Raw genomic sequence first — 230686 nt, 5'->3', positions numbered from 1 at the left:
CTTGCAGTCCCAATGGAAGTTGGAGAAGTTCAGGTCCCAGCTCTGCATGGGGATGAACTCGTAACCCTGAAGGCACTTGTTCGCCGCATAACGGCGGTTCGGCGCAACCGCCCAGACGTCAGGCTGAAGATCAACGATCTTCGTCTGCAGCTCCTTGTAGGTAGCGTTCTGCTCGTTCACATCAGTGGTGGCGCGAACCTTGTCGATCAGCCCGTCGATTTCCGCGTTCTGCAGCCATTCCATCGACATCCAGGTACCGGATGCCTTGGAATGATACTGGTTGTAGAACATCGAATCCGGCGACGGGTAGGTTGGCGAGATGTTCACCTGCGTCGATGCCGGCGTTGTTTCGGGTTTGGAAGAAAGCTCGACGATGCGATTCCACGGCTCGGGCTTGATATCGAGCGTGATGCCGATCTGCTCGAGGCTGGACTGCAACAGCAGCGCCACTTCCGCCTCGAAGGCGAGCGACGCGACATAGCTGTTGACGAGCGTGATCTTCTGGCCGGCATATTTCGACTTCGCCAGCTCTTCCTTGGCTTTTTCCAGATCGTAGACGCCGGGCTGGATATCGCCATTATGCGCGTCCTTGAACGCGTCAGAGAGCGGTCCCTTCATATCGAAGCCCGGATAGATCACTTCCTGGATCGTCTTGTAGTCGGTCGCATAGGCGATGGCGCGACGAACGTGGACGTCGTCGGTCGGATAGACCTTGGTGTTGAGCTTGATGACGAAGCCGCCGGCGGTGCGGGTCTGGATCAGCTTGTAACCCTTCATCCGGCCGATGGATTCATAGGTGTCGTTGCCGAGCCCGTGCGAGGAAAGGCCGAGCTCGCCCTTTTCCGCCAACGCCTTGACGGTGGCGTCGTCGCTGGTCTGCACGAAGCGCACTTCATCGATCGGCTTGCCCTTGGTCCAGCCGAGGAAATAATCGGCATTGCGGGCGATGACCATGTCGGCGGAGCGGTTGTAGCTGATCAACTTGTAGGGGCCGGAACCGGCGGAATGTTCGCCGACATAAGCCTCACCCCATTTGTCTTCGGGCTTGGCATTGGCTTCGATCAGCGTCTTGTTCATTGCCATCATCAGCGGCGTCGCCGCCATGAAGGGCGAGAACTGGCGTTCGATCTTCATGACCAGCGTGGCATCGTCAGGCGCGGTAACGTTTTCGGGCTTCAGCACGCCGACGATGAGGTTCGACGGGCCCTTGTTGATGCCGAGCAGGCGCTGGATCGACCAGGCAAGATCGGCCGCCTTCACTGCCGTACCGTCCTGGAACTTCGCATCGTCGCGCAGGTGGAAGGTGTAGGTCAGGCCGTCCGCGGAAATCTCCCAGGATTTCGCCAGATGCGGCACGATTTCGCCCTTGGCGTTCACCGTGGTAAGTCCGTCATACATGTTCACGATGGCCATGTAGCCGGTGTAGTCAGTCACTTTCGCCGGGTCGAGCGAGCTGAATATCTGCATGGTGTTGACCGCGACCGACACCTTGTCTTCCGCAAGGGCCGCAGAAGAAAGGACCGGCAACGCGAGCGCCGTGCCGAGCGCCAGTGCGGCGAGACGGGAAGAAACTACAGGCATTTTCATTATCGTTCTCCTCTTTATTGCGGGTCATCGGGCCCGCTTATGGTTAGGCAGCCTTGCTGACCGGAACGGGCAGCGGTGAGAAAGGAATGTCCGGGTAACCGAAGGCCGCCGGCCCGACGACCTCAAGCGCGCGGGCGCTGCGCAGCAGGTCGTGACAGGGAATGGCGATGACGGCCACGCGCTGGCCATAGCGCAGCACTTCGGTGGTGATCGGATAACCGGTGTCGACATCGAGCAGGACGATCAGATCGGGAACCGTCACTTCCACCTTGCCGTCACGGGAAAACAGCAGGAATTCGTTCTGGATGGCGACGCCCGCCGTCTGGCCGGCGCAATCATCAAAGCCGGAGAGCGTAAGATCGCCGACGGCGAAACCGCCGCGAAGATGGCGCTTCAGATCGGTGATCTTGCCGTTGAAGATGCGCCGCCCGCCTTCGAGCGCGCAGACTGCAGCAATAGGGTCTTCCTGCTGCTTGCGGGCGCGGATCACTGCCTCACCGATGGCAATGGCCTTGGTGTAGGTTTTCGGAATGCCATACTGGTGCACGTAGTGCGCCTGCATCGGCGCGGTCGCCAGCATGGCGCCACCGCCCTGCGAGACGACGCAGGCGCGTGCCATACGCTCGTGCCAGACCTCGGAAACGGCATGGCTGAAGATGACGGCATTACCGTGCAGATCGCACATCACCGAGGGCGTGGAACTATGGCCATAGATGGAGAAGGTGGTCATCTGCATTTCCGGGAAAGCCCGGCCCATGCCATCGCAATCGAGGATCGGCAGGCCGCCCAGCGCCGCCGTCACCAGCGGGTTCATGGAATTGGAACCGCCGATTTCCTCGCAGACGATGGCGTCAACCGGCGTGCGGATCAGCTCTTCCATCGCCCGCAGGCAACGCAGGCCTTCGCGACCTTCTCGAATGCGCTCGACGCCGACGACAGGCGCGCCGATACCGCCGATGGACATGCAGAGCGCGTCCGGCTCGATGGCGTCGGTTGCGAGAATCTTCATCTCGTAGCCGGCCTTCATGGCCTCCAGCGCCAGAAGCTTGCCGAGATAGGGATTGCCGCCGCCGCCCGTGCCGAGAATGCCGGCGCCGATTTCCAATGCGTCCAGGTCCTCACGGGTCAGCGTCCGCAATGCCGCCTCGTCATATTTCAGCTTGCGTGTCTCAGCCATGATTGGCTCCCATTTCTCCAACAACTTTCACATGAATGCGGGTGGCGTTGCCGGGCAGGTAAGCCAGCGGCATATCCTCGCGCTCGATCACTTCGAGCGTCGCGGCAATCGCGCCGGCGGCAACCGCCTTTTCGCGGGCCTCCGCTTCTGCCTCCGCCAGTGCGCTCTCGCGCGTGCGTCCATCGACGAGTGAGAAGACCCGGTCGGTCTCACCGCTGATCTGCGCAATGGCCGCGCCAACGGCATTGGCCACCGCGAAATTCTCAGGCCGGATAACCTCAAGATCACCGATGCGATCCGGCATCAGGATGGAACCGCCGCCAACGGCGATAACCGGCACTGGTGACGATGAGATGCGGCTGCGCTCCACGCAGGCTTCAAGCATGTCGTTGATCTTGTTGACGGCCGCATCCACGAGCTTTTTGTCAAGGCTGGAAACCAGCTTTTTCTCGCCAACATCGGCCTTGCCGGAGGCAACCGCGATATCGGTCGCCGTCAGGGTCGAGCCACCGAAGCAGAGCGCCTCGCGGCGGACGCGGTAACCAACGGATTTCGGCCCGACAGTCAGGCCATGGTCGCCATTGACCACGAGGGAACCGCCGCCGAGACCGATGGAGAAAACGTCAGGCATGCGGAAATTGGTGCGCACGCCGCCAATATCCACCGTGGTCGAGGCCTGACGCGGGAAGCCGTGTGAAAGCGAGCCGACGTCCGACGTGGTGCCGCCGACATCCACGACCACGGCATCCTTGAGACCGGTGAGGAAGGCCGCACCACGCATGGAGTTCGTCGGACCGGAGGCGAAGGTGAGCACGGGGAAACCGCGCACCACATCAGCCGCCATCAGCGTACCGTCGTTCTGTGTGATATAGAACGGGCAGGTGATGCCCGCAGCCTTCAGCGCTTCGCCGAAAGCCGCAACCGTGCGGTCGGCAAGCGACAGCAGGCTGGCATTCATGATTGCCGCACTTTCGCGTGCAAGCAGGCCATGGCGGCCGATATCCTTGGACATCACCACCGGTAGACCCGGGCAGCGTTCCTGCAGGATTTCTTTCGCCCGAAGTTCCATCGCATCGTTGATGCCGCTGAAAACGCAGGTCACGGCGGCGGCCTTCAGGCCCTTGGCGCGAATATCGGCGGCGATGCGGACGATTTCGTCCTCATCGAGCGGCGAAATTTCGCGACCGTCGAATTCGTAACCGCCGCGCACCTGATAACCGTGGTTGCCGACGATTTCTTTCAGATCATCCGGCCAGTCGACCATGGGCGGCAGGCCGGCACCGGACGGCAGGCCGAGCCGGATGGCTGCAACCTCGTCCATATGCCGGCGCTCGATCACCGCATTGGTGAAATGCGTGGTGCCGATCATCACGGCACCGATGCGAGCCCTGTCTATGCCCGATGCCTCGATGACCTTTTCAAGGGCTTCGATGACGCCTGACGTCACATCCTCTGTCGTGGAGGCCTTCACCCCCGCCAGAACGGTCTTATCCTGCAACACAACGGCATCGGTATTTGTGCCGCCGACGTCAATTCCAACGCGATACACGTCAGGCTCCTCTTTCATCAATCGGTCGTTTTGACGAGGAAGCGCATGCGCTCTTCCTCGGTCACCGTGGGTTTGAGACGTTCTTCCTCGTCAGTGACGACGGGGATGGCCGCGATCAGGGCGCGGGTATAGGGATGGGCCGGTTCGGCAAAGACCGCCGACGTCACGCCCTCTTCGACAATCTCGCCCCGCAGCATGATGGCGATGCGCGAACAGAAATTGCGCATCAGCGACAGGTCGTGCGAGATCATCAGATAGGTCAGGCCAAGCTCCTCACGCAGCTGCAGCAGAAGGTCGATAACCGTCTTCTGCACGGACACATCGAGTGCGGCCGTTGGCTCATCGAGGATGAGAATTTTCGGCTCGGCCGCCAACGCCCGGGCAATCGCCACACGCTGCTTCTGGCCGCCGGACAGCTCATGCGGATATTTGCCGAGATAGGATTGCGGCAGCCGCACCAGCCCCATCAGTTCCTGCATGCGGTTTTCCCGCGCCTGCCGATCCATGCCGATGGATTTAAGCGGCAAGGCAAGCGTCTGTTTCACCGTGCGCTTCGGATTAAGCGAGGTGCCCGGGTTTTGATAGACGATCTGCGTCAATCGCTTGCCGCGCGCAGGCGCGGGAGCGTCAATGACAAGATTGCCGGAGGTCGGGCGCGAAAGGCCCATGATCATACGGGCGACGGAAGTTTTGCCGGAGCCGGATTCACCGGCCAGGCCGAATACCTCACCTTCCTTCAGCGTCAGATTCACATCCCGCACGGCGTGATAACCGTTGCGCCGACCATAAATCTTGTTCAGCCCTTCGATGGTGACGATGGGCGAACGCGTGCTCTGCGCCAGATCGGTGACGCGCGGGCCATAAAGCGGAGGCACGGCATCGAGAAGCGAGCGCGTATAATCCTTGGCAGGGCTATGGAGGATTTGCGTGCAGGGTCCGGTCTCGACGATATCGCCGTGATGCATGACCACGACCCGATCCGCCACCTTGCGTACGACGCCGAGATTGTGGGTGATCATCAAGAGCGCCATGTTTTCTTCGGCGACCAGCTGGTTGATGAGATTGAGGATTTCATCCTGCGTCGTCACATCAAGCGCCGTGCCCGGCTCGTCCGCGATCAGGAGCTTCGGCTGATGCAGCAGGGCAAGCCCGATCAACACGCGCTGGCGCATGCCGCCCGAAAGTTCGGACGGATAGGCGTTCATCACCCGCTCGGTGTCGGCAAGCTGCACCCGGCGCAGAACGGCAGCAATGCGGTTGCGACGCTCGGCCTTGGACGAGTTGATTCCATCGCGCTTGTCGGCGAAGCGCATGACATCATCGAGATGTGTGCCGATCTTGAAGACCGGATTGAAGGAGGAGAGCGGGTCCTGCATGATCAGTGAAAACGCGGTCCCCTTCAGGGCCTCACGCTCCCTGCGTGGCATGGACAGCACATCCCGGCCATCGATGACGACGGCACCTGATGTGATTGCGGCGTTTTTTGGCAAAGTGCCGATGATAGCCTTGGCCGTGACGGATTTGCCCGACCCGGTTTCGCCGATCAACGCCACGCGTTCGCCGGCGGCAACCGTGAAGGCGACATCGCGCAGCACCTGCCGGGTGCGGCCGTAATTGGTGAAAGTGACGTTGAGATTTTCGACCTTGAGAAGCGGTTCAGTCATGGTTTTAGCTTTCCACGTCGAACATGTCGCGCAGGCCGTCGCCCAGCAGATTGAAACCCAGCGTCACGTAAAGCACGGCCGCGCCGGGGCAGAGCACTTCCCACCAGAAATCCGGCATGAACTGGCGCCCGTCGGCGACCATCGATCCAAGGTCAGGCGTGGGCGGCTTGACGCCGAAACCCAGGAAGCTCAGCGTCGCGCCGAACAGAATGACGAAGGCGGCATCGAGCGTCGTCTTGACCGAAATGACCGAAACGCAGTTGGGCAGTATTTCGCGGAAGAGGATGTGTAACGGGCCTGCACCGGCAAGACGTGCCGCTTCGATATAGTCTTCCGAGGCGATAGATTTCGACACCGAATAGATCAGCCGCGCATGCCAGGTCCACCACAGCAGCGTGATCGCGATCATGGCATTCGTCAGCGTCGGTTCCAGGAGGTTGGAAACCGCAAGCGCCATGACGAGCGGCGGCATGGCCAGCATCACATTCGTCAGGCCGCTGATGAGTTTTTCCGTCCAGCCGCCGAAATAACCGGCGATCAGGCCGAGCACAGTTCCGACCGGAACCGAAATACCGAGCACGCCGATGACGAGAAGCAGCGAGACACGCAGCCCGAAGATGGTGCGGGAAAAGATATCGCGCCCGGCCTTGTCGGTGCCGAACCAGTGTTCCAGATCCGGCGGCATATGGCGGGCGCGGAAATCGACAACCGCGCCGATATGTTTCGGATAGGGCGTTAGCCATGGTGCGAAGACCGCCAGTATAAGCACCGACAGAAGGATCAGCGAGCCGACGACCGCCGCCGGATTGCGGCTGAAGCGATACCACATCATGTAACCGGCGCTTAAGCCTCGATCAGTGGGTTCGAGCATTTTCATATCGGCCATCAGCGAGCCTCCTTGCGGCGCAGGCGCGGGTCGATGATCGAGATCAGAACATCCACGATCAGGTTCGCAACGATGAAGAACAGACCGGCCACCAGCACCACGGCGGTCACGGCGTTGAGGTCTTTCTGCAGGATGGCGTTGAGCCCGTAGGAAGCAAAACCACCCCAGGCGAAGACCATCTCGATCACGAAGGCATTGCCGATCAGCGACGCGAATTCGAGACCCATGATCGTCAGCGGCGCGATGGAAGAGAGCTTCAGCAGGTAACGAAAGATGATGACCCGCTCCGGCACGCCGAAGCTTTGCAGGGTCAGCACATGGTCCTTGCGCTGGTTCTCGATCATAGAGGAGCGCGTGATGCGGGTGATCTGGCCGATGCCGGCCATGGAAAGCGCAAAAGCCGGAAGCGCGAGATGCTTCAACGCATCGAGCACGACGTCGAAACGTCCGGCCAGCATGCCGTCGACAAGGATGAAACCGGTGGGGCCACCCTGCCAGCCAAGCGAATGATCGAGCCTGCCGATGATCGGCCAGCCGGAGAGAAAGCGCGCTGCCAGCAATTGCAGCGTGATGGCGAAGAGAAAGCTTGGGATCGTGACCCCGGTAAGCGACAGGATGCGACCGATATGATCCAGCGGCCGGTCGCGATAATGGGCCGTGATAACGCCGAGCGGGATCGCGACGAGGAACATGAAGATGACCGAGACCAGCACCAGCTCGACGGTCGCAGGAACAGTCTGCGCCAGATCGGTTGTAACGGGGCGCTGCGAAACCAGCGAGAAGCCCAGATCACCATGCAATGCATTGCCGATATAATCGAGATATTGAACGGCGAGCGGCTTGTCGAGGCCCATCTGCCCGCGCAACGCATCCACCTGCTCCTGCGTTGCAGCCGGCCCCAGCGCCATGCGGGCGGGATCTCCCGGCACCACGCGGGCCAGCACGAAAATCATGATGGACAGGGCGATCATGACCAGCACGAAGGTGCCGAGCCTGTTCAAAATCGCGACCAGCGGATGTTGCTGCATCGGTGGAACGTTCCTTGTGCATCGGTTGCCTGAGCACAAGTTTTCACCACATGGCCATTCGAACAATCGCTGAAAGGTATAGTTTTTTAAAGAATGAGTATAGGTTTTTTGAAACTGATATCCTATCCCTTTCCCATGATGCTTCTGCCCCGGACCCACCTCTGCAATCGCATTGCCAGCGAAACCGCGGGCGTGGTGTTTCTGCGCGCACCGGCGGGTGCGGGAAAAAGCGTATTGCTGGAGACGCTGGCAAAGGAGCTCGGAGCTCAGATATGCCGCACGCACCAGCCGCAAAGCGATGACGCGGTCAATGGCAACCTGCTGTGGGACATTCCAGTTTTTGCAAGGGCGGTACGCATGCCGGCCCCCATTCTGGAATCGGTGCGTTTCGTCGTCATCGCCTGCCGGCCAGACCAGAGGATCAGCGGCATGGCGCGTCACATCCTGCATCACGGCTCGCTCACCATTGGACCGGAAGAACTCGCCTTACGGCCAGATGAGGCGGACGACCTTCCGCCCGGGCAACGACGGCTGGCGCTCGAGGATTACGCGGGATGGCCAGCCTTTCTTTCGCTGGCGCGCCTGCCGGATGACACGTTATGCGCCGACTATCTGCGCGAAAGCTATCTGCCCCATCTCACGCCCGCCCAGACCGTCGAGCTTTCCTTCTGGCTCGAAAACCCTTCCGCCGCCCCAGATGCTGACTGGGCCATGCTTCTTCCGCCCTTTCTGACGGGAAAACCCGACAATCACCGCACACTGATACGGCTCCTAACGATCGCGGCAAGAGAACGCCTCGCCACCCTGCAGGCCGGCAGCGCCGTGGTGGAGGTCGCCTCGGCCTTCGAAAAGGCAGGGCATTCGCTCGCAGCCATGGCGATGCTGCTCGATCGCGGTTACGAGACCCATGCCGCGCAAATCCTCGAACGCGCCCATGGGCGGGAACTCATCTACCGAAGCAGCGTCGACAGGTTTCGCGAAATCATCATGCGGTTTTCGCAGGATATGATCACCTCCAATGAAACCGTCCTTTTCGCGGTTACCCGCGCCTTGCTGAAACAGGGCGAATTGCAGCGCGTGCGCCATCTGCTCGGAAAAAGCCTCGGCTCGGATTACCTTGACCCGCTGAAGGTGCTAGCCCGCGGCTCGCGGTTTTCCTTCGCCGCCCGCACCTTCCGGCTGAACCTGATGATCGCCGAGGACCTGACGCCCAATGACGCAGTGATAACGCGGCTTGGCGAGTTCATGGCGGATTACCCCATGGACGATCACGGGAAATGGGCGGCCTATTACAATGCGCTGCTTGAGTTCGAAATCCGCCGTCGCAATTTCCGCGAGGCAGAGGCGGCCGCCGCCCGCGCGCTTATCTATCTGCGCAAGATGGGCGGACAGCCTCTGCTCGAATTCTTCATCCATCTGCACCAGATCGTGCTGCGGCTGATGAGCGGCGATGTGCTTCTGGCGCGCCGGGCGGCGCAGGAAGCGCGCGTACGTCTGGAACAGGTGCCGCATGATGCCGTGCAGGAGTTCCGGATGCTGCGACTGGCGGAAGCCTGCCTTGCCTATGAGGCTGGAAAACCGCGCGACCTGCTGCATTTCGTCGAACATGACTTCGATCATTTCGCCGCCGCCGAAATCTGGCCGAGTCTGATGCAGTTTGCACTGCATTACGCCTCGCAGGTGCTGATCGACCATTTTCCGATGACCGTTCGCCCGGGTTTTCTGGACGGACTCTGGATTCATCTGTCGGAGGGGTTGCAGTTTCATGCGATGATGGAGATCAGAACGGCCATCGCCTATCAGAACGCCAACCGTTGGGCAGATGCCGCAGCGACGCTTTCAGCAGTTCGCATGCCCATGGGCCGTAACTGGGTGGAGAGCGCCCACGAAGACCTCTCCCGCCTGACACGTCGTGATGAAATCGCCTATGTCATGGCCTGGCTGCGCGATGCGGTGCATCTGTTCACACCCCGCGCCTATCTCTCCCGGCAAATCGATGCGATGATCGCCAATCCAAAGGTCACCAATCGCGAGAAGGTCGCATTGAGAATCTGGCAGAGCTATGCCGCGCACCAGCGCCGTGACAACGCCGCCGCCCGCGCGCATATACTCACCGCGCTTGAATCGGCGACCCGCCTTGGCTGCAACGGTGTGCTGTCGGAAGAGCGCGTCTTCCTTTCGCCGCTTCTCAACAATCGCCGCATCCGCAGTTTCATCGAAACCTCATCCGATGTCCGCACCGCGCTGTCTATTTTCGCCGCCTCGGTGAACTCACCGCAGGCTCGGGCGCTGCATGGCGGCCTTTCTCAACGGGAAGCACAGATGCTGCAACTATTGGCCAGCGGCATGTCGAACAAGAAGATTGCTCAGACGCTCAACATCTCGGAAGTGACGGTGAAGTTTCACCTTGGCAACCTGTTCCGCAAGCTGGATTGCAAACGCCGCGCGGAGGCGATCCGCGCGGCGAAAGCACTGGGCTGGTTATGAGGCTCAGCGGTTATTCTTCTTGCGCCATTCGGCAAAGGCCGTCTGGTGCTCTTCCTTGGTGCAGGGGTAAAGGCCGATGATCGTCTGGCCGGCCTTGACCTGCTCTACCACGAAATCCTCATAGGCTGTCATTTCAACCGCTTCCGTCGCCACTTCATCGGCAATGCCGGCGGGGATGACGATGACGCAATCGGCGTCACCCACGATGATGTCGCCGGGAAACACCGGTGCATCGCCGCAGCCGATGGGGCCGTTGATCTCGATGGCCTCGTGTTTGGTCAGATTGGTGGGGCTCGAAGGGCGGGTGTGGTAGGCCGGAATGTCCAGTTCGGCAATGGTGGCCGCATCCCGGAAACCGCCATCGGAAACGATGCCCGCACCACCGCGAACCATCAGACGCGTCACCAGAATATCGCCGGCCGAGGCGGCAGAGGCGTCCTTGCGGCTGTCCATGACAAGCACGTGGCCCGGCGGGCAGGTTTCGATGGCAACACGCTGCGGATGGGCGGGATTGCGGAATTCTACGAGCTGGTTGCGATCCTCTCGGGCCGGCATGTAGCGCAGGGTGAAGGCCGGGCCCACCATATTCTTGCCCTTGTAACCCAGCGGGCGCACGCCCTGAATGACCTGGTTTCGCAGGCCGCGCTTGTAAAGCGCTGTCGCCAGCGTGGCCACGGAAATCGTCAGCAGTTTTTCGCTTGTTTCATTATTCATATCATTCTCCTCGCAATGGCGGATGGATGTGTTTCAAGTCCTATGAATGGGCTCATCGATAAAAATGCCGCCCTGATATTTTGCGATCGCGGCCTCAGAATCGGGACGCGGGACATCGCGCTCGATTTCAGCCCGGTAGCGCGCGGCATTGTCGCGCCGCTGCCAGCCGAGAAAATCGACATGGGAATTATCCCACCAGCTGTCGTCATTGGCCGAAACGCCCCAGATAACCGGGCATCCGAGTTTCGGCACGCGGAAGGTCGCCTCTATTAGAGAGACGAAGTCACCGTAGCTGAGCCAGGTCGACAACATGCGCCAGTTCGTGGGTTTCTCGTCACAGGAGCCGATACGCACGATAGCCGTCTCCTGTCCGAATTTGGAATGGTAGAGGCTTGCCATGGCCTCGCCGAAAATCTTCGAAACCCCATAGAGGCCATCAGGCAGAAAAGGCGTCTCAGGGCTAAGTTGCTTGCCCTGCGGATAATAACCGATCGTGTGGTTGCTGGAGGCGAAAAGGATGCGGGGATTGCCGTGTGCTCTGGCCGCCTCGTAAAGATTGTAAACACCTCGCAGATTGGCAGCCTCGATCGGGTCAAAAGCCCTCTCGACGGAAATGCCGCCGAGATGGACGATACCGTCGCAATCCTTGACCAGATCGTAAACTGCCTGCTCGTCCTCCAGCGCGCAGCGGACGAACTCTTCATGAGGCGCTGGCGAACCGAGATCGACCACATCAGAAAGACGGAGGGTTTCGGCAACATGGCCAAGCCGCCCGCGCAACATGCTGCCCAGCTTGCCGCCGGCACCGGTGATGAGCAATCGCTTCAACATGATGGGGCCTCTTAGAAAATATCGGGCTCGCCGGCGGAACGGCCGAAATCCGTCTGCAGGAAGTCAAAGTCGCAACCCTGATCCGCCTGCGTCACGTGCTTGGAAAAGAGATAGCCGTACCCACGTTCATAACGCGGCGCAGGCGCTTGCCATGCCGCCCGGCGCTGAGCGATTTCCTCTTCGCTGACCAGCATGTCGAGACGACGCTGCGGCAGGTCGAGGCGGACGATATCGCCCGTTTTCAGGAGCGCCAAGGGACCGCCAACGAAGCTTTCCGGTGCGACATGCAGTACGCAGGCACCGTAGGACGTGCCGGACATGCGGGCGTCTGAGATGCGCAGCATATCGCGGTGGCCTTTTTTGATCAGCGCCTTTGGAATGGGCAACATGCCCCATTCCGGGAAGCCGGGGCCGCCGAGCGGACCGGCATTGCGCAGTACCAGCACATGATCGGGCGTCACATCGAGATTTTCATCGTCGATGGCGGCTTTCATTTCCGGGTAGCTGTCAAACACCAGCGCCGGACCCTGATGTATACGGAGTTTGGGGTCGCAGGCGGCGGGCTTTATGACGGCACCGTCAGGGCAGAGATTGCCGCGCAGCACCGCAAGCGAGCCTTCCGCATAGACGGGATTGTCCAGCGAGCGGATGACGTCGTCGTTGTAGACCTTTGCACCCTCGAGGTTTTCGCCCATGCTGCGGCCAGTCACTGTCAGCACGGAACAGTCGAGACGACTTTCTAGCTGCTTCATCAGCGCCCTCAGGCCACCGGCGTAAAAGAAGTCCTGCATCAGATAGTTCTTGCCGGAGGGGCGGACATTGGCGATGAGCGGTGTAACGCGGCCAAGTTCGTCCAGCTCATCCAGCGTCATCGGCACGCCGGCGCGGCGCGCCATGGCGATGAGGTGGACGACGGCATTGGTGGAACAACCTGTCGCCATGGCGACGATGGCAGCGTTGCGGAAAGCTGCCGCCGTAAGGATGCGGTTCGGTGTCAGGTCTTCCGACACCATCTCGACAATGCGGCGGCCACAGGCTGCAGACATCCGCTGATGTTCGGAATCGACTGCCGGAATGGAGGAGGCACCCGGCAGGGTGATGCCGAGCGCGTCGGCAATGGCCGTCATGGTCGAGGCCGTGCCCATCGTCATGCACACACCGGCAGAACGGGCAATGCCGCCCTGCACGCCACGCCATTCCTCGTCCGTGACATTGCCTGCGCGGCGCTCATCCCAATATTTCCAGGCGTCCGAACCCGAGCCCAGCACCTTACCGGCATAATTTCCGCTCAGCATCGGGCCGGCGGGCAGATAGATCATCGGCACACCGGCCGAGATCGCACCCATGACGAGGCCCGGCGTCGTCTTGTCGCAACCGCCCATCAGCACCACACCATCCAGCGGATGCGAGCGGATCATTTCTTCCGTCTCCATCGCCAGCATGTTCCGGTAAAGCATCGATGTCGGCTTGGTGAAGCTCTCATCCACGGAAAGCGACGGCATCTCGACGGGGAAGCCGCCAGCCTGCAACACGCCGCGTTTCACATCCTGCACGCGCTCTGGAAAGTGCGAATGACAGGTGTTGAGCTCCGACCAGGTGTTGAGGATGCCGATGACGGGTTTGCCGATAAAATCCTCCTCCGCATAGCCCAGCTGCATCATGCGCGAGCGGTGGCCGAAGCTGCGCAGGTCGTCGGGAGCGAACCAGCGGTCGGAGCGGAGTTTTTTATCGGTCATGTCATTGGTCCTACGTTGCGGGTGGTGCCTAAGGCTGTCAGTCCTGCCGGAGCGTCAGCCCGCTCGTCGTGTCGAAAAGGTGGACGTGTTGAAGTGGCGCCGACAGGCGGATGACTTCGCCCGCCGATGTCGAGGTCTGGCCGGAAAGATGCAGCGTTACAGGAGTGCCGTCACCGAGATTGCCGTATAGATAGGACTCGCCGCCCAGCTGTTCCGCCGTGCGCACCGACATGGTCAACGCGCCGCCCTCGCCCGGCTCCACATGGTTCGGGCGGATGCCGAGCGTCACCTTCTGGCCGGGCTTATAGGCAAAGCCGGTCTGTGGCAGCGGGATAGTCTCGCCCGTCGCGATTTTAAGCGCAGGTGTCGCGTCCAAAGACACTTCGCCTGCGAAAAAGTTCATTTTCGGGGAGCCGATAAAGCCTGCCACGAAGAGATTGGCCGGGCGGTTGTAAAGATCGAGCGGCACGCCAAATTGTTCGAGTTTACCAGCCCGCAAAACGGCGATCTTGTCGGCCATGGTCATGGCTTCCACCTGATCATGCGTGACGTAGATCATGGTGTTGCCGAGACGCCGGTGCAGACTGGAAATCTCACCGCGCATATCGACGCGCAGTTCCGCATCGAGGTTGGAAAGCGGTTCGTCGAAGAGGAACACGCGAGGTTCCCGCACCACGGCGCGGCCGATGGCGACGCGCTGGCGCTGCCCACCCGACAAATCCTTGGGACGACGCTCGAGAAGCTGATCGATCTGCAGCATCTTGGCGACCTGCGCGATCTTCTCGGCGATCTCCTTCTTCGGCGTGCCGATGTTCTCAAGACCGAAAGAGAGGTTTTCGCGGACCGTCATATGCGGATAAAGCGCGTAGGACTGGAACACCATCGCAAGGCCGCGGTCCGCAGCCGGCACCGTATTGACCACATCGCCGCCGATGACGATATCGCCGCCGCTCAACTCTTCTAGGCCGGAGATCATGCGCAGCAGGGTGGACTTGCCACAGCCGGAAGGGCCGACGAATACGCAGAATTCGCCGTGCTTGATATCGAGATCAACGCCTTTGATCACATCGAGGGCGCCATATGTTTTTTTGACCTGACGAAGCTCTATACTTGCCATTGTCGTATTTCCTCCCTGAGGATTATTTGCCGCCCGTGGACGCAATGCCGGTGGCGATATATTTTTGCAGGAACATGAAGACCAGCGCGATCGGGGCGAGTGTCAGCACCGTCATGGCCAGAAGATTGCTCCATTCCGTCGTCATCTCGCCCTGGAAGGAGTTGAGCGCCAGCTGCAGGGTGAAGTTGTCGTTGCGGGTCAGCACGATCAGCGGCCAGAGGAAGTCGTTCCAGCGCCACATGATCGCAAGGATCGCGAGAACCGCGAGCGCGGGTGCCGAGAGCGGCAGGATGATGCGCCAGTAGATTTTCCACTCGCTGGCCTTGTCCATGCGCGCCGCATCGAGGATCTCGTCCGGTATCGTCAGCATGTATTGCCGCAGCAGGAAGACGCCTGTCGGTGTTGCCGCACCGGGAATGATGACGCCCCAGAGACTGTTGATCAAACCGAGCTGGCTGGTGATGAGAAACAGCGGCACAAGCACGACGGTCTGCGGGATCATAAGCGTACCGACCACCAGCGCCAGCACGGCGCCCCTGCCCTTGAACTGATATTTCGAGAGCGCGAAGGCCGCCATGGAATTGACGATCAGCATGATGATGGTCGAGGTGACCGTGATGAAGGTCGAGTTCCAGAAATAGAGCGGGAAATTGAAGCGCTGGAAAAGCTCGGTGTAGTTTTCCGTCGCCAGCGCCACCTTTTCGGCCGGCTTCAGCTCGTTGAACTGCATCTTCAGCACTTCCGCCGGCTTGGCGGGATCAACCACCTGCGCCACGAGGCCGATACGCCTGATCATGCCGAGCTTGCGGCCATCCTTGTCGACATAGGCCGGCAGCGGATTTGGCTGCCCGTCCACCACGATGGTTTCCTGGCTATAGGGCAGCAGCCGTGGCGGAAAGCGCTGGAGATCGGCTTCCGTCTTGAACGACGAGAGCACCAGCCAAACGACAGGACCAAACATCATCAGCACGGCCACGCCGAGATAGGCGTAGGACAGCCAGTCGGTCCAATGCAGCTTGCCGTTACGGCCGCGGGTACGGGTCAGAAATGCGCCAATCCTAGCCATCGACCTTGCTCCTGTTTGCCCGGAATTGCAGGGCGGTCAGCACCACGAGCACCACGGCGAGCAGCAGCGAAGCGGCAGCCGCAAGTCCGAAATTCCGGGGCGTCCCGGCAAAGCCGGTCTGATAGATGAATTGAATGATGAAGGTCGTCGCCGAACCCGGGCCGCCGCCGGTAAAGGCAAAGACTTCATCGAAAGTCTGCACGCCCTTGATGACCGACAGGACGAGAACGACGAGCATGGTGGGCGCAAGCAGCGGCAGGGTGATGCGCCGGAAGATGCGCCATGGGCTTGCCTTGTCCAGCTGCGCCGCCTCGTAGACATCGCGCGGGATCGCCTGAAGGCCGGCGAGGAGAATGAGCGTGTAAAAACCCATATGCGCCCAGACCGACAGGAAGACCGACCAACCGAAGGCAAGATTGGCTTCGAGCAACCAGTCCACCGAACCGAGGCCCAGGCCTTCCATCGCCGCATTGAGAACGCCGAAACGCTGGAGTATCCACTTCCAGATCAAGGCCACGACGACAGGCGACAGCAAAACAGGGAAGAAGAACACCGCACGGAAAAAGCCGCGCGCCCTGATATCGCGGTTCAGCACGATGGCCGTGATCAGCGAAAAGCCGACCATGAAACCCACCTGCAGCACGACGAAGAACAGCGTGTTCCAGACGGAGCGCCAGAACAGGTCGCGCGCACAGGAATTGGGATCGAGATAATTCTGACAGGAGAGAAGGACCGAAAAGTTTTCGCCGCCCACCGAAGGGCGCTCGGAAAGCAATATGTGTTCGCTGCCGGTCACGGAATAGGCCATGTTCAGCAGGATCGGCAGGAAGGCGAAGACCGCAAAGAGGATCAGGTTGGGCGTCAGAAACACCCACGCAATCCGCCTGTGGCCAAGAACCTTCTGCAGGAAGGAAAAGGGCAGTTCGACAATACCCATGACGGGCGCAAGAAATTTATACATGAGGGTCCTCCTTCGATCCGGCGCGGCGCGGCATGCACCGCGCCGGAAGGCGATGGATCACTTCGCCTGTTTCAACGCTTCCTCAAGGTCCGTCTTCGCACGGGCCATGGCCTCATCAACGGTGCTTTCACCGACGATAGCCTGCGTGATGCGCTGGACTGAGATGTTGAACATGGCGCGGTTGTTCTTGTAGCCCTGGTAGGCGTAGGCAATCGGGCTGAGGCCGGGGATCTGGTCGAGCCAGGCATTCATGGCCTTCTGCGTCGCAGGCGTCGCACCGGTATAGGTCACGCCCTTGTCAGCCACCGACTTGTTGGCCGGAACGTTGCGGGTGCGCACCGTAAAGTCGAGATAGTTTTCGTCCTGAGCAAGGAAGTTCAGGATGTCGGCAACGATCTTCGGGTTTTTGGTCTGCTTGAAACCGACGATGCCGGTGCCGCCAGGCATGCCGGTGCAGGCTGCGCCACCGCAGGGCTGCGGCACGACTTCCCAGTCAAAGGCGTCGCCCACCTGGCTGTCGAAGCGCGCTGTCTGCCAGCTGCCGGAATAATAATAGACCAGCTGGCCGTTGATGAATTCCTGCGCGGCGTCGCGGTAGGTATTGCCGCCCTGACCAGCCCAGACGTCACGCGCCATGGTGCCGTCCTTGTTCCACTCCACGAACTTCTTCACGAACGTGGTGAAGCCTTCATCGACGAGGATCGGCTTGCCGTCAGCGTCGAAAATCTTCGCGCCGTAAGAAATGGCCGGGCCGGCGATGCGGTGGCCGGAACGGTCGATCGCCATCGGGTAAGGCGTGCCGGTTGCCTTGGCGACGGCATTGGCGGCCTTCGCCCAGTCGTCCAGCGTTGCATCCTTGCCGGGAACGGCGACGTTTGCCTGATCGAACAGGGTGCGATTGATGAAGGCGCCGGTGATGGTGAGCTGCGTGTGCATGCCGTAGATGCCCTTGTCGTCAGGGCCGCTGCGGTACCATTTCAGCACGTTGGAGAAGTTGTCTTCCCAATATTTCGAGTCCACATAGGGTGTCAGATCGAGATAATAGCGGTTGAGACCGCCAAGATCGGTCACGGTTGCGAAGTCAGGACCACTGCCGCCCGCGAGCTGAACGGGCAGACCTTCCAGCAGCGCCTTGTAGGGCACGACATCGGTGACGATCTTCACATCAGGATGCTGCTTTTCGTAACGTGCAAGAATATCCTTCAGGATTTCGCAGCCGTTACCGTCATAAGCGCAGGTGAAGCGCACTTCCTGGGCCGCCTGCGCGGCACTGGCAAAGGACGCCGCGCCAATGGCGAGCGCCAGTGCCATGCTGTATTTTCTGGTCATCTGGTTTCCTCCCGTTAGATGATTATGCTTTTGCGGATGCGCTCGGAGCCCAGCCCTTGATCCACTCACCTTCGGCGGCGTCGGACAGACGAACCGGCTTTCCTTCCCGGACCGATCGGTAGATGGCTGTCACGAGTTCGATTGACTGCAAGCCGTCATGAACCGTCACTTCCTTGCCGCCGCGTCCTTCCATCGCGTCGGCAATAGCTTCGACAAAACCGGCAAAGCCGTTTTCGCCATCAGCCACCGTTGCCAGAACAGCGTCGATCTGATCCTGCGTCGTCGGGGCGCGGGCAATGAAACGCCAGGTGTCTTCCGCCGGACGATACGGCAAGGTGCCGCTTTCCGCCGTGAAGCCCTCGAAGCAGAATCGCAGGCGCGACGTGTCTTCGGCCGCGCCAAGCGTGACCGAGCTGGTTGCGAGCGCACCGCTTTTCATGCGGAAGCTGAGTGCTGCGCAGTCTTCGGTTTCGATGGTGTTGACCCGCGTATCGGCCATGGCGAAAACTTCCTCGACCGGACCGAGGACGTGGCTCAGAAGATCATGGGCATGAATGGCATGACCGAGGATTGCACCGCCGCACTCACCCTTCCAGGTGCCGCGCCAGGGGATGTCGTAATAGCTCGCGCCACGGTTCCAGTGAACTTCCGAGCTCGCGACGAAGGCCTTGCCGGCAAGACCGGCATCGATGAGCGCGCGCATCTGCCGCATGGCGTGTCCGAAGCGGTACTGGAACACGGGAAACACGCCGCGACCGGTCTTCTTGACGGAGTCGATCAGCGCATTGGCTTCTTCCAGAGAGCGGACCAGCGGCTTTTCGCAGACCACATCCTTGCCCGCCGCATGCGCCTTCAGCGTCACCGGAAAATGCAGGTGCGGCGGCAGGCAGACGTCGATCAGCTGAATGCTCTCATCGGCCAGAACCTCATCGAGATCGGTGGTCAGACGAATGGAGGTATCATCGCCGGCGACGGAGCGCGCGCGCTCCAGATCGAGATCGCAGATTGCCTTGACGACGAAGCGATTGGGTAGCGCCCGATAGCCGCCCAGATGCTGGGCGCCGATGCCGGCGCCGATGATGGCAACACCAATCATTTCGAGGCTCCCTCAGCCTTGGCCTGTGCCTGCAGCGACAGGTCGCAGACCTTGAAGACGTGTTCCTGCGTCATCGCCGTTTCCGTGCGGTTGCGGATATCGTCGCAGATGCGAGCGAAATAGGGCAGGCCAGCACCGGAAGCATCAATATACTCGCAGCGGTCGCCATTCACGAGAACGAGGCGGTCCGTGCCTTCGGTGTTGCCGACGTCAACATATTTACGCAGCTCGATGTAACCCTCGGTGCCGAGAATGGTCAGGCGGCCGTCACCCCAGGTCGGCAACGCATCCGGTGTGTACCAGTCAACGCGGATATAGCCGTGGCCCTTGTCGCCGCGCAGCACAACTTCGCCGAAATCCTGCAGGCCCGGATCGCCTGGGTTGGCGTAATTGGCGACGGTGGCGGACACGATCTCAACCTCGGTCGAACCCGTGAAGAACATGAACTGGTCGATCTGGTGGCTGGCAATGTCGGTGATGATACCACCGTAGGCTTCGCGCTCGAAGAACCACTTCGGGCGGATCTGGCGGTTCAGACGGTGCGGGCCAAGGCCAACGGTCTGGATGACGCGGCCGATGGCGCCCTGTGCAACGAGTTCCGCCGCCTTGGTCACGCTCGGCACTTCGAAGCGCTCGGAGAAATCCACGGTCCAGATGCGCTTGGTCTTTGCGACTGTCTGGCGGAGGCGATCAAGCTGTTCGAAAGTGGTGCAGCCCGGCTTGTCGGACATGACATCCTTGCCGGCTTCCATGGCGGCGATTGCGAGATCGGCGCGCTTGGAGGGAATATCGGCGATCACGACGAGATCGACGGTGCCGTCAGCCAGCAGCGCCTCTTTCGATGCTGCGCGCGGCACATCCGGGAAGCGCTTGACGAAGCCTTCCACGACATCGGGCTCGCCTTCAGTCCACCAGCCGGCAAATTCGGCGCCGGCATCCAGCAGGTTCTGGGCCATGCCGAAAATATGCCGATGCTCAATACCGAGAGCGACGAACTTGATTGCTTTACTCATCCTGCAGTTCCACTTCCTTGCCGGTGTCGGCCGAGTTGATGATCGCGTCGATCAATCTGTGAGACAAAAGAGCCGCTTCGCCGGTGACAACAGGCGGGCGTCCTGAAGAGATGGCGTCTGCGAAATCATCGAAGACGCCCTGATGCCATTCATGCGTGAAAGCCATGGGGTCGGCGCCGCCGCCCGTGCCAGCGGCCGCGCCGCCAAAAGTCTCCTGCCGGCCATCGCGCCAGTCGAGATGCAACAGACCCGAAGCGAGCCGCAGGCTGGCATTGTCGAAATGCAGCAGGATCGATTCCGCAGCGCCGGGGAAACTTGCGGTACTTGCAACGAGCGAGCCAACGGCACCGTTCTTGAAGCGCAGCCCGGCAGAAACATAATCTTCGGTTTCCATGCGATGGAAACGCGTCGTCGCAGCCATGGCCTGAACACGGGCCACTGGCCCCGTCAGGCTCAATGCCAGATCGATCGTATGAATTGCCTGGGAGATCAGGACGCCGCCGCCATCGCGCGCCAGCGTGCCGCGACCCGGTTCGTCGTAATAGGATTGCGCGCGCCACCAGGGCACGGAGATTTCGCAGAGGCCCAGCGCGCCGAGCGTGCCGCCATCAACGAGCTCACGGGCTTTTTGCGATGCAGCCCGCATGCGGTGCTGGAAGATGATGCCGAGAGTAACACCTGCCTCGCGACAAAGGGCAACGAGACCGTCTGCTTCCTGCGTATTGCGAGCGACGGGCTTCTCCATCAGGATGTGCTTGCCCGCCTTCGCCAGTTTCCCGACGATATCAATACGGGCATTTGGCGGTGTTGCGATGATGGCGAAATCGACATCCGTATCGCGCGCCGCCTCCTCGACTGAGGAATAAACCGCAACTTCATATCCGGTGTGTCTGGAGGCTTCGGCGGCCAGCGCCTTAGCGCGGCCGGAGCCACCGTCGACTATGCCTTTCAGGCGAATTTTTTCAGGGCTTGCCGCGCAGGCAAGCACATGCGTCTTCGCTACCATTCCGGCACCAACGATGACGCAGGTCTTGATATTTTGCATTTCGGGAGCCTCCTTCCCAATGCGCAATCATTTGCATACCGGTATGCCGGTTGTCAACAGACTTGTGTTCCGGTATACCGGTTATGAGAACGCTGGAGGGTATATGCCGAAAATTCCCGTGACAGGCGGCACCGTGCCGACAATGGAGCGACTGGACCTTAACCGTCCGGTCGTGGACCAGATTTATTCCGCGCTGAAATCCGCCATCCTTTCGCGGGAGCTTTTTCCCGGTCAGGCAGTCTCGGAAAACGAAATCGGACAATCGTTCAATTCCAGCCGAACCCCGGTGCGGGAGGCGCTGAGCCGTCTGCGCGACGATGGTTTGATCGTGACGCTTCCAAGCCGCGGCACCTATGTTTCGAGATTATCGGAAAAGAACATCCGCAGCGCGCAATTCATCCGCGAGGCACTTGAGGTGGCGGCAGTGTGCAGGCTGTGCCAGATCGGCCTGACTGCGGAAGCGGAACAGGAGATCGAACACGCCCTGAACGGCCAGCGGACAGCAATGCGCAATGGAGACAGAAAGGCTTTCCGCGTTCATGACGACCAATTCCACAGCGCGCTTGCCGCCGCGACGGGGCTTGAACGACTGGAATCCCTGCTGATCCGCGAGAAGGCGGGGCTGGATCGCCTGCGCGCACTCGCCATAACCGACGAAGCGCATATGGCACGCCTGCTTTCCGAACATGAGGCGGTATATGACGCAATCAGGGCAGGAGACGAAGTCCGCGCGACCGATAATTTGCGCAAACATCTGAGACGTGTCCTCGGCATTCTTTCGCAAGTCTTCGAGAACCACCAGGACTATTTCGAGTAATTCTGCGGCATCTTTTTCAACGGTTCGAACATCATGAATACGGCAAATCCCGGACAAGCGCTTGCCATGTCGCAAACGAAACTTCTGTGCGACACGATGAGTACACTGGCGGAATCCCCTGTCTGGGACGAGCGGCGACAGGTGCTTTTCTGGTGCGATATTCTCGGAAAGACCGTGCGGTGCGCAGGTCTTGAGTCCGGCGTCTATCAAGAATGGCCGTTCCCTAGGACGGTTTCAAGTCTCGGCCTTTGCCAGAACGGCGAACTCATCGTCACTTGTGGCATGGACATCGTCATCCTCGATCCGGAAAGCGGCAAAACGCGTCTCCTCCATTCCATTCCGGCACCCGAAGGCATCCCCTGCCGGCTGAATGACGGACGGATCGGCCCCGACCGCGCTTTCTGGGTGGGAACAATGCACAATGTGCCGCTTTCGGACATGGAGCCCCATGGCGAGCTTTGGCGGATCACCGAAAAAAGCGCCGAGCGCATGCAGACCGGGCTGACATGCCCGAACGGCCTCGCTTTTTCTGCCGACGGATCAATCATGTGGCAAAGCGATTCCGTCCAGAAATGGATACGCCGGCGAAAATTCGACCGCCTGAACGGCACCTTCGATGAGGGCGTACAGGTGGCCCGGATGACCGAAGAAACAGGAAGACCCGATGGCGGCTGTCTCGATAGCAACGGCAACTATTACAGCGCGGGCGTTTCCGCTGGCGTGTTGAACATTTTCTCGCCCGACGGCAAGCTGACGAACGCGATTGCGGCTCCTGTCCCTCACCCCACGATGCCCTGCTTCGGAGGGCCTGATTTCAGCATCCTTTTCCTGACATCACACCGCCACAACATGTCCGAAGACCGGCTTGAGAAAGCGCCATTTTCGGGCGGCGTCTGGGCTATCCCGACGCAAACGAGAGGGTTTGCCGGCTTCCGTTTTGGCGACGGTGGATAACGCCCTCAGGTCGGGTTCGAATTCCTAGTCCTCCCGGAAAGCGCGGCTGATCTGGTCCGTCAGCGGTTTGGCGATGTAGGACAGCGCCGTTCTTTCGCTGGTCTGGATAAAGGCCTCGGCGGGCATGCCCGGCACCAGCGGCGCATTGTTCAGCTTCTTCCGCTCGGTAACCGGGACGGAAATCCGTGCCAGATAATAGGAGAGCCCGGTGCGCTGATCTGTCGTGATATCCGCCGCAATGCGGCTGACATGACCTTCCAGCTCCGGCGTGACACGCTGATTGAAGGCGGTCATGCGCAGCATGGCCTTTTGCCCCACCTGAAGCTGGTCGATATCTTTCGGCAGGATCTGCACCTCGAGCGCAAGGTCATCTCCGTCAGGTACGATCAGCATGATCGGATCTGCCGGCGTTACAACGCCCCCCACCGTATGCACAGCCATTTCATGCACCGTGCCGGATTGCGGCGCGACGATATCAATGCGTTTCAATTGATCTTCGGCGGCAACCTTGCGCTCGACGAATTCGCCCATCTGGGCCTGTATTTCGCGCAGTTCCCTCCCGACCTCGGTCCGCAATTCCTGATCGATCTGAAGGATTTGCAGCTTGGTTTCGGTGATGCGCCCCGCAGTCTGTGCCTGATAGGCGATTTTTTCGCCGCGCTCCCCGCCGAATGTCGCGGCCTGAGTCTGCAGGCTGTTCAGCCGCTGCACGGAGACGACGCCCTGTTCGCGCAGCGATTTCTGCGAGGCAATTTCAGCCTGCAACACCGCAAGCCCGTTATCATAGGCCACTTCCTGCGCCTTCAGACCTTCGATCTCATGTTCGAACTGGGTGATGCGCTCGGACAGCTGCGCTTTCCTGCCCTCTCGATAGGACTTGCGGAATTCGAACAGCTTCTTTTCACTGCGCATGGCAGAAGCGACATTCGGGTCATCCATGCGCGCGATCAGAGTCCGCGGAAAGGCGAGTTCAGGCAAATCGTCCCGCTCGGCTTCCAGTCGGACCATCCGTGCAGTCAGTTCGTCCAGGCGCTTGGTCACGATGGCGAGATTGGCACGGGTCTGCGTCGCATCGAGACGCATGACCACATCGCCGGCCTTCACCCTCTCGCCCTCATTCACAAGAATTTCACCGACGACACCGCCGCTCGGATGCTGGACCTTTTTCGTGTACGAATCCACAACCAGATGACCGGAGGCGACGACTGCACCGGCAAGACGGGTCGTCGCGGCCCAGCCGCCGACACCGGCCAGAAGCGCAATGCTTGCGGCGAGTCCCGCAAAGAGATGCTTGCGGATGGAGCGGGAAACGCTGCTGCGCTGATCAATCTTTGACATCCGTCTCTTCCTGCCGGCTATTCTCTTCACGGCCGTCTTCCAGCCCGGCGGGTCGGGCCTGGGTATTGGCCACGACGCGCAGCGGTGAGACCGTTTGCGCGGATGCGGTGAAACCTTTGCCGCCCTGCCCCTGCGGAACACGCAGCACCTTGGACAGCACCTCGTCGCGCGGGCCGAAGGCCTTCATCCTTCCCTCTTCCATCATCAGGATGAAATCCACCGCACCGATGGCACTTGGCCGATGGGCGACGACAACGGCAATACCACCGCGCGCCTTGACGGAGGCAATCGACCGGACCACTGCCGCCTCGCCTTCCGCGTCAAGATTGGCGTTGGGTTCATCCAGCACCACGATAAAGGGATTGCCATAAAGAGCGCGGGCCAGACCGATGCGCTGGCGCTGCCCGGCCGAGAGAGCTGAACCCGCCTCGCCTATATCGCTGTCATACCCCTTTTCGAAACGCAGGATCAGCTCGTGTGCGCCGGCAGCCCTAGCTGCAGCGATGACGGCTTCGGGATCTGGGTTGTCCGCGAAACGGGCGATATTCTCGCCGATGGTGCCTTCAAAAAGTTCCACACCCTGCGGCAGATAACCGATGTGGCGGCCAAGCGCTTCCCGGTCCCACTGATCGAAGCTTGCGCCATCAAGCCGCACCTTGCCGGCGGCAGGCATCCACGCGCCGGTGAGAATGCGCGATAGCGTCGATTTGCCCGAACCTGACGGACCGATGATGCCGAGCGCGTTTCCGGCTGTCACGACGAAACCGAGCCCAGCAACGATGGGCTTTTTTCCGCCCGGCGGAACGATGGTGACATTCTCGACCCGTAATTCCTTCTCTGGCTTCGGCAGGGCCATGGCAGCGGCATCGGCCGGCATTTGCGAAAAAAGCTCTCTCAGCCGTGCCCAGCTCTGCCGGGCGGCCACGAAGGACCTCCAGTTGGAAATGGCGAGATCGACAGGCGCCAGTGCCCGGCCCATCATGATCGAACTGGCGATCATCACGCCGCCGGAGGCTTCCTGCTCGATGACGAGCCAAGCGCCGACAGCAAGAATTGCCGATTGTAGAACGGCCCGAAGCGATTTTGCGATATTGCCGAGGCCGCCTGCCACATCGCCCGCCCTGCGATTGGCGGCAAGATAGGCCTCGTTGGAATTTTGCCAGCGTCTACCGAGCCGGCCACCAAGCCCCATGGCCTGCACCACCTCTGCGTTGCGGCGGGAGGCCTCCAGCTGCCGGTTGCGGACCATGTTTTCCACCATGGTGTCGCGGATTGGTTTTTGAGAAAAGATATTGGTGAAAATTGTGAGCGAGACCAGCAGCACAGCGCCGGCGAGCGCCGTTACACCGATCCAGAAATGGAACAGGAAACATATGCCGAGATAAAGCGGCATCCACGGCAGGTCGAAAAAGGCAGTCGGACCCGTGCCGGATAAAAAGCCGCGTACATTGTCGAGATCACGCAGCGGCTGAAGGCCGTCACCCGGCATGCGGTTGACGAGCGGCAGGCGCACCACGGCATCATGCACTCTGCGGGAGTAGCGCAAGTCGAAGTCTTCGCCGATACGGATCAGGACACGGGCACGGATGATATCGAGCAGGCACTGGAAACCATAAAGCCCGAGAGCAAGAAGTGCGAGCCCGACCAGGGTCGGCAGACTGCCGCTTGCCAGTACCCGGTCATAGATCTGCAACATGAAAAGCGGCGACGTCATCGCCAATATGTTGACGACACCGCTGACGAGCGTGAGGCCGAAAAACGTAGTCTTGAGGGGCGAAACGACCGCCGCAGTGAGGGACTGCGGCGGTGTCTGCTGCTGGTTTTGAAAGCCCACAGCCGGTTTTTCCTTTACGCGGCAAGCGCCGATGCGCTGGCGAAAATGAAGTCCGATGCGTCGAGTACATTGACATCGACCCCGTTCAGCGTGACGGAGACGGACGTGTCTGGCCGAGAGGATAACGGCATTTCCATTATCATCATACCACAACAAATCGTCCACCGATGTTGCGCCCCAGGCGGATACATCGAGCTTGTCCGTACCATCCTCATCATCGAGAATTAGTGCGCCGACGCGGGCCCATGGCCCGAGTTACAAGGAACCCGGCAATTCTTGCAGCCGGGTTCTTCCATCGTCAGATTGCCCCGTCGACGATGACCATCGGCCTGCCCTGCGAGCAGGGTTCGATACGTGCATCGATGCGATAGATTTCGCGCAGCATGTCGGATGTTATCACCGCTTCCGTGCTGCCGCTCACCACCATTTCGCCCTGTGCGATCACCATCGTCTTCTCGCAATAGCGCAGCGCGTGGTTGAGATCATGCAGCGCAATCAGCACGATCATGCCTGTCTTCTGCGCGAGTTCGGTGACGAAGCCCAGAACCTCGATCTGCCGGTGGAGATCGAGTGCGGAAGTCGGCTCATCCATCAGCAGCACCTCCGGCTTGCGGGCAAGCGCCTGTGCCAGCGAGACCAACTGGCGCTGGCCGCCTGACAATTCGCCAAGCCCGCGGAAGGCAAGGTCATGGATTTTCAGCGCCTTGAGAATGGCGTCGATCTCGAACAGCTCATGATCCTGAACGCGCCAGCCGCCGCCCTGCTTGGCGGAAAGCAGAACGGATTCATAGACCGTCAGCACCGCGTTTGCGCCGGTGTCCTGCGGCATGTAGCAGATGGCTCGGTCTCCACGGGCGGTATCGGAAAGTTCCACCAGCCCGGGACCGGAGATCAGGCTGGCGATGCGCTTGAAAAGCGTCGACTTGCCGGCGGCATTCGGGCCGATCACCGCTGTCACGCTACCGCTTTCGAGCGTATCGATGCCCACCTTGGAGAGAACCGTGGTGCGCCCATAGGCGGCGCCAACATCCTTCAATGCGAGGGCTACCATGCGCGTCTCCTGTTACCGAAAATAAGCGCGAAAAAAAAAGGTACGCCCACCAGCGCCGTGATGACGCCGATCGGCAGAACAGCGCCGGGAATGAGTATCTTGCTGATGACCGAGGTTGCAGACAACAGCAATGCTCCGCAGATCACCGAACCCGGCAGGAAGAAGCGCTGATCTTCACCCACCAGCATGCGGGCGATGTGCGGCCCCACCAGCCCGACAAAACCGATTGTGCCGACGAAAGAAACCGGAATGGCGGCCAGCAGGCTGACCGTCAGCATCGTCTGCAGCCGCAGACGGCGCACATTGATGCCCATGCTGGCCGCCTTGTCATCGCCAAGCCTGAGCGCCGTCAGCGCCCAGGCATTTCGCATGAACATCGGCACGGTAACGAGAAGAATGGCGGCGGTGACATAGACCTTGTCCCAGGTCGCCTTCGTCAGGCTGCCCATGGTCCAGAAGACGACGGCGGCAAGCGCCTGTTCGGAAGCGAGGTATTCGAGCAGCGACAGCGCCGCATTGAAGGTAAAGACCAGTGCGATGCCAAGCAGCACGATCGTTTCAACCGTCACACCGCGAAGCGTTGACGCGAAATGGATGAAAAGGGCCGCAACCATTGCCATGATGAAGGCATTGATCGGCACCATGTAGTGCACGGCGCCCGGAAAGATCGCCACCCCGCCGACGAGCGCCAGCGCCGCACCGAAGCTTGCGGCGGCCGAGATGCCGAGCGTGAACGGACTGGCGAGCGGGTTCGACAGGATGGTCTGCATCTGAGCGCCCGCCACCGAAAGCGACGCGCCGACTGTGACCGCCATCAGCGCGATCGGCATGCGGATGTCCCAGATGACCACACGCAGCTGGTTTCCCACTGCGGCTGGATCGGCGATGGTCGCAAGCACTTCGGAGAGGGTGTAGCGAGCGGGACCGAGCGCCATGTCTGCGGCCATGCTGAAACACAGGGCGATGAAAAGCCCGAAGAGGATGACGATCCTGCGCGCGGCAAGGGCGCGATATTGATCGCGCCCGCTGACGCCAACGGCGCTTTCATTCAGCGAACTCATTGGTTCAAACCTTTTTCGAGCGAGGCGAAATAGCCGGGCTTGTAGGTGACGGGAAGGAATTTCCGGTGAAACTCCTCGAAATTCTTTTCCGGATCGAGATCGGCGAAGAGGTCCGGGTGAAACCACTTGGCGAATTGCTGGATCGGGAAAAACTCGTAAGGCGCACCATAGAACTGGTGCCAGACGGCGTGCACGTTGCCTTGCTTGACGGCCGTCAGTTCCGGAAACGGCGTGCGCTTCATCAGGTTGGCCAGTCGCTCACGGGAAAGAGCCATATCCGCACCGCGTCCTACGGGAACGAACTGATTGATGTCGGATTCAGCCGCCCAGTTCGAACCTGTGACAATCACGTGCTCGGGATCGGCAACGACGAGTTGTTCGGGATTGAGGTCGCCAAAGGTCGTCTTTATGATGCCATCGGCAATATTGCGACCACCGGCGAGATCGACCATGGCACCGAAATTGGCCGGGCCAAAAGTGCGGCAGCAGTTGTTTTCACCAGAAATGCCGGGCGAACGCTCAATGAAGACGTTAGGGCGCTTCAAGTCCCTGACGCTGGCGAGCCGGTCGGTCACACGGGCGATTTCGGCACGGCGATAGGCGATGAAGTCCTTCGCGCGCTCTTCGGCACCGAAGAGCTTGCCGAGGATTTCGACCGAGGCTTCACTGTTCTTTTCGGGATCGATGCGAAAATCGAGATAGACGACCTTGATACCCGCAGCTTCGGCTTTTTCTTCGAAACCGCTTTCTTTGGCTGATTTCTCCGCTTCGAGATTGAGTGTGATGACATCAGGCGAAAGCGTGATGGCCGACTCGAGGCTGAAATCCCCCTGTGGCATGTAACCGAAGCGCGGCAGTTTCTCGATCTCGGGGAAACGCTCGACGTAGGCGGCGTAGCTGTCCGGGTCCTTCTTGAGCAGGTCGTCACGCCAGCCAACAATAGTATCGAAAGTCTGGTCGCCCTTCAGCGCCGCGATGACGTGAACCTGACGCGCCTCGCCAACGATGACACGCTTGGCCGGCAGGTCCAGCTCGATCTTGCGTCCGGTGACATCGATGATCTCCCCCGCATGAGCCGCGGCGGCGAGAAGGGAGAAGGCCAGCATCGCAAGATGCCTGAGGGCGTTGAGCCGCATGAGAAGGTCCTCATCAAGTTCAAAACAAAACGATGAAGCCGCGTGGCTGCGGCTTCATCCATCGAGTGGACCGGCGCTCCTCCTTCACCGTCCCTGTCTTATTTCCCATCCTTCAGCGAAACGAAGTAGCCGGGCTTGTAGTCAAGCGGCAGGAAGCGGGCGTGAAGTTCCTTGAACGTGGCTTCGGGATCGAGATCCTTGAAGAGATCAGGGTGCAGCCACTTGGCGATTTCCTGAATGGCCACGAACTGATAGGGATTGTTATAGAACTGGTGCCAGATGGCGTGGACATTGCCATCCTTCACGGCCTGGACGCCTGTGAAAGCCGGGCGTTTGGTCAGGTTTTCCAGCTTGCGACGGGCCTCCTTCACATCCGCGCCGTAACCGACGCCGACCCAGTTGCCGCCGGGAACATAACCGTTCCAGTTGCCGCCGGTGATGATGATCTGCTCCGGGTTGGAGGCAATGATCTGCTCAGGATTGACGGTGCCGAAGGTGCCCGGAATAATATCCTTGGCCATGTTGATGCCGCCCGCCAGCTCCACCATCTTGCCAAAATTCTCGTTGCCGAAAGACATGCAGCAATCGTCGGAGTAACCGCCGGCACGCTCCATGAACACTACAGGTTTCTTTGGATTTGCCTTTTCAAGCGTGTCCGTTACCTTCGCGATGGATTCCGCCCGGAACGTGATGAAATCTTCCGCGATTTTTTCCTTGCCGATCAGCTTGCCCATCAGACGCATGCTCGGCTCGGTGTTTTCCATCGGTTTTTCGCGGAAGTCGACATAGACCAGCGGAATGCCGACCTTTGCGAGCTTTTCGATGTAACCTGCCTCTTCGGTCGCCGTCTTCGCGTCGATGTTCATCAGAATGACGTCGGGCTTCAGGGCAACGGCCTGCTCGACATCGAAGGTGCCGTCCTTCATGCCGCCGAAAGTCGGCAGCTTGGCGATATCGGGGTATTTGGCGAGATAGGCGTCGTAGGTTTCCGGATCGGCCTTCGACAGATCGTCACGCCAGCCGACCACGTGCTGGAAAGGGTTTTCCTTGTCGAGCGCCGCCAGGAAGTAAATTTGCCGGCCTTCGCCGAGAATGACGTGCGAAACGGGAACGTTGACTTCGACATCCCGGCCGGTCACATCCTTGACGGTGACCTTTTCGGCCAATGCCGGCCATGCCGCAGATACGAGAAGGCCAAGGGCAAATGCCGCAGATTTGGCTGAGATGCGCATCGGATATTGCTCTCCAGTGTTGACTGGCGCGGCTGTATTATTTTCTGACTATACTAGTCAACATTTATGTTTTAGAGCCATTCTTAACTGACCGGTACATGAGCTGAAGACCAATGATCGACACCATAGAATATGGCAAAAACGACAGCCTGAGAGACGAAATCAAAGCCTACTGGTCCGGCCGCGCTGCGACTTTCGACCTGTCCCCCGGCCATGAAATTTTCTCCGAAGAGGAGCGCGAGGCGTGGCACGCGCTGATCTTGAGACATCTTGGTCCGGGTGAGGGGCGCAGCGCGCTCGATCTTGCCAGCGGCACCGGCGTCATCTCTCACCTCATGGACGATCTCGGATTTCAGGTTACCGGCATGGACTGGTCCGAAACAATGCTGGCGCTTTCCCGTGAAAAAGCAAAAAGCCGTGGGCGTAGCATCCGTTTCTTCGTCGGCGATGCCGAAAACACGATGGAGCCGGATGAGAGCGCCGATGTCATCATCACCCGCCATCTGGTCTGGACGCTGGTCGATCCACGGGCAAGTTTCGCGGAGTGGTTCCGAGTGCTGAAACCGGGTGGACGCCTGCTGATCGTGGATGGCGATTTCGTCAATACCAGCTGGCGCGAAAAACTGGTAAAGAAACTTGCGGCAGGTCTCGAAGGCTTGGGGTTGGTCAAACCGGATCAGCCGCACAAGCCAGCGGATCCGGAAAACACCTTCACCAGCATCCTGTCGCGTGTCTATTTTTCAAACGGTGCGAGAGCCGGCGAGGTTGCAGCGCTTCTGCGACAGACGGGTTTCGAACCTGTCGCAATCGATCAGGAACTCCAGGCCATTCACCGCGCCCAGGCGAAAAATTTCAGCCTGCTGAAAGGTATACTCCGGGGGCTGCAGCATCGTTATGCAGTCTGCGCGGTGAAGCCGGACATCACAGGCAAAACCTGAGGCTCCGTCTGTGTCCTCAGGCCTGACCGTGAGATCCAGAGCGTCAAGTCGCTGACCGTAGAAGACTGTCTTCTGATGACCAATGCGCAACGGTGACTGGGGGCGGATCATTCCCGGCCCTGTTGCACGGACTGACCGGCCCCTCATCTTTCCGCGCGCTCGAAAAGTTCCTCGAAACGCGGTTTTGCCCGCGCTGGCATGTCGACCGTCCGGTAGCTCTGCGGCAGGGTCGCATCGCCGACCTTGATCAGCATGACCATGCCCATGCCATAATGCGGTGAGCATTTGATACCGTAGAAACCCGGCTTGTCGAAACCGGTCTCGAATTCATCATTGATCCGGCTTTTGAAACCTTCCACACCTTCAGGAACCATCCCCTCAACGGTCGCGGCATTGTGACTCTTGTGGGTCGGCACGAAGCGGACGCGATCACCGGCGGTGATCTCCAGAAAATCGGGCTCGAACACCATTGGGCCCTTCTCGCCCCTGTTCAGCATTTTCACCTCGAACGTTTCTGCCGAGGCATGTACGGATAAACCCGACCCCATGAGGAGGGCAACGCCTGCAACTCTTGCAAGCCTCAGCAATTTCATCATGCCATGACCTTTCTTGCATGATCGGCCCGTCCGTGGGCCGGCAGAAAACGAATGTGCGAAAAGCCGCTTCCATCAACCGTCACAACGCATTCCACTCCGAAGACGGACGCTACCGTTGCCGGCGTCAGGACTTCGCGCGGCGCGCCGATGGCGATCATCTCACCGCGATGCATAATGGCGATGCGGTCGCAGAACATGGCGGCGTGATTGAGATCATGAAGGGCCGCCACAACGGTCAATCCCTGCCGGCGCACCAGATCGAGCAAGCCGATCTGGTGGCCGATGTCGAGGTGATTGGTCGGCTCGTCCAGCAGCAGAATATTGGGCTCCTGCGCCAATGCGCGGGCGATATGCAGTCGCTGGCGCTCACCACCGGAAAGGTGGTGCCAGCTGCGCTCCGCCTTGTCGGCCATGTCGACATTATCGAGCGCGGCCTCGACGATCGCGTCGTCATGCGCAGACCACGCCGAAAGTGGACCGAGATAGGGCGTGCGCCCCAATTCCACCGCCTGTCGTGCCGTGATGCGCTCGGTGGTTTCGGCCTGCTGCTCCACAAAAGCCAGCCGGCGAGCGAGTTCACGCCGTCCGAGGGAGGCGAGCGGATCGCCGCCGAGCATGACGTGACCCTGGCGCGGCTTGCGGATGCCGGCCAGCATGGAGAGCAGCGTGCTTTTACCGGACCCATTCGGGCCGATTATGCCGAGAAACTCTCCGGAACCGACATCGAGCGAGACACCGCGTACGATGTCGATATTGCCTGCGCGAAATTTCAGGTCATGAGCGGATAGCTTCACGAACGTCCCCTCTTCTGTCCGAGGATGAAGGCGAAGGCGGGCGCGCCGACAAGCGCGGTGATGACACCGATGGGCAGCACCTGCCCGGGAATGACAATGCGGGAGAGAATATCGGCGATGATCATGAATACCGCACCGGTCAATGCTGTCACCGGCAGCAGCAGCCCATGGCGGACGCCGACGAAGATGCGTGCCGCGTGGGGAATGACGAGGCCGACAAAGCCGATGGACCCGACCAGCGAGACCATCACCGCCGTCATGATCGCCGAAACCGAGATCAGTACTGCATAGGTCCGCCGCACCGGAATGCCGAGCGAGGCGGCCGCCTGCCCGCCGAAGGCGAAAGCATCAAGCGCCCGGGCGTGCCAGAGGCAAACCGCAAGACCGGCAACACTGACCGGCAGGGCCAGCCACACATCCGGCCAGCGCACGCCCGAGAGGTTCCCCAGCAGCCAGAACATGATACCGCGCGCCTGTTCGGCATTGGCGGATTTGGTGACGATGAAGGACGTCATGGCATTGAACAGTTGCGAACCGGCCACCCCGGCCAGGATGATGGCACTGTTGCCGTGCCCTGCACGCACCGCCAGAAGACTGACAAGCGAGAATGCGACGAAGGCACCGATCAGTGCCCCCGCCGGCATTGTCAGAAAGCCCGCCCCAAAGCCGAGAAGGGCCACGCCCACCGCTCCGGTGGAGGCGCCCGCGGAAATACCGAGGATATAGGGGTCGGCAAGCGGGTTGCGCAGCAGCGATTGCAGAACCGCGCCGGCAAGCGCCAGTGAAGCCCCGCAGCAGGCGGCCACGACGGCGCGGCTGAGACGATAGCTCCACACAATTCCCTCATCCAGCGGCTCCAGCGGATAACCGGCGTCAAACACCCGGTTGGCGATGGTTTTCGCCACCACATCGAATGGAATGGCGGTTTCGCCGATGGCCGCCCCGGCCATCAGCGCGCCGAGCAGCAGGGCGAGCGCGGCAAAAACCAGCCCTCCTCTGCCGAGATGGATTGAAAACCCGCTCACTTGGCGAGACCGGCAGCCGAAATTGCCTCAGCCAGCGTTTCAATGCCTTCGATCGTCCGGATGGTCGGGTTCATCGCTTGGGCATCCATCTCGAAGACGTGACCTTCCTTGACAGCTGGCATGATGCTGGCCACGGGATCGGTGGCGAGGAATTTCTGCTTGACGGCGATGTCGTCAGCCGGGAAACGGCGGCGGTCCATCTTTCCGGCCACAATCACCGAGGGATTGGCCTTGGCGATGGTTTCCCAACCGACCGTTGGCCATTCTTCGTCGCTCTCGATCACATTCTTCAGGCCGAGCGCCGACATGATGTAGCCGGGCGCGCCGTTGCGGCCCGCCACATAGGGATCGATATCCAGTTCCGCGCTGGAGAACCAGAAGACGGCGGAAAGCTTGCCGTTTGCGGAAGCAATCTTTGCGCGGGCAGCCTCTTCCCTTTTCTTGAGATCATTGACCACTTCTTCGCCGCGATCCTGGACGTTGAAAATCTGCGCAAGGTCGCGGATTTCCTGATAGATCAAATCCATTGTGAAGCCGGCCTTGCGCACGCCGTCGCCGCCCCCGGAATTGTCCTTGCCCACGCAATCTGCCGGCGAGGTGTAAACAGGAATGCCGAGTTCGGCGAATTGCGCCGGCGTACCGACAACGCCCTCGGGGCCGATCTGCCACTGGAACTGCGTTGTGACGAGGTCCGGCCTCTTTCCAACGACGGCCTCGAAGCTAGGATCATTGTCGGCCAGACGCTCCACCCTGGAATTGGCCTCCTCATAGCCCGAAAGGACCGGGCCGATCCACAGGGCCGTGCCAACGACCTTGTCGGCCAGTCCGAGCAGATAAAGAACCTCAGTCGTGCTCTGGCCGACGGAGACGGCGCGGGCGGGCGGCTGCTTGAAAGTGATGTCGTGACCGCAGCTTTTGATTGTCAAGGGATATACCGTTTCCGCGGCAGTGGCGGTGGCGGCGGGCAGAACTGCAAGCGCAGCAGCGAGAAAGCCGGCGCGGACCGGCAGGCGTCCAGAATGAAACATGTGTTCTCCAATCGAAATGAAATCGCTTGTTCCAGAGCAGCGGCGTCAGAATGCGCAGCAACCACGGAACGTCTTGTACGGAGAACGGTAACAGGACGCAAACCAAATGTTATGAAATAACATTACAATCTCCTCTTCCGGGCTTCCCCGCCCGTAACGATGGTTTATATTTTGACGGCAGGTCTCCTGACTCACGGATTTGCGCCTTTCATCTGCCTTCCCGCATTCCGGAGAATGCAGTGGCATGACGCCATCGGCGTCACGAGGATGAGCGGCAATCCGCTTACAGTTGCGGGGGCAGCCACGGCATTGGGCGATAATCATCACCCGCACCGTGTTCCCTATTAATCCCTTCGCCTTTCGGCTGCAGGAACCGTCGCTTTCTCACATAAGGGTCAAGGGGCAGTGCGTCAATCATCAAAGCATGTTTCTAGCGCAGCGGAACGCATCGCGTCGGGCGACGCCCGAAACAGGACCACCACATAATCAGTCGAATTGAGGCGGTTCAAAACTGCGCTTCAGCACAGCGATGGACCCGCAAGGGCGAAAATCCTCGCCGGACCCGAACCCGCAGGCTGCGGCGCCTGTTTCGACATGGTGGTAAGAGTTTCGATCACGACCAGGCCGGATTGCGTCAGAAAATCGGTCAATACGCCCTGGTCTTGCACGGCATCCAGACGGACGAGCTGATCGTCCAGATCGGCAAAATGCCGACTCACCAGCGCGACCGCATCTTTCTCCTCAACTGCGACGACCGGACCGACGATGTGACCTCGCCCGGCCGCCCGGCGCAGCGCGAAAGCCACCAGACGATCGACCTCGAAAAGGCCATAGCCAGTATTGTCGCGCAGAAGGCGTTGCAGCACGCCCCGCCTCGATACGCCCAAAGCCACCCGGTCAATCGTCACGACCGCCGACAAATGATCTTCCGAGAGGGGCTCGATCCGTTGCTTTCTGCCAAGCCCCGGTGTCTGCACGGGGGAGCGCGCCCTGCCCCGAAACAGCTGCACCTTTTCCGCATCTCCGGAAAAGCCTAGCCCTGCAAAAAGACGACGTGAAACGTCGGTGGCGTTCAGCCGCAAGACGGTTGCCGGGTATTTCGCCAGAAGCTGCCGCACCAGCCAGGGCGCCACGCCACGCCCCTGCAGACGTGGCGATACGATGACCATGCCGAGCGTCGCGAAACCCTGATCATAGGGAAAGAGCATCGCTGTCGCGACAACACGGTCGATCTCGTCCAGCGCAGCGAGACCGACACCGCATTGCCGCAGGAAACACCATTCATTGGCGTGATAGCGCCATCCGACCGCCATGGAGAGGGCGTGCAGACGATCTGCCTCCACATCGGCAATATCCACGGTCCGCAACTCGAAACTATCGACTTTGAGCAGCTCCATCGCAAACGGCTCTCACTCCCTCCAGCGCGGGGAACCAGCGTTCCCGGCGTCCAAGCCATGACGTCCGAGGATAACGAGCCATGCCAGCACGAATTTTCTGAAAGCACTGGAAGGACACAACAATCTACCGAAATACCTCGCTTTTCAGCAGATAAACGCCTTCGGCCGTTCTAAGCTTTTGCAATGAGCAATGCGGCCATCATAACGGGCCAACGGGGACGACCATGAACGCAATCGAAATCCTTGAGCGTCTCGTCGCCTTTCCGTCAGTGGTGGGAACGGCCAATGGCGACATTGCCGGATGGATTGCCGAATATTTGGAAAGCCATGGCGCAAGAGTATCCGTGATTCCGGGGCCGGAGGGAGACCGTGCCAATCTCTTCGCCACCTTCGGACCGGCCGATCGGGCCGGTTACATTCTGTCCGGCCACATGGATGTGGTACCCGCCGGAGAACCGGAATGGTCCTCCGATCCATTCCGGCTGAGAAAGGAAAACGACAGGCTTTACGGACGCGGGACGACCGACATGAAAGGTTTTCTGGCAACCGTCCTCGCCGCAGCGCCTGCCTATTCGCGCATGACGCTTCAGCGCCCCGTGCATATCGCCTTTTCCTACGACGAGGAGGCAGGTTGCCGCGGTGTTCCCCATCTCATCGCGCGCCTGCCGGAACTGTGCGCGCCACCGGCGGGCGCCATTATCGGCGAGCCCAGCAATTTGCGTTCCGTGCGTGCCCACAAGGGAAAAGCCGCGGCTCGGGTCAGCATCCGTGGCAGGTCAGGCCATTCTTCACGGCCCGATCAGGGAGTGAACGCCATTCATCTGATGGCAGGCATCATCGCGACTGCGGTGGAGGCGGCAGACGCGTTGACCCAGGGTCCTTTAGAGAAGACCTTCGAGCCGCCCTACTCGTCCCTGCAGATCGGTACCGTCAACGGCGGACAGGCGATCAACATCATTCCCGATCATTGCGCCATCGAACTGGAGGCAAGGGCTATTTCAGGTGTCTCGCCAATCGACCTGCTGGAGCCGGTACGACGTAGCGTGGAGGCGCTCACCGCGACAGGTGTCGATATCGAATGGCTGCCGATGAGCGCCTATCCGGCGCTGTCGCTTCTCGCCGAGGCCCCGCTTGCCTCGCTTTTGGAGGAGCTGACCGGCACTCCCGGTCTCGCGGCCGTCAGCTATGGCACGGAGGCCGGGCTCTTTCAGGCAGCGGGCATCGACGCCATCATCTGCGGCCCCGGCGATATCGGCCGCGCCCATAAACCGGACGAATTCATAACAGCGGGCGAACTTTCCGCCTGCCAGTCGATGCTGGAAATGCTCGGCCGGCGCTGCACGGCATGAACCCTCGAGACCACGGATCAGATGACATTTCTCTTTAACTCCGACGCCAGACGCGGCGAAATCTTCCGGCAGGCCCTGGCTGACGAATTGCCGGATCTCCCCTTCGCAATGGATGCCTCCAAGGTCGATCCCGATGCAGTCCGTTACCTCATCACCTGGACGGTGCCGGAGGATATAGCGCGTTATCGTAACCTCGAAATCCTCTTTTCGATCGGGGCCGGTGTGGACCAGTTTCACATCGATACGGTCCCGCAGACGGTGAAAGTCGTACGCATGGTGGATGAGGGGATCATCCGCATGATGCAGGAATATATCTGCCTCGGCGTGCTCGCCCTTCACCGCAATCTCCCCGCCTATCTGAAACAGCAGCGGCAGCAGTTGTGGAAGACGCTGCCGCAACGGCAGGCAGAAGACTGCCGGATTGGCGTTCTTGGCCTCGGCATGCTGGGCGTCGCAGCGCTGGAGCGGTTAAGAACTTTCGGCTTTCCGCTCGCCGGCTGGAGCCGGTCGCCGCGCGAGATCGATGGCGTCACCTGTCACCATGGCGATGATGGGCTGAAAGCCACACTCTCCACCAGCGACATCCTCATCTGCCTGCTGCCGCTGACGGACGAGACCACCGGACTTCTCAACGCCCAGCGCCTGAGCCTTTTACCCGATGGCGCGGGACTTGTTCACGCCGGACGTGGCAGACAGCTCGATCACGGCGCACTCCTCGATGCGCTCGATAAAGGCCGGCTCTCGGGTGCAGTGGTCGACGTTACGGATCCCGAACCGTTGCCCGAAGACCATCCTTTCTGGACCCACCCCAAAATTCTCCTGACGCCGCATATCGCCAGCGTCACTCAGCCCCATTCCGCGGCACGCACCGTTGTCGAAAACATCAAACGCCACGAGACCGGTCTTCAACCGCTCGGCCTTGTCGACCGCCGCCGCGGATATTGATCATCACGCCTGTTTCAGAAAGGAAAATTCATGCTGCTTCTCAAGCCCATCGATACCAACCCCGACTTCGAGCCCAAGGCCTCCAGGGCGCTGCCAGAACGCCTCATTGCAGGCGACCCGTCGTTCAAGACCTGGGCGCTTGACGAAGCTCGCGACGGAACCGTGAAGACAGGCATTTGGGAAGCGACACCGGGGGAAAGCCGTTCCATCAAAGGTGAGACCTTCGAGTTCTGCCATATTCTGGCCGGCGTCATCGAAATCACCCCTGATGGCGGCGAACCGCAGCGTTATACGGCGGGCGACAGTTTCGTAATGAAACCCGGTTTCGTCGGCGTCTGGAAGACCATCGAGACGGTGCGCAAAATCTACGTCACAGTGAACGGATGAGGCGTATCTCGCCGGTTTTCCAGGTTGCCGGCGATGACGGGAACCGGCGAGAGGCCGCAGACAGCACGCACCAAAGATTGCGCTGTCTGGCAACGGTAAAACGGGATTTTCGTTCACTGCCACGGCTGCAGTCGGTCGATTTCGCTTGCCGACAGGAATTAGCTTTGAGGGCATATTCAAAGGGGATTTCCCATGACGCTCAGCTTCGATCCAGACAGCCTGTCCCTGCCAATCGGCCACTTCATCGGCAGCAGGCTCGTCACCGCTGAAAACGGTATCGACATGCACCGCCCATCGGACGGGGCCCCATATGCCGGGTGCCCGAAGGCGGATGCAGCCCTGGTGGATGAAGCGGTGCAAACGGCCAAGGCCGCACTGAAAAGCAGCAACTGGGGCGGGGTGCGCCCGCGCGAGCGCACCCGGGTCCTGCAACGCTGGGCTGACCTGATAGAGCAGGAAGCCGAGACGCTGGCAAAGATCGAGGCGCTGTCCTCGACCCGGCCGGTAGGCCAACTGATCGCCGGCGATATCGCCGTGACCGCCGAGCAAATCCGCTTCTTCGCCGAATTCGCCGACAAGGAAGGCGGCGATCTGGTGCCGACCGACGACACGAGCCTCGGCATGATCATGACGGAGCCCTATGGCGTGGTGGGTGCGATTACACCGTGGAATTTTCCGGTCTCCATGGCTGGCTGGAAGCTTGGCCCGGCGCTTGCGGCAGGCAATGCCGTGGTGCTGAAACCTTCGGAGATGACGCCCTTCTCCAGTATTTTCATGGCGCAGCTGGCGATCAAGGCCGGGTTACCCGCCGGCCTCATCAACATCGTGCTGGGCGACGGTCCCGTCACGGGCAACGCCATCACCGGCCATCCCGAGATTTCCAAGGTGAGCTTCACCGGCTCCACCGCCGCGGGAGCCGCCATCATGGCCAATATCGCCCGTACAGGGATCAAGCCCATGACGCTGGAACTTGGTGGCAAGAGCCCACAGATTGTCTTCGCCGATGCGGATATCGAAAAGGCGGCGACGGCCATCGCCGGCAATATTCTCTCCAATGCCGGGCAGGCCTGTGTGGCCGGCTCGCGCATCCTCGTGGAGGACAGTGCGGTAGATGCCCTCTCCGCCGCAATCATCGCCCGCATGAAGGCGGTGAAGCCCGGGCCCACCTGGGACGAGACAACACAATATTCGCCTATTATCTCCGAGGTGCAGCGCAAGCGCATCGACGGTATCGTGCAGGCGGCGGTCTCCCATGGCGGCGAATGCCTTACCGGTGGCGCGATCATGGACGGCCCCGGCTATTTCTACCAGCCGACACTGATCGCCAATGTCGACCAGACCTCCCCCGCCGTGACCGAGGAGATCTTCGGGCCGGTGCTGACGCTGCAGACCTTCCGCACGGAAGAAGAGGCTCTTTCGCTTTCCGATCATCCGACCTACGGTCTGGCGGCGGGTCTTTTCAGCCGTGACGTCTCACGCGTCATGCGCCTGTCCCGCGCCATCCAGGCGGGTACGATCTGGGTCAACCGTTACGGCCGCTCGCGCGACCACATTCTGCCTACCGGCGGCTACAAACGTTCCGGCATCGGCAAGGATCTCGGACGGGAAGCCTATCTCGCCAACCGCAAGAGCAAGAGCGTCCTGATTGGACTGTGACAGGGGAAATTTCTTGAAAACGCATCGCATCGCACTCATTCCCGGCGACGGCATCGGCAAGAGCGTCACTCATGCCGCATGGCAGGTACTCAACGCCGCCGCCAGAACCTCCGGTTTTGCGCTTGAAGGAACGGAGTTCCCCTGGTCCTGCGCGTTCTATCAGGAAACCGGCGCGATGATGCCCAAGGACGGTATTGAGACCCTGCGCGGTTTCGACGCCATACTCCTCGGGGCCGTAGGCTGGCCGGCCGAAGTTCCGGATTCGGTATCTCTGCACGGCCTGCTGCTGCCGATCCGCAAGGCCTTCGTGCAATATGCCAATATCCGACCGCACCGATTGCTTCCCGGTGTCGAAGGTCCGTTGAAGGCGGATCGATTCGATATCCTCTGCATTCGCGAAAATACCGAGGGCGAATATTCCGGCGCCGGTGGCCGGGTCCATCAGGGCACGGACGATGAGGTGGCCGTGGAAACCTCGATCTTCACGCGGACGGGCGTGGAGCGCATCCTGCGTTTCGGCTTCGAACAGGCGCAGAAACGTCGCGGCAAGCTGGCCTCGATCACCAAGTCGAATGCCCAGAAATATTCGATGGTGTTCTGGGATGAGGTAACGCACAGGCTCGCCGCCGAATATCCCGGTGTCGAGGTTTCCAGCTACCACATCGACGCCATGGCGGCGCGCATGGTGATGGCGCCGGAAAGCCTCGATGTCGTCGTCGCCTCCAATCTCTTCGGCGATATTCTGACCGACCTGGGCGCGGCCATTCAGGGCGGTCTCGGATTTGCCGCCTCCGCCAATATCAATCCCGACCGCAGCGCGCCCTCCATGTTCGAGCCGGTGCACGGTTCAGCGCCTGACATCGCCCATCTCGGCATCGCGAACCCAATCGCCGCCATCTGGTCGGGGGCGATGATGCTCGAGCATCTCGGGGAAAAGAATGCCGCGGCTCGGGTTATGGCCGCACTGGAAACGACGACCGGCCGGGGTATCGGCACCGTGCCGGGCAGGGATGAGACGGACGCCATAACGGCTGCAGTTCTCGCAGCGCTCGACTGATTTCGGAGACGGATGATGCAAGGTTTGAAGGACAGGGATCTCTTTCGCCAGGCCGGCCTGATCGGCGGTGCATGGAAGGCAGCGGCATCGGGCAAGGCGGTCGACGTGATCGACCCGGCAACGCAGGCAGTCATCGGCAGCGTGCCGGATATGGGCGGAAGGGAAACCCGGGCGGCGGTGGAGGCCGCCGATGCGGCCTTCGGCCCCTGGAGAAAAAAGACCCATGCCGAGCGGGCGGCCCTTCTCGAAAAATGGTTCGCCCTGATGATCGAGCATATGGACGATCTTGCGCTGATCCTGACCACGGAACAGGGCAAGCCGCTTGAGGAGGCGAAGGGAGAAATCCGCTATGGCGCATCCTTCGTCAAATGGTTCGCGGAAGAAGCTCGCCGTATTGGCGGCAGCACCATCCCTTCACCGACACCGGACCGGCGCATCGTGGTGCTGAAAGAACCGGTCGGCGTCTGCGGCATCGTCACCCCGTGGAACTTCCCGAACGCGATGATCACGCGCAAGGTTGCACCCGCGCTTGCCGCCGGCTGCACCGTCGTCATCAAGCCTTCCGAATTCACGCCCTATTCGGCACTGGCGCTCGGTGTTCTTGCCGAACGGGCCGGTATTCCCGCTGGCGTCATCAACATCGTGACGGGCATGCCGACCGATATCGGCAACGAAATCATGGCGAATGAGACGGTGCGGAAAATTTCCTTCACGGGCTCAACCCGCGTTGGCTCACTCCTGATGCGAGGCGCTGCCGACAGTGTAAAGCGGCTCTCGCTGGAACTGGGCGGCAACGCGCCCTTTATCGTTTTCGACGATGCCGATCTCGATCTGGCCGTGGAAGGCGCGCTCGTTTCGAAGTTCCGCAATGGTGGGCAGACCTGCGTCTGCGCCAACCGCATTCTCGTTCAGGCAGGCGTTTATGACGCCTTTGCAAAAAAACTGGCGGATCGCGTTGATGCCATGCGGGTCGGTCCCGGAACGGAGGCCGGTGTGTCCATCGGCCCGATGATCAATGAGCCGGCCATAACGAAGATCCGCGCCCATGTGGAAGATGCCGTGGCCAAAGGTGCGAAGATCATCACCAGACCCCGCCCTCTACCAGAAGGTCCGCAATACACCGCCCCCATTGTGCTGACCGGCGCAACGACCGGCATGCGTCTGGCAAGCGAAGAGACCTTCGGCCCGGTCGCTCCCCTCTTCCGTTTTGAAACGGAAGAAGAGGCGATCGCCATCGCCAACGGTACCCCGTTTGGGCTTGCGGCCTACTTCTACACTGAAAGCCTCAGACGCGCCTGGCGCGTGGGTGAAGCGCTGGAATTCGGAATGGTGGGCCTCAACACCGGCGCGATTTCCACCGAGGTCGCGCCTTTTGGCGGGGTCAAGCAATCCGGCCTTGGCCGCGAAGGCGCGCAGGTCGGCATCGAAGAATATCTGGAAATAAAGACGTTCCATATCGGCGGACTTGCCTGATACTTCTTTCCCATCCCCGACTAAAGGGTCGCCCAGCGACCCTTCTTTTTTGCAGATCGACAAGAAACGAGATGCCTGTGCGGAATGGGAAGCGCGGCCCGAATGAGCGCCTTCTTCAGTGGGCCGCCTCGATCATCGCGATCCAGCCGGCAGCCCGCCGAGCGGCTTCGGCCAGGACGGGTTTCGGAGCCTTATACCACTCATTTTCCGGCAGTTCTCGTTTCAGACGAACGAAGCTTATCGCGTCGTCCAGGGTCGGAAACTCCGCTGGCAGTGTGAGATGGAGGAAGAGCGCGACGACGGCGACAGAGCGGGAACGGCCGCCCCGGCAATTGATGAGCACATTGCCGCGCTCCCGGCGGGGGTAAGATGGTTTTTCCGGCAGAATCTGCTCCAGCGCCGCCCGCAGAATATAATGGGCTGCCACCATTTGGGTATCAGGATTCCCGGCTCCGTCGATCAGACCGATCTTGTAATATCGGATTTCGCCCGGCCCATAGACGCTGCCTTCATGATCTGAAACCACATCGGACTGCTCCACGAAATTGAAGTCCAGATTGACGGCGCAATTGACGACGGTGGTAATGCCGTTCTGACGCAGAAGATTGAGGTCGCTCGCACCCTCTTTGCCCGAAATGAAGAGATCGACACCATAAAGCGGATGCCGTTCATAGATGCGGCTGAGCTTCGGCAGTTCGCCGCTCTCCTGCTCTCGGGCTATGGTCTGTTGCGGTTGCGGCATGTCATGTCTCCCCGGCACCGGTACGGCAGCCATCATATCTTTGCTTTTTCAGTTTTCTGCGGCGGTTGGCCCGTGTTGCACCGACGTCTTGGCGCTGCGGCTTGCGGATATGGCTCGTGCCACCCGCTGCAATGTCGGATAGTTGGCCCCCTCACCCGTGGCTATATAACCCGGGCAAAGGAATTCGGCGGCGCCTTCCGCCACCTTTCCAAGAGTGAGAGGTTCATAGGCGCCGCCGGCATTTTTGAGAATGAGGATGGCGGCTGCCACATCCCAGGCGTTGACGCCGAAACCAGCGGCCGCATCCGTCCAGCCCGCCGCGACGTGAGCAATGCTGAGCGCAGCGCTGCCGGGCCGGCGCAATGTAGAAAAGGTCTCAGTAAGAGTACCGAAATTGGCGAGCGCCGCTTCCCGCCCATCCAGCCGGAAATCGCGCGAGACGGGATAGCCGGTGATGAGCGTCGCCCGTGTCTCGTCCGAGACGCTACGCGAGCGCAGCCTTTCGCCGTTCAGATAAGACGCCTGGACATCGGCCGAAAACATCTGCTCCGCGACAGGGTCATAAACCACGCCGGCAACAACCTTCCCGTCGATAACGGCGGCAATGGACACGCACCAGAAGGCAAGGCCGCGGGCGAAATTTGCCGTGCCGTCGATGGGGTCGACATACCATTGCACCTCACCGCTACCGATCTGGCCGCCCTCCTCACCCATGATGGCCGAGTTGGGTTCCCGTTCGAGAATGATGGTGCGAATGGCGACCTCAGCGCGCTTGTCGTGGATAGTCACGATATCGTGGAGATCGACCTTGTAGTCCACTGTCATATCCGATCGGAATGCCGCAAGCAGAGGATCGCGCACGGCACGCGCCGCTGTTTCGGCGATTTTCATCAACCGCACGGAGCGGGAAAATGCGCCCTCATCTCCAGGATTTCGTTCGCTCAATGAGGTCTGCATCGGCATGTCCATTCCGTTCATTCGCAAAAAGGAGGAGGCGGTGCGGCCAGGACCGCGCCAGCCGGGATTACTTCGTGTAGTTGACGCGCCAGAAATCCTGCCACTCCTCGCGCCGATCGAAATCATCGAGACCCGTAGCAGAATTGTATCCCATCAGCCGGTCGGCAACATTCATCAGCCCCGAAGGCTCATCATCCGGCATCTTGATGTCGGTATTGGTCGGCAGCTTACCGTCCTTCATCTGCGGGGCGATGCCCTCTTCCGTCAGGATATAGTGGATAAAGAGCTTGGCCGTGTTCGGGCTTTTGGTCTTGGAGGCCATCAGGCCGAGCTTGATATAGGTCCAGCCGACCCAGGGATCGAGGTCGGTGCAGAGGCCGAGCTTGTAGCCCTTGTCGGCATTGTCGCGAAATTTGGCTGAACTTAGCAGGCCGAAGAAGGGCTGGTTCTGGCCGGGCGCGCCGACCGCTTCCGCAACCGGGTCGTCGCCGTCGGTGGCGAGCGGGCCATTCGCAGCCAGCGCCTTTATCCACGCAGCTGCCGCACTCTTTTCCTCCGTCTCCCTGCCGAAATGAGCCTTATAGGCCGCCGCTATCTTTTCATTACCGTGGGCTTCAAGCTGGTTGAACCAGTCGGTATAGGTGCTCTTGCTGAGCGGATCGACCATGGCGACCTTGCCTTTCCATTTCGGCTCGGTCAGTTCCCAGATATTCGTCACCGGGCATTTGTCATAGGCTTCGGTATTATACGCCCAGACGTTGGCGTTGGTGGAAATGGCCAGTGGGTTTTGAAACTGCGCCGGAATTTTCGAGGTCATGTCGCCCGGCAGGTAATTTTCCACAAAACCCGCCGGCAGAAGCTGGGCAAGTGCAGAGGGCGCATCGGTAATCAACACCACATCCCCCTGCACATTGTTCGACTGGCTTTCGCGGATGATCATCTCCAGCTGGCTATTGGCGGAGACCTTTACGCCCGTCGCCTTCAGCCCGTATTTGGCGCTGAATTTATCCGCCATCTCAACGATCTTGCCGGTGCTGTCATAGATGTTGATCGGCTTCTCCTGCTTTGCCGCCGCAAGGACGGCGTCGAGATCGAAGGGCTCTTCAGCCGCGGCGGCCAGAGCGGAAGCGCCTATAATCATTGCACCTGCGGCCATGGCCGAGGCAGCCCTCAATTTCATTTTTCGCATCGTTTCCCCTCCCAAGGAAAAGACAGGCGGGTTTGCACCCCGCCTTCCGTTTATTTTTTGTAATTCACACGCCAGAAATCCTGCCAGCCTTCGCGCTTGTCGAGATCGTCGGCCGCCGTTGCGGCGTCGAAAGCCATCAGCTCATCGAGATGATCGGCGACCCTCGAAGGCTCATCCGCCGGCAGGGCGATTTTCATATTGCCGGAAAGCTTGCCGTCAGCGGTCTGTGGCGCGATGCCTTCTTCCGTCATCAGATAATGCAGGAAGAGTTTCGCGGCATTCGGGCTTTTCGTTTGCCCGGCAATCAGGCCGAAACCGGGATAGAGGAATCCGGAAAATGGCTTTACACCGCTGCAAAGACCGAGCTTCAGCCCCTTGGCTTCATTGTCACGATACTTCGCGACCGAGGTGATGACGAAGAAGGGATCGGTCTGTCCCGGAGCACCGGCAGCGTCCGCCACCGAACTGGAATCCGTCAGGAGCGGCGCATTTTCGGCAAAGGCTTTCACCCAGGCAGCCGTTGCGCTTCTTTCGCCCGTTTCCAGCTTGTTGCCGTAGAGGTCCTCGTAGGCTTTGGCGACATCGGCATCGTGGTGGGTTTCGATCTGGTTGAACCAGTCGGCATAAAGCGGTTTGTCGAATAGATCGAGCATGGCAAGCTTGCCCTTCCAACGCGGCTCCGTCAGCTGCCAGATGTTGGTGACCGGGCATGTGTCGTATTTCTCGGTATTGTAGGTCCAGACATGCGGGTCTGAGACGACCACGAGCGGATCCCGCAGCTTCTGCGGAATATCGCCTTCGATATCAGGCGGCGTCCAGCTGGTAGCGATACCTGCCGGCAGAAGCTCACCCATGGCGGAGGCAACATCCGTGGCCACGCTCACATCGCCGACGACATTGCCAGCCCGATGTTCGCGGATCATCAGCTCGACCTGCGTCGCCTCGTTCATCTTCTTGCCGCTGGCCTGCACGCCATACTTGGCCGTAAACGCCTGCGCGGTATCCACGATCTTACCGGTCACCGCATAAACCGTAATCGGCTTTTCCTTCTTCGCGGCAGCGATGAGCGCATCGAGATTGAAGGCTTCCTGCGCATGCGCGGCCCCGCCAAGTGCCAGCGAGACGCCGAGGCAAAGTGCGGAGGCGGTCCCCCGCCGCCTGCGCTCGTTGCCATTATTATTCCTAGCCATGATCGTCACGAATTGGTCCCCCATTATTTTTTGTAGTTCACACGCCAGAAGTCCTGCCAGGTTTCACGCGCATCCCAGTCTTCAAGACTGGTCGCCATGCTGTAGGGCAGAATGTTATCGAGGACGGCGCCAATACCCGATGGCTCGTCGGCGGGCAGACTTACCTCCCTGTTGGTCGACATTTTGCCGTCGATCGCCTGCGGCGCGATGCCTTCGGCAGTCATGATGTAGTGAATGAAAAGCTTCGCCGCATTCGGGCTGTTCGTGCCCTTGGTGATCAGCCCGACGCCCGGATAGAGCCAGCCGACCCAGGGTTTCAGCTCCTTGCAGAGGCCGAGTTTCGTGCCCTTCTCGGCATTGTCACGGAACTTGGCCGAGCTGATGAGGCCCATGAAGGGTTCTTTCTGACCGGGAGCACCAACGGCTTCGGCAGCAGCCGCATCGGCGTCGGTCAGAAGCGGAGCATTGGCGGCAAGCGCCTTCACCCAGGCTGCCGTCGCGCTCTTTTCCCCGGTTTCGAGGTCCTTGCCGTAAAGCGCCTTATAGGCCGCTTTCACTTCACCATCGCCGTGGCTGGCCATCTGGTTGAACCAGTCGACATAGGATGCCTTGCCGAGCGGATCCTGCATCGCCACCTTCCCCTTCCACTTCGGGTCGGTCAGTTCCCAGATATTGGAAACGGGGCATTTGTCGAAGAGTTCGCTATTATAAGCCCAGACATTGGCGCTGGTGACGACGGTCAGCGGGTCCTGATACTCCGGCGGAATATTGCCGGCCATATCCGGCGGCAGCCAGCTTTCGACAAAACCGAGCGGAATAAGCTGCGCCATCGCGGCCGGCGCATCGCTGATGATCGAGACGTCACCCTGAATATTGTTGGCGCGCGCCTCGCGGATGATCATCTCCAGCTGGGCGGAGGCCTTCACCTTCGCGCCCTCAGCGCCGACACCGTATTTCGCGGCGAAGTTCTTCGCCATTTCAACGATCTTTCCCGTGCTGTCATAGACGGTGATCGGTTTTTCCTTTTTCGCCGCCTCGATCAGGGCATTGAGGTCGAAAGGCTCTCCCGCTTTCGCCACGCCGCCAAGCGTTGCGGCAATCGCCGTTGCGCATAAGAGCCGGCTCAGGCCCGCTATTGTCCGCTTCATCCTGCTTCTCCTTCAGCCGTCTCGGCGGCGTTTTCAGTTGTAGGTGCTGTGGCGCAGAACGGCGTCCGCCTCGGTGATCCTCTGCCCCCTGGCATCGAAGGCGTGAAGGGCTTCGGGCGGCACGTGAAAGAACACGCGGTCGCCGCTGTCGATACGCGGCAGGGAGTGGGTGGTCAGGAACAGCGTGTGGTTCTCGCTTCTGAGTTCGAGAATCCAGCTGCCGCCGGTCGGCAGCACGCCGGTCACCGTCATCTCGCCGGCGAAGCTGCCTTGCGGCACATCCTCGGACTTCATCACATAACCCATGGCTTCCGGCCGCATGCCGATCGAGGCAATGCCGCGCAGTTGCGGATAACGGGTTGCGAAATAGGCTTCCGCGCTGTCCGCTATGTCCGACACCCCGGGCTGGCCGAAAGTCAGTATGTTGATCGGCGGGCTGCCGACGAATTCGGCGACGAAACGATTGGCCGGACGGTCGTAGATATCGTTCGGCGTGCCCATCTGCTGCAGCGTGCCTTCGTTCATGACGGCAATGGTGGTGGCAAGTGTCATGGCTTCCCACTGGTCATGCGTCACAAAGACGATGGTCGTCTTGAATTCCTTGTGCAGCCGCTTCAGCTCGGCGCGCATTTCAAGCCGCAGCCGGGCATCCAGATTGGAGAGCGGCTCATCGAGAAGCAGAACGCCCGGATTGACGGCGAGCATGCGGGCAAGCGCCACACGCTGCTGCTGACCACCGGAAAGCTGCGACGGATAGCGGTCGCGATATTTGGCGATGTCGAGCGCCTGCATGACGCGCTCGACACGGGCTTCACGCTCGGCCTTCGGCAGCTTGCGCAGGCGCAGGCCGAAATCGGTATTGCGCTCGATGGTCAGATGCGGCCATAGCGCGTAGCTCTGGAAAACAAGGCCCATTTCACGTTTTTCCGGCGGCACGAAAATGCCTTCGGTCACGGAATCGATCACCCGGTCGCCGACGCGGATCTCTCCGCCCGAGAGGTTTTCGAGGCCAGCTATCATGCGAAGCGTGGTGGTCTTGCCGCAGCCGGAAGGCCCGAGCAGGCACATGAACTCGCCGTCGCGGATTTCGAGATCGAGATCGGAAACCGCATTCGCGGAATTCACGCCGTAGTTTTTCTGCGCACCGCGCAGGTTGATGGTAGGCATCAGCTTCCAAGTCCTTCTGCAAGATTTGTGCGGGTCAGCTTCTGGGCCAACAGCGTGCCGAAATAGGCAATGGCGGCGATGATCAGCACCACGGCGTTGGCAGCCTGCGTGTAGTGGTAGTCGACCAGCCGCAGCGAATAGGTGGTCAGAACATCCGTGCTCGGCACGGCGAGGATCACGAAGAGGCTGAGACCCTTGATGCCCGAAATGAAGGGCAGGAGAACCCCGGTCACCAGCGACCCTTTCTGGATCGGGATGACGATCGAGATCATGCGGCGGAACCAGCCTGCACCGGCGATCTGGGCAGCCTCTTCCGGGTCCTTTCCAAGCTGCGTCATGGCGGAAATGCCGGCTCGCGAAGCGTAGGGCATCTGGTCAGCGATCAGCGCCAGGATGAGGATCGTCACCGTGCCATAGAGCGCCGGCATCGGCCCACGCGGAACGGCAAAGAGCGACAGATAGGCGGCGGCAAAGGCAATGCCGGGCACGAGATAGGGCAGGAACGTCACCTGTCGCAGGTAGACGGACAGGGCACGCACCGGCGTGCGGATGACGACATAACCAACGAGCAGGCCAAGAATGCCCGATGTGAGCGAGGCAAGCCCGACGATCATCATCGTGTTTTTTGCGGCAGCCCATAGGTCGGGGCTCAGGAGCACGCCGGTCTGCAAGGCGACGGTGTTGAGGTTGCTGCCAATCCAGTAATCGAGGGTGAAGTTGTCGAACGTGAAGCGGGCCGGCATTTTCATGACCGTCGAGAGCGCCAGGGTCAGAAGCGGCAGGCCGACACTGAGAACGAAGATGGCAGCCGCGAAGCCCGTCGCCGGAAGCCGCATCTTGCCGAGACGGCTCTGCCTGTTCATCGAGCCTTTCGAACCAATGGTCACGAAACGGCGGGCTTCGCGAACGAGGCGGGCGTCGATCATGAGCGTGATGATGCCGATGAGCATGATCGAGGCCGCGACGACACCGGCAACACCCGTCTGGCGCGACGCAATGCTGCGGAACAGCGATGTGGAGAGAACCTCGAACTTCACGGGCAGCCCGAGAACATAGGGTACGCCGAACTCGCCAAGGCATTTCGCAAAGATCAGCACCATCGAGGACAATAGCGCCGGGCGCATCAGCGGCAGGATGACCTGCAGGGCGACCTGATAACGATGGGCACCGAGAATGCGGGCGGAATCTTCAAGCTGCGAGTCGAAGCGGCGAAGCGCCGAGCCGAACAGCAGGATGACGAAAGGCGTGTAATGCAGGGCAAGGATTATGGTGATCGGGAAACGTCCGTAAGCGACCCAATCCGGCGGCGTGAGGCCTATCGCCTCGAACCAGCCGGGCTGGCCGCCAACGGTGCGATTTTTAAACAACGTCGTCCAGGCGAGCGCGAAGGTCCAGGCCGGCAGCATATAGGGCACGATCAAGGCCGTGGCGAACCAGCGGCGGCCGAACATGTCCGTTCTGCTGATAAGCCAGGCAAGAACGGTGCCGATGACGAGCGAAAGCGCAATCGCCCCGAATGCGACGGTCAACGTATTGAAGAGCGGACGCCAGAAAAGATCCGATGCGACGGGCGAAAAAAACGCCCTGTCGAGATAATAAAGCGTGAGATCGCCGACATCCTTGCCGAGGCGCCGTTCGTGGCCGAACTGGACGCGGACGGCATCGAGAATGATCGAAATGATCGGAACGACGATCAGATAGGTGAAAAGCAGAGCCGTCAGAACGCCGATCAGCGTCGTAGGCTCCCTGAGTGCGACCTTGAGACGATACCGCCAGGCCTGCCATGCCGAAGGCGCGGTCGTCGGGGGACTTCCCAGCGCCTCCGCCTTCGTCGATTCGCTTAAAAGAGCCATTCTCTCTCCCCATATGGCCACGCTTTGCCCTCACGCGCCGGCAAAAACCTGCCTTCGCGCGACCCGTAGAACAGGCGGCGCGTGCGTAACCTTCAGCAATGCATCTATGCTTCAGAAGCGGGTGTTTTACCCGCTCACAACGATGATCCCAGCTCCTCCCGAAAACATCGCGGGCAAAGCGATTATGGAATAAAAATTCCATATATCACTCTACCTTGGAATGCATGATCCGCCTTAAAAGACGTTTTGTCAATGAAAAAATGCACACGTGATCATTAACTTATTTATCTGTTTTCAAACGTTTTTTTGTCACAAAACTGTAATTTTTGAACGGCGCCGGGCAGGAAATGTTTTTCCTGTCCCGACGCCTGTGGAACGGATTGGATATTTCCTGAAACGCCAGAGAGCTTTTCTAAAGGGTGACGGGGTGCTGGTGAAATTGGAATAGCCGACATCCCGTAGCCTGTGATATCAGGCATTGGATTTCGGAACCGGGGGAGTCGGATGGCAAGAGGGTTCGTGACGGCCGAAGAGGTGGCGAAAAAGGCCGGGGTTTCACGCTCCGCCGTCTCTCGTACCTTCACACCCGGCGGCAGCGTATCGAAGGCCGTCCGGCGCAAGGTGCTGAAAGCCGCACAGGAACTCGGCTACCGCGTCAACCGTCTGGCGCAGGGTCTCAACAACGACCGCTCCAATCTCATCGGGGTCGTCGGTGCCAATCTCAGCTCCCCATTTATTTCAAAACAGCTCGATCTCCTCAGCATCGGCCTCCTGCGCCGGGGCTTGCAATGCCTGTTGCTGAATGCGGCAGATGCCCGCAAGGACATTGCGCCGCTGATCGAGCTTCTCTTCGAATTCCGCGCGCAGGCCATCGTGGTCCTTTCCGGCGAACCGCCGGCTTCGATCGTCGATGAATGCATCGCCAATGGCGTGCGCCTCATTCTCATAAATCAGCGTCTTGATCGCACCGACACGAATATGGTGTTGAGCGACGATTCCCATGGCGCCGATCTTGCCGCCATGCGGCTTGTGGCGGCGAAATGCAGGAAAGTCGCGGTCGTTTCCAGCGGTAGCCAGACGCCGGCTCAGCTGCGCCGCGCCGGTGCCTTCACCCAGCGCATGACGGTTGAAGGTATCGAGGTCGTGCCCTGGTCCGGTGGTCCGACCAGCTATGACAGCGGCTATCAGGCCGGCTGCGAATTGCTGGCGGACAAGTCCATCGATGGCGCTTTCTGCGTGACCGATCTGCTCGCGCTCGGCTTCATGGACGCCGCGCGTCTTGAAATGGGCCGCCGGGTGCCGGAAGACATCTCGATCGTCGGCTTCGACGACATTCCGCAGGCGGGCTGGAAAAGCTACCAGCTGACGACCGTTGCCCAGTCCTTCGACGCGTTGACGGAGAAGGTCCTGACCGCTCTTGACAGCGACGAGCCGGAAACGCGGCTCCAGGTCGTGCCCGTTTCCATGGTGGAGCGCATTACCGCACGCTAACCCGCCTGCCGGATCCGGCTTTCGATCAGCAGCCCGCTCTCATCGAGAATCGGGTGGGCAACGGCTGCAAGATGGGCGTTGATGCGCTTGAGATCACGCAACATGTCCAGATGCACCGAACTCGTCTGAATGCTGTCAACCCGGCCGTCGCGCAGGCGCTGGAGATGGCTTTCCGACGATTGTTTTTCCAGCCGCCGCACATCTTCCTTCACTTCCACCAACCGACGGGCAAGATCGGCGTTGCGAGTGGCGAAAACGGACTGTGCCATGCGGATATTATCGAGCGTGACGGCAAAAAGACGCTCAAGTTCACTTTTCCCATCATCGGAAAAGCGGAGGCCGAGATCGATCTTCTTGGCGATCTCCGGACGGATGCCTTTCTCGATGATATCGCCGATATGTTCGAGATTGATGGCATATTCGACAATATCCATCGCACGGCGCTGGTCCTTGCGGGCCAGGCCATTCTGTCCGACCTTCGAGACATAAACCTTGATTTCATGCTGCAAGCGGTCGACCCGGCCCTCCAGGCTGCTGATATCGTTGAGCTTTGCGGCATCACTGTCCCGCATGGCCTCACTCGCCTGCCGCAGCATAAGCTCGATCAGGTCGCCGACCAGCAGCACCTCGCGGCTTGCGCCGGCAAGCGCCGCAACCGGTTGATCGAGATCGTGACTGTCGAGATAGCTGTGATTGTTTTCGGTGCTCTCTCTGTCCGGCAGCAGCATCGTCGTTACTCGCAGAAGCACTGGCGAGAGCGGCCACGCGAAGGCGGCAACAGCGAAATTGAAGGCGAGATGCGCATCCACCGCTAGATTCGCATGCGAAAAGGGTGACATGTCCAGCAGGGCCGCGGCATATCCGGCGAGCGGCAGCGCTGCGAGGCAGCCGATGGCCCTGACGACGAGATTTCCCACCGTCACCCGGCGTGCCGCGATCGGGGCTTTCAGCGTCGCCAGTACCGGCGGCACCGCGCCGCCGAGATTGGCGCCGAGCACCAGAACGATCACGAGGCTCGTTTCCATGCCGCCGCTGGCGGCAAGCGACAGGATCAGAACGACGATGGCGAGACTGGAGGAGGCAAGAACAGCAAGGACGGCGGAGAAGATCAGCGCCACAGGCCAGGCATCACCGAGCATGCCGATAAAGAGACCCAGTGCTGGCGACTGCCTGATGGGATCAGTTGCAGCCGAGAGAAGATGAAGGGACAGCAGCATGAGACCGACACCGGCCACCGCCGCCCCGCCTCCCTGCCGCTGCACCGATTTGCCACGCGACAGGATGACACCCGCAAGGATGAGCAACGGCGACAGCCAGCCAAGCCCGAGAGCGACAATCCACGCCGTCATCGCAGTTCCGACATTGGCGCCGAGCAGGACGATCTGCGCCATGGCCGGCGCGATGAGGTCCTTCTCGACGAAAGAGGCGACCATCAGCGCGGTGGCAGTGGAACTCTGCAAGGCGATTGTCGCCACGAGACCAGCGAAGAAGGAACGATACCGGCCGCGCGTGCCGGCGGCCAGACCGATGCGGAGCCTCGCACCAAAGGCGCGTGACATGCCATCCTTTATCTGCGCAAGCCCGAAAAGCAGCAAAGCCACGGCGCCGAACAGGTTGATGCCGACAACGACCGATTCCATTCAATCCCCCCGCCTGCCGTCCCGGCGGCCGGACAGCAATCAACCCAGCCATGATAGACCGCCCCTTCCGCAAATCGTCGGATCAAACCGCAACGCGTTCACGCTGCGACCCGAGCCGAAGCGTAATGTCGCGCGGGCTGCCTTCTGCACGCTCAAGAAATAGGCCGAGCGCTCCGAGGAAGATTTCGATAAAACTCCTGACTGACCCGTCGTGACGATCCGGCGCGCGGCCGAAACGCTGCGCCAATTTCCGATAGAGGCAGAGCCGCTCATGCGGGATATGCGGCAGGGCTAGACCCGCCGCCTGTCGCAGGCAATACCAGTCGGCAATCAGCTCGAACATGGGCAATTCGAATGACAGCGCAAGTCCATCAGACAGTTCGCGGCCATCCTGCCCAAGCAGGAGGAGAACCTCCTGCACGGTTTTGTCGGAGATTGCCGCAACGATCTCTGCCGGCCATTCCTTGCTGAAATAGCGATGCCTGATCAGCGCCCGCTTGTGGCCAAGCAGGAACCCACCATAATCACCGGCTGCAAAAGACGGGTCGTCCTCTTCACCTGCCAGTACCGTCTCCTGCGCGTAACCCTGGCAAATACGGTCATTGACCGGCAGAGCGGTCATTTCCACCGTTTCCACGCTGATGTCCTGCCGGGCTGGATGGATGACCTTGAATCCGGGAGGAAAGGCGACGAGCGAAGGGACGGCAATATTGGTGAGCGACCTATCACCCTCCCCACCCTGCGTCACGCCCTCGACATGCAGGTGCCCGCTGAAATGGACGGTTAACCCAGCCCGCACCAGCGCGTCTTCCACCGCTTTGCGTGGCGTACGGCGCACGACATTGGTTTCACCGAACAGGGCACCTTCGGCACGGCTTGCTCCATCGAAGGGATCGAGCACCGGATAATGGGAAAAGCCGAGCAAGGTCTTGCCGAGCAGCTCCGCCCTGTGGCGCACGTCGGCAATCCAGTCAATGATGAAGGGCTTGCAACGCAGGAGCGCGTTCCAGCCACCCGAAGTGCTGTCGGTAAAGGCGGCTTCCTCACCTCGCTGAAAGACACCGTCGCGCGGCTCGAAAATATTCGCATCGATCATCAGGAGCCAGAGGCCCTCTTCCGGCTCGACAAGATAGGAGGCGTCCATCAAGCGATAGATATTCCGCCCATCGGGAGAGCGCACGTCGTAGAGCCGGTCTTCCGGCGCGTCGGACGCGCCGAAGGGCGTCTCCCAATGCAGATAATCCGGCTGGCGGAAATAACCGAAAGCCCCCATCGGATCGAGGCCGGCGGGATAACCTTCGCAGTACATGCGGTCGGTTATGACGACCCCTTCCCCGGTGCGGCGCGCATCGCTGGAAACCAGGACGCCTTTGCCGTTCTCCGTCAGGAATTCCTTGGTGTGATTTCGGCCGCAAGGGCCGAAAATGTCATGGTTCCCGGGCAGCGCATAAAAAGCGGTGCCATGGGTATCGCGATGGCGTTCCAGAATGCCCTTCAGCGTTTCAGTCGTCACCCGCTGGCCGTCATCGGTATAATCGCCGAGCAGCACCACATGGCGAATGCCACGCTGGCGCACCTCTTCCAGCGCCGCATGCAATGCATCCGCGCTCTCGTTGAAAACCCGGGTGGATTCACGCGTTTCCGACCAGCTGCGCATGGTGATGCGCTCGCCTTCGATTTCGATGCCGGGAAACCCGAAATCCGCTGAAGTATCATGAAAATGCGCATCGGCAATGACGGCAACGGAAGGCAGCATATGTGTCAGCATGATTGCGCGATCTTTCTGCCCTCAACCAAGTCGATCCATTCGGAAGCACGGCGGGCGGCGGCATAAAGCATCGGTTTCGGCGTCTCGAACCATTCGTCAGGCCGCAATTCCCGTTTCGTGCGGATCACGGCCAGCGCATCGTCGAGGGTCGGATAGAGGTCGGGCTGCTGCTTGTGCAGGAAAAGCGCCACCAGCGAGACGGAACGGCTGCGGCCGCTGCGGCAGTTGACAAGCACATTGCCGCCATCGACAAAGGGATAAGTCTCCCGCTTCGGCATGGTCTGGCGAAGTGCGCCATCGAGTATGTAATAAGCGCCCAGCATCATGGTGTCAGGGCTGCCATCGCCGTCGATCAGGCCAAGCTTGTAATAGCGGATGTCACCATAACCCACAGCCCGCCGGTCGCCTTCTTCGGCCATCGTCTGCACGAGATTGATATCAAGATTGACGGCGCAATTAACGACGGTCGTAATGCCGTGCCGGCGCAGAAGCTCCCGGTCGCCAGCACCATCGCTGCCGCCGATGTAAAGGGCGGCATTATGCGGACCGAGCCCTTCCGCAATCAGGCTGATTGCCGGGCGGGCATAAACGGGTCCATCCATTTCATTCCTCCACATGCGCGAACACCCCGAACAGGTGTTCGCCTGAAATCAGGCCGAGGCGGCGCGCTGCCGGTCCGACGGCGTCCTTTCGGCAAGGGGTATATTCGCTGCCTGGCTGACGCCTCTGGCAACACCGCGGGCCGCAGCCAGAACAGGCCCGCCATCCCGAAGACTGCCAATCTCCAGAAATGGGCAGACATCGCCGCCAGCTTCGCTGACGAGTAGCAAGCCTGCAAGACAATCCCATGAATTCATATGCAATTCGAGATAGGCGTCGGAACGACCGTCGGCCACATAGGCAAGCGCCAGCGCTCCAGAGCCTGCACGACGAACATTGCTGCCCATATCGAGCAGCTTCCTGACGATATCGAGATATGTGGAATTCGCGACCCGGGTCGACCAGCCCATCTCGATCGATGACGCATCAAAGCGCGTCGTTTCCGCGGTTTGAATCGGCTGCCCGTTGCGCGTTGCTCCTTCACCGCGACGCGCGAAATAAAGCTCGTCAAGCGCAGGATTATAGATCGCGCCGATTTCCGTTCGCCCCTTCTCGACATAAGCAATGGAGATGCAGAAATGCGGGATGCCACGCGCGAAATTCGCGGTACCGTCAACGGGATCGACGACCCACACCCGATCGCCGATCTCACCGCCGCCTTCTTCACCAAAGAAACTATCGTCTGGGAAACAAGCCGAGATCGCCCCGCGAATATGCGCCTCGGAAGCCGCATCGGTCACTGTCAGAAAATCCTGCGGCCCCTTCATGGAGAAGCTTCGCGTCGCCTCACCCTGAAAACCTTTGAGTACCAGTTCGCCGGCGGATAAAATAACGCTGCGGCACAGTTCAGCGCGAGCTGCCAATGTATCCGGATAGGGCATCGAGTCCATGCGCAAAACCATTTCTTTTGAGTGAACGCGTGTTCATATTGCACACGCGTTCATTAATTTCAAGAGGGTTTTCTCGGTCAAACATGACTATCGAATGACAAAGTATCGACATGTTCATTCCGGAAGCGTGCAGGTCTGTTCGCAAGGCAGCGCAATGACTGCGAGCAACAGCCAATGGAACGGTTTTGCAACGCGGGAGTTTCGTTCCTGTAAACCACGACAGGAGGAAAAAATGGATCACAGCAATCACGTACGTCTGGTTGAAACCGAACTGACGCCGTCGGTTCTAGAAGGCGCGACCGTCTATGGCGCCGATGACCACAAGGTCGGGAAGGTTGACCACGTACACGGCGTCGGCGCCGGCAGCACGGCGATCATCGATGTCGGCGGCTTTCTCGGCATCGGCGCAAAGCCCGTCGCAGTTCCGCTCAGCGATCTCGATTTTATGCGCGATGAGGACGGCGATGTCCACGCGGTGACCTCATGGACGAAGGATCAGTTGAAGGACATGCCCGAGCATCGTCACTGAATACATCCCACCAGATTTCAGAAGCGCCCGGCCATTGCCGGGCGTTCGTTTATTGGGGCACACCCCGCCCCCGCACCGCTTCCGCCTGCAAATGGAACACATGCGCATGTCACGCATTTTCACGTCGCGCAATAAATGGTTGCAAGGCATTCAAGGGGACAACAATTGAACAGTCAGATTCAGGCCAGCCCGCTGAGCATTGACGACGTGACCGTCATCGATGACGAGAAAGTCAAAAAAGCCGTGACGGCAGCCGCCCTCGGAAATGCCATGGAGTGGTTCGATTTCGGTGTTTACGGCTTTGTCGCTTACGCCGTTGGGAAGGTCTTCTTTCCGGAGGCTGCCCCCGCCGTTCAGACAGTGGCGGCACTTGCGACATTTTCGGTGCCGTTTCTCATTCGTCCGCTAGGTGGCGTTTTCTTCGGGGCGATGGGCGACAGGTTTGGGAGGCAGAAAGTCCTCTCTCTCACCATTATCATCATGGCGGCCAGCACCTTCTGCATCGGCCTCATTCCGGGTTATGCGACCATCGGCATCTGGGCCCCTATCCTCTTGCTGCTCTGCAAGCTCGTTCAGGGCTTTTCCGTGGGCGGAGAATATACCGGTGCGGCCATCTTCGTGGCGGAATATGCGCCCGACCGCAAACGCGGTTATCTCGGCAGCTGGCTCGATTTCGGCTCGATTGCCGGTTTTGTGCTTGGCGCGGGACTGGTGGTGCTGCTCAGCACCGCCATGGGCGAGGCGAAATTTCTCGACTGGGGCTGGCGCATTCCGTTCTTCCTTGCCGCTCCGCTCGGACTGATCGGCCTTTATCTTCGCCACGCCGCGGAGGAGACGCCGGCTTTCACCGAACGCCTTCACCGCGCTGAAGAGGAGGACCGTCAGTCGCTGAAGGAACGGCCCATGGTCCCCATCGCGGAGATCACCAGCAAACATCTCCGTTCGCTGGCAATCTGCATCGGCATGGTTCTCGTCACCAATGTCACCTACTACATGCTGCTGACTTACATGCCCACATACCTGTCAAAGACGCTGAATTACAGCGAGGATCACGGCGTCCTCATCATCATCGCCGTCATGGTGGGTATGCTGTTCGTCCAGCCGGCCATCGGGCTTTTGAGCGACCGGATAGGCCGCAAACCTTTCCTCGCTGTCGGCAGCACGGCGATCTTTTTTCTCTCGCTACCGGCTTTCCATCTCATCGCCAGCGGGCAGGTGGTCCAGATTTTCTTTGGCTTGCTTATTCTTGCCGTCGCGCTGAACTGCCTGATCGGAATCATGGCCTCGACCTTGCCCGCTCTGTTCCCGGCGCGCATACGCTATAGCGCCTTGGCGATCGCGTTCAACATCTCGATCATCGTCGCCGGTCTGACGCCAACGGTCACGGCCTGGCTGGTGGAGGCGACGGACAACATCTATATGCCGGCCTATTACCTCATGGTCGCCGCTGTGTTCGGCATTGTCACGACCTTCTTCCTGAAAGAGACGGCGAACCGGCCTCTCTATGGCGATACGCCCAACGCCTCCAGCCGCAAGGAGGCGAAATCGCTTCTCGCCGCGCAATATCTGCACATCGAAAAAAGCGTTGAAGAGATTGACGAGGAGCTTCTCAAACTGGAACAGCAGAAAGAAATTCTGCAGGCGAAACGCAGTCAGCTCGTCGGCCGGCACCCGGACCTGAACTGACTCCATCCGCCATAGATGAAATGCGCGGGCAATGCGTATCGCACCCCGCGCATCGATCTTTTCAGGTTTCAATCGGCCTGCGCCGAGAGCAGCTGTTGTTTTGCTCAAACGGCGAGGAAGCCACCGTCCACTGGCAATACGGCGCCGGAAATCATCTTGCTGTCATCGGAAAGCAGCAGCGCGATGCTCTGCGCCACCTCTTCGGCTTCTGCGAAGCGGTTGAGCGGATGACGCACCATCATAGGCTGGCTTTTGACCGGATCGTTCCATGCTTCCGCAGCCAGTTCAGTGAGTGTGATGGTGGGCGCGACGGCATTGACGCGAATACCATGCGGGCCAAGTTCCTTGGCAAGCACGCGGGTTGCGCCCTCAAGCCCGGCCTTGGACGCCGCATAACACAGGTGATCCTGAAAGCCGCGATGCCCTGCAATCGAGGTGATGTTGACGATGGCGCCGCCGCCGCCCCTTGCAACACGGGCGCGGGCGAATTCCTGGCAGGTGATGATGGCTGCGCGCAGATTGATGCCCAGCACGGCCTCGTAGCCTGCGTCGCTCATGTCAAGCACACTTTCCAGCACGTTGATGCCGGCGCTGTTGATCAGGAAATCGCAGGTGCCGGCTTCGGCCATGGCGGCGCGGGTGGCGGCGACGTCGGCAAGATCGGCACGGATCGAACGTCCGCCGATTTCGCTTCTGAGGCTGTCGAGATCGGACTGCGTGCGGCTGATCGCCACGACCTCCGCACCACGTGCGGCCATCAGCTGCGCGCAGGCGCGGCCGATGCCTTTGCCTGCGCCGGTGATGATGACGGATTTTCCGGAAAACTGCATGGAATCCTCGTTATTTGCGGCCAATGCGGCCGGATGATCTAAGTTATTTTGACGGCGCTCAGGAATGGCTAGCGGAACGAATGGCGCGGGCCGCATTCTGCAGCGTCAGAAACGCGTCGTAACGCGCTTGGTGAACCCTCTGGAAACCAGGATCGGGCGTTGCACTGCTGCCAATACGCGACATTGCCGGCATCGCCGCCATCAGGTCCGGATAAGTCCCTGCGGCGACGGCGCCCAACATGGCGGAACCCAGAAGCACCGGCTCCTCGCATTCGGTCAATTCGACGGGAAGCCCGGTCGCATCGGCCAGCAACTGCCGTGCAAGCGGGTGGGCACCCGCACCGCCGCTGACGCTGATGGTTTCCACCGGCGCGCCGTTGCGGGCCTGCGTTTCGATGATCTGACGAAGCCCGTAACCAAGGCCGAGAAGCCCGGCCACATAAAGCGCGACAAGGGAATCCACGCCGGTTTCCATGCCATACCCGGCAACCACCGCGCGGGCATGGGGATCGGCGAAGGGTGCACGGTTGCCGAGAAATTCCGGCACCACATGAAAATCCTCTGCAAGCTTTGCTGCGGCGGAAGCGGATTCGGCGAGGCCGAGGGCGCGGTCGGCAAGCCAGACCGGTAAGGCTTTGCCATCCTTCTCGGCAAGCACCTTCGCTTCGGGGGCTGCCGGATGTAGCTGAACCAGATAATCGATGGCCGCACCGGCAGCAGACTGGCCGCCTTCATTCAGCCACGCACCGGGAACCATGGCCGAGTAATAAGGCCCCCAGACGCCAGGCACGAAAGCGGGTTCGGCTGTCGTCGTCATGGTACAGGACGAGGTCCCGAAAACATAACCAAGGCATTTCGAAGCATCGCCACCCGCAGCAACCGTACCGACGCCGCCGGCGTGGGCATCAATCAGGCCCGCAGCAACGGCGGTGCCTGCGACCAGCCCCATCGCCTTTGCGGCGTCTTCTGTCAGACCGGAGCCGAGCGCCGTGCCCGGATGGACGACACTTTCACCGATGCGGCGGAAGCCCTGTTCCGCCAGATCGCCAAGGCCAATATTGTTGAAATATTCCGAATCCCAGCGGTTCTCGTGGGCGAGATAGGTCCATTTGCAGGTGACCGTGCAGGCGGATCGATCAAGTGCACCGGAGGCTTTCCAAGTGAGAAAATCCGTCAGGTCAAAGAAGTGTTCGGCACGGGCATAGACATCCGGTCGATTTTCCCGAAGCCACAAAAGCTTCGGCGTCTGCATTTCGGGAGAGATGCGGCCACCGACATATTTGAGAACCGCATGTTCTCCGGCATTGATGCGCTCCGCCTGTTCAACGGCACGGTGATCCATCCAGACGATGATATCGCGTTCGGGATGATCGGCAGCGCCAACTGGCAGGGTCTCATCGTCCGGCCCGCGAACGACGAGTGAGCAGGTGGCATCGAAACCGATGCCGGCAACTTCGACAGGATCGATACCAGCGCGTGAGACGCTATCCCGGACGCTGTCGCAAACCGCCTGCCACACTTCCGCGCTCGATTGCTCGGCAATGCCGCCATCTTCGCGATGCATGCTGATCGGACGCTTGGCGGTGGCGAGAAGCTTGCCCGAGACGTCGAAGACACCGGCCCGCGCCGAGCCGGTCCCGACATCGACACCAACGAGATAGGAAGCCATTTGTGATACTCCTCGGAGCGGATGATCCGGTACTTGAACAGATTTGAGCGGCGGAACCGTTTCCGGTTTTCCCGCCGCTCCAGACGTTTTTAAACGCGGTCGAAGTTGGTCGGCAAGACCAGCATGTCGCGGATGGTAACGGTGCGCTTGCGTGTCAGCATGTAGACAACGGCATCGGCCACTTCGCTCGCATCGATGAGGCTGCCCGATTCCTTGGCCTTTCGGAGGTTTTCCTCCGGCCAATCGGCCAGCAGTGCGGAAACGACCGGGCCGGGGGAGACCTGCGCAACGCGCACGCCGTGCGGGATCATCTGGCGGCGCATGCCCTGCACGAAGCTGGTGATCGCCCATTTCGAGCCGGAATAGACCGGCTCCCAATAGGTCGGGAAGTGGCCGGCGATAGAGCAGGTGACGATGATATCGCCGGTCTTGCGCTCCGACATGTGCGGTACGACGGCATGAACGTTCTTCATGACGGCGTTGACGTTGAGATTGAGCATCTTGTCGATGGCTTCCGGCGTCGTCTCGGTAAGATCGCCGCCGATATAGGTGCCGGCGTTGCAATAGAGAATGTCGATATGATCGACCTTCTTGAGGATCTCAGGGATCATCGCGTTGCAGCTGTCGGCATCGAGCAGATTGGTGACCTGCGGGATGGCACGGTCGCCAAGCTTGGCAACCAGATCGTTCAGGGCCTTCTCGTTCCAGTCGACCATCACAACGGTCGCGCCCTGTTCCAACAGCGCTTCTGTGGTGGCAAGCCCGATGCCGGATGCGGCGCCGGTGATGACCGCAATCTTGCCTTGCAGCGATTCAGACATTTAATTCTCCTGCGTTTATGAAGATATTTCCGGGCCGGCTTAGCGCCATTCCCGTCCGATATAGATGGCCAGCAGGATGATGCCGCCCTTGATGACATCCTGCAGATAGGGGTTGATGCCCATCAGGTTGAGGCCGTTATTGAGAATGCCGAGCAGCACCGCGCCGATGAGCGTGCCGAGAATGAGGCCCCTGCCGCCTGCAATCGCCGTGCCGCCAAGAACAACGGCCGCGATGGCATCGAGTTCGAAGCCGACACCGGCATTGGGCTGACCGCTCATCAGGCGACCGGTGAGGATCAGTGCCGCAAATGCTGCCGTGACGCCCGAGATGCCATAGACGGCAAGCTTGACGCGCTGGGTCTTCACGCCCGAAAGACGGGCTGCCAGCTCGTTTCCGCCGAGCGCATAGACGTGGCGGCCGAAAGCGGTGCGCTGCAACAGCACCCAGGCGATGGCGTAGATCACCACCATGATGACGACTGGGACGGGAACCACACCGATACGGCCGACACCAAACCAGGAAATCCAGCTCGGAATACCGCTGACGGGGTAGCCGCCGGAATAGATAAGGCCAAGGCCACGGGCCATGCCCATGGTGGCGAGCGTGACGATGATGGCGGGCATCTTGCCCCAGGCGACAAGCGCCCCGTTGAAGATGCCGATGCCGAGACCGATGAACAGGCCGGCCGGCAGCGCAATTGCAGGCGAGAGGCCGGTGTTCACCATCAGGCCAGCGGAAAGCGTTCCGATAAGCGCCATGACAGCGCCGACCGACAGGTCGATACCGCCGGTCAGAATGACGAAAGTCATGCCGACGGCCAGAATGCCAACGACGGAAACCTGCCGCAACACGTTCATGATGTTGTTGAGGCTGAAGAAATTGTCGCTCGCAAGCCCCATCAGGATGGATACGACAATCAGACCCGCCAGCGGCAGGGCGAGCGGCGAGCGCAGCATGGCACTGAGACTGAAACCGCCCGTTTTCGCGGCAACGCCGGTGTTTGCATCAAGCGACATGTTCAACTCTCCCGGTGGTGGCGTTTGTCATTATTGTTTCTGAATTGATGTCGTCTCCCTCGACCGTGGCAACGATGCCGCCGGACCGGAAGACGCAGACCCTGTCGGACATGCCGATGACTTCCGGCAGTTCCGAGGAGATCATGATGATCGAATGGCCCCTGGCAGCAAATTCGCGCATCAGCGAATAGATTTCTGCCTTCGCTCCGACATCGATGCCACGTGTCGGTTCATCGAAGATCAGCACGCGCATGTCGTGGTTCAGCCAGCGCGCGATAACGATCTTCTGCTGGTTGCCGCCGGACAGCGTGTCGACGCGGGCGTAAGGCCCTTGTGCCTTCACCTGCACCTGCGCCATGGCCTTTGTCGTGTACTCCAGTTCCTTCTTGAGATCGAGGAACCAGTGCGCCTTGCGGTATTTGCCGTAATTGTTGAGCGAGATATTCTGCAGGATGGAGAAGCTGGTGATCAGGCCCTCTTCCTTGCGGCTTTCCGGCAGCAGGCCAATGCCGCGCATCAGCGCATCATCGGGGCCGGAAAAACGCGTCTCCACACCATCGAGCTTGATCTTGCGGCGCGAGGCTGAATGCGCCCCTAGCATGGCGAGAACAGTTTCCGTGCGGCCTGAGCCAACGAGCCCGGCAAAACCAAGAATTTCGCCCTTGCGCAGCGCGAAACGCGAGACAGGGCCGCCCTTCTTCAATTGCAGCTCCTCGACTTCAATCACCTTTGCGGCAGAAGGATCAAGTTGCGGCTTGGGCGGGAAGCTGGCTTCGATGCGCCGGCCGACCATCATCTCCACCAGCCGATCGTTATCGACCTCCGAGGTCAGGCACGAGCCGATCAACTCGCCATCGCGCAGAACGGTAATGCGGTCGCAGATCTCGAATATTTCTTCGAGGTGGTGCGAAATGAAGATGATTGCCACGCCCTGACGGCGCAACTCACGCATGACCTTGAACAGATGTTCGGTCTCGGAAGGCGTCAGTGTGGCGGTGGGTTCGTCGAGCACGAGAATGCGGGCATCAAGCGACAGCGCCTTGGCGATTTCGACAAATTGCTGCTGGGCGACGGACAGGCGATGCACCGGCACGTCCAGCGGAACATCCACGGCGAGCCGGCCCATGATTTCGGCTGCGCGCTTGCGCATCGCGCCCTTGTTCAGAAGGCGCAGTGGCCCGCGAATTTCGCGGGCGAGGAACATGTTTTCAACGGCGTTGAGATAAGGGATCAGGCTGAATTCCTGAAACACGATGCCGACACCGGCGGCAATCGCCTCATCGTAATTGGCGAAGCGGCGATCCTTGCCGTCAATGCGGATCGTTCCCTCGGATGGCTGCAAAATGCCGCACAGGATCTTCATCAGCGTCGATTTGCCGGCGCCGTTTTCGCCCAGAAGCGCATGCACCTCGCCGGCGCGCGCCTCAAGGTCGACGCCACGCAGGACTTCGATCTTGCCAAAGCTTTTTCTTATTCCATTCAGTTCCAGCATTTCACCCTCCTCAATGGTCGGGATTTAACCCCGCCCCCATACGAGATGGGGACGGGGCTTGGGAGGAGTTCTTACCAGCTGAACTCGCCGGCGTTCTTGCTGTCGACGACCATAACGTCGATCGGGACTTCCTTCGGCACGACGCGAGCGCCCCACTTCTGGGCGAGCGCCATGGCAAGGCCAACGCGAACCTGGTCACGCGGGAACTGCGCGGTGGTTTCGATGAAGGGACCACCCTCGGCAATCGCCTTCACAGCTTCCGGAGCACCGTCGACCGAGGTCAGCTTGATGTCCTTGCCGGAACCCTGAATAGCAGCCAGAGCGCCCATCGCACCGCCATCGTTCACCGAGAAGATGCCGGCGAGGTTCGGGCGCGACTGGATCATGTTTTCAACGACGCCGAGAGCGACGGAGCGGTCCTGGCGGCCGTTCTGCGTGTCGACCAGCTTGATCTCGGGGAATTCGGCGAGAGCTGCCTTGCAGCCTTCGACGCGCTGCAGGATCGGCACGACCGGGATACCGTCGAGAATGGCGACTTCACCCTTGCCGCCGAGCGCGTCACCGAGATGCTTGCACGACTTGTAACCCGCGTCACGGTTCTTCGAGCCCACGAAGGTGTCGACCGGGCCGTTGGCGTTGGCGTCAACAGCAACGACGATTACGCCGGCAGCCTTGGCAGCGTGAACGGCTGCTTCGATGCCGGCGCTGTCAGTCGGGTTGAGAAGCAGAATGTCGATCTTCTGCTGCAGCATGTCCTCAACGTCAGAAATCTGCTTGGCCACATCGTGGCCGGCATCGGTCACGACAACGTCAGCGCCGATGCTTGCTGCGGCTTCCTTCAGCGCTTCCTGCATCGACACGAAATAGGGGTTGTTCAGCTCCTGGAAGGTCATGCCGATCTTCAGCTTTTCCTGCGCCAGCGCCGGAGCGGCCATCATTGCAATTGCGGCTGTCGCCATCAGAAACTTGGATTTCATTTTCATCTCACTCTTCCTCCCATTAGGAAAGTTGGGGCAACAAGTGCCCGTTTCCGGACAGACCTCTGCCCGAATTGGTAAAAATCGGCGATGTGTCGCTGGTTTACTCCGCCATAACAGCTGCCTTCTGGGCCGCAAAAATGGTTCGGAACCTCGACGGTGACATTCCCTTGAGTTTCAGGAAATGCCGGTTGAAATTGGAAAGATTGGAAAAGCCAACATCGTAGCAGACCTCGGCCACCTTCACATCCTGATCCGCCAGCAACATCTGGCAGGCAAGATCGATCCTTAACTGATTGCGATAGCGCACCAGCGTCGTGCCGGTATGGCGCTTGAAGGCCCGGGAGAAGGCGCTCGGGCTCTGGCCCACCATGTCGGCGAGATCGATTTCCTCCACCTGTTCGGTCAGATGCTCGCGCAGATGAGAGAGGGCGCGATTGATGCCGCTGTCGCCAATCCCGGTCAGATCCAGTTCGTAGCTGAGGCTTGCCAGCACCTCGGATGTCGGCGCATTGACCAAGAGATCGAGAATTTCCCAGAAAAGTGCCAGACGCGTCAGGCCCTGCGCCTCGATAAGCCGAAGGATCAGCGGACGAACGCGATCGCTCGTCTCGTCGTCAAAGAGAATACCGCGACGGCTGCGATCCAGCAGGCCGCGCACCACTTCCATCTCGGACATGGAGGCGCAGGCATCCTCGATAAAACTCTCCGGAAACTGGATCACGAGGGAACGCGTCGGCACGATTTCGTCCGGCTCGATCTCGCTGATCCAGTTCTGGGGGAGATTGGGGCCGGTCATGATGAGCTGGCCGGGGCCGAAACGGCCGACGAAATCACCGATATAGAAGGTGCCTGACGTCGCGACGACCAGATGAATTTCATATTCGGGATGATAATGCCAGCGCACGGTACGGAACGGATAGCCATGCCGCCAGGCTGCGAAAGATTCGCCCTTGCGGATGTGCACCAGTTCCAGATCGGGCTGCATCATGGTTCCTCCCATCAGTCACGTCCGCCGCATTTGCGAAGCGAAGCCATTCCTCTTTATGGCTCGTCCCAGGCGTTGATGAGGAGCATAGGGCGGGCCGCGGCTAAACATCCACATCACGCCGGAGAAATTACCGATACTTTTTTGACTGTTTTTTGCCAGAAATTGAATAGTGCCTCAACGTGATTGACAGTCAACGTTGCGGAGAGCCTGTTTTTTTTGCTCAATTTGCCGTGATGCGCCCAAACAATTCTCAACAGGAGGCGATCTGTGATGAATTTTTGGAGTAGGGCCCGCCTGCCACAGGCGGGCCCTACTTATACTTTTCCGCGCACGTTTCGCCGCTTATGCATCAGCGAGCGAATGTCTGGCACTTATTGCGGCATCACTATCTGCAGTTTGACGTCCGTTTCCCGCGCTTCCACCGCACGGTCGAAACCGGCAATACTGTCTTCAAAGGGAATGGTCGCAGAAATCAGCGGCTTCAGATCGACCTTGCCGGATGCAATGAGCGCCACGGCGCGATCATAGACATTGGCGTAGCGGAAAACCGTCTCGACCCGAAGTTCCTTGGCCTGAAGGCCGACAATATCGACCGGAACCGGATCGACCGGCATACCGACGAGCACGATTGCGCCGCCCGGTCGTGCGAGGGCTGCAACGCCAAGAATGGCAGGGGCTGCGCCCGAGCATTCAAAGACGATATCGCAGCCCCAGCCGTCCGTCGCCTCAGCGATCGCTTCGGCGAGGTTACGCTCGCGGATATTGACGGTCTCAATGCCATCGTAACAGGCGATGATATCGAGCTTGGGCTGGGCAAGATCGGCGACGATGACTTTCGCGCAGCCGCCCGCGAGCGCGGCAAGCGCCACCATCATGCCGATCGGACCGGCGCCTGTTACCACGGCGACATCGCCCGGCTGGATGCGGGCACGCAGCGCCGCCTGCATGCCGATGGCAAAGGGCTCCACCATGGCGCCTTCCGCAAAGGACACATTGTCCGGCAGCTTGTACGTAAAAGCAGCAGGATGAATGACCTCCGGCGTCAGGCAACCATGCACAGGGGGCGTCGCCCAGAAGCGGACGGCCGGATCCACATTGTAGATGCCGAGCTTTGACGCGCGCGATGTTGCGTCGGGAATACCCGGCTCCATGCAAACACGGTCGCCAGCCTTGAGATGCGTTACCTCGGCGCCGGTTTCGATCACCGTTCCAGAGGCCTCGTGCCCGAGCACCATCGGGGCGTTGACGACGAAATGTCCGATTTTGCCATGTGTATAATAATGGACGTCGGAGCCGCAAATGCCGACCGTGTGGGTGCGGATACGCACATCCTTCGGTCCGAGTTTACCGGGAATGTCAAAGTCCCTGAGCGCGAGCTTCCCTTTTTCTTCCAGCACCAGTGCCTTCATCTCATCCTCCGTGGTTTACGATACGCCTGGCAGCGAATTCAGTCAGCGTGATGGCGCGCAACCTCGGCAAAAGTAAACAGAAATCCGCCGGAACAACCGGTTTTTCTTCACACAGGAAAAACTGTATCGAGGAGCCTGCAATTTCTCATCACTGGCGCGATGTCGTGTCCTTTCCGGAGCCGGACATGAGGACTGATTCGTCTGCCTGAGCTATTCGCCCCGCATGGCGGCGATCTGGAATGCGGCGTGCTGACCGCGCGTCGGCAGCCAGAAGCGGGCCGGAACCGCATCTGGCTTGCCTGGGGATCAGGCCTGGATCAAAGCGATCCCGCGGTTCCTGAAGCCGAGTGTGACGTCGCTTGCCGGCGGCAGGCCGGTTTCCGCCATATGATCGATGATGAAAAGCGTGCCGATCTCGGTTTCCACCTCGTATTCCACGTGGCCGCCCAGATAGGCGCTGTGCAGCACCCGCCCGGCAACCCCCTGCCCGCCGGGCTGACCGATTGAAATCGAGCCTGGGCGAACCGCAAGCTTCGCCGGCCCCAGCTTGGCGTTGCCTGCGGAAAGCCGATAATCGATGCCCCCAACGCGGACCATTGCGTCCGGTCCATCCAGCCTTACCACTTCGCAGCCCACGACATTCGCCTCACCCATGAAATCGGCAATGAAGGCGGAGGCTGGCGCCTCATACAGCTCGCGCGGGGCGCCAGACTGGGCGATCTCTCCATCCTTCATCACGATGATGCGGTCGGAGACGGCGAGCGCCTCATCCTGATCATGCGTCACGTAAACCGCAGTGAAACCAAGTCTTTGCTGCAATTCACGGATTTCGGTGCGGACCCGGCGGCGAAGGCGGGCATCGAGGTTCGAAAGAGGTTCGTCCAGCAGCAGCACCTGCGGCTCCAGCACCAGAGCACGGGCAACCGCGACACGCTGCTGCTGCCCACCGGAAAGTTCGGCAGGCAGGCGATGCCCCATGCTGGCAAGGCCGACAAGCTTCAACCCCTCTTCCGCCTTTTCCCGCGCTTCCGCCTTGCGTAGCCCGGAGGATTGCAGGCCATAGGCAACATTGTCGAGCGCCGTCATGTGCGGGAACAGCGCATACGACTGGAAGACCATCGAGACATCGCGCTCGTTGGCTGGCAGCATCGTGACATCCTGATCGCCGATGAGAATGCGGCCGGACGTCGGGTGTTCGAGGCCCGCCAGCATGCGCAACGTCGTCGTCTTGCCGCAGCCGGATGGGCCGAGCAGGGTTACCAGAGTGCCTGGTTCGATGGTGAGCGACAGGTCCGGTATGGCGGTGAAAGCACCGAAGGTCTTGCGGACATTCTTGAAGGTAACGGAGCCGGGCTTAACGGAAATCATGCGGTTTTCTCCTGGGCAAGAGGAACGGGGGAAGCGGATGGTAGGCCAGCGACGCGGTTTTCGCGCCGCAGCCGACGCTCGCCAACGAGGAACTGGAAGCCGGCAATGACGGTGATCATCACCACGATCAGCATGGAGGAATAGGCAATCGCAACCCCATATTCGCCGTTTTCGACGAGGCCGACGATGTAGGACGTCGCCATGTTGTATTCGGCGCTGACGAGGAAGATGACGGCGCTGATGGAGGTGATGGCGCGCACGAAGGAATAGACCAGTGCGGCCGTGATCGCGGGCCTCAGGAGCGGCAGGATGACCTTGCGAATGGTGCGGAAACTGTTGGCCCGCAGCGTCAGCGAGGCCTCGTCGAGGCTCTTGTCGAGTTGGCTCATCGCCGCGATTCCGCCGCGCACACCGACCGGCATGTTGCGAAACACAAAGCAGGCGATCAGGATCAGCGCCGAGCCGGTCATTTCCACCGGCGGCAGGTTGAAGGCCATTATGTAGCTGACGCCGATGACTGTGCCGGGAATGGCAAAGCTCATCATCAGCGCAAATTCAAACAGGTTCCGCCCGGCAAATTTCTGCCGCACGATGATATAGGCCGTCAAAAGACCGACTGCGGCGGTGAGCGGAGCGGAAATCAGCGCGATCTTCATGGTCGTCCAGAACGAGTTCCAGGCAACGCCGGTCCACGCGATGGAGCCGTTGGAGAAACTCACGGAAAATGCGCGGAGGTAATGGTCGAAGGTGAGGGAATTGTCGAGACCCCAGGTCTTCACGAAACCGCCCACAAGGATCATGCCATAAACGACGATTGTGAAGATCATCCACGGCACGACAACGGCATGAACGCCGATGGACAGGCCACGCGGAAGCGCGATATGCGCGCCGCTGTCGCCCTTTCCCGTCACCGTGGCGAAATTCTTGCCTGCCAGCCAGAAGCGTTGGGCAAGGAACGCCGAAAGCGTGAAACACAGCAGGATGATCGCCAGAACCGCGGCGCGCGACGGATCGTTCTGCGAACCAACGACAGCAAAGAAGATTTCCGTCGACAGGACGCCGTGTGTGCCGCCAAGCACCAGCGGGTTGCCGAAATCCGCCATGCTTTCGATGAAGCCGATGAGAAAGGCATTGGCGAGACCGGGCTTCATCAGCGGCAGGGAAACCCGCCAGAAAGTGCGCCAGCGGTCGGCGCGCAGCGTCTGAGAGGCTTCCTCCATGGAGGGGCTCACCCCTTCGACTACACCGATCAGCACCAGAAACGAGATGGGCGTGAACGAAAGAACCTGCGCGATCCAGATGCCGGTCATGCCATAAAGCCAGCGACCTGGCTCAATGCCGAAGAGATAGGAAAGCCATTCGGTGACGACGCCGGCGCGGCCGAAGAGCAGCGTCAGGGCAAGACCGATAACGAAAGGCGGCGTTATGATTGGCAGCACCGTCAGGAGCCGCAGCCCCTTCTTGAAGGGAAAGCGCGTGCGGGTGGCAATCAGGGCAAAGCCAAGGCCGAGCACGGTCGAACCGAAGGCGGTCATCAGCGCGAGGAAGAGCGTGCGCCAGGCAACACCGCAGCGCTCCTCACCCACGACGCAGCCAAGGCTCCATATCCCGGGATCCTTGATATTGCGAATGAATCCATCGGCATTAAAGGAGCCGTCGAAATCCTGAACGGACGCAACCAGCATACTGCCGATCGGATAGAAGACAAAAACCGCAACGAGGAAAACCAGAACGGAAATGGCGCCGACGACAAAGGCATCGCCCTTCATGACACCACGTTCGGCAAGCCCGAAGGCAAAAAGAAGCACGAAGACGAACGACATGACGACGGCCCCCGCCCCCATGGACGGCTGGCCATCGGCGAGCATGCCGAAGAGATTTTCGTTGATTGTCCAGGTCCAGCCGGTAAAGCCGATGGCCAGCCCTTGCAAAGCAAGGAAGACGAGACCAGCAGCGCCAAAGAATGCAAGTAGACCGCCCCGGCGCATCGGATCAGGGATCGGCCGGACGAGGCATGCGGCAAGGAAGAAAATGACAATCCCCACCAGCCATGGTTTTCCATAAGACAGTATCTGCAACACACCTGGCGCATTGCTGGCGGAGGAGAAAAACCCGGACAGCCAGCGGAAGCTGTAAAAGCCGCCTTCGATGCGATACCAGGGAAGAAGAATGAGGGCAAAAGCCCCGAACGCCAGGACGATGTCCAGCCTGCGATTGCCACGTGTCATGGCCGACCTCGCTTGTTTCATGCCGATGAAAGAGTGGCGGACACCCCGGCTTCAAAAGCCGGGATGCCGATCGCCGGAGTTCAGATCAGTTGGCGACCGCGCCAACTTCGCGATCCCAGCGTTCCAGCAGCGCCTTGCGCTTGGCAGGATCGCCATAGGTCTTGAAGTCGTAGTCGATGAGCTTGATGTCCTCGAACTTCGGTGCCTCTTTCGGCACTTCCGCCGTTTTGTTGGACGGCAGCTGGAAGGACTTGGCGTCCTTCATGCGCGACTGGACCTCCGGCTTCAGCGCCCAGTCGTACCAGGTCTTGGCATTGTCGAGGTTGCGGGCGCCCTTGATGATCGACATGGAGCCGATCTCGTAACCCGTGCCCTCGCACGGAGCGATTGATTTGACCGGGAAACCTTCTGCGGTCTGGGCCACCGCATCATGCATGAAAACGATGCCGAGCGCTGTCTCGCCGCGCGCCGCCGCCTTGACCGGTGCTGAGCCGGACTTGGTATATTGCGAGATATTGGCGTTGAGCTTCTTCAGGTAATCGATGGCCTGATCCTCGCCCATGATCTGCACAAGTGAGGCAAGCGCGGTATAGGCAGTACCCGAAGAGTTCGGATTGGCGATCTGGATTTCGCCCTTGAGTTCCGGCGCCATAAGGTCGGCCCAGCACTTTGGCTCCTTGTAACCCTTGGACTTGAATATCTCGGTGTTGTAACCCCAGCCCAGCGCACCGGCATAAACGCCGACAGTCCGGTAACCCGTGCTCTCGGCCTGCTTGACCGCCCAGTCCTGCAACTGGTCCAGCATCGGCGACTTGTATTCGAGCGTCAGGTTTTCCGAGGCCGCCTGCATGTGCGGGTCGCCGGTGCCGGCCCACCAGATATCGGTTTTCGGGTTGCGGGCTTCCGCGCGCACCTTGGCATAGGTCTCGCCCGAAGACAGGCGCACCATATTGACCTTGATGTCATGAGACTTTTCAAAATCGCCCTTCATCTGTTCGCAGATGACGACATCGGCCGAGCAGATCAGGTTCAGTTCGCCGGCCGCCTGCGCGGAAACGGCGCTCAGTGCCGTACCGGCAAAAAGCAGAGTGGAAAGTATCGTCAGTCGCATGGTTATCCTCCTGTAGCTTGCGTCTGAATTTCGGGTCACGTGCAGACATGGCGCTGCCGGTCGCGGCACCTTGTGGCGCGCGTGCTGTCGTTTCGGGATTTTTGGTATTTGGCCCTACTGGGTCTGGCTCGGGTGAATCTCGCTGTCGAAGCGGCTCAATAATCGACTTCGCTCTTCCGGCTGTCCGAAGGTGGCAAAGTCGTAATCCACCATCTTGATCATCGATATATCAGGTGCCGTCAGCGGCAATGTCGCCCGGGCGTTGGACGGCACCTGGTTCTGGCCGGCTATGGCGCCGGTTTCCTGTCCTTCAGGGCTCAGCGCAAATTCCACGAAGGTCTGCGCAAGCGCCGTATTGTGGTTGCCCTTGACGATGCTGACCGCTCCGATCTCGTAGCCGGTGCCCTCGCAGGGCGCGACGATGACCAGCGGGAAACCCTCGATCTTCTGGGTCACGGCATCATGCATGAAGGAAATCCCGATAAGAACCTCACCCCGCGCCGCCGCCTTGACGGGTGCCGAACCGACCTTGGTATAACCCACGACATTGAGGTTCAGCTTCGTCATGAAACCAAAGGCTTCTTCCTCGCCGAACAGCTGCACCAGCGTGGCGAGCATAGTGAAAGCCGTGCCGGAATAGTTCGGATTGCCGGTCAGGATATGGCCACGATAGACGTCCTTGGACAAATCCTTCCAGCAGGTGGGTGCGGGTAAGCTGTTTTTGGCAAGCAGTTCCGAATTATAGGCAAAACCGAGCGCGCCAGCATAAATTCCAGCCGATTTCGACCCGGACATCGCATTGAAGTTCTGCGCCCAGGGCAACAGATCCTGTTGATTGGCGGGCCGATATTCGTCCAGCAGGTCTTCGGAACCTGCCTGCAAATGTGTATCGCCGGTGCCGCCCCACCACACGTCGACTGTCGGATGGGATCGCTCGGCGCGAATCTGGTCGAGAATTTCGCCGGTGCTTTTGCGAACCATCGAAATTTCAAGTCCGGTCTTGGCTTCGAATGCCCGCTGCATGGTCACGCACCAGGCCTCATCGACGCCGCACAGGACGTTCAACTTCGGTTCGGCCATGCCATGCCCTGCGCCGCACAGCCAAAGGACCATGCTCGCCGCAAGTGCGGTCAATGCTTTCAATTAAGCCTCCCTGCCTGGAACCTCCCCGTTCCAGTCTCCATCAACAGCATGTCACATCCTGTCCGCACCGCAATCGAAGAATGGTTACCAATCTTTCACCGCACTGCCGAACAAGATTACAGATATTACAATTATGACAGGAGAGATAACCAGCGAGCCTTTGAAGATAGCCGCCACCATGCCTATGATGGTGGCGGGAGGAAGTTGCAGTGCTTAATCAGAAGGTTCGCATTCTGATCGTCGAGGACGATCCGGATATGGCCGAGCTTATCTCGGATCTCGTCGAGGCCGAGGGCTGGCTGCCCACCTGTGCGCGCTCCGCAGAGGAGGCCGCCGAGATACTGGCAAAGGACAGGATGCAGCTCGTCCTCGTCGATCACAATCTGCCTGGCACGTCCGGGCGCACCTTCGCCCAGCGGCTGCGCAGCCAGATCGACATCGGCATCGTCATGGTCACCGCCGCCGGCAGTGCCGCCGACCGGGTGCTCGGCCTGGAAACCGCCGCCGACGACTACGTGGTCAAACCCTTCGAACCAATCGAGCTCACGGCGCGGATCAAGGCCGTCCTGCGCCGGACAATTCCCTCGCTAAAACAGGAGAAGGACAGCGAGCGTGACCACGGGCGCGCGGCGCTGCGGCTTGGGGACTGGGCGATTGATCTTGATGCACGCCGCGCTGTCTGCCTCGCGGACCGCAGCCGGACACTGACGAGCGCCGAATTCGCGCTCCTGGAAATTCTTGCCGAGACGCCCAACCAGCCCGTCAGCCGTTCCCAGATTCTCGACAGGCTGGGTTCGGAGAGCGACCGTTATATCGACAGAAACGTCGACGTGCTGGTGCTGCGGCTGAGGCGCAAGATCGAGATAAACCCCGATCTGCCGCGCCATATCAAGACCCGGCGCGGTAAGGGTTACGTGCTCCACACCGATGAGGGCGAGCCCTACCCGTGATCAGCCGCTCCTTCCTTTCCTCCATCGCCTTTCGCCTGCCCTTTGCGATCGTCTTTACCTGCGTCCTCGTCTTCAGCCTGTCCGCCATCGCGATTTACGGATTGCAGCGCGCCCGCGATGAAATGGCGGCCTATGGATTGCAGGCCTTCTCCAGTCTCGCCAAGGCCTCGCTGGTCTCGCGGCAGGTCTCCGATCTCGTCTCCAGTGCACCTTTCCTGATGAATGCCGCCTCGCCCTATCGCGTTTCCAGCGAAAGCCGCTCCGTTGTCCAGCAGGTCGATCTGCTTCTGCAGATGACAGAGCCGGGCAGCGGCGAGCGGGCAGCACGCGGCTTTGCGAGTGAGCGTATCGTTGAACTGCTGCAGCGTATCCGAGCGCAGACACTCGATCTCGCTAAGGATGCCGATGCCGCGCAGGGCCACAAGGCGGAGGCGGCAGCCGCGCTTGGCGAAATCGCTACCGGTCAGGGTATCCTCGATCCGGAGCTGCGACGGCGGATGAACGGCATCGTACAGGCCGCGTCCGCGTCCGACAGTCTTTTTCAGCTTGGCGAACTGCGCCGCCGCTATGTGGCGGAAACAACGGCGCGTCAGCAGGGTTATCCGGGCGAGCGCCTGCCCATTGCCGAGCTTCAGCCCTACGAGCGGGTTTTCGAGGCCCAGAGCCGTTACCTTCTGGAGATGTTCGCGATCCGCGCCTCTGTCTCGCGCCTTCACACCGTCTCGCGCGATCTTTCGCATGTGACCGAAACGCAGGGCGATGCGGTCGCGCGCAGTCTGAACGAAGATCTTATCTCCACCTCCGATGCTCTCAACCGGCTGCTGATCATTGTCGCCGTTGCCTCGCTGTTGGTTCTCATCGTGGCGATCTTTTCGATCCGGTCGGTAATGCGTGTCTCGCGCGGGATCGTGACGCTCTCCAACGGCATGAATGCCCTCGCCAAGGGGGAAACGGATGTCGGGCCGCCCTCCTATACGGGTCCCGAGACGGAGCTCATCCGCCTGCTCGACGCGTTTCGCGCCTTCCACGACAGCGTCGACCGTGTCTCTCGCCTCAGGCGTACGGCCGAAGCCGCAGCCCGCACCATCCGCTCCACATTCCGCAACATGAATGAGGGAATAGCGCTGTTCGATCCGGCCGGGCGGCCTATCACCATGAACCGCCGCATCATCGAACTTGTCGGGCGTTCCGGCTCGTCCCGAAAGCTGCCGATCCGCCGGTTCGTCGAGCCCATTCCCGAAATCGATTCGACGCTGCTGCCCTTCGATGGTGGGCATGGGAACCTGCTGGAGCGCGCCGTGGTGCGGCATCGAACTGCCGACCAGCGGGTTATAGAAATATCGATGTCGCGCCAGCCGGATGGCGGCATCGTGCTGCTTGCCCGCGATGTGACCGCGCTAGACCGGCAGGAGGCGGAAGCAGTCAAGGCCCAGCGGCTGGACGGCATCATGCGCATGACCCACCAGGTCAGCCACGAGGTGGGCAACATGATCGGCATTATCACCGGCAGCCTCGGCCTTCTGGAGCGAGAGGCCGGTTTCAATGACCGCCAGAACCGGCACATTGCCCGCATTCGCAAGGCAGCTGATCGCGGCCGCTCCCTGGCCAGCAGCATGCTGACCATCGGCAGCCAGCAGCCCATCCATCCAAGCTGCATTAACGTGGCCAATCTCCTGCGCGGCATGGCCGATATTCTCGAGATCGCGGTTGGCCCCAAATGCCGTATTGCACTCGATCTCGATGATGATCTTCCCGCCATCCCGCTCGACCCCGCCCTCTTCGAGCAATCCATCCTCAATCTCTGCCTCAACGCCGCGGCCGCCATGCCGGACGGCGGCCTGATTTCAATCGAGGCGGCCTGCGAGAAGGATACTCTGGCGATAACCGTCTCGGACGAGGGCATCGGCATGACGCCGGAGGCCGTGGACAAGGCCTTCGAACCCTATTTCACCACCCGGGGGGACCATGGAGGCGCAGGCCTGGGACTTGCCATGGTCTATGGTTTCGTGCGCCAGAGCGGTGGCGAAGCCCACATACATTCAAAGCCCGGTGAGGGCGCAAGGGTGCAGCTGCTTTTCCCGATTCATGCCGGGCAGGCGAGATAACATTGCAGGATCGGGTGTCGGGGCACTGGCGCCCGGGGATCAGCCCTTGCTGATGCGCAATCCATCCAGAAAGGTCCGGAAACTCCTTACGGCCCGTTCCGACGTTGTTTCCGGATCGTCAGAATTGGCAATCCACTGGGCGGCGCTGCTGCTCGCCGCATTGATGAAACGGGCACACGCCTCGGAATCGATATCGGCGATCGTTCCCTCCTGCTTGAGCGCATCGAGACTGCGCGAAACAGCGGAAATACAGCCGTTGGCATTTGGCCAGCGGGATGGATCGCCAAGTACGGCCGGTCCATCGCGAAACATGATCCTCTGGATTTCCGGTTCAAGCGCCATACGGACATAGCCGACATTCTCCTCGACAAACCCTTCCCAACGCGTCGAGGCTCTCGAAGAAATCTCGCAAAGCCTTTTTGTCATCTCCGCGTCGATCTCGGCCACCACCGCCAGCAACAAACCCTTTTTGTCCCCGAAATGATGATAGAGCGCACCACGGGTCAGCCCTGCCTCGGCGGTAAAATCATCCATGGAGGCCTCAGCATAACCAATACTGCCAAACGCCCTGCGTCCGGCAGCCAGCAGCTTTGCCCGCGTTTCAGCAATCATTTCACTGCGAGGTTTGCGCATTTTTGCTCCAGCATCCACATACGTCGCGTATATTAGTTGACATACGCCGCGTATGCAATTATTTCATTCACATACGCCACGTATGTGTGTGGTGGATACTCCCTAAACAAGGTGCATCCGATGTCTAATCCATACAGAGAAATTTTCCGGGTTCCAGGCGCCAAAGGCTTTTCAGCTGCAGGTTTCTTTGCCCGCCTCCCCATCGCCATGGCGCCGATCGGCATCGTGGCCATGTTGTCGCAAACGCATGGCGAATATTGGCTGGCAGGCGCCGTATCGGCAACCTTCGCGCTGACCAATGCCGCCGTCGCGCCGCAAATCTCGCGGCTGGTGGACCGCCGGGGCCAAAGCAGCGTTCTCATCCCCGCGACCATTCTATCCGTCCTCGCCTTTGCGGCGTTGATCATCGCCACCAATCAGCGATGGCCGGCGTGGACGCTGTTTCTTTCCGCTTTCCTCGCCGCCGCCATGCCAAGCATCCCCGCCATGATGCGGGCCCGCTGGACGGAACTCTTTCGGGACCGGCCGGAACTGAATACGGCCTTTGCCTTTGAATCCGCGGCTGACGAACTTGTCTACATTGCGGGTGCATCGCTTTCCGTCGGGCTTGCGGTTTCGCTTTTCCCGGAAGCGGGCATGATGATCAGCACGGCATTTCTGGCGGTCGGAACATTTGCCTTTCTTCTGCAGCGATCCACAGAACCCAAAGTGCGTCCGGTCGAGGGCGGCCGTCGGCAGCGTTCTGCAATATGGCTGCGTCCGGTACAGATCATCACGGTCGCGCTGATCTTTGTCGGCTCGACTTTCGCCACCGCCGAGGTGAGCGCCGTCGCCATCACCAAGGAACTCGGCCAGCCGGAGGCAGCCAGCCTCGTCATCGGCGTCTATGCCATTGGCTCTTTCGTCGTCGGCCTGCTTCTTGGTGCGCTCAACCCGAAAACGCCGCTGCAGCGGCAATTGCTGATCGCTGTCAGCGTTCTTGCCCTGACGGCGCTGCCGCTCCTCGTCGCGGCATCCAGTGTCGCCCTGCTTGCCTTTGCCGTGTTCCTCAGCGGTGTGGCAATCTCTCCCATTTTCATCACCGCTTTCGGCCTGATTGAACGCCGGGTGCCGGAATCGATGCTGACGGAAGGCGTGACCTGGGTCATGACCGGTATCGGTATCGGCATGGCACTGGGCGCTTTCGTCTCGGGATGGGTGATCGACAATTTCGGCCCGGACAATGGCTTCTGGGTGTCGGTCGCCGCAGGCCTTTCAACGGTGACGATCATTGGGCTTGGTCAGCGCAGCCTCTCGGCGGAGCGCAGGCATCCGGGTGGGTCCACGGCAGCGCAGCCCGCCGAATGATCCGGGCTGGTGGACACTGAAGCGGACGGACCGCACCGCTTCTCATGAGTAGACGCTTCAAAAACGCTTCTCCGCGCGGGATATGCGGAGAAGTCAGTAACCGCCCGTCAGGAAAATAGTCTCGCCGGTCATAAAGCTGCAGGCCTGCGAAGACAGGAAGATGGCGGCGCCCACCATTTCCTCCGGCTGACCGGCTCGTCCCATCCAGTTCAGGGTCCGGACATATTCAGCCCAGCCTTCGGGGTCTTCGTCCCGGCGATGGGCATTGCGATCCGTATCGACCAGACCGGGCGCTAGAGTGTTGAGGAGAACATTGTCCTTCGCATAGTCGCGCGCCTGACTCTGGATCAGATTATGCTGCGCAGCCTTGGTGGCGGCATAGGCGGTGACGATGCCCTTCGGCCGCAACTGGTTGACCGAGCCGATGGAAACCACCCTTCCCCATTTTCGCGACGCCATGCGCGGCAGGATCGTCTGCAGCATGTCCACTGTCGACCCCAGATTGACAGCCAGCTGAAACGCCAGATCATCGGGCTTCAGCTCCGACAGTACCGCATTGATCTGGGCGCTCGCATTGATGACGAGAATATCAACCGGTGCGACCGTCTCGGCGCGCTCGACAAGATCGCGCCCGGCGCCCGGTTCGGAGAGATCACCGGCCAGCTCTTGGGCCAAGCCACCGCCGTCCGCGATGCGTTGCCGCACGGCGGTTGTCGCACCCGGCTTCACGCCATGCAGGATGACATGCGCGCCGGCCCCCGCCAGCCCTTCCGCTATGGCTGCCCCTATGCCGCGGCTGGAACCGGTGACGAGCGCCGTGCGGCCTTTCAAACCAAAGACGCTTTCAAGACGCATAATTTATCCTTCGAACAGTGAAATGCGCGCGCCGGCAATTCCGGGGCGGCAGGAGAACAGGCCACCAGACAGCGGGGCGTCGGCGAGCGTGGATGCCGGCAGGCGCGTGCGGGCACTGGTGACGAAGAGCGTCGACAGGTCCGGCCCGCCGAAGGCCACACTCGACGGGCGCGGCACCGGCATCTCGATCACCTGATCCAGCTTGCCGTTCGGAAGATAGCGGCGCACGCACCAGCCGTCCCAGATCGCACACCACACCCCGCCTTCCGCATCCACGGCGAGGCCGTCCGGACGGCCGTCGGCCACGGGAATACGGGCAAATTCGCGGCGCTGCGACAGGGCGCCCGTCGTCGGATCACAATCATAGGCATGGATAAGGCCGGGCACCGTATCGACGAAATAGAAGGTCCTGCCATCGGGGCTCCAGCCGAGACCGTTGGAGACGACGATGCCGCCTTCCTTGCGTTCGAATGCCCCATCGGCATTGATCCGATAAAGCGCGCCGGTGGGCTTGGAGGCATCGATGCGCATCGACCCGACCCAGATGGCGCCGTCCGGCCCGCATTTGGCATCGTTCAAGCGGTTATCGCCAATGCCAGCCTCCGGGCTGACGAAGGGTGTCAGCCGGCCCGAAGTGAAGTCCAGCCATTCGACGCCATCCTGCGACGCCACCAGCAATCGCCCTCCGGAGACTGGAATGACGGCACTGACCAGCTTACCTGTCTCGCAGGTTTCGTTACGGCCGGTGGCGGGATCGAAACGATGGACGGCGGGGTGCAGAATATCCACCCAGTAGAGCGCGTTTTCGCCTTCATGCCAGACCGGGCTTTCCCCAAGCTGCGCCCCCCAGGGAAGAATGCAGCTGAGTTCGGCGCTGGGGCGTCCTGTTGCCGAACGCGGTCGTGGCCGCGAGCTGATGGCGACAGCCCCGGCGGCGCCGGTAATCCGGCGTGCAGCGGCAATCAGTTCACGCCCGGCAGGATGAATGTTGGACGCATCGAGCCGCGACGACGGCCCGAGCGCGACAAGCACACCCATCGGCGTATTGTCACGGCCCATGACGGGTGCGGCAACGGAATTCACCCCTGGCAGGTGCTCTTCATAGGAGATCGAGTAACCCCTCGCCCGCGTCAGCGTCAGATCGGCCTGAAGTGCATCGAGCGTGGTAATCGTCCGCGGCGTCTGCACATCGAGCGTCAGCCGATCGAGCAGGGAACGGCCGACAGCAGGGTCTTGAAAGGCAAGCAGCGCCTTGCCCGGCGCGGTACAATGCAAAGGAACCCGGCGTCCCACTTCTACCCGCACGGAGAGACCGTTTGGAGAACGTTCCGCGAGATATTGCGTCATGATGCCGTCCAGCCGGCAGAGCGCTACGGTCTCGCCCAGTTCGGCAGCCAACCTCTCGAGTTCGGGTGTCGCGGCCGATACCAGATCGAAGCTCTCCCAGACTTTGTGGGACATTTCGAGAAAGCGCTGGCCCAGAACATAGGTTCCACGCGCCTCATCCTGACGGACGAGCCCATAGGCTATGAGGGTGCGCAGGATGCGGGCAAAAGTCGGCTTGGGCAGGCCGGATGCGCGCAACAGTTCCGCAAAACGCGGCGGCTCCGGCGCATCGGCCACCATGTCGAGAAGGGTCAACCCCTTCGCCAGCGCAGCGGTGCCGCCCGGTGTCTCGGGTTTCATCGCGTCTCCTTCGCGAGACGCTGCCGCCTTGCGGCGGCCGCCTCTTCCAGCATCCGGTCCATCGTCCATTGTGCCTCAAACCCCAGGGTGTTTTTGATCCGCGCGTTGGACGTATGGTAATAAACGCCGTCGCCGGGAAAATCGACAGTCACGATGGGGAGGCCGGTCACCGCGGCAATTTTCGGCAGAAGCTCGGCGAAATCGGACGGCTCATCCGCGCCGAGATTGAAGATGCAGCCCGCCGCATCAGGGTGATCGAGGGCGAGCAGGATCCCCGCCACCATATCGCGTGTATCGGTTATGTGCATGCGGTATGGCCGGCCGTTTTCATTGCGCGCCAATATATGCGACGCTTCGCCGATATCCCGGGACTGTAGCAGTTCGGCAATCGCAACGTTCCCGAAATTCCGCTGCTGTCGAATGCGCGGCCGCAGGAAAAAACGCGGGCCGGAGAAGAAGCTGTCTTCATCCAGCAGCTCAGCCGCATCCTGCGTATGAGAAAAGCGCAGGATCACGGTTTCCATGCTGCCAGTCCGCTGGTGAAAGCGAACCAGTTCCTCGCCCAGAAGCTTGGTCAGGCCATAGGGCGAATTGGGGCGAAGCGGATGATCCTCGGTGACCGGCAGGAATTCGGGGCGATTTTCCGGATAGACTTCTCCTGACGAGGCGAAGACGAACCGCTGCACGCCTGCGGCTGCGGCCGCATCCAGAAGACGGCGCGTGCCTTCGACATTGACCGCAAACATGCGGTCCCGGCCCTCCGGCGCCCATGACATAAAGGCCCCGAGATGCAGAACGGCGCTCACACCTTCCATGGCTTTGGACAGCGCCTGCCCGTCCTCCAGCGATCCGACGACCTCCTCACCACCCGTACCCGACGGACGAAGGTCAAAGCCGCGGACCGCCCGAGCGTCCATGCGCAAGGCAGCGGCGACAGCACGACCCACACGGCCTGCCGATCCGGTGACGAGGATCATAGCCGTGCTCCGGTCTTTGCGTCGAAGAGATAAAGCTGTGCCGGATCAAAGCCGAGCTGAAGCGCTTCGTCAGCCCGAAGGTTGCCGCTATGCGAGACGCGGGCGATCAGCCCCTTGGATCTGCCCTCCTCGCCATCTGCGACCCTTGCGCCTTCCGCATCGAAATAGACGTATTTTTCCGATCCCAGACTTTCCACCAGCGTCGGACGAACGCTGAAGGTCACCGGCCCATCGCCCAGAACGAGATGCTCTGGCCGCAAGCCCACGATCACGCTACCCTGCCTGGCAGATGCCGCCGGCAGGTTTACCCTCTGGCCGAAAACAGTCAGCGCGCCGTCACGCAGTTCCGCGTTGAGGAAATTCATGCCGGGCGATCCGATAAAACCGGCGACAAAGAGGTTGGCCGGATTGTTGAAAAGCTCATCGGGCGCCGCGATCTGCTGGATAATGCCGCCCTGCATGATAACCACCCGGTCCGCCATGGTCATGGCTTCCACCTGGTCATGCGTCACATAAACGGTGGTGACACCGATACGCTTGTGCAGGGCGCCGATTTCGGCACGCATGTGGACGCGCAGCTTGGCATCGAGGTTGGACAGCGGTTCGTCCATCAGAAAGGCCTGCGGCTGACGCACGATGGCTCGGCCGAGCGCCACGCGCTGCCGCTGTCCGCCCGAAAGATCCTTTGGCTTGCGATCGAGATAGGGCGTTACCTCAAGAATGCGCGCCGCGTCATCCACCCGGCGATCAATCTCCGTCTTGTCCGTGCCGCGCATCTTCAGGCCGAAGCCGATGTTCTGCCGGACCGTCAGGTGCGGATAAAGCGCGTAATTCTGAAACACCATGGCGATGTCGCGGTCACCCGGCGCCAGATCCGTGACTTCGTTTTCGCCGATGAAGATCTGCCCTTCGCTTGCCGGTTCAAGGCCCGCAAGGATTTTCAGCATCGTCGACTTGCCGCAGCCGGAAGGCCCGACCAGCACCACGAACTCGCCGTTTTCGATCTCGAGCGAAAAGGGCCTGAGCACGTTGAGGGCGCCATAGGACTTGCTGACATTGCGAATGGAAATATTGGCCATGCTTACTTCTCCGCGCCAGCGGTGAGTCCGCCGACCAAATAACGTTCCAGAAACAGATAGATTGCGATGATCGGCAGCGCGATGAACACGGATGCAGCGGAAATGTCGTTCCAGTAGGTGACGTATTCGCCCTGCATCGTAGTGATGCCGAGATTGGCCGTCCAGTTGTCCGGCGAGTTGACGAGGAAGGTGCGGGCATAGGCGTAATCCGCCCAGCTGAGCACGAAGGCATAAAGTGCCGTGGCAGCAAGACCGGGTGTGGCGATCGGAAGCACGACCCGGACCATTGCACCGATCGGCGAACAACCGTCGACCATCGCGGCCTGCTCCAGTTCCTTCGGAATGGTGTCGAAATAGCCTTTCAGCATCCATGTGGCGAAAGGAATGATCATGGTCGAATGCGCCAGCACCAGTGTCCAGAGGCTGCCGATCAGACCGAAGCTGGAAAAGATCGAAAACAGCGGAATGACGAGCAGCGTTGCAGGAAGCATCTTCGCTGTCAGGACGAAGAGACCCATGGTCGCGCCGCCCCGCATGGAATAACGCGACAGCGCATAACCGGCGCTGACGGAGACGAGCATCGACAGCGCCACCGAGCCGACGGCCGCAAGCATCGAGTTCCACAGCCATAGCAGGATCGGCTTCGCCGCCCAGACCCTGGCGAAAATGTCCCATTGCGCATCATCCGGCCAGAAGGTCGGCGGCAGGCGGTACAGTTCATCGGTGGTGGAGAGCGCCGTGACCAGAAGCCAGTAGACCGGGAACAGGATCATCACCAGCGTGAAGATGACAGTCGCGTAAAGGGCAAGGCTCTGTAAAAATGTCCGTTTCATCAAAGCCTCCTCAATAGATCGATTTCGAACGCCGGCCGAGCATCAGAAGGCTCGCGACGATACAGATCACCAGTGTCAGCACGCCGACGGCGGCGGCGCGACCGAAATTGTGATACTGGAAGGCCTGGTCATAGGTCATGATCGACAGGGTCTGGGTCGACCTCAGCGGTCCGCCACCGGTCAGAACCTTGATGATGGAAAAGTCGCGGAACACCCACAGAAGCGTCAGCACCAGCGTCACGCCCAGCACCGGCATCAAAAGCGGCATGGTGATCCAGCGGAAGCGCTGCCAGACGCTCGCGCCATCCACCTTGGCGGCCGCATAATAATCGGCCGGAATGGATTGCAGACCAGCGAGGCACATGATCGACACGAAAGGAAAACCCTTCCAGACCATGGTGATAGCGACAGCCCAGAAGGCGGCTGTCGAACTGCTCACCCACGGGATCATCTGGTCGGTGAAACCGAGCTTTATCGCCAGCCATCCGAACAGCCCGAAGGACGTATCGAACATCCATGCGAAGATGACGACCGCGATGATTTCCGGCACTGCCCAGGGCAGCGCCATTCCCAGCCGCGCAACGGTTCGGCCCTTGAAGCGGTTATTGGCCAGAAGCGCTGTGCTGAGGCCAACGGCCACGCTGCCCGCGGTGACGACGACAACCAGCTTCAGCGTCACCCAGCAGGCGAGCCAGAATTCCGGCGATGAGAAAAGCCAGGTGTAATTGCTGAGTGAAAACGGCCGGCTTGCGCCACCGAGCCGCGGTATCTTGACCTGCTGGAAAGACAGGTCGATGGCCAGCACAAGCGGCCAGACGATGATGGCGGCAACCATCAGGACCGCGGGTGCGATCAGAATATAGCCGAGGAGATGTTGCCGGCTGGGACGCGCAAGATCAAAGAACTTGCGGCGCCCGGCCCGAGCGGGTGCGGTCATGGATGGTCCTCCTGCCGGATGCGGATGGTAACCACGGCCCGCCAGGCGGGCCATGGCAAAACGGGATCAGCCCTTGATGGCCTCGGCCTTCGCCTGCATCGTCTTTGCCACCTCCGCGGGATCGAGGTCCTGAATGATCATCCGCTGGCTTTCTTCCATCACCATCTTGCTGAATTCATTGTAGAAGAGCTCAAGTCCGGTCGGAATGCGGTCGATACCCGCCTCGGATGCGGCCTTCATCGTCTCGATCAGTACCGGAAAATGCGGGATGGTCTTTTCGACACCCGACACGTCGGCCTTGGGGCTTGGCGGGGTGTTGCCGCCAAGGGTGGCATAACTGCGCTGGAACTCCGGCGACATCGTCAGCTTGATGAAATCCCAGACGAGCGCCTTCTGGTCATCGGGAATATCGGCCGGCATGGCGAGCACGTTGGACGATCCACCCAGCGGCGGATGAAGCGGGGGTGCCGCGTAAACGATGTCAGCCTTGGCTGAACCCTTCTCGGTGGTGCCGTAAAGCCAAGGCCCGTCGAGACGCATCGCCATCTTGCCATCGGCAAAAAGCTTGCGCACGTCGCTGGCGCTCATGTCGACCGGGCTGATACCGCTCTTCATCACGGTTTTCCAGCGAGAAAGACCCTCCACCATCTGCGGCGTATCGATGGTGATATTGCCGTCCTTGTCGGTCCAGTAGGCGCCGGCGTCGAGGATGTAGTTCAGCATCTCCGTCAGATATTGCCCGGGACCGCCCTTGGTCTCGTGGCCGGTCCCGAACTGGTCGATGATACCGTCACCGTTCAAATCCTTGGTGGTGGCTTTTGCGGCCGCCAGAAACTCGTCATAGGTCTTCGGAACCGCGACGCCCGCCTCATCCAGGATCTTCTTGTTATAAGCCATGACGAAGCCGAAGTAGTTCGTCATGATACACACGGTCTCACCGTTCCATTCGCATTTCTGCTGACCGGCCCAGCCGGTCATGTCGATGCCGTCCTTCTTAAGCCACGGGTCGAGCGGCTCCAGCCAGCCGCTGTCGGCGAACATCTGGAACTCGAAGGATGCGAGATGCACGATCTGCGGCGGCTGGTTGGCAGCGAAAAGCGTGGTCATCGTATCCGCGTAGGAGCTGCGTTCCGCCTTGGTGAACTCGATCTTCACGCCGGGATGCTGCTTCTCGAAGGCGGCGATTGCCGAACGCCACCATTCACCCGTTCCCGCGTCATCCGTTTGCCAGGAAATGAATTTCAGGACGGTATCGGCCATGGCAGGGGCAACGGCGCTCATCGTCATCAAAACGGCGGTCGCGGTACCCAGCGCCAGCTTCTTCATTCTTTTGGTCATGGTTTCCTCCTCCAAAGAACCAAATCAGATACGTTCAATAAGGGCGAGCGCCGCCTCCGACGGTCTTACGCCCAGTCCCGGACCCGACGGCAGGTGATACCTGCCTTCGCGGCAATCCATGTCGCCCTCCAGCAGGCGGCGGTTCGGCTCGAAGATCGAATGCTGGAATTCGTGCCCCTTCAGCGTCGGCAACGTCGACGATGCCTGCAGGCTGGCGGCAAGGAATATGCCGGCGCCAATGGTAGCGTGCGGTATAACGTCGATGCCGTGTTCGGCTGCGAGAGCGCCGATACGGATGAAATTGGTGATACCCTTATGGCCCATTTCCGGCTGCACGATCGCAATACGGCAGCGTTCGATGCGGGCGCGCATATCCCAATGGGTGCGCCACTCCTCGCCCACCGCGATCGGCACGTCGGTATTTTTCGAAACCTTTTCCAGCCCGGCAATGTCCTCCGTCCAGACGGGCGCCTCGGCGAACCATGGATCGAATGGCTGCATTTCTGCGATGAGCTCCAGCGCCCGCTCCGGTGTCTGGTTCCAGTGCATATCGGCGGCGATCTTCGCCTGCGGGCCGAGCACCTGCCGGAGATTGGCAAGTTCCGCCGCCGGCCCATCATCGGCAACGGGCGTGGCGAATTTAAAGGCATCGAAGCCACGATCCTGCCAGTATTTCGCCAGCTCTCCGCGCGCCTTCAGCGTCTTCTCCGGCAGGCCAGAAACATAGGCCGAAAAATTGTCCACGCCGCCACCCAGCAGGTCTCGAATGGATTTTCCGGCTTCCTGTCCGGCAATATCCCAGAGGGCGATATCGATTGCAGCAAGCGCATCCACGTAAAAGCCACCGGTATAACCGCGCACGCGCATCATATCGTAAAGATCGTCGTAGATCGCCGATGGATCGGATGCATCGCGGCCGATCACGAAACCGGCCAGCAGGTCGTTGATGAGAGCCGCCACCGCACCGGGCGCAACGATGCCATAGGTCTCACCCCAGCCGACGGTGCCGGCTTCCGTCGTCATTCGCAGAAGCACGCTGCGGTCGAAGGTTGGATAGACCGTGCGGTTGCCCTTTCTGACGATGTATCCATTGGGGTTGACCACTTCACCTTCCCGCAGCGCTCCGAGATAGGGAACCTTGCGTGGCTGGGTCAGCGTGAAGACTTCGATTGTTGCAACGGGGCTGTTCATGCGGCCTCCGGGGCGACAAGGCCGAGCTCGACGAGGTTGGCGTCGATATCGGCAATCGCCGCCTTGTCGAGTTCCGGGGTGGGCGCGCGGACACCGAGACCCTCGATCACCCCACGGCGGGCCAGCACGTACTTGGTCAGCCGCATGCGATAAACCGCCTGCAGAACCAGAAGCGGAAGAGTGCGGACATAGATTTTCCGGGCCTCATCCTGACGGCCTGCGCGGAGAGCGCGATCTATTGCCACGTGTTCCTCGACGATTTCCAGCGCCGGCATGGCAGCGGTCGCGCCACGCGCATATTCATCCAGAATGTAACGGGCGCCGCCGCCGCCGATGATACCCTTCAATGTTGAGGGCGCATGGGCAATGATATGGCTGATGGCGGGACCGGCCGGCAGCGTTTCTTCCTTGACGTAGGTGACCTGCGGCAGAGACCGGACGATCTCGACAATCGCCTCCGGCGACAGATCAGACCCGCGCGGCGCAGGCGCGTTCTGCAGGATGATTTCAACCCCGGGCAGCGCCTCGACAACCTTACCCAGAAACTCGATCAGCGCCGGCGCATCCGTCCCGACCGATTTTGGCGGCTGAACCATCAGGTGGCGAATACCGAGATCAGATGCGGCGCGGCCATGTTCAACCACGTCTCTCCAGTCTGCCGCGCTCGCGCCCGCCACGACCGGCACCCGGCCAGCAACAGCATCAACAACGATCTTCAGCAGCGACGCACGCTCTGCAGCATCCAAAGTCTCAACCTCACTGGCAAAACCCGGGAACACCACACCATCCACGCCTTTTTCGAGCGCGAAGATCACCAGTCGCTCCATACCCGCTTCGTCAATACCGCCATCCGCCAGAAAAGGCGTTGGCAAAACGGGCAAAATTCCCTTCAGGCCAGCCACCATCTTACTCCTCCCAATTAAGTATCATATATTGATACCTTGAATTCACTAATTGACACTACATAGACTTGAGCCGTATGACAAGCCCCCAGATGAAATGAACGAGGAGGTTCAGGGAAATGGCAGCACGGGCGACATCGATCATCGTCGATTGGGGAACGACATCATTGCGAGCGGCGCTTGTCGGTAACGACGGGGCGGAACTTGAACATCTGGAAGCCGCCGACGGCATTTCGAGCCTTGCCGAAGGGCAACATGAGCCTGCCCTCATGAGCGCACTCGCCCCCTGGTTTTCAAAACACGGCGCTCTGCCCGTGGCCGCGCTCGGCATGATCACCAGCCGCAACGGCTGGGTCGAGGTGGCCTATGTGCCCTGCCCGGCGGGACCGGCGGAACTTGCCGCCGGCACGGTGCGCAGGACGTTGCCCAATGGGTCCGACCTTGTATTCCTGCCAGGCCTGAACGACCCCGGCCGCCAGCCGTTTCCGGATGTCATGCGCGGCGAGGAAACCCAGATCGTCGGCCACGGCCTTACGGAAGACGTCACCCTCATCATCCCCGGAACACACAGCAAATGGGCACGGGTGAAGGCAGGGCGGATCGACGGTTTCCAGACATTCGTGACCGGTGAAATCTTCAACCTCCTCATCAATCACTCCTTCATCGCGCGCGGTTCCGCACAGCCGCCGGTCGACGATCCGGAGGCATACCTGTGGGGTTTGAAAGAGGCCAAAAAATCCGCAGCCATGCTGTCGCTGCTGTTTTCCGCACGCACCGGCGGGCTCGCCGGCAAACTGTCGGCACAGCAGCTGCGGTCTTATGTCCGTGGGCTGGTCATCGGACAGGAATTTCGGCAGGCCCGCGATGCGGGATGGTACGCAGAGGGAGACGATGCGGCGATTGTGGGCAATGATGGGCTCAACGATCTCTATCTGATTGCCGCAGGCGTATTTGGCCTCAGAACATCGATGGGCGATGACGACGCGTTAACGAAGGGAGCCCTGGCGGTTCTGCAGAAGACGCTTTCCTGAATGGAAACGCCGGCTGGACACCTGGTGTCCGGCCTTCACAATACCAGGGACCAACATGTACGATTACCCGGCCAGCATCGGCACCAGCCGTTACGAAAACGATATCCTCACCATCCTGACGCGCCTTCAGCGACTCGGGCTGCCGGAGGACCCGATTGCCTTTTATGGCTCCTCATCTTTCCGGATATGGAACTCCATCGCCGAAGATCTGGGCACGCTCGACATCGTCAATCTCGGCTTTGGCGGCGGCACCTGCCTCTCGGCCGTTCACTACATGGAAAAACTCCTGCTGCCGCTGAGACCCCGGAGAGTGGCGCTCTATTTCGGCGAGAACGACATAGCCAGCGATGGCTTAAAGGCGGCCACGGCGCTGCAACATCTGCAGGCGCTCAGGCATTGCATCCTGCAGGCGCTGCCGCAGACGCAGGTTTTTGTTCTGGCCATCAAGCACAGCCCCGCGCGCTGGATTTATCGTGGCGAATTCGACCTTTTCAACCGCATGGCGCAGGACTGGTGCGAAAACTCCAACGACGCCGTCTGGCTGGACCCGAATGCCGGCCTTATGGGGGAAAACGGCCTGCCGATGTTCCGTTATTATCTTCCCGACCTGGTTCACCTTAACACCGCAGGTTACGCGGTCTGGGCGGAAGCACTTCGGAAGACGCCGGCGCTTCTCGCCTGATTTTCAGGAAACAAGCCCGGCATCGACATGCTACCGCGTCGCCTGGGCGGATTCGATTGAGTCCGCCAGTATTTCCAGCCCGAGGTCGATCTCGACATCGGATACGGTGAGCGCCGGCGCAATGCGGAAAACCCCGCCCATGCCGGGCAGTTTGACGATGTTCATGCTGAGCCCTCGCAGCATCGCCTCCTGCATGATGCGGGCGCCGAGCTCGAAACCGGGCGCTTTCGTATGCCTGTCGGCCACGACCTCAAGCCCCAGCAGAAGCCCGCGGCCGCGCACGTCGCCGACACATTCGAACCGCTGTTGAAGTGACAGAAGGCCTTCCTTCAGGCGGTTGCCACGGGCGATTGCCTGCTCGACAAGGCCATCGCGGGCCACCACGTCGAGAACCGTAACGCCGACAGCCGCAGGCAACGGATCCGACACGTGGGTCGTATAGAAGAGAAAACCTCTCTCAAAGGCTTTCTGCTCCACCTCCTCGCTGGTCATTACCGCGGCGAGCGGGAGGCCGGCCCCCAGCGTTTTTGACAGCGTCATGATGTCGGGTGTAACGCCATCCCGCTGAAAGGCGAACATGTGCCCGGTCCTTCCGACCCCGGTCTGGGCCTCATCGAGGATGAGCAGCATGCCGCGCTCGACGCACTTCTTCTTGAGCGCAGCAAGATAGCCGACGGGCAATTCGAGGATGCCACCGCTCGACAGAATTGGTTCGGCAATGAAGGCGGCAAGGTTGCCGGTGGACTGGCGGTCTATCAGTTCGAAGGCGTCATCAAGCTCCGCCTTCCAGTCATTCGATCCATCAGGATTCCTGAATCGCGGACGATAGGCGTTCGGTGCGGGGATGACGAGCGAGCCAGCCGTTGCAGGGCCATAGCCCCTGCGGCCGGCGCTATAGGTCGCGGAAGCCGCTGCGCCGGTCATGCCGTGCCAGCTCTGGGCGAAAGCGACGATCTCGTGGCCACCGGTGACGAGCTTCGCCATACGGATGGCCGCCTCGTTGGATTCGGCGCCCGTGGTCAGCAATTGTACCCGGTCGAGACCGGGCGCGAGGGCTGCCAGCCTCGCCGCGAGCTCGACCACGGGACGGGACAACATCCCGGAAAACAGATGCGCAACCGACGCCATCTGCCGGTTGACGGTGGCGACGATGTCGGGATGGGTGTGCCCGAGCAGGGCGCTCATCTGGCCGGAGGTAAAATCGAGGATGGCACGGTCATCCGCATCATAAACGAAACTCCCCTCGGCCCGCTCAACAATGATCTCCTCGAAGGCAGGCCCATAACGGGTGAGATGTCTGTTGGCCGCCGCCCAGAAGGCCGGCTCCTCATTCAACGATGTGAAGTTCTTCGAAAGATCGTCCATGCCGCGGTTCCCTGTGTCTGATTTTGCCGGACGATAACAGGCTCTTGCAGCGGCAGTCCAATTGATAGTATTTCAAGCGGATATAGATAATTTTGATATCGCCATGCTTGATCTCACACTTCTGAAGAACTTTGTCACCGTTGCCCGCGCAGGCTCCATCAGCACCGCAGCGACGCAGGTGGGGCGCACGCAATCGGCGCTCAGCACACAGATGCAGCGGCTGGAAGAACAGGTGGGGCAACCGTTACTGCAACGAACCGGTGCGGGCGTACGGGTGACGGCGGCGGGCGAAAAACTGCTGGCCCATGCCAGCACCCTGCTTGCCCGTCATGACGAAATCCTCGCCGACATGAACGGCGCCACGGTCCAAGGCACGGTTAGCCTCGGATGTCCCGAAGATTATTCCATCGCCTTTCTTCCCGAATTGCTCAGGGGCTTCTGCGCCACCTATCCGGAAGTGGATTTGCGTATGGTCTGCGCGCCGACGATAGAGCTGCGCCCTCTCCTTCAGCGCCGTCAGATCGACATGGCGCTGGTTTCGCGCTCGGAACCGGATCACTCCGAGGTTCTTCGAAGGGAAAGCTTCGTCTGGGTGGCGGACAGGCCGGACACGGAACTTCTTGCCAAGGATGTGCTGCCGCTCGCTCTTTCGGCACCGGCGACGCTGGATCATCGCGCGGCGTGCAACGCCATGGAAACAGCCAATCGCCGCTACAGGATCGCCTTTGCCAGCAACAGCCTAGCGGGCCTCATCGCAATTGCGCGATCCGGCCATGCCATCAGCGTGCTCACGAGAACCGCTGTTCCACCGGATCTGCACGTCGTTAAAAGCTGGCTGCCTCCGCTGCCGACAATCGGCATAGCAATCGAATGCTCCGGCCCGCAGAGCTCCCCGGCGGCCAGGGCTTTGGGTGATCACATCCGTGCCGTTCTTCCAGGGTTGACCCCTTGAAACATTCCACCCAAGGCCACCGCATTCGCGCGGCTTTTGGATGAACGCAATACAGTTTTGCCCCAGAACCAAAAGAGGCCCGTTGTTCTTTTAAAACAACGAGCCTCTATCGTGCCGCTGGGCGGAGCGACCGGAGACAAATTCGCCTCCTGCACATGAACCTCAGATGAACAGCGACCCTTAACAAAGCCCGAGAAACCACCCGTAAGAATCCGGCGTAACGGCAGACCGGATCGTTGAGATAATTCCGACAGAGCTTGGAATTGCGTCGAGGGATCAGATCGGATCAAGACCCGCTCAACGAAAACGTGTATCCAGCGATCAGGGCAGCCATTTGGTCAAACCTTCGGACGCCCCTTCCGGGTGCACATCGGCAGGCGACCATCTGCGGCAGAAATATCTCATGGGGTTGATGGCTATGGGGCCAGCATTGCACATGCCGAGGGACCGGTGATGGAAACAAGACGAAACCGCGTCATCACGACTGGAATAATTCTGGGGCTTCTCGGCGCGATGATACCGATCGCCACCATGGCCTACGCATCATGGATCATCGCGGTCAGGAAGGATCAGGACATTTTGAAGACGCTTGCCGATCAGGCTATTCAACGGGCGTCGGACACGTTCAGGGACGCAGAGAATGCGCTCGATGAGTTGGAAGCTGCCCGCTTGCCTTCCTGTTCCAACGACCACATAGAACTGATGCGCAGACTGACGATAAATGCACCCTCAGTGGAAGAAATCGGATATTTCGAAAACGGCGTCCTGAAATGCACCTCCTGGGGAGCCACCCAGGAAACGATACGCCAATCGCCGATCGATTTTACGACCGGTCGGGGATTAGAGGTGGCTATTCGCGTGGAGCCAAGCGCCAGTCGCGGCACACGGATGATCGCCCTTCACCACGGCGCGCACGGCGCACTTGTCAAACCCTCGCGTTTTGTCGACATCCTCATGGACGACAGCATGTCCCTCGCTCTTACGAACGACCGGGGCATTTTGATAAATGAACTGAATGCACCTGACCGCGCCCTGGTGCCGGCACCGCTCGGCAAGCCCGAAAAGGGCATGACGGAAGACACCATCTATGCTGTCAGCCGCCATGACGATCTGGTGGCGATTGCGATGGAGCCACGTTCCAACGTCGCAGAGCAGGTGCGGCGTGAACGGATCTTGTTTCTTCCCGCCGGGGCAATTGTCGCGGCCTTTGTGGTCGGCATCGTGGCATGGTTGTCGAAGAGGCGCCTGTCGCCACTCGCGGAGCTCGAGATAGCCGTTCGCAAACGGGAATTCATCGTTCATTACCAGCCCATCGTGGAATTGAAGACGGGCATCTGCGTTGGGGCGGAAGCGCTGGTGCGATGGAGGCGGCCGGACGGTACGCTTGTCCGCCCCGACCTGTTTATCCCCCTGGCGGAAGAAAGCGGCCTGATCATGCCGATCACCGATCAGGTCATCGACGCCGTCATCGCCGATCTTCGCAAGGTGCTTGTCGAGGACCGAACCCTGCACATCGCCATTAATCTCTGCGCGGACGACATCAAGTCTGGGCGTGTTCTCGCGGTCATCGCCAGCAAGCTTCAGCATACAGACATCCGGCCCGAGCAGATCTGGCTTGAGGCCACCGAGCGTGGCTTCATCGACATCAACGCGGCAAAGGTCACCCTTGCCGAGGCGCGCCAGCGCGGCCATTCGGTGGCGATCGACGATTTCGGAACCGGCTACTCCAGCCTTCAATATTTGCAGGGCCTTCCCCTGGACGCGTTGAAGATAGACAAATCCTTTGTCGACACGGTGGGCAAAGATACCGCAACGAGTTCGGTCACATCACACATCATCGGCATGGCGAAAGCGCTTGGCCTGTTCACCGTGGCAGAAGGTATCGAGGCGGAAGACCAGCGGGACTATCTGGAAGGTCAGGGTGTGGATTTCGGTCAAGGATGGCTGTTTGCGAAAGCGCTTCCCGCCAGCGAATTCCTTGCCTACCACCGTCACACGAAGCAGAAATACGGCGCCTCTCCCGAAATCATCAAGGCGGCGGGCAAATAGGACATGGTCGTGTGCGAGGTCGAATCCCGGGCTGGCAGGCAACACAGGTTGAAACTGCGATATCTCAAAAAGAGACCTCCCCAAAAGCATCTTGGAGGAGGCCAGTTGGGGAGGTCGTCCACGGTGACCAAGCCAGGGGCAGTTTCGGAGCGCTTGGCCACACAGCCCATCGGACGGGCCGCTCTCGAACCGGGCACTGCGGCAATTGTTCCCTGACAGGCGTTTTTTGACTTCATGCGCGTCCCAGGGGCGGCAATTGATACCCCTGAGAGAAAAGCGCGAACCTCAGCCGGCGGGAACATCACCTGGCGAGGCAAGTTAGGAGCGTTTCAAAAACAGGAGAAACGCGATGCCCCGCGGCGACAAATCGTCCTACACGGACAAGCAGAAGCGCAAGGCCGAACATATCGAAGAAGGATATGAGGATCGTGGCGTACCCGAAAAGGAGGCCGAACGCAGGGCCTGGGCTACGGTGAACAAGGAGAGCGGCGGTGGCAAGAAATCCGGCGCCGGCCGCGGACACGCGGAAAACCACGCGCCATCGAAAAAGGGTGGCCGCAAGGGCGGCGAGGCCGCGGCTGCGAGACCCAAGGCCGAACGGTCCGCCTCCGCCAAGAAGGCTGCGGCCACCCGCAAGCGCAATGAACAGCATGCACAGCATTGAACCGTAAACCGATCGTGTGTTCGCCAACCAGAGGCGCTGATGACGTCCATGACGTCATGACATCCGGTGCGTGCAACATGAATGCCGGGGGAACCGTTCAGGAGGCCTGCGTAGCTGAACAATCAGCCAAGGGCGGTCACCTGCCTTCCCAACCGGCACCGATCAGTCCCCGTCGGTTTCAGCGTTCTCTCCGCCCCGCATCATCGTCAGCAGCGGTTCGCGCGCGATGTTTTCTTCTATCCGCTGATGGCCAGAGGTTTCCGGTAGAGCCTTCTTGAAGTTTGCTGCGTAATCCTTCGGCATTTTCGGTGGCATCATCGGTTCGTATCTATCGACATTGGCCTGGATAATGACCGGTCCCTCCACTGCGAACGCCTCGTCAAGAACCCGCTCGATCTCATCAAATGTGGAGATCGTGAAACCTCTTCCCCCCATTGCATCTGCCGCCGCGGCAAAGTCGATCGGCGCGAGTTCGCAGGCGAATTGCGGGTGGCCGAGGAACATCATCTGCTCCCAGGCGATCTGGTTCAACATTCCATTGCATATGATCAGGATCCTGAGCGGCAGGCGATGCCGCACGGCGGTGGAAAATTCGCCCAGTTGCATTGCAAGGCCGCCGTCGCCCACAACCGCATGCACATGTCGGCCGGGACACGCCAGTCCTGCGGCAATGGCATATGGCAAACCGGAGGCCATCGAGGCGAGTGCACCCGAAACGGAAAAGGCGTTTGTGGTCCTAAGATCGATGTGGCGCGCCGCCAACTCGGTATTCTGGCCTGAGTCGGTCACGAGCATTGCGTCCGAACCCATGCGTCGCCCGAAGGCATGAGCCACCGGCTGCGGCTTCAATGGGTGCGAGCGGTCCGAGGTGAGAAGCGCCATCTGATCACGCCACCCGCGCATCTGGTCCTGTGCGGCTTCAAGAAAAGACCGGTCGCCTTTTTTGTCCAGCATGGCGTTCAGGCGGCGCAATATGTCGCGCGCATCGCCCACAAGGCCACACTGCACGGGATGACGAAGCCCAATGCGTTGCGGGTCGAGATCTATCTGGACTGCCTTGACTGCCCGGGGATCAGGGTAAAATTCGATATAGGGAAAAGTCGATCCGACAATCAGCAACGTGTCGCAGTTTTTCATGATTTCCTGGGATGGTGCAGTGCCCAGGATACCGATACCGCCGGTGGTGTATGGGTCGTCATCATCCAAGGCCGCCTTGCCGAGAAGCGCCTTCGCCACCGGTGCGCCCAGCAGTTCCGCGCTTTGCTTCAGCTGGTCGCGCGCTTCGATAGCACCGCGCCCGGCCAGGATAGCCACCCTTTTTCCGTCGTTGAGCAAGCCGGCGGCCTCTCGGACAAGATTGTCAGCGGGTTCGTGGCGGTAAGAGAACCATTCATTCGGAACGTGCCTCGGCAGGTTTCGCCGGGATCGGCCTTCCTCTTCTGCCGGCTTTTCCTGCGTGTCGATGGCGACCGAAAGATGCGCCACACCGCGGCGGGCGAGAGCGGTCCGGCAGGCAAGGCTGGCGACATTTTCCATATGTGCCGCGTCGCTGACAACAGTATTGTAGACGCTGACATCTTCAAAGACCCGTGTCAGGTCAACATCCTGCTGCGTAAAGGTTTCGACTAGGTCATGATATTGCATCCCGGTGATCGCAAGGACAGGAACCTGATCGAGTTTGGCATCATAGAGGCCTGTCAGCAGATTGATGCCGCCGGGTCCCGAGGTAGCGAGACAGACCCCCAGCTTTCCCGTCCATTTGGCGTAGGCCGTCGCCATGAAGGCCGCAGACTGCTCATGCCGCGTCTGGATAAACCTTACGGCGTCCTGACGCTTGCGCAGCGCTTCCATCACGCCATTGATACCATCGCCCGGAAGACCGAAGACGGTATCGACGTTCCATTCGATCAATGTCTCCACCAGAATATCGGCTGCTGTGGTCATTGTCCGTTCCTCGCTCCTGTCGCACCCCGCCGATTGCCGTCGGGATGCTCATTTTCCAAGAGAGTCGTATTCGGCTCCACGATACGACGCTGTCGGGGTCATCGCCGCGGCCGAAGCGAGCCCCAAGGCAGCAAACCCGTCACCCAGGCACGCGCCCCTCCACACGGCTTGCCCACCGGGTTCAGATGATCGGCTTGCCGCCGGTCACGGCTATGGTTGCGCCGGACACATAGCTCGAAAGAGGATCAGCCAGCATGACATAGGTTGTCGCCAATTCGGCCGGCTGGCCCGGGCGCTTCATCGGCACCTGCTTGCCAAACTCGGCTACTTTTTCCGCGGGCATGGTGGAGGGTATGAGGGGTGTCCAGATCGGACCGGGCGCAACCGCATTCGCCCGGATGCCTTTTCCCGCCAGCAGCTGCGCCAGGCCAGCCGTAAAATTCTGGATCGCGCCCTTCGTGGTCGCATAAGCAAGGAGAGTCGGATTGGGACTGTCGGAATTGACGGAGGCGGTGTTGATGATTGCCGCCCCGGCCTTCATATGTGGAACGGCTGCCTTCGTCAGATAGAACATTGCGTGGATATTGACGGCAAAAGTCATCTCCCACTCGTCGTCACTGATGTCTTCTATTTCGGTGAAGGTGTTCTGATGGGCCGCGTTGTTGACGAGGATGTCGATGCCGCCCAGTTCCGTACGGGCCTTCTCGACAATCTGGCGGCAATGGGAGGATGACTGGATGTCGCCCGCCACCAGAACCGCCCTGCGTCCGGCTTCCTCCACCAGACGCCTCGTTTCTTCAGCGTCATCGTGTTCGTCGAGATACGCTATCAATATATCGGCGCCCTCGCGCGCATAAGCGATGGCGACTGCCCGCCCGATACCGCTGTCGCCACCGGTAATGATCGCCTTTTTTCCCTCCAGTCGGCCAGACCCTACATAGGTCTTTTCACCGTGATCAGGAACAGGTGACATCTCATTGGTACGGCCTGGGATTTTCTGTTGCTGTTCTGGAAAAGGGGGCTGCGGGTAACCGGTCATGGAGCTTTCCTTCACAAAATAAACAAAAGAAATCCCCGCGGCGCGCGCGGGGATCTTTCGGCTATCGGTAGTCACTAGGAGTTTTTATGGCTCTGCTGGCCGGCCTTCACATGCTGCTCATGCGTGCCGCCGCGGGTTTTGCCGTTGTCACCGCTGCCGGAGGCCGATGCAGACTGCGAACGCTTATCGCTGCCTTTATGGCTCTGCTGGCCTGCTTTCACGTGCTGTTCGTGCGTACCACCCTGATTTGCCATGGTATGTCTCCTCATGTTGGTGATTTATCACTCGCGCGCCTCATGGCCCGCACCAGTCGAACTGCGCGGCTCGAAAGGAGTTCCGAGATTTAACATTTCGTGAGGAGGTATTTCACGGACCGGCGTGGAACGCTGGCTCGTGGCCCTTGAGCTTTTGGCCCAGATGGTCGGCAAGCCGCATGGCAAGCGCCACGGCCGGCAAGGTGGGATTGGCGTGCCCGCCCGTCGGGAACATGCAGCTCCCGGCGACATAGAGATTGGCAATACCGTGGACCTTGCAGTCACTGTCGACCACGCCCGCATCGGCTGTTGCGGCCATCCGGGTCAAGCCGATCTGATGGAACCCGTCATAGGCCTGAACACGAAGAGCCTGCCTCCGCTCTGAAGAGGGGTGTAGAAAGTCGAGCTTCCCAACCCCATTTTCCCGCAGCCACTGATCCAGAAAAGCATGGGATTTTTCGATCGACTCAAGATCTTCCTCGCTGACCCGATAGTCTATCGCAACAGCGGCGGGCCGATCCTCCACGCCGGCGGGAGGCGGCAGAACCGTGCTGGCGTAATCAGGTATTTGCTCTGCGTGATAACGCAGGAGATAGCGCCGTGCCGGATTCACGAGCGGTTTATTGCGATCGCGGCGGCGGAGGAGCTGGCCGACTGTGGCCTGCAGATCGCGAAAAGCCGACAATGTAGGGACCAGATTCCTGAAATGCTCGCGATAACGAACGCCTGTGCTCAGGCGGGACCCTGCGGCCTTACCCTTGGCCAGCAGACCATAAAGTCCGGTTAATTGCAGGGCGAGAAAGAGGGCGGAAAGACCGGCAGAATGGTGAAGCGCGTTCGATATGGAGATGGTGTCGAGCCAGAAGACGGAATTGAGCAGACCCAGACGCTGCTGGACATCGCCTGAAAGCTGGAACCTTCGACGGAAAATTCCGCCGGAAGGCGCTCTTTGAAAAGACAGCTGTTCCACCGTGGCGTCATTCTCAAGCTCGATCACCGCAATATAACCGGTAAGATGGCCTTGATAATAATGCCCGAGCGTCGGAGAAACACGCTCAGGCTGTTTTTTGCGTAGTTCGTGAAGCAAGCGGACATTGCCCACGCCGCCGCAGGCCAGCACAAGCGTCGTTACCGGAACACGCATGTCGCCATGCCCGTTGCTGAGCCGGACATCCGTAACCGCCCCCGTGGCGTCGACATCGATTGTGGTTGCGGATGTATCCGAAAGAAAATGTATCAAACGGGATTTTTCAATTCGCTCCCGGCATGTCACGCCAAGGTCCGGCTGGCTGCTCCACCACTCGATAGAGTCAAGATGGACATCTCCTGCCGGTGAAGCACCGACGCCCGGCGACAGAGCCGAAGCCCTGACATTCAGAAAGTGCAGGGCATCGGCATAATAGCGGCTTATACTCCCATGACCGATCGGCCACCCGGAATTGGGAACATGCGCACGCTCGAGAAAATCAATGTCATCGAACGGCACACAACGCCCGCCCCACAGTGACGTGGTTCCTCCGAGCCCTCCTGCCGTCGAAGAAGCCAGAGGCGCATGGTGGTGGTTTGTAATGCTGGCAAGCCGTCCATCATGGCCATTTCGGCCCGCCTCCACCAGCAGAACACTTACACCCTGTCTTTCGAGGGCAAAGGCAAGCGCGAGCCCGACCGGCCCCGCCCCAATAACGCAAACCTGAAACGATATCGAAGACGCGCCCGGATTGTATTCGACCATCACCCCTCGCTTCCACGGATCATTTTCACACTAACGGATGGTGGGGGGTGCCTTGCAACGCCAAGTTTTCACCGTTCACTTCGCGCCACTCGCCCCCCCCGGGCGGGAGCGCCGTACAGGCTAGCCAGAGAGCTCGCCGGACGCAAACCCGAGTGCGAGAGAAGAGCTTATGCGGCAGCGGCTTCGGAACCATGCAGATGAAGAGCAATTTCAAAGCCGCGCCGTTCCAGCCAACGGGCCACGACCCGGGCGCGAGCTTCCAGCGGCTTATCTACGGGAACGGTGCGAGCGGCATCATTCACCGGCAACACACATGTCTGCCGCTGAGTTTCCGAAACGAAGCCAACGTTAACCGTCGCCCCGCGCTCAGCCCGCGCAGAATTTTTTCTCGACATCGTGATTGCTAACTGGGGCAGCCCCCTTTCCACCGACTTGGGCGAAAGACAGTGCGAGGCGATTTCTCTTTCAATTTCAAACGGTCACGTTCCCCACACCCCGCGTAAATCGCCCAAAGAATTATCAAAATCGCGACACGCGAAATCTTTAGGCACACCCGCTTGCGAAATCGAAAACTTCGTGATTGTATAGACAACTTGAGGGCAGCAATAGAGGGTGGTCAAAAACCCCGGCTACAGAGGATTGTGTGCGTGATAACGTTCGATCAGGTCAGCAAGCATTATCGTGGCGCGACAACGGCTGTAGACAGGTTGTCGCTCACCGCGCCGACAGGAAAATTGACCATTTTCGTTGGCCCCTCAGGCTGCGGCAAGACCACATCGCTGCGCATGATCAACCAGTTGATCACGCCTTCGTCCGGGTCGATCCTTCTTGACGGCGAACCCACGGACAAGATGGACGTAGCGCTGTTGCGGCGTCGGATAGGGTATGTCATCCAGAACGCTGGTCTCTTTCCCCATCGAACGGTGGTGCAGAATATAGCGACGACAGCGCGCCTAAACGGCACCCCCAAGCAGCAGACGCTTCGCACCGCGCACGATCTGCTGGAGCGCGTAGGACTGTCGGCTGCCTTTGCCGATCGGTATCCGTGGCAGCTATCCGGTGGACAGCAACAGCGTGTTGGCGTTGCCCGGGCTTTGGCGTCGGATCCGAAATTCATGTTGATGGACGAGCCCTTCAGTGCGGTCGATCCGGTCGTTCGCGCGCAGTTACAGGATGAATTCCTGCGTCTTCAGCGCGAAATCGGCAAAACCATCATCATGGTGACACATGATATCGACGAGGCACTGAAACTTGGGGACCAGGTGGCGGTGCTGCGCACCGGCGGTACGCTGGCGCAAATTGCCACGCCACAGGAGTTGCTTGCGCGGCCGGCGGATGAATTCGTCGCAGACTTCATCGGCCGCGATCGCGGCTACCGGATCCTCGGTTTCGCCGAGTTCAAGGAAGGCATTTCTCTTGGCAAGGAGCCGACGGCGCCCCTCGGCACCAGTCCCGAGTCACTCCGTCAGATTGCCACAGACCGTTGGGTCCTGATAACCGACGCCGCAAATCGTCCGCTCGGCTGGGTGGACGTTGAAAGCACCGGAAATACCGTGCGCGAAGGCGACCTTAATCTCAGCGGGACCCTCGCTGTGGAGGGGAGCAGCCTGCGCCACGTCCTCGACGCGGCGCTCAGTTCACCTTCAGGCCGGGGCGTTATTGTGAGGCCGTCCGGCGAACTCGTTGGCACTGTGACCTTGCCTGATGTTGTGGCCGCGATTGAGGCCGCGCGCAACGGCCGTCAGGGGACGAGGTCATGAGGTTCGACTGGTTATACCGCGAATCCGGCCGCATCGCCGAACTGTTCGCCTGGCACGTATGGCTTTCCGTCATCCCCGTTGTGATCGGACTCATCCTGGCGCTGCCCCTCGGATGGCTCGCGCAGCGGGCAGGTCTTTTTCGCTCTGCAATGCTCGGCGCAGCCGGGCTGCTTTACACCATTCCTTCGCTGGCGCTCTTCGTCCTTCTGCCGCTCGTATTGGGTACACGCATCCTCGATCCTCTGAACGTCGTCGTCGCGCTGACGATCTATGCGCTGGCTCTTCTGGTGCGAACCGTCAGCGACGGACTGGAGTCGGTGTCGCCGGATGTTGTCCAGGCCGCAAATGCCATGGGGTATCGCCCCATGCACCGTCTGCTCTTCGTCGAACTTCCCCTCGCCGTTCCCGTGATTGCAGCGGGCCTGCGCGTAGCCGTGGTTTCGAATGTCAGCATCGTCTCGGTCGCGGCGCTCGTGGGGACACCCCAGCTCGGCCTGCTTTTCACACAGGGACTGCAACTGCGCTTTCTGACACCCATCATTGCAGGCATTATCCTGTGTATTGTTCTGGCGGTCCTTCTGGATGGCATTGTGCTTTTCATCGCGCGTCGTCTCACACCGTGGCAGGCTGGAGGTGCTGAAAGATGATCGACTGGTTTTCAAACCCGGCACACTGGACCGGCAATGACGGTGTCTTCGCGCTTATTGTGCAGCACCTGGTGTATAGTTCCATCGCCCTCTTTTTTGCGTGCCTGATCGGCCTGCCGGTCGGCCTCTATGTCGGACACACCGGCCGTGGCGTTTTCCTGATCGCCGGTCTTGCCAATGCCTTGCGTGCACTTCCGAGCCTTGGCCTGATCGTTCTGCTGGTAATCCTATTCGGACCCGTCTTTTCGTCAGACATGGCCTTTATTCTCCCCAGCATCGTCGTTCTGGTGCTTCTGGCGGTGCCGCCCATCATGAATGGCACATATGCCGGCGTGGCGGCGGTTGATCCGGCCGCTGTCGATGCGGCGCGCGGCATGGGCAAACGCCCGCTCGACATTCTCTTCGACGTGGAACTGCCATGCGCACTGCCGCTGATCTTTTCCGGCCTGCGCAGCGCCACATTGCAAATCATTTCAACCGCAACGATCGCCGCTTATGTGTCACTCGGCGGACTGGGCCGCTTGATCATCGATGGGCGGGCGCAAAACGACTATTATCAGATGGCAGCGGGCGCCGTGCTTGTTGGCGCTCTGGCGCTGGCCGTCGACCTGACTATAGGCATCATCTCGAAGCTGACGATCTCACCCGGACTGTCGCGCCGCCATTAGGCGCGACATGCCCGAAAGACCGACGCATTTTCACCCAGTAAAAAACAAGAGGAGCAGCTGCATGGCATTCAGGATTTTAAAAGTCGCTGGCGCATTGGCCTTCATGGCGCTTTCGGCGACCACATCGTTTGGCCAGACCGACCCGCTGGGCGCGGCCCCGGCGGCGCGGACGGACACCTCGACCATCATCGTCGGCTCTGCCGACTTCCCCGAAAGCCAGCTTCTGGCGACCATCTACGCCAAGGCGCTTGCTGCAAAGGGCATCAAGGTGGAGACGAAACTCAGCATCGGCAGCCGTGAGGTCTACATCCCCGCCCTGCTCGACGGCTCGATCGATCTCCTGCCTGAATATGCGGGTGCGACGCTGAGCTATCTCGACAAAAACGCCACGGCGCACGCACCGGGGGACGTGGCGGCTGCGCTCAAGGCCGCTCTGCCAAAGGGCGTGTCGATGCTGACGCCATCTGAAGCACAGGACTCGGACGGCGTCGCCGTGACACGCGCAACCGCCGAGAAATACAAGCTGAAGACAATTGCCGATCTGGCACCGGTCGCCTCAGAATTGGTGCTCGGCGGTCCGCCGGAATGGAAAACCCGTAAAGAAGGCATCATCGGCCTCAAGGACATTTACGGCCTGGAGTTCAAGTCCTTCAAGTCGCTCGATGTCGGCGGTCCCTTGACGCTGTCTGCGCTGGTGAACGATCAGGTGCAGGCGGCAAACCTTTTCTCGACGGATCCCGCCATTGCCGCCAATGATCTCATCATTCTTGAAGATGTGAAGAACCTCTTCCCGGCACAGAACATCGTCCCGGTTATCGCGACACCAAAGGTCAGCGATGTCGTGACAACGACGCTCAACGCCGTATCCGCAGCCTTGACCACCAAGGATCTCATCGTCATGAACGGTCGACTGGCCAATCATGACAGCTTCGACGTCGTCGCCGAAGAGTGGCTCACGGCCCACAAGTTGAACTGACCATCATTTGCGGGTATGGCACACCCATACCCGCATACATGCATTTCCCTATGTCAGACGCCGAGATTTCGGGCTGTGACGACCAAGCGACTTGGAACCCATGCACACGGTAAAGAAACAGGTCGAAAATCGGCAGGATGAAGCGGCAATTTCCCCGCCGCTTTACGTCAAACTCAAGGACTACGTTCGCAGCCGCGTCGAAACGGGCGAATGGTCGATCGGCCAGCGTGTACCATCGGAGAATGAACTCGTGGACATGCTCAGTGTCAGCCGCATGACCGCCAACCGGGCGCTGCGCGAACTGGCGGACGAAGGATTTCTGGTCCGTGTCCGAGGCAAAGGCTCGTTCGTTGCAAGTAAAAAGCGAACGTCCCAATTCCAAAGTGTTCCCAATATTGCCGACGAGATCAACCAGAATGGCGGCATTCACACGGCAAAGATCGTTCTGCTTCGCATGGAGACATGCGATGCCGAACTCGCCGAAGCGCTCTCTGTCGATGTGGGCGCGACGGTTGCTCATTCGATTATCGTCCACGCGGAAGATTCCGTCCCGATGCAGATCGAAGATCGTTTCGTAAACCACGGGATCGTTCCGGATTACGTCAATCAGGACTTCAGCACCAGAACGCCGAACGGCTATCTCACCGCCGTGGCACCGATCATCAGGGCTGAACAACATATCGAGGCCGTTACGGCGCAGCCGTGGGAATGCAAGCTTTTGGCGATCTCCAAAGCAGAGCCCTGCCTTCTGGTGCGACGCCGGACATGGTCTGACGTTGGCGTCATCTCGTCGGTGCGCCTGCTCTATCCCGGAAGCCGCTACCGCCTGTACAGCACCTGATACACAGGCAGGCGTACAAACCGGATCAGTCAATGGCAACACAATGTCGTCGTCTTCCGTCTAGACGGCGTTCCTCGAGGAGAACCTCATGACGGTCATGCTGGACAAGGCCCTGAGCTGGCACGATGTCGCCCTTGTGAGCCAAGGCGATCATCTCGTCCTTTCGGACGAAGCCTACCGGCGGATCGAAAGGGCAAGCCGAATTGTCGACGGCATCGTTGAAAACGGTATCCGTGCCTATGGCGTCAACACAGGTGTTGGCGCTCTGGCTGACACGGTGGTCGATCGCGCTGCCCAGGGAAAGCTTTCCCGCAGTATCGTTCTCAGTCACGCCTGCGGCGTCGGCCCATTGCTTGGCCGTCACGAGGTACGCGCAATCATTGCCTCACAAATAGCCAACTTCGCCCATGGTTACTCCGGTGTCCGCAGGGAGATCGTTGCCCATCTGACGAGGTTCCTGGAATGCGACTGTATCCCTGATGTGCCCTCAAAAGGGTCAGCCGGATATTTGATACATAATGCCCATATTGCGCTCGTGTTGATTGGCGAAGGCAGGGCAAAGCTCGGTGGCAAATCATTCAGCGGTCGGGACGCTTTGGCGGAAATGGGCCTTCAACCGCTCGTTCTTGGCGCCAAGGAAGGTTTGAGCCTTGTCAATGGCACGTCATGTGCGACGGGCCTCTCCAGTGTCGCTCTGGCACGCGCAGCACGGCTGCTTGATTGGGCGGATGCTATTGCCGCGCTGACTCTGGAAGCGGTCGGTTGCCAGATGTCGGCCTTCGAAGAAGCCGTGCTCTCGCTACGCTCCTCACCGGGCATGGCAACGGTGGGAAAAGCCCTCAGGACGCGTCTTGAAGGCAGCGGTCTCATCGAAGCGTCGCTTGGCAAGCGTACACAGGATGCCCTCAGCCTGCGCGCCATTCCCCACGCGCATGGCGCGGCACGCGATGTGTTCGATAGCTGCGCGACCATCATCGACCGAGAACTGGCCTCCGTGACAGACAATCCGGCGCTCGCCGGGTCACCGGAAGAGCCCATCGTATGGTCGCAGGCTCACGCGGTGGCCCCGGCCCTTGGACAGGCAGCCGATAGTCTTGCCATCGCACTCTCCCAGATCGCGGCGATGAGCGAACGGCGGATTGACAGGCTCGTCAACCCTCTGGTGAGCGGGCTTCCTCCATTTCTCGCTTCCGATCCCGGCAGCCATTCCGGTTTCATGATCGCGCAATATACCGCAGCTGCGCTGTCCAACGAAAACCGGCGCCTTGCGGCGCCCGCTTCCACCGATGGCGGGCTGACCTCCGCTCTGCAAGAAGACTTCCTGGCTCATCCAACCGCCGCCGCCAACAAGCTCCTCGCAATTATCGAAAATGCCGAATATATCCTGTCGATAGAATGGATGGCGGCGACACAGGCGCATGATTTCATTCAATCCGTTGCGGCAAGGGCGCCCGGTACCGACGCGCTCTACGGCCTGCTCCGCACCCATGTCGCCCCTTACTCAGATGACCGGCCGCCCTCGGCGGACATCGAGGCTATCCGATCCCTTATGTCGCAAAACACGCCGCCAAACTGATATCAGGCGGCGCTACAGACACATGCAAAACCGATTGACGGCCACACTGTTTCCAGCTTCTCCGTCACATCGCGAGTTTAATATCCATACCCTTAGCGCGGATGAAGGGCAGGCCTCTGCGCCGAGCGGTCCAGCCGACAACGTGAAGGCCTGCTGCTGCCGGCTCATATCGTTGGGCAATCATCCAGGATTTGCAATCAATCGCGGCAATATCGGCATCACCGTGGGCAACGGCAATCACCGAAGCGCGGTGCGAGCCAGTCTCAACCAGTTCCCGGAACATATCGAGGCCTTGACCGGCCGCCTGTAAATCGCGTTTGAGGCTGAGATAACCGGACAGGGACCGGTGCTCATTAAACGCCAGCCTTTTCTGACCGAAAAATCCGAGCGGCAGAATTGCCTCGCCTTCCTCGGACGGGGCGACATCGTCGCCGCCTTCACCAATCCGGGCGATGAGGGCACTTGAGTAAAATGCACCCGCGCCGCCTGTGATCCCGTCATAATTGCCCTGACCGATGACCTCGACGTGATCTTCGAGGCCAAGCTCCATAGGACCCCAGCATGTCTGGGAAACGAGAAGGTTTGGATGGCGCCACAAGACTGCGAGATCGAGGGAGAAAGGATCAAGCGTGGCAGGATCCGGAGCGATGACGGATCCTGCCTCATCACGAATGCCACCGGGAACAGGCGGCATATCTGCGTTGCTCCGGACAAGACGCTCGGGAGCACCGATACCTTGCGCAAGAAATCTTACGCGCATTCCCGCCCACACGGCATCGGTCTCAGCACGCAATTCCGGCCAGTCATACATCGGCAGCGCCGCTATCAAGGTCACGTTGAGGCGTCCGATCTCAAGGAATTATCGGGCATCACGTAGGCTACGAAATCAGTTGGCACATAGGCCACGGCCGGTGTTGCGGGACCCAATTCGGGCCGTCCCAGTACGGGATGCACTACCGGCTCTTTCGCATGGAAGGCAAAAGCGCGGAAAACCTCGAAGTAATTGGCAAAAACATAGCCCTCGTTCATCGTCTGCCATTCGGCGCGTCTGGCTTTATAAAGCGATGGCAGCTTATACCACGCTGCAGTCGGCAGCTTGTGATGCACGAAATGCAGGTTGTTGTAGAGAAACAGGGGGGCCAGAACGGAGTTCTCGACGATGATCGTTCGCCCGTCCGGCCGCTCGGCCCACTGGTGCTCACAATAGGAGCGGATGGCGATGATGGAAATGCCGAGATAGGCAGCGACACCGATATATTGCCAGAGCGGAATACCGAACAGCAGGGATATGACCAGCAACGTGGGAATGAGACCAGCCACATGCAGGACCCAGGCATAGATGACCCGCCGATCACCTTTGGCGATCTTTCGCCACTCCGATATCGTGAATCCGACGACCATCAGCGGCGGCCCGATCAGAAGGCGTCCAATGAGCGTGTTGTTCCATCCGAGCAATGTCTTTAAAAATCCCGGCAAAGTCTCCCAGTCGCCCATGGCGCGGTAATAGCTTTCCGGGTCATCGAACGGGTCCGTCAGCCGCTCATCCGCATGGTGCTGCAGATGTGTCCGCTTGTAGCTGCGGTAGGGATAGAAAATGCCAAGCGGGGCAAACACCAGCGCTTCATTGAGCCTTGCGTTGCGGGTCGGATGCCCATGCAGCACCTCGTGCTGAAGTGATGAATGCAACGCGACAGCGATGCCCATCAAGACAAGCGCTGCAAACGGATAAAACGGATAGAGGGCGTAACCAGCGCCGGCCCAGAGACCATAACAGACGATCAGCAATCCTATCGTCGGCCACTCGATCCTGAGCGACTTCGGGCGAGGCCGGCCTACTGCGTTGGATTCACTGGCAATGTCACTCATAATATCCCTCGATTAGAATGTAATGAGAGATTTTCATCCCAGGGCGCGGTACACAACGGGATTATGGTTACCAACCGTTGATTTTGATCACAAAAAGTAGAATATGGTGATAATTGTAAACAACGAGGTGAAAAGTGGACAAGCGCGCGCTTTCCAACCTGTTTCGCATCAGGCTGACGGAGCTGGTTTCCCGCTCTGGATTAAGTCATTCGGCCTTTGCAGCCGAAATCGGGATCGACCGGTCGGCTCTGTCGCAGCTTCTATCAAGCGATTCGGCGCGGCTGCCGCGCGTTGAAACGCTTCTGAATATTGCCGAACGTCATTCCGTTTCACTGGACTGGCTGCTTGGCATTTCGCACGATCCGGGGCTGATGGGCGAACTGCGCCCGAGCTTCGAGATAGAGGAAGGTGGCGAAGACTACACCGACACCCTCCTGATGAAATGGCATGCAGAGGCCGCCGGCTCCAAGATACGCTACGTGCCGGCCCGTATTCCCGACCTGCTCCGCACGCCACAGATCATCGCATTCGAGGCGAGATCCGCGCATCAAAGCGTCAAGGCGCAAGCAAGCGAAACGGCATTCAGGCTCGATTACAATCGTCAACCCGGCACGGACATGGAAGTGTGTATGCCACGCGAGACACTTGAGGCCTTTGCCCAGGGGAGCGGCATGTGGCGGGGACTGAAAAGGGAGATACGTGCCGAGCAGCTTCAGTACATGTCAAACCTGATCAATGAACTCTATCCGTCGTTCAGATTGTTCCTGTTTAATGAGAAAGAACGGTTTTCCGTGCCCTATACGATTTTCGGATCGCAACGCGCTGCGATTTTCGTCGGCGGCATGTATCTCGTGCTGAACAATGCTGAATCCATCCGAAAGATGCAGCGGCACTTCGATGAGTTGATCCGCTTCACGCGTGTTCACGCGCATCAGACTGCCGACTTCGTCAGGACGCTCGAAGTTTCGTGAAGCGAGCCCTCGGCATCCGCCGTCCAGAAATCATCCGACACAAGGCCTGCAACGCCATCTAAATCCGGACTGAGCCGCCGCGTCGTTCACGCTATGCCCGCCTTTGGGGTCATCCTCACACACTCCGGCTGCTTCCGCTGTTCCGGGCTCTTCCTGTTCTCACAATACCGGGCGCGCCGTCCGCCTCAGTGAGATCGCCATGTTCGCGGACAACAATGGTGACGGTTGCCTGATGCCCACGCGGCGCGACCGGAACTTTCGTTGGTGGCGAAGGTTGGGGCAGGACAATATTGCTTCACACCTCAAAGGGAGAATGAAATGGGCACCGATCGCGAGGAATGGATTTCGAAGCGCGCTTACGAACTGTGGGAGCAGGCCGGTCGTCCGGAAGGTCAGGACGAAGAGCAGTGGCATGCCGCAAGTGCCGAGTGGGAAAGTGAATTCGGTCCGGTCGACGCCCCGGTCCCGGACGGCGCAGCGGAGGAAAACCTGTCACCGCAAACGTAACGGAAGCTCGATTTCACCACAAAACTGCCAGACTGTTCAGGAGCGGCGCAACGTCCTGAACAGTCGCTCATCGCCGGGGCGATAATATCAGCGCCCGTCGGTCTTTATCTGTTCCGGCCGACATCGGATAACTCACTCGCGAAACCGAATTTCCCATGCCTCTGGCTGCAAGATTGTCGCCATACGGGAGGGAACGTTCCTGACGCATCCGTGTTTCTCATGCGACGAAAGCACCGCGTCTCCACTCACCCGCAAGATCCCACCCGTTTTCCAGAGGCATCCATGATCAGCAGAAACTCCCGTATTCTCGCCGGTGACCACCGTCAACTCGGCGCGACTGTGGACCGAGATGGCGTGAATTTCGCGCTGTTCAGCGCCCATGCGGAGCGGGTGGAACTCTGCCTGTTTTCAAGCGATGGGACCGCGGAGATCGAACGCCTCGAGCTTCCGGAATACACCAACGAGGTCTGGCACGGCTATGTACCGGGCCTGAAAGAAGGCGCACTTTACGGTTACCGCGTCTACGGCCCGTTCGAACCCGAAAGCGGGCACCGGTTCAACCCTAACAAGCTTCTGCTCGATCCCTATGCGCGCGAAGTCGTGGGCGACATAGAGTGGGGGCAGCCGCAATTTGCTTACGTGACAGACAGTCCGGACAAGGACTTGTCCTTCGACGACACTGACAGCGCGCCGTTTGTGCCAAAGGCTCGCGTGGTCGCCAGGTCCGACGCGCCGAGGGGTCAACAGCGCCGCGACGTCCCCTGGTCGAAGACAATATTTTATGAGACCCACGTCAAGGGTTTCACGCAGCTTCACCCCGCCGTTCCGGAAGCTCTACGAGGCACATTTGAGGGCCTTGGGGAGAAAGAGATTGTCGACTACGTCAAGAGTCTGGGGGTTACCTCCATTGAACTGCTTCCGGTACACTGGTTTCCGGACGACGCCCATTTGCTGGAAAAAGGTCTGAAAAACTATTGGGGATATAATACGCTTGCCTTCTTTGCTCCGGCGAACCGCTACATGGGTCCGCGGGGCATCCAGGGCTTTCGGGACATGGTTCGCGCTTTTCATGGTGCCGGGATCGAGGTCATCCTGGACGTCGTCTACAATCACACCGCCGAAGGCAATGAGATGGGACCAACCCTCTCTTTCAGAGGCATCGACAACTTCTCCTATTATCGCACAATGCCGGACGAGCCGCGCTACTACATCAACGACACCGGCACCGGAAACACGGTAAACACTTCCCACCCGCGCGTTTTGCAGATGGTTACGGACTCGTTGCGCTACTGGGCGCAGGAGATGGAGATCGACGGGTTCCGATTTGATCTCGGCACGATCCTGGGACGCGAGCCGGAAGGGTTCGACCAGCGCGGCGGATTCTTCGATGCCGTCGGGCAGGATCCCGTGCTGTCACGTCTGAAGCTTGTTGGAGAACCATGGGACATTGGGCCAGGCGGTTATCAAGTCGGCGGGTTTCCGCCAGGCTGGGCCGAGTGGAACGACAAGTACCGCGATACCGTGCGGGATTACTGGAGAAACACGGATGGGACGACCCGGGATTTCGCCGCCCGTATCCTCGGCTCCGGCGATGTTTATGACTTGCGCGGTCGTCGTCCCTGGTCCGGCGTAAATTTCCTGACAGCGCATGACGGCTTCACGCTCAACGACCTCGTTTCATACAACGACAAGCACAATGAGGCGAACGGGGAGGATAACAAGGACGGTCATGGCGACAACCGAAGCTTTAATTTTGGCGTGGAAGGGCCATCCGATGACGAGGGAGTGATTACTCTCCGCGACCGTCAGAAGCGAAATTTTCTTGCGACGCTTTTTCTTTCTCACGGAACACCGATGCTTCTGGCTGGCGACGAGTTTGGACGCAGCCAGATGGGCAACAACAATGCCTACTGCCAGGATAACGAACTGAGCTGGGTGCATTGGGAGGATCTACCCGCAAGCGCCGCACAACTGCGCGATTTCGCCCGCAGATTGATTTCGCTGCGTCACGAACATTCGATTTTGAGGCGCGACGACTGGCGCGACGGAATGGTCATAACGTGGTACAATCCGGCGGCCAGCGAGCAGACCCGGGAGCAATGGGATGATCCCGGCGCCACCACCATCGGGCTGCGTGTTGGCCGCGATCACGATGAGGAAGAAGGTTGGGATGATATCCTCATCCTGTTCAATCCCCATGACGGGTCCGTTCCATTCGCTCTTCCGGAGGTAAGCGGAGGATGGGTGGAAGTCCTCACGACAGTCGATCCCGAAGCGACTGACCGAAAAATCGAAGCCGCCGAATATGTTCTGATCGACCGTAGCCTCGTGCTATTGCGTGCGGGAAAACAACCTTAAAGCGGAATAAGAGCGCTTCGCAGGATAGTATCCTGTTCGGGCCCGGCGCCGGCCCACCGGGACCGCAGGCCGGAGGAGCACCAGAACGACGCAGCGGTGCTCCAAAAATGTCAAGGCCGGAGCACCGTAGCGGCTGGCCTGACAAAACTCTTGCGCCCCCGCTTGAAACCCATGACGGGCTCGCCCAACCCGCCGAAGACCTCGGTCTCGTCTTCGCCTTCCATTACGAGGATGTCGGCCATCGCGCCGACATCCAGCCCGTAACCGTCGATCCGCATCAGCCGGGCTGCATCCTCCGAGACGAGATCCAGGCAGGCCGCGAAATCCTCCGGCCCGAGATGCATCACATTGGCGTAGAGATTGGCCATGCGCAGAAGTGAACAGTCGCCAAAGGGCGTGAACGGGTTGAGTATGTTGTTGCTGGCGATCGATGCCGTGACACCCCGATCCTTGAGGATATGCACGGGTGCTATGCCTCGCACGGCGCGAAAACCGGCTTCCCGACCGTTCAGATAGAGATCGGTCGAAGGCAGCGCCGTTACCGCGACGCCCGCTTGGAACAACCGCGCGACCCGACGTTCAAATATTGCTTCGTTCATGGTTGCGAGCTTGGTCACGTGGCCGACAGCCACCCGCCCGCCCCAACCGGCTTTTTCCGTCCGGTCGCAAATCTCCTCAAGATGCCCCCAGCTTGGATCGAGGTCAAAGTCCAGATGGAAATCCAGGTCCACGTCATGTCGCGTGGCCAAGGCGAAAAGACGTTCCATCTGGCCAGACGGATCGCTGTCTGTATAGGGGCAGCCGCCGAGAAGGTCCGCACCTTCGGCAAGCGCCTGTTCGAGCAATTCCTCCGTGCCCGGATCATTGGTCAGCCCTTCCTGCGGAAACACGCAGATGGAAAGATCAAGTGCAAAAGCATAATCCTGTCTCAACCGCTTCATCGCCTCGAAACTGCGCAAGCCCACCCGCGGATCAACCTCCACATGGGTGCGCATGTGCATCGTACCCTTGCCAATTGCCATCTCTATCGTCCGGGCTCCGCGGGCATAGACGTCCTCGACCGTATAGTCCCGCTTCAGACGGGCAACCGCGGCAATCGCGCCCTTCAGCCCGCCTCCTGCATCGCTGCAACGGCACAAGAGGCACGACTTGTCGAGATGAACATGGGTATCGACGAAACCCGGCAGCACCAGCCTCCCACCGACTGCCTCATCCTTCCGGCCTGCTCCCGCCGCGATCTGACCGATAGCGGCAATGCGGCCATTGGTGACGCCTATATCCTGCAGCGCGGCGCATCCGTTCACGCGTGCATCGCGCAGCACAAGATCGAAGGATTCTTGAAATGACATATTGCAACTCGACGGGTAGTTTGCGTAACAATAAATGTATGCACTTTTGACGAAACATTCGCAACAGATTTGGAGATTCCCATGAACGAGGCAACAGAACGCGATCTGCAATCGGTGAAGGACTATCTCGCTGCCTCAATGGCGCGCGATCCTGCTCGCGCCGCGACCTATGTCGCCCCGGGCTTCATCTGCCGCTTTACCGGCAATCGGCTTTTTGACACACCGAGCGGCCCAACCGACTTCAACGCGGCTCGCTATAAATGGGTGAAGAAGCGTATCGAGCGTTACGACGTCGTGCCTGGCGAAACGGAAACCATCATCTATAGCCTCGGCTATCTCTACGGCGAATGGCCGGACGGCACCCCTTTCGACAACAACCGATATATCGACCGATTCACCGTGCGTGACGGCCTGATCCTGGATACGGACGTCTGGAACGACAGCGCCGAATGGATACTCGACCCATCCGTCGCCCGCTAAACGTCAGAGGAGCCCGGCTCCTTTCAGTCTGCATAAGGCGCCAGGATATCCATCAGGTCGCGTGGCTTGGCGCCAGAGCTTTGCAACAGCGCCCGCGAGGCAACCGCCTCGAGATGCTCGACCATCATCGCCTCAGCCTTCTCCGCCGGCCCGGTGCGGATCACCTCGATCAGGTCAAGATGCTCGCTGACCGCGCAGTCGGAAGAGTGTGGCCGCCCGAAGGCAGCAAGCGACAGGCCTGCGCGATAACAGATTTCCGTAACATATCGGATCAGGATAGGCTTGCCCGTCATCTCTGCCAGAAGCACGTGGAAGTCTGTGGCGAGGCGGATCGAAGCGCCTTCAGGCCCGTGCCGGGCCTCATGCTCGGCCTCGACGATTGCCTTCAGCTGCTTGGCCTGCGCATCCGTCAACTTGCCCGCGAGACGTCTCACCACCTGCTTTTCCAGATCAAGGCGGATGTCAAAAATATCCCGTGCATCCTCGAAGGATGGCGTAGCGACCACGGCGATACGGTTTCGCCGAAGGTCGACGAGACCTTCGGCCGCAAGCTGGCCGAGCGCGTGACGGGCAATAGTGCGACTGACACCGAACCGCTCACCGAGCGCATCCTCCGGCAGCCGGTCACCCGGCTGCAGCGCCCGCTCGATGATGGCACGGCGCAGAGCCGTACAAATCGCTGCGACGCGATCCCCTTCACCTCTTACCGAACGTTTACTTCCGGTCATTGCCAACCCTCTTCTCCGGCCAATCGATAAGCGAGGCGACGGGGAAAATCAACTCGGCGCGCTGCCGCATTTAAATGCAAGGCAAATCAAAAATGCCCAAAACACATGCATACAATTAGTGCATTCATTTTACACGTCGGAGATATCGCATGCAGAACAAGACAATTGAACATGCATGTATGTTGGCACGTCGATTGCATACAGTTATCGAAACGCTTTTCACGGTGACCTAATGCTGACTGTGCCTCAACTGACGACATCCGCCGCTCCCGCCGTGGAGCTCTCGCAAGCCGCGGTTTCCTTCGGCCGCAAGGAACAGGCAGTCGTTGCGCTGCAAGAGACGAATCTGCGCATTGCCGACGGGGAATTTGTGGCACTCGTCGGCCCCTCCGGCTGCGGCAAGTCAACGATCATGCGGCTTACCGCCGGCCTGCTGCAGCCGACCAGGGGCGCGGTCATCGTTGGCGGGCGAGAAGTTGGCGCCAAGGCGCTGCGCATCGGCATGGCCTTCCAGAACCCGACCATGCTTCCCTGGCTGACGATAGAGCGCAACGTGATGTTGCCACTCAAGATCGTGAAGCCGTTCCGTGCCGAATACCGAGCGAAGAAAAACGGTGAATTCCGCGACCGGGTCCGCGCCTTGCTTGCAGATGTCGGCCTGGACAAGTTCGCCAGCCATTACCCATGGCAGCTCTCCGGTGGAATGCTCCAGCGCGCCAATCTCTGCCGAGCGCTCGTTCACGAACCCAGCCTGCTTCTGCTCGACGAACCCTTTGGCGCGCTCGATCAATTTACCCGCGAAGAACTATGGGGCACGATGCAGTCGCTCTGGATGAAGCGCAAGCCGACCGTCCTGCTCATCACCCATGACCTGAAGGAAGCAGGTTTCCTGGCATCCCGCATCTGCGTCATGAGTGCGCGGCCCGGTCGCATTATCGATGATAGCCCCGTCGATTTCCGCCGCCCCCGCACAATCGAAATGACCTTCGAGCACGATTTCGTCGCGCTCAACCAGCGCCTGCGCGAACTCATCATCGATGCCCGGTCTGACACCGCTATCCAGGGAGCCTGACCCATGACCTATGAATTGCGCCGCCGCTTCTGGGCCGCCGCTCTCATCCTCGCGTTCTTCGTCCTTTGGGAAATTCTCTGTATCGCCTTGCAGGTGTCCGATCTCGTCGTGCCGCGTCCAAGCCAGGTCTTCCAGACGCTGGTCGAGCGCTTTCCGATCCTCGTGCCACATATAATCCAGACACTCTGGACGACGATGGTTGGCTTTGTCCTCGGAGTGGCGGTCGGCGTTGCCATCGGGGCTGCAATCGGCGTGTCGCGCGTTGCTTACGATACGGCTTACCCCCTGTTGATCGGTTTTTCGTCGATCCCCAAGGTAGCAGTTGTGCCGATCTTCGTTCTGTGGTTCGGCTCCGGCTCCGTGCCGGCAATTCTCACTGCGCTCGCCATGTGCTTCTTCCCGATCGTCGTCAACATCGCTACCGGCCTTGCAACGACCGAGCCGGAGCTGGAGGACGTGCTTAAATCGCTGGGCGCAAGCAAGCTAGACATCCTCTGGAATGTCGGACTGCCGCGTACGATGCCCTTCTTTTTCGCCTCGCTGAAGATCGCCGTCACCTTCGCTTTCGTCGGCTCTGTCCTGTCGGAAACCGTGGCCTCCAACCGCGGGATCGGCAATGTCATGATGTCGGCCTCGTCCAATTTCGATGTGCCGCTGGTCTTTGCCGGCCTTTTCATCCTCGCCCTTCTTGGGGTGCTTCTCTACGTCGCCTTCTCCCTTATCGAGGCACGCGTCACTGGCTGGGCCGCCCGCGGCCAGGATTTCACTGCCGCCTGAACATCTACTCAAAACAAATGGAGCCAGACATGCTGAAGAAACTGATCTCGACTCTTGCACTTAGCCTTTGCCTCGGCGGTGTCGCCCGGGCTGACACGGATATCAAGTTCACCCTCGGCTGGAAGACGCAAGGCTCGGACGCCCCCTTCCTGCTCGCCTTGCAGAAGGGCTACTTCAAGGACGAGGGCCTCAATGTCACCATCGATCAGGGCGAAGGTTCGGCGGCAACGGTCACGCGTATCATGTCGGGCGTCTACGATGCCGGCTTCGGCGATATCAATGCCATCATCCAGAATGCCGCCACGCGGCCGAACGACGTGCCCGTCATGGTCTACCAGCTTTGGAGCAAGCCGCCCTTCGCCATCGTCAGCAAGAAGGAAACCAACATCACCAAGCCGGCCGATCTGGAAGGCAAGAAGCTGGGCGGCGCGCAGGGCACACCTACAACCCGCCTCGTCAACGTGCTGGGTACGATCAACAAGGTTGACATGACCAAGGTCGCGATCGAGAACATGGGTCCCAACCTGCAGGAGCCGATGCTCATCAAGGGCGATATCGACGGCGCCCTCGTGTTCAACATCACCAGCTGGTTCAACCTCATCAATAACCGCCAGGACCCGGCAAAGGACTATAACTGGCTGTCCTTCGGTGATTATGGCCTTGATCTCTACGCCAACGGCATGATGGTGTCGCAGAAACTCGTCAAGGAAAACCCGAAAGCGGTGGAAGGACTGGTACGCGCGGTGAACAAGGCCACCAGGGAAATCGCCGAGAATTCCAAAGCAGGCATAGAGGCCGTGTTGGCCTACGACAATCTTGCCAAGGAAGAACTCGAACTTGCGCGCATGAAATTCTCCTACGAGAACCTGATCATCTCACCGGAAGTCGAAAGGCTCGGCCTCGGCGACGTTGATGACGCTCGTCTTGCGCGCTCGATCGATATCGTCGCCGAAGGCTATCAGCTGCCTTCCAAGCCAAAGCCCGAACAGGTATTCACCCGCCAGTTCCTGCCGTCCTTGGACGACCGCAAGCTCGCCTACAAGATCGACTGAGCGAGCCACGATGTACATCCCTGGCCGGAAGTTTCCGGCCAGTCGGTCAAGAGAGGAAATATCATGTCGCTACGTGTGCCGGAAGCTGCCCTGCCGGGAATGGTCACCAGTCCACATCCCCTGGCAAGCAAAGCCGGCGCAGCGGTACTAAGACGTGGCGGCAATGCTATCGAGGCGGCCGTTGCGATCTCTGCGACACTTGCGGTGGTGATGCCGCATTTTTGCGGTCTGGGCGGCGATGCCGTATGGCTGGTCGCCGACAAGCAGGGCCTCTGCCGGTCCTTTCTGGGAATAGGTCAGGCCGCGGCGGTCCTTCCCGACTATCAGACGGCAATCCCGCTACGCGGCCCCTCTTCCATGATCACGACCGCCTGCGCCGTAGATAGCTGGGGTCATGCCCTGGCGTTTGGACAGCAGCATTGGCAAGGCCGCGAGCAGCTTTCCGATCTTCTGATGCCCGCAATAGCTTTTGCGGAAAACGGATACCAGCCGGGCAACACACAAGATTTCTGGCTTGAATTCAGACGCCCCGAAATAGCCCACTGGCCGGGTTTCGCAGCCGCGTTTGATCATCCAGCGAGCATGGGCCTTTTCACGCAACGTCCGCTTGCTCGAACCCTTCGGCACATCGCCGAGCATGGCCATCGGTCGTTTTATGAGGGAGAGTTGGCGCGCCGCCTTGGAGAGGCGATGGCTTCGCTGGGCTCGCCGATCACTGCTGCCGACTTGCAGCTCACCCGCACCCGCGATGCGGAACCCGTGTCGCAGGACTATCGCGGCGTAACGCTTTTCGCCCCGCCCCCGCCGACGCAGGGGGTTTCCACACTTGCAATCCTTGGCATTCTGTCCCGCCTGGATTTGGCGTCACTACCGCCATCAAGCGCAGCGCGTTACCATCTTTTGGTTGAAGCCGTGAAACAGGCGTTCCTCGATCGCGAGCATATCGCCGACCCGGATTTCGCCGACGGCAACTCCACCGGCTTTCTTGACCCAACCCGGCTTGAGAAGAAAGCTCAGGCCATCGACCACGAGCGGGCGCTCGAATGGCCTCATGCTTACCAGCATGGTGACACGGTCTTCTTCGCAGCAACCGACGAGCAGGGGCGCTGTGCAAGCGTGCTTCAGAGCACATATTTCGACTGGGGCAGCGGCGTGGTCGTTGGCGACACCGGCGTCATCTGGCAGAACCGCGGCGCGGCGTTTTCGGTTGCAAGCGGCCATCCGAACGCCATAAAGCCTGGAAAGCGGCCCTTCTATACCCTCAACCCGGGCATCGCGTTCAAGGATGGATCCCCCTATTTGCTTTACGGAACGCAAGGGGCAGATGGCCAGCCGCAGACATTGTCGCTGGTGCTCACAGGCCTGCTCGACTACGGCATGACGCCCGAACAGGCTTTGGCACAACCTCGTTTTCTGCTTGGCAAGACATTTTCCGACGTGCATCACAGCCTGAAAGTCGAGCAGTCGCCTGACGCGAACATTATCGGGGGACTGACTGCGCTTGGGCATGACGTCTTGCCACTGCCGGCACTGTCGCCGATTTTCGGACAGGCGGGCGTCATCTGCATCCAGGATCAAGAAACGATTCTTGGATCCCACGATCCACGTGGTGAAGGCGTTGCCATGTATGTTTCAACCGATCGAAAATCAGCAACGTGGTTTCCGTGATCAAGCAGCAGCTCTCATGGCGTCCTCCTTGGTCTCAAAGAGTATCGAATGGTTTTCCTGCCATCGGCGCGATTCTCGTGAAGAGCAAATCCTGATCTTGCCACTGTTCTTCGAAACTCGTGATTGAGCGGGCGCTCATTTCGGGCTCGAGCGCACCCAGTTCTACCGCCGTATCCGTCGATATCGAGCGGAGTGTTCACTGCGTTGCTCCAAAGCAGGTCTGTAGCATCTGGCCATTGCTTTCGCGTCCACGCGCAAAGGCCGCGCGGAGCGCGTTTCGCCGTCGAAACCGTCGCGTTCAAACCGCGCTGGCTATACGGGACAAGACGACGCTCCTCGGCGGTTGTTGCACGCCGGACGGGTTGGTCAATCCAATTCAAAACAGTTTATGCCACTCCTTGCATTACTGGTGGACGGATATCGTGTATTTCTGGGGAGAGTCGGTAAGGAGGGAATAATGCGGGTCAAAGCAGCTGTGTTGCAGAGGATGAATGTGTCTCCTCCTTACCGCGAAAGCAGGCCTCTTGCGATTGAGGAAATCGAACTTTCGCCGCCCGGCCCCGGCGAAGTCCTCATTCGCATCCGCGCCGCCGGCCTTTGTCACTCCGATCTTTCCGTCATCAACGGTGACAGGCCCCGGCCAATGCCGATGGCGCTGGGGCACGAGGCAGCCGGCGTTGTCGAGGCCCTTGGGGATGGGGTCCGGGACCTCGAACCGGGTGATCACGTCGTAATGGTCTTCATGCCGAGCTGCGGGCATTGTCTGCCTTGTGCGGAAGGTCGGCCAGCGCTTTGCGAACCGGGTGCTGCGGCCAACGCAGCAGGAACACTGGTCGGCGGCGCGATGAGGCTGAATTATCGCGGTCAAACCGTCCATCATCATCTCGGGGTATCCGCTTTTGCCGAATATGCCGTCGTTTCGCGCAATTCGCTTATCAAGATCGACCGCGACCTGCCATTTGTGGAAGCCGCGCTTTTCGGCTGCGCGGTTCTGACGGGCGTGGGCGCAGTCGTGAATACGGCTGAGATCAAGGCCGGCTCGACTGCCGTCGTCATCGGGCTGGGTGGCGTTGGTCTTGCCGCGGTGCTGGGAGCCCGGGCGGCTGGCGCCAGCAAGATCGTCGCCGTCGATCTTTCAGAGGAAAAGCTGGCGCTTGCCGGTGAACTTGGCGCGACAGCAGTGGTGAACGGACGCGATGAAGATGCCGTCGAACAGGTTCGACAGCTCACCTCCGGTGGCGCTGACTATGCATTCGAGATGGCCGGTTCCATTCGCGCTCTCGAAAATGCCTTCAGGATGACCAAACGCGGCGGCACGACCGTGACCGCAGGCCTGCCGCCGCCGTCCGCGACCCTGCCGGTGAACATCGTGCAACTGGTTGCCGAGGAGAGGACACTCAAAGGCAGCTATATCGGCACCTGTGTGCCCGTCCGCGATATTCCGCGTTTCATCGCGCTTTACCGTGATGGGCGGCTGCCGGTGAACCGTTTGCTCAGTGCAAGGCTCAAGCTCGAGGATATCAACGAAGGTTTCGACCGCCTGCATGACGGAAGCGCTGTACGCCAGGTCATCGAGTTCTAGGAGCTGCGACGGGATGCCACTGCCACCGAGATCGCTTCGGAAACCCGGGCGACAAGCCCGGATCCGCTAATTTGAAGACACGCCATCCGATGATCCTGACAGCCCGCATCGCAGAGCACGATCTCATGCCCTTCGATCTGCTTCGTCAGCAATATTTCCCGCAGGACCGGAATTTCCTGCGGGCGCATCTGACGATGTTTTACCGCCTGCCGGGCGAATATGTGGACGTAATTGGCGAGAGCCTACGATCCATTGCGAAAGGTACCAGCGTGATTTCGGCCCAAGTCAGCGGTGTCCGTCATCTCGGTTCTGGCGTCGCGTTCACGATCGAAAGCGCGACGCTGAACTCGGTTCGTGGTGCCCTGCGGAGCGATTTCGTCCAATGGCTTGGCTCCCAAGACATGCAGGCGTGGCGACCGCACATCACGGTTCAAAACAAGGCTTCGCGAGCGAAGGCGAACGAGCTTTATCGCACGCTTGCAGATGGCTTCTCTCCCCACGACATCACGATTGTAGGGCTTGACCTGTGGAGATATCTCGGTGGTCCATGGGCAAGCGAGGCCACCGTGCCGTTCGCCGATTGATACGCTGCGGCGAAGATTTCCGATTGTCTCAAACCATAAAGGGCGCGGACGTTTCAGGCTGCCGCGATCAGACGCGTTGCCGGCCGGGTGGCGGAAAGCTGAGGGCCGAGCGCGAGACGTGCCGCCTCATAGGCGTGCCATAGCTCGATATCCCTGAGCGCGGGAATGGTGCTGGATTCCCCCTGATCGAGCCCGGCCAACGCGGCATCGACCATATCCTCGGCCTGCATGACGATCTCGTCGGGAAGATGTTCGACCGGCAGGCCTCCGATTGCCCAGAAGTCGGTGCGGGTAGCACCGGGCAGGACGGCCTGCGCCCGGATGCCACGGTCCGCGAGTTCGTGATTGAGCGATGTGGTAAACGCCTGCACAAAAGCCTTGGTACCACCGTAAACGCCGTTGAGCAGTTCTGGCGCAACCGCAACGATCGAAGCGATATTGATCACCGTGCCGCCGCCGCGCGCCACCAGGCCTGGCACTGCCGCGTATGTCAGGCGCATCAAAGCGGTCACGTTGAGCCGGATCATGGCTTCCATGCGATCGACATTGCTTTCCAGCAGCGTCGTGTGGGTGCCGATACCGGCGTTGTTGACCAGCGCCGTGATGTTGGCGTCTTCACGCAGCACTTTTTCAACGCGGGCAAGATCGGCCGTATCGCCCAGATCGGCGGCAAGCACTTGAACCACACGACCCGTCTTGTTCGATATCTCAGAGGCGAGCGACTGCAGCTTGTCCCCGTTTCGGGCTACAAGGATCAGGTCATAACCGCGCGCGGCTAGACGGTCAGCGTAGATTGCGCCGATGCCGGTTGAGGCGCCGGTGATGAGTGCAGTTCCCTTTGTGGTCATTGATCTGTTCCTTGTTCGGGGGAAAGCGCCATCGCTTTCGACACGGACGTTATGGACCAAATGACATTTGTCCGATATGACGTATAAACTACGTTTTTAAGACACAGGATAGGAGGAACGGGTGCCTCATATTTCCATGGTGCTGACGCCGGGTTTCCAGTTTCTCGCGCTGGGCGTCCAGGCTGCTTTCGAGTTGGCCAATGTGTTGAAGGATGAAACCTATTATACGCTCTCGATCACCTCGGTCGAAGGTGGCCCTGTCATGTCGTCCAGCGGTTTTTCCGTACCGACCACAAAACTCGATGAGGTGGGACAGGTGGATACACTGCTTCTTCTGGCAGGCCTCATTCCGCCTCCGCAGCAGGATGAAGCAACGCTTGCCACCTTGCGCGCAATGGCCAGGGCATCGCGGCGGGTCGCAGGGCTCTGCACCGGATCGTTTCTGCTTGGGCAAATGGGATTTCTCGACGGACGGCGCGCAACCACCCACTGGTCCTATGCGCAGGAGATGCGCAGGTCCTTCCCAAAGGTGCGCGTTGAAGACGATCGCATCTTCATCAACGAGGGACCGGTCTGGACATCGGCCGGCCTGACCGCCGGCCTGGATCTCGCAGTGGCACTGATTGAAAAAGATCTGGGACGCGATGTGGCAGGCGCGATAGCCCGAAGACTTGTAATGCATCATCGCCGGGCCGGCGGTCAGTCGCAACATTCTGAATTGCTCCAACTTGCACCCAGCAGTGACCGCATCCAGAAGACGCTGATCCATGCAAAGACACATCTTGCCAACCCTTTGACCGTCGAGGAACTGGCTGAGGTCGCGGCACTCTCGCCCCGCCAGTTCAGCCGTGCGTTTCATGCCGAAACCGGCCAGACACCCGCCAAGGCCGTGGAGCAAATCCGCCTTGAGGCAGCTCGCCTGATGATCGAGGAGACCCGGCACCCGATGGATCAGATCGCGCGCGAAAGTGGTTTCGTCGATCTTCGGCGCATGCGCGATGCCTTCATGCGGCAGTATGGACAACCGCCGCAAACCATCAGGCGGCTTGCAAGGACCGCCTGATTAATAGTCTGAAGAGAGATAAGTGCCCTTTCCCCCCGGGTGAGACCCCGGACGCTTTAGAGCCGAGTTCAATAACCGGTCATTTCCAGGTAGCCTCGTCCCGAGGCCGTTCCCGTAAATTCGACTGGTCCCTCCCAGTAAGGGGTCGAGGTCGCCATCCATGCCTGCTCGTTCAGCGCCGTCGTTTTGATGTCGAGACCCCGGCTTGGAATCTTCAGGTTCCATTCCACCGGAACCGCCTTGCCGTTCACCGTTGCGGTCCGCAAGGGCGAAATCTGTATCCCCCGGGGATCGACCGGCGAGGTCGTGCCATCGGCCGAAATCCAGTTGGCAGACGTATAACCTCCTTCGTCATCTCTCAGCCGGAACGCCATCACCTTTTCGCCGGATGCGAGGTGGAGGGAAAACCAGTCCCATCCCGTCTGATTGGAAGCGAGGGGCTGGGATGACCACTCACGATCGAGCCAGGCTTTGCCTGTCACCTGCAGGACCCGGCCCTCAAGAACGACGTTGCCGCTGACCTCGTAGAAGGGTTGGGAATAATAATAGCTGGCCTGCCCGGCGGCTGATTTGACCGAAAAGCCCCCGTCCCCCTGAAGAACCAACGGGCCGTTCGCCTGAAGTTTGAGCTGATAATGAAAACCTTTGCCGCTGGCGTTCAAATCAATTTTGTCGAGAGGGTCGGCATGTCCAGTCACTGCCGTCTTCATCTCCCAATTATCTATCCATGCCTTAAAAGGAGCGACCACGACACCCGCCTGTCCAATGCCGCCGCGCGCCAGTCTTTCGGCAACATAATGGCGGCTGGCGGTTGTCACGGCGGCGTGGCCCAGCCAGATCTGCGGATCCGCCCATCCTGCCCGCTCGCCGGGCTGGAGCGCCGAACGAAAAAGCGTCCATTGAGCCCCTAGCTGCTCGCCATCGGCGGTCTGGAGATTTGCGGTGACGTACCACCATTCAATCCTGAAGTCCGGATGCGGCCCATGCTCCCGTGGAAAAACCAGCGGCACCCCTCGTCGTGGAACGCTGAAGCCTTCCGCATTCGACCCCAGTCCGGCGAAACCCTGCGCTAACGATGCCGCAGGCGCGAGAAGACAACAGACGAAAAAAAGACGAATGATGGACCTAGCGTTCATTGGCAAATATCCTGAGAAGGTCCGTGGGTGTCGTTTTCGCCAATCGCCGGACCGGGATCAAAACCGACATGATGGCGGCCACGAGGGCGACAAGGCCCAGTTTCAGCCATTCCATCGGGAAGAGGATCATCGGCAGCCGCCATCCGAACGCTTCCACATTGATGATCACGAGGAGAACCCAGGCCAAAGCAAGCCCGACGGGAATGGCGGCCACGAAAGTTATGAACCACAAAGCGAGTGTGCGGATAAACTCCAGCCACGCCAGATCACGACGGCGAAGTCCGAGCGCCCAGACCGGGGCCAGTTGCGGCAACCGGAGTGAGGCGAGCGTCAAGAGGCTTGAAAACATCGCAAAACCGGCAACGCCGAGCGTCAGGACGTTCAGGGCGCCCGTCACCGCAAAGGTCTGCTCGAAAATGGCTGCGGATTGCCGCTTTAGAGATGCCTGGTCAACGATATTGGCTTCCGGCAGGCCGAATTCGTCCATCAGGCTGCGTCGGAAATCCGCCACCTCCTCCGGCGCAAGGCGAAGGCCATATCGCAGTTTTTCGACATCCGGATAGTGCTCAACAAGAGCATCAATGCCGATAATCACCTGTCCGGACGGATTGCCGTAATCCGAAAATACGCCGACGACGGTAGCGCTCCAGCCACCTGGCAATTGGATTTTCTGGCCAGGTGAAGCCTTGCCGGTCCGCCACAACTGCTCATTGACGATTGCGCCCCGGCCGCTCGCGATTTCATCCCAGGTCGCAGGCGAGCGAAGGATCAACGGCCAATGATCCCTGTAGGTAGGATCATCGGCGACACCAAAAATCTGGACCTGTTCGCCTGAGACGTCACCACGGCTGCTCCAGATGGGCAGAACCGCACGTGTATGTTGAGGAAACCACTGGCGTAGCTTCTCGGCTTCCGTCTCGTCTCGCGCTGTCACGTAGACCTCTGCTGCAAGTCGCTGATCGAGCCAACACAGAAATGTCTCTCGAAAGCTCGAGACCATCGTGCCGACGCCGATATTGGCCGATAGCGCAAGCAGCAATGCCATCAAAGCAAGGGAGAGCCCGGGCAATTGCTGACGCGTATCTGCAAAGAACCATCGCACCAGTATGTGTCGGGAAACGTGTTCGCCTGCCTTCATGGCAAAGGAGAGAAAAGGAGGAAGAATGAATGCCGCGCCGAGCAGCAGCGCGGCCAGAACCGCAAATCCGGATAGGAGCCCACTGCCAGTCCAGACAAGCAGGCCGGACAGCACGATCAGAAATGTGCCGATTGTTGCCTGTAGCACCAGCCCCCTGACTGATGCCATTGTCCATGCCCGGCTATGCGCTGTGGACAATATCGGCATCCGCCAGACACGCCATAGATGTTGCAGCGAGGAAAGCCACGTCCCGATCAGCGCCATGCCTAGACCAGCCAGCCACCATTCAGGCCTGATGGAAAGTGAGCCTGAAACGCTCGCCCCGTAAAGCCCACTGAGCGTCGCGGCAACCCCTGGCAGAAGTGCAGAAGCGATGACATAGCCGAGAACGACGCCAAAGGCGCCGGACAAGAGGGCAAAAAGCGTAATTTCAAAAACGAGCATCACCGTGAGTGAGCCGAGCGAGATGCCGAGCGATCTCAAGGTTCTGAAGGTGCCTCGCCTCTGCTCGAATGACAGACCGGTTGCGGAATAGGCGATAAACAGACCAACGACAAAAGCAAGGAAGCCGAATGCCGTGAGGTTGAGATGAAAACTGTCGGTGAGCCGCGCAACGTCCGATCGCCCGCCCGCTTCTCTTATTGTCAGGTCCGGTGCTGCAACCGCGATTGCCTGACGATCCACTGCTTGTGAGGGTGAAATGACGATGCGGCTGAGATCTCCTTTGCGTTCGAGGATGCGGGCGGCAGTGGAAATGTCGACGAAAGCCGCCCCGTCGGGAATATTAGCCGTCGGTCTGACGGCAAGACCCGCCGTATCCTTTAAGGCGCTGGCCGTCGCCGGTGAGACAATCATAACGCCGGGCGCCGTCATGAAGTCTATAAGGCCGGATCGGTCCGAAGGGGGAAGTACCGATCCATCCGAGGGCATCGTCAACGGGTCAATGCCGATCAGCCTGATACGCGTCGTCCCGAACCGGTGTTGACCTTCGATGACCGGAGAGACATCCAAGCCGGCCCGGCGAAGTCTGGCGTAGGTTTCCAAGGCTATCATGCCGCCGTCTTTGGCGACCAGCTGATCCAGCTGGTTTTGAGACAATAGCGAGGCCGCCCTGTCATAGCTGGCACGCGCTTCGGAATTGATGGCCTGTACGGCAGACCATAGCGCTGTCGCGAGCGCCACGCCCATGACGAGCATCAAGAATTGCAGTGGTCTGTAGCGCCAGTGCGAGAGCAGCGCACTGAAGGCGGTCGCGTTCATTGCGACACCTTTCCGCCGCTGAGGGCAATGCGCCGATCGAGTTTTGCGGCGAGCCGGCTGGAATGGGTGACGAGCAGAAGCGCCATTTTCGCTGACGTCGTCAGTCGCAGCATGATGTCGATAACGATATCTGCGGTGTTCTCGTCGAGATTGCCGGTCGGTTCGTCGGCAAGGATCAGCGGCGGCCGGGCCGCAAGCGTCCTTGCAATCGCAACCCGCTGCTGTTGCCCTCCCGAGAGCTGCTCGGGATAACGGTCGAGGAGCGCCGCAATTCCCAGGGCTTCGACCAGTGTCTTTTCCCACGTCCGATCAAAACGGCCCGCGAGCTTTGCGTGGAAAGAGACATTGGAGCCGACATCGAGGCTCGGAATCAGATTGAACTGCTGAAAAATCAAACCGACGTCATGCCGGCGAAATATTGCGCGGTCTCTGTCGTTAAGATCGGTGATCGTACGGCCGTTCACCATGATGGTGCCGCTGTCGGGCAGATCAAGGCCGCCGACAAGATGCAGGAGCGTGCTTTTGCCGCTGCCGGATTCTCCCGTCAATGCAAGGCTCTCTCCCGCGTCAACGCTCAGATCAACGCCATTGAGAACCGGTATCGTCCCTTCGGCGGTCTGATAGGTCTTTCTGAGGCCGGAAATTGATAGGATCATGGGAGCTTTGGTCTCTAACTGATCTTATATGATCGGATGTGGTCACAGATTTCAACCAAGCTGACCCGACGATGTTCCCTTGGCGCGAGACAGAAGCCGGCCCCGATTTTGTCTACCAATCCGATGTCCACCACTTCCACGGGTATTTGGAATCAATGACCAAGTCGGATAAGCCTGTTTGCGGATGTGGTTGCGATTTGCTGCGGATCATTCGAGGTTTGAGGTGACGGACGAATTTTCTGCTGAACTTGATGACTTGCATCGCACTACCTTCGACTACTTCTGGTCCGGCAGCCATCGCGAGAGCGGACTTCCCAGGGACCGCATGGGATCAGATGGTCAGCCGATTCACGAAATCACATCCATATCGGGGGTGGGGTTCGGATTTCTTGCGCTCATTGTCGGCGTTCACCGGTCCTGGATTACGCGGCAGGAGGCGATCGATCGGGCGAACCTTATGCTGCGATCTCTCGGCGCGGTGAAGCGATTTCACGGCGCTTTTCCGCATTTTGTCCACAGCTCCGGCGGAAAGACAATTCCATTTGCGAAGTTCGATGACGGCGGCGATCTGGTTGAGACTGCACTTCTGGTTCAGGCACTGATCTGCGCCCGCGAGTTCTTCGACGAGCCGACATCGACGGAAATGGATCTGCGCCGGTCGGTTACCCACATCGTGGAGGCAGTGGAGTGGAACTGGTTTACACAGGGAAAGCCCGGCCCTCTCTACTGGCATTGGAGCCCCCGCTTCGGCTGGGCGAAGAACCTGCCGATTGCGGGATGGAACGAGGCTCTGGTCACTTACGTTCTTGCGGCAGGATCGGCCGCGCATGCAATAAACCCGGTCTCCTACCACTCCGGCTGGGCGCGCGATGGCGAGATCAGAAACGGCGCGAAATATCTTGGCGTCAGGCTGCCGCTCGGCGAGCCGTATGGAGGTCCGCTCTTCCTGTCGCAATATTCATTCTGCACTCTCGATCCGCGCGGTTTGGGTGATGCCTATTGCAATGATTATCTCGAGCAGGTCCATGCCCATAGCCTCATCAACTATCGGTATTGCAGCACCCGTTATGCGCCGGAAGACGGATGGGGTCTATCGGCCTGCGACGGGCCGAAGGGGTATGCCGTCAATTCTCCGACCGATGACCATGGCATCATTACCACGACGGCTGCGCTCTCTAGCATACCGTTCCTGCCGGTTCGATCGATACGGGCGGCTGTGCGCTTTCTGCAATGGCGTGGTGGCGCACTGAGGGGTCGTTTCGGCCTGATGGATTCCTTCCAGCCGTCCACCGGCTGGGTTTCAAAAACCCATCTCGCCATCGATCAGGGGCCTGTGGTTGCTATGATGGAAAACCATCGCAGCGGCCTGATATGGGATTTATTCATGAATGCGGCGGAGGTCAGCCGTGGCTTGATCAAGCTGGGCTTTCACACGGACAGGTACCGGGAAACAGATGATCTCATGGCGTCGCGGTAACGGAGACCTGCCAGTTCCTATGATCGGCTGCAGCGGACCCCGGGAGGTAGAGTTTAATCACTTGACGGAGGTGTTTGACGCCTCCCTTCGCCGCTGTCACGGCCCTACCACTCTATCCTGCGGCCGTCATAGGCGAAGAACTGCCCTGTCTGGGCGGGCGTAAGTCCATCTATCGTTGCGAGGAGACTTGCTGCGGCGTGTTTCGGTGAAAAGCGCTCCCGGCCCTTTGAAAAGGCCTGCGAGAGGTCAGTATCCACCGTGCCCGGATGGAGCGCCACCACGATGGACTGCGGATGGGTACGCGCGATTTCGATCGCCGCGGTTCGGATTATCTGGTTCTGGGCGGCCTTCGATGCCCTGTAGGAAATCCAGCCGCCCAGTCTGTTGTCTCCTATCGATCCGACGCGTGCGGACAGCGAGGCAAAAACGCACCGTTCCTCCCGTTTCAGAAGCGGCGCAAAATGCTTCAGCAGCAGAGCTGGTCCGATCGAATTGACAGCGAACTGTTTGGCCATTTGGGAAGGATCAATCGCCTTGATCGTCTTTTCCGGTCCGACGCCATCGATCGTCAGCGCACCCGTTGCATTAAAGACCAGATCGAACGAGCCGCGCAGATCTGACAGACGGCTGACAGCCCCGGCGACACTCGCCTCGTCGATGATATCAAGATCACCTCCGCTGCGCGAGAGTGGCAGGGCGAGCGCGCAGCGAGGATCTGTCTGAAGGAGAGACAGCAAAGCCCCTCCTATGCCGCCGGATGCCCCTATCACGATCGCCCTGTAACCATTTGCGAGGGAATGCAGCATCGTCAGGGTCCTTTAGCGCTGAGCTGGAAACTCAAGCTTGTTGACGTCGTAACCCAGCTTGCGCGTTTCTGCGATCATTCTTTGAAGTTTGCTTTTGGAGGGCACGCTTCTGGCGTAGATCCACACGTCATCCGTGGAGGGATTGGCGCTGATGAACCACGATTTGTCCGGGGATTTATACAAGACCCAATAGTTGAAAGTGATGAGGAGAGGATAGCGAACCCGAATCTTTGCATTCGCAGAACCGAAGTCTTCTATCTTGCCGACGCCCCTGATGGTTTTCAGCCGGCCCTGCGGAGTGTCGACCCGGCAGCCGTCTTCCACCAGAACCTCGTTTGCAGCCCTGCCCTGCCGGTATGTCGAATAGCCGGCGACGCAGCCGTCCGTGAGCAGCATCGGCATACGGCCAATCTCAAGCCACGTGCCGCGGTAATGATCGCTCGCAACCGGCACCGGCTTTGGGTTGGCGGCGGAAGCGGATTGCGCCGATAGAGCAACCGCAAGCGTTAGCGCTCCGATCAGCTGTTTGATACCTGTGTGCATGAACTCCTCCTGTTGATGGCGCCCATAGGTCCAGGTATCCGCCCGCCTTTGCGGCATACCCCACAGCGATGAAAGACGAACGCTGGCGGCATAGAACGCATCTGCGTCAGAAAGTGTTGCACAGGCTGGCCCGTTCAGGCCATCGGCAAACCCTATTTCGCTGATGGTCCTGCGATAACGGATTTCGCCCTGATACGAGCGGCCTTTCTGTAGGCTCGAGGTGTAAGCCCCATCTCCATCCGAAAGTAACGATTGAAGTTCGACAGGTTGTTGAAGCCCGCCTCGAAACAGACATCCGTAATCGATGTCTCGGTCTCCGCAAGCAGGGTTCTCGCGCGCCACACACGCACCGAACGGCTATAGTCGGAGAAGTTCATGCCGGTCAGGCGCCGGAAGGCACGCGAAAATGCGGAGGGCTCGAAGCCGACCAGTTCTGCCACTTCCCGCATTTGCGCGGCAGGATTCGATTGCAGTATCTGGATCGCCTGATCGATCCTGCGATGTCTGCGGTCAGACACCTGATTATAAACGGATATGAAGTGTTCGCTGGCGAGCAGCCGCTTCTCGGCGGCTGTTTCGATATCCTCGAGGATTTCCAGAAAAAGGCCCAGTCCGCCGCGGTGTCCTGCCGAATGCAGCCTGAGGATCTTCGCCCCGATAGTGAACGCGTCTTCCCCCAGAACCTCGATCCCGCGTTGCGCCAGGGGTTTCAGTCGGTAGAGCACGTCAAACTCCGGACAGACCGAGCGGACGCCAATCAAGGCATCTGCGTCGAACTGCAGGACCATGTCACGGCCGGGCAAGGCCGGCGCGCCCGGTGTAATCCAGTTATGGGGAAGATTTGTCCCCGTGAGCACCAGATGCCCCGGACGGAACGAACCGATGTAGTCTCCCACATAAGCGAAGCCGGTAGCATCAGGTATGAAGTGAATTTCCCATTCGGGATGATAGTTCCAGATGCAGATCGGGTTGGGATAATCGTCCCGGCGGATCAGATAGGAAGCGCCTCTGGGCAAGACGATCTGCTCGCGCGTGGCGGTGAAGGTCTCAGATACTGATTGAGGAAAGTCTGATGCAATACGCATTCATCTGCTCATGTTATGGCGTACAAATGTCAAGATAATACCAGTTCTGTGACTGACGCCAACTAGTTTGCGCCCGTCGCTTGCGCAAATCTGGACGCGTCGATGGCACGGGAGTTGCCACCAAGGGAGGACATCATGACACTCAATGCTCTCCGCGCAGGCTGCGCGGTTGTTGCCCTATTTGCCGCGTCCAGCGCGTTTGCCGCCGCACAATGCACGAGCGACGTGCGTGTTCTGGCACAGCCGCGCGACGGACTGACCCTTCTCGAAAAATATGTCGATGAGTTCGAAGAACTATCTGGCGCAGGCTTCGAGATCAGCTATCTCAACGAGAATGATCGCCGCGCAAAGTCGCAGGCCGACGCCTCGACAGTCGGTAGCTTCAACGTCTATTACGTTGACGAAGCCAATCTGGCGCTTTTTGCCTCGTCAAAGTGGATCGTTCCGCTCGAAGGCTTTTACGCGGCAGAATACGACTACAAGGACTTCGACGCCGGCATGCGCGCCGCTGCGACCTACGACGGCAAGGAGTGGTTTGCACCGGTACAGGGCGGCGGCGACCTGATGGTCTATCGCACCGACCTTCTGGAAAAGGCGGGCATCGCCCCGCCAAAGACATGGGACGAATATTTTGCCGCCGTGAAGAAGCTGCATGACCCGGCCAATGGCGTCTACGGCACCGCGCTGCGCGGTCAGCGCGGTTCAGGCGCCAATGTCTGGCGCTGGATGCCGTTCTTCAAGGCAAATGGCGGCGAGTGGTTCAAGGATGGCAAGCCTGCCTTCAATTCCGATGCGGCCGTAAAGGCGACCGAGACCTATCTCGAGCTCTTTAAATATTCCGCACCGGGCACGCAGACCGGCTCCTGGGACGAGTCCACCGGCGCTTTCCGCTCCGGCAAGGTGGCGATCATCATCGAATCCGCACCTCTTGGCGGCATGTCCGTCGATAAGGCCCAGAGCCAGGTTGCGGACAAGGTGGCTTTCTCGGTTCCGCCGTCGCCGCTGCCCGGCGCCGGTTACGCCCATGGTTTTGCGATTGCTTCCAAGGCCAACAAGACTGACGAGGAGAAGGCCTGCGCCGGTCTCTTCGTTGCCTGGGCGACATCCAAGGAACAGGAAGCACGCCGCCTCGCCGCCGGCCAGCCGGGCGAACTGACGCGCACCAGCACCTACCAGAGCCCGGAATATGCCAAGACCTTCGGCCAGAACCTTGCCGACGCCATGGCCGCGACCGGTGAAAAGACCACCGTGACCTTCTGGCAGGATGCGCGCTGGCAGGAACTGGGCAACCAGTGGGGCATCATGCTCGAAGAGTTGATCACCGGCAGCCGCACCGATATCAAGGCGACGCTCAACGAACTCGAAGCTTTCGCCGCCAAACTCTGACGCCTCCCAAGCCGTCTGACGGGCGCGTCCAGTGACGCGCCCCCTTTTCCCCACCCGAGGATCTGCCATGCGCCGCGGCCGCTCGCTGCCTTACGTCTTTCTTGGACCCACTCTCAGCATCCTGATCGTTCTGGCGCTCGTGCCGACGGTCTACGCCATCAACATCTCCCTGCAAAACCGCACGCTGTCTGCGCCCGACGCGGACTACGTCTGGTTTGCCAATTATGCCGCGCTGTTTTCAGATGCACGTTTTCTGAACGCGCTTTGGGTGTCCTTCAAGTGGGAGGTGATCAGCGTCTCAATGACCATGGTGACCGGGCTTGCTCTCGGGATTGCGATGTTCGAGGCCGCAAGCCCTCGCGTACGAAACGTTCTCTGCGTGCTTTTCATCATTCCCGTTCTTTTGCCACGGGTTTGCGCCGCTTTCGTCTGGAAATTCGCCTTTCATCCGCTCTACGGCGCCTTGACCTGGCCGGTCAGGGAACTCACCGGCATTACGCCCGATATTCTGTCGACACCCCTCGGCGCCCTTCTTGCCGTTGCCTTCGTTGATGTCTGGCAGTGGGGTTTGTTCTTTGCAGTCATCATCCTGAAGCTTCTGGAATCCCTGCCGCAGCAGCCGCTGGAAGCCGCACGTATCGATCGCGCGAGCCGCTTCGAAATCCATCGTTTTGTAACGCTTCCGATGCTGAAAGCACCCTTGATCAGCCTGCTCCTCGTCAAGGCTATCGAGAGCCTGCGTTCCTTCGATCTCGTCTACGTCATGACGCGCGGTGGTCCCGGCATCTCTACCGAGACGCTGGACATGTACGCCTATTCGCAGGGCTTCATCGAAGCCGGCAAGATTTCGTACGCCTCCTCCATGGCTGTCATCATGATGGTCCTGACCATCGTCACCTTTACCTTTACGTGGAAGAGGCTGAACCGATGAAAGTCTCCACTTTCTTCCTCAGGGTGTTGCTGGTTCTGGCCGCCGCACTTGTCGTGCTGCCGCTGCTTTGGACCCTGCTCAACGCTTTCAAGACCAATGCCGACCTGCTGGTATCGACGCCCAAACTCGTCTTCCAGCCTGTCCTCGACAATATGAGCTATGTGCTCAATCGCCGTTCGGTCGCGCGCGCGCTCACCAACTCGTTGATCATTTGCTCGAGCGCGGTCGTCCTCGGCGCAGTACTCGGTGTGCCCGCCGCCTATGTGATTGCCCGATTCAAGAACAGGATCACGGCGGAAGCGCAGTTTTTTGTCCTGTCGCTCCGTTTCCTGCCGCCCGTCGCAATCGCCATTCCCATGCTGGTCATCTGGCTTGGTCTTGATCTCTACGACACGAGACTTTCGCTGATCGTGACCTATCTCATCGTCACCGCTTCAATAACCATATGGCTTTCCGTGCCGGCTTTTGAGCGCGTCAGCCTTCACGTTGAAGAGGCTGCCCGGGTGGATGGACTTGGTCCCTATGCGACGTTCTTCCGCATCGCCCTGCCAATTGCCCGTTTCCAGGTCTTTGGCGCGGTCGCCTTCTCATTCGTTCTTGTATGGAACGAGTTCCTGCTTGCCATGATGCTTACGACCTCGAAGGCGAAGACCCTGCCGATCATCGCGTCCGAAATGTCGCAGCTCGGCATGAACGTGCCGTGGGGCATCCTCAACGCTGCCGTCGTCCTCTTGTCGCTGCCGCCACTGATCCTGCTCGGCGTGCTTGCAGGTGGCCTCAATGCCGCATTTTCCAAGAAAACTGATCAAGGTTGACTGACCCATGAAAGCACTTGTCCTCGAACGTGTCGGCGAACTTTCCCTGCGCGACATCGAAATTCCGCAGCACTTGGGGCCGGATGACGTTCGCATTCGTCTGCATACCGTCGGTGTCTGCGGCAGCGACGTGCATTATTATACGCACGGGCGCATCGGTGACTTCGTCGTCAATGAACCAATGGTGCTCGGCCACGAGGCCGCGGGGACTGTCATCGAGACCGGAGCGAACGTAACGCATTTGAAGCCGGGCGACCGCGTCTGCATGGAGCCCGGCATTCCCGATCCGAAATCTCGCGCGTCGCGACTCGGCCTCTACAATGTTGATCCCGCTGTCACCTTCTGGGCGACGCCACCGGTGCACGGTGTGCTTTGCCCCGAAACGGTTCATCCGGCGAGTTTCACCTACAAGCTGCCGGACAATGTCTCCTTTGCCGAAGGGGCGATGGTCGAACCATTTGCCGTGGGCATGCAGGCGGCCGCCCGGGCCAACATCACGCCTGGCGATACCGCGGTCGTTACCGGCTGCGGGACGATCGGCATCATGGTGGCGCTCGCCGCTCTGGCCGGTGGCTGCTCTCGGGTGTTCATTTCGGACATTTCTGCGACCAAGCTCAAACTTGCCGAAAGCTATGGCGGCATAACCGGTGTCAACCTGAAGGAGGTCGATCTCGTTCAGACGGTCAATGAGGAAACCGAAGGTTGGGGAGCGGACATCGTCTTCGAATGCTCGGGCGCGCCGGCTGCGGTCCGCGATCTCTTCAAGGTCGTCCGCCCAGGCGGAACGGTTGTTATCGTCGGCCTGCCGCCGGAACCCGTCGCCGTGGACCTTGCAGCAGCCTGCTTCCGCGAATGCCGTATCGAGACGGTTTTCCGCTACGCCAACGTATTCGATCGCGCATTGGCGCTGATTGCCGCCGGCAAGGTTGACCTGAAACCATTGGTCTCCGGCACCTATGCCTTCGATCAATCGATTGCCGCTTTCGAGCGGGCGGCCGAAGGCCGGCCTGAAGATGTGAAGCTGCAGATCGTGATGAATGGGGAGACGCATTGATGGCCACCGTCGAGTGCCGGGGAATCCGGAAAGTCTATGGTTCGCTGGAGGTCATGCGGGATTTTGACCTCAAGATCGATAACCACGAATTCGTCGTCTTTCTCGGACCGTCAGGCTGCGGGAAATCCACCATGCTGCGAATGATTGCCGGGCTTGAGGAAATTTCCGGCGGAGATCTTCTCATAGGCGGCGAACGGATGAACGACCGCGACCCCGGCGACCGGGGCATCGCCATGGTGTTTCAGAATTATGCGCTGTACCCTCATATGAGCGTACGGGACAACATCACCTTCGGGCTCGAGAGGGCCGGTATTGGAAAGTCTGCAATCGATCAGCGTCTTGCACCCGTGGTCGATGCGCTGGGACTTGGCGTCTACCTTGCGCGCAAGCCCACGGAACTGTCGGGCGGACAGCAACAGCGTGTGGCGATTGCCCGCGCCATGATCAAGACGCCGGAAGTTTTTCTCTTCGACGAGCCGCTTTCGAACCTCGACGCAAAGCTGCGGGGCAGTCTGCGTGTTGAGATCGCACGGCTCCACAAGGACCTGAAAACGACGAGCATCTACGTCACTCATGACCAGCTCGAAGCCATGACGCTTGCCGATCGTATCGTCCTCATGAAAGACGGACGGATCGAGCAGATGGGCACGCCTGAAGAAATTTACCAGACACCCCGAACCATATTTGCCGCAGGCTTCATCGGCACGCCGAACATGAATTTCCTGCAATTGCAGATGACGCCGGAGGGCGTTGGCGACGATCTCGTGAAGTTTGCTGCCCCTGCCGGTCTGCGCTCCGGTGAGGTCACCGTCGGGATCAGGCCGGGATCATTCCGCTTGAACCACGATGCCAAGGCGTTTCGTGGAACCGTTGAGCGCAATGAGTTCCACGGCGAGACACGCCTGATCTGCCTCAAGAATGATCGCCACGAGATCAACATTTCCGTGCCCGCCGAGATACGACCAGCAATTGGCGAAATAATCGGAGTCGAAGTTGCCTCTTCTGATATTCACGTCTTTGATCCCGGATCGGGCCTGAGACTGAATTAACCGTGGTGAGACTGGCCCAAGGATGGCGGCGTGCCGCGCAATAGAACGCCTGTGATGCAGCTCAGGCGGTCCATCGGGTTCCACTTTCTCCCATGCATCCGTCGGTCGATCGCCCGAAAAGCACCCGAATTTCAACGAAGTGACGCGGAAAGAGCGAAAAGCGAAAGCGTCGTCGGAATCTCCGACGTGAAACGGCGCGCTTTTTAGGACGTCCGCCGCCCTTTCGCTATGGCATGGCGCGGGCCTATGCCCCTCGATCATGCTCCGTCAACCCGATCTCTGCTGTTTCCCGGCAGACCATGGCGGGGGCGAGAAGCCTGATTTCCCGATCACGACACCGGCGGCGATCGACGGAATGGCTATCAGGCCAATATCCGTCATAAGGCGCGCAGCCCACCGTTTTGCACCTGTTGATTTGGATTTAGTGTTTCATGCCGAGGATTAGCCTGTTTGATCGTGGCTGTTTAGCGCGCTGGCTCGTAGTTTTTTGGCTATTGTGGAATACTGTAGCGTAGGGGTTTGGTTGCGGGGGCCTGAACGCGTAGAGACTTGTAAATTCGGCTAGATAGCCCCGCATTAGCGGCAATTATTTCTGCCTCCAACATATCCAGCAGCAGGCGGACAGCCGCACCGGCGATGCCCGATGATGCGGCTTAGTTAAATATGCACTCTCCATCACGCTGCTCAAAGACCGAGCTAGTCCTTAAAGCGATCGATGAAGCCCTTCCTCTTTTCCGGCACCTTGGGTGGGGCAGAAGAAGTGGCAGGTGGCGCGGTATTGATCTGGCCATGGCACCTCTGCTTCTCGCCACGGTCACAACGACGCTTCGCCTAGATCTGTTCATTGTTCCACGCCCCGGCTTCGATGACCTCATCGCGCCGTATGCTGCAGCGCGAGTGGCACTGCAACGTCCAGCTACCCACCTACCCACGGAAAGGCTGAGCGAAATGGTTCTCCATCGAAGTCCATTCGCCGGTTAGTCGGAGTGAACGGTGTGATTACCTCTTCGCCACACCCGCAGCAGCCGCTATGCCCGTATGGATCAGCGACATTGATCGCGATCAACAAACGGACGCGTCAAGCCGCATCGACCGATGACCAAATGACGCAGCGCTGTTTCGTAAAATCTTTGACTCTCATCAATGCGCGCGTTCATCGCCCGGTATGTATTGTTCTGAGGTCAAAGGTTTGTGGACGCATTCTGAGCGACGATTTTCGCGTCTTTTTTTGCGCGGAAGCAAGACGGGTTCAAACACAGGGGAATTGGAATGGCCCTCGACACGCAAAAGGACGTTATCGCCTTTCTCAGCAATCCTGCCTCCTTTGGAGCGGCAGAACGCGTCGAGACGATTGAAACGCATATTTCCATCGTCTTTTTGACCGGCACCAAAGCCTACAAACTCAAAAAATCCGTAAAGCTGCCCTATCTCGATTTTTCGAGCCCCGATCTTCGGCTGGATGCGTGCCTTAAAGAAGTGTCCCTCAATTCTCCGGCGGCACCCGGCCTCTATCTTGGCGTCAAGGTCATTTCCAGAGGCGTAGACGGGGAGATCCGCTTCGCGGATGACGGTACACTTCTCGATGCCGTCATAGAAATGACGAGGTTCGATCAGAACCAGCTTTTCGATCATCTTGCCGCCGCGAACAAACTTGCTGATGCGTTGATGACCTCAACGGCACGAATGATCGTCCACTTTCACGAGCGGGCAACCATTGCACATGACCTCGACGGTCGTCGCCAGATGGAACGGGTTCTCGATATTAACGAGGCCGCCCTCAAAACGAGTTCCGTCTTTAGATTGGAGGAGATCAATCACCTCGGCCATTCCTTCCGCCAAACCCTGACGCGTCATTCGGAACGGCTGCGTGAACGAGCGGGCAACGATAAGATCAGGCGCTGCCATGGCGACCTGCACCTGCGCAACATCTGCCTTTTTCAAGGCGAACCACGATTGTTCGATTGTATCGAATTCAATGATGACATCGCCACCATCGACGTTCTCTATGACTTGGCATTTCTTCTCATGGACCTTTGGCACGAGGGACACTACCATTACGCAAACCTGGTGATGAACCGGTACTTCGACGAATCCGACAACGAGGACGGCTTCGTTCTGCTGCCGTTTTTTCTGGCCGTGCGGGCCGCCGTGAGAGCCCATGTGATCGCGACGCAAGCTGACGCGACAAAGCGCGACAGAGCGGCGCTTTCCCTTCAAGCCAGATCCTATTTCGTGTTGGCGCAAAGCTTGCTGGACATTTGGTCACCCGAGTTGGTCGCCATAGGCGGCTTGAGCGGCTCTGGAAAAACGACCGTCGCGGAAAGTATCGCCCCTTTGCTCGGCCCGGCACCGGGCGCGCGCATCGTTGAAAGTGATCGTATCCGCAAGGCCTTGCACGGCGTTCCGGCCGAAACGCGGCTCCCCGAAGCGGCATATGGCAAGGAGGTATCCGAGCGAGTCTACGCAGAAATGGTTTTAAGAACGCATGTCATTCTGGCGGACGGCAGTTGCGTGGTGGCAGATGCAGTCTTTGATCGCGCCGATCATCGTAGCGCCATAGAAGCCGCTGCGCGAGCACACCGAGCCGACTTTCGCGGATTTTGGCTGGATACGGACCCCGCAATCCTTTGGAGACGTATTCAAGACCGGATCGGTGGACCATCGGATGCCACCGTCGACATATTACAAATGCAACTTGCCCGACGAATAGGCGATATGAAGTGGCGAAGGATCGACACGTCCAGGAGCCTAAAAGCCTGTTGCGACGAGATTGCAAATATCTTGAAGCTGACTTCTCCACCGACACGCAAGACAGCAGGATTGTAGAAAACGATCAACGTTTTGAACGCAGGGAAGCCTTCCTTGACAAGGCGCTTGCGGCCATGGGACGCTTTGATGGGTACCGGGAAAAGCAAAACGAGACGCTATTCAAAGGCCAATATGGTCACCATCGTGATCGTCATGGCACACTGCCTCCTAGTCGAGGAGTTCGCGTAGTCTGACGGCCAGTTCACGGGCGGTATAGGGTTTTTTAAGCCAGCTTCCCTTCATGGCCAACTGCCGTTCCGCGACCGCGGGCTCCGCATAACCCGACGTAAACAGAACCTTGAGATCGGGCCGCAAACCGCGCGCGAGGTCAGCAAGCTCATCGCCCGCGATACCACCCGGCATCACGATGTCGGAAAAAAGAAGCGCGATATCAAAATGGCGTTCAAGCTGCTGGAGCGCCTCGGCGCCGTTGGACGCCTCCACGACACTGTAACCGAGCGCGACGAGCCGAGCGACAGCCACACGGCGTACGCGGGCGTCATCCTCCACGACGAGAATTCGTTCACCGCCGCCAGGAGCAATCGGGGCTGAGACATCCTTGATATCACCCTCCGGTGGCATAGCGGCATCTTCGGCCGCGGGGAGGAAAATACGCACACTTGTCCCATGCCCCTGCTCACTATAGAGCTGAACGTTGCCACCGGATTGTCTGGCGAAGCCATAAACCATGCTCAGACCCAAGCCGGTACCGGCTCCGACGTCTTTGGTTGTGAAAAAGGGTTCGAACGCCTTTTCCTGAACCTCCGCCGTCATGCCTGTCCCCGTATCTGTGACCGACATCTGCACATAGTTGCCTGGTTTTAAGTTCGGATACATACGCGCGTAGTCCACATCCAGCTTGACACGCGATATTTCGATCGTCAGCTTTCCGCCTTTCGGCATGGCATCGCGGGCATTGATGACCAGGTTGAGAAGAGCATTTTGCAATTGCGAGCCATCGACGAATGCCTCGTTGCGAAAACCCGTCACGACCGTTTTGAATTCGATCGCCTCACCGAGTGTCCGCCGCAACAAATCAGAGATCGCGCCGACGAGTTCGGCGATGTCCGACTGCCGTGGGTTGAGCGACTGTCGGCGACCAAAGGCCAGAAGCTGGTTCGTTAGTTTTGCGCCGTCCTGCGCAGCATCCTGAGCTTCACGAAGCAGATGCCGGACACCCTCATCGCTGAGCCTGCTCTCAGCCATTTCAAGATTGCCGCTGATAACCGTGAGAAGGTTGTTGAAGTCGTGCGCCAGTCCTCCGGTCAGCTGCCCGATCGCCTCCATTTTTTGCGATTGGCGCAGCTCCTCCTCTATTTTTCGCCTGCTGGTCAAGTCGCGGACAAAACCGGTAAAAATGCGATTACCATTGGCGATCGCCTCGCCCACCGACAGCTCCATCGGGAAGCGTGACCCATCCTTGCGCTGCCCGGTCACCACACGTCCGTAGCCGATGATGCGTCTTTCACCCGTGGACAGATAACGCGCGATGTATCCATCATGCGCCTTCCGATCGGGGTTCGGCATCAGCATCTTCACATTCTGCCCGATAACCTCGCCCGCGTCGTAACCGAAGAGCCTTTCCGCAGCGGCACTGAAAGACGAGACAATACCGCCGGCGTCGATGACAACCATCGCGTCAGGCACCGTCTCCAGGATAGAAAGAAGATGCGCCTCGCGCCGGGCCAACTCATCCTGCATTCTTTTCATGTCCGTTACATCATTGTTCGTCTGGACGATAACGGGTGAACGGTCGCCGCCAAAATCAACGAACACCCATCGCGTTGCAATCAGAAGCCTGTGACCGTCCTTGTGAAGGTGAACGACCTCGCCACTCCATGCCCCATTTTTGGAAACCTGCCTTCGAAGCTCTGGCAACGGCAATGGAAACTGCGTTGAAAGAAGCTGGTGAACGATTTTTCCGGCCGCCTCCTCTTTGCTCCAGCCGTAAAGATGTTCGCAACCCCTGGTCCATCTCGTAATCGTCCCGTCCATTTCGTGGACGATGATGCTGGCATCATCCAGAAGTGTGGTAACGGCCTGAAGTTGTAGCCTGCCACGCTCTTCCATTTCCGAAGTTTCAGGCATTTTTGTCCTATCGAGCAGCGTTCACTGATAGCGGTGTCGTCCACCATGAACGACCATCTGCCGAACGCCGAAACGATCATCGTCGTCGCCTGCCAATTGTGCAAGCAGAAGCGGCTTCTCGATGAGGATAGTCTGACGTGCAACGGCATTCTCAATCCGTACAACGCCCTTGCTGATTAGCCTCGTGAAAGTACGCGAAACGGTTTCGATCGTCATTCCAAGATAGTCGGCTATGTCCTGTCGGCACATAGGAAGTTCCACCCTTCTCGCATCTTCTCCAGGCAGCCCGTTGCGCACCGGGAACTTCATGAGAAACGTGCAAAGCCTCTCTTCGGCGTTCTTGGTGGACAGCAGAACCATCTGCTCCTGGGCTGCGGCTATCTCGTCGGAGACAACGGAAAGAACTTCTGGCTGGAGTCGGTGATTTTCGCTTATGGCATATTCGAACTGCTTGCGTGTGACACGCCGCAAGGTCGTGCGAGACACTGTTTCCACACTATAGAGATAGCGTCCTCTTGCAGATATGCCAAGAATGTCGCCGGCATAAAGAAACCCGGTGATGATGCGACGGCCATCTGCTATAATTTTAAACAGACGCAGTACACCTTCTGTAATCTGGAAAACATGATTTGCTTCGTCACCTTCAAGAAACACCGAACGCCCGGCCATTAGATGTTCTGCTGGCTGATGACGGAAAACGTCCCGCAGCCAATATATCCCATCGACAGGCGCCGGAATTTCACGAGCAGGTGGGCAAAGCTCATCCAGAATATGCATGATGTCCTCCATCTGGCTTTCAGTGGAGTAAGCAGGACAAAAATAGCGGAGTGATGCCGGAAAGAAGACGACAGGTTTCGGTCTGTGACAAATTGTAACGCGGGATTGTGAAAATGCCTGGAGACCAACACCATCTGCTTGTTGTCGATGACGATGCGCGGGTTCGCGATATGCTCACCCGTTTTTTTGAAGGAGAGGGATACAGAGTGAGCGCTGCGGCTGATGGCGTCCAGATGAAGTCGCATCTGAGGCACAACCAGGTCGACGCCATTCTGCTCGATCTCACGCTCCCCGGAGGACAGGACGGCCTCGATCTTGTTCGAGAAATCCGACCGGCTTCGGATGTTCCGATTATCATGCTGACAGGTCGTGACGACGTGGTCGATAGAATTCTGGGTATCGAACTCGGAGCTGATGACTATATTGCCAAACCGTTCCATCTTCGCGAGGTGCATGCAAGACTGAAGTCCGTTCTGCGCCGTCGTATATCAGGAAGTCCTCAGCAGCGACATGAGGTATTTCGCTTCGAAGGCATGTCGCTCGATGTGTCCTGTCGCACACTTCTCGCCAGAGACGGTCGTGAGCTCGATCTCACCACCGGTGAGTTCGACATGCTCGTCACTTTTGCCAGGCATCCGGGACGGGTTTTAACGCGTGAGTTTCTCATGGAAGAAACACGAGCACGCCGCCTTGATACATTCGACCGGTCGATCGACACTCAAGTCGCACGTCTCCGCCGCAAGATAGAAATCGACAGCAAGCATCCGGGTATCATCAAATCAGTTCGTGGTGTTGGTTACGTTTTCGCTGCATTATTGGAAGGTACGCCGTCATCAGCGGTCCGAAGATCATAGACCAGACCCACAGTCGGGGGCCGCCTGTTGGGGTTCGTGACAATCGACCAGCCTTTGGGTCCAGCAGGCCAGAAATGAATGCGCCTGCATTTCAATTCCCGGGCTTTTTCCCTGGTTTCATCAAACAGCATTCGCGCAACGTTCCTCTCGTCGAACAGACTGAAGGAAGCAAAAACCGGAACCTCCATCTGAAGGGATGACGGATGGCCGGTGACGAACATATAGCAGAGGCCGCGCACTGCTCCCGCACTATCGGTGACAGTCAACCAATCGCGCCGTTTGCGATCAGTGTCCGTGGCGGCCTGCCATTCCTGGAAGGATACTGCAGAAAAAAGATGCTGGATGACGGCATAAGCACGGGCTACATTAGCGATAGTGAGCGCGCCGACCTCGTAATCTCCCGACATTTCGAATCTCCCGAGTAACCGTCCTGATCATCGGGTGTCGAAGAGCTTTTTACATTGACAGCGATCAATGGCCTCCGATGGAACATCGGTCTGTCACCAAAGGACGAACAAAAAAGGGCCGGAGATTGCGCTATGTCAAGGCGCAAGCCTCGGCAGTCACCGATAGATAAACAGTAGAGTTCCCAACAAGGACGTCACTATCACGCCATTCCGAGCGCCATGGCGCGGACGACAGACCCGCCGCACACGGAGAGTTCACATGAACGATGCCATCCTGCTGACGTTTAATGCCGGTTCCTCAACAGTAAAAATCGGTGTTTTCCGTCTGATCGGGCAGATGCCGGAACGTGTTGGCAAGGCTGTGGTGGATTTTTCGGCTCTGCCGTTAACGCTGCATCTGGTGGAGGGACCGACCACGTTCGACCTGCCCTTGAAAAGGGCTGCGAGTGATGATCTCGCGGGCCTGATGGAGGAGGTCTTTGGCGCATTGGCTACCCATTTTGATCTCGATCGTGTTGTTGCTGCAAGCCACAGGATTGTTCACGGTGGCGATATCTTCGATGGGCCGGTCCGGATCGGCGATGAGGCGCTGAAACAGATCCGTTCGCTGGTCGACATGGCGCCACTGCATCAGCCCCAGGCGTTGCGTCTTGTCAGGGCGCTCAAACACCTGCGCCCGAAGCTCGTTCAGACCGCTTCCTTTGACACGACATTCCACACGACGCAGCCCGATCTCGTCCGTCGCCTTGCCATTCCTCGGGTTTGGCACGACCGGGGTGTCAAACGTTATGGCTTTCACGGGCTGTCCTATCGCTACGTGGCGGGCGCTCTCGCCAGCAGGGCTCCGGCCATCGCTAACAAGAAAGTCATCATCGCTCATCTCGGCAGCGGCGCGAGCCTCTGCGCGATTGACGATGGCAAGAGCCGCGATACCAGCATGGGATTTTCCACCCTCGACGGCATTCCAATGGCCACCCGCCCGGGCGCGGTCGATCCGGGTGTGCTGCTGCACTTTCTCGGACCACTCGGGAAAACACGCGAGGAACTGGAGGACATGCTTTATCACAGGTCCGGTCTACTCGGCGTATCGGGCCTCAGCGGCGACACACGCGAACTGATCGGGGACAGCAGCGCGCACGCCCGGGAGGCCATCGAGCTTTTTACCCTCAGGATCGCGGGCGAGATCGGCCGCCTTGCCACAACGCTCGGCGGACTGGACGGGCTGGTCTTCACGGCCGGCATTGGCGAAAACCAACCGGATATTCGCGCCATGGTCGCCAGCCGGTTGCTCTGGATGGGTGCCGAGCTTGACGAGCAGGCCAACCGGCGCAACGCGCTCACGATAAGCACCCCGGCAAGCCGCATATCCATGCATGTCATTCCGACAGATGAAGAGCAGATGATCGCCGAGGAATGCCTTTCCCTTATCGCCCCTGTCGGATGAAACCTGCCGCACATCACGACCCGAACCGAATTCCAAGGAGCCGAACATGCAGCCCACAGATGTTTCGACGAAAGCGAGCCACGTCAGCGATCAGGAGCTGTTGCTTATGGACCGGTACTGGCGCGCTGCCAATTACCTTTCCATCGGCCAGATCTATCTGCTCGACAATCCACTCCTGCGCGAACCGCTAGAGGCAGAACATATCAAGCCTCGTCTGCTTGGCCATTGGGGAACGACGCCCGGTCTAAACTTCATCTACACTCATCTCAACCGTATCATCCGTCACCGCGATGTCGATATGATCTATGTCTGCGGTCCCGGCCATGGCGGGCCTGGAATGGTAGCGAGTACCTATCTCGAAGGAACTTACAGCGAAATCTACCCCGAGATTTCCGAGGACGCCGAAGGGATGAGGAAGCTTTTCAGGCAGTTCTCGTTTCCCGGCGGCATACCCAGTCATGCCGCACCCGAGACACCCGGCTCCATTCACGAAGGCGGCGAACTCGGTTATGCGCTGGTGCATGCTTATGGGGCGGCCTTCGACAATCCGGACCTGATCGTCACCTGCGTTGTCGGCGATGGAGAAGCCGAGACCGGACCGCTCGCCGCCAGCTGGCATTCCAACAAATTCCTGAACCCTGTACGCGACGGAGCTGTGCTGCCCATCCTGCATTTGAACGGCTACAAGATCGCCAATCCAACACTGCTGGCGCGCATCGACGACACGGATCTCGACCATCTTTTCCGGGGCTACGGCTACGAGCCTTTCTTTGTCGAAGGCCATGACCCTGAAAAGATGCACCTGCAAATGGCAACGGTTCTCGATCATGCCTTCGACCGCATCCGCGCCATCCAGATTGAGGCCCGTCGCGGCAGGCTGGAGGGTCTGCCGCGCTGGCCGATGATCGTGTTGCGCAGCCCAAAGGGTTGGACAGGGCCTAAAGAGGTGGACGGCAAGAGGGTCGAGGATTTCTGGCGGGCGCATCAGGTGCCGGTCGCCAATTGCCGCGAAAACGAAGGCCATCGCAGGATCCTAGAGGAATGGATGCGCAGTTACGACCCCGAAGACCTGTTCGACGCGAACGGCTGCCTGAAGGAAGAATTGCGCACCCTTTCTCCACGCGGCGCGCGGCGCATGGGCGCCAATCCCCATGCCAATGGCGGCCTTTTGCGTAAGGAGCTACAGGTGCCGGATATCCGCGACTATGCGATCCCGGTTGGAAAGCGCGGCGCGCTCATGATCCAGACGACCGAAATCCTCGGTAAATACCTGCGCGACGTCCTCAAGCTCAACGCCATCAACGCCAATTTCCGCATCTTAGGGCCGGACGAAACGGAATCGAACCGCCTCGGTGCGGTCTTCGAAGTCACCGACCGCGTGTGGATGCAGGACATCAGGCCATATGATGTGCATCTGTCACCCGAAGGCCGGGTGATGGAGGTGTTGTCCGAACATCTGCGCCAGGGTTGGCTGGAAGGCTATCTGCTGACGGGACGGCATGGCTTCTTTTCCTGCTACGAGGCTTTCATTCATATCGTCGATTCCATGTTCAACCAGCATGCCAAGTGGCTGAAGGTCTCCCGGGAGCTCCCCTGGCGCAAGCCCGTCTCCTCGCTCAACTATCTGCTGACCTCGCACGTCTGGCGGCAGGACCACAACGGCTTCTCCCATCAGGATCCGGGATTTGTCGATCTCGTCGCCAACAAGAAAGCCGATATCGTTCGCATCTACCTGCCGCCGGACGCCAACACGCTGCTGTGGGTCGGCGACCATTGCCTGAAGACCTGGAACCGCATCAACGTCATCGTCGCGGGAAAACAGCCGGAACCGCAATGGTTGACCATCGACGAGGCGGTGAAGCATTGCGAGGCTGGTATCGGCATCTGGGAATGGGCCGGCAACGAGGAGGAAGCGATAGCACCCGATATCGTCATGGCCTGTGCAGGCGACGTCCCCACCCTGGAGACTCTGGCTGCTGTAAGCCTGCTGCGCGAGGCGATCCCTGAGTTGAAAATCCGTGTCGTCAACGTCGTCGATCTGATGACGCTGCAATCGAAAGAGCATCACCCACACGGTCTGGCAGACGAGGAGTTTGACCGCATATTTACTCCTGACCGACCCGTGATCTTTGCGTATCACGGCTATCCCTACCTTATCCACCGCCTGACCTATAAACGCACTAACCATCGCAACATTCACGTGCGCGGCTTCATCGAAGAAGGCACGACGACGACGCCGTTCGATATGACGGTTCTGAACGAACTTGACCGGTTTCACCTCGCTCTGTCAGCAATCGACAGGGTGCCGGGATTGAAAGACAGGGTTCCTGGCATCATTCGCATGCTGAGAGAAAAACTCACCGAACATGATCGTTACGTCCGGCAACATGGCGAGGACATGCCTGAGGTCCGCGACTGGAAATGGTCGAACTCTCCTCAGTCGGCAGATCAAACGTAGATCCCGCTGTCTGGAATTGACCGCGATCAATGCCAGATATTACGCGGCAGGCAAAATGCTCCCCAAAGGCATCTTCCGATCTTCCGGCGACAACGAACCTCAGGACGCTACATGAGAGACGTGCTCCTGCATGTATCGGGCAGGTTCTGAATATCTCACCGTGGAAGCAGTCAAAGGGAGCGCAGATGGTCGTTACGACCGCATCGTTGGGACAGTCCGGGGCCTGGGCAAAAGGCCTTTCAGAGGCAGATGCACAGGCCCGTCTCAGTCTCTACGGACCAAACGTCTTACCGGGAGGTGATGCTCCCTCGCCATTTACGACGTTCGTGCGGCAGTTCCGCAGCCCGCTGATCTACATCCTGTTACTAGCCGCAGCCGTTTCATTTTTCGCCGGCGAGGTGCAGGATGCCGCCTTTATTGGCGCAGTGTTGTTATTGAACGGGATAATCGGAACTCTGCAGGAATACACCGCAGGCCGGGAAGCCTCGACGCTCCGTAAACTTGAGCAGCCATATGCAACGATCATTCGCGACGGTGAGATGCGTGAGGTTGAGGCGCGATGTCTGGTGCCTGGAGATCTGGTCGTACTTGATGCCGGCCAGCGGGTTCCCGCCGATATTGATCTGATCGAAACCACAAACCTCGTTTGTGACGAATCTCTCCTGACGGGCGAGTCTGCCCCGATCAAAAAGACAGCGAGGCCTTTCGGCATACGCGATACAGAGGACGGATCGTGCGTTGTCTTTGCCGGCACTCTGATCACGCGTGGTCGCGGCAGGGGAATTGTCACCGGCACCGGCCAAGCCACTGAAGTCGGCAAGATCGCCGTAGAGATTGGCAAGGCAGATACCGCCCAGCCGCCGTTGATGATCCGGCTTTCACATTTCTCGAACCTTATCGCCTGGACGGTCGGCGTAACATCCGTGATATTGGTCGCAATCGGCTTCTTTCAGGATTTGCCTTGGAACGAGCTTTTCCTGATGTCGGTGGGACTGGCTGTCAGCGCTATACCCGAAGGACTACCGATCGCCATCTCCATTGCACTGGCCGTCGCCATGCGTCACATGGCAAATCAGAATGTCATCGTGCGCCGCATGCCGGCGGTTGAAGCACTGGGTTCGTGCACGATGATCGCGACTGACAAAACCGGCACTCTGACACTCAACGAACTGACCGTTGTCGAAATCCGCCTTCCGGGTGGCAACCGCTTCGAGCTTGACGCCGTCGGGAATCTTTATACGAGCGACCTTGCTGGAACTGACAACGCTCCTTCAGCCGTTCGAGCGCGAACCGCAGCTCTTTTGCGCGCTGCATCCTTACCTAACGAAGGTTCACTGACAGAAAGTGCTTCCGGCATGGATGGCGTTGGTGATCGCGTCGACGTCGCGCTGCTGGTAGCGGCGTCCAGAATTGGTCTCGATCAGGCCCGGTTATCGACAGATTTTCCATTAATCAGTCGCATCCCCTATGAGCCGGACCTCAAATATGCCGCCTCGTTCCATCGCGACGGCGAGCATGTTCGCGTTTTCGCCAAGGGGTCTCCCGAGACACTGATCGAGATGGCAGACCGGATGAAGGTGGATGACAGCGCAGTCCCCATCGACCGCAGTTCGTTGATCGCCCAGAAGGATGCAATGGCGAGCTGCGGCCTGAAGGTGCTGGCATTTGCGGAAGGTGAGATTCGTAGCGAAGTTGACCTGAACTTTGGCCCGCATCATCTTGTCGACCTCGTGTTCCTGGGTCTTGTCGGCATGCGGGATCCGATAAGGCCGGAAGTACCCATGGCGATCAAGGAGTGCAGGACGGCAGGGGTTGAACTGGCAATGGTGACGGGCGACGATCCCAGGACGGCTCTGGCCATCGCGAGGCAGGCAGGATTCAAGGTTGGGCCGGGAGAAATTACCACTGGTGAAGCCGTCGACCGGGCACAGGCGGCTGGAACGACCCAGTTGGACGAACTCACCGGAAAGGCTCGGATTTATGCTCGGGTTGACCCCTCACAAAAACTCGCAATTGTTCAATCTATGGCCCGTAACGGCCACTTTGTCGCCGTCACCGGCGATGGAGTAAACGATGCGCCAGCGCTGAAGCACGCCCATGTGGGGGTTGCAATGGGACTCAAGGGCACAGATGTCGCGAAGGAAAGCGCCGATATCATTGTGACCGATGACAATTTCGCATCGATCGTAAGCGGCATCCGCGAAGGACGGACAGCCTACTCAAACATTCGCAAGGTGATTTTGATGTCCGTGGCGACGGGCGCAGCAGAGATCTTTCTCTTTCTTGTTGCAATCCCGGTGGGTTTTCCGATGCCCTTGTTGCCCGTCCAGCTTCTCTGGCTCAATCTTGTCACCAATGGCATTCAGGATGTGGCGCTTGCGAGCGAAAAACCGGAGGGTGACGAGCTATCTCAACCGCCCAGACATCCCCGGGAGCCAATCTTCGATCGCGTGATGATCCGCCGCATTGCCCAGTCCACTCTTGTCATCGGCGGTGGCGGCTTCGTCGTCTTCTACTGGCTTCTGGCGACCGGTTATACGGTAGAACAAGCCCGCAACCTGCTACTCTTGCTCTTCGTGCTGTTCGAGAATGTTCAGACTGTGGCATGCCGTTCGGAACGACGGTCTGTTTTCGCGACACCCCTCTTTGGGAATCCGATCTTGATGGTCTCCGTCGGGCTATCCCAGCTTGTTCACATCGGCGCCATGCATAGCGCCTGGCTCCAGGATGCCCTGTCGCTAACGCCCATCTCCCTTTTCGAATGGACATTGATGCTGATAGTCTCGGCAACACTCCTTGTCGTGACGGAAGTCGAGAAATTCGTCAGCGGCCGGTCACGCAGCGCGGATGCCACCACGACCAGCTACACCGGATGATGCGGCATGCCATCGCAAGGAGGATTTGCTTTTATGCTCGCTCCGGAAACAAGCGGGCCCAGAACCTGGTCTGGCACAGTCCGGGTGTTATCGACCTCACCTTTTTCTCCGGGAAAAACCGCTGTGCGACATCTGTCTTTTGCCGATCTTCTGAAGCGATTCAGACCAATCCTCGTCATTACCTCGCTTGGCGGGATTTCCGTTGCCCTCCTGGGCTTGCTGGCCGGTTTCGATGGAGTCTACGACGGCGCGCTGACAGTTGCCACACTCGTCGTAATTCTGGCGCTTGCGGCTCAGATTGTCATTAGCCTGCGCCAACGGGAATTCGGCCTCGATACGATTGCGCTGCTGTCGATGAGTTCTGCTCTATTTTTCGGGGAGAATCTTGCTGCTGCCGTCGTCGCCTTGATGTATTCCGGCGGGCAATATCTCGAAAGTATCGCGGAGGGTCGCGCCCGACGTGAGATGACAGCGCTGTTGACGCGGGCACCTCGAATCGTGACCCGCCGTCAGGGGAAAATTCTGGACGAGATCGCTATCGAACTCGTTGAACCCGGCGACCAGCTTGTCGTGCGCAGGGGCGACATCATTCCAGCCGACGGCATACTTATCCAGGACGCCGTTCTGAACGAGGCGGCGCTCACCGGGGAGGCGTTTCCGGTTGACAGAAAAAGAGGGCAGCCGATCATGAGCGGTTCCGCCAATGCAGGCGACCTCTTTGAAATGACAGCGACAAAATCGGCCAGGGAAAGTACATATGCCGGGATCGTCAAGCTGGTGGAGGCCGCACATGCCAGTAAGGCCCGCATGTCACGGCTGGCCGACCGTTATGCTTTCGCTTTCCTGTGCGTCACTTTGTCGATAGCCGGCCTCGCATGGCTGTTGACGGACGATCCCGTTCGCGCCGTGGCCGTGCTTGTCGTTGCGACCCCCTGTCCTCTCATCCTGGCCGTTCCGGTTGCATGGACAGCTGGCATGTCGCGGGCCGCTGGCGTTGGACTTATTGTCAAAGGCGCCGACATTCTCGAAAAGCTCGGCCAGATACAAACGCTGGTTCTGGACAAGACCGGGACACTTACCGATGGCAAACCACATCTCGTGGCCATTAATGCAGTAAAGGACGAGAACGAACTGCTGCGGCTGATCGCCTCGCTGGATCAGGGCTCAAACCACGTTGCAGCACGTGCGGTGGTCTCCGCAGCGCTCGAGCGCGACCTCGTCCTGACGCCGCCAACCAATGTATCGGAGAAGCCCGGCGAAGGTATCTCGGGATACGTCGGAAGCACCGAGGTCGCCATTGGCGGCCTGGAGTACATCGCCTCGAAGGTTGCCGATACGCCCTCCCCCGATCGGGCTGAAATCATGAGCGCGGCCGTTGTCCTCGACGGCAGGTTTGCCGGCACCCTGCATTTCAGCGACGCGCTTCGCGAGGGCGCCAGAGAAACCCTGACTGAGTTGAAGCGACTAGGGCTCAACCGTCTTGTCCTCGCGACCGGCGACCGCGCCGAAGTGGCTCGTGCCATCACCAGCGGTTTGCCTTTGTCCGAAATCCGCGCTGGGCTGACACCGGCACAGAAGATCGAACTTGTTCGGAAGGAGGCGCATCTGGCGCAAACCATGATGGTCGGGGATGGCGTGAACGATGCGCCGGCGCTCGCCGCAGCCGATGTTGGGATTGCCATGGGCTTACACGGATCGGCGGCCGCAGCCGAAGCAGCCGACGCGGTTCTGCTCTCCGAGCGGCTCGAACGCATCAGCGACGGCATCAAAATCGCAAGGGATTGCCGGCGGATCGCGATGCAGAGCGTCATAGCCGGAATAGGGTTATCGGTGGGCGCGATGATCTTTGCATCGCTCGGCTTTCTTAAACCGGTCGAGGGCGCACTTCTTCAGGAGGCAATTGACGTCGCGGTCGTACTTAATGCGCTACGGGCGCTCCGCATGAAAGCTGGCTGGCGCCACCGGCGCCAGCCATGATGATCGCACCTGATCGCTATCGGGCAAGAAAGACCGGTATCTGGCACTCCTCCAAGATCGAAGCCGTGACGCCCCCGAATATCCGTTCCCTCAGACGCGAATGCCCATAGGCGCCCATGACGATCATATCGCAGCCGATTTCGCGTGCACGCTGCTGTAGAACTCCTTCTACACGTCTTTCGGCGCTCGCCAACTGCTCGACGACTGCTTTGACGCCATGGCGGGAAAGAAAGGCAGCCACATCTGCCCCCGGTTCCCCGCCATTCGAATAGTAGGAGGCGTCCGGATCGACGAGAACGATATGAACCGCATCCGCTTGTACCAGAAGCGGAAGGGCCTCCTTGGCCGCCCGAGCCGCTTCAGGTCGGGAATTCCAGGCAAGCAGCACCTTTTTTGGCCTGAGGGTCGTTTTTAATTCCGGCGCCAGAAAAACCAGCGGGCTACGAGCATCGAACACCGTTGCGGCAATGACCGTTTTGCGAAGATCGCCGTCTTTTCGAATGCCGTTGCCTGCAAGAACGATATCGGCATACAGCGACCGTGTGCAGAGATTGTTTTCAAGGATGAAGCGATCATCGTAAATCTGGTCCGCATCGTAGGACACGCCGTTTTTCTGACAAAGGGCTTCGGCCTCGACCCGGGCGCTTATGAGTTCATCGACTTCTTTCTGTCTCTCTTCCAGCCAGGCGGTGGTGAGAGGATAATCAGCCGTCACGGGCGACAGCGCCGCGCCGAGAACCAGGATAGACAAGTGGCTGCCCGACTCGCGGGCGAGTTCGACAGCCTGACTAGCATCCGCCGCCGCATGCTTTGCGCCAAGGACAGCAAGTATGGTTTTAATTGACATCGACGTGGCTCCTTCCCGTAAATCGTCCAACCAATAAACCAAGCCTGAACCGAACGTCGCAGCCCCGCGATGATCTTCGTCAACCGATTTGTCGAATCCGGTGCACAAGAAGCCAGGCCTGTTGGCCGCGAATTGCAAGGCAGATGAAGTGCGACATTGATCCCCATCAATGCCAGACCCGTTGCATCACGGTTGAATCGGCATGCTCACTGAAGAGCCGCAAGTGGTTGAAATGGCTTTCAACTGCTTTTTCGACCGATATCTTTCTTGGAGAACAGGAGAATTATCATGGCTGAGGCCCCAACCAAACTTCCAGTGAAAAACAAGGAAAAGCCGGTGACGCCCGCAGGAAATTTCTGGTCGCCGTTCGAAACCCTTCGGGCGGAAGTCGATCGTCTTTTCGATGATTTCATGCCCACATCCTGGCACGCGCCCGATCTTTTCTCCTCCGGCCACCTGCCGAACGGATGGAACACCGCGCCAGCCGTCGATCTGGTCGAAAAAGACGATGTATACGAAGTAACCGCGGAATGCCCCGGACTCGATGCGAAAAATATCGAGGTCAAGTTTTCAAATGGCCTGCTGACGATCCGTGGGGAAAAACGCGAAGAAAAGGAAGACAAGCAAAAAGAATATCACCTTTCGGAACGGCGATATGGCTCCTTCCAGCGCAGCTTCTCCCTGCCGGATCACGTCGACGCTGACAAAGTAACCGCAATGTTCGAAAAAGGCGTCCTGACGGTCAAGCTCCCCAAGAGCCAGGAGGCAAAGAAGAATGAAAGAAAAATCGAGGTCAGAGCGGCCTGATTTCAAGTAGGGTGGGATGGCGAAGGTTGCAGGCAACCCACGCCGCTCCACCCCTTTTTTGTGATTGGCCCATCTTTGCCGATTCACCTAGCAACCAGCCCGATCTGGCGCAGGATACGATATCTGCGAGGAGGAACGCCTTCTCGCCAAACGCGGTTACCGGTGCCGCGCCCAATCCTGGTCAGCATCCCGTCGGGCGCACGGACTTATGACACAAAATACTTCTCTATCTCGTTTACCGGAAGATTGACGATATCCTTGTCGTGTTCGGCAACTATGATTTTTCTGAGCGTGTCCGGCATGGCGCTACGCAAGTCTGCAAGCGCCTTGGGCGGCGCCACGACGTAGAGCTTGTGAACGTCCCTGTCGGTACAGGCAGACTGGAGTTTTTCGACAACGTTGGAAAAGAAGCGTTCTTCCTCCAGTCGGTGCAGGTCGGCATTGCCAAGACTACTACGATGACTGCCAGATGTGGTTCGACCGGGCCTATCTGTGCCGTGGTCACGCGTTGGTCCATTCGGGGGTGCCTGGATAACTTCTTCGACTTTCAACATGATATTCGCGGCATTTCCCGCGTTTCGCAGGAGCAGCGCCCTTTTGGCATCTGCCACAAGTATCCAGGCGTTGTAAGGAATGATTTCGCTCATCATTGATCCCTCCTTTTGTTGCTCAGGCCATTATAGAGCTGCCGGAACAACACCCCTTGACCGGCGTCAATCCTTTTCCAAGCGAATTCGGGGATCATCACGTCGTTGACGCCGGTCAAACGCTTCCTCTGCCGACACCTCCATTGTGATTGAATTGATGGGCGGAGGTCATGTGTCGCCTCGGTCGCAGCAAAGTAACGAGAGTTCCATGTCCCATAAGAATGTTCTCTTCAGCTCGGAGGCAATAGGCAAGAGGCGCCGGCGCGGCAGATTGCCGAGAACTCGGCCACAGATGCGGGTGTCGTTATCGCGCGAATGCTTGACGACGACGGGACCGTGGGCTTCGACGCGGCGCAAAATCGCTATGTCGATCTGCTGAAGGAGGGCATTATAGATCCGACAAAGGTGGTTCGAGTGGCTTTGGAGAATGCCGTATCGGTGGCAAGCGTCCTTCTGCTCACGGAGGCCGCCATGACGGAGATCCCGGACCCTAACGTTCCGCAGTTGCCCGCTCCAACCATTTAAGCAAAGGCACGCGATCGGAGGCGAAATGTCATACAGCCCGTCAATCACCTTTCATGGCGCGGCCGGCGCGGTAACCGGTTCATGCTTTCTCATTGAATACGGCGACGAACGCGTATTGATCGATTGCGGTTTGTTTCAGGGGTCTAAAACCGAAAAGGAACTGAATTACCGCCCCTTTCCTTTCGCTCCCACCAAATTGAACGCCGTCATCCTTACCCATGCGCATATCGACCATACGGGTCTCGTGCCGAAGCTTGTTAAAGATGGTTATTCCGGCCCCATTTTCTGCACCGCTGCAACGCTTGATCTTTGCGCGGTCATGTTGCCCGACTCCGGCCATATCCAGGAAATGGAAGTCGAACAACTCAACCGCCGCAACGAGCATCGGGGGCGAAAGCTCGTCGTCCCAATCTATACGGCCATGGATGCATCTGCGGCCCTGACCCAGATGCGCGCCCATCCCATGAAGAAATGGATGGTGATTTCACCCGCCTTTCGGTTCCGCTTCTGGAATGCAGGGCATCTCCTTGGCTCCGCATCTGTCGAGGTTGAGGTTGGAAACGGCCCGGAGCGCCGGCACCTGCTTTTTTCCGGCGATATTGGACCGCAGCACAAACTGTTCCACTCAGTACCGGAAGGACCTTCTGGTCTGGATTATCTTGTCTGTGAAAGTACCTATGGTGATGTCGATCGCAATGACCCATCAGCGGAGCAACGGCGAAGGATGCTGAAAGATGAGGTTCAACTCGCTGCCCGTCATCAAAACGGAGCGCTCCTCATTCCCTCCTTCGCGGTCGAACGGACGCAGGAGCTTCTTGCGGATCTGGTCAGCCTGCTTGATGCGGGCGCCATCAGAAGTTGCCCAATCATTATCGATTCCCCACTGGCAACGCGGGCGACAGAAGTTTTTAGCCGTCACGCCCGGGAACTCGAAAATGGCGAGCTTCTCTTGCGTGCACTCCGCTCGCGGCAAATTCGCTTCACCGAGACCGCCGAACAATCCAGATCCATAGACAATCTCAGGGGTTTTCACATCGTGATTGCGGCGAGTGGGATGTGCGAGGCAGGTCGTATTCGCCATCGTCTGAAGAACTGGTTGTGGAGAGAAGAAGCAACAGTCCTGCTGGTAGGTTATCAGGCCTCCGGCACGCTCGGCCGCATATTGGAGGACGGAGCGTCTACCGTTCGTATCCAGGGCGATGAAATTGTCGTGCGGGCCAATATTCGCAAACTCGACGTCTACAGCGGCCATGCCGACGGGCCTGAACTTGCGGCGTGGGTTGCCGCCAGATTTCCCGTCAAACATGCCGTTTTTCTGGTGCACGGCGAACGTCCGGCAATCGCCGGTTTGAACGCCAGCCTCGCCGCAATGAACTCTGCATTTGCGATCATCGAACCGGCATTGGACTCAACTTATCGCCTCACGCGCGAGGGCGCCCTTGCTGTTTCAACGCAGCGGGAACTGCCGCGACTTGAACCGCTGCACGTCGGACACCGGGATTGGCATAATGATTTCCAATCACTGATCATCGACCTGCAGGAGAGGATGGAGAAAGCAGCCGATGAAAAACAACGCGCCGTGCTACTGCGAAAGATGAGACGGGCGCTTGACGACGCTGAAACCTGAAACAATCCGCTTCGACTGATTGTTTCTGCTGCATCGGGATTGGATGCAAATCGCCCGATACTTATCGACGCTTCACCGGAGATTTTTCTCGATCAGAACCAGAGTCGCATCGCCCTCAAACGATCTTGCGACAAATCCCTGTTCCTCTTCAAGCTTAACAGCGTCATGATGATCTCGACTTTCTATCGATTGTAACGTCCGAACGCCTTTTTCACGCGCCTTGTCCGACAAGAAGCCTAGCAATTCCCACGCAACGCCCCTGTTTTTGTAGTCGGCATGCACGGCGATGGCGATCTCGGCTTTCTCTCCGGAAACGTCGCAGGCCAACATGGCCGACGCAATGAGGATATCCGTGCCTGCCACGAAAGCTAGATAATTCTCGGTCAACCGATGATCGACTCTGGTCATTGCGACCAGACGTTCATGACTGACCTCTCCGATACCGCCAAGGAAGCGGAAGCGAAGATCCTGCGGTGTGACGTGTTTGAAAAGCTCCGCAAGGCGCGGCTCGTCGTCACTCCTTACGGCTCGCACATCAATTGACAAGCCGGATCGCGTCGCAAGGTGAGCGTCGTGGTGTCCCGCAATGCCACCGGGGGCGGACTGGCTGTCTTCCGTTTGCAAACCGGATTGCTGTTTCGCTGGCATCTCGATAATGACCTTGAGCGCATGTGTGCTGGCCGCCCGGCTGAAGGTGTCATAGGCTTCGAGAATATCGTCCAGTTTGAAGCGGTGAGTGATCAACTTCCCGGCGTCGATGAGGCCGGATTTCACCGTGCGCAGCAACATGGGCGTGCTTATTGTATCGACCAGCCGTGTCGTGATGGCGATATTCCGCGACCACAGCTTTTCAAGGTGCAGGTCTGCCTTGAGGCCGTGAACTCCGATATTGGCGATCACGCCGCCAGCAGCGATAATCTCCTCGCAGAATTCGAACGTGGATGGCACACCGACCGCCTCGATCGCCGTGTCGACGCCCTTGCCATCTGTGAGCTCGAAAATACGCGTCGCCAAATCAGGTTCATCGGCGCGAATAGTGTGCGTCGCGCCGAATTGACGGGCTATCGCCAGACGATGATCGTCAAGGTCAACCATGATTATCTCAGCGGGCGAGTAGAATTGCGCTGTCAAAAGCGCCGCCAGTCCAACGGGACCAGCACCGACGATCGCGATTGTATTGCCGGGCTGGACCTTGCCATTGAGGACGCCGCACTCAAAGCCCGTTGGGAGGATGTCACTCAGCATGACCAGAGCTTCTTCATCGACATCCGCCGGAATGGGATAAAGGCTGGTATCGGCGTGCGGGATGCGCACAAATTCCGCTTGCGTACCGTCGATGGTGGTGCCCAGAATCCAGCCCCCGGTTTCGCAGTGCGAATACATTCCACGGCGACAATAATCACACCTACCACATGAGGAAATGCAGGAAACAAGAACGCGATCCCCCCTCCTGAAGCGGGACACCGCAGCGCCCACCTCCTCAATGACGCCAACGCCCTCATGCCCGAGAATGCGTCCACGCGCGCAAGAGGCAACATCGCCTTTGAGTATGTGAAGGTCCGTCCCGCAAATGGTTGTCCTGGTAATCCTCACCACTGCGTCCGTCACTCCCTGGATGACGGGTTTGGATCGTTCCAGAAGCGCTTTTTGGCCCGGTCCTTGAAAAACGAGAGCTTTCATCTTTTTCACCTTTCGACGTGAAGCCATGTGGCTTGCGCCCTCTGCACCTGCCGGGCTGTCGGGTTCATCCAAGTGTTTATCGTGCCAGAAAGAGCGGCCGCCTGATCTGTTCAATCAGGCTACGCGTGACGCCACCGAAAATCCGTTCGCGTAGCCGAGAATGACCATAGGCCCCCATGACGATCAGCCCTGACTGGATGCGTTCAGCGTAGACTTCGACGGTCTCGGCGACGGTCCGGCCCTGGCTCATCAGACTGTCTATCGACGGCGTGATGTGATGATGAGCCAGATAGGAGCGCAGTTCGGCCGCGAGTTCCCGTTCGCCATCCGGATCGACAACGAGGATCTGTACAGACCTCGCGCGTTTCAGAACCGGAATGCTTGCCCTGACCGCAGCGGCTGTTTCAGGTGTGTCAGACCACGCGATGAGAACCGAGTTTTGGTCCCAGGAGAAGTTTCTGAGGGGGTCTATCAGCACGGGAACACGCGCGTGAAAAAGGCTTCCGTCAAGGACTGCATCGCGTAACGACGGATCACCCAGAATATCCGGCCCCAGGGCCACAGCATCCGCAAATCTTGCGCGATAACCGACGACGTTGTCCATATTGAATATCTCGGTATAGGCTTCCTCTATATCGTATGAAGAAATCCTGTCCTTGAAGTAGGTGTTCAGAGCAAGAGAGCGTCTGGCCAAACTGTCCTGATCGGCCTGTCGCTCGCCAAGCCACGCGGTGGAGACACTTTCCATATGTGCACCAACCGGCGGAGGCGACGCGACACTCGTCAACAAAACGGAAAGATGACTGCCCACCTCATCTGCCAGTCTGAGAGCCGTATCGCCCTCCAGCTCAGTCGATTTACCTTTGGTGATATACAGTAGCGTAGAGAACATCATACACTCCTCCCCGACTATGCTCGAAACGAGCAGTCCGTGTGCTGCGTGCTTGGCCGCGCTGCGGCTCTCCAGGAGCCGCGGCGCGCAAGGATCAGTAAATTCGCAAGTGATCCGCATCGACGGCAACGCCGATGTTCGCCGCATCAATACTGGGTTCGAAGTGGAGCGCATCGATAATGTTCTGCCACAGAGTATTGTCGTTCATGACCATTCTCCCTTTGCTCGTTATAAGCGCGGTCATGATCGAAGAACTTGCGAGAACTGCCATTGACCACGGTCAACCGGGCCACAGATTCTGGCCATCCACGGGCTCCGGTTCGGCGAGTTTTCTCCTTTGCCAAAGCGGGCGCGAAACGACGAGCCGGGCAGCATATATCAGGCAAGGCGTGTGGAGACGGCGCAACGATTGGGATAAAGCACAGGGCCCGTCAGCAGCGTAAAACGAACGCGACAGTCAACAGTTTTAGGCCTGCTGCGTCCGCGTGGTGCAACATGCGAGTGCTGGCGGATCCGGCGAGTCCATGTGTCGTCGTCACGGCCACCGGCACCTGTGCTATTGCCCGATCGACCCTTCGACCTCGCGCACGGCATCGGCGAGATATTTATGCATTTTTTCCCGTATCAGATCATGCGCGTCCGACAGTCCCAGAACGCCGATATCGTGCTCCAGTTTTTTTAGGATACCTTCCTCACCCCGTGAAAAATCAGCTTCAACTATCTCTTCAAGGCAACGCTCAACATCCCGGCCAAGCAGCGTTGCCATCCAGTTCGCCAGCAATCTGTCGCGCCGGGCACGAACCCTGAACGGCTTTTCTATTTGCATGACATATTGTTGTTCTGCCATTTTTTCGCGTTCGTCGTAGATCGTCACAATGCAGTCCTCCCGAGGTAATCTTTCGACATTCTCCCGTCAGTCTCGCCTTGGACTGAGTTGGCATTCACAGCATCCATATCATTGCGGCGAAACCCGCTCAGGCTCACCCAGCCTCGCCTCTCTTCCACTTACGGCGTTGATATCCAGGGCGAAGAATATATGCCGGGAAGCAGTGCGAAGAGGTTGCGGTTGCGGTTTCAACCCACCCGGTTCCCACCAGTCAAAGTGGTGCGAGAGAAGCGACCAGGCATGGAGCCGCTCCTCACCGGGCGGATCTTCCTGGGGCAGTTCGCGGAACGCCGCATCAACTATAACGCTCACCCACTGATGATCTCCGCGGCTTTTGTCGACCTGTAAACAGGCACGCGGGTTCGACCGAAGGAAATCCAGTTTTTTTCCTGGCATTGAAAAGGCGTAGAGACTATTTCCGGAGTAAGCGTAGTATAGCGGGACGACATAAGGGGTGCTGTCCTTCGCACATGCCATCCGCGCCAGTCTCCCATCCGTGAGTACCGCCAGGCATTCATTGTGTGTCATTTCTCGCACAAGCATTTTTCCACCTCCCTGATTAAGAAATTAAACCCTTCCTTCTTGCGAAACAAAAAAGCGGAAACCACGGTACCATGATTCAACTTCGGCGGCCCGTCCCAAGCCGATCCTGACAGAGATGTGTCAGAGTATGGTCTTGCCGTTCAGACTTTTATAACTCGTGCAAAGAGAAAATTTCCTCGCCTCACGCAGAAATTTGTTCGCTTCCTGCAAGGTGAGCAACGTCTCACCACTGCTCCATTCGTTAAAATTCGCTGCGATCCAATGGATACCCCGGTCGGAAACAGCAAAAATCTTCCAGCCTTCGTCTCCGTGTTTATGGAGTTCGAAATCGGGCACCTGAAACGACAGCTTTTGCTCAAGATGCCTATCGCTCTTTTGCTGGTGGGTTGGCCTGCCCTGTTCCTCACTTTGACGTTCTCGCATTCGGCTTCCTCGCTGTTTAACTGATCGAAAACGATGCCATCTGGACGAATGCCCGCGTTGACGCGCGTCAATGGCCAACCGTATTTTTCCGAAAATCTGCCTTAGGTTATGAACCAAGGGAAGGCATCCGCCTTGTTTTGCCAGTACACTTTGAATAGCCCCTAGATTTGTAGACGCCTTCTTCCCTAAATTTGAGGCAGGAGGCCTACATGGGCAAAGGCAATTTCACGGAAGATTTCAAGCGCGACGCGGTGCGTCAGATCACTGAGCGGGGCTACCCGGTAGCGGAGGTTTCGCAGCGGCTCGGTGTCAGCCAGCATTCACTCTACGAGTGGAAGAAGAAGTTCGGCACATTGAACGCCAAGGCTAGCGACGAGGCCGAGGAGATCAGACGGCTAAAGAGAGAACTGGCCCGCGTCACCGAGGAGCGCGACATCCTAAAAAAAGCGGCCGCGTACTTCGCCAGGGATGCAAAGTGAAGTACGCGTTCATAGCCCTGCATCGCCTGAGCTTCTCTGTGCGGACGATGTGTCGGCTTCTCCATGTTCACCCGAGCGGGTTCTACGCTTGGCTGAAGAACCCGTTGAGCAAGCGGGCCAGCGAAGACAAACGACAGACCGATCTCCTTTTTCAGGCTTGGCGGGAGAGCGGCAAGGTCTATGGCTATCGCAAGCTTCATGACGATCTGCTCGACCAGGGAGAGATGTGTTGCCGGAACCGCGTCGCGCGTCTGACAAGGCTTGCCGGTATCAAGGCTGAGATCGGTTACAAACGCCGTCCCGGCAAATATGGCGGTCGCCCCTCCGTCGTGGTCGACAATACGCTCGATCGGCAATTCGACGTCGAGGCTGCGGACAAAGCCTGGGTCACTGATATCACCTATATCCGGACCTGCGAAGGCTTCGCCTATCTCGCGGTCGTCATCGATCTCTATTCCCGCCGGGTGATTGGCTGGGCAATGCAGAGCCGGCAAACCACCGACGTCGTGCTGCAGGCCTTGCTCATGGCGGTCTGGCGACGCAAGCCCAAGGATCAGGTTCTGATCCATTCGGATCAGGGCTCGCAGTTCACCAGCATGGACTGGGCTTCGTTCCTGAAGCACCACAATCTGGTCCACTCAATGAGCCGGCGTGGCAACTGCCACGACAACGCGGTCGTCGAAAGCTTCTTCAACCTTCTGAAGCGCGAACGCATACGCCGCAGGGTCTATCGATCACGCGACGAAGCCCGCCAGGACGTGTTCGATTACATCGAAATGTTCTACAACCCGAAACGCAAGCATGTCAGAAACGGAATGCTGTCCCCCGTCGAGTTCGAGAAACAGCAGAAAATCTAACCCGAGGGCGTCTACGAAACTCGGGGCTATTCAAAGCTTATGTGAAACTTCCCGTCGGAATGTCATCATCGCGATTATCCTCGTGATCGAAAGTCAAAAACAAGGATGTCTCGAAGGTCCCTACTTTTCTACACGCCAGAACTACGACTATAATAGTCGTTCTTGGCTTATTTTGCGAGCCAAAAGGTGCTGCTGGTTCCGTCGCTAGGGAGCGATCCAGTGAAACTGATTCGGTCGTTCTGAATGAAGGCCCCGACCTTTGGGTCGGGGCCTTGCGGGGGAGCCTCAGTCGGCGCGCCTGCCGTTGGGGCGGGACCAGATTAGCGAGAAGGTATCTTCGCCCTCGTCGTCGAAGAGGTTGGCGTAGATCGGGGCGTTGAAGCTCGGATCGTCGAGCTTGAGGCCCAGATAGTCGCGACCCTCGTTGGAGCGCTTGGACCAGGCGGCGCCGATCTCGGCGCGGCCGACCAGGACCCGGTGGCTGGGGGCGTTCTCGCCGGCGGCGCGCTGGTCGGGGACGATGCGCACGTTCTTGGCCTGGACGCTGAGGGTGACGATGTCGCCGGTGAACTCGTTCGAGCCGGTCTTCTTAAAGGTGCCGATGGTCGCCATTGTAAATCTCCGTTTTCCGTTCCCGAGCCCGCACCATGCGGTCTCGATGGCGATCGGCAGGCCGGAGGCGATCGACGGCGCACCCCTTGCTCAGGGTCCCCGGCGCAGTTGCGCGCTGGGGGTGAGAATGGGGCTAGACAGCCAAGGAGGGCTTTCTTGTTGCGCGCGGAATGACGGCGCAGCCGGCAGGGGAAGAAAGTTTGACGCGGCTGTTGCGGCATAGGCGATCGAGGCGAAGCCGGTCTTCGGCCAGATCAGGCCATTGGAGAGACCGTTTGGAGCGATCGAGGCACGGTCAGACAACGGAGAAAATGGTGCCCTCCCGCACCGAAAAGCCGGCGCCACGGCAGGGTTCAGCGGCTTCGTCTCCTCCCGCCAAGCCAACGTTGCTGCCTCCTGACCTCCCGTCGCCCTGAAAGAGATCGCCGCGCCGAATGTCCGGTGCCCCGCCAAGACATGGCTCTGCCCATACGGCGCTTCAGGGAGGTAATCGAGAACTACATAGGACTCTATTTCGTGGTGTAGCCGCCATTGACGAGAATCGTCTGGCCCGTCATCCACCAGCCGTCAGAGACCATGAAGCGAATATACGGGACGATGTCCTCAATGTCGGTGAGGCCGGTCTTCGAGTATCCCGACAGAGCTGCGGCGGTCTTATGGTAGGCGACGGCATCGGCGCCTTCGGCCGGATAGAAGAACGGCGTATCCATCGGACCTGGACCAATTGCCGTCACTGAGATGCCACGCTCGCCGAACTCCTTGGAGGCTGCGCGGGTAAAGTGTTCGACGGGAGCCTTGGTGCCGGCATAGCTAGAATAGAAGGGCGTGAAGGCGCCGAGCAAAGAGGTGACGACCGTCACCAGCTTGCCGTTGTCGTTCAGGTGCTTGCCGGCTTCCTTGATGAAGAAGAAGGCCGTCTTGGAGTTGACGGCGCTCATCCCGTCATATTCGGCCTCGCTGATCTCGACGATGGGCTTCTTCAGTACCTTGCCGACGGTGTTGATGGCGATGTCCGGACGGCCGATGGCGGCGACAGCATCGGCGAACAGTTTCTCGACGGCCCCGGCGCTGGTCAGGTCGGCCTGGAAGGCCACCGCTTCCGCGCCCGCAGCCTTGACGGCGGCAACGGTCGCATCGGCATCCGCCTTGCTGGCGGCGCTGTTGTAGTGGATCGCAATGGCTTTCGCGCCATGGGCGGCGAGATCGCGGGCGATCAGTCCGCCGAGGTTCTTCGCCCCTCCGGCGATGATGACGGTTTTGCCTTTGATGCTGTGATCGGTCATGGACGGCCTCCTTTGCCGGGCTGCAATCGCACCGGCGACCGCTTTTGTTGAGCAACCATATCCGCTAGGATTGGCCAATAAAGCTGATCATTCTGACATCACTTGTCAGAAAATCAGCACAATTGGAGTTCTGACTGTTTGGACCGCGTCGATCTGTTCCGCATGTTTGTGCGTGTCGTTGAATGTGCGAGTTTCACCCGCGCGGCCGACACGCTGGGCGTTCCGCGGTCCTCCGTATCGGCCGGCATTCAGGAATTGGAGGGACGGGTTGGGGCGCGGCTGCTACACCGCACGACCCGCAAGGTCTCCCCGACACAGGACGGCATCGCCTTCTATGAGCGCTGCCAGCGGGTCATCGCCGACGTCGAGGATACGGAAAATCTTTTCCGGCAGACCGCCGCCAAACCGTCGGGCAAGCTGCGGGTCGATGTCCCGGGGCGGATCGGGCGTCTGATCATCGCGCCGGCTTTGCCCGGCTTCCTCGACAAATTTCCCGAGATCGACATCGACCTCGGCGTCACCGACCGCGCGGTGAACCTGGTCGAAGACAGCATCGACTGTGTGCTGCGTGTGGGGCCGCTCAACGACTCAGGCCTGATCGCGCGGCCTATTGGAAAGTTGCTACTGATCAACGTCGTCAGCCCAGCCTATGTGACGCGGCATGGCACGCCAGGCTCTCCTGAAGATCTGGGAGATCACTGGGCGGTCAATTATGCTTCTCTGACCAGCGGCCGTGTTGAGGATTGGGAGTGGCTGGAGCAAGGGAAGCTGCAACAGCATCTTGAGGCGGGAGAATTGGTCGAGGTGATGCCCGGCCATCGAGCCGAGCTGATGCCTATGACGTTACTCTATCCCCACCGCCAGCACCTTTCACACCGGCTGCAGGTATTTGCCGATTGGCTTGAGACGCTGCTGAAGGACAAGCTCTTATGAAGAGCAAAAGCCACCCGGGATCCGAAACGCCTGCGCTCAAGCGGTCCGGATGACCGAAGCGTCCTCGCCGATCATGCGTTAGAGGCAGTTTTTGCAGACGTCAGGATTACCGATCGGGCCAGACGCGACTGGCAAAGATCATGGTGAGGCCGAGCGCAGCGATCCTGATGAATTGCACGTTCATCTTCACAAAGGCCAACGACTGACCGGCGGGTTCCTAACCCCAGCTCCCGGCCGCCAGCCATTTGAGCGCGGACAGGCTTGGCATGAACAGATATTCGCCGCCCTTCATGACATTGAAAGTCTGCACACCGTCGATGCGCTTGCGCGCCGGCACCTGCGGGATCGTGAACCGGCCATCATCCTCATGCAGGCCAACGATCGGATCGCGCTCTTCGCCAAGGTCGACGAAATTGCCTCGGTTGATCCACTCCTGCTGCATGAACTCGATCGTGTCGTAGGCACGCGCGCTGATGAAGATGAAGAACAGGCCGCGATCGCCGTTGGCATCGTCCTCAGGCCCCACATCCTCGGAATAAACCGGCCCGAAGGTCGAGGAACGGCGAATGATGCGGTGGATGTTGACGTCGGTGAGCAGCGTCAACTCGGAATCGCGGGGATTGAGCCGTCGCATATGGCAGCCGAGCGGCACGACGCGGCCTTTGGGATCGTCCTTGAAGGTGAAGTCGTTGTTGCGCTGCGGATCGGCGCCGAGGTCGGGATCGTCGTGATCGTGCGCCAGCGTCAAGGGTGCGCCGGAGCGCCAGCGCCCAAACATCTTGGCGGCAAGGCGCTCGCGTTCCTCCGGCGTGTCGCCATGTGCCTTGAGGAAGGCGTTGAAGCAACCGACCCGGCTGTTATACTTGCGCATTACGACGAAGGTGCCGTTCCTTCCGAGAACCGCAGGCTCGGGCATGCCGAGCGGCTGGCCGTTCTCGCTCTCATAGCCGAGGATGAATTCGCCGGCCTTAATTGGCCGCTCCTCGCCTGGCAGCGGATCAACGCCGCTGCCCTCCACTGCGGGCTGGGAGATCGAATCCCGGAAACCGAACGGGTTTTTCGCGCCGTCCGGCGCGCCGAAGCGATGCTCGCCGAGCAAGGTGACGCCGCTGCTCCGGTCGAGTTCGGTGCGCGCCGTCGCCAGCGCCTTGTCGAGCGCATCATCGTCGACCGCGTAGATGGTCAGCGCGAGATGGCAGTTGCCCGGCTTGAACACGTCTTCCCAGTTTTCCGGCGCGTTGGGTCCGAAGTCGCGAAGCTGCTCCGCGCGTGCGGCCATGCCCTGCTGGAACGGGAGCGGAAAGGTCTTGAGCTGGGCGTCGGGAACGCCGAGCGCCTTCAGACCCTCGAAGCTGAGCGCAGCGCCGATCCAGAAATCGAGATCCTCGCTCCAATTGTCGGCCGAAGCGATATGCGGTGCCAGCCGGCCGAGAAGATTGCGGGCTCCCGCTGCCTCGTCGAAATGGAGCATGGCGTGAACGCCGACATAGGGTTCCGGCCGGCTTCTGAGGATCAGCGCCTGGATGTCCTGCAGGTCGAGCGTGACGCTATCCCGCGAGAAGTGCTCTTTTAGTTTCTGAAGGATCGCCATGGCTCAGCCCACCTTGTCCAGGAATTCGTTGACGGCATGTTCGAGCCGTTGGAGCCGGCGCACATCGACGACGGTGACCTGCGGATTGGCGACGAACCAGCCGGCGGCGGTGATCTGATGCTCGGCGATGAAGTCCTTGACCTCGGGGCTGGCGATGCCCGGCCAGCCCTCGACCGAGGCGAAGATCAGGTCCATCAGATCGGGGATCTTGGTGGCGAAGTCGTTGATATAGGTGTCCCAGTCGCCGTCATAGGCGGTGGCGAACAGGATGCGGGTGTCGTTGTCGAAGAACACGAACCGCATGTTGTGCAGCGTGCCGACCTTCTGCGCCCCGTCGAAATTGCCGTTCACCAGCCCGAATATGCGTTTCAGCCGATCCGCGCCGCCGGGCTTGAGGTTGGCGATGGCGGTGAGCTCGGAGACATTGCCGGACTGCGCGCCGACGCGACCGGCCGAGCCGGCTGTGCCCTTGAGGTCGGGATTATGCTTCGTCACCATCTGCTCGAGGGCGAGCTTGGCGAGCTGTGGCGCATCGCCAACCACTTCCTCGATGCGGCGGCGGATGGCCTGCAAGCGGGTTTCATCGATCTGCGGGGTTTCTTCGGTCTCGGCCATGGCTGGCCTCCTTTCGTGATTGCGTGTGACGATCGGATCGTCAGTCCGGAATGACGTCGATGCTCGCCGGCTCGACGCGCGGTTGCGCGTTCATTTCGTGGCGGTAGCGGGTGGATCGTTCATAGGCGGCGATGCGCACGCGCATGATCGAGCCGAGTGGCTGATGATCGCGGATACCGTGCCAGGGATTGAACGACAGCACATCATCGCCGTAGACGCGCCGCGCCGGCGAATAGGCCTCCTGTGGCGGGATGCGCAGGGTCGCGATCGGCTGGTGCGGCGAAAGGTCTTCCGGCCAGAGCACGGCGGCGTCCTCGACCGGCATCCTGTCGAGATCGGCACAGAGCTGAGCACGGAGCTGATACTCTGCGCCTTGCTCGCGGAAATGTTCAACCACCAGATCGCGCATGGTGGAATCCTCAACCGCGCCGACATCCTTGCCGGTCAGTGCACGGACGTTGTCGGAGAACGGCGCGGCACTGATCTTGGCGATATGGTCGCCGAAGCGGATCGCCGCCATCGAATGATAGGTTTCGCCCAGCAGATGGTTATTGTCGCGAGCGAGCCCGCGCAGCGTGGCGCCGGGCTCGACGCCGACCGCTTCGACTGCCGCCTCCACGCCGCGCGCGACCCCAGCCATCGCTCGCTGGAGAAAGGCCGGGTTATGGGCATTCTTCTCCAGAAGGCTGATGAGCTGGCGATATTTACCGATCGTGCCGAAGCTCAAGGTCGGGATGTTGACGAGCAGGAAATCCTGGTTGTGGCCCTGGTCTTCGGGGAGAAGCCGCTCGCCATCGACACCGATCACCTTGATCGCCATGCCACGCGGCGCGGGAATGGTATCGGAGTGGATGTCGCCCGGCGCCGAAGAGAGGCGGATCACCACCGGATAGTTGGCGGGTCGGGCGAACAAGCCCTGGCGCAGATGCGAGGGCAGTTCGTGAACGATCAGTTCGCCCTTCAGGAACCCATGGCTTTTGGCATGGGCGTCGCGCACGGCGTGGCGATGACGCTCGAAGGCCCGCCGGTTGGTGGTGGCCATGATCTCGAGGATCTCGGCGGTCAGCCGCTCCTCGTCCTCGCCGAGAACCTCCACGTCCGGGGAATAGCCAATGTAGGTTTGAGCCAAGAGCGCTCCTTCACACTGAGATTTCGTTGCCCAGGAACGATTTCGGGTCGAAATCGCCGTTGATTTCGGATATCAGTTGATATCGGTTTCACTGAGAACGCGGAACCTCCGAAAAGGTTTCGCACGTCTCGCCCGTTGGTTGGAGAATGAACCCATGCCGCTTACGCGCAAGGACACGCAGCGCCAGACGCGGGACCGGCTGATCGCGGCCGCGCATTCCTCGATTATCGAGGAGGGGGTCGCTGCCATGTCGATTCGCAACATCTGCAGCGCCGCAGGGCATTCGCAGGGCGCCTTCTACTCGAACTTCGCCAGCAAGGATGATCTGCTGGTCGAGATCCTGCAAAGCCATATCCAGGACGAGGTCACACTGCTTCGCGACCTGGTCGCGCACTGCTCCGGCGACGATATCGAGGCGACGCTGCAGGTGCTGGCCGCGCGGCTCGCGAAGTTGGCCGACGAGGCACAATGGTCACTGCTCTCGATCGAATTGCAGCTCCATGCCCGGCGCGATCCGGCTTTCGCCGAGCGGCACCGGGAGGGCAAGGCGGCCTGCTATCGGATGTTCGGTGAGCTCGTCGCCGATCTGACGCAACGCTTCGCACTTCGTCCGGCCTTGCCGCCGATGCAGACCGGTATCGGTCTTTACGCGCTCTGGATGGGACTGGCGGTGCAGGGCGATGTCGAAGGCGCCATGCCGCGCGACGAGATGCTCGTCGGCTTCTTCCGCGCCATGGCAGGACTGGGTTCGTCGCATGAGGAGCAGGCGTATTCGTGAGCGGGATCGTGTCAGATCGTCGACGCATCGGCTGCGATGAGCACGGACACCCACTCGTCGGCGAGGTGGATGAGCATCGGCGCTTCCATATCCGCTTCCCGCGCCCGGGACGCCGACATCGACGAACTCGGCCATGTCAACAATGCGGTCTGGGTGACCTGGATTCAGGATGCGTCGGTGGCGCATTGGCTGACGGCCGCGCGGCCGCAGGATCGCGACCGGTTCGTCGCGGTCGTGCTGCGCCATGAGGTCGACTATCGCGGCAATGTCCGGGCGGGAGACGAGGTCAGTGCGATCACCTGGGTCGTCCGAGCGCCGCGGGGTGCCCGCTATGCACGATGTGTCGAATTCCATGCCGAAGACGGCCGGACGATCGTCGCCTCGCTGACCCAATGGGCCCTGGTCGATCGGGAAACCGGCAAGCTGGCCCGCGTCCCGGTGGAGGTGGCGGCTCCGTTTCTAAGTGACGATACCGCGCAGAAGGAAATTGGATGAGCGATATCAGGAAAGTGGCGGTTCTCGGCACGGGAGTCCTCGGGAGCCAGATCGCCTTCCAGACGGCCTATAGCGGCTTCGATGTTGTCGCCTACGACATCAGCGAGGAAGCGCTCGAACAGGCGCGCGCACGGCTGGCGGCGCTCGTCGAAACCTACACGAACGAGGTGTCGGGCGCGGCTGGCGGCAAGGCGGCCGGGGCGCTCAAGCGGATCGCTCTGCTGAGCGATCTCGGTGCGGCCGTCGCGGACGCGGACCTCGTGATCGAGGCGGTTCCGGAGGTTCTTTCGATCAAGCAGGCGCTCTACGAGAAACTGGCGGGGCTCGCGCCGGACAGGACGATCTTCGCCACCAATAGCTCGACCCTGCTGCCGAGCGACCTGAAGGCTTACACCGGCCGACCGGACCGGTTTCTGGCGCTGCACTTCGCCAACAGCATCTGGAAGTTCAACACCGCCGAGGTGATGGGCACGGACGACACAGATCCGGCCGTGTTCGATGCCCTGATCGCCTTCGCCTCCGCCATCGGCATGGTGCCGATCCCGGTGCGCAAGGAGAAAGCGGGTTACGTCCTCAATTCGCTTTTGGTGCCGCTCCTGAACGCGGCCGCCGATCTGGCGGCCGGCGGCTATGCCGAGCCGGAAGATGTCGACAAGGTCTGGCGGATCGCCACCGGCGCGCCGATGGGGCCGTTCCAGATCTACGACATCATCGGATTGAACACCCCCTACAACATCCTCTCGCATGGCGACGAGCATGCTCAGTCGCTCGCCGCCTGGCTGAAGGAAAACTACATCGACAAGGGCAGGCTCGGCATCGCCTCGGGCGAAGGCTTCTACAGCTACAAGCCCTCCGCAGACTGATCCCAACAAGAAGAACAGGAGTTCGCCATGCACTATAGCAGCGGAAACTATGAAGCCTTCGTGCGTCCCCGCAAGCCCGAGGGCGCCGACAAGAAGACGGCCTGGTTTGTCGGTTCGGGGCTGGCGGGGCTTGCCGGCGCGGCCTTCCTGATCCGCGACGGCGGCGTTTCCGGCGACCGCATCACCATCCTTGAAGAGCTGGAAATCCCTGGTGGCGCGCTCGATGGTCTGGACGTGCCCGAAAAGGGCTTCGTCATTCGCGGCGGCCGCGAAATGGAAGAACATTTCGAGTGCCTGTGGGACCTTTATCGCTCGATCCCCTCGCTGGAGATCGAGGACGCCAGCGTGCTCGACGAGTTCTACCGGCTCAACAAGGACGATCCCAACTTTTCGCTCCAGCGCACGACGCAGAACCAGGGCCAGGACGTGCCCGACAAAGCGCTGTTGACGCTAAACGACAAGGCCCAGAAGGACCTGCTCTCGGTCTTCCTCGCGACGCGCGAGGAGATGGAGAACAAGCGTATCAACGAGGTCTTCGGCGAAGACTTCCTCAAAAGCAATTTCTGGCTCTACTGGCGCACCATGTTCGCCTTCGAGGAATGGCATTCCGCGCTGGAGATGAAGCTCTACCTGCACCGCTTCATCCATCATATCGGCAGTCTCGCCGACTTCTCCTCGCTCAAGTTCAACCGCTATAACCAGTATGAATCGATGGTCCTGCCGCTGGTGAAGTGGCTGACCGATCACGGCGTCACGTTCCGCTACGGCGTCGAGGTCACCGATGTCGATTTCGACATCCAGCCCGGCCGCAAGCAAGCGACCCGCATTCACTGGAAAGAGCGCGGCGTCGAAGGCGGCGTCGATCTCGGGCCAGACGATCTCGTCTTCATCACGATCGGCTCGCTGACCGAGAATTCCGACAATGGCGACCACAGGACGCCGGCGAAGCTCAATGAAGGACCGGCGCCGGCCTGGGACCTGTGGCGCCGCATCGCCGCGAAGGATCCGGCCTTCGGCCGCCCCGACGTGTTCGGCGCCCATATCCCGGAGACGAAATGGGCCTCCGCCTCCATCACTGCCCTCGACGCCCGCATTCCGGCCTATGTCGAGAAGATCACCAAGCGGAACCCCTTTACCGGCAAGATCGTCTCCGCCGGTATCGTCACGGTGAAGGACTCGGCGTGGCTGCTGAGCTGGACGGTTCATCGCCAGCCGCATTTCAAGAAGCAGCCCAAAGATCAGATGATCGCCTGGTTCTACGCGCTCTTTGTCGATTGCCCCGGCGACTTCGTGAAGAAGCCGATGCAGGAATGCACCGGTGAGGAGATAACCCAGGAATGGCTCTATCACCTCGGCGTGCCGGTCGAGGACATTCCCGAACTCGCGGCATCCGGCGCCAGCACCGTTCCCACGATGATGCCCTATATTACCGCCTTCTTCATGCCGCGCCAGGCGGGTGACCGGCCGGACGTGGTGCCGGAGGGCGCGGTCAACTTCGCCTTCATCGGCCAGTTCGCGGAATCGAAGCAGCGGGACTGCATCTTCACCACGGAATATTCGGTGAGAACCCCGATGGAGGCCGTCTACACGCTGATGAATGTCGAGCGCGGCGTGCCGGAGGTCTTCAACTCGACCTATGATATTCGTACACTTCTTGCTGCGATCGGTCCGCTGCGGGACGGCAAGGGCATCGATCTTCCCGGACCGGCCTTCCTGCGCAAGCTGCTGATGAAGAAGCTCGAAGGCACCGAGATCGCCAAGCTGCTCGAAGAGTTCCATCTGATCGAGGAGTGAACAAAGACCGGAAGGCACGCGCGGCGTGTGAAAGGTGATGAATGGCCGACGACGATCAGAAGAGCGAACGCGCCGCCGAGGTGACTGGGGCGCACGGCCATCATCACCATCATGAGCCGGACGGCGAAACGCCGTCCGGTCACGTCGACCATGATCCGGTCTGTGGCATGGTGGTCGATCCCGCCAGGACCGCTCACAAGGCTGAGTATGAAGGCGAGCGTTACGCCTTCTGCTCGGCCGGCTGTAAGGCGAAGTTCGACGCCGACCCCGTGCATTATGCAGCACGGGTAGCGCATGCCGAGCCGCACCATGAGGGTGCTGCTACCCATGGCGATCATTCCCACCCTAGCCACACCCATAGACTTGATCGCCATGAGCATCACCCCGTTGCGGCGTTAACGGCAGCCGTAACGGAGGGCACGATCTGGACCTGCCCGATGCATCCGGAAATCCGCCGGGACGCGCCGGGCAGTTGTCCGATCTGCGGCATGGCGCTGGAGCCGCTGATCGCGGCGGCGGATGCCGGACCCAGTCCCGAACTTGCCGATATGACCCGGCGCTTCTGGATCGGCCTCGCGCTCGCCTTGCCCGTGTTCCTGCTGGAGATGGGCGGCCACCTGATCCCGGCGCTGCACCATCTGGTGCCGATGCACATCTCGATCTGGATCCAGTTCGCCCTGGCGACGCCGGTGGTGCTGTGGGCCGGATGGCCGTTCTTCGCGCGTGGCTGGGCGTCGATCGTCAACCGCAGCCTCAACATGTTCACGCTGATCGCGATGGGGACCGGCGTCGCCTGGGGATACAGCATCGTCGCGACATTCGCGCCGCAGCTCTTCCCGCAGGCTTTCCGTGACGCTGATGGCGCGGTCGCGGTCTATTATGAGGCGGCCGCCGTCATCACCGTGCTGGTGCTGCTTGGTCAGGTTATGGAGTTGCGCGCCCGGGAACAGACGTCCGGCGCGATCCGCGCGCTTCTCAATCTCGCGCCGAAGACCGCACGACGCATCGGGGCAGACGGTGTGGAAGAAGATGTGCCGGTCGAGGCGATTGCGATCGGCGAGCGGCTCAGGGTCCGGCCCGGGGAAACCGTGCCGGTGGATGGCGTGGTCGAGCAGGGGCGCTCATCGATCGATGAATCGATGGTGACCGGCGAATCCATGCCGGTGACGCGCGTAGTCGGCGAAGCGGTCGTAGGAGGGACGCTGAATCAGACCGGCGCGCTCGTCATCCGGGCGGAAAAAGTCGGGCGCGACACGATGCTGGCTCGCATCGTCCAGATGGTCGCGGATGCCCAGCGCTCGCGTGCGCCGATCCAGCGCATGGCTGATCAGGTGTCGGGCTGGTTCGTGCCGGTCGTCATCGCCGTAGCGCTGCTCGCCTTCGCGGCCTGGGGTGTATGGGGGCTAGAGCCGCGTCTGGCGCATGGCCTGATCGCGGCCGTTTCCGTGCTGATCATTGCCTGCCCCTGCGCGCTCGGGCTTGCGACGCCGATGTCGATCATGGTCGGTATCGGCAAGGGGGCGGCCGCCGGCGTTCTGATCAAGAACGCGGAGGCGCTCGAGCGGATAGAGAAGATCGATACTCTGGTGATCGACAAGACCGGGACGCTTACCGAAGGCAAACCGGCGGTGACCCGGATCGTCGCGGCGCCGGGATTTGTCGAGGAGATCATCCTGCGGCTGGCGGCAGGTGTTGAAAAAGCCTCGGAGCATCCGCTTGCGCGCGCGATCGTGGCGGCTGCCGAGGAACGAAAGATCGCCATCCCCGATGTCGCCGATTTCGACTCGCCGACCGGTAAGGGCGCGGTCGGCGTGATCGAGGGACGGCAAGTGGTGCTCGGCAGCACCGCCTTTCTCGCCGAGCATGGGATCGATACGGCGTCGCTCGCCGGGCAGGCGGATGAGTTGCGCCGCGACGGTGCGACGGCGATCTATATCGGGATAGGCAATGCCATCGGCGGCATCTTCGCCATCGCCGACCCGATCAAGGCGACCACGCCTGAGGCACTGAAGGCCCTGCATGCCGAAGGCATCCGCATCGTCATGCTGACCGGCGACAATCGCACCACGGCCGAAGCCGTCGCCAGAAAGCTCGGCATTGATGAGGTCGAGGCCGATGTGCTGCCGGACCAGAAGGCGGCGGTGGTAGAGCGCCTGAAGGCGCAGGGCAAGGTGGTGGCCATGGCGGGTGACGGCGTAAATGACGCTCCGGCGCTCGCCGCCGCTGATGTCGGCATAGCCATGGGATCAGGGACCGACGTTGCCATCGAGAGCGCGGGGGTAACGCTGCTCAAGGGCGATCTCACCGGCATTGTCCGCGCGCGACGCCTGTCGCAGGCGACGATGGCCAACATCCGCCAGAACCTCGCCCTCGCTTTCATCTACAATGCGGCAGGCGTGCCGATCGCGGCGGGGGCGCTCTATCCCACGTTTGGACTGCTGCTGTCGCCGATCATCGCTGCGGCGGCGATGGCGCTGTCGTCCGTCAGCGTCATTGGCAATTCGCTGCGATTGCGCGCCTTGAAGATCTGACGATCGGGCGATCCTCACCTAACGGCCACTGCCACCCGCAAATTGTGCTGAAAGCAAAACCGAGCCGCCAAACTTGAATGATCGTTCCAGAATCGCTATACATGGCTTATGGCAAGACCTCGAGAATTCGATACGGATGCTGCCCTGGACGGTGCGATCGCCGTGTTCAGCGAGCATGGGTATGAGGGCAGTTCGGCGCAGATGCTCGTGGACGCCATCGGCATCGGGCGGCAGAGCCTCTACGCGGCCTTCGGCGACAAGTGGCAGCTCTATTGCGCGGCGGTGCGGCGCTACGGCATGGGCGAATGCGCGGCGCATTTCGAGGCGCTTCGCAGCGGCGCGCGCGCCATCGACGGGATTGCCGCCATGCTGCGCCATGTCGTGGAGACAGCGTACACGCCCTGTCTCGGCGTCGGCTCGACCTGCGAGTTCGGTGCCTCGCGGCCGGACCTGGTCGATATCCATGCGGCACTGGGCAGGACATTGCACATGGCCATCGTCGCCCGCATGCGCGACGCGCAGCGTGAGGGCGATGTTGCAGCCAGCCTCGATCCCGAGGCTCTCGCGCAATTCCTGATCGCCAATATCGCCGGGATCCGCGTCGCCGGGCGTGGCGGCGCCGACCGATCAACCCTGGCTGCCCTGCAGGAGATGGTCATGCGCGCGCTGCGCTGACCCCTTTTTTGACCGATTGCGGAACGATCATTCAAGATAGGAGAAAGACATGCGAGCAGTAGTGATGACCGCGACCGGTGGCCGCGAGGTGCTGGAGCAGATCGAGCGACCGGAGCCTGTCGCCGGGCCGGGCGAGGCGCTGGTCGAGATCGCGGTTGCCGGGGTCAACTTCATGGATATCGGCGTGCGTCAGGGGATTGCCTGGACTGACATGCCCAATCCCAAGATCCTGGGCGTCGAAGGCGTCGGTCGAGTTCTGGCAGTCGGCGAAGGCGTCGAGGCTGTTCAGCCCGGCCAGCGTGTCGCCTGGGTCTATGCGCCCGGCAGTTATGCTGAGCGGATCGCGATCCCGGCAACGTCGCTGGTGCCGGTTCCCGATGCGGTCGACGATCGAACGGCGGCCTCGATCATGATGCAGGGGCTGACCGCCAGCCATTTCGCGACCGACTTCTATCCGGTGCAGCCCGGTGATGTTGCCTTCGTTCACGCTGCGGCAGGAGGTGTCGGCCTGCTCCTGACCCAGATCATCAAGTTGCGCGGTGGCCGGGTGATCGGTCGGGTTTCATCTGAGGACAAGGTCGCCGTCGCCCGGGAAGTGGGCGCAGACCATGTCATTGTCGACACGGAAGGGCGATTTGCCGAAGAGGCCCGGAACCTGATCGAAAACGCCCTCAAGCATGGCGTGCGGGACGAACCGGTCGCCGTCACCTTGTCGGCAGACGGCTGTCTGCGCGTCACGAACGCCGGCCCGGTCGTGCCTTCCGCAGTGCTTGCGCGGCTGAGCGAGCCCTTCGAGCGCGGTCAGGCTCTGGTGCAGGGGGCCGGCCTGGGGCTCGCCATCGCCCGGACCATTGCTGCCGGAACAAATGGACGGATAGAACTCCAATCTCCCGCAAGCGGCAGGATTGACGGGTTTGAGGCAAGGTTCTTCATAGACAAATGATCATCGACATCGACGCCAGATGCTGAAAGGCAACTCGGGAGACCATGGACACTGACGCCCTGCTCAGCCGCCTTGCGGTATCGCTTTCGATCGGTCTGCTGATCGGCCTGGAGCGTGGATGGCGTACCCGCAACGAGGAAGACCATCTGCGCGCGGCAGGTCTACGAACGTTCGCGCTGACCGGTCTCACCGGCGGCATTACCGGCGCCCTGGCCCGGCAGTTCGACTCTGGCCTCGTGATCGGTCTTGTTTTCCTCGGGTTCACCGCGGCATTCGCCTCCTACCACTGGCTCGAAGCGCGGGCCGAGCGAAATTACAGCGCGACATCCGTCGTCGCCGGCATAGCCACGTTCCTGCTGGGAACGCTTGCCGTCGTCGGCGACCTTGCAGCCGCCATCGCCGGGGCTGTTGCCACGGCTGTGCTGCTTGCCCTGCGCGAGCCGTTGCATCGTTGGGTCGCGTCGCTGAGCTGGAATGAGATCCGGTCGGGCCTGACGCTTCTGGCAATGACCTTTCTCATGCTGCCGATCCTGCCGAACAGGCCGGTCGATCCCTGGGGCACCGTCAATCCATATGAGATCTGGTTGCTGACCATCCTGATCGCCGCGGTCTCCTTCGCCGGCTACGTCGCCGTCCGCGTGTTCGGGGACCGGCTTGGCGTCCTGATGACGGCGATCGCGGGCGGGCTCGCCTCTTCGACAGCGACGACCTTGACGCTGGCAAGGCTTGCCCGCCGGCACCCCGAGTCCAGCACGCTGCTTTCCTGTGGCGTGCTTCTTTCCGGCTTGACCATGATCATCCGCGTTGCAGTCGTGGCGACGGCCTTGAACCCAAGCTTGCTTCCGCATCTCAAATGGCCATTGCTCATCGGCGGTGGCGTGCTCGCCATCGGCGCCGGGCTCCTGCTGCTACAAAGTCGCGGCTCCTCCGAACAGCCGGAACTTACGATCACCAACCCGCTGGAATTGGCGCCTGCCCTGAAAATGGGGACACTCATCACCGTGGTCATGGTGGTGTCGCATCTGCTTCAGCAGTCGTTCGGGAATGCGGGCGTTCTGGTGACCGCCGCCGCTTCGGGCATCGCCGATGTGGATGCGATTTCGATCTCCATGGCCCGCCTGGCGTCGCATTCGATCGAGCCCGGTCTTGCGGCAGATGCGATCCTGATCGCCGTGGCCATGAATACACTTGTCAAAGCCGTGATGGCGGCATGGGTCGGAGGCTCAAGGATCGGCGGGCCCGTCAGCGCCCTTAGCGTGCTCGGCCTTGCGGCCGGCATGGCAGCGTCTCTGTATCTTGGCCGTTCGTGAATTGAGGGGGAGATTGCGGCCGGGCATGCGGCCACACTCGGGCCTTGATGGGTCGGTCTGGTCGGCTGTAAGCGATGGTTTCGGGGAGAGTGGTGTCGCTGATCTCCCCGAAATCGGGTAATGCAAGCGGGGCAGCAAAACGCGGCCTCGCAGTCCCCTCACGCGTTGCGGAGCGATGCCACGATCTTGTCTTTTAACATCAGCCGCTGGCGGCGCAGATCGGCCTCGGCTGCTTCGGAAATGGCGTCGAGACGTGTCTCGGACCGATGAATCTTGTCGTTCACCGCGTCATATTCCGTCAAAACATGCGCAAACTCCGGGCTTTTCGCCTTCAGGGCATGAATGGCGTCCATCTGGTCTGGGAATTCGTCGCCAAGAGTGTGAGGTGTATTCGACAAGGTTCTTTCTCCTTTTCTGCAATTTCGCCCGGCGTCAGGGCTTTTCGACGCGCGCGACCTGATAGGTGACAAACGCGCCTTCCCGCCCGACCGAGATGTATTCGCCAAGACGGAAGCACTCCTCGCCCAGGCGGAAACCGATCTCGTCGTCCCGATCACCCAGCTCGTAATCGAAATACCACTGCCCGCCGGGCTTGCGCCGCAACAGCCCGATGCGGGCCGTCTTACCGTCCCGAAAATATCGGACGCGACAGGCGTCGCGAGATTTCTTCCATTCCAGCGGACCAAGGAATCCTTCGTGGTTGAGCGGAACCAGAAGATCATAGCCTTCTTCCCGATCTCCCTCCGGATGGTCTTTGCCGCGAGCGAGAACCAACCGCACGTGGTGGAAACTTGAGGGTAGTTCTTGTGCCTTGACCACGATCCGATCCTTCATTTCCCCCCCTGATACACCATTGGCAAAGGAACGTTCTTGATCTGGCGCAAGTGAGACGAGGCATGTGTTATCCGATGCCGGCGACTATCCGGAACGGTCGAGATGGGCCTGCGTCAGGATGACCGCGCCGATCGCCGCAGGCTGAACCGGAAGCTTCTCCCAGTTAAGCTCGCGCAGGTTCTTGAGCCCCTGGAACAGCCCGCAGTCGATAAGGATGCGGTGGCGCGCCGAGCGATGTCAAAGTCAGCATCGGTGTCCCTTTGCGGTTTTTAGGACAGGGAAGGTCCGGCTGCCGCCCAATCAGCACTGGGTCCAATCATGGTGTGGTGGGCGAGGTCGCCCGCGATCCGGACGTGCTGCCCGTTTGATCCTGGAACTCATATTGACGAGAATGGTGGAGATAGCCGTCGGTGGCGCGGATTCGGTCCGACAGGAGGCGTAGGCCATTCAGCACGACCAGAACGGTGCCGCCTTCGTGTCCGATCACCGCGAGCGGAAGCGGCAGGTCGAAGAACAGGCCGCCGGTCACAAGTACCAGCATGGCGCCGATCGCGAGGACGAGATTCTGTCGGATGATGACGGCCGTCCGCCGTGCAAGCCGGTGCGCATCGGCCAGCTTCTTCATGTCTTCCGACAGCAGGGCGACGTCGGCGGCCTGCAGTGCGACGTCCGACCCCGCCGCGCCCATGGCGATGCCGACGTCGGCGCGAGCCAATGCGGCGGCATCGTTGACGCCATCGCCGACGAAAGCGACCTTGCCATCACGCGCGAGGTCGCCGACCTGGAGCACCTTGTCCTGCGGCAGCATCTCGGCATGAACCTCGCCGGGCGCAAGGCCAAGTTCCGTACCGATGCGCAAGGCCACCGGCCTGCGGTCGCCGGTCATCATCACGATGCGGTTGACGCCACCGGCGCGAAGCGCGGCCAGCGCCGGGGCTGAGCTGGCTCTTGCTTCGTCCGCAACACTGACCGCCCCCAGAACGGTCGCACCGCGCCCAAGATAGACCACGGTCTGAGAACTGTCGGCGAGTTCACGGAACGCCGGATCATCGACGGAGGCGCCCATGTCCTCGACGAGGTGAGCGTTGCCGGCCCATATCGGGCCGAAGGAATCGTAGCCGACGATGCCGGCGCTCGGATGCGACGTAACGTCCACGACCGCCACCGGCTCAACGCCATGAAACAGGGCCTCACGACGGATGGCGGCAGCGATGTGATGCTCGGAATGCGCTTCCAGCCCGGCAAGGAGCGAAAGGAAACGGCGATCCTCACCATCCAGGGCGACAATGCGCGTAACCTCTGCACGTCCATTGGTCAGGGTCCCGGTCTTGTCGAACGCGAAGGTATCGACAGCGGCGAGCGTTTCGAGCGCACCGCCCCCCTTGAACAGCACGCCGCCTCGCGCCGCGGCGGAGAGCGCCGACAGGATCGCTGCCGGGACTGAGATGACGATCGCGCAGGGACTGGCGGCGACCAGGAGTGTCGCGGCCTTGTAGAGGGCCTGTTCCCAGTCGCGGCCAAGCCAATAGAAGACCGCAAGGGCCAGAGCGGAGCCCAGCAGGACACCGACCGTATAACGCTGGCCGAACCACGCGCTGAAGCGCTCGGACGGCGCCTTCGCTTCCTGCGCCTCGGTGACGAGCTGGATCATGCGCGCGATCGTGCTGTCGCCGACCGTCCTGGTGACGGTCACGTCAAGGACCCCGTCAAGATTGACGGTCGCCTCGAAAACCTGCTCGCCCGGTTCCTTGGAGACCGGCATCGACTCACCGGTGATATTGGCTTCGTCGATTCCGCCACGGCCATGCAGGATCACACCGTCGGTCGGCACGCGTGCGCCCGGACGCAGCACCACCACATCGCCGACGGCAAGCTCCGCAGCAGGAACCTCCACCGTGGTCCCGTCCTCTCCTTTGCGGAAAGCCGTCTCCGGCCGGAGCGCCATGAGCGCCTCAACAGCCCTGCGCGCGCGTCCCAATGCCTGGTGCTCAAGCGTGGTCGACACGCTGAACAACGTCAGCAACACCGCGCCTTCGAACGGCGCCCCGACGATCGCCGCCGCCACGGCCGCGACGACCATCAGAAGATCGATGTCGAGGATATGATCGCGCCACAACGCCGTCAGGGCGCTCCAGGTGGCGGGAAGTCCTCCGGCCAAATAGACCATCGCCAGACCGGGAGATCTTAGAATGGAAAGGCCTTCCGCCGGCGGCCAGGTCCCGGCGACGGCCAGCATCATCCCGAGGACCGCAATTGCCGACATGACGGTCTGGAAATCGAGCGACAGACGTTTCATCGTCACACCGCCCGGCCGATCACGGAGCCGATCAATGCGGTCGAGGCCATCGCGACAGCGCCCCAGAACACCACCCGGATAGTCGGTTTCCAGATGCTGGCGCCGCCCGCCCGTGCCCCGATTGCGCCGAGGATGGCAAGACCGATGAGGCAAGCAAGGGACACGGTCCATGCAGCCGTTCCGGCCGGCGCAAGCAGGGCGACGATCAACGGCAAAGCCGCACCCGCCGCAAACGTGACCGCCGAGGTCAGCGCAGCTTGAACCGGTCTTGCCATCACATGGCTCGCCAATCCGAGTTCATCCCGCGCATGGGCTTCGAAGGCATCCTTCGCCATCATCTGTTCGGCGACCTGCCGGGCCAGCTCTGGGGCCACGCCGCGCTGCTCGTAGATTGCCGCGAGTTCGGCCAACTCGGCCTCCGGCTGCGTCGCCAGCTCGTGCCGTTCCCGCGCCATGTCGGCTTCCTCGGTATCGGCCTGCGAACTGACCGACACATATTCGCCCGCCGCCATCGACATCGCCCCGGCCACCAGACCGGCAACACCGGCAACAAGGATCTCATGCGAGGCGTTGGTCGCCGCGGCGACACCGACGATCAGGCTCGACGTCGAGATCAACCCGTCATTGGCACCCAGTACAGCCGCCCGAAGCCAGCCTATCCGTTCGATGAGATGATTTTCCTTGTGAAGGGCGCGCATGAATGGTGCTCCGAGCAGTGATTGTGTGTGCAGCGGGATGATGCTGCGTCGACGCAACCTCATTCCGTGATGGAAGGAAAACGCAGAAAAATGTTCAGTTTAGAATTATTCTAACTAAAGGACTAATTCAAGATACAACCGGCATTTGGAACCTCACTAGCCAACCACACGGTCTACGGCCATTGGGCGATCACCGGATCCCGGCAGGTCTGCGATCAAGACCAAGATCGCTCGCCCGCCGGACGACCCGGTGTCACCCACAGATAGACAGCTTCGAGGCTAAGCCTACTCGCAAGGCAACCATCGCTAGTCCAATTCCGTCTCCGGCGACGTACCGATGGTACTGCCATCGCCGAAGCGCTTGACGCTGCCATCGACGACCTCGAGCGTTGCGGGATCGATCTTCACCTTGAGGACGTTCCCGCTGGTGTCAGTGACCCGAAGTTCGTAGCAGCCATCGTCGATCTTCATCTTGTCGATGGTCCATCCGAAGTCGCCCGCAAGCTTCCCGAGAGCTTCGAAGGATTGCCTCTTCTGAGGCGGAACGTCGCACGCCTCTCCAGCAAACGCAGCCGTTGCCGGAAGCACCGCGAGCAATGCAAGCACTGCCAATGTCTTTCTCATGATTTCTTCTCCTGGGCTGTGTTGTCGATGGAGGAAATCATGCACAGAGGGACTGACGGGCTACTGAAGATCGGCAGAAATTGCCGTCAGCTTCCGGTCAGCAAACACCGCCATCGTTGCAGCGGAAAGATAATCGTTCTCACGGGCCCGTTTCGAAGCCGCGCCCTTCGCCTGCTTCTTCGTGGGTGACCCCGTCGCGGATGTGGTAGATGCGCCTGAAGGTGGGGATGATCTTTTCGTCGTGCGTGACGACGATGATCGCCGTTCCGAATTTCACGGCCATGTCGTTGAGGATCCGGATCACGGTCAACGCGCGCACACTGTCGAGCGGGGCGGTCGGCTCGTCGGCAAGAATGACAGGCGGCCGGTTGACCAATCCGCGCGCGATGGCAACGCGCTGTTGCTCGCCGCCGGAGAGCTGCGATGGCATCGCATCGGCTCGGTGCTCGACATCGAGTGCTTTTAGAAGCTCTCGCGCGCGTTGGCGTGATTCATGATTTGGGATGCCGGCAAGCATGGGAAGCAGGGCGACATTGTCGGTCACGTCCAAAAAGGGAATGAGGTAAGGCGCCTGGAAGACAAAACCGATCTTGTCGCGCCTCAACGCACGCAGATCGCGGATCTTCCATCCATCGTCATAGATCAGCTCGTCACCAAGGGTCATCCGCCCACCGCTCGGGTCGATGACCGCCCCCAGAGCTTTGAGTAAGGTACTCTTCCCAGAACCCGACGGTCCAATCAAACCGACGACCTCGCCGGGCGCGACCCGCATATTGACGTCTTTGAGGGCATCGACGGCGGTGGAGCCGCTGCCATATCGCTTGCGGATTTTCTCGATCAGTATCCCGCCGCCCATCTCAGCCACCGATCGCCTCGGCGGGGTCGACCTTCAACGCCATCCGGATCGCGACGATGCTGGCGAGCGCGCATATGGCGATGACAACGATAACGCCGATGATCGTATCGGCGGAAAGAAGAAGGACGAATTTCGGAAACAACGGCGCTGCAAAGGTCGCCGTGATCTTGCCAACGACGAAGCCGATCAGCCCGAGCACGATTGCCTGCTGCAGGATCATGCAGACACGCGGGACTGGCTCACGCATCATCGTGCCCGCGTCGCTGGCAAATCGCCGCTTGGCGAAGCGCTTTCCTACATCGCCAAATACTGGGATGGCCTTTGCATCTTCCTGACCGACGGTCGGATCGAGATCGACACGGATGTTGTTGAACAGCCCCTTTCTCAACCTTTTTGTGGTTTAGGTGGCCTATCTCTCCAGGCTTCGACCATGGCCGCGTAGGCTGCCTCCGCCTGTGCAACGAGCTCCATCTCTCGATGTCGGATTTCCTTGATCCAATAATCGCGGGCGGGACCAGCGGGCCCATGTGCTTTGGCTGCGCCGGCACGAAGTTCAAGCTTGCGCATCTTCATGGCGACAAAGGCGGGCCGAGCCCATCTGTAGGGAGCCTCCTTGGTCAGCAACTGCCAGATCAGATTTGCGATCTTGCGCGCCGTGGCGACCGCCGCGACGTTGAGGCCTTTGCGGTCCTTGATCCGGAGGAAGAAGGCACGCAGCGGCCCCGGGACCGACGCGGCCGACCAGGCAACTTCAATCAGCATCGTTCTGGCAATCGCGTTTCCCTGTTTCGAGATGCGGCCATGGATTGCGCCGCGATCGCCGGACTGGCGCACCCGTGGGGTCAAGCCGAAGTAGCTCGCAAGCCGGTCGGGCGTCGGGAACCGGGAGATGTCGCCAATGGCGGCTATCACCGCCGTGGCAACCACGGAATTTACTCCGGCGATCGTCATCAGCTTGCGCGTGCGAGTGTCGTCAAGCGCAATTCGGGCCATGGCACCATCCAGCTTTTCGAGCTTGCCCTTCAGCCAGTCCAGTTCATCGAGATGGCGGGCGAGGAGGTCGCGCTCTGCCTTGGGTAACGGGGCCTTCGAAAGCCAGTCTCTGCCATCTTTTCCGAACAGATGTCCCGAGTATTTCGGCACGAGATTGGCGTGGAGAACGGCCTGAACCCGGCTCTTCACTCGTCGCACTGATCGCACGAGCGCCGCGCGCTCCGACACGAGACGACGCAGGTTCAGGGTATCATCATCCGCGGCCCAGACCTCCGGCAAGAAGCCGGCGGCATGAAGCTGCGCCAGAATCCGCGCGTCGACTTTGTCGGTCTTCACGCGCGCGTGGGCGATGGCCTTCACCTGAAGCGGGTTCGCGATCACGACCTTGGCCACGAACGGCGTCAGCAACCTTACGATGGCCGCGGTGTTCCCGGTTGCTTCCAGTATAACTTCGTCATCCTTTCGAAGCTTCTGCCCAAAGGCCACCACAGCGTCGTAATCCAGGTCCACCCGGAATTCTTCGGTGACCTTGCCCCGGTCAAGAACCGCGACCTGCGCAAAACTTCGATGCACATCCATTCCGATCGACCGCATTCCAAATCCTCCATGTTGTTGATGGGGGAGTGCGCGGGCTGTGCGACATCTACGGATACGCGCTCGCAGCGCAGACGGGATAGTCGCAGGGGCGGCCAGATAACAACGCGAGCTCGCAGCTCAAAGTCAATTCGGCCTGCCCGCTTCTTCGCACTCCGACGCCCCTGTCCCGACACGACAATTCTAACATGACAGGATAGAATCTGCCGAACGTTCGTGGGACGCCGATGGCAACATGCCCGATAACAATACCGTTGAGCGGACCATTCGGCCGATAACATTAAATCGGAAGAATGCTCTATTTGCGGGACACGATGCAGGAGCGGAGAACTGGGCGACAATCGCCTCGTTGATCGAGACGTGCAAGCTCAACGCTGTCGATCCGTTCGCCTATATGACCGCCACGCTCACCGCCATTGTCAATGGTCACAAGCAGGGCCGGGTTGACGAACTCCTGCCGTGGAGTTTCACCGCAAGGTGAGATTTGCCGAAGAAGTCATCCCTCGGCAAAGGCCGATGAACTCAGCTTGAGATCACCCTACCATGGCGTCGTGTTCTCCGGTTCGACGAACGTCCCCGATGTCGTTGCAGTCAGCGCATACTGCACTGGCAGCCTTGCTCCTTCCTCGGGAGTCATATTGCCGTAGCCGGTCAGGTCGGTCTTGACGAAGCCGGGGCTGACCGAATTCACGATAACGCCGGTCTCTTTCAGTTCCTGGTGCAACTGGATCGTCAGCATGTTCAGAGATGCCTTCGATGCGTTGTAGCCGATGAACTGCTGCGAATAGTATGTCGATGTCGGATCGCCGTTCAGTGTTAGCGAACCAAGCGAGCTGGACACGTTTACGATGCGCCCGGCTGGTGACGTACTCAGCAGCGGCAGCACCGCCTGTGTCACAGCCAATGCGCCGATGAAGTTGACTTCCATCACTCTGCGAACAGCATCAATGGCCGCACGGCTGGGAGGAGCGTCTGCAAAATCAAAGATGCCAGCATTATTGACCAGGATGTCCAGGCGGCCATACGTCTCTGCAATAATCTGGGCTGCAGCAGTGATGCTCCGTTCGTCCGTGACGTCGAGCTGGACGCAGAAGGCATCAATGCCCTGCGACTTCAATTCTGCGGCCGCCGTAGTGCCACGATCCACATCCCGTGCACCGATCACGACCCTGACACCAGCCATGCCGAGTTGACGCGAGACTTCCAGACCAATGCCCTTATTGCCGCCAGTTACGAGCGCGACGCGTTCTTCCTTCATGCCTAAAGCCTTTCTTAATCTGCATTTTCAGTCATGATATGAAGAATTGTTCAGTTTGAGGATTCGCTTTTGATCTCTTCCGCACCACAAGCCTTGAAGCCCCGGAAACGACCGCAGCAACGACGCGCTTCGGCCACCCTCGACGCAATTTTCGAGGCAACCATTCAGCTTTTGGTAAAAAACGGTCTTTCGCAACTTACCACCACACGCGTCGCCGAGCGGGCGGGAGTGTCGGTCGGCACGATGTACCAATATTTCCCCCACAAACAGGCTCTGATCTATGCCGTCAACGAACGTTATCTGGAGCTGCTGGCCGAAAGGATCGAAGCCACTTGCCGCGAATGTCAGGGCAACCGTTCAGGCGACATGATCGAAGCGCTAATCGAAACCTACTGGAAAGCCAAAACCGATAAACCGGATGTTACGCGGGCCCTGTACCGATCTGTCGTGGAGATGGACAACGAGGCATTGATATCTGCCTTCGCGGCACGGACCGACGCGGCAGTTACCACCATGCTCGCAAGCGCTTCCGACAACGACGGTTCCGATGCAAGGTCGAATACGCGCACGCTGGTCACCATCATCTTCGGAGCGGTGCGAAATTCCTTCGAGCGAGGCCATTCCGGCGATGTTGCCGAGGACCTACGCCGACAGCTCGTGATCATGTGTCGAGGTTACCTTGAGAGGCATGTGAGATGACTTCCTCCAGACACCCCTAAATGCGACTTCTGGGCGAGATACGTGTTGATTTCCGCGCAGAAGTGAGCCGGTTTTTCCACCGAGAAGTGAGCCACCTCTGAGTATGGTTTTCTGATCAGGTTTTGGTCAAGGGCTTGGCTTTTCTCCTCTCTTGTGTGCTGCGGCGGCGGAACTGGCTTTGAAGCGGAAGCTGTCGTTTCCTGTTTCCAGGATATGGCAACGATGGGTCAGGCGATCGAGGAGCGCGGTGGTCATTTTGGCATCGCCGAAGACAGATGCCCATTCGCTGAAACTCAGGTTGGTGGTGATGACGACGCTGGTCCGTTCATAAAGCTTGCTCAGCAGGTGGAAGAGCAATGCTCCACCTGAGGCGCTGAATGGCAGATATCCAAGCTCGTCGAGGATGACCAGGTCAAGACGGACCAGGGTCTCGGCGATTTGTCCCGCCTTGCCCTTGGCCTTTTCCTGCTCAAGCGCATTGACCAGTTCGATCGTCGAGAAGAAGCGAACTTTTCTGCGATGATGCTCGATGGCCTGGATGCCGAGGGCTGTCGCGACATGGGTTTTGCCTGTTCCTGGGCCGCCGACAAGCACGACATTGTGCGCTCCATCCATGAACTCACATCGATGCAATTGCCGCACTGTCGCTTCGTTGATCTCGCTGGCGGCGAAGTCAAAGCCGGAAAGATCCTTGTAAGCCGGGAAGCGAGCCGCCTTCATATGATAGGCGATGGAGCGAACCTCGCGCTCGGCCATTTCGGCTTTCAGCAACTGCGACAGAATGGGCACCGCCGCATCGAAAGCCGGGGCCCCTTGTTCGATCAGGTCTGTGACGGCCTGGGCCATACCGTACATCTTCAGGCTTCGCAGCATGATGACAACGGCGGCACTTGCAGGATCATGACGCATGGCGACCTCCTGCGATCCGGACGCGCAGGCCATCATAGCGTTCAACATTTGCCTCAGGTTCACGCCGTAAGGTCAGCGCCGGCGGCGTATCGATACCGGGACCGTCGGTCGTCTTGCCGTCGATCAGCATGTGCAGCAGATTCAGCACATGCGTTTTGGTCGCCACGCCCGCCTCCAGGGCGAGTTCCACGGCTTGCAGGACGGCCTCTTCGTCGTGATGAAGGACAAGGGCGAGGATATCGGCCATCTCACGATCACCGCCGGGACGGCGAAGCATCTGGTCCTGTAGTTGCCGAAAGGCCGAAGGCAATTCCAGGAAGGGCGCACCATTACGCAACGCACCGGGTTTGCGCTGGATGACGGCAAGGTAATGCCGCCAGTCGTAAATCGTTCGCGGCGGCTTGTCGTGACTGCGTTCAATGATCCGCGTATGTTCGCAGAGGATATTGCCCTCGGCTGCAACGACCAGTCGCTCGGGATAAATCCGCAGGCTGACGGGCCGGTTCGCAAAAGACGCAGGCACGCTGTAGCGGTTCCGTTCGAAGGTGATCAGGCATGTCGGTGAGACGCGCTTGCTTTGCTCGACGAAGCCGTCAAAGGCGGCAGGCAACGTCATTAATGCCGCCTTCTCTTCGGCCCAAATGTCGGCGATCGTACCGGGCAAAGTGCCGTGCGGTGTCTCACGCCATAGATCCTGGCAGTGCTGTTCCAGCCAGACGTTCAGTGCCGCCAGATCTGCGAAGGCGGGCATCTGTTGCCACAACCGCGGACGGGCATCCTGGACGTTCTTCTCGACCTGTCCCTTCTCCCAGCCTGCCGATGGATTGCAGAACTCAGGCGCAAAGACGTAATGGTTCGTCATCGCGAGGAAACGGATGTTGACCTGCCGCTCTTTGCCGCGACCGACACGATCGACCGCCGTCTTCATGTTATGGGATGGACGCCTCCCTCCGAACCTTCAGAATGAAAGGCCAACCAAAGGAGGAAGTCATGACATTCGAATTGCTCGCAATCGATCTCGGAAAGTCGTCGTTTCATCTTCACAGCATTGCTCCAGATGGCGCTATTTTGTCGCGCAAGGTCAGCAGATCGAAGTTGGCCGAGACTGTTAACGCACTCGCTCCAAAGACTATCGCTATGGAAGCTTGCGCCAGTGCCCATCACTGGGGACGGCAATTCAAAGATAGCGGGCGAGAGGTCCTGCTCATCAACCCTCGCTTTGTGAAGCCCTTCGTTCGCGGCTCCAAAAACGACGCCGTAGATGCTGCGGCAATTTATGAAGCGGCGACCCGTCCGACCATGCGGTTCGTGCCGGTCAAATCGACCACACAGCAAGACTTTCAGTCGCTGCATAGAGTTAGAGAGCGTATGATCATCCAGCGTACATCGCTGATCAATCATGCACGGGGTCTTCTCGCCGAATATGGCATCGTGTTGCCGCAAGGACCATGGCGTTTTGTATCCCAGGCGCCCGCGGCTGTTGAGAGCGCTGATCTCTCCGATCTCGGGCGCGAGCTATTTCTCGAACTACTCGACCAACTCACCGATGTGAATGACCGAATTGCCAAGATTGATAGGAAGATTAGCGAGATTTGCCGCGAACGAGAGGATTGCCGTCGTTTGTCCGAACTGCCAGGCGTCGGTCCGATCATTGCAACGGCACTCGTTGCTAGCGTTGAGGACGGACGTCACTTTAAATCTGGGCGAGAGCTGGCGGCCTGGATCGGGCTGGTCCCACGACAATACTCGACTGGCGGCAAACCACGGCTTGGCGGAATTGGCCGCCGAGCGAACCATTATCTACGTCGCCAGATGATTCATGGCGCACGTGCAGTTATCAGCCGACTAGCCAGTCACGATGATCGTCGATCTCAATGGCTGAAAGAGCTCGTCTCTCGCCGGGGTTATAACAAAGCGATCGTAGCGCTTGCCAATAAGACCGCGCGGATAGCATGGGCCCTGCTCACACGACAGGAGCGATACGCCGCACAATAGTCATTTGCCAATCGTTGCCGATGAGGCAATGATGAATGCGAGGTAAGAACTGATGGCGTAACGGCGCGGACCGCAGCTTCGGATCCTGATTTACGACAAGGCCATAAAGGTCGATCATGTTATGAGGACAGAGGTAGCGGACTCCCATCAAGGCCAGGAGCGTAATCGCTCCAGCGATAGGCCGGATAGATTCACGCATCCAATGCCGAGTTGCCGCCAAATGTTCTTCTCGCCCGGGAGGCGTCCATAGATTATCGTAGATGCCGCGAGCAGGGACGCCGCCGAACACACGGAAGCCGTGCCAATGGGCGTCAAACAGCATCTCGTGCGTCTGCAGCAGATACGCCCTGACCAAAAACGCGCGACTGTGCGATAGCTTGATATGCGCGACCTGCAGCTTCGTGCGCTCGCCGCCAATGACGGCATAGTCCTCACTCCAATCGAATTGGAATGCTTCGCCTGGGCGGAAAGACAGTGGAACAAATATGCCGCGGCCCGTCGTCTGCTGCTCCCGTTGTCGTTCCGCTCGCCAATCACGGGCGAAGGCGGCAACCCGACCATAGGAGCCGGTAAAGCCGAGAGCCACTAGGTCGGCATGAACCTGCTTCAGTGTTCGTCGCTGTTTGCGCGACTTCCCGGCCTCTGTCTTCAGCCAGGCCGCCAGCTTGTCGGCAAAAGGATCAAGCTTGCTCGGTCGTTCCGGTACGGTGAATGTTGGTTCGATTGTACCAGCGTTCAGATACTTCGCGATCGTGTTCCGCGACAGCCCTGTGCGCCGGCTGATCTCGCGGATCGACTGCTTCTCACGCAGCGCCATCCGACGAATGATATTTAAAAGTCCCATGTGGATCACTCCGTTGCCCCCGTCGCTCTCCGCGTTGGGGGAAGGTTCACATGGCTCAATTCTCAATGGAAATTATGCGCCTAACCGGCTCACTTCTGCGCGGAAATCAACATCGTAGCCGATGATCGCCACGGCACCCGACAGGACGACATGGAAAGCGAAATCCTTCTCGTCCGGCTGGCACAGGACATCGCCGCGCAAAACTTTTCGACGTTCGGCCACCCGTTCGATCCGGGCCAGTTGCGCGTCGGTCAGCCGCGGGTGGTCCCCGGCGAAATCGGGGGATTCGGACATGTCTTCCGGCAGGCGTGACAACTCGTCTTTCGGGTCCCAGCTTTCCGGCCGGGCAGAAACCGGCGCCCATGTCGGCGCGTCAGATGAAACCGCCCCGGCATCGCCGGCGGTTGCAAGCAGGGCGGAGGCCAGTCACTGCGCGTCATGCGCTCCGGTGTGGCGCTGCCCGTTCACAAAGAAGCTGTGGGGTTCATCCACGCCGCTGGTGCGGGCCGATGACATTTAGAATCGCCGGAATAAAGAAGAATGTTGTTCGCGGATTATGGACACTCGTTCATCGATAATTTCTACTCGTGTCTTATAGTGATTAACATAAAGAAAGATACCCTTCTGTCGAGCATCGATCTAAGCTTTCAAAGGGTGATTGACATACCTGAATTTACAGTATTTCGTCCGGATCGCTTGGCTTGTGCTGTTCGGATTTTTCTACGGCCCCGTTGGTGGGCTGATCGCCAATGACTGACTGTTTGTCGGTGGCGTCGCAATCTTCTGAGGTTCTAAATCGAAGGGAATGTCATCAGCACATTGGCGAAATGGAACGATTGATCCCGACCCTTCGCTCTCGGCGCTCGCATCCTTGAACCCCATGAACCAGACCTAGCGGCCACTCGCAGTACCGGACAGATCTGGGAAATTCAGAAGTACACGTCCCAACGTCCGCGAACAGTCACTGCGCAAGAGAAATGATTCACTGCACATTTTTGGAGGTGCACGTCACAAACTGCCTTTGTGGATCGTCATAGGGATGTAACGCTCACTATAGGATACGACTATGACGAATAAGCCCGTAAATCATTACAAGACTGTGCCCAATGTCTTCGTTGCGCTGGAAAAAGTGCACGTTGCTATCGATGAACATGGTCTGGACCGGATGTTACACCATCTCGTCCAGCTCCGTGCATCCCAGCTTAACGGCTGTGCTTATTGCGTGAAGATGCACACGAAGGAAGCCAGAGACGACGGCGAGACCAATGAACGGCTTGATCGCTTGGTGGTTTGGGATCATGTGAGCGACTTTTCCGCCAAGGAACGCGCCGCTCTTGCATGGACGGAAGCGCTGACCCAGATCGAGCGCAAGACCGACTATGGCGCGCTGCGCGCCGAACTGCGCGCGCACTTCAGCGATGCCGAGATCAGCGCGCTCACGACCACTGTTGCGATGATCAATCTGTGGAATCGCATTCAAGTGTCTGCGCACTGACATGGGGGGCGACGCAGACATTTTCGAGACCCGGCGGCCGTTTCTGACTGGTTTGGCTTACCGTATTCTCGGCTCATTCGCGGAAGCGGAAGATGCTGTTCAGGACACATGGCTGAAGTGGCGAAGCGCTGAGCACGGGGCTGTTTCCGATCCCGCGGCTTGGCTGACCACCGCCTGTACGCGCCGTTGCATCGATATGCTGCGCTCGGCGCGCCGCACGCGGATTGACTATGTAGGCGCGTGGCTGCCGGAGCCGATCCAGACGATGACCGAGGAAACGCCGGAAAGCGTAGTGGAACTGTCCGCATCACTCTCTCTCGCCTTCCTGCTCATGCTGGAGCGTCTCGCCCCAAAGGAACGGGCGGCTTTTCTCCTGCGCGAGATCTTCGACCAGTCCTACGAGGATGTCGCCGCTACGCTAGGCGTCCGGGAGGCGGCCTGCCGCAAGCTGGTTTCACGCGCGCGCAGTCGTGTCGGGCGTGCAGAACCGGGTGCGACCGTGCCAAAGGAGCGACAGGACGAACTGCTCGCAGCTTTTCAGACAGCGGTCACGACTGGAATGACCACAGAACTCGCGGCGCTGATGGCAGAGGACATCGAGCTTCGGGCCGATGGCGGCGGCAAGGCCCCAACCTTGCTCATGCCCCTGTTCGGCAAGACGGACGTGCTCAATTTCCTGGGCGAAGCCCTTCATGGCTACTGGCAGGGTTACAGATGGCAGCCCGCCGACATCAACAGTAACCGTGGAGCGCTTGTCTTCGACGGTGCGAACATCGCCGCATCTGTCAGCCTCGCCTGCGACGCGCGAGGTTCACTGAAAGGCGTCTACATCATGCGCAATCCCGACAAACTCGCGCGTCTCGGCGACGCAGAAAAGACTCTTCAATGACGAGGACGGACACGATTTCAACCGCGCCAGGCTGGGGCGATCTGCTTTCCGGCGGCAACCTGATCCGCTCCCTCGCGTTGAGCGGCGGGGTCGCCCTTCATGCGGTCAACCTCTACATTTCGACAACGATCCTGCCGTCCATCGTCCGCGAGATCGGCGGATTGGACTACTACGCCTGGAACACGACGCTGTTTGTCATCGCGTCGATCCTAGGCGCAGCGCTATCCTCTCCGCTCCTTGTCCGCGGAGGGCCGAGGGGCAGCTATCTCGTGGCCACGGTCATCTTTATTGGCGGTACGCTGGTATGCGCCACTGCCAGCACGATGGAAATCATGCTGGTCGGGCGGTTCATCCAGGGCTTCGGTGGCGGCGTATTGCTGGCACTGGCCTATGCCATGGTCCGCCGGGTCTTCGCGGAACCGCTGTGGCCCCGCGCATTGGCGCTTCTGTCCAGCATGTGGGGCATTGCAACCCTTCTCGGTCCAGCGGTCGGTGGAATCTTCGCCGAGATCGGCCTGTGGCGCGGCGCGTTCTTCTTCCTGGTTCCGCTTGCGGGGATCGTTGCTCTCGCGGCAGTCCTCGTCCTACCGGCAAGCGAGGAGGGATCGGGTGAGATGGAGCCGCTGCCTGTCGTGCAGCTTGCTCTGCTGACGCTCGCCGTCTTTGCCGCGTCCTGGGGCGGCGTCGGCGCCGGGATATCGTCAACGGCTGGCGCAATGACGGTGGCTCTGGTTCTGGTCGCACTTATGGTCGTGGCCGAGCGTCGGGCGAAGCACAGACTGCTCCCGGCCGGCACGCTCACACTACTCACAGCGCTCGGCAGCCTCTACGCTGCGTCCGCGCTTCTGGCTGTCACGGTCACCTGCACCGAGATCTTCCTGCCGCTCTTCCTGCAGGAGTTGCATGGCAGCTCGCCTCTTCAAGCCGGCTACATCGCCGCCGTTATGTCAGCGGGTTGGACTGCGGCGGCAATCTATGGGTCCGGGCTTCAGGGTAATCGCCGCATCAGGGCGGTGCACGCAGGGCCGGTTCTATCTCTTGTCTCCATGGGTGTGCTCGGTGTCGTCATACCCTGGCCGAGTGTGGACAGCGATTGGCTTCCGCTCACCCTCATCTGTGCAGCTCTGGTGATCGGCGGAGTAGGCGTCGGCCTTTCCTATCCGCATCTGTCGACTGCTGTGCTGCAGGTGGCGCCAGAGGGCGAGGAAGACAATGCGGCCTCTTCCATCATGACGGTGCAGCTTTGCGCCACGGCATTCGGAGCGGCCTTCGCGGGACTGGTGGTCAATCTTGCGGGGGCGAGCGGCGATGGTGACGGCATGGACACGGCCAATGCGGCCATGTGGCTCTGCATCGCCATGGCGGTGGCTCCGGCGCTCTGTCTTGTCGTCATGAATAGTGCGTCGTTCAGGCAGGCAACTGACAGGTGTCGGTAAGACCTGCTGGAGAACGCGCCTGTGCGCACGTGAGTTGCGAAAACGTTCCAACAACTCATTTGAAGCGCGTTCAAGCAACCAGGGAGACATATCTATGCAGTTGGAAGAAGTGGCTTTCCTGAAGCCAAATACAGACCTGCTTAATCGCCTGCTGCCGGTCGCGCGAGGCGTATTTACCGACACTTTCTCGCAGCGCTACGAGCCAGCCGCGTTCGAGCGTTTTTGTGAGGAAGTGTATCGTCCCGGCGGAACCATGTCGCGGGACTTCAACGCGCCTGGCGTGCGCTGGCTGGTGGGGGTGGCCGCAGGTCAGCCGATCGGCTATGCGAAACTGACCCCGCTCCGCGCGCCTGCCGTTAATCCGGATCCGACAGCGTTGGAGCTGCAGCAACTTTACGTCGTGCGGCAGTGGCATGGTACCGGCGTTGCTGATCGCCTCACGAGTTGGGCTCTCGAAACCGCAGCTACCGAGAATGCACGCGAAGTTTACCTGACGGTCTTTGATCACAACGAGCGTGCCAAGCGATTCTACGCTCGTTACGGCTTTGAAGAGGTAGGACGATGCACGTTTCAGCTCGGCGATCGTGTGGACGACGATCGAATTTGGCGTGTGCGCTTGCCCCGATAGCCTATCGGGTTGCTGTGTCCTTAAAGTCTCTTTGAACGACCGCTAAGTGGGAGCGATAGCCGTGCCCCCCTGCTCAGCATGGAGAGTTAGTCAGATGGCATTTACTCAACCAATCAAGGATGTTGCCGCGTTGACCGACTTCGGGCGGCAGCAGCTTTCCGAACATTTCTTTATGCGCGAGATGTTGTATTCGGAGGTCGGTAATTTTTACGGAATTCCGAATGTTCCCGACGATCCTGAGCTTGCCTTGCAGGTGGGGCGTGCGGTCGCAACGCTGCTGCTGGAGCCGCTAAAACGCGCGTTCGGCCATGTGTCGGTGCGCAGCGGTTACCGCTCTCCAACCCTGAATGCCTTCTGTAACGAACGTTTTCGAGCGGGAGACACCGCCTGCTGGTGTACAGACAATGATCTGAATGCTGCACGCCACATTTGGGACCGGCACGACAGCGATGGGCATCTTGGCGGAACCGTAACCGTTTTCATCCCGGCCTATCTCGAATTTTACAGGAAAACCGAAGACTACCGACCTCTCGCGTGGTGGATTCGCGATCACATAGACGACTATGCCGAGCTGTTCTTCTTTAAGAACCTCTGCGCGTTCAACATCCGTTGGTATGAAGGGGCTTCGGACAAGGCGATCTGGCATCTCGATCCGCCAACGCGCAGTATACTGACCAAACGGGGTATCGACGGGTTTGATGGAGACCACAGTCGGTTCTACCGCTCAATCCTCGACACGCGTGAATAGGAACACTTTCGTATCATTGCGTATCGTTGTCAGGGGAGCGGATCAGCGTGCGCTATATGCGCTACCTGTTTTCCCGACTGGTGCAGAAGTTCGATTATTACGAATCGCGTAATAATGAAGTGCCAACTTTGGGCGTTCTGTCTGAATATCGTCCGTAGCACTCTGCGACTGCGGATCGGGAATGGACCCGGACGACACTCGCAGGAGCGCAGAATGAAGCTTTATCACCATCCGCTGTCGGGCCATTCTCACCGGGCACGGCTCTTCCTTTCGCTGCTCGGCCTGTCTCATGACCTGGTCGAAGTCGATCTCAAGTCGGGCGCACACAAGAAGACGGACTTCCTCGAAATGAACCCGTTCGGCCAAGTCCCCGTCCTTGATGACGATGGTGTCTTCATTTCCGATTCCAACGCGATCCTGGTCTATCTTGCGAGGAAGGCCGCCCGCACCGATTGGCTGCCGGAAGATGCGAAGGGTGCCGCCGCCGTCCAGCGCTGGCTGTCGGTTGCCGCCGGCGAAATCGCCTATGGCCCGGCCGCCGCGCGACTGATCACGGTCTTCGGCGCCAAGTTCAATCCGGAAGAAGTCATCAATCGCGCGCACACGGTACTGGGCAGAATGGAAAGCCAGCTCACCGATCGCGACTGGCTGGTTGGCGACCGCCCGACGATCGCAGACGTCGCCATCTACAGCTATGTGGCACGCGCTCCCGAAGGAAACGTCGATCTTTCGGACTACCCGGCCGTCGGCGCCTTCCTCCGCCGTGTGGAAGCGCTGCCGGGTTTTGTGGATTTCGTCCGCATGCCGGTCGGCCTCGCAGCAGCCTGAACGCGATCGGAGCGCGCCTGCCCGCGCGCTCTGCCACTCCTGGAGGGCGGGACATGCGCGACAAGACACTGCCGACATGGCACGAAGGCGAAAGGCTCCTTCAGGAGAAGGTGGGCGTCGTCGAACGCATGGCCGACGTTGGGCAGCGCGTCGTCCGCGACTACATGCCCGACCAGCATCGCGACTTCTACGCCCATCTCCCCTTGATCGTGCTCGGCAGCGTCGATTCCGGGGATGACGCATGGGCGACCTTCGTCGAGGGCCGTCCCGGCTTCATGTCCTCTCCTTCGCCGGCCGTGCTCGACATTGCGGCGCCGACGGACGCAACCGACCCTGCCAGCGGGGGCATCGCGGACGGCAAGCCGGTCGGTCTGCTCGGCATCGAAATGCATACCCGTCGGCGCAATCGCATGAACGGGTTCGTTTCCGCGATGGAGGACGGCTTTCGCGTCAATGTCGACCAGAGCTTCGGAAACTGTCCACGCTATATCCAACTGCGTGATTTCGCATTCACTCGCGAACCCGGGCAGGCATTCTCGGGCACCATAGAGAACCTTCCCGAATTCGACGGCCCGGCCCGTGCCATGATCAGAAGCGCCGACGCCTTCTTCGTCGCATCCTATGTCGACCGCGAAGACAGGCGGCAGGTGGATGTCTCCCATCGTGGCGGAAATGCCGGTTTCGTCCGTGTCGGGGATGACGGGACGCTGACGATCCCGGACTTCGACGGCAACCTGTTCTTCGCGACGCTCGGCAACATCCTGCTGAACGGCAAGGCGGGGCTGCTTTTCGTGGACTTCACGACAGGCGATATGCTGCAAACGACCGGTGACGCCGAGGTCATTCTGGACTCCCCCGAGATCGCTGCCTTTCAGGGGGCCGAACGACTCTGGGCGTTCAAGCCCCGGCGGATCGTCCGCCGCGCCAATGCCCTGGCTCTGCGTTGGGGCTTCCAAAAGGACGGTTGGTCCCCAAGTACCCTGATGACGGGCAACTGGGCGCAGGCTGCCGACCGGCTGCGCGCGGCTGAACTTGCCAGACAGTGGCGCCCGCTGACTGTTACCAGGATCGTCAAGGAAAGCGAAACGATCCGCTCGTTCCACCTGCAGCCAGGCGATGACGCGGGACTTCTGCCGCATGCCGCCGGGCAACACCTGCCGATTCGCGTGACGCCGCCAGGCCGCGAAAAGCCCGTGATCCGCACCTACTCGCTTTCCGTCGCGCCCTCGGACGGCATCTACCGCATAAGTGTCAAGCGGAACGGACTGGTATCGCAGTTTCTGCATGACAGCGTTGTCGTCGGCGACATAATCGAGGCGCGAGCACCCGCCGGCGGCTTCACCATCGACGCCGGGGCGACACGCCCGGCCGTGCTCGTTGCCGGCGGCGTCGGGATTACGCCACTGCTCGCGATGCTCCGTCACATTGTCTACGAAGGGCTTCGCACGCAGCGCGTTCGTCCCGTCACGCTGTTCCATGCCGCGCGTTCAAAGGCCGAGCGTCCCTTCGAAAAGGAAATAGCCGAACTTGCCGACGCGACGAAAGGCGTGATGCGCGTTGTTCGGGTCCTGAGCGACACCGACGGCGCCGAAATGGGCATCGACTACGATACCGTCGGCAGGATCGACATGGCGCTGCTGACCCGCCACTTGCCGTTCAACGACTACGACTTCTATCTCTGCGGCCCGCCGCAGTTCACCCAGGCGCTTTACGACGGGCTTCGGGGCTACAATATCGCTGACGACCGCATTCATGCCGAGACGTTCGGCCCCTCGTCCCTGAAGAGAGACTCTGACTCGGCCGCGCCTGTGCCGGTTCCGGCCCGCCCACCGCCATCAACCCGACCCGTGCCTGTCGTGTTCACGAACTCGCTGAAGGAGGCGCGCTGGATGCCCGATTCCGGCTCGCTGCTGGAACTGGCGGAAGCGCGCGGCCTCGAACCCGAGTTCAGTTGCCGCGCGGGAACCTGCGGCACATGCCGCACCAAGCTGATCAAGGGCAAGGTAACCTATGTGAAGGAGCCCACCGCGGCGATCGACGAAGGCGAGATCCTGCTCTGCTGCGCCGTCCCTGCAGACCAGAACCGGGGCGGTATCCAGCTTGCTGTCTGAGGGCGGGACTGCTCCACATTCCCGACCTCGATCTTCAGCTTCAGACCGCCTTGACTGTGAACATATGAGAACGTCGTTTCGACAACCAGAGGAGCCAAAAGATGTCTCGTCCCCCCCTTCCCCCTTTCACGGAGCAAAGCGCCGTCGAAAAGGTCCGCCTTGCGGAAGATGGCTGGAATACCCGCGATCCCGCGAAAGTCGCTCTCGCCTATACCTTGGACACGCGGTGGCGCAACCGCGTTGAATTCGTTACAAACCGTGCCGAAGCCGAAGCCTTCCTGACCCGCAAGTGGAATAAGGAACTGGAGTACCGCCTGATCAAGGAGCTCTGGGCCTTCACAGGAAACCGGATCGCAGTGCGCTACGCCTATGAGTATTGCGATGACAGCGGTCAATGGTTCCGCGCCTATGGCAACGAGAACTGGGAATTCGCCGAGGACGGCCTGATGCGAACCCGCCATGCCAGCATCAACGAACGTCCGATCACTGAAGCCGAGCGCAGGTTTCGCTGGCCGCTTGGCCGCCGGCCAGACGGTCACCCTGACCTGAGCGACTTCGGCTTTTAAGGCAATTTCAGCAAAAGTGCGAAGCGGTTTAGTGTCCGAGAATCGCATTAATATAAGAGTTAGCGTGTTTCGCGATCCAAAGAAAAGCGGAAATGCTCTGGATCACGGTCCACGTTTGGGAGAAATCGACCATGACCGGGTTCAAGCTGGACGAGCGCATCCGACTGTCAGTGGAACTCGCGCTCACTGCGACGAGCAACAACTCTCTCTTGCTTCGGAAACAGGAAGCATCCGCACGCGCCATCGGCATGAAGGGAGCAGAGATAGACGTCGCGCGAAGGGGGTTCAGCTTCGATCTCAAGACATCGATGGCGATAGCCCTGGCGCTGGCGGTCTGTGAAGAAAACCGTCAGCGTGCTCTTCGCACAGGACTGTGCGCGCGAAGCTGCGCGGAAATCGAGAAGATGGCCGCGGCATTCCGGCAGTCGAGCTCCTGATCCACAGTCGGTTTCTCATGAAGACTTGCTTCCTTGCCCACGACATCCCTACCATTGTCTCCAGCGCTGGGAGGTAAGCAGTTGGATCGTTGGCAAGCAATGCGAATATTCGTGAAGGTCGCCGAAACCGAGAGTTTTGCAGAAACTGCCCGACACTTGAATATGAGCGCACCTGCAGTGACACGCGCCGTCGCTTCACTCGAGGATCTCATCGGAGCGCGTCTGTTCGTACGAACGACGCGCTCGGTAAAGATGACCGAGACAGGGTCACGCTATTTCGAGGATTGCCGCCGGATTCTTGCGGACATCGCTGAAGCAGAGGCCGCAGCGGGAGGCTCCGATGCCACGCCGACGGGAACGCTTTCCCTGACCGCTTCAGTGTTGTTTGGCCAAATGCATGTGCTTCCGATAGTGATACAATATCTCGACGCTTATCCCGCAATGAAGGCCAAGACCCTTTTCGTTGATCGCCCCGTCAATATTATCGATGAAGGGATCGATGTAGCCGTCCGTATCGGCCGTCTCCCGGACTCGGGTCTTTCGTCCATAAAGGTCGGCACTGTCCGGCGTGTTATCTGCGGATCGCCGGACTATTTCGAGCGTTATGGCATTCCGAATACTCCAGCGGACCTCAAGGATCACCGCATCGCCGTCTCGACAGGCGCCTGGGCCTCGCCTGAATGGCGGTTCGCCAACGAACAGCGCGTGACAATCGATGCCACCCTCCAATGCAATACCAACGAAGCGGCGATCACGTTCGCACGACAAGGCCGGGGGCTGACGAGAGTTCTCCACTACCAGATCGGACCGGCACTTATGGCAGGAGATCTGCAGATCGTACTCAGCGAGTATGAAGAGCCGCCGATGCCCATCCATATCCTGCATCCAGAGGGCAGGTCCGCCTCCGCCAAGGTTCGCGCGTTCGTGGGTATCGCTAAAGCAGTCCTTCGTGAGAACCGTTTCCTCAACTGATTCCTCTTGCGAAGACTTCAGTCCGTGACCTCTCAGGCTTGAGCCGACCTAGCGGGTGCGACGGTACGACGATCTGCATCTGTGACCGTCAGGTTTGTTTCCGAAACCAGTCCAACAGCGTCGTGAGCCGTTCTTTTGCCGGATGGCTCGTGAGGAAGACCGCCCAGTAGGTTGGCCCCGGCAAGGCGATGTCCGACAGCCGCAGGAGCGCGCCTATCTTCAATTGATCTCCGACGAGATGTTCCGAGGCGAGCACGGCTCCCTGACCTGCCAGAGCGGCGTCCAAAGCGTGGACTTCTTCGGAAAATGTCTGGCTGATTTTCGGTGAAGCGCCGTCTGCCCGTGCATGGGCCTGCCACCGCTCCCAGCTCGGCGCATTGGCCACTCCCGATCTCCAGCGATAGTGCAGTAACGGGAGGGCGAGGACTTGATCCGGCGAAAGCAGCTCCGTGCCCGGCAGAAGGGCGGGAGCGCAAACCGGCACGAGGCGGTCAGGAAACAGCCGATGCCATTCGGCATCAGCGCCGGGGCGCTCGGCATAGCGTATCGCCATGTCGATGCCCGAGGCGTGCAAATCCGCGACGCGGTCATCCGCCTCGATGGCAACGCTCAATCCTGTCTCTTCGCGCAGTTGCGGCAGACGAGGCATCAACCACCGGCTGGCAAAAGCCATTGTGACCGAAAGGTGCAGCGGGCCATCCTGACGGTCTGACAACTGCTCAATGGCCGTTGCGATTCGATCGAGGGAGTCCCTGAGCACCGGAAAAAGTTGTTCGCCCGCAGGTGTAAGGCGCACCGGGCGCGGATAGCGCCGAAATAGCTCGACGCCGAGAATCTCCTCCAGTTGTCGCACCTGATGGCTGATAGCCGTCGGTGTCAGATGCAGCTCCTCGGCCGCAGCTGAGAAATGCAGATGCCGGGCCGCTGCCTCGAAGGCTCGCAGGCCGTGGAGCGGTGGAAGCTTTCGCAACTATAGACCTCCCGAGGCTGATCATTGTCCATGATGAATCTGATTCATCCAACCCCTGAGATATACGCTTTGGCCAGCGTTTTCCACGCCTGATAATTCCAACGGCAGACCCAACCATCAATGAAAGGAAAATCGATGAGCTGGCTTTATCTTGGAGCTGCCGTAATCTTTGAAATCTCCGTTGCTATCAGTGCCGGGAAGGCGAAAGGTTTCACGCATATCGGGTGGACCGCCGTAACTCTCGTCAGCGGCGCAATCGCCACCTTCTTCCTCAGTCTCGCGCTGCTCACCTTCGATGTTGGCGTTGGTTACGCCATCTGGACCTCGGTCGCGGGCGTCGGCATTGTCATCCTTGGCGCGCTGTTCTTCGGCCAGCAACTGAACGTGAAGAAGCTGCTTGGGATCGCCCTCGTCATCGGCGGGGTCGTCGGCCTGCGCCTTAGCGGCGCGGCATAACGCTCAATTTTCCTCCATCAATCACTCCCAATCTGAAAGGAAACCGAAATGACAAATGCAATCGAACAACCGCAAAGCAGCGGACGCGCCTGGGCCATGTTGATGCTCGCGAGTGCCTTCGAGATTGGCTATGCGATCAGCGTCGGAGGCAGCCAGGCCTTCACGGTGCTGGGCTGGTCAATCGCCGCACTGCTTTTCTTCCTGCTGACGCTCTATTTCCTCAGCGCTGCGCTGCGGACCATCGACATCGGAATCGGCTACGCTGTATGGGCAGGCATCGGCTCCGTCGGCGCGGCCGCGGCAGGCACCGTCCTTCTCGACCAGCCCCTGACGCTGATGCAGGCATTCTGGCTCGCGGTGATCATCGCCGGCGTCGTCTGGTTGAAGCTCTCCGACAGTCCGAAGCTCCAGGGGGCATCCTGATGGTCGCCGGCGCTTCATCCCGCCTGACGCAGCTCATGGAGGAGGCCGTCGCCTTCTCCATCGAGCATGTCCACGAAGGCGGCATTCCATTCACCGCCTTCGTCGTCGACGGCCACGGCCATATCCTCGGGCGCGGGGTCAACCGTGTGCGGGCCCATCACGATCCCACCGCTCATGCCGAGGTCGAGGCGATACGTGATTCCTGTCGCACGCACGGCACGACCCATCTGACCGGAGCGACGCTGCTCGCGTCGGGAGAGCCCTGCGCGATGTGCTACATCAGCGCGCGTAGTGCAGGCATTTCGCAAGTCTTCTTTGCTGTCGACCGTGACGAGGCCGCTGCGCATGGCTTCGATTATCGCGGCAGCTATCGTCTTTTCGCCGATGACCCTCAAACATGGCAATCGCCTAACGTGAGCAAGCTTGCTGTATCGACGGGATTGAAGCCTTTTCTGGCGTTTCATCCCGAACGGCGGGCTCTATAGGATCGCGGCTTTGCGAACTCAGCCTTCGGACGAAACCTCTGATCCTGACAGCAAGAGACGTGCCCATCGCCTGGTATTGGCAGCTATTCCTCACAACGCTTTGCCTTGTCTTGCGGCCGGGCGGAGTCGGCGAGTCGCTTTTCGTCTTAAGACAGACGACAAGGCCGCAGCGGCGGCGGCCTTGTCCCGATCAGTCATCCCTTTTTCAAACGCTGCATGCCTGCGGCTAGCGTCCAAAGCGCGCGATTAAGGCCGACATTCTGATCAATGCCATTTATGGATCGCGCTTGCGTGCGGCGAATGCGACCATCCGACGCCAGCCGCCGCCCCAGCAAACCGCCTCGGACAAGATTCTCCCGAATGACGTTGAAAGCCGTCCAGGGGTCTTGATGGTTATCCTCGCGGCGGCGCGGGACAATGATCCGATCGGGCCTGATGGGGCTTTCTCCGCTCACTATGCTGGCGCGAGCTTGAGCGCCACGATGCCGACAACGATCAGCGCAACGCCGCCGAGCCGCATCAGGTTGATCGTCTCGCCGAACAGCGCGATGCCGAGCAGCACCGTTCCGGCTGCGCCGATGCCGGTCCATATCGCATAGGCGGTGCCGACCGGCAGAACCTCCAGCACCCGGCCGAGCAGATAGACGAAGGCGGCGAGTAACGCGAGAGACAGGATCGTCCAGCCGGGGCGTGTGTAGCCTTCGGCATATTTCATCGAGATCGCCCAGGCCACGTCGAGAAAGCCGGCGATGATCAGCAGCAGCCATGCAAGACCCTGGCTCATCATTGCATCGCCAGCGGTTCTGCCATCACGACGCCACCTTCATGCCTTCGGCGTGCATCGCCTCCCGTACGGCGGGACGTTCCCCGACCCGAGCCTGGAAATTGCGCAGATGCGGGAAGGCGGCAAGATCGACCTTGGCGAAATCCGACCATCCGACAATGGTGAACAAGTAGGCGTCGGCGGCGGTGAAGGTTTCGCCGAGCAGGAAGGGGCCGGCTGCCGCCAGATGACGCTCAACATGGGCCAGCCGCTGGGCAATCTTGGCACGCGCGACCTCCTGCGCCTGCACGCCATATTCCGGGTGGAACAGCCACGGGCTGAACATCTTGTGGAGTTCGGTGGCGATGAAATTAAGCCAGGATTGCAGCGCCACGCGCTCCGACGTGCCAGCGGCGGGGGCGAGCCCGGAGCCGGGCCTGAGGTCGGCGAGATATTGGACGATTGCGACGCCCTCCGTCAGCACCGAACCGTCGTCGAGGACCAGCGCCGGCACGTAGCCGCTCGGGTTCACGGCCGTATAGTCGTCACCATTTCCAGTGACATGCGGCGATTTCCTGATGTCCACACGCTCCAGATCGAGCGGGACACTGGCTTCGCACGCCACGATATGCGGCGAGAGCGAGCAGGTGCCGGTGGCGTAGTAGAGTTTCATGGTCCAATCTCCTGAAGCTTGTAGCCTGATGTCGAAGCCAATCTAGCGCCAGCGGAAGCGCAAGGCTCATTGGCATTTCGCCAGCGGCGCTTGCGTGACTGCAAGCGAAGAAGATGCTATTCCTGTCAGCATGGACGATTGGAACGAAGTCAGGCTCGTGCTGGCGGTTCAGCGCGCCGGCAGCCTGACGGCGGCGGCGCTAGCGCTCGGCATCGACCACTCCACCGCCTTCCGCCGCCTGAAAGCGCTGGAGGAACGGCTCGGCGTGCGGCTGTTCGAGCGGCTTCCGGCCGGCGCTTATCAGACGACCGAGGCAGGCGCGCGCATGGCTGCCGGCGCCGAGCGCATGGAGGACGAGGCGCTGGCGCTCGACCGAGACATCTCGGGCCGTGATCGTCGTCTGTGCGGACGCCTGAAGGTCACGTCATCCGAGACGCTGGCCTACAGCCGATTGACAACGCATCTCGCTGCGTTCCGGCACGCCCATCCCGGCATCGTCGTGGAACTGGCGATCGACAATCGCGTGCTCAGCCTTTCGCGCCGCGAGGCCGACATCGCGTTGCGGCCGATCCGTCCGAAGGAAGGCGATCTCTGGGGGCGCAAGCTGTCGCGCATCGCCTGGGCGCTCTATGCCAACGCGACCTATCTCGACGCCAACGGTGGCCCGCTCTCAACCGCCAGCGACGTGGATCGCCATGCACTTATCGGCTGGGAGGAACCTGCCTCGGGCATCGCCGCGGCCGACTGGCTTTCGCAGGCAGCCCCCTCGGAGGCGTTCGTTTATCGCACGAACAGCCTTGTCAACCAGCTCGTCGCAGCGAAGGCCGGCATCGGACTGGCGCTGCTGCCCTGTTATCTTGGCGACAGCGAGGCCGGTGTGACAAGAGCCGTGCCGGAGCCGGTCGCCGAATTGAGCGGCGAACTCTGGATCGTCACCCATGCCGATCTCAAGGGGACGGCGCGCGTGCGGGCCTTCTTCGATCTCGTCGGCGAAGGGTTGGCGCGCGAGCGGGAATTGTTTGAGGGTGCGGCCAACTCGTATGCAATGGGCCGCGCTATCGCTACCTGATGTCCTGGAAACGGCAGAATTCCGATCGGTCCCGACGTATATGATCGTACTGCCGATGTCTGGTGCCCTGTCTTCAGGCAGAGCGTGGAGCGGTTGGCATCGCTAGCCGCATGAGCGCTGAAACAAAGACGAACGCCCCCGCCGGAGCGGAGGTCGGACGCATACATTGGATCAGGATGTGAGAACCTTAAAATGGAGGTCCTTAAGCACCCTGATCACCATATTCCTGGCTGGTCAACAGATCGGCAAGTTTCTGCGCTGCGGGCCCAAGTGCCTCGTCCCGACGGTGGGCGACATAAGCGCTGGATTTAATCTCCCCATTGCGGCCCAAGGCGCTGACGTTGAGGCGCACGAGCGTTCCCTGTTCCAAATCCCGTTCAACGAGCCAATAAGGGAGCCGCCCCCAGCCTGCTCTCCCCAGGATGAGATGGTGCTTGGTATCCTGCGTGTTGACGCGGCAGGTCTGTGACGAAACGACTCCGAAGTCTCGGCCCGCCGATATGTCGGACGGATCGGCCAGAACGATCTGGAGATGATCGGCAACATCCATCAGCTCCAGCGGATGGCCCGCATGGCGGAGGGCCAGCGGATGGCTCGAAGCGACGACCGCAACCTGGCTGATGGATATCAGCGGCTCGAACTTTATGCGCGGGTCGCGGAAATCTTCTCCGACCATCACGGCAAGTGTACAACGGCTCTTCCTGAGCGCATCGAGCGGACCACCCATAGCCTCTGACCATACCCGAACGGCGACGGCGGGGTATTCGAGTCGCATCAGTGAGATCGCGCGTGCGACCTCCTGCATGGGAAAGAGCGTGTCGACAGAAATCGCGAGTTCCGTCTCGACGCCATGCGCAAAGCCGCGCGCCTGGGCGCGCAATACGTCCACGCGCAGAATGATGTCGCGTGCGTTGCCGAGCAATACCTTCCCCTGCGGTGTCAAGGCCGGCTTGTACCCGGAACGGTCGAATAGCGCCACGCCGAGTGCGGCTTCGAGGTTGGCGATGGTGGCGCTGACGCCCGATTGGACGCGCGAAAGCTTCTGGGCTGCGGAGCGGAAGCTGCCGCTGTCGGCAATTGTTACGAAAGTCCGGATCTGATCGAGTGTAAGGGCATCCAGCATGATCTTTCCTTGTGATCGTCTATATCATTTTTATATCACTTATTTCGCTCATCCATTTCATGCAACCTTTCGCTCAATGAAATCAATGAGAGGTCAACGAGATGACGAAGGTGCTGGTGCTTTACTATTCCTCTTACGGGCATATCGAGACGATGGCTTCGGCCGTGGCTAATGGCGCGCGTGAGGCGGGTGCGACGGTGGCGATCAGGCGGGTGCCTGAGCTTGTTCCCGAAGCGGTTGCTGCAAAGTCCGGATACAAGGACGACCAGTCCGCGCCCGTCGCAACGGTGGCCGAACTCGCGGATTATGACGCCATCATCATCGGAACGCCGACCCGCTTCGGCAATATGGCGTCCCAGATGAAGAACTTTCTCGACCAGACCGGCGGGCTCTGGTTCGAGGACAAGCTGGTCGGAAAAGTAGGCAGCGTCTTCACCTCGACCGGCAGCCAGCATGGCGGGCAGGAAACAACGATTCTGTCCACCCAGACCGTTCTGTTCCACCTCGGCATGATCATTGTCGGCTTGCCCTACAGCTTCAAGGGCCAGATGCGGATGGACGAAATCACCGGCTGCTCGCCCTATGGTGCATCGACGCTGGCCGATGATGGTCAGGGAGGGCACCGTGAGGTCAGTGAAAACGAGCTGGAGGGCGCGCGCTTCCAGGGTCGCCATGTCGCCGGGATCGCGGCCGCCCTCGTGGCCGGGTACGCGGCAAGGGGCTCGTGATGGACACGCCATCAACAACGAAAGCAGTGTCTACGCACTGGACCGCCGTGTTCGTCATCGTCGGCAGCGGGATTGCAGCCGCCTTGCAGGTTGGCAAGGCGGCGATTGCAGCGCCCCTGTTGCAGAACGATTTTGGAATCGGGCTGACGGCGATCGGCTGGCTGACTGGAATATTTGCGCTCATCGGCCTTGTCGGCGGCATTCCGACCGGGGCGTTTGTCGCGCGTTTCGGTGCACGGCGCATCCTCATCATCGGGCTTTTGGTCACGACAGCCGGCGCGGCCCTTGGCGCGGCGGTACCGGGACTGCCCAGCCTGTTTACCGGCCGCATTATCGAAGGGGCGGGTTTCCTACTGGTGACGGTCGCGGCGCCTTCATTGCTCCAGGAGGTTACGCGACCTGCTGATCGTGATCTGGCCTTCGCCCTCTGGAGCTGCTTCATGCCAATCGGCATGGCGGCGGCGATGCTGGTGGGGCCGTTCTTCGAGGACTGGCGGACAATGTGGTGGGCGAGCGGCGCGCTGGCGCTGGCCATCTGCATCGCCGTTCCACTTGTCATTCCGGCCGGCGGGCAAGGCCAGATCATGTCCTGGAACAGCTTGCGCCGCGACAGCATGACCGTGGCACGCGACCGGGGCGCTGTGGGGTTGGCGATCACCATTGCGCTTTACAGCATGATGTTCTTCGCGGTCTTCAGCTTCCTGCCGGTGCTGCTGATGGAGCGGTTACAGGTGACGCACCAGACGGCAGGACTGCTCAGCGCACTGGCCTCGGCCGTGAACGTCATCGGCAATCTGACGGCGGGTCTGCTCCTCTCCAGGGGCTTTAGCCGCCCGGCGCTCCTGATCACCGCGTGCCTCGTTATGGGACTGACCAGCTTCGGGATCTTTCTCCCCGTGCTGCCGGACGGTGCGGCCTTCGGCCTGTGCCTGTTGTTCTCGACTGTCGGCGGTGTGATCCCGGCGATCCTGCTGTCCTCCGCGCCACTCGTGGCGCCAGCGGCAGGGTTGGTTCCGGTCGTTCTGGGTCTGATCATTCAAGGCAGCAATCTCGGTCAGATTCTTGGCCCGACAGCCATCGGCGGCGCACTGGATCGGTTCGGCTGGTATTCAGCCGCCTACATCGTGGCGGGCACGGCGGTGATCGCCGTGCTCGTGGTGGCCTCGACGCTCAGGCGGGTCGGGGCACAGCGGGTAAGCTTCGGGATGGGAGAGCACTGATGAGCATCGAATTCAACCACACGATCCTGGCGACGCAAGACGCACACGGCTCTGCCCTGTTTCTGGCTGAAATGCTTGGGCTCCAGCCGCCGCGCAGATGGGGGCCATTCTGGATGGTCACCACCGACAATGGCGTCAACCTCGACTATATGGATGTGGGCCATGCCGTCGTTCCGCAGCATTACGCGTTCCTCGTCGATGACACGAGTTTCGACGCTTTGCATGACCGGCTCGACAAGCGGAGCTTGCCTTACTGGGCCGATCCCCAACGGCGGAAGCCGGGGATGAACAACCACGATGGCGGCCACGGGCTCTATTTCAACGATCTCAACGGGCATCTGCTCGAAGTGATAACCCGTCCCTACGGTAGCGGCGGCTGGAACCCATGACCGATGATCGCGGAAAGCCTCTCTCGCAGAGGCCGAAAGTTCGGCAGATCCTGGAAACCGCCATCTACGTGCAGGACGTCGCGCGCGCTGCGCAGTTTTATGACCGCGTTTTCGGCTTTCCCGATCTGGTGTGCAACGAACGCGTCGTCGCCTATGACGCCGGGAACGCAACTGTTCTGCTGCTGTTCAAGCGCGGCGCAACGCTCGTTGACCTGGTACTGCCGGGTGGGACCATTCCCTATCACGACGGCACCGGACCGTCCCATTTTTGCTTTGCCATCGACCCGGATGCATTGCCCGGCTGGGAAAACCATCTGGAGGCGCAGGGCATCGTGATCGAAGCGCGGATGCACTGGGAACTGGGCGGAACCAGTATCTACTTTCGTGATCCCGACGATCACCTGATCGAACTGGGGACGCCGGGTATCTGGCGAACCTTCTAGAACAAGAACCAAAGAGATAAGGACAGTGCCATGAAGGCCCGTTTCGACTTTCCCGCTATTGCGCCTGACGCCTATGAGGCGGTGGCCGATCTCGACACCTATGTGCGCAAAGCGTCCGGGATTGAGCCTCGGCTTCTGCACCTGCTCAAGTTGCGGGCCTCACAGATGAACGGCTGCGCCTATTGCGTTGATATGCACGTCAGGGAGGCGCGTCGCGATGGGTTGAGCGAGCAGTGGATCAACCTGATAGGCGTCTGGCGGGACTCACCCGTCTTCGATGCTCGTGAGCGGGCGGTGCTTGGCTGGACCGAGGCGCTGACAAACGTTGCACAGACACACGCGCCGGACACCGACTTTCAGCCGCTCCAGGCCTTTTTCACGGAGGCGGAGATCACCCGCATCAGCGTTGCAATCGGGACGATCAATGTCTGGAATCGCCTCTGTGTCGGCTTCAGGTCGCAGCATCCGGTGGATGCAAGCTGAGCGAACGCGGCTGCTGTGTGACGCTCTGCGCGATCTGCCCGGACGAGATGGGCAAAGATAGAGAGGTCAAAGTAGCGTTCAAGATAGGCACGGGCGACAAACCGGCCGAACAGGCCCGATAACGCGACCTTCACTTCACGGGCTTGCCCGAGCGGCTGTTTAAAGATGAACGGAGTGCCTATGCCGGTCGGCGACAGCAGCTCATCGAGGATCGACCATGTGCCGTAAGCGGCTCCGGGCGTTTGCAGCACCTCGCGAATGCCGGCGTCCTCGATCTCGGAGACGTCCAATGTGATGGTCGCGCCGGGGGCTGGGTCCAGCGATGGCGGAGTAAAGCTGTAGATGAAGGTTCGACTCATGCATCGACCAACTTGTAGGCAGACCTGAGAAGGGCAATCGCCTCATCGTGGGTAAACGGCACGTTGAGCGCTTTTGGATCAAGAGTGTCGTCCGCCTCTGCCAGATCAAAGAAGCGTCGCATGTCGTCGCGAATTTGATCGGGCAAGGTGATCGAGGCATCGCCGGGCAGAAGCTGGGTCAGACGAAGCACATCATTGCGGTGCTTTTTGATGTTTTTGCTGTCAATCTGTCAACGGCGGAGTAAAATCCGGCCAGGCGGCGGAGTAAAACCAGGCCACTTGTGGCGCACGCATGAGACGTCCGGGAGGGCGTAGCCCGAGCGGGGGTCTCATGCGTGCGTGGCGATTTTCTGAGGGTAGTTTTAGCCGGCCTTTCGGGCGCGGCTTTGGGCGAGACGATAGCTGTCGCCGTTCATCTCGAGGATGTTGACGTGGTGGGTGATGCGATCGAGCAGCGCGCCGGTCAGTCGTTCGGATCCCAAGGTTTCTGTCCATTCGTCAAATGGAAGATTGCTGGTGATCAGGGTGGCCCCGCGCTCGTAGCGCTGCGAGATCAGCTCGAACAGCAATTCCGCGCCTGTCTTCGATAGCGGTACGAAGCCCAGCTCATCAATGATGAGCAGCTTGTAGGTAGCCATCTGCTTCTGGAACCGGAGCAGACGCCGCTCGTCACGTGCCTCCATCATCTCGCTGACCAGGGCGGCGGCCGTGGTGAAGCCGACGGACAGGCCCTTCTGGCACGCGGCCAGGCCAAGGCCGAGAGCCACATGCGTCTTTCCCGTGCCACTCGGGCCCAGCGCAATGACGTTCTCCCTTCGCTCAATCCATTCGCATCGCGCCAGCTCCAACACCTGCATCTTGTTGAGCTTGGGGATGGCGGTGAAGTCGAAGCTGTCGAGGCTTTTGACGACGGGGAATTTGGCCGCCTTGATGCGGCGCTCGACCTTGCGGCGGTCCCGCTCGATGGTCTCCCGTTCGGCAAGTCGGAACAGGTAGCCGACGTGATCGACGCCTTCAGTGGCGCATAGCCGAGCCAGTTTGTGGTGCTCACGCTGGAAGGTCGGCAGCTTCAGGGTTTTGAGATAGTGCGCGAGAAGTATCTCTGGTGCTTCTGTGCTCATGCGGCTTCTCCCGCATCAGACGACAGGAGGCGCATATATGCCTTAGCCGAGGTCTTCTCGACCGTCGCACTTGGCAGGTACGGGTAGATCGACAGGTCCAGTCGTGGTGGCCGGCGCTCGACCCGGCACAGGATCAGATGCTTGACCGCATCGAAGCCGATCGCGCCGAGCTGAATGGCCTGCTTCACGGCCGCATGCAGGTCGGCAAGGTCGAAGCTCTCCAGCAGGCGCAGAACCTGCACGTATTCCCGCCGCCCATGCTTGGCCATCCGGCCTTCCATCAGCCGGCGCAGCGTGGCGAACTCGTCCGGCAAATCCCAGCCCTGAAGAGGGGCTGCCTGATCCAGCGCATTGATCTTCTGCTCGATCAGCGGCAGGTAATGAACGGGATCGAAGACGACGTCTTCCCGTTCCCAGCATCGCGGATGGCGGGCAATGATCTCGCCGCGGCAGCCGATTACCACCTCATTGACATAGCCCCGGACCCAGACGTCCTGATGGCCGTAGGCGACCGGCACGGAATAGTCGTTGGTCTTGTAGCGCACGAGAGACTGGGCCGTCACCTTGGTGCTGGCCTGGTCGCAGGCATCGAAGGGTGACGCCGGCAATGGGCGCATGGCCGCGAGATCCCGCTGCAAGCGCTCGTCGATCGTCTCGCTCTCACCGCGTAGCCTGTCGCGCTGACGTTTGCGGCATTGCTCTTCCAGAAAGGCGTTGAACGCATCCCATGTCGGAAATTGCGGGATCGGCACCATGAAATTGCGCCGGGCATAGCCCACCAGACCCTCGACATTCCCCTTGTCGTTGCCTTTGCCGGGACGGCCGTAGCGATCCCGGATCAGGTAGTGGGACAGGAAGCCACTGAACAGCGTCGCCCGCTTGCGCGTGCCGTCGGGCAGGATCTTCGCCACCAGGCAGCGGTCGTTGTCATAGACGATCGACTGCGTCACGGCCCCGAAGAAGGCGAACGCATGGATATGGCCATCCACCCAAGCTTCGGCCACCGCCGCCGGATAGGCCCGCACATAGCAGCCGTCGCTATGAGGCAAATCCAGCACGAAGAAGCGCGCCTTCTGCTCGACGCCGCCGATCACCACCATGGCCTCACCGAAATCGGCCTGCGCATGGCCTGGCGGATGCGACAACGGCACGAACACCTCCTGGCGTCGCTGATCCCGCTCGCGCATATAATCCTTGATGATCGTGTAGCCGCCGGTGAACCCGCATTCGTCACGCAGCCGGTCGAACACACGCTTGGCTGTATGGCGCTGCTTGCGCGGCACCTTCAGATCCTCATCAAGCCAATGCTCGATCGTCGAAACGAACGCATCCAGCTTCGGACGCCGGATTGGTGATCGCCGCTGATAGCCGGGCGGCGTCGAATACGACACCATCTTCGCAACGCTGTCGCGAGATATGTTGAAATGCTTTGCTGCCTGACGCTGCGTCATCCCTTCGGAAACAGCCAGGCGAACCCTCAAATAAAGTTCCACGGTGTAGATCCCCTGTCCCTCCTGCGTTCATTGCAGAAAGGAAATAGGTGGCCGGATTTTACTCCGCCCGCAGCAGCATTATGCCGCCGCTACCGTGGCCGACTTTTCCACCGCCGCTCTCACGCTTTCAAATTCATTGCCCGTCCTCCTGTTCCTCGGCCTCCTTTATGGTCGAAGGACCGGCCGACCGGCGCAAGCGCCGTTTGGCGGAATCGGAAATATCGAAAAGAGAATCAATGGCTCAGAGTTTGGAATCAAATGACCGCAATTTGTTTCGAGTTGCGGGCACGTCATGTCACTTCAACATAGGTTGCTCTGCCGCGAACGGCGTTGCTTAATCATTCTCTTCGTGTTCTGAATCAAAAATCCCGAACTCGGAATCAAATGATCGCAATTTGTCTCAGGTCACGCACGACTTGAGATATGGTGACGGCAACTTGTTTCAGGTCAAATAAGATTACGGCACGCCGGATCTATGGTGCCCGAGGATCCAGCCTTCCCATTGGCGCACAGCTTCCATGTCCGGGACGCCTTCGTCACGTCTTCCATCGACGACGTCGAGCATGCCAAGCAATCCAACGACCGCATCGAAACGGTCCTCCCCCGCCTTGTCGTTGCCGAAGCCATCATCGATCATTGGAGACAATGCGCCAGCATCTATGCCCTGCCGACCTGCAAGCCATGACAGCATCTCACGTCCCATACGCTGTCGATCGATCTGCCGCCGCTTGCTCCATCCGCCGCGCGGCATCCCAAGCTGTCGGTAGACGTCACCCGGATAGGTTTCGGCGATGACGCAGGGGTTTGTGGCAAGCAGATCTGGCAGCCTTCCGTCGAATGGCCAAAGGCCGATGCCGCTGAGATTCGGCACGATGACCTCTCGCCAGCCGCTGATGGCACCTTTGCCGACCTGGTTTCCGCCAAGTGTCCAGAACAACATGCAGGCGGCCTGCCGGTCTGCTGTGGCATGTTCGCAAAGACGAAGCAGCGAAAGCGGGTTCACAATGCCAAGAGCATCGAAAAGGTGAGACCGCTGGGTGCCGCCCGGTCGTGCCGGATAGAAAGGGCGATGGACGGAAATGCGACTTCGATGATCCGCGACGCTGTACCAGTCCGACCATACCCCGGATCCGAACATTGCAAGAGCGTCGCGGAATGAGCCAAGCTCCGTGGCGCGGGCATAGGCTTGAGGAAGCCCGATCGGAAAATCGAAGCCCAGCAATAGCGAGCCGTTTTCGACCGATCGGCCTTGAAGCCGATCGATCAAGGTCAACGTGTCGCCGACCAACTCCGGGGCATTGACTTTCCAACGCAACCCATCCCGGATGGCAACGGCCATCCAGCGCTTCTTCTTGTCCATGCTCCAGTCGCAATGCGCGACGACGGCGACATTCATACGATCGTTCCTCCTAATCCACTCGAAGGCTATCAGCTTCCTCTTTCACGATCACCGTGCTTGAGAAGCCGCTTTACCGCCTCGCCATCCAACGCCTGCGCATCGAACAGGGCTTTGGTGAGGGCATCGAGCTTGTCCCTGTTCTCGCTCAGAACCTCGACCGCCCGAGCGAGCGCCATTTCCAACCGCACATGGATACGCGCCGCCAGATCCGGATTGCCATCGAGCACGGCGGTCGGATCCTTATCATCACGATAGAGCAGCGGCTGGATAGCACCGAAGCCTAGGCTGCGCTCCATGGCAAGCGCCATCTTCGTAGCCCGCGCCAGATCGCTTTCTTCGGTCCCAGCCGATCCGGAAGACACCTTGCCGATAACGATCTGCTCGGCGGCTCTGCCCGCCATTAGCATCACCAGCATATCCTCGCGATAGCCGAGCGTGTCGCTCCCCGAAGCCGTGAAGCCGAGCCGGCTGTAGCCGCCACCGCCGGGCGTGTCGATGTTGAGGCCATGGATCGGGCCAAGCCTCAACGCATGATGCACGACCGCATGGCCCGACTCGTGGATGGCAAAACGCCAACGCAAATCATATGGCACCGGCGGCCGGTCCATGCGGATGCCATCCTCAAGATCCTCGTAACAGATCGTTCGCTTCTCGCGGCGGGCCTTCAACCGCGCCTGCCGCACGATGCGCTCGACATCTGCTCCGGTCAGCCCCATGGCCCGCGTCGCCAATTTCTTCAGAGCTGCATAGATCGCCTCAGCGATGTCGAGATCACTGTCGTTCGATGCCGTTGTCATTGTGCAGTTCCTTCTCCGGCCATGTCGTTGGCCTCGTTATCCATCTCCACGACCTCAACGTTGTCGGAGGCAATTTCACGGACCAACGAAGCAGCATCGTCACCGAGATGATGCATGAAGATTTCCGCAAGCGTGGCGACATCGGGCATAGGGATCTCAATATGGGTTTCCAATCGCCCGGAGCGTTTGATCGCGTCATCGATCTGGTCGGGCCGATTGGTGGCCCCGACGATGATCAGGCCTTCGGATTTCACGGCACCATCGAGCAATTCGAGCGCTTTATTGACGATCGTATTCCAGTAGTCCGCGTATTCCCGCTCCGCCGGCTGGCGTTTGCCGATACCATCGATCTCGTCGATGAACAGAATGGAAGGGGCGATTGCCCGCGCCTCGGCAAAGGTCTTGTCCATCTTCGAGATGACATCATTGAGATGACCACCCTGTAGCCAGGTGGAAACAGACGTCACGACCAGCGGCACCTGCAGACTGTTGCACAGTGCTCTGGCAAAGCTCGTCTTGCCGGTCCCGGGTGGGCCGTAGAGCAACAGCTTACTGCTCATGTCAGACCACGCCAGCGAGCCTGCGATGTAGTCAGCAAGGTCCGCCTTCAGATCTAGCGCCCAGGTCTTGGCCTTGCCGTATCCTGACAGGGTTTCGACGACGAGTGCTGGGCAATCGTCTTCGCCCTCACCCCGTGGCTCCGGCTGGATGACCTCGGCACCCGACGGCTTCTCTCGCTTCCACCCGCCGCCGCCGTCTTTTCCGGACGCGGTCTTTTCTACCGTGTCCTTCTTCGACTTCGGCGTTTTGGTGGCATCCGTCGTACCGGGTTCGTCATCATCGCCATCCAGCGCGGCGATGCGATTGCGCTCGGTGAGCGATGCCAGGACGGCGACGACCTGCGGTGCGCTGCGACCCGGCCTGAAGGCCAACACGACATCATCGATCGTGAGGTAATGCGCGTCGTAGGCATTCGGCCACCGCTCCAGCGCCGCAATGCCGGTAGCGCCATGGATCACCTCGATCATCCGGCTGATGAAGGGGTAATCGAGCCAGCCGGCAGCAAGATTGATGTCGGCGGCAATGCTGATCTCCGAAGGGATGGCATCTGCCTTCTCCGCGATCGCTACGATAGGGCAATCCCGCGTCAGGGCATTAACCAGACGCCGCTGCAGTGCCGCGTTCGTGACGCGCTGCATGCTCTGTCCGATGAACTGGATGTAGGTTCTACCGCCTCCCTCGGATCCGGCAAAACTCGTGTGGTCGTGGACATACTCGCCATCGATCCCGCTCAAGGAACCGCCCGGCACAAAGCCCGACGTCTCGATCAAACGCCGCATCGCCTGCTCGAAGCCGGCGATCGGCGCATGCAAAGACACGACGGGCGCCGACATGGTGGCAGCACTGACGATCGTGGCAAGCGGCACACGACCCGCCTCAATGGCACGGGCAAGAACGAGGGCTGCAACAATGTTACTGACCAACGGCCCCCGCCCCGCCCGACCAACAAGACCGACGGCATAGGCACGCCGGGCGTGATCCATCGCTGCATCACGATCTCCGGGATTCCGCCGCCCCTCCTCCGAGGCAACCGTCAGGATCGATACATCGGACCGGTCTTCCGTGACCATGATGTCGGAGGGCTTTGGTGGCGGCAGGAGATAGGCGGCGAAGGTCCGACCCAGCCATGCCAGGTCACGATCCGGATTGCCGGTCATCCGGCCGATGTCGAAGATCGGTGTGTAACGCCGCAGCAGATGGCCGTCGACCTCAACGACCTTCATCGTCAGAAGACCATTGGCATGGGCATTGCGCTGCGCCTCCCGGCGCGCGATCCGTTCGAGCCGACGAATGAACAGACGGGACAGTTTATTCATCGATCCGGCCCTCCGTCTTCGCGGCAATAATTGCCGTTTTGGACTCCGATGGATGCGTCGTCTTCAGCCTGCGTTTCTTCAAACTACCCGGGCCCGCCTGTCGCCGCTCCCGGATCATCCGACGGTCAATGCGCTGTTGAGCCGGAAACGGCTTTACCTTCTCCGGCGAGGACAGCGCAACCAGATCGTTGTTCCGCCGCTCCAGCCAGTCGAGCAGCAAACGGCAGGCCGGGTTGCCGATGTCGGCATGCGCCTGCAATCGAACGAGGACCATCTCCGGCACGTTCCCGGTCAGACCATCACCTTGCCGGACATGACCAAGCGCCAGTCCGATCAGGAAAGCCGGATCGTCGTCAGACGTGTTCGTGCGGCCGGTTCCGGGATAGCCGAGGACGGCGCAATGCGGACGATGGCAGATGGCATTCGGTAACGTCGAAGACGAGATCGCCTCGCAGCGGATGCGCGGCGGCACATCCGGATTGGTATCGGAAGACATGGGAACTCCCTGGCCGGACCACCTTAGGATCCAGCATCGATGAGAAGAACAGGATGGGGGAGCCGCGGCCTCCAGGCCACGGCGATCGACGCGCAGGCTCTGACGGCAAGCGTCAGGCTGCGACGTTCAAGCCATCAATGCGCGGCGGGGCGACGGGCAAAGCCCACCCGGATGAAGGCCGGTGTCGGTTCATCATCCTGATCATCATCGACGCGGCCGAGATCGCCCTCGTCATTCAGGCTCGGACCGTCAACGCCGATCCGCGAGCCAGCGGGCCCCGACACAATGATAGCTTCTGCTTCGGCCATCGCAGGCGGCACCATCACCCCAATCGCCTTGCGCGCCTCGGCTTCGAGAAGCTGCTGCACCTTGGCACCGAAGCGCAGGCGCAGTTCGGCCATGCAGGCGGCAACACCATCGATCTCCAACAGGTCGTCGATTTCGGAGAGCGCCCAAACACCGTGGGCATGATCGCTCGGACGGCTGGCGCCATCAACGATCGCCACCTCGACCGTGTCGACCATCAGCCGCTTGTGGTGCTTGTAGAGCCAGTCCGGCAGAACCATGGCCGAGGCCATCATCTTGACCTTCAACTCTTCGAGGCGGCTCGTGTCGCCATACGACGCAAGCGAACGCTTGAGGTCGAGAATGTAGGCGGTGTGGCGGGCGCGGTTCACAACGATCAGGTCCGGCGTGTAGCTGCCCTTGGCCGGTGCCTCGCAATCGAGCTTCACGCCATCAAGGCTGGTCCAATCGTTTCCGGACACGGCTTCCATGGCTGCCTTCACCAGCGGCAGCTTCAGGGACTGAGTCAAGACGAGGACGTTGGGGTTGGCCTTAGCAAGGCGTTCGACCGCCTGCTCCAGCAACTTGCCCTCGCGGAACGACACCGCCCGGACCAGCGAAGCGATGTGAACGTAGTGGCCGAGGATCTCGTCCTCGGTCGGCTCGCCATCGGCAATTGCGGCAATGGCGCGATCGATCAGTAGATCGAGGTCTGCCTCGACTTCCGACCAGCGAACCAGATGCGGATGACGGCGCAATGCTGCCGGTTCACGAACGGAAGCCGGAACCAAGTCACGGCCAAAGCCGAACGGACGCGGACGGGATCCGGAAGCCGAAGCGGCGGTCGCTTCGATGACAGAACGGAGAACTTCCCCAGCGGGGACAGAAACGGTATTCGTGCTCATAGCCCGATTCCTTCTAACCAAGGTTGACGGTCAGGCCCTTGTCGATGTTGGCGCATCGGCTTGGGCCGTCTGTTCCAGCCATCTGGAACGTCCGCAATTTGGCAGGACCGGGGGCCGGGCTCAAGGTCCCGTCAATCAAAAAAGAGAACGAAGCCGGTACAAGGTTAACACCGGGCTCACGACCGCCCTGGCACGGCGGCCACCGAACCTCGCCACCAGCGCCGTGACCACGAAGCCCCAGACCGGAAGCCCGGACAAGACAAAGGGCCGACAAGCGGCCCTTTCAGAATGCGACTGGGAGGCCGGTCATCCCGGCCGTCCGGACCGTCGAGGCAAATTACGCCGTGACGGTTTCTGCCGGTGAGGCTTCATCCAGGCCATCGCGTTCGGCCACGACCTCGTTCGCCAGCGGCGGCACCACTTCGAGCGCCTGGCGGGCCGGCGGCGTTTCGCCGTTTTCCGCGATCACGTCTTCGGTTGCCACCCCAGCCCCGACTTCTACCAAGATCGGCGTAACGGCCACCGCATCGTTCGGCGGAGCCAGTGGCCATTTCGGCTTACGATCCTTCGAGATCGACCATTCGAGGGCAGGCACCACCTCGTCGCGAAGCCAGCCCGGAAGGTCCTTGGACTTCGGCCAGGAATCGACGAGACCGAGTTTCTGCAGCGTTTCGTTGACGACCGCCCATTCGGTCTTCTTCGGGAACTGCGTCGAGCGCGGATGACGACGCAGGTCGCTATCGGGCTCAACGAACTGCGCCAGACTTTCAAGCTCCATGCGCGCGACACGCGCGAGATCCTCGACCTCCCTCGCCAGGGCCTCCTTGATCACCCGCTTCTGGTCCAGCGCCGTCTTGATCGCCTGAACGATCACGTCGATATGCACGACAAACATCTTCAGGCCGTCGCGGGCTTTGATCGCAATCAACGCCTTGAGGCCGGTCACCCCGCCTGCACCATAGAAGTCGCGCTGGACTTTCTTGTCCTCTACCTCCTCCCCATTGGTCAGGATGGTTTTCACGTCAAAGACGCGAAGCTGGCCATGCTCCTCGGCATGGGCGATCGCTTCGCGGATCTTTTCGTGCGGCGCGTGCGCCAGGTGGAAGAGAGCTGTCGTCCCGACCGACAGGTCGACAAGCTCATCCCGGAAGTCAGCGAGATTGCGGAACACGGACATATAGCCCCGTGCCGTGCGGGGGGCGATGCCGCAGCGGAGCTTCACCCACTTGTCAAAAACCCCATCGTCCAGCAGCACGGCAGCTTCATCCAGATGGTCGCCGAGCTCAAAGGTCTGCTCGGTCGTGCGACGGCCAAGATCGAAGATCTTGGAAGCACTGGTTTCGAGCCGTTTGCGAAGTTTGCTGTCTATGTTGAGCTTTTCGTAGTGACGGGCGAAGGCGGCAGGCAGGGTGGTGGTGTTTTCTTTGGATACGGTCACGATAGGACTCCATTGGTTACTGACACGATACGTTCGACAACAAGCCGATCGAACACACATATTTTCAGCGCAATCGTAGTAACTGTCAAACAATGACCAAAAAAACACTCAAGAATAGACGCCATATAAACTTAAATTTATACGATTATTATTTATATATCTATGCAAATTAACCAAATTTACGCGTCGTAAAATAATTTTTTACTTATCAATATACTGCAGAGTAAATCCAGCAGAATTTGAGCCTCGATACGCCGTTTCCGGGCGGTGAACCAACTCTGCTGGTAAGGGCCTGAAGAGATGCGGCCATCGAGAACGGGAAGCACGACATGGCGTCCAATTACACGCTGCTTGATACAGCGAGGCGATTTGGCCGAGATTACCGCACATTGCCGGTGCGCCATCTAAAATTGCCCACACGTCGAGACAAATTGCGTATCGTTGATTCCCAGTTCCGGATTTCTGATTCAGAACACCGGAGTTTTGATTCCGCAGCCGCCGTTTGGGTGCCGCACGTCATCTCGACCTTGTTCAACGTGCCCGCAATTCATTTCAAATTGCGTATCCGTGATTCCGAGCCTTGGATTTCCGATTCATGAACCGGGATTTTCGATTCCGGGGCAAATGGCGTTGCCGGGACGCGGCCGGTCTGGCAATCAGGCCAACAGGCGTATGGGAGTGGCAACATGGCAAGCAAGTCAGACGAGATCCGTAATCGCGAACAGCGCGAACGGCAGCAGAAGCTGCGCGATGCCGGTCGCAAGGCCAGGCGCCCCGACCGCGACGACATCGCCCGCACGGCGCTCTTCATGACGATTTCCAGCATGGCGGCCAGGGACGCGAAAGAGGTGCTGGAGGATTTTCAAGATCGGGTTGTCAGGATGCTTGTGGAGCAGGGATTTGACGAGCGGGAGTCCGACATCGTCTTCGAGGAACTCGTCGCCAAGTACCGCACAGGCCACTGGCCGTTTCGTCGCAAGGTCCACCTTCTCCATCCCGAGGATCCCGATCGGGACGCTTGAGGCGGCGTCGGCCTGCTCTGCGTCGATCTCGGCCTTTCCATCAAGAGGTGCCGGTCAACGCCTGACGGCGTTTGCAAGTTCTGACACGTTTCCCCCCGTTACTTCATAAAACGCCGTTCGATTCTGAATCGGATTTCCAGAGGTGTTTACGCGACGTCGCAATGCCGGCAGGTCGACTAGGTCGCCGCATCAGGTATAATTGCCGGCCTCAAATTGTTGCATCTTCGCCACACGGGCGCTGCATCTTATGGTTACCACGCCGTTGCCGGCCCACGGCCCCTCCGAAGCATGTCCAATTTTTTCAATACAAAGCCATGTCCCATTTTGAGAACGTCACGTAATTCACTCAATCGCCCTGAATAACTTCAACGGCTTACACCCACTTGCGGCGAGCGAACGCCTGTGTTTTTTGGCGGACAGCGATGTTCAACCCAGGCCAGTCCAGGAAAACGGAAGGAGGCGCCCATGTTCGATTACCGTCATGTTGATGGCGCCATTATGCCGCCGTCAGGAGACCTTGAGTGCCAGACACCCACCTCGGGGTTCTGCACCGGCCGCATGCGCGATCGTGCCCTTCGCGCAGATCTTCGTCGACGACGACGAAGATCTGCTCACGAAAGGAGCCACCATGTCGCATACCCCTACTTCGCAGGAAGAGTCCTGCAAGCGCGCGCGCTCTGAGGACGATCGCCAGAACAACGTTCTGACGTTCCCCTTGGAGGCGGTGAACGCTGCACTCCGCAATCGTGCGGAACGTGTTCAGCGCGCAATCGCTCCTGTCAAACCCGCGGCGACGAAGCCCGTGCCCGGCGTCGGATCGATCAGGACCCGCTACCTGTATGACGTAGTCAAGGATACCAGGTCTCGCCTGTATTCCGGGACCGTCGTCATTGCCTCCGTCGCTGGCGTGACCGTCTCTCAGGCGGCCGATGCCATCCGTCAGGTGCGCTATGGCGCGGGCTGGCTCGACTTCTCCTACACCCCGCCGATCAGACACACGCGGGGTGACGAGATCGAGCAGGCTTTGCGCCTCCTCGGATATGTTGGACACTGGCGCTGGCTTCACCATAAGCCGACGCTGGCCGCCTATTTGAAGAGCCGCACCGGCGTGGAGCGCGACCATCCCAGCGTCGTGTTTCTCAGCACGCACGCTGTGGCGGTGAACGGCGGCGTCTTCTGTGATGTTCTTAGCGGTGGTGTCGTCATCGATATCGACGACGCAAATGGTCGCCGCAAGAAGGTCAACCGCGTCTTCGTGGTGACCGACCGCATCGCGCGTTCGAAGATCGCCTCCAGAACGCCGGCGCCCAAGTCGGGTGCGAGTTCCAAGCTCGACCGGCTTTTCCACGAGGCGATCAAGGCCGAGACCAACGCAGCGCGCATCAAGATCACGCCGCACGAGGTGTTTGTGATCCGGCCCAAGGAGACGGGTTGGTATTGGCTTGGCAGCCGCGAGAACATCGAGGATCAGATCCTGATGCCGCGTTCGGACAACCGCCTTGCCGGCAACACCGACGCCGCCGCCGCCTATCGCGCGGCGATGGAGTAATAGCGACCTCCGCGCGGCGAGCGTAATCGCGGCAATTATTGCAGCGCAAGACCACCTCGCCCTCAGTCCTCGATACGCTCCGACACCCAAGGGCAGCGCGCTCCACGCTGCTCCATCACGCACCACCGCCAGGACATGATGACCTCGCGGCTGTCGCGGGCTCCCAAGCGATCCGCGCCAGGCTACCATTTCCCCATAAGACCCGCGAGGACCCTATGACCGAGAATGCTTTGTTTAACGCCCGCCACGCCACCGACCGCAAACAGACGGCGGTCATCGGCACGCCGATCACCGATCTCGAGATGCTGGTTGCAAAGAGCAACGAACCGACCTTCCCCCCCTATGGCTACAAGCTTTCCACGCAGCGCGACGGGGCGGGTGACCATTTCGAGGCTATGCGGGAGATCGATTCCGATCAGGCCGCTATCGTCCGCCGCATCTACCAGCTCTATGCCGACGGCGTGTCGCCGGCAAAGATCGCGGAAGCCCTGAACGCTGAGGGTATCCGCGGGCCTCGTGGCCTCAGGTGGCGTGACACCACCATCCGCGGTGACCGCGCACGTCACACCGGCATCCTCAACAACGAGATCTATAGCGGCCGGTCCCGGGTACCGGGCCGTGATTGCGACCTCACTCCTGCCCTGCGGATCGTCAGCGATGAACTCTGGACCCGCGTCAAGCAGCGCCAGGGTTTCGCGGCGCGGGGCCCTGTGGGAACGCCGTAAGTTTTTTGCCTAGATGACACACTGGCCGGCAGAGCCGGCCAGTGCTCACGACGACGATGTTTCAGATGGAATTCAGTATGACCAAGACCGTTCTGTTTTACGCCCGCTATTCCACCGACCGCCAGCACGAGGTCTCGATCGAAACACAGATCGAGCTTGGCGAAGCCTTCGTCAAGGCGCGAGGATGGAAGCTGGTCGCTACTTATTCCGATGCCGCGATCAGCGGCACGAGCTACCAGCTCCGTCCCGGTATCCAGGGCCTTATGGCGCATGTGAAGCGCGAGCGGACCGATATCGTGCTTTGCGTCACCGTCGACCGTCTGTCGCGCGACATCGAGCACAGCGCCAAGATCCTGAAGGAACTGCGTTACCGCGACGTCGACATCTGGACCGTCCACGCCGGAGCACCGGTCACCGATCTGGAACTGGCGCTTCGTGCAGCGCTCAGTCATGAACTGGTCGAGCAGATCCGGTACCGGACACGCGAAGGGATGAAGACGGCAGTGAAGAAGGGCAAGGCATCGACCTGCCTTGCATACGGTTACCGGCTCTCCCAGGAGCGCGACGCTAACGGCGACCGTATCAAGGGCTTGCGCGAGATCGATCCCGAGAAGGCAGGCATCGTCCGCCGCATCTACCAGCTCTATGCCGACGGCATGTCGCCGCGCGATATCGCACTCCTGTTGAACGAAGAGAAGGTCACAGGCCCACGCGGCCGCAAATGGCGCGACACTGCAATCCGCGGCCATGTCGGCCGTGGCACCGGCATTCTCAACAACGAGAGCTATATCGGCCGCATGGTCTGGAACCGCCGCCAGTACCGCAAAAACCCTCAGACGGAGAAGCGTACTGCCCGCGCCAATGACGCGAGCGAATGGGTTCTGGCGGAGGTGCCGCAGATGCGCATCGTCTCGGACGAGTTGTGGAGCCGCGTCAAGGACCGGCAGAAGGAGATTGGGGAGCTGTTCGATTTCGGGCAGAGTAACCGGCTCAATGCCACGCACCGGCCGGAATATCTTTTGAGCCAGCTCCTCGAATGCGAGGAATGCGGCGGCCCCTACGCGATTTCCGGCAAGGATCGCTATAGCTGCACCAACCGCAAGAAACGCCTGCCGATCGACGAGCTTGGCGGCGCATGCTGCAGCAACAGCAAAACGATCATTCGTCAGGAGCTGGAGAGCCGCGTGTTGGACTGCTTGCCGGCGGCATTTTTCGCCGAAGGCATCTTCGACACACTGTCCGAACAGAGCATCGCTTACGAGACGGCAAAACTCAAACGTCCGCTTGCCGAACGCGACCTGATGAAGCGCAAGCTCGTGGAAGTCGAGGGCAAGCAGCAGAACATCATCCAGCAGATCAGTGACCGTGCGGCCGAGGGCCGCCCTCGCCTACCGGCGCTCGATGACACGCTCGACCGGCTCGAAACCGAACGACAGGCGCTTGAACAGGATATTGCCAGTTTCACGGAAAGCGGCCCGGACATGATCGCCAAGATCGAGGAATTGCGCCAGCGCCATAATCCAACACAGACGGAGAGGTCGATGCGGCAGTTCATGCGGCTGGCGCGCAAGGGCAAGAATGAGGATGCAAAGCGCGCTCTGATGCCGATCGTGCGTCAGCTCGTCCAGAAAGTGGTGATCGGCAAGACACCGGGCCACCAGCCGGCAAGCCTGCAGGTGCATGGCTTGATTGCCGCAATCCTCGCCCAGATGGACGTGATCGACTACATGAGCAGCCGCCTGATTTCGGAGATCCACGAGGATTTCATGGATCGGATCGAAGCCGGCGAACTCGACAGCGAGGAGAAGAGAGAGATCATGCTCGACATTTACCGCGAGGAGTTTCTCGATCGGCTTCCCGAGTGGGAGAATTTGCAAATGTCGGTGGTTGCGGGGGCAGGATTTGAACCTGCGGCCTTCAGGTTATGAGCCTGACGAGCTACCGGGCTGCTCCACCCCGCGTCCAGCGCATTCGGCAAGGCCGAATGTCGCGGTTACGTCGTTGCTTTAGCGACGACGGATCTTTGCCGGAGTAAATTGCGGAGCAATTTATCTCCTGTAAGGGACGCACTTGGCGTTTTCCTTAAGTTTTGTCTTAAACTGCAAAAGGCCGCTTTTGGCGGCCCTTTTTTTCGGCTGGGCCGAGGGATGTGATGAGAAGATTTTTGATGCGTTTTGCAGACCTGGCAGCGACCTACTCTCCCGCGTCTTGAGACGAAGTACCATTGGCGCTGGGGCGTTTCACGGCCGTGTTCGGAATGGGAACGGGTGCAGCCGCCCCGCGATAACCACCAGGTCGGCAAAACGCAACATTGTTCATGTTTTCACATGAACGTTGTTTTCGAGAAGCTGGGAAGCTTGCGCTTCGTTTTTAATTTACACGTCGTTTCTGTGACTTATCCGTATGTTGCCTTGCTCGAGGTCGAGCGTGGCGCCCATACAGGACGCTAGTCCGTCGCCAATCGTTTGGCGCGCCGTCTGCAGCGTAGTGGCCGAAGGCCACGTCAGCGTGAAGACAGAACAGATCATCAAGCTTCGCTTGATGAGCATGAACAATGGGAACGAAGAAGTCGATCGAGCTATTAGTAACGGTAAGCTTCACACATTGCTGTGCTTCCACACCCGTCCTATCAACGTGGTCGTCTTCCACGGCTCTGATAGGGAACACTCGTTTTCAGGTTGGTTTCCCGCTTAGATGCCTTCAGCGGTTATCCATTCCGTATATAGCTACTCTGCTATGCCCTTGGCAGGACAACAGATCCACCAGAGATACGTCCATCCCGGTCCTCTCGTACTAGGGACAGATCCTGTCAATATTCCTACACCCACGGCAGATAGGGACCGAACTGTCTCACGACGTTCTGAACCCAACTCACGTACCGCTTTAAATGGCGAACAGCCATACCCTTGGGACCTGCTCCAGCCCCAGGATGCGATGAGTCGACATCGAGGTGCCAAACAACCCCGTCGATATGGACTCTTGGGGGTCATCAGCCTGTTATCCCCGGCGTACCTTTTATCCGTTGAGCGATGGCCCTTCCACACGGGACCACCGGATCACTATGACCGACTTTCGTCTCTGCTCGACTTGTCAGTCTCGCAGTCAGGCTAGCTTATGCCATTGCACTCGACGACCGATTTCCGACCGGTCTGAGCTAACCATCGCGCGCCTCCGTTACTCTTTCGGAGGCGACCGCCCCAGTCAAACTACCCACCATACACTGTCCCGGATCCGGATAACGGACCGCGGTTAGACATCCACGAAGATAAGGGTGGTATTTCAAGGATGGCTCCACAGAAACTGGCGTCCCTGCTTCAAAGCCTACCACCTATCCTACACATGCCTTGGCGAATGCCAGTGTAAAGCTATAGTAAAGGTGCACGGGGTCTTTCCGTCTGACCGCAGGAACCCCGCATCTTCACGGGGAATTCAATTTCACTGAGTCTATGTTGGAGACAGCGGGGAAGTCGTTACGCCATTCGTGCAGGTCGGAACTTACCCGACAAGGAATTTCGCTACCTTAGGACCGTTATAGTTACGGCCGCCGTTTACTGGGGCTTCAGTTCAGAGCTTGCACCCCTCCCTTTAACCTTCCAGCACCGGGCAGGCGTCAGACCCTATACGTCGTATTGCTACTTCGCAGAGCCCTGTGTTTTTGATAAACAGTCGCTACCCCCTGGTCTGTGCCACCCCATCATACTTGCGTACAAAAGGGTCACGCTTCTTCCGAAGTTACGCGTGCAATTTGCCGAGTTCCTTCAACATAGTTCTCTCAAGCGCCTTGGTATACTCTACCTGACCACCTGTGTCGGTTTCGGGTACGGTCTATACGGTGGAGCTATTTCCTGGAACCTCTTCGCCGCCCAACCAATCCAATAAGGTTGAACAACACACGAGATCCGTCACTACCACCAGGCCCACGAATATTAACGTGGTTCCCATCGACTACGCGTGTCCGCCTCGTCTTAGGGGCCGGCTAACCCTGCTCAGATTAACTTTAAGCAGGAACCCTTGGTCTTTCGGCGAGGGAGTCTCTCACTCCCTTTATCGTTACTCATGTCAACATTCGCACTTCCGATATCTCCAGCAGCCCTCACGGGTCCGCCTTCACAGACTTACGGAACGCTCCGCTACCACTTGCACAAAGTGCAAATCCTCAGCTTCGGTGCATGGCTTTAGCCCCGTTACATTTTCGGCGCAAAGACCCTTATTTAGACCAGTGAGCTGTTACGCTTTCTTTAAATGATGGCTGCTTCTAAGCCAACATCCTGGTTGTTTTGGGATCCTCACATCCTTTCCCACTTAGCCATGACTTGGGGACCTTAGCTGGAGGTCAGGGTTGTTGCCCTTTTCACGACGGACGTTAGCACCCGCCGTGTGTCTGCCGACTAGTACTCCTCGGTATTCGGAGTTTGGTTAGGATCAGTAAGACGGTGAGTCCCCATAGCCCATCCAGTGCTCTACCCCCGAGGGTATTCGGTCGACGCTCTACCTAAATAGATTTCGCGGAGAACCAGCTATTTCCGAGTTTGATTGGCCTTTCACCCCTAGCCACAAGTCATCCCGAACTATTGCAACAGTTATGGGTTCGGCCCTCCAGTTGGTGTTACCCAACCTTCAGCCTGCTCATGGCTAGATCACTCGGTTTCGGGTCTAATGCAACTAACTCAATCGCCCTATTCAGACTCGCTTTCGCTGCGCCTACACCTACCGGCTTAAGCTTGCTAGTTACACTAAGTCGTTGACCCATTATACAAAAGGTACGCCGTCACCCTTGCGGGCTCCGACTGTTTGTAGGCATCCGGTTTCAGGTTCTATTTCACTCCCCTCGTCGGGGTGCTTTTCACCTTTCCCTCACGGTACTTGTTCGCTATCGGTCATGCACGAGTACTTAGGCTTGGAGAGTGGTCTCCCCATGTTCAGACAGGATTTCACGTGTCCCGCCCTACTCAAGGACAATGACTGTTCTACGCGTAAGGGGCTATCACCCTCTATGGCCGACCTTTCCAGATCGTTCCGCTTTATTCATCATTGCCACTGGCCTGGTCCGCGTTCGCTCGCCACTACTTGCGGAGTCTCGGTTGATGTCCTTTCCTGCAGGTACTTAGATGTTTCAGTTCCCTGCGTTCGCTTCTTACCCCTATGTATTCGAAAGTAAGATACCTTATCACAATGCTTGGAAACCCAGGCCGTTCGTTAAAACAGACTGGATTTTCCAAGCATTTAAGGTGGGTTGCCCCATTCGGAGATCCATGGATCAAAGCTTATTCGCAGCTCCCCACGGCTTTTCGCAGCGTATCACGTCCTTCTTCGCCTG

The 230686-nt window shown here is 59.8% G+C and carries 202 protein-coding genes, 1 tRNA gene, 2 rRNA genes, 12 pseudogenes and 1 riboswitch (2 of these 218 running past the window's edge); of the genes and pseudogenes, 91 read left to right on the top strand and 126 right to left on the bottom strand.

The window, feature by feature from the left end; all coding sequences use genetic code 11:
- The 6 genes in view from BTN45_RS21855 to BTN45_RS21830 are tightly spaced (at most 43 nt apart) and all read right to left on the bottom strand, a layout consistent with a single transcriptional unit that may run on beyond the window.
- On the bottom strand, positions 1 to 1587 hold the 5' portion of the coding sequence (locus tag BTN45_RS21855; protein ID WP_207590999.1) for an ABC transporter substrate-binding protein. 9 nt of this gene lie to the left of the window's left edge; the window shows 1587 of its 1596 coding nt (coding positions 1-1587); its start codon is at positions 1585 to 1587; its stop codon lies off the left edge, out of view.
- A gap of 43 nt (positions 1588 to 1630) precedes the next feature.
- Positions 1631 to 2764 carry a DUF917 domain-containing protein gene (locus BTN45_RS21850; RefSeq protein WP_004438394.1) on the bottom strand — a complete coding sequence of 378 codons (1134 nt, stop codon included), beginning with the start codon at positions 2762 to 2764 and terminating at the stop codon, positions 1631 to 1633.
- Positions 2757 to 4313, bottom strand: a complete 1557-nt coding sequence (locus BTN45_RS21845) for a hydantoinase/oxoprolinase family protein (RefSeq protein ID WP_034498553.1) — start codon at positions 4311 to 4313, stop codon at positions 2757 to 2759. Before BTN45_RS21845 ends, BTN45_RS21850 begins: the two co-directional genes overlap by 8 nt.
- 17 nt (positions 4314 to 4330) lie before the next feature.
- Positions 4331 to 5977, bottom strand: coding sequence for an ABC transporter ATP-binding protein (locus tag BTN45_RS21840; RefSeq protein ID WP_207590996.1), 1647 nt, complete (start codon positions 5975 to 5977; stop codon positions 4331 to 4333).
- 4 nt (positions 5978 to 5981) lie between these two features.
- Positions 5982 to 6863, bottom strand: coding sequence for an ABC transporter permease (locus tag BTN45_RS21835; protein ID WP_064262975.1), 882 nt, complete (start codon positions 6861 to 6863; stop codon positions 5982 to 5984).
- Positions 6863 to 7891 (bottom strand): ABC transporter permease, encoded by a 1029-nt coding sequence (locus BTN45_RS21830; protein ID WP_006698627.1) that lies wholly within the window; start codon positions 7889 to 7891, stop codon positions 6863 to 6865. Before BTN45_RS21830 ends, BTN45_RS21835 begins: the two co-directional genes overlap by 1 nt.
- 135 nt (positions 7892 to 8026) lie before the next feature.
- Between BTN45_RS21830 and BTN45_RS21825 the strand changes: the two genes are divergently transcribed.
- Complete coding sequence (locus BTN45_RS21825) at positions 8027 to 10378, top strand: LuxR C-terminal-related transcriptional regulator (RefSeq protein WP_207591719.1); 2352 nt, start codon at positions 8027 to 8029, stop codon at positions 10376 to 10378.
- A gap of 3 nt (positions 10379 to 10381) precedes the next feature.
- Here the strand turns inward: BTN45_RS21825 and BTN45_RS21820 are convergent, their stop codons facing one another.
- Genes BTN45_RS21820 through BTN45_RS21775 form a run of 10 tightly spaced genes read right to left on the bottom strand, consistent with a single transcriptional unit; the run spans position 10382 to position 21286 of the window.
- On the bottom strand, positions 10382 to 11092 hold the full coding sequence (locus BTN45_RS21820) for a ribonuclease activity regulator RraA (RefSeq protein WP_207590994.1): 711 nt from the start codon (positions 11090 to 11092) through the stop codon (positions 10382 to 10384).
- Between the two features lie 33 nt (positions 11093 to 11125).
- Entirely contained in the window at positions 11126 to 11923 is a 798-nt protein-coding gene (locus tag BTN45_RS21815; protein ID WP_207590992.1) for an NAD(P)-dependent oxidoreductase, read from the bottom strand.
- Between the two features lie 11 nt (positions 11924 to 11934).
- Entirely contained in the window at positions 11935 to 13659 is a 1725-nt protein-coding gene (gene araD / locus BTN45_RS21810) for an L-arabinonate dehydratase (protein ID WP_207590990.1), read from the bottom strand.
- Positions 13660 to 13696: 37 nt separating this feature from the next.
- The gene (gene ugpC, locus BTN45_RS21805) at positions 13697 to 14776 is read right to left on the bottom strand and encodes a sn-glycerol-3-phosphate ABC transporter ATP-binding protein UgpC (protein ID WP_207590988.1); all 1080 of its coding nucleotides are present in this window, start codon (positions 14774 to 14776) and stop codon (positions 13697 to 13699) included.
- Positions 14777 to 14798: 22 nt separating this feature from the next.
- The gene (locus BTN45_RS21800; RefSeq protein ID WP_207590986.1) at positions 14799 to 15842 is read right to left on the bottom strand and encodes a carbohydrate ABC transporter permease; all 1044 of its coding nucleotides are present in this window, start codon (positions 15840 to 15842) and stop codon (positions 14799 to 14801) included.
- Entirely contained in the window at positions 15835 to 16803 is a 969-nt protein-coding gene (locus BTN45_RS21795) for a sugar ABC transporter permease (protein ID WP_004438359.1), read from the bottom strand. Before BTN45_RS21795 ends, BTN45_RS21800 begins: the two co-directional genes overlap by 8 nt.
- Before the next feature lie 57 nt (positions 16804 to 16860).
- A complete protein-coding gene (locus tag BTN45_RS21790) occupies positions 16861 to 18132 on the bottom strand; it encodes an ABC transporter substrate-binding protein (RefSeq protein WP_142186432.1) in 1272 nt (423 codons plus the stop codon).
- A 22-nt stretch (positions 18133 to 18154) separates the two neighbouring features.
- Positions 18155 to 19228, bottom strand: a complete 1074-nt coding sequence (locus BTN45_RS21785; protein ID WP_207590984.1) for a Gfo/Idh/MocA family oxidoreductase — start codon at positions 19226 to 19228, stop codon at positions 18155 to 18157.
- Positions 19225 to 20241, bottom strand: a complete 1017-nt coding sequence (locus BTN45_RS21780; protein WP_207590982.1) for a Gfo/Idh/MocA family oxidoreductase — start codon at positions 20239 to 20241, stop codon at positions 19225 to 19227. Before BTN45_RS21780 ends, BTN45_RS21785 begins: the two co-directional genes overlap by 4 nt.
- Positions 20234 to 21286 carry a Gfo/Idh/MocA family oxidoreductase gene (locus BTN45_RS21775; protein WP_112636156.1) on the bottom strand — a complete coding sequence of 351 codons (1053 nt, stop codon included), beginning with the start codon at positions 21284 to 21286 and terminating at the stop codon, positions 20234 to 20236. Before BTN45_RS21775 ends, BTN45_RS21780 begins: the two co-directional genes overlap by 8 nt.
- Positions 21287 to 21389: 103 nt before the next feature.
- Here BTN45_RS21775 and BTN45_RS21770 point away from each other — a divergent pair, with 103 nt between their 5' ends.
- Both BTN45_RS21770 and BTN45_RS21765 read left to right on the top strand, forming a co-directional pair.
- Entirely contained in the window at positions 21390 to 22103 is a 714-nt protein-coding gene (locus BTN45_RS21770; RefSeq protein ID WP_162701986.1) for a GntR family transcriptional regulator, read from the top strand.
- 33 nt (positions 22104 to 22136) lie between these two features.
- Entirely contained in the window at positions 22137 to 23057 is a 921-nt protein-coding gene (locus tag BTN45_RS21765; protein ID WP_162701988.1) for an SMP-30/gluconolactonase/LRE family protein, read from the top strand.
- A 24-nt stretch (positions 23058 to 23081) separates the two neighbouring features.
- On the opposite strand, the gene BTN45_RS21760 is transcribed toward BTN45_RS21765, so the two are convergent.
- From BTN45_RS21760 to BTN45_RS21735, 7 genes and pseudogenes are all read right to left on the bottom strand, one after another.
- Positions 23082 to 24395, bottom strand: a complete 1314-nt coding sequence (locus tag BTN45_RS21760) for an HlyD family type I secretion periplasmic adaptor subunit (RefSeq protein ID WP_207590981.1) — start codon at positions 24393 to 24395, stop codon at positions 23082 to 23084.
- Positions 24382 to 26229, bottom strand: a complete 1848-nt coding sequence (locus tag BTN45_RS21755; protein WP_207590980.1) for a type I secretion system permease/ATPase — start codon at positions 26227 to 26229, stop codon at positions 24382 to 24384. The genes BTN45_RS21760 and BTN45_RS21755 overlap by 14 nt, the downstream gene beginning before the upstream one ends.
- Before the next feature lie 14 nt (positions 26230 to 26243).
- A pseudogene (locus BTN45_RS26430) lies at positions 26244 to 26442 on the bottom strand (hypothetical protein); the annotation flags it as partial.
- An 85-nt stretch (positions 26443 to 26527) separates the two neighbouring features.
- On the bottom strand, positions 26528 to 27280 hold the full coding sequence (locus tag BTN45_RS21750) for an ABC transporter ATP-binding protein (protein ID WP_004438328.1): 753 nt from the start codon (positions 27278 to 27280) through the stop codon (positions 26528 to 26530).
- Positions 27274 to 28341, bottom strand: a complete 1068-nt coding sequence (locus BTN45_RS21745; RefSeq protein ID WP_034498339.1) for an iron ABC transporter permease — start codon at positions 28339 to 28341, stop codon at positions 27274 to 27276. Before BTN45_RS21745 ends, BTN45_RS21750 begins: the two co-directional genes overlap by 7 nt.
- On the bottom strand, positions 28338 to 29477 hold the full coding sequence (locus BTN45_RS21740) for an ABC transporter substrate-binding protein (protein ID WP_207590978.1): 1140 nt from the start codon (positions 29475 to 29477) through the stop codon (positions 28338 to 28340). Before BTN45_RS21740 ends, BTN45_RS21745 begins: the two co-directional genes overlap by 4 nt.
- A gap of 98 nt (positions 29478 to 29575) precedes the next feature.
- Positions 29576 to 30709 carry an ABC transporter substrate-binding protein gene (locus tag BTN45_RS21735; protein ID WP_111813432.1) on the bottom strand — a complete coding sequence of 378 codons (1134 nt, stop codon included), beginning with the start codon at positions 30707 to 30709 and terminating at the stop codon, positions 29576 to 29578.
- Between the two features lie 113 nt (positions 30710 to 30822).
- On the opposite strand from BTN45_RS21735, the gene BTN45_RS21730 reads away from it, so the two are divergent.
- On the top strand, positions 30823 to 31647 hold the full coding sequence (locus tag BTN45_RS21730; RefSeq protein WP_207590976.1) for a class I SAM-dependent methyltransferase: 825 nt from the start codon (positions 30823 to 30825) through the stop codon (positions 31645 to 31647).
- A 143-nt stretch (positions 31648 to 31790) separates the two neighbouring features.
- Here BTN45_RS21730 and BTN45_RS21725 read toward each other — a convergent pair whose 3' ends face one another.
- From BTN45_RS21725 to BTN45_RS21705, 5 genes are all read right to left on the bottom strand, one after another.
- Entirely contained in the window at positions 31791 to 32195 is a 405-nt protein-coding gene (locus tag BTN45_RS21725) for a pseudoazurin (RefSeq protein WP_246751750.1), read from the bottom strand.
- Between the two features lie 44 nt (positions 32196 to 32239).
- Positions 32240 to 33037, bottom strand: a complete 798-nt coding sequence (locus BTN45_RS21720) for an ABC transporter ATP-binding protein (protein WP_113731639.1) — start codon at positions 33035 to 33037, stop codon at positions 32240 to 32242.
- Positions 33034 to 34062: an iron ABC transporter permease gene (locus BTN45_RS21715; RefSeq protein ID WP_037091029.1), complete on the bottom strand. Its 1029-nt coding sequence runs from the start codon at positions 34060 to 34062 to the stop codon at positions 33034 to 33036. The genes BTN45_RS21720 and BTN45_RS21715 overlap by 4 nt, the downstream gene beginning before the upstream one ends.
- On the bottom strand, positions 34059 to 35090 hold the full coding sequence (locus BTN45_RS21710; RefSeq protein ID WP_207590973.1) for an ABC transporter substrate-binding protein: 1032 nt from the start codon (positions 35088 to 35090) through the stop codon (positions 34059 to 34061). Before BTN45_RS21710 ends, BTN45_RS21715 begins: the two co-directional genes overlap by 4 nt.
- Positions 35091 to 35248: 158 nt before the next feature.
- Positions 35249 to 35483, bottom strand: a riboswitch (cobalamin riboswitch).
- Positions 35484 to 35608: 125 nt separating this feature from the next.
- Positions 35609 to 36487, bottom strand: coding sequence for a GNAT family N-acetyltransferase (locus tag BTN45_RS21705; protein ID WP_006698652.1), 879 nt, complete (start codon positions 36485 to 36487; stop codon positions 35609 to 35611).
- Between the two features lie 224 nt (positions 36488 to 36711).
- On the opposite strand from BTN45_RS21705, the gene argE reads away from it, so the two are divergent.
- From argE to BTN45_RS21675, 6 genes are all read left to right on the top strand, one after another.
- Positions 36712 to 37836, top strand: coding sequence for an acetylornithine deacetylase (gene argE / locus BTN45_RS21700; RefSeq protein ID WP_207590971.1), 1125 nt, complete (start codon positions 36712 to 36714; stop codon positions 37834 to 37836).
- Positions 37837 to 37857: 21 nt separating this feature from the next.
- Positions 37858 to 38781, top strand: a complete 924-nt coding sequence (locus tag BTN45_RS21695) for a glyoxylate/hydroxypyruvate reductase A (RefSeq protein ID WP_207590969.1) — start codon at positions 37858 to 37860, stop codon at positions 38779 to 38781.
- Between the two features lie 30 nt (positions 38782 to 38811).
- Positions 38812 to 39168, top strand: coding sequence for a cupin domain-containing protein (locus tag BTN45_RS21690; protein ID WP_207590967.1), 357 nt, complete (start codon positions 38812 to 38814; stop codon positions 39166 to 39168).
- 192 nt (positions 39169 to 39360) lie between these two features.
- Complete coding sequence (locus tag BTN45_RS21685; RefSeq protein ID WP_207590965.1) at positions 39361 to 40824, top strand: aldehyde dehydrogenase family protein; 1464 nt, start codon at positions 39361 to 39363, stop codon at positions 40822 to 40824.
- A gap of 13 nt (positions 40825 to 40837) precedes the next feature.
- Positions 40838 to 41881, top strand: a complete 1044-nt coding sequence (locus BTN45_RS21680; RefSeq protein ID WP_207590963.1) for a tartrate dehydrogenase — start codon at positions 40838 to 40840, stop codon at positions 41879 to 41881.
- Between the two features lie 15 nt (positions 41882 to 41896).
- The gene (locus BTN45_RS21675) at positions 41897 to 43354 is read left to right on the top strand and encodes an NAD-dependent succinate-semialdehyde dehydrogenase (protein WP_207590961.1); all 1458 of its coding nucleotides are present in this window, start codon (positions 41897 to 41899) and stop codon (positions 43352 to 43354) included.
- Positions 43355 to 43469: 115 nt separating this feature from the next.
- On the opposite strand, the gene BTN45_RS21670 is transcribed toward BTN45_RS21675, so the two are convergent.
- From BTN45_RS21670 to BTN45_RS21635, 8 genes are all read right to left on the bottom strand, one after another.
- Positions 43470 to 44096: a dual specificity protein phosphatase gene (locus BTN45_RS21670; RefSeq protein WP_207590960.1), complete on the bottom strand. Its 627-nt coding sequence runs from the start codon at positions 44094 to 44096 to the stop codon at positions 43470 to 43472.
- 48 nt (positions 44097 to 44144) lie between these two features.
- Entirely contained in the window at positions 44145 to 45059 is a 915-nt protein-coding gene (locus BTN45_RS21665) for an inositol monophosphatase family protein (protein ID WP_207590959.1), read from the bottom strand.
- 61 nt (positions 45060 to 45120) lie between these two features.
- Entirely contained in the window at positions 45121 to 46233 is a 1113-nt protein-coding gene (locus BTN45_RS21660; protein ID WP_246751749.1) for an ABC transporter substrate-binding protein, read from the bottom strand.
- 59 nt (positions 46234 to 46292) lie between these two features.
- Positions 46293 to 47432: an ABC transporter substrate-binding protein gene (locus BTN45_RS21655; RefSeq protein ID WP_207590958.1), complete on the bottom strand. Its 1140-nt coding sequence runs from the start codon at positions 47430 to 47432 to the stop codon at positions 46293 to 46295.
- A 23-nt stretch (positions 47433 to 47455) separates the two neighbouring features.
- Complete coding sequence (locus BTN45_RS21650; RefSeq protein ID WP_086132794.1) at positions 47456 to 48580, bottom strand: ABC transporter substrate-binding protein; 1125 nt, start codon at positions 48578 to 48580, stop codon at positions 47456 to 47458.
- A gap of 33 nt (positions 48581 to 48613) precedes the next feature.
- Positions 48614 to 49747 (bottom strand): ABC transporter ATP-binding protein, encoded by a 1134-nt coding sequence (locus BTN45_RS21645; RefSeq protein WP_006698661.1) that lies wholly within the window; start codon positions 49745 to 49747, stop codon positions 48614 to 48616.
- Positions 49747 to 51600 carry an iron ABC transporter permease gene (locus tag BTN45_RS21640; protein ID WP_004438246.1) on the bottom strand — a complete coding sequence of 618 codons (1854 nt, stop codon included), beginning with the start codon at positions 51598 to 51600 and terminating at the stop codon, positions 49747 to 49749. The genes BTN45_RS21645 and BTN45_RS21640 overlap by 1 nt, the downstream gene beginning before the upstream one ends.
- 284 nt (positions 51601 to 51884) lie before the next feature.
- Complete coding sequence (locus BTN45_RS21635) at positions 51885 to 52079, bottom strand: hypothetical protein (protein ID WP_207590957.1); 195 nt, start codon at positions 52077 to 52079, stop codon at positions 51885 to 51887.
- 25 nt (positions 52080 to 52104) lie between these two features.
- Between BTN45_RS21635 and BTN45_RS21630 the strand changes: the two genes are divergently transcribed.
- Positions 52105 to 53091, top strand: a complete 987-nt coding sequence (locus BTN45_RS21630) for a LacI family DNA-binding transcriptional regulator (RefSeq protein ID WP_044459769.1) — start codon at positions 52105 to 52107, stop codon at positions 53089 to 53091.
- On the opposite strand, the gene BTN45_RS21625 is transcribed toward BTN45_RS21630, so the two are convergent.
- The 4 genes from BTN45_RS21625 to BTN45_RS21610 all read right to left on the bottom strand — a co-directional run bounded on the left by BTN45_RS21625 (position 53088) and on the right by BTN45_RS21610 (position 57989).
- On the bottom strand, positions 53088 to 54731 hold the full coding sequence (locus BTN45_RS21625) for a Na/Pi cotransporter family protein (protein ID WP_022563556.1): 1644 nt from the start codon (positions 54729 to 54731) through the stop codon (positions 53088 to 53090). The two genes, BTN45_RS21630 and BTN45_RS21625, sit on opposite strands and share 4 nt — an antisense overlap.
- Before the next feature lie 82 nt (positions 54732 to 54813).
- On the bottom strand, positions 54814 to 56499 hold the full coding sequence (locus BTN45_RS21620; RefSeq protein WP_207590956.1) for a metallophosphoesterase: 1686 nt from the start codon (positions 56497 to 56499) through the stop codon (positions 54814 to 54816).
- On the bottom strand, positions 56493 to 57101 hold the full coding sequence (locus tag BTN45_RS21615) for a dual specificity protein phosphatase (protein WP_006698666.1): 609 nt from the start codon (positions 57099 to 57101) through the stop codon (positions 56493 to 56495). Before BTN45_RS21615 ends, BTN45_RS21620 begins: the two co-directional genes overlap by 7 nt.
- A 48-nt stretch (positions 57102 to 57149) precedes the next feature.
- Entirely contained in the window at positions 57150 to 57989 is an 840-nt protein-coding gene (locus BTN45_RS21610; RefSeq protein ID WP_045534393.1) for an inositol monophosphatase family protein, read from the bottom strand.
- 232 nt (positions 57990 to 58221) lie between these two features.
- Here BTN45_RS21610 and BTN45_RS21605 point away from each other — a divergent pair, with 232 nt between their 5' ends.
- Together BTN45_RS21605 and proP are read left to right on the top strand one after the other, a co-directional pair.
- Positions 58222 to 58518 (top strand): PRC-barrel domain-containing protein, encoded by a 297-nt coding sequence (locus BTN45_RS21605; RefSeq protein ID WP_004438228.1) that lies wholly within the window; start codon positions 58222 to 58224, stop codon positions 58516 to 58518.
- 165 nt (positions 58519 to 58683) lie between these two features.
- Positions 58684 to 60204: a glycine betaine/L-proline transporter ProP gene (proP, locus tag BTN45_RS21600; protein ID WP_037091004.1), complete on the top strand. Its 1521-nt coding sequence runs from the start codon at positions 58684 to 58686 to the stop codon at positions 60202 to 60204.
- 104 nt (positions 60205 to 60308) lie between these two features.
- On the opposite strand, the gene BTN45_RS21595 is transcribed toward proP, so the two are convergent.
- From BTN45_RS21595 to BTN45_RS21540, 12 genes are all read right to left on the bottom strand, one after another.
- Positions 60309 to 61034, bottom strand: a complete 726-nt coding sequence (locus BTN45_RS21595; RefSeq protein WP_037091203.1) for an SDR family oxidoreductase — start codon at positions 61032 to 61034, stop codon at positions 60309 to 60311.
- Positions 61035 to 61092: 58 nt separating this feature from the next.
- On the bottom strand, positions 61093 to 62703 hold the full coding sequence (locus tag BTN45_RS21590) for an FGGY-family carbohydrate kinase (protein ID WP_207590955.1): 1611 nt from the start codon (positions 62701 to 62703) through the stop codon (positions 61093 to 61095).
- A gap of 89 nt (positions 62704 to 62792) precedes the next feature.
- On the bottom strand, positions 62793 to 63524 hold the full coding sequence (locus tag BTN45_RS21585) for an SDR family oxidoreductase (protein WP_004438213.1): 732 nt from the start codon (positions 63522 to 63524) through the stop codon (positions 62793 to 62795).
- A gap of 39 nt (positions 63525 to 63563) precedes the next feature.
- Complete coding sequence (locus BTN45_RS21580) at positions 63564 to 64541, bottom strand: ribose ABC transporter permease (RefSeq protein ID WP_004438211.1); 978 nt, start codon at positions 64539 to 64541, stop codon at positions 63564 to 63566.
- On the bottom strand, positions 64531 to 66033 hold the full coding sequence (locus BTN45_RS21575; protein WP_207590954.1) for a sugar ABC transporter ATP-binding protein: 1503 nt from the start codon (positions 66031 to 66033) through the stop codon (positions 64531 to 64533). Before BTN45_RS21575 ends, BTN45_RS21580 begins: the two co-directional genes overlap by 11 nt.
- A gap of 71 nt (positions 66034 to 66104) precedes the next feature.
- Positions 66105 to 67016, bottom strand: coding sequence for an ABC transporter substrate-binding protein (locus tag BTN45_RS21570; RefSeq protein WP_003522008.1), 912 nt, complete (start codon positions 67014 to 67016; stop codon positions 66105 to 66107).
- Positions 67017 to 67113: 97 nt separating this feature from the next.
- Positions 67114 to 67998 (bottom strand): AraC family transcriptional regulator, encoded by an 885-nt coding sequence (locus BTN45_RS21565; RefSeq protein WP_004438205.1) that lies wholly within the window; start codon positions 67996 to 67998, stop codon positions 67114 to 67116.
- A gap of 374 nt (positions 67999 to 68372) precedes the next feature.
- Positions 68373 to 69410, bottom strand: a complete 1038-nt coding sequence (locus BTN45_RS21560) for an NAD(P)-dependent alcohol dehydrogenase (RefSeq protein ID WP_207590953.1) — start codon at positions 69408 to 69410, stop codon at positions 68373 to 68375.
- Between the two features lie 306 nt (positions 69411 to 69716).
- Entirely contained in the window at positions 69717 to 70778 is a 1062-nt protein-coding gene (locus BTN45_RS21555) for an ABC transporter ATP-binding protein (RefSeq protein ID WP_207590952.1), read from the bottom strand.
- Positions 70775 to 73006, bottom strand: coding sequence for an iron ABC transporter permease (locus tag BTN45_RS21550; protein ID WP_207590951.1), 2232 nt, complete (start codon positions 73004 to 73006; stop codon positions 70775 to 70777). The genes BTN45_RS21555 and BTN45_RS21550 overlap by 4 nt, the downstream gene beginning before the upstream one ends.
- 85 nt (positions 73007 to 73091) lie before the next feature.
- Entirely contained in the window at positions 73092 to 74117 is a 1026-nt protein-coding gene (locus BTN45_RS21545; RefSeq protein WP_207590950.1) for an ABC transporter substrate-binding protein, read from the bottom strand.
- A 114-nt stretch (positions 74118 to 74231) separates the two neighbouring features.
- Positions 74232 to 75230, bottom strand: a complete 999-nt coding sequence (locus BTN45_RS21540) for an ABC transporter substrate-binding protein (protein ID WP_207591715.1) — start codon at positions 75228 to 75230, stop codon at positions 74232 to 74234.
- 239 nt (positions 75231 to 75469) lie between these two features.
- Here BTN45_RS21540 and BTN45_RS21535 point away from each other — a divergent pair, with 239 nt between their 5' ends.
- Positions 75470 to 76210, top strand: a complete 741-nt coding sequence (locus BTN45_RS21535; RefSeq protein WP_207590949.1) for a response regulator transcription factor — start codon at positions 75470 to 75472, stop codon at positions 76208 to 76210.
- Complete coding sequence (locus BTN45_RS21530; RefSeq protein WP_207590940.1) at positions 76207 to 78315, top strand: ATP-binding protein; 2109 nt, start codon at positions 76207 to 76209, stop codon at positions 78313 to 78315. The genes BTN45_RS21535 and BTN45_RS21530 overlap by 4 nt, the downstream gene beginning before the upstream one ends.
- Positions 78316 to 78354: 39 nt before the next feature.
- On the opposite strand, the gene BTN45_RS21525 is transcribed toward BTN45_RS21530, so the two are convergent.
- Positions 78355 to 78948 (bottom strand): TetR/AcrR family transcriptional regulator, encoded by a 594-nt coding sequence (locus BTN45_RS21525; RefSeq protein WP_004438189.1) that lies wholly within the window; start codon positions 78946 to 78948, stop codon positions 78355 to 78357.
- A gap of 120 nt (positions 78949 to 79068) precedes the next feature.
- On the opposite strand from BTN45_RS21525, the gene BTN45_RS21520 reads away from it, so the two are divergent.
- Complete coding sequence (locus tag BTN45_RS21520) at positions 79069 to 80295, top strand: MFS transporter (RefSeq protein ID WP_207590938.1); 1227 nt, start codon at positions 79069 to 79071, stop codon at positions 80293 to 80295.
- 93 nt (positions 80296 to 80388) lie between these two features.
- Here BTN45_RS21520 and BTN45_RS21515 read toward each other — a convergent pair whose 3' ends face one another.
- From BTN45_RS21515 to BTN45_RS21475, 9 genes are all read right to left on the bottom strand, one after another.
- On the bottom strand, positions 80389 to 81150 hold the full coding sequence (locus tag BTN45_RS21515) for an SDR family oxidoreductase (RefSeq protein ID WP_006698680.1): 762 nt from the start codon (positions 81148 to 81150) through the stop codon (positions 80389 to 80391).
- Positions 81151 to 81153: 3 nt separating this feature from the next.
- Positions 81154 to 82905 (bottom strand): SMP-30/gluconolactonase/LRE family protein, encoded by a 1752-nt coding sequence (locus BTN45_RS21510; protein ID WP_207590936.1) that lies wholly within the window; start codon positions 82903 to 82905, stop codon positions 81154 to 81156.
- On the bottom strand, positions 82833 to 83813 hold the full coding sequence (locus BTN45_RS21505) for an NAD(P)-dependent oxidoreductase (protein ID WP_207590934.1): 981 nt from the start codon (positions 83811 to 83813) through the stop codon (positions 82833 to 82835). Before BTN45_RS21505 ends, BTN45_RS21510 begins: the two co-directional genes overlap by 73 nt.
- Positions 83810 to 84892 carry a sn-glycerol-3-phosphate ABC transporter ATP-binding protein UgpC gene (ugpC, locus tag BTN45_RS21500; RefSeq protein ID WP_113731627.1) on the bottom strand — a complete coding sequence of 361 codons (1083 nt, stop codon included), beginning with the start codon at positions 84890 to 84892 and terminating at the stop codon, positions 83810 to 83812. Before ugpC (BTN45_RS21500) ends, BTN45_RS21505 begins: the two co-directional genes overlap by 4 nt.
- A 2-nt stretch (positions 84893 to 84894) precedes the next feature.
- Positions 84895 to 85725, bottom strand: coding sequence for a carbohydrate ABC transporter permease (locus BTN45_RS21495; RefSeq protein WP_004438176.1), 831 nt, complete (start codon positions 85723 to 85725; stop codon positions 84895 to 84897).
- A 10-nt stretch (positions 85726 to 85735) separates the two neighbouring features.
- A complete protein-coding gene (locus tag BTN45_RS21490) occupies positions 85736 to 86662 on the bottom strand; it encodes a sugar ABC transporter permease (RefSeq protein ID WP_006698684.1) in 927 nt (308 codons plus the stop codon).
- Between the two features lie 66 nt (positions 86663 to 86728).
- The gene (locus BTN45_RS21485) at positions 86729 to 88000 is read right to left on the bottom strand and encodes a sugar ABC transporter substrate-binding protein (protein WP_077986446.1); all 1272 of its coding nucleotides are present in this window, start codon (positions 87998 to 88000) and stop codon (positions 86729 to 86731) included.
- A gap of 24 nt (positions 88001 to 88024) precedes the next feature.
- The gene (locus BTN45_RS21480; protein WP_004438168.1) at positions 88025 to 89191 is read right to left on the bottom strand and encodes a mandelate racemase/muconate lactonizing enzyme family protein; all 1167 of its coding nucleotides are present in this window, start codon (positions 89189 to 89191) and stop codon (positions 88025 to 88027) included.
- Positions 89188 to 90096 (bottom strand): dihydrodipicolinate synthase family protein, encoded by a 909-nt coding sequence (locus BTN45_RS21475; RefSeq protein WP_207590932.1) that lies wholly within the window; start codon positions 90094 to 90096, stop codon positions 89188 to 89190. The genes BTN45_RS21480 and BTN45_RS21475 overlap by 4 nt, the downstream gene beginning before the upstream one ends.
- Positions 90097 to 90212: 116 nt before the next feature.
- Between BTN45_RS21475 and BTN45_RS21470 the strand changes: the two genes are divergently transcribed.
- Positions 90213 to 91124, top strand: a complete 912-nt coding sequence (locus BTN45_RS21470; RefSeq protein ID WP_207590930.1) for a 2-dehydro-3-deoxygalactonokinase — start codon at positions 90213 to 90215, stop codon at positions 91122 to 91124.
- A gap of 55 nt (positions 91125 to 91179) precedes the next feature.
- The gene (locus BTN45_RS21465) at positions 91180 to 91806 is read left to right on the top strand and encodes a GDSL-type esterase/lipase family protein (protein WP_207590923.1); all 627 of its coding nucleotides are present in this window, start codon (positions 91180 to 91182) and stop codon (positions 91804 to 91806) included.
- 30 nt (positions 91807 to 91836) lie between these two features.
- Here the strand turns inward: BTN45_RS21465 and BTN45_RS21460 are convergent, their stop codons facing one another.
- Positions 91837 to 93171 carry an aspartate aminotransferase family protein gene (locus BTN45_RS21460; protein WP_207590922.1) on the bottom strand — a complete coding sequence of 445 codons (1335 nt, stop codon included), beginning with the start codon at positions 93169 to 93171 and terminating at the stop codon, positions 91837 to 91839.
- A gap of 103 nt (positions 93172 to 93274) precedes the next feature.
- On the opposite strand from BTN45_RS21460, the gene BTN45_RS21455 reads away from it, so the two are divergent.
- From BTN45_RS21455 to BTN45_RS21445, 3 genes are all read left to right on the top strand, one after another.
- Positions 93275 to 94123 carry a LysR family transcriptional regulator gene (locus BTN45_RS21455; protein WP_004438158.1) on the top strand — a complete coding sequence of 283 codons (849 nt, stop codon included), beginning with the start codon at positions 93275 to 93277 and terminating at the stop codon, positions 94121 to 94123.
- A 453-nt stretch (positions 94124 to 94576) separates the two neighbouring features.
- Positions 94577 to 96172 carry an EAL domain-containing protein gene (locus BTN45_RS21450; RefSeq protein ID WP_207590921.1) on the top strand — a complete coding sequence of 532 codons (1596 nt, stop codon included), beginning with the start codon at positions 94577 to 94579 and terminating at the stop codon, positions 96170 to 96172.
- 349 nt (positions 96173 to 96521) lie between these two features.
- Positions 96522 to 96836, top strand: coding sequence for a hypothetical protein (locus tag BTN45_RS21445; protein WP_006698691.1), 315 nt, complete (start codon positions 96522 to 96524; stop codon positions 96834 to 96836).
- A gap of 162 nt (positions 96837 to 96998) precedes the next feature.
- On the opposite strand, the gene BTN45_RS21440 is transcribed toward BTN45_RS21445, so the two are convergent.
- The 5 genes and pseudogenes from BTN45_RS21440 to BTN45_RS26705 all read right to left on the bottom strand — a co-directional run.
- Positions 96999 to 98780: a thiamine pyrophosphate-binding protein gene (locus tag BTN45_RS21440; protein ID WP_207590920.1), complete on the bottom strand. Its 1782-nt coding sequence runs from the start codon at positions 98778 to 98780 to the stop codon at positions 96999 to 97001.
- A gap of 181 nt (positions 98781 to 98961) precedes the next feature.
- A complete protein-coding gene (locus tag BTN45_RS21435) occupies positions 98962 to 99819 on the bottom strand; it encodes an SDR family oxidoreductase (RefSeq protein ID WP_207590918.1) in 858 nt (285 codons plus the stop codon).
- 74 nt (positions 99820 to 99893) lie between these two features.
- Entirely contained in the window at positions 99894 to 100073 is a 180-nt protein-coding gene (locus BTN45_RS21430; protein ID WP_006698694.1) for a hypothetical protein, read from the bottom strand.
- A gap of 112 nt (positions 100074 to 100185) precedes the next feature.
- Positions 100186 to 101805 carry a GMC oxidoreductase gene (locus tag BTN45_RS21425; protein ID WP_246751748.1) on the bottom strand — a complete coding sequence of 540 codons (1620 nt, stop codon included), beginning with the start codon at positions 101803 to 101805 and terminating at the stop codon, positions 100186 to 100188.
- 167 nt (positions 101806 to 101972) lie between these two features.
- A pseudogene (locus BTN45_RS26705) lies at positions 101973 to 102095 on the bottom strand (thiosulfate sulfurtransferase); the annotation flags it as partial.
- A 357-nt stretch (positions 102096 to 102452) separates the two neighbouring features.
- Here BTN45_RS26705 and BTN45_RS21420 point away from each other — a divergent pair.
- From BTN45_RS21420 to hutH, 6 genes are all read left to right on the top strand, one after another.
- Complete coding sequence (locus tag BTN45_RS21420; RefSeq protein ID WP_207590914.1) at positions 102453 to 103565, top strand: ATP-binding cassette domain-containing protein; 1113 nt, start codon at positions 102453 to 102455, stop codon at positions 103563 to 103565.
- Positions 103562 to 104212 carry an ABC transporter permease gene (locus BTN45_RS21415; RefSeq protein WP_006698697.1) on the top strand — a complete coding sequence of 217 codons (651 nt, stop codon included), beginning with the start codon at positions 103562 to 103564 and terminating at the stop codon, positions 104210 to 104212. The genes BTN45_RS21420 and BTN45_RS21415 overlap by 4 nt, the downstream gene beginning before the upstream one ends.
- Positions 104209 to 104880, top strand: coding sequence for an ABC transporter permease subunit (locus tag BTN45_RS21410; RefSeq protein WP_034498423.1), 672 nt, complete (start codon positions 104209 to 104211; stop codon positions 104878 to 104880). Before BTN45_RS21415 ends, BTN45_RS21410 begins: the two co-directional genes overlap by 4 nt.
- A 61-nt stretch (positions 104881 to 104941) precedes the next feature.
- Positions 104942 to 105856, top strand: a complete 915-nt coding sequence (locus tag BTN45_RS21405; protein ID WP_207590905.1) for an ABC transporter substrate-binding protein — start codon at positions 104942 to 104944, stop codon at positions 105854 to 105856.
- A gap of 100 nt (positions 105857 to 105956) precedes the next feature.
- A complete protein-coding gene (gene hutC, locus BTN45_RS21400) occupies positions 105957 to 106697 on the top strand; it encodes a histidine utilization repressor (RefSeq protein WP_207590903.1) in 741 nt (246 codons plus the stop codon).
- Positions 106698 to 106785: 88 nt separating this feature from the next.
- Complete coding sequence (gene hutH / locus BTN45_RS21395; protein ID WP_004438133.1) at positions 106786 to 108273, top strand: histidine ammonia-lyase; 1488 nt, start codon at positions 106786 to 106788, stop codon at positions 108271 to 108273.
- A gap of 64 nt (positions 108274 to 108337) precedes the next feature.
- On the opposite strand, the gene BTN45_RS21390 is transcribed toward hutH, so the two are convergent.
- Positions 108338 to 109084: a PhnD/SsuA/transferrin family substrate-binding protein gene (locus tag BTN45_RS21390; RefSeq protein WP_207591713.1), complete on the bottom strand. Its 747-nt coding sequence runs from the start codon at positions 109082 to 109084 to the stop codon at positions 108338 to 108340.
- A gap of 20 nt (positions 109085 to 109104) precedes the next feature.
- The gene (locus BTN45_RS21385; RefSeq protein ID WP_207590901.1) at positions 109105 to 110139 is read right to left on the bottom strand and encodes a fatty acid desaturase; all 1035 of its coding nucleotides are present in this window, start codon (positions 110137 to 110139) and stop codon (positions 109105 to 109107) included.
- Positions 110140 to 110273: 134 nt separating this feature from the next.
- On the opposite strand from BTN45_RS21385, the gene BTN45_RS21380 reads away from it, so the two are divergent.
- From BTN45_RS21380 to glgX, 3 genes are all read left to right on the top strand, one after another.
- A complete protein-coding gene (locus BTN45_RS21380) occupies positions 110274 to 111110 on the top strand; it encodes a helix-turn-helix transcriptional regulator (protein ID WP_006698704.1) in 837 nt (278 codons plus the stop codon).
- A 318-nt stretch (positions 111111 to 111428) separates the two neighbouring features.
- Complete coding sequence (locus tag BTN45_RS21375; protein WP_004438121.1) at positions 111429 to 111617, top strand: DUF2934 domain-containing protein; 189 nt, start codon at positions 111429 to 111431, stop codon at positions 111615 to 111617.
- A 282-nt stretch (positions 111618 to 111899) separates the two neighbouring features.
- Entirely contained in the window at positions 111900 to 113975 is a 2076-nt protein-coding gene (gene glgX, locus BTN45_RS21370; RefSeq protein WP_207590900.1) for a glycogen debranching protein GlgX, read from the top strand.
- A 110-nt stretch (positions 113976 to 114085) separates the two neighbouring features.
- On the opposite strand, the gene BTN45_RS21365 is transcribed toward glgX, so the two are convergent.
- Positions 114086 to 115324, bottom strand: a complete 1239-nt coding sequence (locus BTN45_RS21365; protein WP_207590899.1) for an amidohydrolase family protein — start codon at positions 115322 to 115324, stop codon at positions 114086 to 114088.
- Between the two features lie 81 nt (positions 115325 to 115405).
- Between BTN45_RS21365 and BTN45_RS21360 the strand changes: the two genes are divergently transcribed.
- Positions 115406 to 115804: a nuclear transport factor 2 family protein gene (locus BTN45_RS21360; protein ID WP_006698707.1), complete on the top strand. Its 399-nt coding sequence runs from the start codon at positions 115406 to 115408 to the stop codon at positions 115802 to 115804.
- Positions 115805 to 115827: 23 nt separating this feature from the next.
- Here the strand turns inward: BTN45_RS21360 and BTN45_RS21355 are convergent, their stop codons facing one another.
- Entirely contained in the window at positions 115828 to 116532 is a 705-nt protein-coding gene (locus BTN45_RS21355) for a GntR family transcriptional regulator (protein WP_006698708.1), read from the bottom strand.
- A gap of 232 nt (positions 116533 to 116764) precedes the next feature.
- Here BTN45_RS21355 and BTN45_RS21350 point away from each other — a divergent pair, with 232 nt between their 5' ends.
- From BTN45_RS21350 to BTN45_RS21325, 6 genes are all read left to right on the top strand, one after another.
- Entirely contained in the window at positions 116765 to 117604 is an 840-nt protein-coding gene (locus tag BTN45_RS21350; protein ID WP_037090969.1) for an ABC transporter ATP-binding protein, read from the top strand.
- Positions 117605 to 117607: 3 nt separating this feature from the next.
- The gene (locus BTN45_RS21345; protein WP_006698710.1) at positions 117608 to 118381 is read left to right on the top strand and encodes an ABC transporter permease; all 774 of its coding nucleotides are present in this window, start codon (positions 117608 to 117610) and stop codon (positions 118379 to 118381) included.
- A gap of 29 nt (positions 118382 to 118410) precedes the next feature.
- Positions 118411 to 119433, top strand: coding sequence for an ABC transporter substrate-binding protein (locus tag BTN45_RS21340; protein ID WP_207590898.1), 1023 nt, complete (start codon positions 118411 to 118413; stop codon positions 119431 to 119433).
- Positions 119434 to 119532: 99 nt separating this feature from the next.
- The gene (locus BTN45_RS21335; protein WP_207591712.1) at positions 119533 to 121101 is read left to right on the top strand and encodes a gamma-glutamyltransferase family protein; all 1569 of its coding nucleotides are present in this window, start codon (positions 119533 to 119535) and stop codon (positions 121099 to 121101) included.
- A gap of 457 nt (positions 121102 to 121558) precedes the next feature.
- A complete protein-coding gene (locus BTN45_RS21330; RefSeq protein ID WP_207590897.1) occupies positions 121559 to 122683 on the top strand; it encodes a zinc-dependent alcohol dehydrogenase family protein in 1125 nt (374 codons plus the stop codon).
- 125 nt (positions 122684 to 122808) lie between these two features.
- Positions 122809 to 123267: a 2'-5' RNA ligase family protein gene (locus BTN45_RS21325; RefSeq protein WP_246751721.1), complete on the top strand. Its 459-nt coding sequence runs from the start codon at positions 122809 to 122811 to the stop codon at positions 123265 to 123267.
- 53 nt (positions 123268 to 123320) lie between these two features.
- Here the strand turns inward: BTN45_RS21325 and BTN45_RS21320 are convergent, their stop codons facing one another.
- A complete protein-coding gene (locus BTN45_RS21320) occupies positions 123321 to 124115 on the bottom strand; it encodes an SDR family oxidoreductase (protein ID WP_207590896.1) in 795 nt (264 codons plus the stop codon).
- 121 nt (positions 124116 to 124236) lie between these two features.
- Here BTN45_RS21320 and BTN45_RS21315 point away from each other — a divergent pair, with 121 nt between their 5' ends.
- A complete protein-coding gene (locus BTN45_RS21315; protein WP_246751720.1) occupies positions 124237 to 125178 on the top strand; it encodes a GlxA family transcriptional regulator in 942 nt (313 codons plus the stop codon).
- Between the two features lie 68 nt (positions 125179 to 125246).
- On the opposite strand, the gene BTN45_RS21310 is transcribed toward BTN45_RS21315, so the two are convergent.
- The 3 genes from BTN45_RS21310 to BTN45_RS21300 are packed head-to-tail and all read right to left on the bottom strand — an operon-like array spanning position 125247 to position 129368.
- Entirely contained in the window at positions 125247 to 126314 is a 1068-nt protein-coding gene (locus BTN45_RS21310) for a lipocalin-like domain-containing protein (RefSeq protein WP_207590895.1), read from the bottom strand.
- Positions 126304 to 128712, bottom strand: a complete 2409-nt coding sequence (locus BTN45_RS21305) for an ABC transporter permease (RefSeq protein WP_207590893.1) — start codon at positions 128710 to 128712, stop codon at positions 126304 to 126306. Before BTN45_RS21305 ends, BTN45_RS21310 begins: the two co-directional genes overlap by 11 nt.
- Positions 128709 to 129368: an ABC transporter ATP-binding protein gene (locus BTN45_RS21300; protein WP_207590891.1), complete on the bottom strand. Its 660-nt coding sequence runs from the start codon at positions 129366 to 129368 to the stop codon at positions 128709 to 128711. Before BTN45_RS21300 ends, BTN45_RS21305 begins: the two co-directional genes overlap by 4 nt.
- A gap of 325 nt (positions 129369 to 129693) precedes the next feature.
- Here BTN45_RS21300 and BTN45_RS21295 point away from each other — a divergent pair, with 325 nt between their 5' ends.
- Entirely contained in the window at positions 129694 to 130845 is a 1152-nt protein-coding gene (locus BTN45_RS21295; RefSeq protein WP_207591708.1) for a glucoamylase family protein, read from the top strand.
- Positions 130846 to 130949: 104 nt separating this feature from the next.
- Here BTN45_RS21295 and BTN45_RS21290 read toward each other — a convergent pair whose 3' ends face one another.
- The 3 genes from BTN45_RS21290 to BTN45_RS21280 all read right to left on the bottom strand — a co-directional run bounded on the left by BTN45_RS21290 (position 130950) and on the right by BTN45_RS21280 (position 133279).
- Positions 130950 to 131651 carry an SDR family NAD(P)-dependent oxidoreductase gene (locus BTN45_RS21290; protein ID WP_207590889.1) on the bottom strand — a complete coding sequence of 234 codons (702 nt, stop codon included), beginning with the start codon at positions 131649 to 131651 and terminating at the stop codon, positions 130950 to 130952.
- A 12-nt stretch (positions 131652 to 131663) separates the two neighbouring features.
- Entirely contained in the window at positions 131664 to 132194 is a 531-nt protein-coding gene (locus tag BTN45_RS21285) for a lipocalin family protein (protein WP_207590888.1), read from the bottom strand.
- Between the two features lie 152 nt (positions 132195 to 132346).
- Positions 132347 to 133279, bottom strand: a complete 933-nt coding sequence (locus tag BTN45_RS21280) for an AraC family transcriptional regulator (RefSeq protein ID WP_004438057.1) — start codon at positions 133277 to 133279, stop codon at positions 132347 to 132349.
- Positions 133280 to 133414: 135 nt separating this feature from the next.
- On the opposite strand from BTN45_RS21280, the gene BTN45_RS21275 reads away from it, so the two are divergent.
- The 6 genes from BTN45_RS21275 to BTN45_RS21250 all read left to right on the top strand — a co-directional run bounded on the left by BTN45_RS21275 (position 133415) and on the right by BTN45_RS21250 (position 141340).
- Complete coding sequence (locus BTN45_RS21275) at positions 133415 to 134665, top strand: sugar ABC transporter substrate-binding protein (RefSeq protein ID WP_207590887.1); 1251 nt, start codon at positions 133415 to 133417, stop codon at positions 134663 to 134665.
- A gap of 67 nt (positions 134666 to 134732) precedes the next feature.
- Positions 134733 to 135596: a sugar ABC transporter permease gene (locus tag BTN45_RS21270; protein WP_113381948.1), complete on the top strand. Its 864-nt coding sequence runs from the start codon at positions 134733 to 134735 to the stop codon at positions 135594 to 135596.
- Positions 135593 to 136411 (top strand): carbohydrate ABC transporter permease, encoded by an 819-nt coding sequence (locus tag BTN45_RS21265; RefSeq protein WP_006698723.1) that lies wholly within the window; start codon positions 135593 to 135595, stop codon positions 136409 to 136411. The genes BTN45_RS21270 and BTN45_RS21265 overlap by 4 nt, the downstream gene beginning before the upstream one ends.
- A gap of 7 nt (positions 136412 to 136418) precedes the next feature.
- Positions 136419 to 137465, top strand: coding sequence for an NAD(P)-dependent alcohol dehydrogenase (locus BTN45_RS21260; RefSeq protein WP_207590886.1), 1047 nt, complete (start codon positions 136419 to 136421; stop codon positions 137463 to 137465).
- Positions 137465 to 138514, top strand: coding sequence for a sn-glycerol-3-phosphate ABC transporter ATP-binding protein UgpC (gene ugpC / locus BTN45_RS21255; protein WP_207590885.1), 1050 nt, complete (start codon positions 137465 to 137467; stop codon positions 138512 to 138514). Before BTN45_RS21260 ends, ugpC (BTN45_RS21255) begins: the two co-directional genes overlap by 1 nt.
- Before the next feature lie 1269 nt (positions 138515 to 139783).
- A complete protein-coding gene (locus BTN45_RS21250) occupies positions 139784 to 141340 on the top strand; it encodes a bifunctional aminoglycoside phosphotransferase/ATP-binding protein (RefSeq protein WP_149145884.1) in 1557 nt (518 codons plus the stop codon).
- 150 nt (positions 141341 to 141490) lie between these two features.
- Here the strand turns inward: BTN45_RS21250 and BTN45_RS21245 are convergent, their stop codons facing one another.
- Positions 141491 to 143392, bottom strand: a complete 1902-nt coding sequence (locus tag BTN45_RS21245) for a PAS domain-containing sensor histidine kinase (protein ID WP_246669648.1) — start codon at positions 143390 to 143392, stop codon at positions 141491 to 141493.
- Positions 143393 to 143431: 39 nt separating this feature from the next.
- Positions 143432 to 144187 (bottom strand): helix-turn-helix domain-containing protein, encoded by a 756-nt coding sequence (locus tag BTN45_RS21240; RefSeq protein ID WP_121459718.1) that lies wholly within the window; start codon positions 144185 to 144187, stop codon positions 143432 to 143434.
- Between the two features lie 113 nt (positions 144188 to 144300).
- Between BTN45_RS21240 and BTN45_RS21235 the strand changes: the two genes are divergently transcribed.
- Entirely contained in the window at positions 144301 to 145041 is a 741-nt protein-coding gene (locus tag BTN45_RS21235) for a response regulator (RefSeq protein ID WP_207590884.1), read from the top strand.
- On the opposite strand, the gene BTN45_RS21230 is transcribed toward BTN45_RS21235, so the two are convergent.
- Positions 144984 to 145448, bottom strand: a complete 465-nt coding sequence (locus BTN45_RS21230) for a hypothetical protein (RefSeq protein ID WP_136902994.1) — start codon at positions 145446 to 145448, stop codon at positions 144984 to 144986. The genes BTN45_RS21235 and BTN45_RS21230 overlap by 58 nt on opposite strands.
- Before the next feature lie 259 nt (positions 145449 to 145707).
- Between BTN45_RS21230 and BTN45_RS21225 the strand changes: the two genes are divergently transcribed.
- The 4 genes from BTN45_RS21225 (at position 145708) to BTN45_RS21210 (ending at position 154203) form a co-directional block, all read left to right on the top strand.
- On the top strand, positions 145708 to 146892 hold the full coding sequence (locus tag BTN45_RS21225; protein ID WP_207590883.1) for an acetate/propionate family kinase: 1185 nt from the start codon (positions 145708 to 145710) through the stop codon (positions 146890 to 146892).
- A 46-nt stretch (positions 146893 to 146938) separates the two neighbouring features.
- Entirely contained in the window at positions 146939 to 149350 is a 2412-nt protein-coding gene (locus tag BTN45_RS21220; RefSeq protein ID WP_207590881.1) for a phosphoketolase family protein, read from the top strand.
- A gap of 185 nt (positions 149351 to 149535) precedes the next feature.
- Positions 149536 to 152226, top strand: coding sequence for an HAD-IC family P-type ATPase (locus tag BTN45_RS21215; RefSeq protein WP_207590879.1), 2691 nt, complete (start codon positions 149536 to 149538; stop codon positions 152224 to 152226).
- 123 nt (positions 152227 to 152349) lie between these two features.
- Complete coding sequence (locus tag BTN45_RS21210; protein ID WP_246751719.1) at positions 152350 to 154203, top strand: heavy metal translocating P-type ATPase; 1854 nt, start codon at positions 152350 to 152352, stop codon at positions 154201 to 154203.
- 16 nt (positions 154204 to 154219) lie between these two features.
- Here the strand turns inward: BTN45_RS21210 and BTN45_RS21205 are convergent, their stop codons facing one another.
- Positions 154220 to 155158 (bottom strand): universal stress protein, encoded by a 939-nt coding sequence (locus BTN45_RS21205; RefSeq protein WP_246751718.1) that lies wholly within the window; start codon positions 155156 to 155158, stop codon positions 154220 to 154222.
- 180 nt (positions 155159 to 155338) lie between these two features.
- Here BTN45_RS21205 and BTN45_RS21200 point away from each other — a divergent pair, with 180 nt between their 5' ends.
- Positions 155339 to 155857, top strand: a complete 519-nt coding sequence (locus BTN45_RS21200; protein WP_080789787.1) for an Hsp20/alpha crystallin family protein — start codon at positions 155339 to 155341, stop codon at positions 155855 to 155857.
- A 206-nt stretch (positions 155858 to 156063) separates the two neighbouring features.
- Here BTN45_RS21200 and BTN45_RS21195 read toward each other — a convergent pair whose 3' ends face one another.
- Positions 156064 to 156504, bottom strand: a complete 441-nt coding sequence (locus BTN45_RS21195) for a host attachment family protein (RefSeq protein ID WP_169538609.1) — start codon at positions 156502 to 156504, stop codon at positions 156064 to 156066.
- A 258-nt stretch (positions 156505 to 156762) separates the two neighbouring features.
- On the opposite strand from BTN45_RS21195, the pseudogene BTN45_RS21190 reads away from it, so the two are divergent.
- Both BTN45_RS21190 and BTN45_RS21185 read left to right on the top strand, forming a co-directional pair.
- A pseudogene (locus tag BTN45_RS21190) lies at positions 156763 to 157029 on the top strand (TCP-1/cpn60 chaperonin family protein); the annotation flags it as partial.
- A 25-nt stretch (positions 157030 to 157054) separates the two neighbouring features.
- On the top strand, positions 157055 to 158656 hold the full coding sequence (locus BTN45_RS21185) for an MBL fold metallo-hydrolase (RefSeq protein WP_207590877.1): 1602 nt from the start codon (positions 157055 to 157057) through the stop codon (positions 158654 to 158656).
- Between the two features lie 72 nt (positions 158657 to 158728).
- On the opposite strand, the gene BTN45_RS26425 is transcribed toward BTN45_RS21185, so the two are convergent.
- From BTN45_RS26425 to BTN45_RS21150, 7 genes and pseudogenes are all read right to left on the bottom strand, one after another.
- Positions 158729 to 159064 carry a GNAT family N-acetyltransferase gene (locus BTN45_RS26425; protein ID WP_272868519.1) on the bottom strand — a complete coding sequence of 112 codons (336 nt, stop codon included), beginning with the start codon at positions 159062 to 159064 and terminating at the stop codon, positions 158729 to 158731.
- Between the two features lie 240 nt (positions 159065 to 159304).
- Positions 159305 to 160336 (bottom strand): annotated as a pseudogene (locus BTN45_RS21175) (zinc-dependent alcohol dehydrogenase family protein); the annotation flags it as partial.
- Positions 160337 to 160412: 76 nt separating this feature from the next.
- Complete coding sequence (locus BTN45_RS21170; protein ID WP_207590875.1) at positions 160413 to 161231, bottom strand: universal stress protein; 819 nt, start codon at positions 161229 to 161231, stop codon at positions 160413 to 160415.
- A 115-nt stretch (positions 161232 to 161346) separates the two neighbouring features.
- Positions 161347 to 161436 (bottom strand): annotated as a pseudogene (locus BTN45_RS21165) (ornithine aminotransferase); the annotation flags it as partial.
- Between the two features lie 348 nt (positions 161437 to 161784).
- Positions 161785 to 162102 (bottom strand): ATPase inhibitor subunit zeta, encoded by a 318-nt coding sequence (locus tag BTN45_RS21160; protein WP_207590874.1) that lies wholly within the window; start codon positions 162100 to 162102, stop codon positions 161785 to 161787.
- Between the two features lie 81 nt (positions 162103 to 162183).
- Positions 162184 to 162642, bottom strand: a complete 459-nt coding sequence (locus BTN45_RS21155; protein WP_348520214.1) for a pyridoxamine 5'-phosphate oxidase family protein — start codon at positions 162640 to 162642, stop codon at positions 162184 to 162186.
- Between the two features lie 135 nt (positions 162643 to 162777).
- Entirely contained in the window at positions 162778 to 163080 is a 303-nt protein-coding gene (locus BTN45_RS21150; protein ID WP_207590873.1) for a hypothetical protein, read from the bottom strand.
- Positions 163081 to 163289: 209 nt separating this feature from the next.
- Here BTN45_RS21150 and BTN45_RS21145 point away from each other — a divergent pair.
- Positions 163290 to 164416 (top strand): IS3 family transposase gene (locus BTN45_RS21145; protein WP_207587836.1). Its coding sequence is split into 2 segments (ribosomal slippage): positions 163290 to 163518 and positions 163518 to 164416, totalling 1128 coding nucleotides; the frame shifts between segments, so codons are not numbered across the junction.
- A gap of 285 nt (positions 164417 to 164701) precedes the next feature.
- Here the strand turns inward: BTN45_RS21145 and BTN45_RS21140 are convergent.
- Positions 164702 to 165028 (bottom strand): DUF736 domain-containing protein, encoded by a 327-nt coding sequence (locus BTN45_RS21140; RefSeq protein WP_160788156.1) that lies wholly within the window; start codon positions 165026 to 165028, stop codon positions 164702 to 164704.
- 509 nt (positions 165029 to 165537) lie between these two features.
- Entirely contained in the window at positions 165538 to 166311 is a 774-nt protein-coding gene (locus BTN45_RS21135) for an SDR family oxidoreductase (RefSeq protein ID WP_203316542.1), read from the bottom strand.
- Positions 166312 to 166449: 138 nt separating this feature from the next.
- Between BTN45_RS21135 and BTN45_RS21130 the strand changes: the two genes are divergently transcribed.
- Positions 166450 to 167244, top strand: a complete 795-nt coding sequence (locus BTN45_RS21130) for a LysR family transcriptional regulator (RefSeq protein WP_207590872.1) — start codon at positions 166450 to 166452, stop codon at positions 167242 to 167244.
- 217 nt (positions 167245 to 167461) lie between these two features.
- Here the strand turns inward: BTN45_RS21130 and BTN45_RS21125 are convergent, their stop codons facing one another.
- The 3 genes from BTN45_RS21125 to BTN45_RS21115 are packed head-to-tail and all read right to left on the bottom strand — an operon-like array spanning position 167462 to position 170546.
- On the bottom strand, positions 167462 to 168835 hold the full coding sequence (locus tag BTN45_RS21125; protein ID WP_207590871.1) for a Dyp-type peroxidase: 1374 nt from the start codon (positions 168833 to 168835) through the stop codon (positions 167462 to 167464).
- Positions 168836 to 168838: 3 nt separating this feature from the next.
- Positions 168839 to 169450, bottom strand: a complete 612-nt coding sequence (locus BTN45_RS21120) for a hypothetical protein (protein ID WP_035219808.1) — start codon at positions 169448 to 169450, stop codon at positions 168839 to 168841.
- Between the two features lie 40 nt (positions 169451 to 169490).
- Positions 169491 to 170546, bottom strand: a complete 1056-nt coding sequence (locus BTN45_RS21115) for a catalase family protein (protein ID WP_066730387.1) — start codon at positions 170544 to 170546, stop codon at positions 169491 to 169493.
- 187 nt (positions 170547 to 170733) lie between these two features.
- Here BTN45_RS21115 and BTN45_RS21110 point away from each other — a divergent pair, with 187 nt between their 5' ends.
- The 8 genes from BTN45_RS21110 to BTN45_RS21075 all read left to right on the top strand — a co-directional run bounded on the left by BTN45_RS21110 (position 170734) and on the right by BTN45_RS21075 (position 179968).
- Positions 170734 to 171357 (top strand): TetR/AcrR family transcriptional regulator, encoded by a 624-nt coding sequence (locus BTN45_RS21110; RefSeq protein ID WP_050746444.1) that lies wholly within the window; start codon positions 170734 to 170736, stop codon positions 171355 to 171357.
- A gap of 69 nt (positions 171358 to 171426) precedes the next feature.
- Positions 171427 to 171852 (top strand): acyl-CoA thioesterase, encoded by a 426-nt coding sequence (locus tag BTN45_RS21105; protein WP_207590867.1) that lies wholly within the window; start codon positions 171427 to 171429, stop codon positions 171850 to 171852.
- Positions 171849 to 172715 carry a 3-hydroxyacyl-CoA dehydrogenase gene (locus tag BTN45_RS21100; protein ID WP_046407406.1) on the top strand — a complete coding sequence of 289 codons (867 nt, stop codon included), beginning with the start codon at positions 171849 to 171851 and terminating at the stop codon, positions 172713 to 172715. Before BTN45_RS21105 ends, BTN45_RS21100 begins: the two co-directional genes overlap by 4 nt.
- 27 nt (positions 172716 to 172742) lie before the next feature.
- On the top strand, positions 172743 to 174509 hold the full coding sequence (locus BTN45_RS21095) for an oleate hydratase (RefSeq protein ID WP_035219816.1): 1767 nt from the start codon (positions 172743 to 172745) through the stop codon (positions 174507 to 174509).
- 41 nt (positions 174510 to 174550) lie between these two features.
- Positions 174551 to 177040 carry a heavy metal translocating P-type ATPase gene (locus BTN45_RS21090; RefSeq protein WP_207590866.1) on the top strand — a complete coding sequence of 830 codons (2490 nt, stop codon included), beginning with the start codon at positions 174551 to 174553 and terminating at the stop codon, positions 177038 to 177040.
- Between the two features lie 108 nt (positions 177041 to 177148).
- On the top strand, positions 177149 to 177715 hold the full coding sequence (locus BTN45_RS21085) for a TetR/AcrR family transcriptional regulator (protein ID WP_207590864.1): 567 nt from the start codon (positions 177149 to 177151) through the stop codon (positions 177713 to 177715).
- A gap of 49 nt (positions 177716 to 177764) precedes the next feature.
- A complete protein-coding gene (locus BTN45_RS21080) occupies positions 177765 to 178658 on the top strand; it encodes an ATP-binding protein (RefSeq protein WP_207590863.1) in 894 nt (297 codons plus the stop codon).
- Positions 178659 to 178702: 44 nt separating this feature from the next.
- Positions 178703 to 179968 (top strand): MgtC/SapB family protein, encoded by a 1266-nt coding sequence (locus tag BTN45_RS21075; RefSeq protein ID WP_023513017.1) that lies wholly within the window; start codon positions 178703 to 178705, stop codon positions 179966 to 179968.
- A 158-nt stretch (positions 179969 to 180126) separates the two neighbouring features.
- Here the strand turns inward: BTN45_RS21075 and BTN45_RS21070 are convergent, their stop codons facing one another.
- The 7 genes and pseudogenes from BTN45_RS21070 to BTN45_RS26700 form a co-directional block, all read right to left on the bottom strand.
- Entirely contained in the window at positions 180127 to 180366 is a 240-nt protein-coding gene (locus tag BTN45_RS21070) for a DUF465 domain-containing protein (protein WP_023513018.1), read from the bottom strand.
- A 34-nt stretch (positions 180367 to 180400) separates the two neighbouring features.
- Positions 180401 to 180802, bottom strand: a complete 402-nt coding sequence (locus tag BTN45_RS21065) for a hypothetical protein (RefSeq protein ID WP_207590862.1) — start codon at positions 180800 to 180802, stop codon at positions 180401 to 180403.
- A gap of 316 nt (positions 180803 to 181118) precedes the next feature.
- Positions 181119 to 183098, bottom strand: a complete 1980-nt coding sequence (locus BTN45_RS21060; RefSeq protein ID WP_207590861.1) for a cation-translocating P-type ATPase — start codon at positions 183096 to 183098, stop codon at positions 181119 to 181121.
- Positions 183099 to 183100: 2 nt separating this feature from the next.
- Complete coding sequence (locus BTN45_RS21055; RefSeq protein ID WP_023513021.1) at positions 183101 to 183796, bottom strand: VIT family protein; 696 nt, start codon at positions 183794 to 183796, stop codon at positions 183101 to 183103.
- 306 nt (positions 183797 to 184102) lie between these two features.
- Positions 184103 to 184420 (bottom strand): PepSY domain-containing protein, encoded by a 318-nt coding sequence (locus BTN45_RS21050; protein WP_023513022.1) that lies wholly within the window; start codon positions 184418 to 184420, stop codon positions 184103 to 184105.
- 139 nt (positions 184421 to 184559) lie between these two features.
- On the bottom strand, positions 184560 to 185276 hold the full coding sequence (locus BTN45_RS21045; protein WP_024271190.1) for an ABC transporter ATP-binding protein: 717 nt from the start codon (positions 185274 to 185276) through the stop codon (positions 184560 to 184562).
- A gap of 1 nt (position 185277) precedes the next feature.
- A pseudogene (locus tag BTN45_RS26700) lies at positions 185278 to 185496 on the bottom strand (FtsX-like permease family protein); the annotation flags it as partial.
- On the opposite strand from BTN45_RS26700, the pseudogene BTN45_RS21035 reads away from it, so the two are divergent.
- Positions 185497 to 185718: pseudogene (locus BTN45_RS21035) on the top strand (transposase); the annotation flags it as partial.
- On the opposite strand, the gene BTN45_RS21030 reads toward BTN45_RS21035, so the two are convergent.
- Positions 185661 to 186848, bottom strand: a complete 1188-nt coding sequence (locus tag BTN45_RS21030; RefSeq protein ID WP_207591694.1) for an IS110 family transposase — start codon at positions 186846 to 186848, stop codon at positions 185661 to 185663. The pseudogene BTN45_RS21035 and the gene BTN45_RS21030 overlap by 58 nt on opposite strands.
- A 241-nt stretch (positions 186849 to 187089) precedes the next feature.
- Between BTN45_RS21030 and BTN45_RS21025 the strand changes: the two are divergent.
- Positions 187090 to 187344 (top strand): annotated as a pseudogene (locus BTN45_RS21025) (transposase domain-containing protein); the annotation flags it as partial.
- A 57-nt stretch (positions 187345 to 187401) separates the two neighbouring features.
- On the opposite strand, the gene BTN45_RS21020 reads toward BTN45_RS21025, so the two are convergent.
- Positions 187402 to 188121, bottom strand: a complete 720-nt coding sequence (locus BTN45_RS21020) for an SDR family oxidoreductase (RefSeq protein WP_151558793.1) — start codon at positions 188119 to 188121, stop codon at positions 187402 to 187404.
- A gap of 69 nt (positions 188122 to 188190) precedes the next feature.
- On the opposite strand from BTN45_RS21020, the gene BTN45_RS21015 reads away from it, so the two are divergent.
- Positions 188191 to 188820 carry a TetR/AcrR family transcriptional regulator gene (locus BTN45_RS21015; protein ID WP_151558795.1) on the top strand — a complete coding sequence of 210 codons (630 nt, stop codon included), beginning with the start codon at positions 188191 to 188193 and terminating at the stop codon, positions 188818 to 188820.
- 126 nt (positions 188821 to 188946) lie between these two features.
- Here BTN45_RS21015 and istB (BTN45_RS21010) read toward each other — a convergent pair whose 3' ends face one another.
- On the bottom strand, positions 188947 to 189729 hold the full coding sequence (gene istB, locus BTN45_RS21010) for an IS21-like element helper ATPase IstB (RefSeq protein WP_111785441.1): 783 nt from the start codon (positions 189727 to 189729) through the stop codon (positions 188947 to 188949).
- Positions 189719 to 190660: pseudogene (locus BTN45_RS21005) on the bottom strand (IS21 family transposase); the annotation flags it as partial. The pseudogene BTN45_RS21005 and the gene istB (BTN45_RS21010), both read right to left, overlap by 11 nt.
- A gap of 134 nt (positions 190661 to 190794) precedes the next feature.
- Between BTN45_RS21005 and BTN45_RS21000 the strand changes: the two are divergent.
- Positions 190795 to 191770: pseudogene (locus tag BTN45_RS21000) on the top strand (IS110 family transposase).
- A gap of 195 nt (positions 191771 to 191965) precedes the next feature.
- Here the strand turns inward: BTN45_RS21000 and istA (BTN45_RS20995) are convergent.
- A pseudogene (istA, locus tag BTN45_RS20995) lies at positions 191966 to 192568 on the bottom strand (IS21 family transposase); the annotation flags it as partial.
- 72 nt (positions 192569 to 192640) lie between these two features.
- Positions 192641 to 192862, bottom strand: coding sequence for a hypothetical protein (locus BTN45_RS20990; RefSeq protein ID WP_207590860.1), 222 nt, complete (start codon positions 192860 to 192862; stop codon positions 192641 to 192643).
- A 772-nt stretch (positions 192863 to 193634) separates the two neighbouring features.
- On the opposite strand from BTN45_RS20990, the gene BTN45_RS20985 reads away from it, so the two are divergent.
- From BTN45_RS20985 to BTN45_RS20940, 10 genes are all read left to right on the top strand, one after another.
- The gene (locus tag BTN45_RS20985) at positions 193635 to 194063 is read left to right on the top strand and encodes a carboxymuconolactone decarboxylase family protein (RefSeq protein ID WP_109989429.1); all 429 of its coding nucleotides are present in this window, start codon (positions 193635 to 193637) and stop codon (positions 194061 to 194063) included.
- A 1-nt stretch (position 194064) separates the two neighbouring features.
- Entirely contained in the window at positions 194065 to 194952 is an 888-nt protein-coding gene (sigJ, locus tag BTN45_RS20980) for an RNA polymerase sigma factor SigJ (protein WP_151558448.1), read from the top strand.
- On the top strand, positions 194949 to 196388 hold the full coding sequence (locus tag BTN45_RS20975; RefSeq protein ID WP_207590859.1) for an MFS transporter: 1440 nt from the start codon (positions 194949 to 194951) through the stop codon (positions 196386 to 196388). The genes sigJ and BTN45_RS20975 overlap by 4 nt, the downstream gene beginning before the upstream one ends.
- A gap of 94 nt (positions 196389 to 196482) precedes the next feature.
- A complete protein-coding gene (locus BTN45_RS20970; protein ID WP_125270196.1) occupies positions 196483 to 197016 on the top strand; it encodes a GNAT family N-acetyltransferase in 534 nt (177 codons plus the stop codon).
- Positions 197017 to 197110: 94 nt separating this feature from the next.
- Positions 197111 to 197764 carry a hypothetical protein gene (locus BTN45_RS20965; protein ID WP_207590858.1) on the top strand — a complete coding sequence of 218 codons (654 nt, stop codon included), beginning with the start codon at positions 197111 to 197113 and terminating at the stop codon, positions 197762 to 197764.
- A gap of 213 nt (positions 197765 to 197977) precedes the next feature.
- Positions 197978 to 198592, top strand: a complete 615-nt coding sequence (locus BTN45_RS20960; RefSeq protein ID WP_207590857.1) for a glutathione S-transferase — start codon at positions 197978 to 197980, stop codon at positions 198590 to 198592.
- Between the two features lie 53 nt (positions 198593 to 198645).
- Positions 198646 to 200703, top strand: coding sequence for a pyridoxamine 5'-phosphate oxidase family protein (locus BTN45_RS20955; RefSeq protein WP_207590855.1), 2058 nt, complete (start codon positions 198646 to 198648; stop codon positions 200701 to 200703).
- A 101-nt stretch (positions 200704 to 200804) separates the two neighbouring features.
- A complete protein-coding gene (locus tag BTN45_RS20950; RefSeq protein ID WP_109989436.1) occupies positions 200805 to 201269 on the top strand; it encodes a nuclear transport factor 2 family protein in 465 nt (154 codons plus the stop codon).
- A gap of 131 nt (positions 201270 to 201400) precedes the next feature.
- Positions 201401 to 201706, top strand: a complete 306-nt coding sequence (locus BTN45_RS20945) for a hypothetical protein (protein ID WP_246751717.1) — start codon at positions 201401 to 201403, stop codon at positions 201704 to 201706.
- Positions 201707 to 201787: 81 nt separating this feature from the next.
- Positions 201788 to 202678: a LysR family transcriptional regulator gene (locus tag BTN45_RS20940; protein WP_151558457.1), complete on the top strand. Its 891-nt coding sequence runs from the start codon at positions 201788 to 201790 to the stop codon at positions 202676 to 202678.
- Between the two features lie 88 nt (positions 202679 to 202766).
- Here BTN45_RS20940 and BTN45_RS26660 read toward each other — a convergent pair whose 3' ends face one another.
- Positions 202767 to 203648 carry a LysR substrate-binding domain-containing protein gene (locus BTN45_RS26660; RefSeq protein WP_207590853.1) on the bottom strand — a complete coding sequence of 294 codons (882 nt, stop codon included), beginning with the start codon at positions 203646 to 203648 and terminating at the stop codon, positions 202767 to 202769.
- Between the two features lie 135 nt (positions 203649 to 203783).
- Here BTN45_RS26660 and BTN45_RS20930 point away from each other — a divergent pair, with 135 nt between their 5' ends.
- The 3 genes from BTN45_RS20930 to BTN45_RS20920 are packed head-to-tail and all read left to right on the top strand — an operon-like array spanning position 203784 to position 205012.
- Positions 203784 to 204104, top strand: a complete 321-nt coding sequence (locus BTN45_RS20930; protein ID WP_207590851.1) for a multidrug efflux SMR transporter — start codon at positions 203784 to 203786, stop codon at positions 204102 to 204104.
- A 48-nt stretch (positions 204105 to 204152) separates the two neighbouring features.
- Complete coding sequence (locus BTN45_RS20925; protein ID WP_207590850.1) at positions 204153 to 204527, top strand: SMR family transporter; 375 nt, start codon at positions 204153 to 204155, stop codon at positions 204525 to 204527.
- On the top strand, positions 204527 to 205012 hold the full coding sequence (locus BTN45_RS20920; RefSeq protein WP_207590849.1) for a nucleoside deaminase: 486 nt from the start codon (positions 204527 to 204529) through the stop codon (positions 205010 to 205012). The genes BTN45_RS20925 and BTN45_RS20920 overlap by 1 nt, the downstream gene beginning before the upstream one ends.
- A 454-nt stretch (positions 205013 to 205466) precedes the next feature.
- On the opposite strand, the gene BTN45_RS20915 is transcribed toward BTN45_RS20920, so the two are convergent.
- A complete protein-coding gene (locus BTN45_RS20915; RefSeq protein WP_207590848.1) occupies positions 205467 to 205796 on the bottom strand; it encodes a multidrug efflux SMR transporter in 330 nt (109 codons plus the stop codon).
- Positions 205797 to 205821: 25 nt separating this feature from the next.
- Positions 205822 to 206448 carry a glutathione transferase GstA gene (gene gstA, locus BTN45_RS20910; protein ID WP_139976372.1) on the bottom strand — a complete coding sequence of 209 codons (627 nt, stop codon included), beginning with the start codon at positions 206446 to 206448 and terminating at the stop codon, positions 205822 to 205824.
- Positions 206449 to 206542: 94 nt separating this feature from the next.
- On the opposite strand from gstA, the gene BTN45_RS20905 reads away from it, so the two are divergent.
- Complete coding sequence (locus tag BTN45_RS20905; protein WP_246751716.1) at positions 206543 to 207517, top strand: LysR family transcriptional regulator; 975 nt, start codon at positions 206543 to 206545, stop codon at positions 207515 to 207517.
- A gap of 202 nt (positions 207518 to 207719) precedes the next feature.
- Here the strand turns inward: BTN45_RS20905 and BTN45_RS20900 are convergent, their stop codons facing one another.
- Positions 207720 to 208640, bottom strand: coding sequence for a LysR family transcriptional regulator (locus BTN45_RS20900; protein ID WP_207590847.1), 921 nt, complete (start codon positions 208638 to 208640; stop codon positions 207720 to 207722).
- Positions 208641 to 208741: 101 nt separating this feature from the next.
- Between BTN45_RS20900 and wrbA the strand changes: the two genes are divergently transcribed.
- From wrbA to BTN45_RS20875, 5 genes are read left to right on the top strand one after another with little or no spacing between them, the layout of a single operon-like run.
- Positions 208742 to 209368, top strand: a complete 627-nt coding sequence (gene wrbA / locus BTN45_RS20895) for an NAD(P)H:quinone oxidoreductase (RefSeq protein WP_207590846.1) — start codon at positions 208742 to 208744, stop codon at positions 209366 to 209368.
- Positions 209368 to 210588 (top strand): MFS transporter, encoded by a 1221-nt coding sequence (locus BTN45_RS20890; protein ID WP_139976375.1) that lies wholly within the window; start codon positions 209368 to 209370, stop codon positions 210586 to 210588. Before wrbA ends, BTN45_RS20890 begins: the two co-directional genes overlap by 1 nt.
- Positions 210588 to 210977, top strand: coding sequence for a VOC family protein (locus BTN45_RS20885; protein WP_109989447.1), 390 nt, complete (start codon positions 210588 to 210590; stop codon positions 210975 to 210977). The genes BTN45_RS20890 and BTN45_RS20885 overlap by 1 nt, the downstream gene beginning before the upstream one ends.
- Positions 210974 to 211420 carry a VOC family protein gene (locus BTN45_RS20880; protein ID WP_109989448.1) on the top strand — a complete coding sequence of 149 codons (447 nt, stop codon included), beginning with the start codon at positions 210974 to 210976 and terminating at the stop codon, positions 211418 to 211420. The genes BTN45_RS20885 and BTN45_RS20880 overlap by 4 nt, the downstream gene beginning before the upstream one ends.
- Before the next feature lie 30 nt (positions 211421 to 211450).
- Positions 211451 to 211903, top strand: coding sequence for a carboxymuconolactone decarboxylase family protein (locus BTN45_RS20875; RefSeq protein ID WP_109989449.1), 453 nt, complete (start codon positions 211451 to 211453; stop codon positions 211901 to 211903).
- A gap of 355 nt (positions 211904 to 212258) precedes the next feature.
- On the opposite strand, the gene BTN45_RS20870 is transcribed toward BTN45_RS20875, so the two are convergent.
- The 9 genes from BTN45_RS20870 to BTN45_RS20830 form a co-directional block, all read right to left on the bottom strand.
- On the bottom strand, positions 212259 to 212453 hold the full coding sequence (locus BTN45_RS20870) for a hypothetical protein (protein WP_207590843.1): 195 nt from the start codon (positions 212451 to 212453) through the stop codon (positions 212259 to 212261).
- Positions 212454 to 212624: 171 nt separating this feature from the next.
- Positions 212625 to 213383 (bottom strand): IS21-like element helper ATPase IstB, encoded by a 759-nt coding sequence (gene istB / locus BTN45_RS20865; RefSeq protein WP_207590841.1) that lies wholly within the window; start codon positions 213381 to 213383, stop codon positions 212625 to 212627.
- The gene (gene istA / locus BTN45_RS20860) at positions 213380 to 214876 is read right to left on the bottom strand and encodes an IS21 family transposase (RefSeq protein WP_207590839.1); all 1497 of its coding nucleotides are present in this window, start codon (positions 214874 to 214876) and stop codon (positions 213380 to 213382) included. Before istA (BTN45_RS20860) ends, istB (BTN45_RS20865) begins: the two co-directional genes overlap by 4 nt.
- Before the next feature lie 457 nt (positions 214877 to 215333).
- Positions 215334 to 216272 carry a DUF429 domain-containing protein gene (locus tag BTN45_RS20855; RefSeq protein ID WP_207590837.1) on the bottom strand — a complete coding sequence of 313 codons (939 nt, stop codon included), beginning with the start codon at positions 216270 to 216272 and terminating at the stop codon, positions 215334 to 215336.
- A 32-nt stretch (positions 216273 to 216304) separates the two neighbouring features.
- A complete protein-coding gene (locus BTN45_RS20850; protein WP_207590835.1) occupies positions 216305 to 217072 on the bottom strand; it encodes an ATP-dependent Zn protease in 768 nt (255 codons plus the stop codon).
- Positions 217069 to 218949: an ATP-binding protein gene (locus BTN45_RS20845; RefSeq protein ID WP_207590833.1), complete on the bottom strand. Its 1881-nt coding sequence runs from the start codon at positions 218947 to 218949 to the stop codon at positions 217069 to 217071. The genes BTN45_RS20850 and BTN45_RS20845 overlap by 4 nt, the downstream gene beginning before the upstream one ends.
- A complete protein-coding gene (locus BTN45_RS20840; RefSeq protein ID WP_207590831.1) occupies positions 218942 to 219445 on the bottom strand; it encodes a hypothetical protein in 504 nt (167 codons plus the stop codon). The genes BTN45_RS20845 and BTN45_RS20840 overlap by 8 nt, the downstream gene beginning before the upstream one ends.
- 134 nt (positions 219446 to 219579) lie before the next feature.
- Positions 219580 to 220635, bottom strand: coding sequence for a hypothetical protein (locus BTN45_RS20835; RefSeq protein WP_207590829.1), 1056 nt, complete (start codon positions 220633 to 220635; stop codon positions 219580 to 219582).
- 337 nt (positions 220636 to 220972) lie between these two features.
- Complete coding sequence (locus BTN45_RS20830; RefSeq protein WP_207590827.1) at positions 220973 to 222073, bottom strand: hypothetical protein; 1101 nt, start codon at positions 222071 to 222073, stop codon at positions 220973 to 220975.
- 329 nt (positions 222074 to 222402) lie between these two features.
- Between BTN45_RS20830 and BTN45_RS20825 the strand changes: the two genes are divergently transcribed.
- From BTN45_RS20825 to BTN45_RS26410, 5 genes and pseudogenes are all read left to right on the top strand, one after another.
- Entirely contained in the window at positions 222403 to 222672 is a 270-nt protein-coding gene (locus BTN45_RS20825) for a hypothetical protein (protein ID WP_156316112.1), read from the top strand.
- An 87-nt stretch (positions 222673 to 222759) separates the two neighbouring features.
- Entirely contained in the window at positions 222760 to 223095 is a 336-nt protein-coding gene (locus BTN45_RS20820) for a hypothetical protein (RefSeq protein ID WP_207590825.1), read from the top strand.
- A 568-nt stretch (positions 223096 to 223663) separates the two neighbouring features.
- Complete coding sequence (locus BTN45_RS20815) at positions 223664 to 224644, top strand: hypothetical protein (RefSeq protein ID WP_246751715.1); 981 nt, start codon at positions 223664 to 223666, stop codon at positions 224642 to 224644.
- 215 nt (positions 224645 to 224859) lie between these two features.
- A complete protein-coding gene (locus BTN45_RS20810) occupies positions 224860 to 225369 on the top strand; it encodes a recombinase family protein (RefSeq protein ID WP_207590824.1) in 510 nt (169 codons plus the stop codon).
- A 56-nt stretch (positions 225370 to 225425) separates the two neighbouring features.
- Positions 225426 to 226259, top strand: a pseudogene (locus BTN45_RS26410) (recombinase family protein); the annotation flags it as partial.
- A 498-nt stretch (positions 226260 to 226757) separates the two neighbouring features.
- On the opposite strand, the gene BTN45_RS26405 reads toward BTN45_RS26410, so the two are convergent.
- The 4 genes from BTN45_RS26405 to BTN45_RS20790 all read right to left on the bottom strand — a co-directional run.
- Complete coding sequence (locus tag BTN45_RS26405; RefSeq protein WP_246751714.1) at positions 226758 to 227246, bottom strand: hypothetical protein; 489 nt, start codon at positions 227244 to 227246, stop codon at positions 226758 to 226760.
- A 7-nt stretch (positions 227247 to 227253) separates the two neighbouring features.
- Positions 227254 to 227330: transfer RNA gene (locus BTN45_RS20800), tRNA-Met, on the bottom strand.
- Positions 227331 to 227549: 219 nt separating this feature from the next.
- Positions 227550 to 227664 (bottom strand): 5S ribosomal RNA (gene rrf / locus BTN45_RS20795).
- 265 nt (positions 227665 to 227929) lie between these two features.
- Positions 227930 to 230686, bottom strand: a 23S ribosomal RNA gene (locus tag BTN45_RS20790) (it continues 43 nt past the right edge of the window).

Source organism: Rhizobium sp. ZX09 (genome assembly GCF_017357485.1).
Classification (GTDB): domain Bacteria; phylum Pseudomonadota; class Alphaproteobacteria; order Rhizobiales; family Rhizobiaceae; genus Agrobacterium; species Agrobacterium pusense.
Note: the sequence above shows the minus strand (reverse complement) of the source record. Positions and strands in the feature narration are given on the sequence as shown.

Coding starts and splice junctions, on each gene's coding strand:
- BTN45_RS21850 (WP_004438394.1), bottom strand. CDS start 2,764: ATGGCTGAGACACGCAAGCTGAAATATGACGAGGCGGCATTGCGGACG.
- BTN45_RS21840 (WP_207590996.1), bottom strand. CDS start 5,977: ATGACTGAACCGCTTCTCAAGGTCGAAAATCTCAACGTCACTTTCACC.
- BTN45_RS21835 (WP_064262975.1), bottom strand. CDS start 6,863: ATGGCCGATATGAAAATGCTCGAACCCACTGATCGAGGCTTAAGCGCC.
- BTN45_RS21830 (WP_006698627.1), bottom strand. CDS start 7,891: ATGCAGCAACATCCGCTGGTCGCGATTTTGAACAGGCTCGGCACCTTC.
- BTN45_RS21825 (WP_207591719.1), top strand. CDS start 8,027: ATGATGCTTCTGCCCCGGACCCACCTCTGCAATCGCATTGCCAGCGAA.
- BTN45_RS21820 (WP_207590994.1), bottom strand. CDS start 11,092: ATGAATAATGAAACAAGCGAAAAACTGCTGACGATTTCCGTGGCCACG.
- BTN45_RS21815 (WP_207590992.1), bottom strand. CDS start 11,923: ATGTTGAAGCGATTGCTCATCACCGGTGCCGGCGGCAAGCTGGGCAGC.
- araD (WP_207590990.1), bottom strand. CDS start 13,659: ATGACCGATAAAAAACTCCGCTCCGACCGCTGGTTCGCTCCCGACGAC.
- ugpC (WP_207590988.1), bottom strand. CDS start 14,776: ATGGCAAGTATAGAGCTTCGTCAGGTCAAAAAAACATATGGCGCCCTC.
- BTN45_RS21800 (WP_207590986.1), bottom strand. CDS start 15,842: ATGGCTAGGATTGGCGCATTTCTGACCCGTACCCGCGGCCGTAACGGC.
- BTN45_RS21795 (WP_004438359.1), bottom strand. CDS start 16,803: ATGTATAAATTTCTTGCGCCCGTCATGGGTATTGTCGAACTGCCCTTT.
- BTN45_RS21790 (WP_142186432.1), bottom strand. CDS start 18,132: ATGACCAGAAAATACAGCATGGCACTGGCGCTCGCCATTGGCGCGGCG.
- BTN45_RS21785 (WP_207590984.1), bottom strand. CDS start 19,228: ATGATTGGTGTTGCCATCATCGGCGCCGGCATCGGCGCCCAGCATCTG.
- BTN45_RS21780 (WP_207590982.1), bottom strand. CDS start 20,241: ATGAGTAAAGCAATCAAGTTCGTCGCTCTCGGTATTGAGCATCGGCAT.
- BTN45_RS21775 (WP_112636156.1), bottom strand. CDS start 21,286: ATGCAAAATATCAAGACCTGCGTCATCGTTGGTGCCGGAATGGTAGCG.
- BTN45_RS21770 (WP_162701986.1), top strand. CDS start 21,390: ATGCCGAAAATTCCCGTGACAGGCGGCACCGTGCCGACAATGGAGCGA.
- BTN45_RS21765 (WP_162701988.1), top strand. CDS start 22,137: ATGAATACGGCAAATCCCGGACAAGCGCTTGCCATGTCGCAAACGAAA.
- BTN45_RS21760 (WP_207590981.1), bottom strand. CDS start 24,395: ATGTCAAAGATTGATCAGCGCAGCAGCGTTTCCCGCTCCATCCGCAAG.
- BTN45_RS21750 (WP_004438328.1), bottom strand. CDS start 27,280: ATGGTAGCCCTCGCATTGAAGGATGTTGGCGCCGCCTATGGGCGCACC.
- BTN45_RS21745 (WP_034498339.1), bottom strand. CDS start 28,341: ATGAGTTCGCTGAATGAAAGCGCCGTTGGCGTCAGCGGGCGCGATCAA.
- BTN45_RS21740 (WP_207590978.1), bottom strand. CDS start 29,477: ATGCGGCTCAACGCCCTCAGGCATCTTGCGATGCTGGCCTTCTCCCTT.
- BTN45_RS21735 (WP_111813432.1), bottom strand. CDS start 30,709: ATGCGCATCTCAGCCAAATCTGCGGCATTTGCCCTTGGCCTTCTCGTA.
- BTN45_RS21730 (WP_207590976.1), top strand. CDS start 30,823: ATGATCGACACCATAGAATATGGCAAAAACGACAGCCTGAGAGACGAA.
- BTN45_RS21725 (WP_246751750.1), bottom strand. CDS start 32,195: ATGGGGTCGGGTTTATCCGTACATGCCTCGGCAGAAACGTTCGAGGTG.
- BTN45_RS21710 (WP_207590973.1), bottom strand. CDS start 35,090: ATGTTTCATTCTGGACGCCTGCCGGTCCGCGCCGGCTTTCTCGCTGCT.
- BTN45_RS21705 (WP_006698652.1), bottom strand. CDS start 36,487: ATGGAGCTGCTCAAAGTCGATAGTTTCGAGTTGCGGACCGTGGATATT.
- argE (WP_207590971.1), top strand. CDS start 36,712: ATGAACGCAATCGAAATCCTTGAGCGTCTCGTCGCCTTTCCGTCAGTG.
- BTN45_RS21695 (WP_207590969.1), top strand. CDS start 37,858: ATGACATTTCTCTTTAACTCCGACGCCAGACGCGGCGAAATCTTCCGG.
- BTN45_RS21690 (WP_207590967.1), top strand. CDS start 38,812: ATGCTGCTTCTCAAGCCCATCGATACCAACCCCGACTTCGAGCCCAAG.
- BTN45_RS21685 (WP_207590965.1), top strand. CDS start 39,361: ATGACGCTCAGCTTCGATCCAGACAGCCTGTCCCTGCCAATCGGCCAC.
- BTN45_RS21675 (WP_207590961.1), top strand. CDS start 41,897: ATGCAAGGTTTGAAGGACAGGGATCTCTTTCGCCAGGCCGGCCTGATC.
- BTN45_RS21670 (WP_207590960.1), bottom strand. CDS start 44,096: ATGCCGCAACCGCAACAGACCATAGCCCGAGAGCAGGAGAGCGGCGAA.
- BTN45_RS21665 (WP_207590959.1), bottom strand. CDS start 45,059: ATGCCGATGCAGACCTCATTGAGCGAACGAAATCCTGGAGATGAGGGC.
- BTN45_RS21660 (WP_246751749.1), bottom strand. CDS start 46,233: ATGAAATTGAGGGCTGCCTCGGCCATGGCCGCAGGTGCAATGATTATA.
- BTN45_RS21655 (WP_207590958.1), bottom strand. CDS start 47,432: ATGGCTAGGAATAATAATGGCAACGAGCGCAGGCGGCGGGGGACCGCC.
- BTN45_RS21650 (WP_086132794.1), bottom strand. CDS start 48,580: ATGAAGCGGACAATAGCGGGCCTGAGCCGGCTCTTATGCGCAACGGCG.
- BTN45_RS21645 (WP_006698661.1), bottom strand. CDS start 49,747: ATGCCTACCATCAACCTGCGCGGTGCGCAGAAAAACTACGGCGTGAAT.
- BTN45_RS21640 (WP_004438246.1), bottom strand. CDS start 51,600: ATGGCTCTTTTAAGCGAATCGACGAAGGCGGAGGCGCTGGGAAGTCCC.
- BTN45_RS21635 (WP_207590957.1), bottom strand. CDS start 52,079: ATGCCTGATATCACAGGCTACGGGATGTCGGCTATTCCAATTTCACCA.
- BTN45_RS21630 (WP_044459769.1), top strand. CDS start 52,105: ATGGCAAGAGGGTTCGTGACGGCCGAAGAGGTGGCGAAAAAGGCCGGG.
- BTN45_RS21625 (WP_022563556.1), bottom strand. CDS start 54,731: ATGGAATCGGTCGTTGTCGGCATCAACCTGTTCGGCGCCGTGGCTTTG.
- BTN45_RS21620 (WP_207590956.1), bottom strand. CDS start 56,499: ATGCTGACACATATGCTGCCTTCCGTTGCCGTCATTGCCGATGCGCAT.
- BTN45_RS21615 (WP_006698666.1), bottom strand. CDS start 57,101: ATGGATGGACCCGTTTATGCCCGCCCGGCAATCAGCCTGATTGCGGAA.
- BTN45_RS21610 (WP_045534393.1), bottom strand. CDS start 57,989: ATGGACTCGATGCCCTATCCGGATACATTGGCAGCTCGCGCTGAACTG.
- BTN45_RS21605 (WP_004438228.1), top strand. CDS start 58,222: ATGGATCACAGCAATCACGTACGTCTGGTTGAAACCGAACTGACGCCG.
- BTN45_RS21595 (WP_037091203.1), bottom strand. CDS start 61,034: ATGCAGTTTTCCGGAAAATCCGTCATCATCACCGGCGCAGGCAAAGGC.
- BTN45_RS21590 (WP_207590955.1), bottom strand. CDS start 62,703: ATGGCTTCCTATCTCGTTGGTGTCGATGTCGGGACCGGCTCGGCGCGG.
- BTN45_RS21585 (WP_004438213.1), bottom strand. CDS start 63,524: ATGTCTGAATCGCTGCAAGGCAAGATTGCGGTCATCACCGGCGCCGCA.
- BTN45_RS21580 (WP_004438211.1), bottom strand. CDS start 64,541: ATGTCGCTTGATGCAAACACCGGCGTTGCCGCGAAAACGGGCGGTTTC.
- BTN45_RS21575 (WP_207590954.1), bottom strand. CDS start 66,033: ATGCTGGAACTGAATGGAATAAGAAAAAGCTTTGGCAAGATCGAAGTC.
- BTN45_RS21570 (WP_003522008.1), bottom strand. CDS start 67,016: ATGAAAATGAAATCCAAGTTTCTGATGGCGACAGCCGCAATTGCAATG.
- BTN45_RS21565 (WP_004438205.1), bottom strand. CDS start 67,998: ATGCAGCCCGATCTGGAACTGGTGCACATCCGCAAGGGCGAATCTTTC.
- BTN45_RS21560 (WP_207590953.1), bottom strand. CDS start 69,410: ATGAAGGCACTGGTGCTGGAAGAAAAAGGGAAGCTCGCGCTCAGGGAC.
- BTN45_RS21555 (WP_207590952.1), bottom strand. CDS start 70,778: ATGATTTCCGTTAAGCCCGGCTCCGTTACCTTCAAGAATGTCCGCAAG.
- BTN45_RS21550 (WP_207590951.1), bottom strand. CDS start 73,006: ATGACACGTGGCAATCGCAGGCTGGACATCGTCCTGGCGTTCGGGGCT.
- BTN45_RS21545 (WP_207590950.1), bottom strand. CDS start 74,117: ATGCGACTGACGATACTTTCCACTCTGCTTTTTGCCGGTACGGCACTG.
- BTN45_RS21540 (WP_207591715.1), bottom strand. CDS start 75,230: ATGGTCCTTTGGCTGTGCGGCGCAGGGCATGGCATGGCCGAACCGAAG.
- BTN45_RS21525 (WP_004438189.1), bottom strand. CDS start 78,948: ATGCGCAAACCTCGCAGTGAAATGATTGCTGAAACGCGGGCAAAGCTG.
- BTN45_RS21520 (WP_207590938.1), top strand. CDS start 79,069: ATGTCTAATCCATACAGAGAAATTTTCCGGGTTCCAGGCGCCAAAGGC.
- BTN45_RS21515 (WP_006698680.1), bottom strand. CDS start 81,150: ATGCGTCTTGAAAGCGTCTTTGGTTTGAAAGGCCGCACGGCGCTCGTC.
- BTN45_RS21510 (WP_207590936.1), bottom strand. CDS start 82,905: ATGGACGATGGACCGGATGCTGGAAGAGGCGGCCGCCGCAAGGCGGCA.
- BTN45_RS21505 (WP_207590934.1), bottom strand. CDS start 83,813: ATGATCCTCGTCACCGGATCGGCAGGCCGTGTGGGTCGTGCTGTCGCC.
- ugpC (WP_113731627.1), bottom strand. CDS start 84,892: ATGGCCAATATTTCCATTCGCAATGTCAGCAAGTCCTATGGCGCCCTC.
- BTN45_RS21495 (WP_004438176.1), bottom strand. CDS start 85,725: ATGAAACGGACATTTTTACAGAGCCTTGCCCTTTACGCGACTGTCATC.
- BTN45_RS21490 (WP_006698684.1), bottom strand. CDS start 86,662: ATGACCGCACCCGCTCGGGCCGGGCGCCGCAAGTTCTTTGATCTTGCG.
- BTN45_RS21485 (WP_077986446.1), bottom strand. CDS start 88,000: ATGACCAAAAGAATGAAGAAGCTGGCGCTGGGTACCGCGACCGCCGTT.
- BTN45_RS21480 (WP_004438168.1), bottom strand. CDS start 89,191: ATGAACAGCCCCGTTGCAACAATCGAAGTCTTCACGCTGACCCAGCCA.
- BTN45_RS21475 (WP_207590932.1), bottom strand. CDS start 90,096: ATGGTGGCTGGCCTGAAGGGAATTTTGCCCGTTTTGCCAACGCCTTTT.
- BTN45_RS21470 (WP_207590930.1), top strand. CDS start 90,213: ATGGCAGCACGGGCGACATCGATCATCGTCGATTGGGGAACGACATCA.
- BTN45_RS21465 (WP_207590923.1), top strand. CDS start 91,180: ATGTACGATTACCCGGCCAGCATCGGCACCAGCCGTTACGAAAACGAT.
- BTN45_RS21460 (WP_207590922.1), bottom strand. CDS start 93,171: ATGGACGATCTTTCGAAGAACTTCACATCGTTGAATGAGGAGCCGGCC.
- BTN45_RS21455 (WP_004438158.1), top strand. CDS start 93,275: ATGCTTGATCTCACACTTCTGAAGAACTTTGTCACCGTTGCCCGCGCA.
- BTN45_RS21450 (WP_207590921.1), top strand. CDS start 94,577: ATGGAAACAAGACGAAACCGCGTCATCACGACTGGAATAATTCTGGGG.
- BTN45_RS21445 (WP_006698691.1), top strand. CDS start 96,522: ATGCCCCGCGGCGACAAATCGTCCTACACGGACAAGCAGAAGCGCAAG.
- BTN45_RS21440 (WP_207590920.1), bottom strand. CDS start 98,780: ATGACCACAGCAGCCGATATTCTGGTGGAGACATTGATCGAATGGAAC.
- BTN45_RS21435 (WP_207590918.1), bottom strand. CDS start 99,819: ATGACCGGTTACCCGCAGCCCCCTTTTCCAGAACAGCAACAGAAAATC.
- BTN45_RS21430 (WP_006698694.1), bottom strand. CDS start 100,073: ATGGCAAATCAGGGTGGTACGCACGAACAGCACGTGAAAGCAGGCCAG.
- BTN45_RS21425 (WP_246751748.1), bottom strand. CDS start 101,805: ATGGTCGAATACAATCCGGGCGCGTCTTCGATATCGTTTCAGGTTTGC.
- BTN45_RS21415 (WP_006698697.1), top strand. CDS start 103,562: ATGAGGTTCGACTGGTTATACCGCGAATCCGGCCGCATCGCCGAACTG.
- BTN45_RS21410 (WP_034498423.1), top strand. CDS start 104,209: ATGATCGACTGGTTTTCAAACCCGGCACACTGGACCGGCAATGACGGT.
- BTN45_RS21405 (WP_207590905.1), top strand. CDS start 104,942: ATGGCATTCAGGATTTTAAAAGTCGCTGGCGCATTGGCCTTCATGGCG.
- hutC (WP_207590903.1), top strand. CDS start 105,957: ATGCACACGGTAAAGAAACAGGTCGAAAATCGGCAGGATGAAGCGGCA.
- hutH (WP_004438133.1), top strand. CDS start 106,786: ATGACGGTCATGCTGGACAAGGCCCTGAGCTGGCACGATGTCGCCCTT.
- BTN45_RS21390 (WP_207591713.1), bottom strand. CDS start 109,084: ATGTATGACTGGCCGGAATTGCGTGCTGAGACCGATGCCGTGTGGGCG.
- BTN45_RS21385 (WP_207590901.1), bottom strand. CDS start 110,139: ATGAGTGACATTGCCAGTGAATCCAACGCAGTAGGCCGGCCTCGCCCG.
- BTN45_RS21375 (WP_004438121.1), top strand. CDS start 111,429: ATGGGCACCGATCGCGAGGAATGGATTTCGAAGCGCGCTTACGAACTG.
- glgX (WP_207590900.1), top strand. CDS start 111,900: ATGATCAGCAGAAACTCCCGTATTCTCGCCGGTGACCACCGTCAACTC.
- BTN45_RS21365 (WP_207590899.1), bottom strand. CDS start 115,324: ATGTCATTTCAAGAATCCTTCGATCTTGTGCTGCGCGATGCACGCGTG.
- BTN45_RS21360 (WP_006698707.1), top strand. CDS start 115,406: ATGAACGAGGCAACAGAACGCGATCTGCAATCGGTGAAGGACTATCTC.
- BTN45_RS21355 (WP_006698708.1), bottom strand. CDS start 116,532: ATGACCGGAAGTAAACGTTCGGTAAGAGGTGAAGGGGATCGCGTCGCA.
- BTN45_RS21350 (WP_037090969.1), top strand. CDS start 116,765: ATGCTGACTGTGCCTCAACTGACGACATCCGCCGCTCCCGCCGTGGAG.
- BTN45_RS21345 (WP_006698710.1), top strand. CDS start 117,608: ATGACCTATGAATTGCGCCGCCGCTTCTGGGCCGCCGCTCTCATCCTC.
- BTN45_RS21340 (WP_207590898.1), top strand. CDS start 118,411: ATGCTGAAGAAACTGATCTCGACTCTTGCACTTAGCCTTTGCCTCGGC.
- BTN45_RS21335 (WP_207591712.1), top strand. CDS start 119,533: ATGGTCACCAGTCCACATCCCCTGGCAAGCAAAGCCGGCGCAGCGGTA.
- BTN45_RS21330 (WP_207590897.1), top strand. CDS start 121,559: ATGCGGGTCAAAGCAGCTGTGTTGCAGAGGATGAATGTGTCTCCTCCT.
- BTN45_RS21325 (WP_246751721.1), top strand. CDS start 122,809: ATGCCCTTCGATCTGCTTCGTCAGCAATATTTCCCGCAGGACCGGAAT.
- BTN45_RS21320 (WP_207590896.1), bottom strand. CDS start 124,115: ATGACCACAAAGGGAACTGCACTCATCACCGGCGCCTCAACCGGCATC.
- BTN45_RS21310 (WP_207590895.1), bottom strand. CDS start 126,314: ATGAACGCTAGGTCCATCATTCGTCTTTTTTTCGTCTGTTGTCTTCTC.
- BTN45_RS21305 (WP_207590893.1), bottom strand. CDS start 128,712: ATGAACGCGACCGCCTTCAGTGCGCTGCTCTCGCACTGGCGCTACAGA.
- BTN45_RS21300 (WP_207590891.1), bottom strand. CDS start 129,368: ATGATCCTATCAATTTCCGGCCTCAGAAAGACCTATCAGACCGCCGAA.
- BTN45_RS21295 (WP_207591708.1), top strand. CDS start 129,694: ATGGGATCAGATGGTCAGCCGATTCACGAAATCACATCCATATCGGGG.
- BTN45_RS21290 (WP_207590889.1), bottom strand. CDS start 131,651: ATGCTGCATTCCCTCGCAAATGGTTACAGGGCGATCGTGATAGGGGCA.
- BTN45_RS21285 (WP_207590888.1), bottom strand. CDS start 132,194: ATGCACACAGGTATCAAACAGCTGATCGGAGCGCTAACGCTTGCGGTT.
- BTN45_RS21280 (WP_004438057.1), bottom strand. CDS start 133,279: ATGCGTATTGCATCAGACTTTCCTCAATCAGTATCTGAGACCTTCACC.
- BTN45_RS21275 (WP_207590887.1), top strand. CDS start 133,415: ATGACACTCAATGCTCTCCGCGCAGGCTGCGCGGTTGTTGCCCTATTT.
- BTN45_RS21270 (WP_113381948.1), top strand. CDS start 134,733: ATGCGCCGCGGCCGCTCGCTGCCTTACGTCTTTCTTGGACCCACTCTC.
- BTN45_RS21265 (WP_006698723.1), top strand. CDS start 135,593: ATGAAAGTCTCCACTTTCTTCCTCAGGGTGTTGCTGGTTCTGGCCGCC.
- BTN45_RS21260 (WP_207590886.1), top strand. CDS start 136,419: ATGAAAGCACTTGTCCTCGAACGTGTCGGCGAACTTTCCCTGCGCGAC.
- ugpC (WP_207590885.1), top strand. CDS start 137,465: ATGGCCACCGTCGAGTGCCGGGGAATCCGGAAAGTCTATGGTTCGCTG.
- BTN45_RS21250 (WP_149145884.1), top strand. CDS start 139,784: ATGGCCCTCGACACGCAAAAGGACGTTATCGCCTTTCTCAGCAATCCT.
- BTN45_RS21245 (WP_246669648.1), bottom strand. CDS start 143,392: ATGGAAGAGCGTGGCAGGCTACAACTTCAGGCCGTTACCACACTTCTG.
- BTN45_RS21240 (WP_121459718.1), bottom strand. CDS start 144,187: ATGCATATTCTGGATGAGCTTTGCCCACCTGCTCGTGAAATTCCGGCG.
- BTN45_RS21235 (WP_207590884.1), top strand. CDS start 144,301: ATGCCTGGAGACCAACACCATCTGCTTGTTGTCGATGACGATGCGCGG.
- BTN45_RS21230 (WP_136902994.1), bottom strand. CDS start 145,448: ATGTCGGGAGATTACGAGGTCGGCGCGCTCACTATCGCTAATGTAGCC.
- BTN45_RS21225 (WP_207590883.1), top strand. CDS start 145,708: ATGAACGATGCCATCCTGCTGACGTTTAATGCCGGTTCCTCAACAGTA.
- BTN45_RS21220 (WP_207590881.1), top strand. CDS start 146,939: ATGCAGCCCACAGATGTTTCGACGAAAGCGAGCCACGTCAGCGATCAG.
- BTN45_RS21215 (WP_207590879.1), top strand. CDS start 149,536: ATGGTCGTTACGACCGCATCGTTGGGACAGTCCGGGGCCTGGGCAAAA.
- BTN45_RS21200 (WP_080789787.1), top strand. CDS start 155,339: ATGGCTGAGGCCCCAACCAAACTTCCAGTGAAAAACAAGGAAAAGCCG.
- BTN45_RS21195 (WP_169538609.1), bottom strand. CDS start 156,504: ATGAGCGAAATCATTCCTTACAACGCCTGGATACTTGTGGCAGATGCC.
- BTN45_RS21185 (WP_207590877.1), top strand. CDS start 157,055: ATGTCATACAGCCCGTCAATCACCTTTCATGGCGCGGCCGGCGCGGTA.
- BTN45_RS26425 (WP_272868519.1), bottom strand. CDS start 159,064: ATGACCAGAGTCGATCATCGGTTGACCGAGAATTATCTAGCTTTCGTG.
- BTN45_RS21170 (WP_207590875.1), bottom strand. CDS start 161,231: ATGATGTTCTCTACGCTACTGTATATCACCAAAGGTAAATCGACTGAG.
- BTN45_RS21155 (WP_348520214.1), bottom strand. CDS start 162,642: ATGACACACAATGAATGCCTGGCGGTACTCACGGATGGGAGACTGGCG.
- BTN45_RS21150 (WP_207590873.1), bottom strand. CDS start 163,080: ATGCGAGAACGTCAAAGTGAGGAACAGGGCAGGCCAACCCACCAGCAA.
- BTN45_RS21140 (WP_160788156.1), bottom strand. CDS start 165,028: ATGGCGACCATCGGCACCTTTAAGAAGACCGGCTCGAACGAGTTCACC.
- BTN45_RS21135 (WP_203316542.1), bottom strand. CDS start 166,311: ATGACCGATCACAGCATCAAAGGCAAAACCGTCATCATCGCCGGAGGG.
- BTN45_RS21125 (WP_207590871.1), bottom strand. CDS start 168,835: ATGGCGATCCTTCAGAAACTAAAAGAGCACTTCTCGCGGGATAGCGTC.
- BTN45_RS21120 (WP_035219808.1), bottom strand. CDS start 169,450: ATGGCCGAGACCGAAGAAACCCCGCAGATCGATGAAACCCGCTTGCAG.
- BTN45_RS21110 (WP_050746444.1), top strand. CDS start 170,734: ATGCCGCTTACGCGCAAGGACACGCAGCGCCAGACGCGGGACCGGCTG.
- BTN45_RS21105 (WP_207590867.1), top strand. CDS start 171,427: ATGAGCATCGGCGCTTCCATATCCGCTTCCCGCGCCCGGGACGCCGAC.
- BTN45_RS21100 (WP_046407406.1), top strand. CDS start 171,849: ATGAGCGATATCAGGAAAGTGGCGGTTCTCGGCACGGGAGTCCTCGGG.
- BTN45_RS21095 (WP_035219816.1), top strand. CDS start 172,743: ATGCACTATAGCAGCGGAAACTATGAAGCCTTCGTGCGTCCCCGCAAG.
- BTN45_RS21090 (WP_207590866.1), top strand. CDS start 174,551: ATGGCCGACGACGATCAGAAGAGCGAACGCGCCGCCGAGGTGACTGGG.
- BTN45_RS21085 (WP_207590864.1), top strand. CDS start 177,149: ATGGCAAGACCTCGAGAATTCGATACGGATGCTGCCCTGGACGGTGCG.
- BTN45_RS21080 (WP_207590863.1), top strand. CDS start 177,765: ATGCGAGCAGTAGTGATGACCGCGACCGGTGGCCGCGAGGTGCTGGAG.
- BTN45_RS21075 (WP_023513017.1), top strand. CDS start 178,703: ATGGACACTGACGCCCTGCTCAGCCGCCTTGCGGTATCGCTTTCGATC.
- BTN45_RS21065 (WP_207590862.1), bottom strand. CDS start 180,802: ATGAAGGATCGGATCGTGGTCAAGGCACAAGAACTACCCTCAAGTTTC.
- BTN45_RS21060 (WP_207590861.1), bottom strand. CDS start 183,098: ATGAAACGTCTGTCGCTCGATTTCCAGACCGTCATGTCGGCAATTGCG.
- BTN45_RS21055 (WP_023513021.1), bottom strand. CDS start 183,796: ATGCGCGCCCTTCACAAGGAAAATCATCTCATCGAACGGATAGGCTGG.
- BTN45_RS21050 (WP_023513022.1), bottom strand. CDS start 184,420: ATGAGAAAGACATTGGCAGTGCTTGCATTGCTCGCGGTGCTTCCGGCA.
- BTN45_RS21045 (WP_024271190.1), bottom strand. CDS start 185,276: ATGGGCGGCGGGATACTGATCGAGAAAATCCGCAAGCGATATGGCAGC.
- BTN45_RS21030 (WP_207591694.1), bottom strand. CDS start 186,848: ATGGATGTGCATCGAAGTTTTGCGCAGGTCGCGGTTCTTGACCGGGGC.
- BTN45_RS21020 (WP_151558793.1), bottom strand. CDS start 188,121: ATGAAGGAAGAACGCGTCGCGCTCGTAACTGGCGGCAATAAGGGCATT.
- istB (WP_111785441.1), bottom strand. CDS start 189,729: ATGCGTCATGATCCTGCAAGTGCCGCCGTTGTCATCATGCTGCGAAGC.
- BTN45_RS20990 (WP_207590860.1), bottom strand. CDS start 192,862: ATGTCCGAATCCCCCGATTTCGCCGGGGACCACCCGCGGCTGACCGAC.
- BTN45_RS20985 (WP_109989429.1), top strand. CDS start 193,635: ATGACGAATAAGCCCGTAAATCATTACAAGACTGTGCCCAATGTCTTC.
- sigJ (WP_151558448.1), top strand. CDS start 194,065: ATGGGGGGCGACGCAGACATTTTCGAGACCCGGCGGCCGTTTCTGACT.
- BTN45_RS20975 (WP_207590859.1), top strand. CDS start 194,949: ATGACGAGGACGGACACGATTTCAACCGCGCCAGGCTGGGGCGATCTG.
- BTN45_RS20970 (WP_125270196.1), top strand. CDS start 196,483: ATGCAGTTGGAAGAAGTGGCTTTCCTGAAGCCAAATACAGACCTGCTT.
- BTN45_RS20965 (WP_207590858.1), top strand. CDS start 197,111: ATGGCATTTACTCAACCAATCAAGGATGTTGCCGCGTTGACCGACTTC.
- BTN45_RS20960 (WP_207590857.1), top strand. CDS start 197,978: ATGAAGCTTTATCACCATCCGCTGTCGGGCCATTCTCACCGGGCACGG.
- BTN45_RS20955 (WP_207590855.1), top strand. CDS start 198,646: ATGCGCGACAAGACACTGCCGACATGGCACGAAGGCGAAAGGCTCCTT.
- BTN45_RS20950 (WP_109989436.1), top strand. CDS start 200,805: ATGTCTCGTCCCCCCCTTCCCCCTTTCACGGAGCAAAGCGCCGTCGAA.
- BTN45_RS20945 (WP_246751717.1), top strand. CDS start 201,401: ATGACCGGGTTCAAGCTGGACGAGCGCATCCGACTGTCAGTGGAACTC.
- BTN45_RS20930 (WP_207590851.1), top strand. CDS start 203,784: ATGAGCTGGCTTTATCTTGGAGCTGCCGTAATCTTTGAAATCTCCGTT.
- BTN45_RS20925 (WP_207590850.1), top strand. CDS start 204,153: ATGACAAATGCAATCGAACAACCGCAAAGCAGCGGACGCGCCTGGGCC.
- BTN45_RS20920 (WP_207590849.1), top strand. CDS start 204,527: ATGGTCGCCGGCGCTTCATCCCGCCTGACGCAGCTCATGGAGGAGGCC.
- BTN45_RS20915 (WP_207590848.1), bottom strand. CDS start 205,796: ATGAGCCAGGGTCTTGCATGGCTGCTGCTGATCATCGCCGGCTTTCTC.
- gstA (WP_139976372.1), bottom strand. CDS start 206,448: ATGAAACTCTACTACGCCACCGGCACCTGCTCGCTCTCGCCGCATATC.
- BTN45_RS20900 (WP_207590847.1), bottom strand. CDS start 208,640: ATGCTGGATGCCCTTACACTCGATCAGATCCGGACTTTCGTAACAATT.
- wrbA (WP_207590846.1), top strand. CDS start 208,742: ATGACGAAGGTGCTGGTGCTTTACTATTCCTCTTACGGGCATATCGAG.
- BTN45_RS20890 (WP_139976375.1), top strand. CDS start 209,368: ATGGACACGCCATCAACAACGAAAGCAGTGTCTACGCACTGGACCGCC.
- BTN45_RS20885 (WP_109989447.1), top strand. CDS start 210,588: ATGAGCATCGAATTCAACCACACGATCCTGGCGACGCAAGACGCACAC.
- BTN45_RS20880 (WP_109989448.1), top strand. CDS start 210,974: ATGACCGATGATCGCGGAAAGCCTCTCTCGCAGAGGCCGAAAGTTCGG.
- BTN45_RS20875 (WP_109989449.1), top strand. CDS start 211,451: ATGAAGGCCCGTTTCGACTTTCCCGCTATTGCGCCTGACGCCTATGAG.
- istB (WP_207590841.1), bottom strand. CDS start 213,383: ATGAGCACAGAAGCACCAGAGATACTTCTCGCGCACTATCTCAAAACC.
- BTN45_RS20855 (WP_207590837.1), bottom strand. CDS start 216,272: ATGAATGTCGCCGTCGTCGCGCATTGCGACTGGAGCATGGACAAGAAG.
- BTN45_RS20850 (WP_207590835.1), bottom strand. CDS start 217,072: ATGACAACGGCATCGAACGACAGTGATCTCGACATCGCTGAGGCGATC.
- BTN45_RS20845 (WP_207590833.1), bottom strand. CDS start 218,949: ATGAATAAACTGTCCCGTCTGTTCATTCGTCGGCTCGAACGGATCGCG.
- BTN45_RS20840 (WP_207590831.1), bottom strand. CDS start 219,445: ATGTCTTCCGATACCAATCCGGATGTGCCGCCGCGCATCCGCTGCGAG.
- BTN45_RS20835 (WP_207590829.1), bottom strand. CDS start 220,635: ATGAGCACGAATACCGTTTCTGTCCCCGCTGGGGAAGTTCTCCGTTCT.
- BTN45_RS20825 (WP_156316112.1), top strand. CDS start 222,403: ATGGCGTCCAATTACACGCTGCTTGATACAGCGAGGCGATTTGGCCGA.
- BTN45_RS20820 (WP_207590825.1), top strand. CDS start 222,760: ATGGCAAGCAAGTCAGACGAGATCCGTAATCGCGAACAGCGCGAACGG.
- BTN45_RS20810 (WP_207590824.1), top strand. CDS start 224,860: ATGACCGAGAATGCTTTGTTTAACGCCCGCCACGCCACCGACCGCAAA.